The organism is Bosea sp. 685 (genome assembly GCF_031884435.1).
Lineage (GTDB): Bacteria > Pseudomonadota > Alphaproteobacteria > Rhizobiales > Beijerinckiaceae > Allobosea.
Map to the genome: position 1 here is coordinate 5,139,934 of NZ_CP134779.1, position 225,191 is coordinate 5,365,124.

Annotated in this window: 211 protein-coding genes, 1 tRNA gene, 4 pseudogenes and 1 riboswitch (2 of these 217 only partly in view); of the genes and pseudogenes, 101 read left to right on the forward strand and 115 right to left on the reverse strand. The window is 66.0% G+C overall.

What is annotated here, in order from left to right:
• Window positions 1-534, reverse strand: the 5' portion of a protein-coding gene (cyoA, locus tag RMR04_RS25200) for a ubiquinol oxidase subunit II (RefSeq protein WP_311911211.1). 636 nt of this gene lie to the left of the window's left edge; the window shows 534 of its 1,170 coding nt (coding positions 1-534); it begins with the start codon at window positions 532-534; its stop codon lies off the left edge, out of view.
• A 183-nt stretch (window positions 535-717) separates the two neighbouring features.
• Here cyoA and RMR04_RS25205 point away from each other — a divergent pair, with 183 nt between their 5' ends.
• A complete protein-coding gene (locus tag RMR04_RS25205) occupies window positions 718-2,049 on the forward strand; it encodes an MFS transporter (RefSeq protein ID WP_311911212.1) in 1,332 nt (443 codons plus the stop codon).
• A 168-nt stretch (window positions 2,050-2,217) separates the two neighbouring features.
• Window positions 2,218-4,965: a caspase family protein gene (locus RMR04_RS25210; RefSeq protein ID WP_311911213.1), complete on the forward strand. Its 2,748-nt coding sequence runs from the start codon at window positions 2,218-2,220 to the stop codon at window positions 4,963-4,965.
• Between the two features lie 100 nt (window positions 4,966-5,065).
• Here RMR04_RS25210 and RMR04_RS25215 read toward each other — a convergent pair whose 3' ends face one another.
• Complete coding sequence (locus tag RMR04_RS25215; RefSeq protein WP_311911214.1) at window positions 5,066-5,959, reverse strand: aldose 1-epimerase family protein; 894 nt, start codon at window positions 5,957-5,959, stop codon at window positions 5,066-5,068.
• 157 nt (window positions 5,960-6,116) lie between these two features.
• On the opposite strand from RMR04_RS25215, the gene RMR04_RS25220 reads away from it, so the two are divergent.
• On the forward strand, window positions 6,117-6,899 hold the full coding sequence (locus tag RMR04_RS25220) for an enoyl-CoA hydratase (RefSeq protein ID WP_311911215.1): 783 nt from the start codon (window positions 6,117-6,119) through the stop codon (window positions 6,897-6,899).
• Between the two features lie 31 nt (window positions 6,900-6,930).
• Window positions 6,931-7,698, forward strand: coding sequence for a short-chain dehydrogenase/reductase (locus tag RMR04_RS25225; protein ID WP_311911216.1), 768 nt, complete (start codon window positions 6,931-6,933; stop codon window positions 7,696-7,698).
• 19 nt (window positions 7,699-7,717) lie between these two features.
• On the opposite strand, the gene RMR04_RS25230 is transcribed toward RMR04_RS25225, so the two are convergent.
• The 11 genes from RMR04_RS25230 to epmA form a co-directional block, all read right to left on the reverse strand.
• Window positions 7,718-8,110, reverse strand: a complete 393-nt coding sequence (locus RMR04_RS25230; RefSeq protein WP_311911217.1) for a VOC family protein — start codon at window positions 8,108-8,110, stop codon at window positions 7,718-7,720.
• A 23-nt stretch (window positions 8,111-8,133) separates the two neighbouring features.
• On the reverse strand, window positions 8,134-9,237 hold the full coding sequence (locus RMR04_RS25235; protein ID WP_311911218.1) for an anhydro-N-acetylmuramic acid kinase: 1,104 nt from the start codon (window positions 9,235-9,237) through the stop codon (window positions 8,134-8,136).
• 96 nt (window positions 9,238-9,333) lie between these two features.
• Entirely contained in the window at window positions 9,334-9,642 is a 309-nt protein-coding gene (locus RMR04_RS25240; protein WP_311911219.1) for a DUF1330 domain-containing protein, read from the reverse strand.
• A 4-nt stretch (window positions 9,643-9,646) separates the two neighbouring features.
• Entirely contained in the window at window positions 9,647-9,934 is a 288-nt protein-coding gene (locus tag RMR04_RS25245) for a DUF1330 domain-containing protein (protein ID WP_311911220.1), read from the reverse strand.
• A 40-nt stretch (window positions 9,935-9,974) separates the two neighbouring features.
• Window positions 9,975-10,682: an orotidine-5'-phosphate decarboxylase gene (gene pyrF, locus RMR04_RS25250; RefSeq protein ID WP_310158575.1), complete on the reverse strand. Its 708-nt coding sequence runs from the start codon at window positions 10,680-10,682 to the stop codon at window positions 9,975-9,977.
• On the reverse strand, window positions 10,679-11,263 hold the full coding sequence (locus RMR04_RS25255; protein ID WP_311911221.1) for a histidine phosphatase family protein: 585 nt from the start codon (window positions 11,261-11,263) through the stop codon (window positions 10,679-10,681). Before RMR04_RS25255 ends, pyrF begins: the two co-directional genes overlap by 4 nt.
• A gap of 8 nt (window positions 11,264-11,271) precedes the next feature.
• A complete protein-coding gene (locus RMR04_RS25260) occupies window positions 11,272-11,916 on the reverse strand; it encodes a DsbA family oxidoreductase (RefSeq protein WP_311911222.1) in 645 nt (214 codons plus the stop codon).
• 12 nt (window positions 11,917-11,928) lie between these two features.
• The gene (locus tag RMR04_RS25265; protein ID WP_311911223.1) at window positions 11,929-12,315 is read right to left on the reverse strand and encodes a type II toxin-antitoxin system VapC family toxin; all 387 of its coding nucleotides are present in this window, start codon (window positions 12,313-12,315) and stop codon (window positions 11,929-11,931) included.
• Complete coding sequence (locus tag RMR04_RS25270) at window positions 12,312-12,557, reverse strand: type II toxin-antitoxin system Phd/YefM family antitoxin (RefSeq protein WP_311911224.1); 246 nt, start codon at window positions 12,555-12,557, stop codon at window positions 12,312-12,314. Before RMR04_RS25270 ends, RMR04_RS25265 begins: the two co-directional genes overlap by 4 nt.
• Window positions 12,558-12,637: 80 nt before the next feature.
• Window positions 12,638-13,690: a lysine-2,3-aminomutase-like protein gene (locus RMR04_RS25275; protein ID WP_311911225.1), complete on the reverse strand. Its 1,053-nt coding sequence runs from the start codon at window positions 13,688-13,690 to the stop codon at window positions 12,638-12,640.
• Window positions 13,687-14,751 (reverse strand): EF-P lysine aminoacylase EpmA, encoded by a 1,065-nt coding sequence (epmA, locus tag RMR04_RS25280; RefSeq protein WP_311911226.1) that lies wholly within the window; start codon window positions 14,749-14,751, stop codon window positions 13,687-13,689. Before epmA ends, RMR04_RS25275 begins: the two co-directional genes overlap by 4 nt.
• 116 nt (window positions 14,752-14,867) lie before the next feature.
• Here epmA and efp point away from each other — a divergent pair, with 116 nt between their 5' ends.
• The 3 genes from efp (at window position 14,868) to RMR04_RS25295 (ending at window position 16,567) form a co-directional block, all read left to right on the forward strand.
• The gene (gene efp / locus RMR04_RS25285) at window positions 14,868-15,437 is read left to right on the forward strand and encodes an elongation factor P (protein ID WP_069689904.1); all 570 of its coding nucleotides are present in this window, start codon (window positions 14,868-14,870) and stop codon (window positions 15,435-15,437) included.
• Between the two features lie 124 nt (window positions 15,438-15,561).
• Entirely contained in the window at window positions 15,562-16,080 is a 519-nt protein-coding gene (locus RMR04_RS25290; protein ID WP_311911227.1) for a DUF1993 domain-containing protein, read from the forward strand.
• Window positions 16,081-16,099: 19 nt separating this feature from the next.
• Window positions 16,100-16,567 carry a GNAT family N-acetyltransferase gene (locus RMR04_RS25295; protein WP_311911228.1) on the forward strand — a complete coding sequence of 156 codons (468 nt, stop codon included), beginning with the start codon at window positions 16,100-16,102 and terminating at the stop codon, window positions 16,565-16,567.
• A 197-nt stretch (window positions 16,568-16,764) separates the two neighbouring features.
• Here the strand turns inward: RMR04_RS25295 and RMR04_RS25300 are convergent, their stop codons facing one another.
• Entirely contained in the window at window positions 16,765-17,421 is a 657-nt protein-coding gene (locus RMR04_RS25300; RefSeq protein WP_311911229.1) for an MBL fold metallo-hydrolase, read from the reverse strand.
• 239 nt (window positions 17,422-17,660) lie between these two features.
• Between RMR04_RS25300 and RMR04_RS25305 the strand changes: the two genes are divergently transcribed.
• Together RMR04_RS25305 and RMR04_RS25310 are read left to right on the forward strand one after the other, a co-directional pair.
• Entirely contained in the window at window positions 17,661-18,524 is an 864-nt protein-coding gene (locus RMR04_RS25305; RefSeq protein ID WP_311911230.1) for an AraC family transcriptional regulator, read from the forward strand.
• A gap of 191 nt (window positions 18,525-18,715) precedes the next feature.
• On the forward strand, window positions 18,716-19,495 hold the full coding sequence (locus RMR04_RS25310; RefSeq protein WP_311911231.1) for an alpha/beta hydrolase family protein: 780 nt from the start codon (window positions 18,716-18,718) through the stop codon (window positions 19,493-19,495).
• Window positions 19,496-19,535: 40 nt separating this feature from the next.
• On the opposite strand, the gene RMR04_RS25315 is transcribed toward RMR04_RS25310, so the two are convergent.
• The 4 genes from RMR04_RS25315 to hpf form a co-directional block, all read right to left on the reverse strand.
• On the reverse strand, window positions 19,536-19,841 hold the full coding sequence (locus RMR04_RS25315; RefSeq protein WP_311911232.1) for a hypothetical protein: 306 nt from the start codon (window positions 19,839-19,841) through the stop codon (window positions 19,536-19,538).
• A gap of 47 nt (window positions 19,842-19,888) precedes the next feature.
• Entirely contained in the window at window positions 19,889-21,505 is a 1,617-nt protein-coding gene (locus RMR04_RS25320) for a fumarate hydratase (protein WP_311911233.1), read from the reverse strand.
• Between the two features lie 141 nt (window positions 21,506-21,646).
• Window positions 21,647-22,108, reverse strand: a complete 462-nt coding sequence (gene ptsN / locus RMR04_RS25325) for a PTS IIA-like nitrogen regulatory protein PtsN (protein ID WP_311911234.1) — start codon at window positions 22,106-22,108, stop codon at window positions 21,647-21,649.
• An 85-nt stretch (window positions 22,109-22,193) separates the two neighbouring features.
• Entirely contained in the window at window positions 22,194-22,781 is a 588-nt protein-coding gene (gene hpf / locus RMR04_RS25330) for a ribosome hibernation-promoting factor, HPF/YfiA family (protein ID WP_311911235.1), read from the reverse strand.
• A 455-nt stretch (window positions 22,782-23,236) separates the two neighbouring features.
• Here hpf and RMR04_RS25335 point away from each other — a divergent pair, with 455 nt between their 5' ends.
• The gene (locus RMR04_RS25335; RefSeq protein WP_311911236.1) at window positions 23,237-26,107 is read left to right on the forward strand and encodes an autotransporter outer membrane beta-barrel domain-containing protein; all 2,871 of its coding nucleotides are present in this window, start codon (window positions 23,237-23,239) and stop codon (window positions 26,105-26,107) included.
• 16 nt (window positions 26,108-26,123) lie between these two features.
• On the opposite strand, the gene rpoN is transcribed toward RMR04_RS25335, so the two are convergent.
• From rpoN to RMR04_RS25360, 5 genes are all read right to left on the reverse strand, one after another.
• Complete coding sequence (gene rpoN / locus RMR04_RS25340) at window positions 26,124-27,653, reverse strand: RNA polymerase factor sigma-54 (protein WP_311915941.1); 1,530 nt, start codon at window positions 27,651-27,653, stop codon at window positions 26,124-26,126.
• Between the two features lie 174 nt (window positions 27,654-27,827).
• Window positions 27,828-28,649 (reverse strand): LPS export ABC transporter ATP-binding protein, encoded by an 822-nt coding sequence (gene lptB, locus RMR04_RS25345; RefSeq protein WP_311915942.1) that lies wholly within the window; start codon window positions 28,647-28,649, stop codon window positions 27,828-27,830.
• 117 nt (window positions 28,650-28,766) lie between these two features.
• Entirely contained in the window at window positions 28,767-29,513 is a 747-nt protein-coding gene (locus tag RMR04_RS25350; RefSeq protein WP_311911237.1) for an LptA/OstA family protein, read from the reverse strand.
• A gap of 1 nt (window position 29,514) precedes the next feature.
• Window positions 29,515-30,297 (reverse strand): LPS export ABC transporter periplasmic protein LptC, encoded by a 783-nt coding sequence (gene lptC, locus RMR04_RS25355; RefSeq protein WP_311911238.1) that lies wholly within the window; start codon window positions 30,295-30,297, stop codon window positions 29,515-29,517.
• Window positions 30,298-30,421: 124 nt separating this feature from the next.
• On the reverse strand, window positions 30,422-31,036 hold the full coding sequence (locus RMR04_RS25360) for a ribonuclease D (protein ID WP_311911239.1): 615 nt from the start codon (window positions 31,034-31,036) through the stop codon (window positions 30,422-30,424).
• Window positions 31,037-31,348: 312 nt separating this feature from the next.
• Here RMR04_RS25360 and RMR04_RS25365 point away from each other — a divergent pair, with 312 nt between their 5' ends.
• The 3 genes from RMR04_RS25365 (at window position 31,349) to RMR04_RS25375 (ending at window position 33,635) form a co-directional block, all read left to right on the forward strand.
• A complete protein-coding gene (locus RMR04_RS25365; RefSeq protein ID WP_311911240.1) occupies window positions 31,349-31,834 on the forward strand; it encodes a DUF805 domain-containing protein in 486 nt (161 codons plus the stop codon).
• Complete coding sequence (gene dapE / locus RMR04_RS25370; protein ID WP_311911241.1) at window positions 31,774-32,979, forward strand: succinyl-diaminopimelate desuccinylase; 1,206 nt, start codon at window positions 31,774-31,776, stop codon at window positions 32,977-32,979. The genes RMR04_RS25365 and dapE overlap by 61 nt, the downstream gene beginning before the upstream one ends.
• Window positions 32,980-33,047: 68 nt before the next feature.
• Window positions 33,048-33,635 (forward strand): hypothetical protein, encoded by a 588-nt coding sequence (locus RMR04_RS25375; RefSeq protein WP_311911242.1) that lies wholly within the window; start codon window positions 33,048-33,050, stop codon window positions 33,633-33,635.
• 42 nt (window positions 33,636-33,677) lie between these two features.
• Here the strand turns inward: RMR04_RS25375 and truA are convergent, their stop codons facing one another.
• From truA to RMR04_RS25390, 3 genes are all read right to left on the reverse strand, one after another.
• Entirely contained in the window at window positions 33,678-34,415 is a 738-nt protein-coding gene (gene truA / locus RMR04_RS25380; protein WP_311911243.1) for a tRNA pseudouridine(38-40) synthase TruA, read from the reverse strand.
• 135 nt (window positions 34,416-34,550) lie between these two features.
• Window positions 34,551-35,480, reverse strand: coding sequence for a methionyl-tRNA formyltransferase (gene fmt / locus RMR04_RS25385; protein WP_311911244.1), 930 nt, complete (start codon window positions 35,478-35,480; stop codon window positions 34,551-34,553).
• Window positions 35,481-35,514: 34 nt separating this feature from the next.
• Window positions 35,515-36,036 (reverse strand): peptide deformylase, encoded by a 522-nt coding sequence (locus RMR04_RS25390; protein ID WP_311911245.1) that lies wholly within the window; start codon window positions 36,034-36,036, stop codon window positions 35,515-35,517.
• Window positions 36,037-36,150: 114 nt separating this feature from the next.
• On the opposite strand from RMR04_RS25390, the gene RMR04_RS25395 reads away from it, so the two are divergent.
• Window positions 36,151-37,338, forward strand: coding sequence for a DNA recombination protein RmuC (locus RMR04_RS25395; RefSeq protein WP_311911246.1), 1,188 nt, complete (start codon window positions 36,151-36,153; stop codon window positions 37,336-37,338).
• A 42-nt stretch (window positions 37,339-37,380) separates the two neighbouring features.
• Here the strand turns inward: RMR04_RS25395 and RMR04_RS25400 are convergent, their stop codons facing one another.
• From RMR04_RS25400 to RMR04_RS25420, 5 genes are all read right to left on the reverse strand, one after another.
• A complete protein-coding gene (locus tag RMR04_RS25400) occupies window positions 37,381-38,382 on the reverse strand; it encodes an alpha/beta fold hydrolase (protein ID WP_311911247.1) in 1,002 nt (333 codons plus the stop codon).
• A gap of 124 nt (window positions 38,383-38,506) precedes the next feature.
• Complete coding sequence (locus RMR04_RS25405; protein WP_311911248.1) at window positions 38,507-39,016, reverse strand: OsmC family protein; 510 nt, start codon at window positions 39,014-39,016, stop codon at window positions 38,507-38,509.
• A 94-nt stretch (window positions 39,017-39,110) separates the two neighbouring features.
• On the reverse strand, window positions 39,111-39,893 hold the full coding sequence (locus RMR04_RS25410; RefSeq protein WP_311911249.1) for an ABC transporter ATP-binding protein: 783 nt from the start codon (window positions 39,891-39,893) through the stop codon (window positions 39,111-39,113).
• Between the two features lie 12 nt (window positions 39,894-39,905).
• A complete protein-coding gene (locus tag RMR04_RS25415; protein WP_311911250.1) occupies window positions 39,906-40,733 on the reverse strand; it encodes an ABC transporter permease in 828 nt (275 codons plus the stop codon).
• A 15-nt stretch (window positions 40,734-40,748) separates the two neighbouring features.
• The gene (locus RMR04_RS25420; protein ID WP_311911251.1) at window positions 40,749-41,720 is read right to left on the reverse strand and encodes an aliphatic sulfonate ABC transporter substrate-binding protein; all 972 of its coding nucleotides are present in this window, start codon (window positions 41,718-41,720) and stop codon (window positions 40,749-40,751) included.
• A gap of 338 nt (window positions 41,721-42,058) precedes the next feature.
• On the opposite strand from RMR04_RS25420, the gene RMR04_RS25425 reads away from it, so the two are divergent.
• The 3 genes from RMR04_RS25425 (at window position 42,059) to RMR04_RS25435 (ending at window position 46,171) form a co-directional block, all read left to right on the forward strand.
• Window positions 42,059-44,824: a [protein-PII] uridylyltransferase gene (locus tag RMR04_RS25425; protein ID WP_410492289.1), complete on the forward strand. Its 2,766-nt coding sequence runs from the start codon at window positions 42,059-42,061 to the stop codon at window positions 44,822-44,824.
• Between the two features lie 108 nt (window positions 44,825-44,932).
• Entirely contained in the window at window positions 44,933-45,547 is a 615-nt protein-coding gene (gene grpE, locus RMR04_RS25430; protein WP_311911252.1) for a nucleotide exchange factor GrpE, read from the forward strand.
• 3 nt (window positions 45,548-45,550) lie between these two features.
• The gene (locus RMR04_RS25435; protein ID WP_311911253.1) at window positions 45,551-46,171 is read left to right on the forward strand and encodes a trimeric intracellular cation channel family protein; all 621 of its coding nucleotides are present in this window, start codon (window positions 45,551-45,553) and stop codon (window positions 46,169-46,171) included.
• Window positions 46,172-46,183: 12 nt separating this feature from the next.
• On the opposite strand, the pseudogene RMR04_RS25440 reads toward RMR04_RS25435, so the two are convergent.
• The 3 genes and pseudogenes from RMR04_RS25440 to RMR04_RS25450 form a co-directional block, all read right to left on the reverse strand.
• Window positions 46,184-46,803 (reverse strand): annotated as a pseudogene (locus RMR04_RS25440) (alpha-ketoglutarate-dependent dioxygenase AlkB family protein).
• A gap of 10 nt (window positions 46,804-46,813) precedes the next feature.
• Entirely contained in the window at window positions 46,814-47,620 is an 807-nt protein-coding gene (gene dapB / locus RMR04_RS25445; protein WP_311915944.1) for a 4-hydroxy-tetrahydrodipicolinate reductase, read from the reverse strand.
• Between the two features lie 156 nt (window positions 47,621-47,776).
• Window positions 47,777-48,754 (reverse strand): Tim44 domain-containing protein, encoded by a 978-nt coding sequence (locus RMR04_RS25450; RefSeq protein WP_311911255.1) that lies wholly within the window; start codon window positions 48,752-48,754, stop codon window positions 47,777-47,779.
• Between the two features lie 195 nt (window positions 48,755-48,949).
• On the opposite strand from RMR04_RS25450, the gene RMR04_RS25455 reads away from it, so the two are divergent.
• A complete protein-coding gene (locus tag RMR04_RS25455) occupies window positions 48,950-49,294 on the forward strand; it encodes a hypothetical protein (protein WP_311911256.1) in 345 nt (114 codons plus the stop codon).
• 578 nt (window positions 49,295-49,872) lie between these two features.
• Here the strand turns inward: RMR04_RS25455 and RMR04_RS25460 are convergent.
• Entirely contained in the window at window positions 49,873-51,117 is a 1,245-nt protein-coding gene (locus RMR04_RS25460; protein WP_311911258.1) for an amidase, read from the reverse strand.
• A 1-nt stretch (window position 51,118) separates the two neighbouring features.
• The gene (locus RMR04_RS25465; RefSeq protein WP_311911260.1) at window positions 51,119-51,346 is read right to left on the reverse strand and encodes a DUF2798 domain-containing protein; all 228 of its coding nucleotides are present in this window, start codon (window positions 51,344-51,346) and stop codon (window positions 51,119-51,121) included.
• Between the two features lie 287 nt (window positions 51,347-51,633).
• Here RMR04_RS25465 and RMR04_RS25470 point away from each other — a divergent pair, with 287 nt between their 5' ends.
• Window positions 51,634-52,761, forward strand: a complete 1,128-nt coding sequence (locus tag RMR04_RS25470; protein WP_311911262.1) for an extensin-like domain-containing protein — start codon at window positions 51,634-51,636, stop codon at window positions 52,759-52,761.
• Between the two features lie 158 nt (window positions 52,762-52,919).
• On the opposite strand, the gene mepA is transcribed toward RMR04_RS25470, so the two are convergent.
• Both mepA and RMR04_RS25480 read right to left on the reverse strand, forming a co-directional pair.
• Window positions 52,920-53,867: a penicillin-insensitive murein endopeptidase gene (gene mepA, locus RMR04_RS25475; protein WP_311911263.1), complete on the reverse strand. Its 948-nt coding sequence runs from the start codon at window positions 53,865-53,867 to the stop codon at window positions 52,920-52,922.
• Window positions 53,868-53,929: 62 nt separating this feature from the next.
• On the reverse strand, window positions 53,930-54,673 hold the full coding sequence (locus tag RMR04_RS25480; RefSeq protein ID WP_311911264.1) for a hypothetical protein: 744 nt from the start codon (window positions 54,671-54,673) through the stop codon (window positions 53,930-53,932).
• 170 nt (window positions 54,674-54,843) lie between these two features.
• On the opposite strand from RMR04_RS25480, the gene RMR04_RS25485 reads away from it, so the two are divergent.
• The gene (locus RMR04_RS25485) at window positions 54,844-55,827 is read left to right on the forward strand and encodes a Bug family tripartite tricarboxylate transporter substrate binding protein (protein WP_311911266.1); all 984 of its coding nucleotides are present in this window, start codon (window positions 54,844-54,846) and stop codon (window positions 55,825-55,827) included.
• A gap of 110 nt (window positions 55,828-55,937) precedes the next feature.
• On the forward strand, window positions 55,938-56,111 hold the full coding sequence (locus RMR04_RS25490; RefSeq protein WP_311911268.1) for a DUF3309 family protein: 174 nt from the start codon (window positions 55,938-55,940) through the stop codon (window positions 56,109-56,111).
• A gap of 41 nt (window positions 56,112-56,152) precedes the next feature.
• Here the strand turns inward: RMR04_RS25490 and RMR04_RS25495 are convergent, their stop codons facing one another.
• From RMR04_RS25495 to rpsA, 6 genes are all read right to left on the reverse strand, one after another.
• Complete coding sequence (locus tag RMR04_RS25495) at window positions 56,153-57,106, reverse strand: bifunctional Delta(1)-pyrroline-2-carboxylate/Delta(1)-piperideine-2-carboxylate reductase (RefSeq protein ID WP_311911269.1); 954 nt, start codon at window positions 57,104-57,106, stop codon at window positions 56,153-56,155.
• Window positions 57,106-57,444 carry a LapA family protein gene (locus RMR04_RS25500; protein ID WP_069689870.1) on the reverse strand — a complete coding sequence of 113 codons (339 nt, stop codon included), beginning with the start codon at window positions 57,442-57,444 and terminating at the stop codon, window positions 57,106-57,108. The genes RMR04_RS25495 and RMR04_RS25500 overlap by 1 nt, the downstream gene beginning before the upstream one ends.
• 145 nt (window positions 57,445-57,589) lie before the next feature.
• A complete protein-coding gene (gene ihfB / locus RMR04_RS25505; protein WP_092170498.1) occupies window positions 57,590-57,874 on the reverse strand; it encodes an integration host factor subunit beta in 285 nt (94 codons plus the stop codon).
• 28 nt (window positions 57,875-57,902) lie between these two features.
• Window positions 57,903-58,871: a signal peptide peptidase SppA gene (gene sppA / locus RMR04_RS25510; RefSeq protein ID WP_311911271.1), complete on the reverse strand. Its 969-nt coding sequence runs from the start codon at window positions 58,869-58,871 to the stop codon at window positions 57,903-57,905.
• A 74-nt stretch (window positions 58,872-58,945) separates the two neighbouring features.
• Window positions 58,946-60,235 (reverse strand): Hsp70 family protein, encoded by a 1,290-nt coding sequence (locus RMR04_RS25515; RefSeq protein WP_311911272.1) that lies wholly within the window; start codon window positions 60,233-60,235, stop codon window positions 58,946-58,948.
• Between the two features lie 199 nt (window positions 60,236-60,434).
• Complete coding sequence (gene rpsA, locus RMR04_RS25520; protein WP_092170505.1) at window positions 60,435-62,138, reverse strand: 30S ribosomal protein S1; 1,704 nt, start codon at window positions 62,136-62,138, stop codon at window positions 60,435-60,437.
• Between the two features lie 379 nt (window positions 62,139-62,517).
• Between rpsA and RMR04_RS25525 the strand changes: the two genes are divergently transcribed.
• Complete coding sequence (locus tag RMR04_RS25525; RefSeq protein WP_311911274.1) at window positions 62,518-63,183, forward strand: sulfite oxidase-like oxidoreductase; 666 nt, start codon at window positions 62,518-62,520, stop codon at window positions 63,181-63,183.
• Between the two features lie 16 nt (window positions 63,184-63,199).
• Window positions 63,200-63,940, forward strand: coding sequence for a haloacid dehalogenase type II (locus tag RMR04_RS25530; RefSeq protein ID WP_311911275.1), 741 nt, complete (start codon window positions 63,200-63,202; stop codon window positions 63,938-63,940).
• 67 nt (window positions 63,941-64,007) lie between these two features.
• Here the strand turns inward: RMR04_RS25530 and eutC are convergent, their stop codons facing one another.
• Together eutC and RMR04_RS25540 are read right to left on the reverse strand one after the other, a co-directional pair.
• Window positions 64,008-64,802: an ethanolamine ammonia-lyase subunit EutC gene (eutC, locus tag RMR04_RS25535; protein WP_311911276.1), complete on the reverse strand. Its 795-nt coding sequence runs from the start codon at window positions 64,800-64,802 to the stop codon at window positions 64,008-64,010.
• A complete protein-coding gene (locus RMR04_RS25540) occupies window positions 64,799-66,187 on the reverse strand; it encodes an ethanolamine ammonia-lyase subunit EutB (protein ID WP_311911277.1) in 1,389 nt (462 codons plus the stop codon). Before RMR04_RS25540 ends, eutC begins: the two co-directional genes overlap by 4 nt.
• Before the next feature lie 162 nt (window positions 66,188-66,349).
• Between RMR04_RS25540 and RMR04_RS25545 the strand changes: the two genes are divergently transcribed.
• Together RMR04_RS25545 and RMR04_RS25550 are read left to right on the forward strand one after the other, a co-directional pair.
• Entirely contained in the window at window positions 66,350-67,981 is a 1,632-nt protein-coding gene (locus tag RMR04_RS25545; protein ID WP_311911278.1) for a GMC family oxidoreductase, read from the forward strand.
• 19 nt (window positions 67,982-68,000) lie between these two features.
• The gene (locus tag RMR04_RS25550; RefSeq protein WP_311911279.1) at window positions 68,001-68,561 is read left to right on the forward strand and encodes a hypothetical protein; all 561 of its coding nucleotides are present in this window, start codon (window positions 68,001-68,003) and stop codon (window positions 68,559-68,561) included.
• 123 nt (window positions 68,562-68,684) lie between these two features.
• Here the strand turns inward: RMR04_RS25550 and RMR04_RS25555 are convergent, their stop codons facing one another.
• The 3 genes from RMR04_RS25555 to cobD form a co-directional block, all read right to left on the reverse strand.
• A complete protein-coding gene (locus RMR04_RS25555; RefSeq protein WP_311911280.1) occupies window positions 68,685-72,509 on the reverse strand; it encodes an autotransporter domain-containing protein in 3,825 nt (1,274 codons plus the stop codon).
• Between the two features lie 345 nt (window positions 72,510-72,854).
• Window positions 72,855-73,826 (reverse strand): D-2-hydroxyacid dehydrogenase, encoded by a 972-nt coding sequence (locus tag RMR04_RS25560; protein WP_311911283.1) that lies wholly within the window; start codon window positions 73,824-73,826, stop codon window positions 72,855-72,857.
• 84 nt (window positions 73,827-73,910) lie between these two features.
• Window positions 73,911-74,927 (reverse strand): threonine-phosphate decarboxylase CobD, encoded by a 1,017-nt coding sequence (cobD, locus tag RMR04_RS25565; protein ID WP_311911284.1) that lies wholly within the window; start codon window positions 74,925-74,927, stop codon window positions 73,911-73,913.
• A 17-nt stretch (window positions 74,928-74,944) separates the two neighbouring features.
• Here cobD and cbiB point away from each other — a divergent pair, with 17 nt between their 5' ends.
• From cbiB to RMR04_RS25580, 3 genes are all read left to right on the forward strand, one after another.
• A complete protein-coding gene (cbiB, locus tag RMR04_RS25570) occupies window positions 74,945-75,925 on the forward strand; it encodes an adenosylcobinamide-phosphate synthase CbiB (RefSeq protein WP_311911285.1) in 981 nt (326 codons plus the stop codon).
• 79 nt (window positions 75,926-76,004) lie between these two features.
• The gene (locus RMR04_RS25575; RefSeq protein ID WP_311911286.1) at window positions 76,005-76,229 is read left to right on the forward strand and encodes a CopG family transcriptional regulator; all 225 of its coding nucleotides are present in this window, start codon (window positions 76,005-76,007) and stop codon (window positions 76,227-76,229) included.
• A complete protein-coding gene (locus RMR04_RS25580; protein WP_311911288.1) occupies window positions 76,226-76,669 on the forward strand; it encodes a TA system VapC family ribonuclease toxin in 444 nt (147 codons plus the stop codon). Before RMR04_RS25575 ends, RMR04_RS25580 begins: the two co-directional genes overlap by 4 nt.
• 5 nt (window positions 76,670-76,674) lie before the next feature.
• On the opposite strand, the gene cobO is transcribed toward RMR04_RS25580, so the two are convergent.
• Together cobO and cobU are read right to left on the reverse strand one after the other, a co-directional pair.
• Window positions 76,675-77,286, reverse strand: coding sequence for a cob(I)yrinic acid a,c-diamide adenosyltransferase (gene cobO, locus RMR04_RS25585; protein ID WP_311911289.1), 612 nt, complete (start codon window positions 77,284-77,286; stop codon window positions 76,675-76,677).
• On the reverse strand, window positions 77,286-77,804 hold the full coding sequence (gene cobU / locus RMR04_RS25590; RefSeq protein WP_410492154.1) for a bifunctional adenosylcobinamide kinase/adenosylcobinamide-phosphate guanylyltransferase: 519 nt from the start codon (window positions 77,802-77,804) through the stop codon (window positions 77,286-77,288). Before cobU ends, cobO begins: the two co-directional genes overlap by 1 nt.
• 73 nt (window positions 77,805-77,877) lie before the next feature.
• Window positions 77,878-78,064, forward strand: a riboswitch (cobalamin riboswitch).
• 35 nt (window positions 78,065-78,099) lie between these two features.
• On the opposite strand from cobU, the gene RMR04_RS25595 reads away from it, so the two are divergent.
• The 9 genes from RMR04_RS25595 to cobJ are packed head-to-tail and all read left to right on the forward strand — an operon-like array spanning window position 78,100 to window position 87,751.
• Window positions 78,100-78,276 carry a CbtB domain-containing protein gene (locus tag RMR04_RS25595; protein WP_069689852.1) on the forward strand — a complete coding sequence of 59 codons (177 nt, stop codon included), beginning with the start codon at window positions 78,100-78,102 and terminating at the stop codon, window positions 78,274-78,276.
• An 11-nt stretch (window positions 78,277-78,287) separates the two neighbouring features.
• Window positions 78,288-79,046 carry a CbtA family protein gene (locus RMR04_RS25600; RefSeq protein WP_311911292.1) on the forward strand — a complete coding sequence of 253 codons (759 nt, stop codon included), beginning with the start codon at window positions 78,288-78,290 and terminating at the stop codon, window positions 79,044-79,046.
• A gap of 54 nt (window positions 79,047-79,100) precedes the next feature.
• Complete coding sequence (locus tag RMR04_RS25605; RefSeq protein ID WP_311911293.1) at window positions 79,101-79,511, forward strand: DUF1636 family protein; 411 nt, start codon at window positions 79,101-79,103, stop codon at window positions 79,509-79,511.
• Window positions 79,508-80,545, forward strand: a complete 1,038-nt coding sequence (gene cobW / locus RMR04_RS25610) for a cobalamin biosynthesis protein CobW (protein WP_311911295.1) — start codon at window positions 79,508-79,510, stop codon at window positions 80,543-80,545. Before RMR04_RS25605 ends, cobW begins: the two co-directional genes overlap by 4 nt.
• Before the next feature lie 7 nt (window positions 80,546-80,552).
• Window positions 80,553-84,293: a cobaltochelatase subunit CobN gene (locus tag RMR04_RS25615; protein WP_311911296.1), complete on the forward strand. Its 3,741-nt coding sequence runs from the start codon at window positions 80,553-80,555 to the stop codon at window positions 84,291-84,293.
• Entirely contained in the window at window positions 84,290-85,564 is a 1,275-nt protein-coding gene (locus RMR04_RS25620; RefSeq protein WP_311911298.1) for a nitrite reductase, read from the forward strand. Before RMR04_RS25615 ends, RMR04_RS25620 begins: the two co-directional genes overlap by 4 nt.
• 3 nt (window positions 85,565-85,567) lie before the next feature.
• Window positions 85,568-86,200 (forward strand): precorrin-8X methylmutase, encoded by a 633-nt coding sequence (locus RMR04_RS25625; protein WP_311911300.1) that lies wholly within the window; start codon window positions 85,568-85,570, stop codon window positions 86,198-86,200.
• On the forward strand, window positions 86,175-86,963 hold the full coding sequence (locus RMR04_RS25630; RefSeq protein ID WP_410492155.1) for a precorrin-2 C(20)-methyltransferase: 789 nt from the start codon (window positions 86,175-86,177) through the stop codon (window positions 86,961-86,963). The genes RMR04_RS25625 and RMR04_RS25630 overlap by 26 nt, the downstream gene beginning before the upstream one ends.
• A complete protein-coding gene (cobJ, locus tag RMR04_RS25635; RefSeq protein WP_311911302.1) occupies window positions 86,960-87,751 on the forward strand; it encodes a precorrin-3B C(17)-methyltransferase in 792 nt (263 codons plus the stop codon). The genes RMR04_RS25630 and cobJ overlap by 4 nt, the downstream gene beginning before the upstream one ends.
• Here cobJ and RMR04_RS25640 read toward each other — a convergent pair.
• Window positions 87,694-88,458 (reverse strand): cobalt-precorrin-6A reductase, encoded by a 765-nt coding sequence (locus tag RMR04_RS25640; RefSeq protein WP_311911304.1) that lies wholly within the window; start codon window positions 88,456-88,458, stop codon window positions 87,694-87,696. The two genes, cobJ and RMR04_RS25640, sit on opposite strands and share 58 nt — an antisense overlap.
• Here RMR04_RS25640 and cbiE point away from each other — a divergent pair.
• From cbiE to bluB, 5 genes are read left to right on the forward strand one after another with little or no spacing between them, the layout of a single operon-like run.
• Window positions 88,457-89,713, forward strand: a complete 1,257-nt coding sequence (cbiE, locus tag RMR04_RS25645; RefSeq protein ID WP_311911306.1) for a precorrin-6y C5,15-methyltransferase (decarboxylating) subunit CbiE — start codon at window positions 88,457-88,459, stop codon at window positions 89,711-89,713. The two genes, RMR04_RS25640 and cbiE, sit on opposite strands and share 2 nt — an antisense overlap.
• The gene (locus RMR04_RS25650) at window positions 89,710-90,099 is read left to right on the forward strand and encodes a cobalamin biosynthesis protein (protein ID WP_310158674.1); all 390 of its coding nucleotides are present in this window, start codon (window positions 89,710-89,712) and stop codon (window positions 90,097-90,099) included. Before cbiE ends, RMR04_RS25650 begins: the two co-directional genes overlap by 4 nt.
• A complete protein-coding gene (gene cobM, locus RMR04_RS25655) occupies window positions 90,096-90,860 on the forward strand; it encodes a precorrin-4 C(11)-methyltransferase (RefSeq protein ID WP_311911308.1) in 765 nt (254 codons plus the stop codon). Before RMR04_RS25650 ends, cobM begins: the two co-directional genes overlap by 4 nt.
• Window positions 90,857-92,176: a cobyrinate a,c-diamide synthase gene (locus RMR04_RS25660; protein WP_311911310.1), complete on the forward strand. Its 1,320-nt coding sequence runs from the start codon at window positions 90,857-90,859 to the stop codon at window positions 92,174-92,176. The genes cobM and RMR04_RS25660 overlap by 4 nt, the downstream gene beginning before the upstream one ends.
• The gene (bluB, locus tag RMR04_RS25665; protein ID WP_311911311.1) at window positions 92,173-92,787 is read left to right on the forward strand and encodes a 5,6-dimethylbenzimidazole synthase; all 615 of its coding nucleotides are present in this window, start codon (window positions 92,173-92,175) and stop codon (window positions 92,785-92,787) included. The genes RMR04_RS25660 and bluB overlap by 4 nt, the downstream gene beginning before the upstream one ends.
• Before the next feature lie 146 nt (window positions 92,788-92,933).
• Here the strand turns inward: bluB and RMR04_RS25670 are convergent, their stop codons facing one another.
• The 5 genes from RMR04_RS25670 to RMR04_RS25690 all read right to left on the reverse strand — a co-directional run bounded on the left by RMR04_RS25670 (window position 92,934) and on the right by RMR04_RS25690 (window position 97,701).
• Window positions 92,934-93,587 carry a 3-oxoacid CoA-transferase subunit B gene (locus tag RMR04_RS25670; protein ID WP_310159847.1) on the reverse strand — a complete coding sequence of 218 codons (654 nt, stop codon included), beginning with the start codon at window positions 93,585-93,587 and terminating at the stop codon, window positions 92,934-92,936.
• Window positions 93,588-93,599: 12 nt separating this feature from the next.
• Window positions 93,600-94,307 carry a CoA transferase subunit A gene (locus tag RMR04_RS25675; protein ID WP_311911312.1) on the reverse strand — a complete coding sequence of 236 codons (708 nt, stop codon included), beginning with the start codon at window positions 94,305-94,307 and terminating at the stop codon, window positions 93,600-93,602.
• 144 nt (window positions 94,308-94,451) lie between these two features.
• On the reverse strand, window positions 94,452-95,072 hold the full coding sequence (locus RMR04_RS25680; RefSeq protein ID WP_311911313.1) for an Isoquinoline 1-oxidoreductase subunit: 621 nt from the start codon (window positions 95,070-95,072) through the stop codon (window positions 94,452-94,454).
• Window positions 95,072-97,237 carry a xanthine dehydrogenase family protein molybdopterin-binding subunit gene (locus RMR04_RS25685; protein ID WP_311911315.1) on the reverse strand — a complete coding sequence of 722 codons (2,166 nt, stop codon included), beginning with the start codon at window positions 97,235-97,237 and terminating at the stop codon, window positions 95,072-95,074. Before RMR04_RS25685 ends, RMR04_RS25680 begins: the two co-directional genes overlap by 1 nt.
• A gap of 2 nt (window positions 97,238-97,239) precedes the next feature.
• Window positions 97,240-97,701 (reverse strand): (2Fe-2S)-binding protein, encoded by a 462-nt coding sequence (locus RMR04_RS25690; protein ID WP_310159843.1) that lies wholly within the window; start codon window positions 97,699-97,701, stop codon window positions 97,240-97,242.
• A gap of 191 nt (window positions 97,702-97,892) precedes the next feature.
• On the opposite strand from RMR04_RS25690, the gene RMR04_RS25695 reads away from it, so the two are divergent.
• The 6 genes from RMR04_RS25695 (at window position 97,893) to RMR04_RS25720 (ending at window position 103,641) form a co-directional block, all read left to right on the forward strand.
• The gene (locus tag RMR04_RS25695) at window positions 97,893-98,534 is read left to right on the forward strand and encodes a TetR/AcrR family transcriptional regulator (protein WP_311911317.1); all 642 of its coding nucleotides are present in this window, start codon (window positions 97,893-97,895) and stop codon (window positions 98,532-98,534) included.
• 164 nt (window positions 98,535-98,698) lie between these two features.
• On the forward strand, window positions 98,699-99,463 hold the full coding sequence (locus RMR04_RS25700) for an ABC transporter ATP-binding protein (protein ID WP_311911319.1): 765 nt from the start codon (window positions 98,699-98,701) through the stop codon (window positions 99,461-99,463).
• Window positions 99,453-100,196 (forward strand): ABC transporter ATP-binding protein, encoded by a 744-nt coding sequence (locus RMR04_RS25705; RefSeq protein ID WP_311911320.1) that lies wholly within the window; start codon window positions 99,453-99,455, stop codon window positions 100,194-100,196. Before RMR04_RS25700 ends, RMR04_RS25705 begins: the two co-directional genes overlap by 11 nt.
• 92 nt (window positions 100,197-100,288) lie before the next feature.
• Window positions 100,289-101,494: an ABC transporter substrate-binding protein gene (locus RMR04_RS25710; RefSeq protein ID WP_311915947.1), complete on the forward strand. Its 1,206-nt coding sequence runs from the start codon at window positions 100,289-100,291 to the stop codon at window positions 101,492-101,494.
• A 232-nt stretch (window positions 101,495-101,726) separates the two neighbouring features.
• Entirely contained in the window at window positions 101,727-102,614 is an 888-nt protein-coding gene (locus RMR04_RS25715) for a branched-chain amino acid ABC transporter permease (protein WP_311911321.1), read from the forward strand.
• Between the two features lie 34 nt (window positions 102,615-102,648).
• Window positions 102,649-103,641, forward strand: a complete 993-nt coding sequence (locus RMR04_RS25720; protein WP_311911323.1) for a branched-chain amino acid ABC transporter permease — start codon at window positions 102,649-102,651, stop codon at window positions 103,639-103,641.
• Window positions 103,642-103,813: 172 nt separating this feature from the next.
• Here the strand turns inward: RMR04_RS25720 and RMR04_RS25725 are convergent, their stop codons facing one another.
• The 3 genes from RMR04_RS25725 to RMR04_RS25735 form a co-directional block, all read right to left on the reverse strand.
• On the reverse strand, window positions 103,814-104,194 hold the full coding sequence (locus tag RMR04_RS25725; RefSeq protein WP_311911324.1) for a c-type cytochrome: 381 nt from the start codon (window positions 104,192-104,194) through the stop codon (window positions 103,814-103,816).
• On the reverse strand, window positions 104,191-105,195 hold the full coding sequence (locus RMR04_RS25730) for a Vgb family protein (protein ID WP_311911326.1): 1,005 nt from the start codon (window positions 105,193-105,195) through the stop codon (window positions 104,191-104,193). The genes RMR04_RS25725 and RMR04_RS25730 overlap by 4 nt, the downstream gene beginning before the upstream one ends.
• Before the next feature lie 304 nt (window positions 105,196-105,499).
• Window positions 105,500-106,030: an isochorismatase family protein gene (locus RMR04_RS25735; RefSeq protein ID WP_311911327.1), complete on the reverse strand. Its 531-nt coding sequence runs from the start codon at window positions 106,028-106,030 to the stop codon at window positions 105,500-105,502.
• 204 nt (window positions 106,031-106,234) lie between these two features.
• Here RMR04_RS25735 and RMR04_RS25740 point away from each other — a divergent pair, with 204 nt between their 5' ends.
• Window positions 106,235-106,639, forward strand: coding sequence for a VOC family protein (locus tag RMR04_RS25740; protein ID WP_311911328.1), 405 nt, complete (start codon window positions 106,235-106,237; stop codon window positions 106,637-106,639).
• A gap of 111 nt (window positions 106,640-106,750) precedes the next feature.
• Here RMR04_RS25740 and RMR04_RS25745 read toward each other — a convergent pair whose 3' ends face one another.
• From RMR04_RS25745 to RMR04_RS25755, 3 genes are all read right to left on the reverse strand, one after another.
• Window positions 106,751-107,833, reverse strand: a complete 1,083-nt coding sequence (locus RMR04_RS25745; RefSeq protein WP_311911329.1) for an alpha/beta fold hydrolase — start codon at window positions 107,831-107,833, stop codon at window positions 106,751-106,753.
• A 394-nt stretch (window positions 107,834-108,227) separates the two neighbouring features.
• The gene (locus tag RMR04_RS25750) at window positions 108,228-108,434 is read right to left on the reverse strand and encodes a hypothetical protein (RefSeq protein ID WP_311911330.1); all 207 of its coding nucleotides are present in this window, start codon (window positions 108,432-108,434) and stop codon (window positions 108,228-108,230) included.
• A 102-nt stretch (window positions 108,435-108,536) separates the two neighbouring features.
• A complete protein-coding gene (locus RMR04_RS25755) occupies window positions 108,537-108,800 on the reverse strand; it encodes a DUF1488 family protein (protein ID WP_310159822.1) in 264 nt (87 codons plus the stop codon).
• Between the two features lie 588 nt (window positions 108,801-109,388).
• Between RMR04_RS25755 and RMR04_RS25760 the strand changes: the two genes are divergently transcribed.
• The 3 genes from RMR04_RS25760 to RMR04_RS25770 all read left to right on the forward strand — a co-directional run bounded on the left by RMR04_RS25760 (window position 109,389) and on the right by RMR04_RS25770 (window position 112,188).
• Entirely contained in the window at window positions 109,389-109,667 is a 279-nt protein-coding gene (locus RMR04_RS25760) for an Atu4866 domain-containing protein (RefSeq protein WP_311915948.1), read from the forward strand.
• Between the two features lie 261 nt (window positions 109,668-109,928).
• The gene (locus RMR04_RS25765) at window positions 109,929-111,422 is read left to right on the forward strand and encodes an MDR family MFS transporter (RefSeq protein ID WP_311911331.1); all 1,494 of its coding nucleotides are present in this window, start codon (window positions 109,929-109,931) and stop codon (window positions 111,420-111,422) included.
• A 214-nt stretch (window positions 111,423-111,636) separates the two neighbouring features.
• Entirely contained in the window at window positions 111,637-112,188 is a 552-nt protein-coding gene (locus RMR04_RS25770; protein ID WP_311911332.1) for a DUF1269 domain-containing protein, read from the forward strand.
• 154 nt (window positions 112,189-112,342) lie between these two features.
• Here the strand turns inward: RMR04_RS25770 and dapD are convergent, their stop codons facing one another.
• Window positions 112,343-113,185, reverse strand: a complete 843-nt coding sequence (dapD, locus tag RMR04_RS25775; RefSeq protein WP_311911334.1) for a 2,3,4,5-tetrahydropyridine-2,6-dicarboxylate N-succinyltransferase — start codon at window positions 113,183-113,185, stop codon at window positions 112,343-112,345.
• 302 nt (window positions 113,186-113,487) lie between these two features.
• Between dapD and RMR04_RS25780 the strand changes: the two genes are divergently transcribed.
• Both RMR04_RS25780 and RMR04_RS25785 read left to right on the forward strand, forming a co-directional pair.
• Window positions 113,488-114,822, forward strand: coding sequence for an 8-oxoguanine deaminase (locus RMR04_RS25780; RefSeq protein ID WP_311911335.1), 1,335 nt, complete (start codon window positions 113,488-113,490; stop codon window positions 114,820-114,822).
• A 76-nt stretch (window positions 114,823-114,898) separates the two neighbouring features.
• Window positions 114,899-115,150 carry a hypothetical protein gene (locus RMR04_RS25785; RefSeq protein ID WP_069689820.1) on the forward strand — a complete coding sequence of 84 codons (252 nt, stop codon included), beginning with the start codon at window positions 114,899-114,901 and terminating at the stop codon, window positions 115,148-115,150.
• 72 nt (window positions 115,151-115,222) lie between these two features.
• Here RMR04_RS25785 and RMR04_RS25790 read toward each other — a convergent pair whose 3' ends face one another.
• A complete protein-coding gene (locus RMR04_RS25790; RefSeq protein WP_311911337.1) occupies window positions 115,223-115,741 on the reverse strand; it encodes a MarR family winged helix-turn-helix transcriptional regulator in 519 nt (172 codons plus the stop codon).
• Between the two features lie 264 nt (window positions 115,742-116,005).
• Here RMR04_RS25790 and hydA point away from each other — a divergent pair, with 264 nt between their 5' ends.
• The 3 genes from hydA to RMR04_RS25805 all read left to right on the forward strand — a co-directional run bounded on the left by hydA (window position 116,006) and on the right by RMR04_RS25805 (window position 118,607).
• Window positions 116,006-117,469 (forward strand): dihydropyrimidinase, encoded by a 1,464-nt coding sequence (gene hydA / locus RMR04_RS25795; protein WP_311911338.1) that lies wholly within the window; start codon window positions 116,006-116,008, stop codon window positions 117,467-117,469.
• 166 nt (window positions 117,470-117,635) lie between these two features.
• Window positions 117,636-118,298: an aspartate/glutamate racemase family protein gene (locus tag RMR04_RS25800; RefSeq protein WP_311911340.1), complete on the forward strand. Its 663-nt coding sequence runs from the start codon at window positions 117,636-117,638 to the stop codon at window positions 118,296-118,298.
• Window positions 118,299-118,394: 96 nt separating this feature from the next.
• On the forward strand, window positions 118,395-118,607 hold the full coding sequence (locus RMR04_RS25805) for a hypothetical protein (RefSeq protein WP_311911341.1): 213 nt from the start codon (window positions 118,395-118,397) through the stop codon (window positions 118,605-118,607).
• A gap of 24 nt (window positions 118,608-118,631) precedes the next feature.
• Here the strand turns inward: RMR04_RS25805 and RMR04_RS25810 are convergent, their stop codons facing one another.
• On the reverse strand, window positions 118,632-118,799 hold the full coding sequence (locus tag RMR04_RS25810) for a hypothetical protein (protein WP_175525563.1): 168 nt from the start codon (window positions 118,797-118,799) through the stop codon (window positions 118,632-118,634).
• A gap of 294 nt (window positions 118,800-119,093) precedes the next feature.
• Between RMR04_RS25810 and RMR04_RS25815 the strand changes: the two genes are divergently transcribed.
• From RMR04_RS25815 to RMR04_RS25830, 4 genes are all read left to right on the forward strand, one after another.
• Complete coding sequence (locus RMR04_RS25815; protein WP_311911343.1) at window positions 119,094-120,590, forward strand: ABC transporter substrate-binding protein; 1,497 nt, start codon at window positions 119,094-119,096, stop codon at window positions 120,588-120,590.
• Window positions 120,591-120,762: 172 nt separating this feature from the next.
• Window positions 120,763-121,680, forward strand: a complete 918-nt coding sequence (locus RMR04_RS25820) for an ABC transporter permease (RefSeq protein ID WP_311911344.1) — start codon at window positions 120,763-120,765, stop codon at window positions 121,678-121,680.
• Window positions 121,680-122,561, forward strand: coding sequence for an ABC transporter permease (locus RMR04_RS25825; RefSeq protein ID WP_311911345.1), 882 nt, complete (start codon window positions 121,680-121,682; stop codon window positions 122,559-122,561). Before RMR04_RS25820 ends, RMR04_RS25825 begins: the two co-directional genes overlap by 1 nt.
• Before the next feature lie 151 nt (window positions 122,562-122,712).
• Window positions 122,713-123,696 (forward strand): LysR family transcriptional regulator, encoded by a 984-nt coding sequence (locus RMR04_RS25830; protein ID WP_311911347.1) that lies wholly within the window; start codon window positions 122,713-122,715, stop codon window positions 123,694-123,696.
• A gap of 269 nt (window positions 123,697-123,965) precedes the next feature.
• Here RMR04_RS25830 and RMR04_RS25835 read toward each other — a convergent pair whose 3' ends face one another.
• The 7 genes from RMR04_RS25835 to RMR04_RS25865 form a co-directional block, all read right to left on the reverse strand.
• Window positions 123,966-125,210: a Zn-dependent hydrolase gene (locus RMR04_RS25835; protein ID WP_311911349.1), complete on the reverse strand. Its 1,245-nt coding sequence runs from the start codon at window positions 125,208-125,210 to the stop codon at window positions 123,966-123,968.
• Between the two features lie 163 nt (window positions 125,211-125,373).
• Window positions 125,374-126,561, reverse strand: coding sequence for a serine hydrolase domain-containing protein (locus RMR04_RS25840; protein ID WP_311911350.1), 1,188 nt, complete (start codon window positions 126,559-126,561; stop codon window positions 125,374-125,376).
• A 260-nt stretch (window positions 126,562-126,821) separates the two neighbouring features.
• Complete coding sequence (locus tag RMR04_RS25845; protein ID WP_311911351.1) at window positions 126,822-127,724, reverse strand: LysR substrate-binding domain-containing protein; 903 nt, start codon at window positions 127,722-127,724, stop codon at window positions 126,822-126,824.
• An 87-nt stretch (window positions 127,725-127,811) separates the two neighbouring features.
• On the reverse strand, window positions 127,812-128,702 hold the full coding sequence (locus tag RMR04_RS25850; protein ID WP_410492156.1) for an ABC transporter permease: 891 nt from the start codon (window positions 128,700-128,702) through the stop codon (window positions 127,812-127,814).
• Window positions 128,703-128,705: 3 nt separating this feature from the next.
• Entirely contained in the window at window positions 128,706-129,656 is a 951-nt protein-coding gene (locus tag RMR04_RS25855) for an ABC transporter permease (protein WP_311911352.1), read from the reverse strand.
• Between the two features lie 18 nt (window positions 129,657-129,674).
• Window positions 129,675-131,333: a peptide ABC transporter substrate-binding protein gene (locus RMR04_RS25860; RefSeq protein ID WP_311911354.1), complete on the reverse strand. Its 1,659-nt coding sequence runs from the start codon at window positions 131,331-131,333 to the stop codon at window positions 129,675-129,677.
• Between the two features lie 59 nt (window positions 131,334-131,392).
• Window positions 131,393-132,532 (reverse strand): NAD(P)/FAD-dependent oxidoreductase, encoded by a 1,140-nt coding sequence (locus RMR04_RS25865; RefSeq protein ID WP_311911355.1) that lies wholly within the window; start codon window positions 132,530-132,532, stop codon window positions 131,393-131,395.
• A 278-nt stretch (window positions 132,533-132,810) separates the two neighbouring features.
• Between RMR04_RS25865 and RMR04_RS25870 the strand changes: the two genes are divergently transcribed.
• From RMR04_RS25870 to RMR04_RS25880, 3 genes are read left to right on the forward strand one after another with little or no spacing between them, the layout of a single operon-like run.
• On the forward strand, window positions 132,811-133,224 hold the full coding sequence (locus tag RMR04_RS25870; protein WP_311911356.1) for a Rid family hydrolase: 414 nt from the start codon (window positions 132,811-132,813) through the stop codon (window positions 133,222-133,224).
• Complete coding sequence (locus tag RMR04_RS25875; protein ID WP_311911357.1) at window positions 133,211-134,566, forward strand: NAD(P)/FAD-dependent oxidoreductase; 1,356 nt, start codon at window positions 133,211-133,213, stop codon at window positions 134,564-134,566. The genes RMR04_RS25870 and RMR04_RS25875 overlap by 14 nt, the downstream gene beginning before the upstream one ends.
• 25 nt (window positions 134,567-134,591) lie before the next feature.
• Window positions 134,592-136,115 (forward strand): aldehyde dehydrogenase, encoded by a 1,524-nt coding sequence (locus RMR04_RS25880; protein WP_311911358.1) that lies wholly within the window; start codon window positions 134,592-134,594, stop codon window positions 136,113-136,115.
• A gap of 50 nt (window positions 136,116-136,165) precedes the next feature.
• Here the strand turns inward: RMR04_RS25880 and RMR04_RS25885 are convergent, their stop codons facing one another.
• Window positions 136,166-136,966 (reverse strand): hypothetical protein, encoded by an 801-nt coding sequence (locus tag RMR04_RS25885; protein ID WP_311911359.1) that lies wholly within the window; start codon window positions 136,964-136,966, stop codon window positions 136,166-136,168.
• A gap of 394 nt (window positions 136,967-137,360) precedes the next feature.
• On the opposite strand from RMR04_RS25885, the gene RMR04_RS25890 reads away from it, so the two are divergent.
• A complete protein-coding gene (locus tag RMR04_RS25890) occupies window positions 137,361-137,720 on the forward strand; it encodes a helix-turn-helix domain-containing protein (RefSeq protein ID WP_311915950.1) in 360 nt (119 codons plus the stop codon).
• A 150-nt stretch (window positions 137,721-137,870) separates the two neighbouring features.
• On the opposite strand, the gene RMR04_RS25895 is transcribed toward RMR04_RS25890, so the two are convergent.
• Window positions 137,871-138,092 (reverse strand): hypothetical protein, encoded by a 222-nt coding sequence (locus RMR04_RS25895; protein WP_311911360.1) that lies wholly within the window; start codon window positions 138,090-138,092, stop codon window positions 137,871-137,873.
• A gap of 56 nt (window positions 138,093-138,148) precedes the next feature.
• Window positions 138,149-139,186 carry a LysR family transcriptional regulator gene (locus tag RMR04_RS25900; RefSeq protein ID WP_311911361.1) on the reverse strand — a complete coding sequence of 346 codons (1,038 nt, stop codon included), beginning with the start codon at window positions 139,184-139,186 and terminating at the stop codon, window positions 138,149-138,151.
• Window positions 139,187-139,457: 271 nt separating this feature from the next.
• On the opposite strand from RMR04_RS25900, the gene RMR04_RS25905 reads away from it, so the two are divergent.
• Both RMR04_RS25905 and RMR04_RS25910 read left to right on the forward strand, forming a co-directional pair.
• On the forward strand, window positions 139,458-140,657 hold the full coding sequence (locus RMR04_RS25905; RefSeq protein ID WP_311911362.1) for a GNAT family N-acetyltransferase: 1,200 nt from the start codon (window positions 139,458-139,460) through the stop codon (window positions 140,655-140,657).
• Window positions 140,644-140,859, forward strand: a complete 216-nt coding sequence (locus RMR04_RS25910; RefSeq protein ID WP_311911363.1) for a hypothetical protein — start codon at window positions 140,644-140,646, stop codon at window positions 140,857-140,859. The genes RMR04_RS25905 and RMR04_RS25910 overlap by 14 nt, the downstream gene beginning before the upstream one ends.
• 90 nt (window positions 140,860-140,949) lie before the next feature.
• Here RMR04_RS25910 and RMR04_RS25915 read toward each other — a convergent pair whose 3' ends face one another.
• The 14 genes from RMR04_RS25915 to RMR04_RS25980 all read right to left on the reverse strand — a co-directional run bounded on the left by RMR04_RS25915 (window position 140,950) and on the right by RMR04_RS25980 (window position 157,422).
• Window positions 140,950-142,407, reverse strand: coding sequence for an FAD-binding oxidoreductase (locus RMR04_RS25915; protein ID WP_311911364.1), 1,458 nt, complete (start codon window positions 142,405-142,407; stop codon window positions 140,950-140,952).
• A 4-nt stretch (window positions 142,408-142,411) separates the two neighbouring features.
• Entirely contained in the window at window positions 142,412-143,176 is a 765-nt protein-coding gene (locus tag RMR04_RS25920) for an SDR family NAD(P)-dependent oxidoreductase (RefSeq protein WP_311911365.1), read from the reverse strand.
• On the reverse strand, window positions 143,173-144,921 hold the full coding sequence (locus tag RMR04_RS25925; RefSeq protein ID WP_311911366.1) for an SMP-30/gluconolactonase/LRE family protein: 1,749 nt from the start codon (window positions 144,919-144,921) through the stop codon (window positions 143,173-143,175). Before RMR04_RS25925 ends, RMR04_RS25920 begins: the two co-directional genes overlap by 4 nt.
• Complete coding sequence (locus tag RMR04_RS25930) at window positions 144,861-145,853, reverse strand: NAD-dependent epimerase/dehydratase family protein (protein WP_311911367.1); 993 nt, start codon at window positions 145,851-145,853, stop codon at window positions 144,861-144,863. Before RMR04_RS25930 ends, RMR04_RS25925 begins: the two co-directional genes overlap by 61 nt.
• Window positions 145,850-146,977, reverse strand: coding sequence for an ABC transporter ATP-binding protein (locus RMR04_RS25935; RefSeq protein ID WP_311911368.1), 1,128 nt, complete (start codon window positions 146,975-146,977; stop codon window positions 145,850-145,852). The genes RMR04_RS25930 and RMR04_RS25935 overlap by 4 nt, the downstream gene beginning before the upstream one ends.
• 15 nt (window positions 146,978-146,992) lie before the next feature.
• A complete protein-coding gene (locus tag RMR04_RS25940) occupies window positions 146,993-147,823 on the reverse strand; it encodes a carbohydrate ABC transporter permease (protein WP_311911370.1) in 831 nt (276 codons plus the stop codon).
• A gap of 10 nt (window positions 147,824-147,833) precedes the next feature.
• Window positions 147,834-148,739, reverse strand: a complete 906-nt coding sequence (locus RMR04_RS25945) for a carbohydrate ABC transporter permease (protein WP_311911371.1) — start codon at window positions 148,737-148,739, stop codon at window positions 147,834-147,836.
• A 160-nt stretch (window positions 148,740-148,899) separates the two neighbouring features.
• Complete coding sequence (locus tag RMR04_RS25950) at window positions 148,900-150,162, reverse strand: ABC transporter substrate-binding protein (protein WP_410492157.1); 1,263 nt, start codon at window positions 150,160-150,162, stop codon at window positions 148,900-148,902.
• A gap of 164 nt (window positions 150,163-150,326) precedes the next feature.
• Window positions 150,327-151,496, reverse strand: a complete 1,170-nt coding sequence (locus RMR04_RS25955; protein WP_311911372.1) for a mandelate racemase/muconate lactonizing enzyme family protein — start codon at window positions 151,494-151,496, stop codon at window positions 150,327-150,329.
• Window positions 151,493-152,425 carry a dihydrodipicolinate synthase family protein gene (locus tag RMR04_RS25960; protein WP_311911373.1) on the reverse strand — a complete coding sequence of 311 codons (933 nt, stop codon included), beginning with the start codon at window positions 152,423-152,425 and terminating at the stop codon, window positions 151,493-151,495. The genes RMR04_RS25955 and RMR04_RS25960 overlap by 4 nt, the downstream gene beginning before the upstream one ends.
• A gap of 336 nt (window positions 152,426-152,761) precedes the next feature.
• Window positions 152,762-154,270: a lyase family protein gene (locus RMR04_RS25965; RefSeq protein ID WP_311911375.1), complete on the reverse strand. Its 1,509-nt coding sequence runs from the start codon at window positions 154,268-154,270 to the stop codon at window positions 152,762-152,764.
• A 154-nt stretch (window positions 154,271-154,424) separates the two neighbouring features.
• Window positions 154,425-155,588 (reverse strand): M20 aminoacylase family protein, encoded by a 1,164-nt coding sequence (locus RMR04_RS25970; protein ID WP_311911376.1) that lies wholly within the window; start codon window positions 155,586-155,588, stop codon window positions 154,425-154,427.
• Window positions 155,585-156,214, reverse strand: coding sequence for a glutathione S-transferase family protein (locus RMR04_RS25975; RefSeq protein ID WP_311915952.1), 630 nt, complete (start codon window positions 156,212-156,214; stop codon window positions 155,585-155,587). Before RMR04_RS25975 ends, RMR04_RS25970 begins: the two co-directional genes overlap by 4 nt.
• An 11-nt stretch (window positions 156,215-156,225) precedes the next feature.
• The gene (locus RMR04_RS25980; protein ID WP_311911377.1) at window positions 156,226-157,422 is read right to left on the reverse strand and encodes a diaminopropionate ammonia-lyase; all 1,197 of its coding nucleotides are present in this window, start codon (window positions 157,420-157,422) and stop codon (window positions 156,226-156,228) included.
• 150 nt (window positions 157,423-157,572) lie between these two features.
• Here RMR04_RS25980 and RMR04_RS25985 point away from each other — a divergent pair, with 150 nt between their 5' ends.
• Complete coding sequence (locus RMR04_RS25985) at window positions 157,573-158,052, forward strand: Lrp/AsnC family transcriptional regulator (RefSeq protein WP_311911378.1); 480 nt, start codon at window positions 157,573-157,575, stop codon at window positions 158,050-158,052.
• Window positions 158,053-158,210: 158 nt separating this feature from the next.
• On the opposite strand, the gene RMR04_RS25990 is transcribed toward RMR04_RS25985, so the two are convergent.
• Window positions 158,211-158,543 carry a GIY-YIG nuclease family protein gene (locus RMR04_RS25990; RefSeq protein ID WP_311911379.1) on the reverse strand — a complete coding sequence of 111 codons (333 nt, stop codon included), beginning with the start codon at window positions 158,541-158,543 and terminating at the stop codon, window positions 158,211-158,213.
• Window positions 158,544-158,648: 105 nt separating this feature from the next.
• On the opposite strand from RMR04_RS25990, the gene RMR04_RS25995 reads away from it, so the two are divergent.
• From RMR04_RS25995 to RMR04_RS26055, 13 genes are all read left to right on the forward strand, one after another.
• Window positions 158,649-159,284: a DUF2239 family protein gene (locus RMR04_RS25995; protein WP_311911380.1), complete on the forward strand. Its 636-nt coding sequence runs from the start codon at window positions 158,649-158,651 to the stop codon at window positions 159,282-159,284.
• Between the two features lie 18 nt (window positions 159,285-159,302).
• On the forward strand, window positions 159,303-160,208 hold the full coding sequence (locus RMR04_RS26000; protein ID WP_311911381.1) for an alpha/beta fold hydrolase: 906 nt from the start codon (window positions 159,303-159,305) through the stop codon (window positions 160,206-160,208).
• Between the two features lie 204 nt (window positions 160,209-160,412).
• Complete coding sequence (locus tag RMR04_RS26005) at window positions 160,413-161,039, forward strand: hypothetical protein (RefSeq protein ID WP_311911383.1); 627 nt, start codon at window positions 160,413-160,415, stop codon at window positions 161,037-161,039.
• Between the two features lie 554 nt (window positions 161,040-161,593).
• Window positions 161,594-162,499, forward strand: a complete 906-nt coding sequence (locus RMR04_RS26010; RefSeq protein ID WP_311911384.1) for a chemotaxis protein CheB — start codon at window positions 161,594-161,596, stop codon at window positions 162,497-162,499.
• Window positions 162,382-164,790 (forward strand): CheR family methyltransferase, encoded by a 2,409-nt coding sequence (locus tag RMR04_RS26015; protein ID WP_311915953.1) that lies wholly within the window; start codon window positions 162,382-162,384, stop codon window positions 164,788-164,790. Before RMR04_RS26010 ends, RMR04_RS26015 begins: the two co-directional genes overlap by 118 nt.
• Before the next feature lie 47 nt (window positions 164,791-164,837).
• On the forward strand, window positions 164,838-165,212 hold the full coding sequence (locus RMR04_RS26020) for a response regulator (protein ID WP_311911385.1): 375 nt from the start codon (window positions 164,838-164,840) through the stop codon (window positions 165,210-165,212).
• A 771-nt stretch (window positions 165,213-165,983) separates the two neighbouring features.
• On the forward strand, window positions 165,984-166,397 hold the full coding sequence (locus RMR04_RS26025; RefSeq protein WP_311911386.1) for a DUF1236 domain-containing protein: 414 nt from the start codon (window positions 165,984-165,986) through the stop codon (window positions 166,395-166,397).
• Window positions 166,398-166,707: 310 nt separating this feature from the next.
• Window positions 166,708-167,667, forward strand: a complete 960-nt coding sequence (locus RMR04_RS26030; RefSeq protein WP_311911387.1) for a class I mannose-6-phosphate isomerase — start codon at window positions 166,708-166,710, stop codon at window positions 167,665-167,667.
• On the forward strand, window positions 167,664-169,949 hold the full coding sequence (locus RMR04_RS26035; protein ID WP_311911388.1) for a glycosyltransferase family 4 protein: 2,286 nt from the start codon (window positions 167,664-167,666) through the stop codon (window positions 169,947-169,949). Before RMR04_RS26030 ends, RMR04_RS26035 begins: the two co-directional genes overlap by 4 nt.
• 37 nt (window positions 169,950-169,986) lie before the next feature.
• Complete coding sequence (locus RMR04_RS26040) at window positions 169,987-171,309, forward strand: glycoside hydrolase family 130 protein (RefSeq protein ID WP_311911389.1); 1,323 nt, start codon at window positions 169,987-169,989, stop codon at window positions 171,307-171,309.
• 313 nt (window positions 171,310-171,622) lie between these two features.
• Window positions 171,623-171,832, forward strand: coding sequence for a cold-shock protein (locus RMR04_RS26045; protein WP_069689777.1), 210 nt, complete (start codon window positions 171,623-171,625; stop codon window positions 171,830-171,832).
• 153 nt (window positions 171,833-171,985) lie between these two features.
• Window positions 171,986-172,363, forward strand: a complete 378-nt coding sequence (locus RMR04_RS26050) for a hypothetical protein (RefSeq protein WP_311911391.1) — start codon at window positions 171,986-171,988, stop codon at window positions 172,361-172,363.
• Between the two features lie 116 nt (window positions 172,364-172,479).
• On the forward strand, window positions 172,480-172,749 hold the full coding sequence (locus RMR04_RS26055; RefSeq protein ID WP_311911393.1) for a hypothetical protein: 270 nt from the start codon (window positions 172,480-172,482) through the stop codon (window positions 172,747-172,749).
• Window positions 172,750-172,859: 110 nt separating this feature from the next.
• Here the strand turns inward: RMR04_RS26055 and RMR04_RS26060 are convergent, their stop codons facing one another.
• Entirely contained in the window at window positions 172,860-173,057 is a 198-nt protein-coding gene (locus RMR04_RS26060) for a hypothetical protein (RefSeq protein WP_311911395.1), read from the reverse strand.
• Between the two features lie 312 nt (window positions 173,058-173,369).
• Between RMR04_RS26060 and RMR04_RS26065 the strand changes: the two genes are divergently transcribed.
• Together RMR04_RS26065 and RMR04_RS26070 are read left to right on the forward strand one after the other, a co-directional pair.
• Window positions 173,370-174,968, forward strand: coding sequence for an alpha-amylase family glycosyl hydrolase (locus tag RMR04_RS26065; RefSeq protein ID WP_311911396.1), 1,599 nt, complete (start codon window positions 173,370-173,372; stop codon window positions 174,966-174,968).
• 36 nt (window positions 174,969-175,004) lie between these two features.
• Window positions 175,005-176,012, forward strand: coding sequence for a glycosyltransferase family 4 protein (locus RMR04_RS26070; RefSeq protein WP_311911397.1), 1,008 nt, complete (start codon window positions 175,005-175,007; stop codon window positions 176,010-176,012).
• A 50-nt stretch (window positions 176,013-176,062) separates the two neighbouring features.
• On the opposite strand, the pseudogene RMR04_RS26075 reads toward RMR04_RS26070, so the two are convergent.
• The 6 genes and pseudogenes from RMR04_RS26075 to RMR04_RS26100 all read right to left on the reverse strand — a co-directional run.
• A pseudogene (locus RMR04_RS26075) lies at window positions 176,063-176,215 on the reverse strand (ATP-binding cassette domain-containing protein); the annotation flags it as partial.
• Complete coding sequence (gene glyA, locus RMR04_RS26080) at window positions 176,212-177,576, reverse strand: serine hydroxymethyltransferase (protein ID WP_311911398.1); 1,365 nt, start codon at window positions 177,574-177,576, stop codon at window positions 176,212-176,214. The gene glyA and the pseudogene RMR04_RS26075, both read right to left, overlap by 4 nt.
• 2 nt (window positions 177,577-177,578) lie before the next feature.
• Entirely contained in the window at window positions 177,579-179,003 is a 1,425-nt protein-coding gene (locus RMR04_RS26085) for an FAD/NAD(P)-dependent oxidoreductase (protein ID WP_311911399.1), read from the reverse strand.
• On the reverse strand, window positions 179,000-179,296 hold the full coding sequence (locus RMR04_RS26090) for a (2Fe-2S)-binding protein (protein WP_311911401.1): 297 nt from the start codon (window positions 179,294-179,296) through the stop codon (window positions 179,000-179,002). The genes RMR04_RS26085 and RMR04_RS26090 overlap by 4 nt, the downstream gene beginning before the upstream one ends.
• Window positions 179,277-180,395, reverse strand: coding sequence for an NAD(P)/FAD-dependent oxidoreductase (locus RMR04_RS26095; RefSeq protein ID WP_311911403.1), 1,119 nt, complete (start codon window positions 180,393-180,395; stop codon window positions 179,277-179,279). Before RMR04_RS26095 ends, RMR04_RS26090 begins: the two co-directional genes overlap by 20 nt.
• A gap of 192 nt (window positions 180,396-180,587) precedes the next feature.
• A complete protein-coding gene (locus RMR04_RS26100; RefSeq protein ID WP_410492290.1) occupies window positions 180,588-181,631 on the reverse strand; it encodes an ABC transporter substrate-binding protein in 1,044 nt (347 codons plus the stop codon).
• Window positions 181,632-181,744: 113 nt separating this feature from the next.
• Here RMR04_RS26100 and RMR04_RS26105 point away from each other — a divergent pair, with 113 nt between their 5' ends.
• From RMR04_RS26105 to RMR04_RS26120, 4 genes are all read left to right on the forward strand, one after another.
• Entirely contained in the window at window positions 181,745-182,671 is a 927-nt protein-coding gene (locus RMR04_RS26105; RefSeq protein WP_311911406.1) for a LysR substrate-binding domain-containing protein, read from the forward strand.
• A 499-nt stretch (window positions 182,672-183,170) separates the two neighbouring features.
• Complete coding sequence (locus RMR04_RS26110; protein WP_311911407.1) at window positions 183,171-184,181, forward strand: amino acid ABC transporter substrate-binding protein; 1,011 nt, start codon at window positions 183,171-183,173, stop codon at window positions 184,179-184,181.
• 42 nt (window positions 184,182-184,223) lie between these two features.
• Window positions 184,224-185,519, forward strand: coding sequence for an aspartate aminotransferase family protein (locus tag RMR04_RS26115; protein ID WP_311911408.1), 1,296 nt, complete (start codon window positions 184,224-184,226; stop codon window positions 185,517-185,519).
• Window positions 185,520-185,779: 260 nt separating this feature from the next.
• On the forward strand, window positions 185,780-186,952 hold the full coding sequence (locus RMR04_RS26120) for a hypothetical protein (protein ID WP_311911409.1): 1,173 nt from the start codon (window positions 185,780-185,782) through the stop codon (window positions 186,950-186,952).
• 7 nt (window positions 186,953-186,959) lie between these two features.
• On the opposite strand, the gene RMR04_RS26125 is transcribed toward RMR04_RS26120, so the two are convergent.
• The gene (locus RMR04_RS26125; protein ID WP_311911410.1) at window positions 186,960-187,961 is read right to left on the reverse strand and encodes a LysR substrate-binding domain-containing protein; all 1,002 of its coding nucleotides are present in this window, start codon (window positions 187,959-187,961) and stop codon (window positions 186,960-186,962) included.
• 196 nt (window positions 187,962-188,157) lie between these two features.
• Window positions 188,158-188,247: transfer RNA gene (locus RMR04_RS26130), tRNA-Ser, on the reverse strand.
• 177 nt (window positions 188,248-188,424) lie between these two features.
• On the opposite strand from RMR04_RS26130, the gene RMR04_RS26135 reads away from it, so the two are divergent.
• From RMR04_RS26135 to RMR04_RS26145, 3 genes are all read left to right on the forward strand, one after another.
• Complete coding sequence (locus RMR04_RS26135) at window positions 188,425-188,748, forward strand: hypothetical protein (protein ID WP_311911411.1); 324 nt, start codon at window positions 188,425-188,427, stop codon at window positions 188,746-188,748.
• Window positions 188,749-188,830: 82 nt separating this feature from the next.
• Window positions 188,831-189,487: a peptide-methionine (S)-S-oxide reductase MsrA gene (gene msrA / locus RMR04_RS26140; protein ID WP_311911413.1), complete on the forward strand. Its 657-nt coding sequence runs from the start codon at window positions 188,831-188,833 to the stop codon at window positions 189,485-189,487.
• Between the two features lie 115 nt (window positions 189,488-189,602).
• Window positions 189,603-190,169 (forward strand): TIGR00645 family protein, encoded by a 567-nt coding sequence (locus RMR04_RS26145; RefSeq protein ID WP_311911414.1) that lies wholly within the window; start codon window positions 189,603-189,605, stop codon window positions 190,167-190,169.
• A gap of 257 nt (window positions 190,170-190,426) precedes the next feature.
• On the opposite strand, the gene RMR04_RS26150 is transcribed toward RMR04_RS26145, so the two are convergent.
• Window positions 190,427-190,936 (reverse strand): GNAT family N-acetyltransferase, encoded by a 510-nt coding sequence (locus tag RMR04_RS26150; RefSeq protein WP_311911415.1) that lies wholly within the window; start codon window positions 190,934-190,936, stop codon window positions 190,427-190,429.
• A 128-nt stretch (window positions 190,937-191,064) separates the two neighbouring features.
• On the opposite strand from RMR04_RS26150, the gene RMR04_RS26155 reads away from it, so the two are divergent.
• A complete protein-coding gene (locus tag RMR04_RS26155; RefSeq protein ID WP_311915954.1) occupies window positions 191,065-192,357 on the forward strand; it encodes an ABC transporter substrate-binding protein in 1,293 nt (430 codons plus the stop codon).
• Window positions 192,358-192,470: 113 nt separating this feature from the next.
• Here the strand turns inward: RMR04_RS26155 and RMR04_RS26160 are convergent.
• Window positions 192,471-192,949 (reverse strand): annotated as a pseudogene (locus RMR04_RS26160) (transposase); the annotation flags it as partial.
• Window positions 192,950-193,257: 308 nt separating this feature from the next.
• Between RMR04_RS26160 and RMR04_RS26165 the strand changes: the two are divergent.
• A complete protein-coding gene (locus RMR04_RS26165) occupies window positions 193,258-194,025 on the forward strand; it encodes a DeoR/GlpR family DNA-binding transcription regulator (protein ID WP_311911417.1) in 768 nt (255 codons plus the stop codon).
• A 17-nt stretch (window positions 194,026-194,042) separates the two neighbouring features.
• On the opposite strand, the gene RMR04_RS26170 is transcribed toward RMR04_RS26165, so the two are convergent.
• The 3 genes and pseudogenes from RMR04_RS26170 to RMR04_RS32160 all read right to left on the reverse strand — a co-directional run.
• Window positions 194,043-194,972 carry an alpha/beta hydrolase gene (locus RMR04_RS26170; protein WP_311911420.1) on the reverse strand — a complete coding sequence of 310 codons (930 nt, stop codon included), beginning with the start codon at window positions 194,970-194,972 and terminating at the stop codon, window positions 194,043-194,045.
• Window positions 194,973-195,013: 41 nt separating this feature from the next.
• Complete coding sequence (locus RMR04_RS26175; protein WP_311911422.1) at window positions 195,014-196,066, reverse strand: extracellular solute-binding protein; 1,053 nt, start codon at window positions 196,064-196,066, stop codon at window positions 195,014-195,016.
• A gap of 373 nt (window positions 196,067-196,439) precedes the next feature.
• Window positions 196,440-196,634 (reverse strand): annotated as a pseudogene (locus RMR04_RS32160) (GNAT family N-acetyltransferase); the annotation flags it as partial.
• A 315-nt stretch (window positions 196,635-196,949) separates the two neighbouring features.
• On the opposite strand from RMR04_RS32160, the gene RMR04_RS26185 reads away from it, so the two are divergent.
• Complete coding sequence (locus RMR04_RS26185; RefSeq protein ID WP_311911426.1) at window positions 196,950-198,488, forward strand: YifB family Mg chelatase-like AAA ATPase; 1,539 nt, start codon at window positions 196,950-196,952, stop codon at window positions 198,486-198,488.
• Between the two features lie 94 nt (window positions 198,489-198,582).
• Here the strand turns inward: RMR04_RS26185 and RMR04_RS26190 are convergent, their stop codons facing one another.
• Together RMR04_RS26190 and RMR04_RS26195 are read right to left on the reverse strand one after the other, a co-directional pair.
• On the reverse strand, window positions 198,583-199,323 hold the full coding sequence (locus RMR04_RS26190; protein ID WP_311911428.1) for a transglutaminase-like cysteine peptidase: 741 nt from the start codon (window positions 199,321-199,323) through the stop codon (window positions 198,583-198,585).
• Between the two features lie 482 nt (window positions 199,324-199,805).
• Window positions 199,806-201,494 (reverse strand): ShlB/FhaC/HecB family hemolysin secretion/activation protein, encoded by a 1,689-nt coding sequence (locus RMR04_RS26195; RefSeq protein WP_311911430.1) that lies wholly within the window; start codon window positions 201,492-201,494, stop codon window positions 199,806-199,808.
• 407 nt (window positions 201,495-201,901) lie between these two features.
• Between RMR04_RS26195 and RMR04_RS26200 the strand changes: the two genes are divergently transcribed.
• The 3 genes from RMR04_RS26200 (at window position 201,902) to RMR04_RS26210 (ending at window position 212,916) form a co-directional block, all read left to right on the forward strand.
• Window positions 201,902-209,629: a YDG domain-containing protein gene (locus RMR04_RS26200; protein WP_410492291.1), complete on the forward strand. Its 7,728-nt coding sequence runs from the start codon at window positions 201,902-201,904 to the stop codon at window positions 209,627-209,629.
• A gap of 164 nt (window positions 209,630-209,793) precedes the next feature.
• Window positions 209,794-211,887 (forward strand): ATP-binding protein, encoded by a 2,094-nt coding sequence (locus RMR04_RS26205; RefSeq protein ID WP_311911434.1) that lies wholly within the window; start codon window positions 209,794-209,796, stop codon window positions 211,885-211,887.
• Between the two features lie 102 nt (window positions 211,888-211,989).
• Complete coding sequence (locus RMR04_RS26210) at window positions 211,990-212,916, forward strand: l-ornithine N(alpha)-acyltransferase (protein WP_311911436.1); 927 nt, start codon at window positions 211,990-211,992, stop codon at window positions 212,914-212,916.
• A gap of 181 nt (window positions 212,917-213,097) precedes the next feature.
• Here the strand turns inward: RMR04_RS26210 and RMR04_RS26215 are convergent, their stop codons facing one another.
• The 3 genes from RMR04_RS26215 to RMR04_RS26225 form a co-directional block, all read right to left on the reverse strand.
• Window positions 213,098-213,964: an SDR family oxidoreductase gene (locus tag RMR04_RS26215; RefSeq protein WP_311911437.1), complete on the reverse strand. Its 867-nt coding sequence runs from the start codon at window positions 213,962-213,964 to the stop codon at window positions 213,098-213,100.
• A complete protein-coding gene (queG, locus tag RMR04_RS26220; RefSeq protein ID WP_410492292.1) occupies window positions 213,961-215,013 on the reverse strand; it encodes a tRNA epoxyqueuosine(34) reductase QueG in 1,053 nt (350 codons plus the stop codon). The genes RMR04_RS26215 and queG overlap by 4 nt, the downstream gene beginning before the upstream one ends.
• Before the next feature lie 83 nt (window positions 215,014-215,096).
• On the reverse strand, window positions 215,097-215,789 hold the full coding sequence (locus tag RMR04_RS26225) for a glutathione S-transferase family protein (RefSeq protein WP_311911440.1): 693 nt from the start codon (window positions 215,787-215,789) through the stop codon (window positions 215,097-215,099).
• A 243-nt stretch (window positions 215,790-216,032) separates the two neighbouring features.
• Here RMR04_RS26225 and RMR04_RS26230 point away from each other — a divergent pair, with 243 nt between their 5' ends.
• Window positions 216,033-216,830 (forward strand): undecaprenyl-diphosphate phosphatase, encoded by a 798-nt coding sequence (locus RMR04_RS26230; protein ID WP_311911441.1) that lies wholly within the window; start codon window positions 216,033-216,035, stop codon window positions 216,828-216,830.
• A 237-nt stretch (window positions 216,831-217,067) separates the two neighbouring features.
• On the opposite strand, the gene RMR04_RS26235 is transcribed toward RMR04_RS26230, so the two are convergent.
• Window positions 217,068-218,795, reverse strand: coding sequence for an MFS transporter (locus RMR04_RS26235; RefSeq protein WP_311911443.1), 1,728 nt, complete (start codon window positions 218,793-218,795; stop codon window positions 217,068-217,070).
• A gap of 57 nt (window positions 218,796-218,852) precedes the next feature.
• Window positions 218,853-219,743, reverse strand: a complete 891-nt coding sequence (locus tag RMR04_RS26240; RefSeq protein ID WP_311911444.1) for a protein-methionine-sulfoxide reductase heme-binding subunit MsrQ — start codon at window positions 219,741-219,743, stop codon at window positions 218,853-218,855.
• 120 nt (window positions 219,744-219,863) lie between these two features.
• Between RMR04_RS26240 and RMR04_RS26245 the strand changes: the two genes are divergently transcribed.
• Genes RMR04_RS26245 through RMR04_RS26255 form a run of 3 tightly spaced genes read left to right on the forward strand, consistent with a single transcriptional unit; the run spans window position 219,864 to window position 221,006 of the window.
• On the forward strand, window positions 219,864-220,139 hold the full coding sequence (locus RMR04_RS26245; protein ID WP_311915955.1) for a BrnT family toxin: 276 nt from the start codon (window positions 219,864-219,866) through the stop codon (window positions 220,137-220,139).
• The gene (locus RMR04_RS26250; RefSeq protein ID WP_311911446.1) at window positions 220,123-220,389 is read left to right on the forward strand and encodes a BrnA antitoxin family protein; all 267 of its coding nucleotides are present in this window, start codon (window positions 220,123-220,125) and stop codon (window positions 220,387-220,389) included. The genes RMR04_RS26245 and RMR04_RS26250 overlap by 17 nt, the downstream gene beginning before the upstream one ends.
• Entirely contained in the window at window positions 220,386-221,006 is a 621-nt protein-coding gene (locus RMR04_RS26255; protein WP_311911447.1) for an HAD family hydrolase, read from the forward strand. Before RMR04_RS26250 ends, RMR04_RS26255 begins: the two co-directional genes overlap by 4 nt.
• Before the next feature lie 27 nt (window positions 221,007-221,033).
• Here RMR04_RS26255 and RMR04_RS26260 read toward each other — a convergent pair whose 3' ends face one another.
• From RMR04_RS26260 to RMR04_RS26270, 3 genes are all read right to left on the reverse strand, one after another.
• Window positions 221,034-222,161: a diguanylate cyclase domain-containing protein gene (locus RMR04_RS26260; RefSeq protein ID WP_311911448.1), complete on the reverse strand. Its 1,128-nt coding sequence runs from the start codon at window positions 222,159-222,161 to the stop codon at window positions 221,034-221,036.
• A 79-nt stretch (window positions 222,162-222,240) separates the two neighbouring features.
• Complete coding sequence (gene lepA / locus RMR04_RS26265; RefSeq protein ID WP_311911449.1) at window positions 222,241-224,046, reverse strand: translation elongation factor 4; 1,806 nt, start codon at window positions 224,044-224,046, stop codon at window positions 222,241-222,243.
• A gap of 59 nt (window positions 224,047-224,105) precedes the next feature.
• Window positions 224,106-224,891 carry a YiiX/YebB-like N1pC/P60 family cysteine hydrolase gene (locus tag RMR04_RS26270; RefSeq protein WP_311911450.1) on the reverse strand — a complete coding sequence of 262 codons (786 nt, stop codon included), beginning with the start codon at window positions 224,889-224,891 and terminating at the stop codon, window positions 224,106-224,108.
• A 226-nt stretch (window positions 224,892-225,117) separates the two neighbouring features.
• Here RMR04_RS26270 and RMR04_RS26275 point away from each other — a divergent pair, with 226 nt between their 5' ends.
• Window positions 225,118-225,191, forward strand: the beginning of a protein-coding gene (locus tag RMR04_RS26275; protein ID WP_410492158.1) for a helix-turn-helix domain-containing protein. The gene runs 502 nt beyond the window's last position; the window shows 74 of its 576 coding nt (coding positions 1-74); its start codon is at window positions 225,118-225,120; its stop codon lies beyond the right edge, outside the window.

Sequence of the window (225,191 nt, forward strand, 5' to 3'; positions counted from 1 at the left end):
GTAGAAGGAGTTCATCACCGAGGAGGAGGTGATGCGGAAGCTGATCGGCCGGTCGACCGGGGCTGCGAGCTCGTTGACGGTCGCGATCCCGTATTCCGGGTAGATGAACAGCCATTTCCAGTCGAGCGCGACGACGTTCACCTCAAGCGGCTTGGCCGCCTGCGGGACGGGACGGCCTGCCGCGATGCGCCCGATCTGCCTGTATGGATCGAGCAGATGGGTGCCCATCCAGGTCAGTGCGCCCAGGCAGATGATGATCAGCAACGGTGCCGACCAGATCACCAGCTCGAGCCCGGTCGAGTGATCCCAGTCGGGCTCGTAGCGCGCCTCCTTGTTGGAGTGCCGATAGCGCCAGGCGAAGAACACCGTGAGCGCCATCACCGGTATGATGATCAGCAGCATCAGGATGGTCGAGATGACGACGAGGTCGCGCTGCTGCGCAGCCACATCCCCCGCCGGAGCGAGCACGACGAAATTGCAGCCGCCCAATAGCGCGAGCAGCGGCAGTACGGCGATGATCCGGAAACGGCTCACGGCACCAACCTGTCAGCATTGATCTGTCAGGATGAGCGCTAACGGCTGAGCGTCAAGCGGAACATTGGACAATTTGCCCAATCCTCGCCTAGCCTGTCATCAGTCAGAAGAGCATGAGTGAAAAGCGGACTGCCGTCAGGCTACGGGTCGGCGGATCGCCAAACGATGCGAGCTCGGGCGCACATGTCAACGACACCAACGACAGCGGAACGCGACGCCAGGATCGTCAACGCGCGCCACGGTGAGATCAACCCGGGCGAGATCGCGATCGGCGTCGTCATCGGCCGGACCTCCGAGTTCTTCGATTTCTTCGTCTACGCGATCGCATCGGTGATCGTGTTCCCCAAGCTTGTCTTCCCCTATTTGGATCCGCTGACCGGCACGCTGTATTCCTTCGCCATCTTCGCCCTGGCGTTCGTGGCGCGCCCGTTCGGCACCGTCATCTTCATGGCGGTCGACCGTGCCTATGGCAAAAGCGCCAAGCTGACGATCGCGCTGTTCATGCTCGGCACCTCGACCGTGGCCATCGCCTTCCTGCCGGGCTACGAGCAAATTGGCGCGGCCTCGATCTGGCTTCTGGCGCTCGCGCGCATCGGCCAGGGCATCGCGCTCGGCGGCACCTGGGATGGGCTCGCCTCGCTGCTCGCCCTCAATGCCCCCGACAAATATCGCGGCTGGTATGCGATGATCCCGCAGCTCGGCGCGCCGCTCGGGCTCATCGTGGCGAGCGTGCTGTTTGCCTTTTTCGTCGGCAATCTCTCGGCCGAGGATTTCTTCAGCTGGGGCTGGCGCTACCCGTTCTTCGTCGCCTTCGCGATCAATGTCGTGGCCCTCTTCGCCCGGCTGCGCATGGTTGCCACGCCGGACTATCAAAAATTGTTCGAGAACCGCGACCTCCACCCCGCACGCATTCGCGACACGCTGCGCAGCCAGGGCGGCAGCGTCCTGATCGGCGCCTTCGCGCCACTGGCGAGCTTCGCCATGTTCCACATGGTCACGGTCTTCCCGCTGTCCTGGGTCTTCCTGTTCACGCAGGAGGGGCCGGCGCGCTTCCTGCTCATCGAAGCCGTCGGCGCCGTCTTCGGCATCGCGGCAATCGTCGCCTCGGGCCTGATCGCGGACCGGATCGGGCGGCGTTCCCTGCTCGGCGGCTGTGCGGTGGCGATCGCTGTCTTCAGCGGGTTCGCGCCGCAATTGCTCGATGGCGGCGTGGTCGGCGAGACGGTCTTCATGATCGTCGGCTTCGTGCTGCTGGGCCTGTCCTTCGGCCAGTCCTCGGGCTCCGTCGCCTCAAGCTTCTCCCCGGGCTTTCGCTATACCGGCTCGGCGCTGACCTCCGATCTCGCCTGGCTCTTCGGTGCGGGCTTCGCCCCGCTCGCGGCGCTCTTGCTGTCGACCCAGTTCGGTCTGATTTCCGCGGGCGCCTATCTGCTCTCGGGCGCAGCCTGCACCTTGGTCGCGCTGCGCCTCAACCAGAGATGGGAAAGGCGCAAGCCCGAGGTTTCTCAAGACTGACCAGGCCATCAACCCAGTAGAACCGGCCGTATTCACTTACGAATTTCCGATTGCTGCCCCAAACCCGTCCCTATATTCGCCTGGATTTGGCCGCACTTCATTCAATCCCGGTTCATGGCGCTGCTCCGACACTGCAGCGCTCTGACTTGTCCTTGCCGGGAGGGCGCAATGCCTGGACTCCATCTCCTTCGTCTGGTGGTCGTCGCGCTCTGCGTCGCCGTAGGTTTCAGTCCAGGCCAGGCCCAACAGCTCGAAAAACGGATCGCGCTGGTCATCGGCAACGGCGCCTATCAGGCGAGCCCGCTGGCGACACCCGCCAATGATGCCGGCCTGATCGCACAGACCTTGCAAGCCGCCGGCTTCGATGTCGTGGGGGCGCGCGACCTCGACACCGCGACGCTGCGCTCCTCGCTGCGCGAATTCTTGGACAAGGCGAGCGCGTCGGGGCCAGACACCGTCGCGCTGGTCTATTTCGCCGGCAATGCCCTGCAATTCGAGGGTGAGAACTATCTCGTTCCGGTCGATGCGCGGATCGCACGCGATGCCGATGTCCCGCTCGAAGCGGTTCGGCTGAGCGACCTGACCAAGCCGCTGGCGGCTTTGCCCTTAAAGGCGCGCATCGTCGTGCTCGACGCCGCCTATGCCAATGGCTTCGCCAGATCCGGGCAGCCTCTCGCCGGCGGCCTGGCCCTGATGCAGCCGGATCCAGGCACCCTGCTCGCCTTCAACGCCGCGCCTGGCACGATCGGCCCCGAGAACAAGGGATCCTACGGCGCCTATGCGAGCGCCCTCTCGGAGATGATCAAGGAGGGTGGCCTGCCGCTCGATGATCTGTTCGAGCGCGTCCGCCTGCGCGTCGATGCCTTGACGCATGGCGCCGAACTGCCCTGGCAGGTCTCGCGTGTGCAGGCGCCGTTCCTGTTCTTCGAACGCACCCAGGCCGCCCCGCAGGCGCAGGCCGTCCGCTTCTCCGAATTGCGCTCCAGGCCGATCCGCGATTTCGACGCCGGCGACGCCTATCTGGCAGCTTTGACGCGCGACACGATGCGCGGCTATCTCGATTTCCTTGCCGCCTATCCCAGCGACCCGCTCGCCAAGCGCGTGCGCGCCATCGTCGCCGCGCGCCGCGAGGCCGCAACCTGGCGCGAGAGCGCCTTCGCCGACACGCCCGATGCCTATTGGTCCTATCTGCGGCGCTATCCGAGCGGCCCCCATGCCTATGATGCGCGCCGCCGCCTCGCCCATTTCGCGGCCGTGCTGGAGCCGCCGGCCTCCTTCGCCATGCTCGCCTATGACGTGCCGCCGCCCCCACCGGAGGAGGTCGTCTATGTCGAGCGCCCGGTCGTCTATTTCGCGGACCCGATCTATGATCTGCCGCCCCCGCCGCCGGTGCCGGTGTTCTTCCTGCCGCCGCGGCCAGCCTATTTCATCGACCTGCCGCCGCCGCCCCCGCCTGTCGTGGCCTTTGTGCTGCCGATCCCGGTCTATCATCCGGTTGCGGCCTGGATCGAGCGTCCGGCCTATGTCGCTCCGCCGCCGCTCAATGTCGTCAATGTCAACATTCACAACACGGTGGTGATCAACCAGGCCAATCAGACAGCAATCGTCACCAATCCGGCCGGCCAGCAGGTTGCGCCCATCCCGGCCAATCTATTGCCGCCGCAGCCAGCCGCGCCGACGCCGGCTCCCGGCACCGGCCCGTCCAATTTCATCCAGGAGCATCCGGTCGCGAGCGCAGCGATCGCCGCCGCCGCCGTCGCATTGCCAGCCGCAGCCGCGCTGCACGCGGCAGGACAGCGGGCAAGACCCGTCAACGCTCCAGGCCAGCCGCCCATCGCCGCCGCCCCCCAAGCTACCGCGCCGAGCCCGGCTGCGCCCACCAACAACACCCAGCCCGGCGCTCGCCCGCAGATGCCCGCTCAGGCCGCGCCTGCCCCGGCCGCCAATCTACAGCCGCAAGCGCAGCCGCTTCCCGGCGCTCATCCGCAGCCGCTGCGCCCGGGCCAAGCGCCGGCCCTGCCCGCCGCACCGGGTGCGCAGCCACTACCCACGCCGAATGCGCCTGCCGCCGCCGGCCACAACACGTCGCCGCAGATCCCGGGCGTGGCGCAGACGCCGGCCGTCCCGGCGCGCGGCACCCAGCCGGCGCCCAACGCCACCGCTCCCGCTCAGGCCAACCCACAGGCAATCTCGCCCGCCGCTCCGGGAGCACGGCCGCTGCCCACGCCGAATGCTCCTGCCAGCGCTGGCCGCACCGCACCGCCGCAGATTCCTGGCGTGGCGCAGACGCCAAACGCCCCGGTTCGCGGCGCCCAGCCGGCGCCCAGCGTCGCCGCTCCTGCCCAGGCGAATCCACAGGCGCCTCACCCAGCTGGACAAGCGACACAGCCGGCCGCCCCCGCCACCATCACCCGCCCGTCGCCATCGCCCGCCTCGCCTCCTCAGGCTGTGACGAACGATGCTACAGCTCAGCGCCAACAACAGGCCGCCCAGCAACGCGCCCAACAAGCTGCTCAACAGCAGCAGGCGGCTCAAGCCGCCGCGCAGCAACGCGCCCAGCAAGTCTCTCAACAGCAGCGTCAGCAGCAAGCGGCCCAGGCTGCGGCTCAACAACGTGCCCAGCAGGCTGCACAACAACAGCAGCGCCAGCAGCAGGCGGCCCAGGCCGCGGCTCAGCAGCGCGCCCAACAAGCTGCGCAGCAACAGCAGCGCCAGCAGCAGGCGGCCCAGGCCGCAGCTCAGCAGCACGCCCAACAAGCAGCCCAGCAACGGCAGCAGCAAGCGGCTCAAGCGCAGCAGCAGGCCACCCAGCAACGCGCCCGGCAGGCGGCCCAACAAGCCGCCCGTCCACGCCCGGCGCCGCAGCAGCAGAAGCGGCCGAACTGCGGACATCCCGGCGAACCGGTATGTCACTGATCAGGTCGAGGGCTTAGAGCGTTTCCGAGCGAAGTGGACACCGGCTCGCTCGAAAACGCGTTAAAACAATAATAGCGAGACTCCAGAGGGCTCCCCGGCCTCACGCCTCAACCTTGACGCTCCAGCTCATCGCCCGGCTTTCGCCGGGCGCCAGCAGCAGGATGCCCGGCTTCTCCGTGAACTCGCCATCCCAGCCCAGCGGGCTCGCCATGCCGAACCAGGGCTCGATGCACAGGAACGGCGCACCATCGGGCTTCGACCAGATGCCGAGATCGCGATAGCCTTCCCACGAGACCTTGATGGCCCGCGCCGTGCGCCCGGCCTCGTCCCGAGCGATGAAGCGGACGGAGCGGCTGGCGAGTGAAGGCAGGATCAGCGCGTCCTTCGCGAACAGCTCCGACGACAATGGCAGGACACGGCCTTGCAGGGGCAACGCCACCCGCGCGTCGAGCAATCCGTCGGTCAGCAGAACGGCGCTCCCCTCCTCCGGCGCCTCGAATTCCAGCACATGGCGCTCCTTGGGAACGCCGGGCATGAGCGGCCAGTTGAAGGCGGGATGCGCGCCGACGCTGCAGGGCAGCACGACATCGCCCGGATTGGTCACGCGCGTCGTCACGCTCAATGCGCCGTCGGTGATGGCGTAGGTCAATTCGAGGATGAAGCGGAATGGATAGACGGCTTGCGTCTGTGCGTTCTCGGTCAGTCGCAGCACCGCACGCGCCTCGCTCTGCTCGACCCAGTCGAACAGGCTGTCACGCGCAAAGCCGTGCTGGGTCAGGTGATAGTCGCGACCCTGATGCCGCAGCCGACCTTCCGCCAGCCGCCCGACGATCGGGAACAGCACCGGAGCGTGGCGCGGCCATTGCGGCCCGGCCTGCCAGAGGAGCTCGCCCTCCTCCGCGCCCCGCAGACTGATCAATTCGGCGCCGTCTGGCTTGATGGTTGCCGACAACGTCGCGTCGCCAATGCTGTGGCTGGCTTGCGAGGGTTGCATGCTGGTCTCTCCGGTTCTCGACGGACGAGCGCTCATCTGGCGTGCGCGCGCAGGCAGCATTCCTAGAGCATTCCGAAAGAACTCGGCTACTCTGCCACCGGCATCGCATGGCCGCGCTACGCCTAGCGATCGAAGTCACGGAGCATTGCAAGGCAAGATGGGCACGGTTCGCTACGAAACGGAGAACGGCATCGCCCGGCTGGTGCTCGACCAGCCGCAGAAGATGAACGCGATGAGCTATGAGATGTGGGCGAGCCTGCCGGGCCTCGTCGCCCGCGCGGAGGCCGACCGCGAGGTCCGCGCCATCGTCGTCGCAGGTGAGGGCGGGCGTGCCTTCTGCGCCGGCGCCGACATCTCGCAATTCGGCGAGAAGCGCGACAGCGCCACCGAAACCCGGGCCTATGACGAGGCCTATCTGCAAGGCTGCGCCGCGCTGGTCCATGCCGCCAAGCCGACGATCGCGCTCATTCGCGGGATCTGCTTCGGCGGCGGCTTCGGATTGGCGATGAGCTGCGACCTCAGATTGGCGCGGGCCGATTCGCGCTTCCGCATTCCCGCCGCGCGGCTCGGCCTCGGCTATGCCTATGAGGGCGTGCGCATGCTGGTGGCCAAGCTCGGCTTCGGCCCCGCTTCCGACCTCCTGCTCAGCGCCCGCATCATCGCTGGCGAGGAAGCGCTGCGCCTGGGCGTCGTCACCGCGCTCTGGGGCGCCGACAGCTTCGAGAAGGAGGCTTGCGACTACCTCGCGCGGATCGCCGGCAATGCGCCGCTGACCTTGCGAGCGCTCAAACATGCGCTGAGCGAACTCACCCGCCCCGAGAGCGAGCGGGACATCGCCAGAGTCGAGGCCTCCATCGCGACCTGCTTCAGCAGCGCCGATTATCGCGAGGGCCAGCGCGCCTTCAAGGAGAAGCGCGAACCGGCCTTCACGGGGGAATAGAGCCCGCGCCATCGCAACAAGGATCAATCGCATGGATCTGAAACTGACCGGCCGCCGCGTCCTGATCACTGGCGGCTCGAAAGGCATCGGCGCAGCCTGCGCAAAAACCTTCCTGGCGGAGGGCTGCTCCGTCGTCCTCGTCGCGCGCGACACTGAGCGCCTCGCGGCCACGGCGGCGGCGCTGGGCGAAGCCAACCGCGTCGCGAGTTGCGCCGCCGATCTCTCGGTCGCGGCCGAGCGCGAACGTATCGCAGCCAGCTACCCCGATATCGACATCCTCGTGAACAATGCCGGCGCGATCCCCGGCGGCGGGCTGCTCGACCTTTCCATGGAACGCTGGGAGCAGGCCTGGGCGCTGAAGGTGATGGGCTATATCCATCTGACCAAGCTCTATCTGGCGGGGATGAAGGAGCGGAAGGCCGGCATCATCGTCAACATCATCGGCGGGGCCGGGCGCAGCCCGCGCTACGATTATGTCTGCGGCGGCACAGGCAACGCCGCGTTGATGGCCTTCACCAGCGCGGTCGGCGGAAAATCGGTTGATTGGGGCGTGCGCGTCTTCGGCATCAACCCCTCGCAGACCCGCACCGACCGGATCATCTCGCTCAGCAAGAGTCGCGCTGCGGCTTCGCTCGGCGACGAGGCGCGCTGGGAGGAGATGCTGACGAACCTGCCATTGGACCGATTGATCGAACCCGAGGAGATCGCCAACGCCGCCGCCTTCCTGGCCTCGCCGGCCTGCGGTTATGTCAGCGGCACGGTGCTCGACGTCGATGGCGGCGGGGCGTTTCGGGGCTGACGCTCTCTCCCTCGGCGGCTCAATACTCGGCGTAGATCTCGATGATGTTGTCCTCGGGATCGCGAAAGAACAGCGTGCGGTGACGCCAGTTGGGCAGATCGGTCGGCTCCCTGAGGATCGGCACGCCCTTGGCGACCAGTTCCGCATGGCAGGCATCGACCACAGGAGGCGCCACGCGAAAGGCAAGCTGGACCGCCGCCGATCCCGGCAGCGTTTTGCCGTCGTCGCAGACGCTCCACACGCCGCGCGGCCGCAAGGCGAGCAGCGCTGCGCCGACGCGAAAGCTGACCCAGTTCTCAAGGTCGACCTCGATCGGAAACTGCATGATATCGCGGTAAAACGCGCGCGTTTCCGCCATTCTGCTGCACAGGATGACGGTGTAATCGAGGTTACCTATCCCGCCCAGGCTCACTGCGATGCTCCTTGATCTTGCGGTCAGCCGACGCGGTTCAAGCGCCCACCCGTCAACGGCTGCGGCACGCCGGTCGTGCCGGGCAGGCTGAGCGGCAGCCCCTTGACCGAGCGGATCGCGAGATAGGCGAAGGTCTGGGCTTCCAGCGCATCGCCGTCCCAGCCCGCCGCCTCGACAGGCGCGACGGGAACGCCGAGGCGGCTCGCGAGCCGCGCCATGAAATGCCGGTTCAGCCGCCCGCCGCCGGTGACGAGCCAGCGCTTGGGCACATCAGGCACATGGCGCAGCGAGGCGACGACGCTCTCGATTGTGAAGGCGGCGAGCGTCGCGGCGCCATCGGCATCCGGCAACGTCTCGACCACCTGGGCACGGCGGTGGAAATCATTGCGATCGAGCGATTTCGGCGCGGGACGGTCGAAATAAGGGTTCTGCATGAAGCCTGCGACCAAATCCTGCCGCACCTGCCCGCTCGCTGCGAGCGCGCCGTCGGCATCATAGCTGCGGCCCTGCCGGCGCAGCACGAAATCGTCGAGGATCGCGCTCGCCGGGCCGGTGTCGAAGGCGATCACGGTCTCGCCGTCGATATAGGTGACGTTGCCGACGCCGCCGAGGTTCAAGACCATGACGGGCTGCTCCAGCGCCTGCGCCAGCGCCCTGTGATAGAGCGGCGCGAAGGGCGCGCCCTCGCCGCCGGCCGCGACATCGGCATGGCGGAAGCGATCAACGGTGGCGATGCCGAGCGCCTGCGCCACAGCCGGCCCATCGATGAGCTGGCGGGTGAAGCGCTGTTCGGGCCGGTGATAGACGGTCTGGCCATGCAGGCCGACGAGATCGATCGCGGCGGGATCGAGCTTCTGCTCGGCGATGAAACGCTGGACCGCGGCGAGATGGTCGGCGGTCACCGCCGCCTCGAGTTCGACAAGCGGCTCGGTCAGCGCGCGCTCGGCCTCAGCGACCAGTGCCTGCAATTCACGCCGTGTGCTGTCGCGATAGGGATAAGAGGCGCCGGCACCGAAGCGCGGCGTGTCCTGGCCGTCGCTGGTGACGATCGACACGTCTATACCGTCCATCGAGGTGCCACTGATGACGCCGATGGCGGTAAGGGTATCTTGTTCGAACGACCGCATGAGCCCTTGACGCCTCCCCAAATTCACGCGCGCCGTCATCCCGGGCGAACGAAGGGAGACCCGGGATGACGGCGCGTTGACTGACGGACTCGGCAGCTAGTCGCCCGGCTGGGCGCCGTCATAGCCGCCGATGATGACGAGGTCAGCCTTTCCGGCCTGGGCGAGGTACTTCACCGCCTCCTGGTATTCCGGCGAATCGTAGCAGGCGCGCGCCGTCGCCTCGTCCTTGAACTCAAGGATGACATTGTGTTTGCGCCCCTCGCCGCGGGCGAGCTTGTAATCACCGCCGCGCACCAGAAACTTCGCGCCGTATTTGGCGAAGGCGATCGCGTTCAGCGCGCGGTAGCTGTCATAGGCGGCGGTGTTCTCGACATCGAGCCGCGCGATCCAATAGCCCTTCGCCATGGCTTCAGACCCCCTCGACCACGACGATGTCGATTTCGCCGGCGCCTTCGCGCAGCTTGCGCGCCTCGGCATATTCCGGCGAGTTGGCATAGGCCTTGGCCGAGGCGAAATCGGCGAATTCGAGCACGACATTGCGGGCCCGGCCCTCGCCCTCGGCCACCGTCATCTGGCCGCCGCGCACAAGCGGCGTGCCGCCATATTGTTTGATCGCTTCGGAAGCCTTGGCGGCATAGGCCGCCCATTTGGTCGCGTCGATAACCTTGGCGCGCGCCACGACATATCCCTTAGGCATTTCCGTATCCGTCTCTGGGTGGTTCGGTTGGAGCGCGAGCTTATGAGGCTGCGGCGATCTCGTCCATGATCGCGGCGGCCGCTCCACGCGGGTCTGCCGCGCGAATGATGGGACGCCCGATGACAAGGTGGTCGACGCCGGCGCGGATCGCTTCGCCCGGCGTCAGCGTCCGTTTCTGGTCGCCTGCGGCGCTCCCGGCAGGGCGGATGCCTGGCGTCACGATCAGCATGTCCGCGCCGACGACATCGCGCACGATCTCGGTCTCGGCCGCAGAACAGACGATGCCGTCGATGCCGGTGGTGCGGGCCTGCTCGGCGCGCAGGCGCACGAGATCGCGCACGGCGAGCCCGTAGCCGGCGTCGCGCAGGTCACCATCGTCATAGGAAGTCAGGGCCGTGACCGCGAGAAGCTTCAACGCAGCCTCCGCCCGCCCCTCGACCGCGCCGCGCATGGTCTGGGGATAAGCGTGCACGGTGAGGAAATCGACGCCGAGATTGCTCAGCGACTGCACGCCTTCCGTCACCGTATTGCCGATGTCGTGCAGCTTCAGGTCGAGAAAGACCTTCTTGCCCTCGGCCACCAGCTGCTGCGTGAGCTGCAGGCCGCCGGCGAAGGCCAATGCGTAACCGATCTTGTAGAAGCTCGCCTCGTCGCCGAGCTGCGAGACGATGCGATAGGCGTCCCAGATCGTCGGCACATCGAGCGCGACGATCATGCGGTCGCGGATATCGTTGATCTTCTGCGTCATTGGCCAGCCACCTCCTCCATCGCGCGCCAAGCGTGGTGCACGATTCGTGTCGCGGCGTCGAATGCGAAGAGATTGCCGCCGCCGCCAGGTTGATCGCGTTTGCGCGCTATCGGCTCAGCCCCGAGATGGCAGAGCAGCAATGTGCCGACGCCGCCATGCCCGACGAACAGGATATCACCCTCGCCCGGTTCGGCCAGCGCGGCCTCGACCTCGCGCAGGATCCGCGCCTGCGCATCGAGTGCGCGCTCCCAGCCGCGAATGCTGAGCGTCGGCGAAGCGAAGAACGCATCGGCCATCGCCTCGAAGGCGGGAGGCGGCAGATAGCCGGTCGCCGAGCGGTCGTTCTCATGCATGGCGTGCCGAGTTTCGACGGTAATGCCGAGCGCTGAGGCAATGCATTCCGCAGTCTCGATCGCCTTGCGTTCGGCGGACGAGACGATCCGACGCGTGGCGCGGAGCAGCGGCGCGCCCGCGAAGGCCTGCGTTCGCGCCAGGCCAACCGGCGACAAGCCCCAATCGGGCACAGGGACCGCAGGGTCGATCTGGACTTGCGGATGACTCAGATAGCGCGCGGTCGCCATGCTCGCGCTCAAGCCGCGTCGCGCATCACCTGCTGGAACACCTGCGCCCAGACATCGGCGGTCTGCGCGCCGGAGACCGCGAGCTTGCCGTCGATGATGAAGAAGGGCACGCCGGTGACGCCGACCTTCTGGGCATGGGCCTCCAGCCCGATGATGGTCTCGCGCAATTCGTCATTGGCGAGCTCGTCGCGGGCGGCCTGCTCGTCAAAACCCTGCTCGACTGCGATCTCGACCAGCGTCTCCAGATTGCCGATGTCGCGGCCCTCCTGGAAATAGGCCTTGAACAGCGCCGCCGTCATGTCGCTGCCGCGCTGCACGGTGGAAGCGGCGGCGATCAACATATGCGCCATGCGGGTGTTCACGCTCCTGGTAACCTTGGCCCAGTTGAAGGTGATGCCGCTTTCGAGCGCCGCCTCCGAGAGCCTGACCTCGATCTCCTTGCGCTTGCCGGGGCCGAACTTGGCGTCGAGATAGGCCGTACGGTCCATCCCTTCCACCGGCATATCCGGGTTCAGCTCATAGGGCAGCCAGGTGATGGCGACACGGTCGGTCAGGCCATGCGCTTCAAGCGCCTTTTCCAGCCGCGCCTTGCCGACGAAGCACCAGGGGCAAACGACGTCCGAGACGATCGCGATGGGCATCTTCTCTTGCATCATGAACCTCCGTCAGACCCGGCGCACCGCCCGGCCATAGCTGGCCAGCGTCGCATCGGCCGTTAGCAATATCATCCCCTCGACGGTCGCCTGGGCAACCAGGAGACGGTCGAAGGGGTCTCTATGGAGCGCCGGGAGCCTTTCGGTCGCCAGTGCATGTTCGCCGGTGACCGGTATCTCGCGGTAGCCGTTATCGAGGAGGCGACGGCGCAGCAAGGCCAGATCGACCGAAAAGTCGCTTCGCCCCAATCCATTCTTGATAGCGACCTCCCAAAGGCCAACGACGCTGTAGTTGATCTCGTTCTCGGGAGCGGCAATCAGTTCGACCGCCTCTCTCGACAGCATCCGAGATTTGCCGGCCGTCCAGAGCAGAAGGTGCGTATCCAGTAATAGCCTCACGAACGGCCTTCGAACATGTCCAGAATGACGTCGGCGCCCATCGTGTCGAAATCATCCGGCACCTGGATTTCCCCATCCATGAACCCGATACGACGCAACGGTCGCGATTCTCCGTCATCGAGCGGCACAAGCTTCACCATCGGCTTTCCTGCCTTGGCAATGACGACGCTTTCGCCCTTCGAGACCCGCTCGACCAGACGCGAGAGATGGGTCTTGGCCTCGTGGATATTCACCGTTTCCATGATAGCTTCCCGGTTTGGTCCAGTGGACTTAGTCTACCAGCATCACGCCCGGAAAGCATCCGGCGCTTGACCTTCCGCCTTCAATCCGGCGGATAGCGATGCCGCTCGCCGTGGCGATCCTCCGCCAGCATCACGCCACCGGGTGTCTCGCAGCCCGAGAGAAAGGCGGGGCCGACCGGAATCTTGCCCGCCCCACCCGGGATATCGAGGATATAGGTCGGCTGGCACAGCCCTGAAAGATGGCCTCTCAGGCTTTTGACCAGCGCCTGCCCCTCTTCCAGCGAGAGCCGGAACTGTGAGGTGCCGGGCGCGAGATCGGGATGGTGCAGGTAGTAGGGCTTCACCCGGTTCTCGACGAAGGCGCGCATCAGGGCCGACAGCGTCTCGACATCGGCGTTGACGCCCTTGAGCAGCACGCTCTGGCTGATCAGCACATGGCCGGCATCAGCGAGGCGGGCAAGCGCAGCGTGGGCGGCATCAGTGAATTCGCGCGGGTGGTTGGCATGGATCGCGATGTAGCTCGCCTTGCCGGGTATACGAAGCGCGCGGGCATAGTCTGCCGTGACGCGCTCGGGCTGAACCATGGGCACGCGCGTATGCCAGCGCGCGACCTTGATATGCGCGATCCCGGCGAGCCGCGCCGCGATCTCGCGAACACGCCTGGCGGAGAGGATCAGCGGGTCGCCACCCGTCATGATGACCTCCCAGATCTCGGACCGGGAGGCGAGATAGGCCAGCGCCGCGTCGAGCTTCTCGCCGGTCAGCGCATCGCCGCCGGGGCCGACCATTTCGCGACGGAAGCAGAAGCGGCAATAAACCGGACAGGCATGGACGAGCTTGAGCAAGGCACGGTCGGGATAGCGATGCACCACGCCCTCGACCGGCGAATGCGCCTCGTCGCCGATCGGATCGGCGAGTTCCTGCGGCAGGGTGACGAGTTCGGCCGCGGCGGGCACGAATTGCCGCGCGATCGGGTCGGCAGGGTCGGCGGGGTCGATCAAGGCCGCCATGGCCGGCGTCACGGAGACGGCGTAGCGCCGGGCGACAGCATCGAGCGCGTCACGCTTTTCGGACGCGACGAGCCCCTGCGCGATCAGCGCATCGATGCTCCGCATGGGCGTATGGGCGTTCATGCCTGCCTCCTGCCCGGTTCCGCCACCGGCGTCCAGAGCACATCCTCGATCCGCCGCGCGCCGGTGCAGAGCATCACCAGCCGGTCGAAGCCGAGCGCGATGCCCGAAGCCTGCGGCATCCCAGCGAGCGCGGCCAGGAAATCCTCGTCGATTGGGTAGCGCTCACCATAGATGCGCGCCTTCTCGTCCATATCGGCCTCGAAGCGCCGGCGCTGCTCGGCCGGATCGGTAAGTTCACCGAAGGCGTTGGCGAGCTCGACGCCGCAGGCATAGAACTCGAAGCGCTCGGCCACCCTGCCATCGCCGGGCTTGGGCCGCGCCAGCGCCGCCTCGGAGATCGGATATTCGCACAGGATCGTGGCGCGGCCTTGACCGAGATTCGGCTCGATCCGCTCGGACAGGACGCGGCTGAAGATGTCGGACCAGCTGTCATCCGCGACCAGCCTGATGCCGGCCGCGATGGCCGCCTTGGCCAAGGCGCTGCGGTCAGTCGCGCCATCCGGCCCGATCGTCGCCAGCAGGTCGATGCCGGCATGGCGCGCGAAGGCGTCGTGCAGCGTCAGGCGCTCAGGCTCGGCAAAGGGATCAGCCTCCATGCCGCGCCATTGCAGCAATGTAGCGCCTGCCGCCCGCGCGGCCTCGGCCAGCAGCGCGGCGCTGTCGATCATCAGCGTCTCGTAATCTTCGCCAGCCCGATACCATTCCAGCATCGTGAATTCCGGGTGGTGCAGCGCCGTGCGCTCGCGGTTGCGGAAGACGCGGGCGAAATCGAAGATCCGCCGCTCGCCCGCCGCCAGCAGCTTCTTGGCGGCGAATTCGGGCGAGGTGTGCAGGTAATAGGGGTGGCTTGCGCCGGTATCGTCGATCAAGACCGTCGCGAAGCCGTGCAGATGCGTCTCGTTGCCGGGCGAGCGCTGCAGGATCGCCGCCTCGACCTCGACGAAGTCGCGCGCCTCGAACCAGCGCCTGAGCGCGCTCTTGATGCGCCCGCGCGCCAGCAGGGCGTGCCGCCGGTCCGCATGGATGTCCGGCCGCCAGAAGGGCGGAGGTCCGTCGTTCATAGGGTCTCGGGTCAAAGCGTCTGACAGCTTCCGTTTCGCCCGCGAATGCGGTAGTTGCGCGGCAACGAATTCGAATAGCGCGCGCAAGAGCCGCGCACCAGTCAAGGAAGCTTCACGTGGTCAAGGTCATCGCTTCATCCGTCCGCAAGGGCAACGTGCTCGAGCTCGACGGGCATCTCTGCTCGGTTCTCTCGGCCGAGAGCTTCTTCCCCGGCAAGGGCACGCCGACGACGCAGATCGACATGCGCCGGATCCATGACGGCACCAAGATGACGCAGCGCTACAAGACGACCGAGCAGGTCGAGCGCGCCTATGTCGAGGATCGCGACTACACCTATCTCTACCAGGACGGCGAGCAATACGTCTTCATGAACCCCGAGACCTTCGACCAGATCAATGTCGATGGCGACGTGGTCGGCGACATGGCGCCTTATCTCCAGGAAGGCATGAAAGTCTCGCTCTCGGTATTCGAGGAGAAGGCGGTCTCGATCGAGTTGCCGCAGCGCGTCGTCGTCGAGGTCGCCGAGACCGAGCCCGTGACCAAGGGCCAGACCGCCTCGTCCTCCTACAAGCCCGCGATCCTGGTCAACGGCGTGCGCACCGCCGTGCCGCCCCATATCGGTCCTGGCGTCCGCATCGTAGTGATGACGGAGACCGGCGCCTATGTCGAGCGCGCCAAGGATTGATACCGGGCAGGATTGATCTCGGCGCGCTTTGTTCGCGGCCGGCCCCTGTAAACGGCGCGGCAACAACTATATGCGCGATGCGACGGGCCCATCCGGGCCCGTTTTCGTATCCGAGGATGATCTGATGCCATTGACCGCCCGCACCGCCGCGCTTGCCGGCTTCACCCAGACGCTCAAGGCACTCGACGCCATCCTCGACAAGACGGTCGCGCAGGCCACCGAGCGCAAGATCGATCCGGCGGTTCTGCTATCATCGCGCCTGTCGCCCGACATGCTGCCCTTCACGCGCCAGGTCCAGCTCGCCTGCGATTTCGCCAAGAACGCGGCGGCGCGGGTCAGCGGGGCCGAGAATCCGAAATTCCCCGACGAAGAGACCACCGTCGCCGAGCTCAAGGCGCGCATCGCCAAGGTGCTGGCCTTCGTCGCGAACACCGATGATGCAGCGCTGGATGCCGGCCTCGCCAAGGATGTGACCTTCCCGCGCGGTCCCTCCGCGACGGTGACGATGAAGAGCGAGACCTATCTCACGCGTTTTGCCGTGCCGAACTTCTATTTCCACGCCACGACCGCCTATGCGATCCTGCGCGAGAACGGCATCCAGATCGGCAAGAGCGACTTCCTGCACGGCGTGCTCGACGCCTGATCTATAGCGGGAGGGCAAGATGAAGCCGCGCGATGCAACACGGATCGAGCGGGCCACGGCCGACGACGCCGCCGAAATCGCCGAGCTCTATCTTGCCTCCCGCACTGATGCCCTGCCGTTCCTGCGTCGCGTCCATAGCGATGCGCAGACGCGCCGCTGGATTGCCGACACGCTTTTGGCGACCCGCGAAACCTGGATCGCCAGATCGGGCGAGAGCATCGTCGGCGTCCTCGCTTTGCAGGGCGAGGATCTCGACCAGCTCTATCTGCTGCCGGGCTGGTATCGCCGCGGTATCGGCTCATTAATGCTCGCCAAGGCCAAGGAGCTGAGCCCGACGCGGCTCACGCTGTTCACCTTCCAGAGCAATGCCCGCGCCCGCGCCTTCTACGAAGCTCACGGCTTCCATATCGTCGAGATGGGCGACGGGACAGGCAATGAGGAGGGCGAACCGGACATCCTCTATGAATGGCGTTCGAAACGAAGCTGACACGCGCCCTTGAAACCGCCGCATTGCTCTCCCATATAGGGATCACGGCGACGTCGAGGGCGTTCCACTGTCCTCCAGCGCCGATGAAGACGGCCATGAGCCGAACGTTTGACGCCGGATGTACGCGCACCCGTTCAGGACATGGCCGTTGGTTCTTCCAGGGCCCGTAGCGGATATCCGCTGCGGGTCTTTTCGTATCAACCCCGCAGGAACTCGTTGTTCAACCGCTCCTCGCCAAGCGTGCTCGCCGGGCCGTGGCCGGGCAGGAACTGGACGTCGTCACCGAGCGGCAGGAGCTTGGCCTTGATGCCGGCGATCAGCGTCTCGTGGCTGCCATAGGGAAAATCGGTGCGGCCGACCGAACCGGCGAAGACCGTGTCGCCCGCCAGCAGGAAGCGCAGATCCTTCTGGAAGAAGGTGACATGGCCCGGCGTATGGCCCGGTACATGCGCGACCGAGAAGGTAACCTCCCCGACCGCAACCTCATCGCCCTCAGTGAGCCAGCGCGTCGGCGTCACCGGCCTGATGCCGCGCATGTCGAAGCGCAGGCCCGAGGACGGCAAATCGTCGAGCAGGAACTTGTCGGCCTCATGAGGGCCGATGACCGGCACCGACAAGGCGTCGGCGAGATCAGCCGCGCCACCGGCATGGTCGATATGGCCATGCGTCAGCCAGATCGCGACGGGCGTCACCGAGAGCTCGCCCAAGGCGCGCTGGATCTGCGGGACATCGCCGCCGGGATCGACGATCGCAGCCTGCATCGTCTTGGTGCACCAGACGATCGAGCAATTCTGCTGAAACGGCGTCACAGGCACGACGGCGATGCTGAGCGGGGCGGTCGTATCGCTGGTCATTCATCACCTCGTGGCTGCTCACATCAAAAAACCCGGCGGTGACATATCGCAGAGCCGCAGCGCGACAGCCATACTCCAAATGCCGCCTTGCCCAAACCCATTCGCCACGGTGCGTTTCGAGGGCGAGACGATTATGAGGTGAATTGGGATGCACGATGAGGCACCCGGCCGGTCGCAGCCACGGCACTTTAGCAAAAGCGGCTAAGTTTCCGGCTCTCCGATAGGGCAGGCTATCCGCCATGGTACGAGATCGCACAGAACGGGATTATCGCGCTCGGGTGGCCCGTGCGGTTGCGGCCATTATCGGCAATCCGATGGCCGACCTGCATCTCGACGACCTGGCGCGCCTCGCGCATTTCTCGCCTTTTCATTTTCACCGCGTCTATGCCGGCGTGGTCGGTGAGACGGTGACCGCCACGCTCCGTCGCGTCCGGCTGGCTCTCGCGACACGCCTCCTGGCCAGCTCCGATGACAGCGTCACGCAAGTGGCGCTGACTGTCGGTTATGACAGTCCGCAAGCCTTCGCCCGCGCCTTTCACCAGTTCACCGGGCAGTCGCCGCGCGCATTCCGGCAGCAGATGAGGCGCGCGATCCTCACTATCGACGGGACAGTCGATAACGACGGCAATGACGCAACTATGCCGACTGTGACGATCGTCGAACGACCGTCGCAACGGTTGCATGCGCTGCGACATGTCGGGTCGTTCGCGACCATTCCTCACACGCACCGGCAGCTGCGTCTGCGCGCCGGCACGCGAGCGATCTCTGAGAAATGGGGCGCCTCCTTCGGCAATCCCCGATACGCCGACCGTTTCAGATACTACGCCGCCATCGCCTCGCCGGATCCTTGGCCAGAGGGTTCCGAAGTCGAAGCGCTCGAGATTCCCGGCGGCCGCTATGTCGTGCATCGGCTGGTGGGTCCCTACACCCGCATCAACGCCGCCGCGCAGGCTCTCTACACAAAATGGATGCCGGGCAGCGGCTACGAGCCGGACGATCGGCCCACGCTGGAGCACTATCTCGATACGTCGTCGCGCGGGATCGCACCCTCCGCCCTGCGCACCGACCTGTTCATCCCCATCCGCGATGCGAGCCCGCCATGAATCTCCACCGCCTGTTCCCCTGCATCGCCCTTGGCCTTGGCCTCGCCCTTGGCCTAGCGACCTCACTGGCACAGGCAGCCGGGTTCAAAGCCGTCGAGATCCCTGCCGAAGGACCGCTCCAACCACTCCAGGGGGCGGTCTGGTATCCGTGCGTCCAACCGAAAAGCGAGATGCGGTTCGGACCTTTCACCATGTCCGTCAGCATGAACTGCCCGCTCACAGTTGAGAAGCATCCGCTCGTCGTGATCTCGCATGGCAGGACTGGCAACTTCCTGGGACATCGCGATACGGCCGAGGCGCTGGCCGACGCCGGCTTCATCGTCCTCGCCATCAATCACCCTGGCGACACCAGCCGGGACAAAAGCCGAACCGACGAGTTCTCGGTCTTCGTCGAGCGGCCGGCCGACATCAAGCGCGCGGTCGATTACATGCTCGGCTCATGGCCCGATGCGGCCAGGATCGATGCCGGGCGGATCGGATTCTTCGGCTTCTCCCGGGGCGGCTATACCGGGCTCGTCGCCATCGGCACCAATCCGTATTTCGGCAAGCGCCTGAAACTCTGCGAGGGCAAGAGCGACCCGCTCTGCGAGCAGGTCCGCGCGGGAAAGCTTCCTGAGCTCAGTCATGATCCACGCATCAAGGCGGCCGTCATCGCCGACCCGCTCAGCGTCTTCTTTACGGAGGAGAGCTTCAAAAACGTGCGGGTGCCGGTTCAGCTCTGGGGCTCCGAGCGCGGCGGCGACGGCGTGACCCCGGCCAGCGTCGTGGGCATAGCCAGCCTGCTGCCGAAGAAACCCGATTTCCGCGTCGTGCCGGGCTCTCAGCATTTTTCCTTCGTGCCGCCCTGCCCGGCGGAGTTCGCCCAATCGGCGGCCGATCTCTGCAGCGATCAGCCCGGTTTCGATCGGGCCGCTTTCCATGCCGATTTCAACGCCCGCGTGCTCGCCTTCTTCAAGGCGCAGCTCGGCTAGAGGCTGCTATGGACCATGGGCTCGATAGACCGAACGCCAGTCAGCGCTTGCCGCAACGATTGGCGAGCAGCACGCGGTATTCGGCAAGCTCGGTATCCATCAAGCCGACATTCTGTTCGCGCTGGGCACCGCTCTGACAGGTCGCGAAGACCGAGCGCGCGCTCTGCAGGAAGCCGACATGCTCGCGCCAGATCCGGCATTGCGTCGCCTGATCGGCCGTCGCGACCGCCTGCAATCGTGTCAGCTGGCGGCGCAGCGCGCCTTCGTTCTGGAACAGGTCACGCGAGCAGGTCGCGGGCGCACTCGCCCGCCCCTGCGCCATCGCCTCGCCTGCCGTGGCGAGCACGGCAAATCCGAGGCATACGGTTCCGAAGCTTGCGGCGGCAAAACCCCTCATCCGAGATTCAACTCCTTGAAGAAGTCGTTGCCCTTGTCGTCGATGACGATGAAGGCCGGAAAATCCTCGACCTCGATGCGCCAGACCGCCTCCATGCCGAGTTCGGGATATTCCAGGACCTCGACCTTCTTGATGCAGTCCTGCGCAAGCCGCGCGGCGGGACCGCCGATCGAGCCGAGATAGAAGCCGCCATGCGTCTTGCAGGCTTCCCGAACCGCAGCGGAACGGTTGCCCTTGGCGAGCATCACCATCGAACCGCCGAAGGACTGGAACTGGTCGACGAAGGAATCCATCCGGCCAGCCGTGGTGGGTCCAAACGAGCCCGAGGCCATGCCGTCAGGCGTCTTGGCCGGGCCGGCGTAATAGACTGGGTGGTTCTTGAAATAATCAGGCATGCCCTGCCCTGTCTCCAGCCGCTCGCGGATCTTGGCATGGGCCGAGTCGCGCGCCACGATGATCGTCCCGGTCAGCGAGAGCCGGGTCTTGACCGGGTACTGCGAGAGTGTGGCGAGAATTTCGGCCATTGGACGGTTGAGATCGACCTTGACGACCGCTCCGCCGAGCGAGGCATCCTCGACCTCGGGCAGGTACTTGGCCGGGTTGGTCTCCAGCGCTTCGAGATAGATGCCGTCCCTGGTGATCTTACCCTTGGCCTGGCGATCGGCCGAGCAGGAGACGCCGAGCCCGATCGGCAGCGAGGCGCCATGGCGTGGCAGGCGGATGACGCGGACGTCATGGCAGAAATACTTTCCGCCGAACTGTGCGCCGACGCCGAGCGACTGCGTCAGCTTATGCACCTCCTCCTCCATCTCAAGATCGCGGAAGGCGTGACCGGAAGGCGAGCCCGTGGTCGGCAGCGCGTCGAGATATTTCGTCGAGGCGAGCTTGACGGTCTTGAGGTTCTGCTCCGCCGAGGTGCCGCCGATGACGATGGCAAGGTGGTAGGGCGGGCAGGCCGCGGTGCCCAGCGTCAGGATCTTCTCCTTCAGGAACGCCATCATGCGGTCCTTGGTCAGGAGCGAGGGCGTCGCCTGGAACAGGAAGGTCTTGTTGGCCGAGCCACCGCCCTTGGCGACGAAGAGGAATTTGTACGCATCCTCACCCTCGGCATAGATGTCGATCTGCGCCGGCAGGTTGGTCGCGGTGTTCTTCTCCTCGAACATCGAGAGCGGAGCGACCTGGGAATAGCGCAGGTTGCGCTTGAAATAAGCGTCGGCGACGCCCTCGCCGAGCGCCGCCTCGTCATCGCCATCGGTCCAGACCTTGCGGCCCTTCTTGCCCATGATGATCGCCGTGCCGGTATCCTGGCACATCGGCAGCACGCCGCCGGCCGAGATGTTGGCGTTCTTCAGCAGGTCATAGGCGACGAATTTGTCGTTCGAGGTCGCCTCGGGATCGTCGAGGATTTTCGCCAGCTGGGCGAGATGGCCCGGCCGCAGCAGATGGTTGATGTCGATGAAGGCCTGCTCGCTGAGTTGGCGGATCGCCTCGCGCGAAACCGTCAGAACCTCGCGATCGCCGAGTTTCTCGACCGAGATCCCTTCGCTGCCCAACTTGCGATAAGGCGTGGCGTCGTCGCCGAGCGGGAAGAGATCGACATGCGTATAGGCCATGGACGGAGGCTCCGAGGCGGGTTGGCGCGCCACGCTCAGAACCAGCTCAGCGCAACGCCATTGTGCATGGCGTCATAGCGGCTTGGCGCACGCTGTCCAAGCCTAGAGGCTGTTAGGGACTCTGGCTTCAAATGGTTCCAGTCAGGCCGCCTTCGCGGCCGACTCCGCCAGGATCGCGTAGATCGCGGCCGGATCGCGGGCCTTGCGGATCTGCTCCAGCACGGCATGGTTGCGTAGCACGCGAGCAACGCGGGCGAGCGCCTTGAGATGGTCGGCGCCGGCCCCCTCGGGCGCGATCAGGACGAAGATGATGTCGACGGGCTGGCCGTCCAGCGCGTCGAAATCGACCGGCTTTTCGGCGCGGGCGAACAGCCCGACCAGCCTGTCGATGCCGGACATGCGTCCATGGGGAATCGCGATGCCATCGCCGATACCGGTGGAACCGAGGCGCTCGCGTTGAAGCAGCGCCTCGAAGAGCTCGCGCTCAGGCAAGCCGGTGATCATCGCCGCGTGTTGGGCGAGTTCCTGCAGCGCCTGCTTCTTGCCATTGGCCCGCAGCGGCGAAATCACCGCGGCCGGTGTCAGGAGATCGATCAGCGTCATGCGCTAGTCCATGCATGTCCCGTGCCGGGCTGGAGGGCCGTGCGGCGCGGGTCAGATTTGAAAGCCGGGGAGCCTCCCGCTGGCCTTACGACAGCGACGCCGGGGGATCGATCCACCCGATATTGCCGTCGCGCCGGCGGTATACGACGTTCATCCGGCCATTGCCAGCATGGCGGAAGATGACGACGGGAGCGCCGGTCAAATCGAGTTCGGCGACAGCGTCGCCAACCGTCATGACATGGAACGATTTGGTGGTTTCGGCCACGATAACCGGGTGATCTCCGGCCGCATCGAGTTCGATTTCCTCGATTTCGTCGTCCGGCGCCGCGATCACATAGCTGGGGATTTCGATGCCGGCGTCGCGGCCATTGCTCGAAGCCGAGCGGTCCTTCAATCGACGCTTGTAACGACGCAGCCGTTTCTCGATGCGCTCAGCCATCTTGTCGAGGCTGGCATAGGCGTCATGCGCCGTACCCGAGGCCTCAAGCGTGATCCCGGATGACAGATGCAGCACGCCGTCGGTCTTGAACGCCGTGCCGTCCTTGGCGACGGTGACGTGACCTTGATAGCCGCCCTCGTAATATTTGCTGAGTGCGGCCGCGACGCGGGTCTCGGCCTGGCCGCGAAGGGCCTCGCCGACATCGAGATTCTTGCCGGAGATTCGCAAGCTCATGGAGTGCTTCCCCTTATTTAGCCATGGCCAGTAGTCGGCCATCTCTAGGAGCTAAGAACTGGGTAGGGGGTATGTCAATGCGTGGATCCCTCTTCCCTCGAAGGCGAGGCCCGGCAGTCCCGCGAGGCCTTCCCAGGAAAAGCCATGCAGGCCCGACGGAAGCGGGCCAGTCATGATGTGACGTCCTGTCGATATGTTGCCGTTCCGCCACGCCTGGCCTCATGGTTAACCAATCAGAAACAATCGCCCCTGGGTTGCTGTTCAAACTATAAGCAATCTGCTTCCCTAGCGTCAGCCGGGGGACATAATCCGACGCATGTCGGGTTCGGCTTGATGAGTTGAACACCGGTTCGTCTTCGATCCTGCTCAGGCTGGGTCTCCGCCGCATCGGTCAAAGCCATGCGACGAGACGCGGACGCCCCGCTCCCGGCGCGATCACCAGCCGGAACGCGCCCATGACGTCAGTCGCCCAGATTCGCACACACCGCTCGGCGCTCCTGAACAAGACCGCCATCGTCGGCGGTGTGCTGGCAGCGACACTCGCCGCCTCGCCGGGAACCGCGTGGGCGCAAACCAAAACCTATACGAACGGCCAGATCGAGCTCACGCCGTTGAACATCACCACGAGCACGCAACAACTCGAGGTCGCGGGAGCGGATGCCGCCACCCAGCGGGGCGTCATTTCGGAAACGGCGGGCCCGCTGGGCTTTGAGAAAATCGGCACGGGCACGCTGACCCTCGCTGCGACCAACACCTATTCCGGCGTCACGGTGATCTCGGCGGGGACGCTCATCGTCGGATCGAGCTTCTACGGCGTTGCGCCCTCGGCCACGCTGGGCAGCGATTCGGCCACCAACATCGTCCGGCTGAACGGCGGCACCCTGCAGATCGACAACCAGGTCGCGACCTTCGCCCGGCCAGTCGAGATCACCGCGTCGAACGGCACGATCAACAACGTCGCCGGCCTCACCCTCAACGGCGTCACGACCTTCACCGGCCTGCTGAGCAAGACCGGTGCGGGCACGCTGATCCTGAACGGGGCCGGCACGGGCGCGGGTGGCCTGTCGATTCTCGCAGGCGGGCTGCAGGTCGGCAACGCCGCTGCCTTGGGCACAGGCACGCTCCGGATGGCCGGTAACACCTCGCTGGTCGCGTCTCCGAGCAATGTCTCCGTGGCCAACGCCATCGTCCTCGACGGCACCATCAGCGTCGTGACCAACAACAACACGCTCTCCCTGACCGGCGCGATCTCGGGCGTCGGTAGGCTCGACAAGAACAATGGCGGCACGCTCAACCTCAGCGGCGACAGCAACTTCGCCGGAGGGTTCGGCCTCAATGCCGGCACCCTCGGCATCGGCAGCAACACGGCGGTCGGCGTCGGGCAGCTCTCGGTCGCGACCGGCAGCACCGTCGTCGCGCTCGGCAATGTGACGCTGGCCAACGCCATCAGGCTGAACCCCAGCGCCGGATTCGGGACCGCCAATCCGATCTTCGACACCGGCGCCAACACATTGACGCTGAACGGCGTCATCTCCGGCCAGGCCGTCGGCATCGAACAGACGCCCTACGGCATCACCAAGAACGGCAGCGGAACGCTGGTCCTGAACGGCGCCAATACCTACTCCGGCGCGACCGTCGTCAATGCGGGCAAGCTCGTCGTCGGCGGAGCCGGTACGAGCGGGGCCTCGATCGCCTCGTCGAGCAGCCTGACCATCGCCGCCGGCGCGACGATCGGCGGCAACGGCGCGACGCCGACGCTGACGGTCAACGGCACGATCTCGCCGGGCAATTCGGTGGGCACGCTCAACATCAATGGCGGCCTCATCCTCGGCGCGGGCTCGACCACAGTGATCGAGATCGAGGGCGCCACGGCCGACCGCGTCAACGTCGCCGGCACGGCGGCGCTCAACGGCACGCTGCAGCTCGTCGCCGCCGGCGGAACCTACGCCTTCGCCACGCCCTACACGATCCTGACCTCGACGGGCGCACGCACCGGCGCCTTCGCCACAGTCAACACCACCGGCAGCTTCGGCGTCGGTGTGACCTCGGCGGTCGCCTATGGCGCCAACAACGTCCAGGTCACGCTGACGGCAGCGCCACTGGTGGCGACGGGCGCTGGTTCGAGCACAGTCTCCGGCCCGATTCTAGGCCTCTCGCAGACCCGCAACATCACCGCCGTCGCGTTCGGGCTCGACCGGGCGGCCTTGGCCGGCGCCGACCTGTCGCCGCTGTTTGCAGTCTACAACCAGCCGACGCGGGAGGCGCTCGCGGCTGCGGTCAATGCGCTGTCCGGCGAGGTCCATACCGCGACGACCGCGATCGGCTACCGCGCATCCGACCAGTTCCTGCGCGTCATGCTCGACCCCTATGCGATCGGCCGCGACGGCGCGCTGGTGGGGACATCGGGGCCGGCGAGCTTCACCGCCGACCTGCCCGGCCGCAAGGGTCCCGTCGAGGCGCCGCGTCCGATCCGGATCGAGCCCAGCTTCAGCGTCTGGGCCGCGACCTTCGGCGCCACTGGCCGAGCCGACGGCAACCGCCGGATCGTCGGTTCGGCCGAGCGCGACCTCAAGGACGCCAATATCGCGGTCGGCGCCGATTATCGCATCGCGGCCGGCACGGCCGTCGGCTTCGCCCTGTCGGGCGGCCGTGCCGAGGCGAAGCTCGCAGGCAATATGGGGTCGTCCGAGGCCGACATCTTTCAGGCCGGCCTCTATGGAGCAAGCCAGATCGGCGCGCTGCGGCTGGGCGCCTCGGCCTCCTACGGCTCGTTGCAGGTCCAAACGCGCCGCCAGATCGCCGTGCTCGGCCAGTCCGTCACCGCAGATTACCGCGCCGACATGCTCGGCGGGCGCCTGCAGGCGGCCTATGAGGTGTTCACGGCCAACGGTTTCAGCCTCTCGCCTTTCGCGGCGCTGCAGATCCAGAGCGTGCACACGCCGAATTTCCGCGAGACCAGCTCGCTCACCGGGGCCGGGGCGGGCGTCAACGGCATAAGTCGCACCAATACCGCGCTGCGCTCCGAGTTCGGCGTCAAGGCGGCCACCGTGGCCCAGTTCGGCGGCCGTCGGCTGACGCTGTTTGGAGAACTCGGCTGGGGTCACGATTTCCTGCGCGACATGACCTTCGCGGCGAGCCTCTCGCCTGTGCCGGGCGCGAGCTTCGTCGTCGCCGGAGCCCGGCAGGAGCGCGACGCCGCCCTCGTCGCGGCGGGTGCCGATTACCAGATCGCGCCCAACATGACGCTGAGCGGCCGCTTCGACGGAACGCTTGCGGCCAACAGCAGGACCTATGCGGGCAACGCCGCGCTCAGGCTGAGCTTCTGAGGCGCGAGAGGGCGGCTCAGCGGCTGCCCATCGCCATCGCGACCTTCTCGCGGCGACGCTCCATCGATGAGGGAATGCGCAGCGATTCGCGGTATTTCGCGACGGTGCGCCGCGCGATGTCGATGCCTCCCGCCTTGAGCTTGGCGACGATGGCATCGTCCGAGAGTACGTCGGCCGGCGTTTCGTCGTCGATCATCTGCTTGATGCGGAAGCGTACCGCCTCGGCCGAATGCGCCTCGCCATAGCCGGTCGCGGCGATGGCGGCCGAGAAGAAGTACTTCATCTCGAAAACGCCGCGCGAGCAGATCAGATATTTGTTCGAGGTCACGCGCGAGACGGTCGATTCATGCATGCCGATGGCGTCCGCCACCGTCTTGAGGTTCAGCGGCCGCAGATGCTCGACGCCATGGGCGAAGAAGCCGTCCTGCTGGCGCACGATCTCGCTGGCGACCTTCAAGATGGTGCGGGCGCGCTGCTCCAGCGAGCGTGTCAGCCAGTTCGCGGTCTGCAGGCATTCGGCGATGAAGGCCTTGTCCTCGTCGCTGCGCGCCGCTCTGGAGACGCGCGCATGATAGGTCTGGTTGATCAGCACGCGCGGCAGCGTGTCGGGGTTGAGGTCGACCAGCCAGGAGCCGTCAGGCGCCGAGCGGATGAAGACGTCGGGCACCACCGTCTCGGCCGTCGAGCCGCCGAAGCCGCGCCCGGGCTTGGGATCGAGCCGACGGATCTCGGCGACCATATCGGCGATGTCTTCGTCATCGACGCCGCAGATACGCTTCAGCGCCGCGAAATCACGCTTGGCGACGAGATGGAGATTGGCGACCAGCACCTGCATCGCCGGGTCGAAGCGGTTGCGGTCGCGGAGCTGGATCGAGAGGCATTCGCAGACATCGCGCGCCGCGACGCCTGAGGGATCAAAGCCCTGGACGATGCTCAGGACGCCTTCGATCCGCGCCACCGTGATGCCGAGCCGCTCGGCCATCTCCGCGACCGGTTCGCCGAGATAGCCCGAATCATCCACCGCATCGATCAGATGCCGGCCGATGATCCGATCCGCTGGGTCGGTGATCGCCAGGTCGAGCTGGGTGCTGAGATGGTCATGGAGGGACGCCTCCACCGTCAGCCCGCTCTCGAAACCGTCCGGTCCCTCCTCGAAGGAGCCACCGGAGCCGCCATAGGCGCCGCCGATGATCGGCAGGGAATCGGCGCCGCGCGTGTCGAGCCGCGCCACGCTGGGCTGCTCACCCTGGAAGACGTTGTCGAGCCCGGTGCCGAGCCGGTTTTCCATGCCTTCCTGACTGTTCAGGCTCTCCGAGCGGGCAAAGGTCTCGGCATCGACAGCGAGCGGCCCGTCGCCGCCATTGGCGCGCAGGGGGCCCTCCGTCACATCGTCGCGCTCCAGCAACGGATTCCGCTCAAGCTCGCCCTCGACAAAGCTCTGCAGCTCCAGATGCGACAATTGCAGAAGCTTGATCGCCTGCAGGAGTTGCGGCGTCATCACCAGGGACTGACCCTGGCGCAGCTCCATGCGCGGCATCATCGCCATTGCGCTCGTAACCCTTTCATGCCAGCGCGCCATTTCGGCACGCTTCTTGCCTGTGGCTAGAGCCTAGCGGCGCGAGAGCGGCGCGTCAAAGCCCTTGCCTCAGCATTGAGCAGGGAAGTTAATGCGCTGCAGCATGAAGCCGCGATTGCGGCTGAATCATCCGGTCTCAGCGGCTCAGAGCCGGAAATCCTCGCCCAGATAAACCCGGCGGACGTCGGGATTGGCGATGATCTCGGCCGGCGAGCCTTCCGTCAGCACGCGGCCGGAGTGGATGATATAGGCGCGATCGACGAGGCCGAGCGTCTCGCGGACATTGTGGTCGGTGATCAGCACGCCGATGCCACGATCGGTCAATTGCCGCACCAGTGCCTGGATGTCGCCGACCGCGATCGGGTCGATGCCGGCGAAAGGCTCGTCGAGCAGGATGAAGGAGGGCTTGCCGGCGAGCGCGCGCGCGATCTCGCAGCGCCGTCGCTCGCCGCCTGACAGCGCGATCGAAGGCGCCTTGCGCAGCCTTGCGATGTTGAATTCCTCGAGCAGCTGGTCGAGCTGCCGCTCGCGCGCCTTGCGGTTGGGCTCGACCACTTCGAGCACGGCGCGGATATTGTCCTCGACGCTCAGGCCCCGGAAGATCGAGGCCTCCTGCGGGAGATAGCCGATACCGAGCCGGGCGCGCTGGTACATCGGCAAATCGGTGATGTCGTTGCCTTCGAGCGAGATGACGCCAAGATCGGCGGGGACGAGCCCGGTGATCATGTAGAAGATCGTGGTCTTGCCGGCACCGTTGGGGCCGAGCAGGCCGACGGCCTCGCCCTGGCGCACGAACAGGCTCGCCTCCGAGACGACCGTGCGCCCGCCATAGCTCTTGCGCAGCCCGCTGACGGCGAGCACACCCGGTCCGCCGATCGCTGCGGCGACCGGCGCGGTGTCAGTCCGCTCGCGCGCGCCGAACAAGCCGCGAATGCGGCCAAACAGGCCCGGCTCGCCGCGCGCCATGACGGCCTGTGGGATATCGGTTTGCGGCGTGTCGGAAATGGTCACTGCGAGCGCTGGCCTGGTCTGGGAACGGAGAGGGGCCGGCGCCCCGTGAGCGTGTCTTTACGAAGCAGATTCTTAGTTCGTCGGCGTGGCAGGGCGCGCACCGCCGGCAGCCGGCTTGGCAGGCGTGGTCTTGCCGGCCTCATTCTTGCCGGCCTCGGTCGAGTTCGGCACGAAGAAGCCCTGCACGCGGCCGGTCTTGTTCTCGACATTGGCGATGCCGGTGACGGTGTTGTAGGTCAGCTTCTCGCCGCGCGTGATGTTGGGACCATCATTCAGCGCGACATTGCCGGTCATGATCACGACATTGTTGGCGCGGTCGAAGACCGCATTATCCGAGGTCGCGGCCTGGGTCTTGGAGACCACCGTGACCGGCCCTTTGCACTCGATGCGCTTGATGCTGCTGTCATTCGCGTTGCCGCCGGCCGACGGCGCAGCGGCGGGTGCTGCGGTCGAAGCCGTCGCCTTCGCGGCTCCAGCACCACCCTGCTGGCCGTTGCGACCCTCGTAGAACACGGTCATCACCGTGCAGCGCACCGTCGTTTCGCCCTGCACCGCCACGACATTGCCGGTGAAGATGGCCCGATTCTCCTTGTCGAGCACATCGAGCTTGTCGGCGTCGATCTTGATCGGTTCCTTGCTGTCGCCGCCGAGCCCGCCGAGCGCCGAGTCGCCGCCGCCACGGGCCTTCTTGCCCTGCGCCTGGGCGGCCCCGGGAACCAGCGCGGCGAAGGCAAGCGCGGCAGTCAGGGCGAACAGGGCAGTCTTGCCAGCCTTGCCGGCCAGGGCGGTCTTGCCGGGAAGCTTTGACGCTTGGTGCATGTCACTGTCTCGTTTCGGTGTCGGGAAGGCCAGCGGGCGACGCCGCCGCGCCGTCTGCCGGAACAAGCTGGCGCGGCGCCAGCAGTTCCGGCGCCGGCGTGCTGCCTTGACGTTCGGGGCCGGCAAGCGTGCCGGCCGGAGCATTCTCGATAACCGCACGGACGTGTCCCTGGAAAGCGATCAGCGCACCATTATCCTTCACATCGAGCGTATCGGCATCAATGGTGGTCGTGCCGAGATTGACCTTGACCGGCTCCTTCGAGACCACCGTGCCGCCTTTGAAGTCGATATCGGCGGTGCGCATGTGGATGTCATAGCCCGTTTCGGTACGGACATGGACATCGTCGACGAGCTGGAGCTTTTCCTTCTGCGTATCGAACAAGCCCGTCCGCGAGCTCACCGTGACCCAGCCCTCGCGTTCCATCTGGATCCGAGCCGTCAGCGTCATCAGCTCGACCTGCGTCGGGTTGCGGATATCCTGCAAGGCGGCCTCGGCGTTGACTTCATAGGGCCGGTTATCCTTGCGGTAGCCGGAGAGCTTGGGCGTCTCCATCTTGACCTTGCCGTTCGAGATGCCGACCGCGCCGAGCGACACATTCGCCAGGCCGCGCAACGGATTCAGGAACGGCGCCACGACCAGGCCGAGCACCGCGACGACCGCAGTGATCGGGATGGCGCGGCGCAGCAGGCGCACCAATAGCGTATGCCGGCGCGCCGCCTTGAAGGCAGCCAGCCGGTGGGCGGCGTTCCCTGAGGACGGCCCAGTCCAGTCGTTCGATGTCATAGCCACAGTCATGCCCCGCGCAATGGCAGTCGCTAACGGCTTTTTCGTGTCACCAGCCTGGCGGCATCGCGCCCCTCGCGCCGCCTGCTTTGCTCCAGACAGACGCTGGATGACTTAGAATTTGTCAAGTATGCGCGAAGATATCGTTTTCCGCCCAGCCGGCGAGATCGAGCTCGGCGCGATGGGGCAGGAAGCCGAAACAGGCCTGCGCCAGCTCGGTGCGGCCCTCCCGCGCCAGCATCGCATCCAGCCGCGCCTGCAGCGCATGCAGATGCAGCACGTCGGACGCTGCGTAGGTGAGCTGCGCCTCGCTCAGTGTGTCGGCGCCCCAATCCGAGGATTGCTGCTGCTTCGACAATTCGATTCCCAACAGCTCCCGGACCAGATCCTTCAGGCCGTGGCGGTCGGTATAGGTGCGCGTCAGCTTGGAGGCGATCTTGGTGCAATAGATCGGGCCGGTGACGACACCGAAGGCCTGGCGCAGCACGGCGACGTCGAAGCGGGCGAAATGGAACAGCTTCAGCACCGACGGATCGGTAAGCAGGCGGATCAGGTTCGCCGGCTTCTCGCCGCCTTTCAGAATCTGCACGACATCGGCGGTGCCGTCGCCGCGCGAGAGCTGCACCACGCAGAGCCGGTCGCGATGCGGGTTCAGGCCGAGCGTCTCGGTGTCGATCGCGACGCTCGGGCCGGCAACGAAGCTGTCGGGCAGGTCACCGCGATGGAAACGGATGGTCATGGCGCAAACCTCGCTCTCGAGCAGGATGCGAAAAAGTGGGAACCGGTTTTTCGCATCAATCCTGCTCTAACTCTTTGATGAGAGACGGATTCAGATTTGAGATGGGATCACTCCGTGATTCCATCTCAAATCATCCGGCTCTCGCGGCGCAAGCGCCCCGTGAAACCTAACTGACGCATTCGCTGCGGCAGCCGCTCCGCAGCTAGCGGCGCGGCCGGCGCCATTCAAGCCTTTTCCGCGTTAACCTTCTATTCACCATAAACTTCCTCCGACCGCCGATGCATGCCAGAAATGCAGGATCGGAGCCTCACCATGTCCCTCTTCCGCCTGCTGACCGATTTGGACGGACGCATCGGCCTTAGCCGCTTCTGGCTCGGCAGCGCCCTGGTGGCGCTTATGCTTCTCGCGATCCAGCATGGCGCGCCGCATCTCGCCGGCCGGCATGCCGGCCCGATCATCGCCTTCGCCAATGCCTTTGCCCTGTTTCCCTGGGCCGCGCTGGCGGCCAAGCGCTCGACCGATCGCGGCGGCACGGCGCTGTTTGGCATCCTCTTGGTCTGCGCGATGGTACTGCCCGGCCAGCTCAAGCCGTTCCTGTCATCCTATGCCTGGGGGCCTTCGCTCGACACGATTGCGCTGCTTGCCTGGCTGGTCGCTCTCGTCGATCTGGGGATGCTGCCTTCCGCCCATGACGACGACCGGGTTGCGGAGGCCGCGGCCGATGCTAAAGCGAGAGCATGGACCAGCAGCTCGACACACCCCTCCTCACCTTCGACCCAACCGATCCCGTCGCCCTGACGCAGGCGCTGGTGCGCTGCCCGTCGGTGACGCCGGCAGAGGGCGGCGCCTTGTCGCTGCTCGCGGCCGTGCTGGCTTCGGCAGGCTACAGTGTGCACCGTCCCGTCTTCGGCGCGGACGGCATGCCCGATATCGAGAACCTCTATGCCCGCATCGGCACGGAGGGACCCGTCCTCGCCATCGCCGGCCACAGCGATGTCGTGCCGGTCGGCGACGCCGAGGCCTGGACGCGCGATCCCTTCGGCGGGGAGATCGTCGACGGCGTGCTCTATGGGCGCGGCGCCTGCGACATGAAGGGCGGCCTCGCCGCCATGATTTCCGCCGCCTTGCGCTTTCGCCGCGACAATCCGCAGGCCCCCGGCTCGATCGCCTTCCTGATCACCGGCGATGAGGAAGGCCCCGCCATCAACGGCACGGTCAAGCTGCTGGCTTGGGCGCAGAGCCAAGGCCAGCGCTTCGACCACTGCCTGCTCGGCGAGCCGACCAATCCCGCGAGCATGAGCGACATGATCAAGATCGGCCGACGCGGCTCGCTGACCGGCAAGCTCACCGTCCTCGGCAAGCAGGGCCATGTCGGCTACCCCCACCTCGCCGACAATCCGATTCGCGGCATGGTGCGATTGCTGGCGGCGCTCGACGCGACACCGCTCGATGGTGGCACGACGCATTTCGCCCCGAGCAATCTCGAGGTCACGACGCTCGACGTCGGCAATCCCTCGAGCAATGTCGTGCCGGCGCAGGCCAAGGCCGTGTTCAACATCCGCTTCAACGACAGCTGGACCCCGGAGACACTCGCCGCCGAGATCGAGCGGCGTTTGCGCGAGGCAGCCGGCAACCTGGTGCGGTACGAGCTGACCTTCCAGCCGACCAACGCTGTCGCCTTCCTGACCGAGCCCGGCCCCTTCGTCGCCATGGTCGCGGATGCGGTCGAGGCCGAGACCGGCAAGCGCCCGGCGCTGTCGACCACCGGCGGCACCTCCGACGCCCGCTTCATCAAGACCTATTGCCCGGTGGTGGAGTACGGCGTCGTCGGCCAGACCATGCATCAGATCGATGAGCGCGTCGCTGTGGCGGACCTGACGGCGCTGGAGCGGATCACGCACAGGCTGCTCGACAGCTATTTTGCAGTGCAACATAAGCCTTGACCATCCCGGTCGACGTGCCAATATGAGCCTTAGACGAAAGTCTAAGATTGATTATTGGAGTGTCGGCCATGGCGCTTGCTGCCGATGATGTGGCGCGCTCTCTGCGCGGCTCGTGGCGTCTGATGTCGCAAGGCGCCAAGGCGCTTCCCGAACTCGATTTGTCGAGCGAAGGCTTCCTGCGCTCCTATGGCGCAGCCATCCTGACGCTGCCGGCCGTGATCGCGGTCCTGGCGGCGGAGCGGGCGATGTCGGGCCTGCCCAATGCCGAAGGGCTGTTCCATTCGCCTCCGCTGGTCGTCGCGGTGCTGGCCTCGCAGGCGGCCGCCTTCCTCTGCGTCCCCGGCCTGCTGATCGCGCTCGCTCCACGCCTGGTACGATCGCCCGCTCTCTCCGGCTTCATCATCGCCTGGAACTGGACGGAGATCCTCGCGGCGGGGCTGCTCGCTGTGCCAGCCATGGTCTACGCCATCGGTTGGTCGACGCCGACCATCGCCACGATGCAATGGCTCGGATTCGCGGCGATCGTCGCCCGCCTGCGTTATGCCGCGGCCAAGGCAACCCTCGGCGCGGAAGGCGGCCTCCCCCTGATGATCGTCTGCGCGAGCTTTCTGGGTCAGTTCGCCGTGGCAAGGCAGCTGGGATTGTGGGGCTTCTAGCGTTAGCGCGCCCTGGCTCGGAAACACCCAAGCGGCACGAGCTTAGTAATCCACGCCCGCCAGATAAAGCCCCGAGGGCGGCGCCAGCGCGGCGCATTGCGAGCGGTCGCGCGCGGCCAGAACCTTGCCGAGCTTGTTTTCCGGCCAACGCCCGGCCCCGACCATCTTCAGGCAGCCGACCATGGAGCGGACCTGATGATGCAGGAAGGAGCGGGCATGGACATAGGCCACGATCTCGGCCCCCTCGCGTCGGACGTCGAAGCGGTCGAGCGTGCGCATCGGGCTGTTGGCCTGGCATTCGGCGGCACGGAAGGTGGTGAAGTCGTGATGGCCCAGCAGCGCCTTGGCCGAGCGGTCCATCGCCTCGTGGTCGAGCTTGACCGGCACGTGCCAGAGCCGATTCAGATCGAGCGCCGGCTGGGCGCGACGGTCGAGGATGCGGTAGATGTAATAGCGTCGCTTTGCCGAGATGCGGGCGTCGAAATCATCGGGCACGACCTCTGCGCTGACGACAGCGACAGGCAGGTGTTTCAGCCGCGCATTGGTCGCATCGCGCACGACGTCGCTGCGCCAGTCCTTGTCGAGATCGACATGGGCGACCTGATGCGTCGCATGCACCCCGGCATCGGTGCGGCCGGCGCAATGCAGGCGCACGGCATGACCGCAGAAGCCTTCGATCGATTCCTCGACGCTCTGCTGCACCGACGGCCCGTTAAGCTGACGCTGCCAGCCCGAGAACGGCGTACCGTCATATTCTATGACGAGCTTGTAGCGCGGCATCAGAATCGAGCGCCCCGCAAACCATCATGCGCGCCGTCATCCCGGACAAGCGGCCCTCGGGTCCGGCCTTCGGCCGGCCCAAGGACAGGCTCCGCCGCGCTGATCCGGGATGACGTGGAGGGAAATGCTGCCATGTCAGACCTTATCGCCGGCCTCTAACCTGGCGCCGCGCAGGAATTCCGCCCCGGTGACAGGCCGCCCGCCGGCGCGCTGGACCTGCAGCAGCCTCACCGCGCCCTCCGCACAAGCGACCGTGCCCTCGCCATCGAGCAAAGTGCCGGGCTCGGCCGCCCCGCCCGCCAGCGCCGTGCGCAAGATCTTCAGCCGCTCCGGGCCCTTGCCGAGATCGACCTCGGCGAAGGCGCCGGGAAAGGGCGAGAGGCCGCGCACGAGGTCATGCACCTGCTTGGCTGGACGCGCCCAGTTCAACTTCGCCTCGGCATTGCCGATCTTGGCGGCGTAGGTCACGCCCTCCTCCGGCTGCGGCGTGAAGCGCAAGCCGCCGCGGCCGAGCGCCGCAAGCGCGCGCACCATCAGATCCGCTCCCAGCGGCGCCAGCCGGTCGTGCAATTCGCCCGCCGTCATGTCGGGGCCGATCGCCAAGCTCTCGACCATGCCGACAGGGCCGGTATCGAGGCCCGCTTCCATCTTCATGACGCAAACGCCGCTCTCGGCGTCGCCGGCCATGACAGCGCGCTGAAGCGGGGCCGCGCCGCGCCAGCGCGGCAGCAGCGAGGCGTGGAGATTCAGGCAGCCGAGCTCCGGCAGATCGAGGATCGCCTGGGGCAGGATCATGCCATAGGCGACGACGACCGCGACATCCGCCTGATGCGAGGCGATGGTCTCGACCGCCTCTTCCGACTTCAGGGTCTTGGGCGTGAAGACGGGGATGCCGAAGCGCTCAGCGGCTCGCTGCACCGGCGAGGGCTTGAGATCGAGCCCCCGGCCCGCCTGCGCCGGGGCGCGGGTGTAGCAGGACACGACCTCGTGGCCTTGCCCGATGATCTCGGTCAGGGTCGGCACGGCGAAATCGGGCGTGCCCATGAAGATGACGCGTAAACTCATACGCTGAACATGACCCTAACCATAGCCTTTGCGCTCACGCCGCGCTTTCGCGCTTGGCGACCTTGGCGAAGCGCTTGGTCACGCGCTCACGCTTCAGCCGCGACAGATAATCGATGAACAGCACACCGTTGAGATGGTCGACCTCATGCTGCAGGCAGGTGGCAAGCAGGCCCTCGGCCGCGATCTCCAGGGTCTTTCCGTCCAGATCCATATAGCGCAGCTTGATCGAGGCCGGCCTTTCGACATCCTCGTAATATTCGGGGATCGAGAGACAGCCCTCCTCATGGATGTTCGTCTCCTGCGAGGTCCAGATCACCTCCGGATTGATGAAGACCATCGGGACCTTCTCTTCGTCGTCGCTCTTCGAGAGATCGATCGTCACGATGCGCTTGGGCACGCCGATCTGGATCGCGGCGAGGCCGATGCCGGGCGCGTCATACATCGTCTCCAGCATGTCGGCGGCGAGCGTCTTGATCTCGGGAGTGATCGTATCGACCGGCGCAGAAACCTGGCGCAGGACGGAATCGGGCAGGATAACGAGTGGACGAATGGCCATGGGGGCTCTGCGCGGAATTTTTCGAGGTTGCCGCGACATAAGCACTTGTACGCAAGCGGTCAAACTGTTCCGCTTTCGTTCGAAATCATCGCCCGAATCTGCTAGGCTCTTCCGATGAAAGAGATCGCCTTCATCCTGCTCGACCGTCCCGTAACCTGGGCCGAGGCCGCGCTCGGCTTCGCGGGCTTGAGTCTCCTGCTGCTCGTGCTGGTCGTCGTCTCATCCTGGCGCGGCGCCTCGCGGCGCGCGCTCGAGGCCGCCATGGCGGCTGAGCGCGCTCGCGAGATGGATGACAAGGTCGCCGAAATGAACCGCAGCCAGGCGGAACTGTCGGGCCGCCTGCAGTCGATGGCCGAGATCCTCTCGACGCGGCAGGGCGACCTCGCCCGCCTCGTCGCCGAGCGGATGGATGGTTTGCGCCAGCAGGTCGGCGCCGGGCTGGAGCAGAATGTCCGCCAGACCTCCGAGAGCCTCGGCAAATTGCAGGAGCGGCTCGCCGTCATCGACTCCGCCCAGAAGAACCTGACCGACCTCACCTCCGAGGTGGTGACGCTGAAGGACGTGCTCTCGAACAAGCAGGCACGCGGCGCCTATGGCCAGGGCCGCATGGAGGCGATCATCCGCGACGGGCTGCCCGCCGCCTTCTTCGCCTTCCAGCCCCAGCTCTCCAACGGCAAGCGGCCCGATTGCATGGTGACCCTGCCCGGCGACGGGCGCGGCCTGGTGATCGACGCGAAATTCCCGCTGGAAAGCTTCACCCTGCTGCGCGAGGCGCGCGGCGACGAGGCGAAGAAAGCGGCAGGCGTGCGCGTCCGCAACGATGTCGGCGTGCATGTGAAGGACATCGCCGAGCGTTACTTCCTGCCCGGCGAGACGCAGGATCTGGCCCTGCTCTTCGTGCCGTCTGAATCGATCTATGCCGATCTGCACGAGCATTTCGACGACGTGATCCAGAAGGCGCATCGCGCCCGGATCATGATCGTCTCGCCCTCGCTGCTGGCGCTCGCGATCCAGCTGATGCAGTCGCTGGTGCGCGACGCCCGCATGCGCGAGGAGGCGCAGGTGATCCAGTCCGAGGTCGGCAAGCTGCTCGTCGATGTGCGCCGTCTCGGCGACCGGGCCGAGAAGCTCGACCAGCATTTCCGCCAGGCCCAGGAGGATGTCTCCGGCATCCGCACTTCGGCCGGCAAGATCGCCAGCCGCGGCGAGAGGATCGGCGCGCTTGAGTTCGACGACGCCAAGGCAGCCGAGCCGGCGCTGCCTTTCGCCAAGGGGCTGGCGCTGAAGGCCGCGGCGGAGTGAGCCTGGCCTCGCTGGCGCTTTAACCCTTACTTGAGCAAACCCTCACTTGAGCACCTGGAGGAGCGCGTTGTGAAACTCCTCGGGCGCCTCGACCTGCGGGGAATGGCCAAGTTCGGGGAATTCGACGAGCCGCGCATTGGGAATGGCCTTCGCTGCCTCCCGTCCAAGCTGTTGATAGAGGCCGAGCGTCTTCTGCAGTTCGGGTGAAGCGCGGTTGGCTCCCGGAGCGGTGCGGTCCTTGCCACCGATCATCAGGGTCGTCGGCACCTGGATATTCGGGAATTCATGGACGACCGGCTGGGTGAAGACCATGTCGGAGGTCTGCGCCTGATTCCAGGCGACCGCCTGCCGGCCGTCGCCGGCATACATCCCTGCGAGCATCGCGACCCATTGGTCGTATTCGGGTTTCCAGTTGCCGTTGTAGTAGAAGCGCTGCTGATAGGCCTTGATGCTCTCGAAGCTCGTCTTCAGCTCGCCCTGGAAGGCTGCGTCGAGCGTGCCATAGGGAACGCCCTTGGCCTGCCAGTCCTCAAGCCCGAGGGGATCGACCAGCACGAGGCGCTCGACGGTCCCGGGATACATCAGCGCATAGCGGGCGGCGAGCATGCCGCCCATTGAATGCCCCACGATGATGGCGCGCTGAATGCCGAGCTCCTTCAGCAGCCCCGCCGTATTGGCCGCCAATTGCTGAAAGCTGAACTGATAGCCCGCCGGCTTGGACGATTTGCAGAAGCCGATCTGATCGGGCGCCACGACGCGGTAGCCGGCCTGCGTCAGGACCTTGATGGTCGCATCCCAGGTTCCAGCGCAGAAATTCTTGCCATGCAAGAGCATGACGGTCTGACCATTGGCCTGGCCGCTCGCCTTAATGTCGAGATAGGCCATCTCGAGCGGCTGACGCTGCGAGGTGAAGCCGTGGATCTTGACCGGATAGGCGTAATCGAAGCCTTCCAGCCGGGGTCCATAGGCGGCAATACCCGCTTGCTGGGCGCTGGCCGGCGCCGCCAGGGCAAGCAGAGCGGCGGCTGCGGTGGCGATACGCATCGGGGCGTCCTTCCCTCAGAGATACGGACGCCTTGATAATCCTCAAAGAGGTGACCGGCTCCCGCCATCTCGCCCAGCCGGGATCACGATCCGCTGAGCGAACGCTGCGGCAACTGCTCTAGTCTCAGCCGCGCGCCAGCGCCGCCGAGAGCTCCGGCTTCACGTTCAGGGTCTGGAACACGACGCAATAGCGCTCGGTCAGTTTCAGCAGCGTGTCGAGCTTCTCCTGGGGAGCGTCGGTCTCGACGTCGAAGGAAAGGCGGATCGCCTTGAAGCCGACGGGCGCGTCCTTGGCGACGCCGAGCGTGCCGCGGAAATCGAGATCGCCCTCGGCCCGGACGGTACCCTTCTTCAACTCGATCTCGAGCGCGGTCGCGACCGCCTTCAGCGTCACGCCGGCGCAGGCGACGAGCGCCTCGAGCAGCATGTCGCCGGAGCAAAGCTCGGCACCGGAACCTCCGGTCGCCGGGTGCAGGCCGGCAAGCGCGATGGCGCGGCCGGTCTCGACCTTGCAGGCGATGTGCTGGTCGTCGAGCTCGCCGCGCGCCTTCAGCGTGATGACGGCCGCATCGGGCGTCTCGCGATACTGGTCCTTGAGCGGGGCCTGGAGGGCGCGCAGGGCTGTGACGTCCATGGTTTCAACCTTCTTGGGACAAGCGACGATGCCCGTCGCAGATAATGCTGCCTGCCGCACCAGACCAGAGCCGCCGGCGCAGGGCCGGGCAACCCTACCACCACATCCCCGCCGTCTCGGCGGTCTTGTGCTGCTGCGGCTCCTCGTCTCGTAGCGAACGGTCGAGCGTGCGCAAAACCTCGCGCTTGCTCACCTCGAAGGTGGGCGAGAGCCGGTCGCGCGGGCGGGCAAGCGGGTTGTCGAGTTCGTCGAAGATGCGGCCGGGCTTGGGCTGCATCACGATGATGCGGTCGGCCAGCGTCACCGCCTCCTCGACATCATGCGTCACCATCACCACGGTCGGCCGGCTTTCCTCCCAGAGCGCCAGCAGATGGCCGTGCAGGCTCGCGCGCGTCGTGGCATCGAGCGCCGAGAAGGGCTCGTCCATCAGCAGCAGCTTCGGCCGCGTGATCAGCGCTCGGGCGATGGCGACGCGCTGCTGCTGGCCGCCGGAGAGCTCGCGGGGCCAGCGTTTCTCATAGCCGGCGAGCCCGACGCGGACGAGCGCATTGGTCACCAGCCCCTCGCGCTCGAAGGCGGAGAGATGCGAGAGCCCGAAAGCGACATTGTCGATGACGCTGAGCCAGGGAAACAATCGCGGCTCCTGGAAGATCACGCCGACATCGGCGCGCGGCTCATGGATCGCCTCGCCGTCGAGCAGGATGCGCCCGGCGCTCGGCCGGTCGAGGCCCGCGATCAAGCGGAGCAATGTGGTCTTGCCGCAGCCGGAGCCGCCGACAAGGGCGAGGATCTCGCCCGCCGCCACGCTGGCGGTGATCGCCGACAAGGCGTGGGTGCCGTCGGCATAGGTTTTCGAGAGGGTCTCGAAGCTCAGCATCGGGGATGCCTTTCAGAGCGTGTCGCGGCCGAGATCCTGCCAGGCGAGGAAAGGCCGCGTAATGGCGAGCAGCAGCCCGTCGGCCAGCTTGCCGAGCACGGCGAAGCTGATGATGGCCGCGATGATGGTGTCGGGGCGGCCGAGCTGCTGGCCGTCCACGAGCAGGTAGCCGAGGCCTTCGCTCGCGCCCATGATCTCGGCTGCGACCACGAACATGAAGCCGAGGCCTAGCCCTGAGCGCAGCGCCGTGAACCAGGCCGGCAGGATTGCCGGCAGCAGGACGCGCCGGACCATGGCGAGCCGGCCAAGCCGGAAGACGCGGCCGACCTCGACGATCCGACGATCGATGCCCTGGATCGCGGCCGCCACCCCGAGATAGACCGGGAAGAACACGCCGACCGCGATCAGCGCAACCTTCGAGGCCTCGAAGATGCCGAACCACAGGATGAACAACGGCACCCAGGCGATCGAGGGGATCGCGCGCAGCGCCTGAAGCGTCGGGTCGAGCAGGCCGCGCGCAACAGGCAATGCCCCCGTCAATGCACCCAGAACCGTGCCGACGCCCGCACCCAGTCCGAAACCGGCGGCGACACGCCAGAGCGTCGCCGTGACATGGGTCAGGAGCTCGCCCGAGGCCGCTAGGCCCCAGAGCGTCCGCCCGACCACGCTGGGCGGCGGCATCAGGCGGCCATTGGCGATACCGGCCCGGACCAGGAGCTCCCAGAGCGCGGCGAGCGCGATCGGCAGCAGCCAGCCGGCGAGACCGAGGCGACGAGACCTGATGCCGGGCGAGCCCGGAGCTTTCGCCTGCGTCGCTGCCGCGATCTCCAGCGTGCTCATCCGGCCTCGACCGTCTCAGTTGGTCGCGGCGAAGCGCCGGTCGAGCAGATCGTCGACGACCGCCTTCACATCCGTGGCGGCGGGCAGCACGCCGGCTTCCTTCAGGGCGAGGCCGGCGGCGATGATCGTATCGGCCTGCGCCTGGCCGATGCTGGAATGCGTCAGCTCGGTGCGGGTGAGCTGGCGCTCGATCACGGCATCCGAGAGCTTGGTGTAGTCGATCAGCGTCTTCTTCAGCTCGGCCGGATTGGCAAGCGCATAGGCGCGCGCCTCCTCATAAGCGGCGATGACCTTGCGCACGAGGGCCGGGTTCTCCTTGGCGAAGGCCTCGCGGACATTGAGGATGCCCCAGGTGTTGTCCTCAGCCTTGCGGTAGAAGAGTTTTGCGCCGCTCTCGACCTCGGCCGCCGCCATCAGCGGGTCGAGCCCGGCCCAGGCATCGACGTCGCCGCGCTCCAGAGCGAGACGGCCATCGGCATGCTGCAGCAGGACGAGCTTGACGTCCTTCTCGGTCAATTTGGCCTCGGCCAGCGCCCTGACCAGGAAGATATGCGGGTCGGTGCCGCGCGTCACGGCGACGCGCTTGCCCTTGAGATCGGCGACCTTGGTGATCTCGCTCTTGGCGCCGGTGACCAGCGCGGTCCATTCCGGCCGCGAATAGACATAGATCGACTTGATCGGGTTGCCGTTGATCTTGCCGATCAGGGCGGCGGCACCCGCGGTCGAGCCGAAATCGAGCGAGCCGGCATTGAGGAATTCGAGCGCCTTGTTGGAGCCGGCCGACTGGACCCAGCGCACGGCGATGCCCTCGGGAGCGAGCGCCTTTTCGAGGATGCCACGCTCCTTCAGCACGAGGCTGACGGGGTTGTAGGTCGCGTAGTCGATACGGATTTCCTTGGGAGCCTGCGCGAAGGCGGTTGCAGCGCCCAGAGCGAGCGAGGCGGCGGCGAAACCGGCGATGGCGAGGCGGCGTGTGAGCGTGATCATGATCGATCCCTTGTTGCGATGACGCGCAGGGATCGGGACAGACTCGCAAGCCTGCCCTTGGCCCCGACGCTTTAGCTGCACTTATTTCGCGCCCGCAAGCTGCTGGCTCAAATCGGCGCGTATCCGTCTTTTAGGTCCGCTCGTTCTGTTTGTCAAACACGACATCTAGCGGTGTTGAATTATAAATTACACATACTGATGATGTGTAATTTATCTGCTTTGCGAATCCCGCCAGCATGTTAACGAGCGGAATGGGCCGAGGCCGCATGGCCCGGAATCGAGGGTGAGCCGCCGTGTCGTCCGTCGCCGATCAGCCGCGCCTCGCGCTCGCCGAGGTGCTGGAGAACCCCGCCCAGGCCGTCGCGAACCTCGTCGCCCGATTGGGCAAACCCTCCACCGCCGAGATGCGCCAGGCGCTGGTGGCGCATCTGCGCCGCGTGCTCGAGGAGGGCCACGCCTCGGCCAAGGATCTGCTCGCCGGCCCGCGCAACGGATTAGCCTGCGCCGAGCGCATCTCCGCGACGATGGACGGGATCGTCGCCTGCCTGCACATCGCGGCGAGCGAGCATTTCTACCAGGCGGTCAACCCGTCGCAATCCGAGCGCATCGCCGTCGTCGCGGTCGGCGGCTATGGCCGCGGCACGCTCGCGCCGGGCTCCGATGTCGACCTGCTGTTCCTGTTCCCGCACAAGCAGACCGCCTGGGGCGAGAGCGTGGTGGAGGCGATGCTCTACCCGCTCTGGGACCTGAAACTGAAGGTCGGCCACTCCGTGCGCTCGATCGACGACTGCATGCGCGAGGCGCGCGCCGACATGACGATCCGGACCGCGCTGCTCGAAGCGCGTTTCCTGATCGGCGACAGATCGCTCTTCGACGAGATGGTGCGCCGCTTCGGGGCCGAGGTGATGGAGGGCACGGCGCCCGCCTTCACCGAGGCCAAGCTCGCCGAGCGCGAGACGCGTGTGCGCCGCGCCGGCACCTCGCGCTATCTGGTCGAGCCCAACGTCAAGGACGGCAAGGGCGGCCTGCGCGACCTCAACACCCTGTTCTGGATCGCGAAATACGCCTATCGGGTCGATGACGTCAGCGAACTGGTCTCCGCCGGCCTGTTCGACCGCAAGGAACTCGTGATGTTCCAGCGTTCGGAGGAATTCCTCTGGCGCGTGCGCTGCTGGATGCATTTCATCACGGGCCGGGCCGAGGAGCGCCTGTCCTTCGACCTCCAGCGCCAGGTCGCCGCCGCGATCGGCTATGCCGGGCGCAGCGGCCAGGCGCCGGTCGAACGCTTCATGAAGGCCTATTTCCTCGTCGCCAAGGATGTCGGCGATCTGACCGCCATCGTCTGCGCGGCGCTGGAGGCGCGCCAGCAGAAGCCGCGCGCCTCGCTCTCGCGCCTGCTCGGCTCCTTCGCCAAGCGCAAACGCGTACGCGCGCTCGGCCACCCCGATTTCACGCTGAAGAGCCAACGCCTCAACGTCGTCGACGACAACGCCTTCCGGCGCGACCCGGTCAATCTGCTGCGGCTCTACGAGATCGCCAGCCGCGACGACATCGCCATCCATCCCGACACCAGCCGCCTGGTGACGCAGTCGCTGCGCCTGGTCACGGCGCAATTGCGCCACGATCCCGAAGCCAACCGCATCTTCCTGGAGATCCTGACCGGGCGGCGCTCGCCGGAACCGGTGCTGCGGCGGATGAACGAGTCCGGCCTGCTCGGACGCTTCATCCCGGATTTCGGCCGCGTCGTCGCGATGATGCAGTTCAACATGTATCATCACTATACGGTCGACGAGCATTTGATCCGCTCGATCGGCGTATTGGCGGAAATCGATGCCGGCGTTCTCGAAATCGAGCATCCGCTCGCCAACGAGATCATGCCGAACCTCGCCAATCGCCGGGCGCTCTATGTCGCCTTGTTCCTGCACGACATCGCCAAGGGCCGGCTCGAGGACCACTCGATCGCCGGTGCCAAGATCGCCCGCAAGCTCTGCCCCCGACTGGGCTTGAGCGAGGCGCAGACCGAGACGGTCGCCTGGCTGGTCGAGCACCATCTCGACATGTCGACCGTCGCCCAGAGCCGCGATCTCGGCGACCCCAAGACGATCGAAACCTTTGCCGCGACCGTGCAGACGCTGGAGCGGTTGAAGCTCTTGCTCATCCTCACCGTCGCCGACATCAAGGCGGTCGGCCCCGGCGTCTGGAACGGCTGGAAGGGCCAGCTCCTGCGCACGCTCTATTATGAGACCGAGATCGTGCTCGCCGGCGGCTATTCGGTGATCGAGCGCAAGGCCCGCGTCGAGAAGAAGCAGGATGCGCTGAAGGAACAGCTCGCCGATTGGCCCGAGACCGAGCGCAACGCCTATCTCGCCCGCCATTATCCGCCCTACTGGATCAAGACCGACCTCGCCCGCCAGGAGAAGCACGCCCGTTTCCTGCGGCAGGCCGAGAGCGAGGGCCGCACCACTGCGACCGCCGTCGAGACCGACCAGTTCCGCGGCATCACCGAGCTCACCATCCTGGCGCCTGACCATCCGCGCCTGCTGGCGATCGTCACCGGGGCCTGCGCAGCGGCCGGCGGCAACATCGTCGACGCGCAGATCTTCACCACCACCGACGGGCTCGTGCTCGACACGATCTCGGTCTCGCGCGCCTTCGACCGCGACGACGATGAACTGCGCCGGGCCGAGCGGATCGCGGTTGCGATCGAGCGCGCGTTGAAGGGTGAGATCAAGATCGCGGATCTGGTGGCGCAGCGCCGCGCTCCGCCGCCGCGCGGCCAGACCTTCCAGCTCCCGCCCGAGGTCATCATCGACAATGTGCTCTCGGCCCGCCACACCGTGCTCGAGGTCTCGGGGCTCGACCGGCCCGGCCTGCTCTACGATTTGACCACATCGATCGGGAAGCTCAACCTCAACATCGCCTCGGCCCATATCGCCACGTTCGGCGAGAAGGCGGTCGACGTGTTCTACGTCACCGACCTGACGACGGCGAAGATCGTCTCGACCGCGCGCCAGCTCGCCATTCGCAGGGCGCTGCTCGACGTCTTCGCCTTCGATCACGACAAGCCGGCTGCGGCCAAGGCCAAAGCGCCCGCACGCGCTTGATTTCGCAGGCTACAAGTCCGATATCGGCCCGGAACGCCGTTGCGCCCTTCGCCTGCGCCGGCCCCCGATCCGCCTGGAATTGCGATCTATTTGGAATTGGATGACGCCATGACGCAGAAGCCTGCGAAAGAAGAGCCCGAGATCGACACCGCGACCAGCGAGGAACTGGCCAATGAGGCCGCCTCCAATGCCGAGGCCGATCTCGCCCGGCTGGAATCCGAGCGCGACGACTTCAAGGACAAGCTGCTGCGCACGCTGGCCGACATGGAGAATCTGCGCCGGCGCACCGAGCGCGAGATCTCCGACGCCAAGGCCTATGCGGTGACGAGCTTCGCCCGCGATATGCTGGCCTCGGCCGACAATCTGCGCCGCGCGCTGGAGAGCGTGCCGGAAGCCGCGCGCACTGGGGCCGAAGCGGCACTGGCAGCGCTGATCGAGGGCGTCGAGCTGACCGAGCGCGACCTGCTGAAGACGCTGGAGCGCCACGGCGTGCGCAAGATCGATCCGCAGGGAGAGAAGTTCGATCCCAACCTGCATCAGGCCATGTTCGAGGCGCCCGATGCCGAAACGCCCAAGGGCATGGTCTCCAAGGTCGTGCAGTCCGGCTACAAGATCGGCGAGCGCGTGCTGCGGCCGGCCCTGGTCGGCGTCTCGGCCGGCGCGCCCAAGCCGCAGGAACCCTCGACCCCGGACACCTCCGGCAGCACTCCGTCCGGCCACTGAGACGTGCTCGAAGCCGCCGGCGTCGCCGTCTTTGCATTGACTGGCGCGCTGGTCGCGACCCGCAAGGGCATGGACCCGTTCGGCTTCATCCTGCTCGCGACGGTGACCGGCGTCGGCGGCGGCACGCTGCGCGATCTTCTGCTTGGGCGCATCGTCTTCTGGGTGCGCGATCCCAGCGATGTCCTGGTCTGCTCGGGCGTCGCGCTTGCAGCCTGGGCCACCGCCTATTTCAGGCCCGGCATGCTGGATGGCTGGGCCGGCAAGCGCCTGCTGATCTGGGCCGACTCGGCCGGGCTCGCGCTCTTTGCCGTTGCCGGCACGCTGAAGGCGCTCGATGTCGGCATCTCGCCCCTGTCAGCGACCGCGCTCGGCGCGATGACCGCCTCCTTCGGCGGCATCCTGCGCGACATCCTGGCCGGCGACCGGCCGATGGTGCTGTGGAGCCGCGATTTCTACGTCACAGCCGCAGCCGCGGGGGCAGCGATGACCGCGCTTCTGTCGAGCCTGGTGATCGAACCGGTCATCGTCATGCTCGTCGGCATCGTGACCACCTTCGGCCTGCGGGCTGGCTCGATCCTGTTCGGCTGGTCGTTCCCGAACCTGCCGGGCTCGGGATCGTCCTGACGATGCCTGCCATCAAGCGGGTTTGGTCACACGCCGCAATGTCAGGTTGATCCGCCCGCCTTGCGGCAACAGGCTCGACGAGCCCGCCAGGATGCGGTCGATGCCGTGATAGGCGAGCCTGGCCTCCCCCCAAACAGCAGAGCATCGCCGGAGGCGAGCTTCAGCGACATCGTCTTGCCGCCCCGCTCCGTACCGCCGATGCGGAACACGGCGGTATCGCCCAGCGACAATGACAGCACCGGCGCCTCGAAATCCTGCTCGTCGCGGTCCTGATGCAGGCCCATCCTGGCGCTCGCCTCATAGAAATTGACCAGGCAGGCCTCGGGCGGGTGCGGATAATCCGCCAGCTCCCGCCAGGCCTGCGTCAGCAGCGCTGGCATAAGCGGCCAGGCCAGGCCCGTCTCGGGATGGAGCGGCTGGTAGCGATAGCCATGCTCGTCGGAGACCCAGCCGAGCGAGCCGCAATTGGTCATCCGCACCGAGAAGGGTTTTCCGGTCCTGGGCATGCGCGGGGAGAAGAAGGGCGCCTGCCGCGCCACCTCGCGCAGATCGGCGACGAGCGCGGCCTGCGCCTCGGCCGGGAGATAGCCCGGCCAATGGATCACGCCGGGCGCGATCGCGAGGCGCGTCATGTCGAGACGCTCAGAGACTGTCGAGCCCGAGCACATCGGCCATGGAATAGAGCCCGGGCTTGCGGCCCCTGCCCCAGAGCGCGGCCTTGACCGCCCCTTGTGCGAAGAGACTGCGATCCTCCGCGATGTGGGAAAGCTCCAGCCGCTCTCCGGTTCCCGCGAAGATCACCTTGTGGTCGCCAACCACGGTGCCGCCGCGCAGCGCCGCGAAACCGATCGTGCCGGGCTGGCGCGCGCCGGTGTGACCGTCGCGCACGGCGACACGGGCCTCGCTCAGATCGACCGCACGGCCCTCTGCCGCCGCCTCGCCCAGCATCACGGCCGTGCCCGAGGGCGCATCGACCTTCATGCGGTGATGCATCTCGACGATCTCGATGTCCCAATCCGTGCCGAGCGTGGCCGCGACCTTGCGCACGAGGCCGGCCAGCAGATTGACGCCGAGGCTCATATTGCCGGAGCGGATGATGGCAGCATGGCGGGCCGCAGCCTCCAGCTTCGCCAGATGCTGCGGCTCCAGACCGGTGGTGCCAACGATATGGGCAATGCGCGCCTGCGCGGCGAGGGCCGCGAAGGAGACCGTGGAGTCAGGCGTCGTGAAATCGAGCACGCCCTCGGCCTCGACGAAGGCCGGCAAGGCCTCGTCGGTCACGTCGACGCCGCAGGCCGGCAGGCCGGCAAGCACGCCGGCATCCTGCCCGACCACACCAGAACCCGGCCGCTCCACCGCAGCCGACAGGACGCAGCCCGGCGTCTCATGGATCGCTTTGATCAGCATCCGGCCCATGCGCCCGGCGGCACCGACGACGACAAGACGCATGTCGCTCATGAGAAGAACTCCGGAAAGCAGGTTGGCCTATCCGCCCGCCTATAGGACGAATCGGACAGGCGCGACACCCAAAACCCGGGCCAGACGAAAAACGGCCGGGTTGCCCCGGCCGTCATGTCATTCAGTATCGCTGGATCAGGCTGCGGCTCAGGCCGCGGCCTGGATCCCCGAGAGCTTCCAGGCGCCGCCACGCTCGCGCAGGAAGGTCCAGTGTTCGGTGACCTCCTGGGCAACGGTGGCGTTGCCATCGACGACCTTGCCGCTGGCGCGCTCATACAGCGCGTTGATCAGGCTGAAGCGCATCGCGACCGTGGCGTAGTCGGCATCGCCCTCGCGCCAGGCTTCCGCGAGGTCGCCCTTCAGCAGCTTGACGTCGGAGACGCGGTCGACGAGGCCCTTTTTGGCATTGCCCGAGAGATCCTCGTCGAAATAACCGAACATCTCCGGCGTGACGCGCTGGCGCAGGCCGGCCTCGTCCTCATTGGAATAGGCCGCGTTGACCTCCGTCAGCAGGCGCTCGAAGGCGTTGAAATCCTCGCCCGTCAGCTGGATCGGCTGGGTCTGCGGCGCGGCGGAGCCGCCGCCCATCATGCCCATGCGGGCGGCCTGGTTCTGGGCCTGCGGCTGGTAAGCCTCACGCGGCAACGGAGCGCCGGCGCCGGCGAGCTGCGGCTCGGAACGGCGACGGAAGAAGCGCAGCGCCAGCCAGATCAGGCCGCCGATCAACGCGATCTGCATCAGGAAGCCGAAAACACCGGCAAGCGAGGCCAGGCCGCTGAAGAAGCCGGAGCCCGACAGCATGCCGAACAGGCCCGCGCCGAGCAGGCCGGCGCCAAGGCCCATCATCAGGTTGCGCGCCATCGAAGGCCGGGCCGCCTGGGCGGCGGCTCCGCCGGCGGCGCCCGCCATCGGAGCGGCAGGCGACGGCGTCGCGCTGCGCTGGAAGGGCTGCGCCCCGTTGGGGGCCGTATCCGTGCGCGAAGGCGCCGATTCGGTGCGCATGCCGCGGCTGCCGAAGCTCTTGCCACCGCCAGGCCGCGCCTCAGCGACAACGGGGACGATCAGCAGCGCACCAGCGAGAAAAGCGATAGCCCGGCCACGCCGGGCGAGCGAAATCAAAGACATGGTTCCTCCCGGAGCCCGCCTCGGGCTCTCTTGCCGCCAATATGGTCAGCCATCATAGCGGTTACAAGACCGATCTCGCCAAGTATCTACGACTAAAGTCGTAGTTCTCTACGGCAAAGGATTTGAGAGCCATCTCAAGTCGTGCTAGTTTTAGCCCGCTTGACCGGCCTGGCCGGCAGCGAGAGGGATCGAGCCATGCGCAGGATCTCATCGGGACTGGTTCCGGCGCTGCTGCCGTCTTGGTCGCAGCAGCCTTGGTCGCTGCAGCCTTGGCTTGCCGCTTTTGCCCTGTTGCCCTTGCTCGGCGTGCTCTTGCTCGGCGCGTCAGCCCGGGCGCAAGACCGCGCCATCCCCTTCGATCCGCCGCGTCTGGCGCAGTCGCCCGAGCCGCTCTGCTACTGCTGGAGCGAGGGCCGCAAGATCGCCGAAGGCGCCATCGCCTGCATCAGGACAACGCAAGGACGGCGACTGGCGGCCTGTGGCCGGGTCATCAACATGATGTCCTGGGAGGTCACCGAGAACCCCTGCCCGGAAAGCTGAATCAGCCTCCGGATCCTGCCGTTTGTGTGTGGAACCACGGCGTCATCCTGGCCGTAGCCCCCGGGTCCGATCTTCGATCGGCCCAAGGATAAACTCCGCCGAGCGCCGGGTCCATCGTAGGGCATCGAGCTTTACGATGGATCCCGGATCTGCGCGGCGGAGCCTGTCCTTGGGCCGGCCAAAGGCCGGACCCGAGGGCCGCTTGTCCAGGATGACGCAGTGGTTCCGAGCGATGACACGATGGCCGGGCCAAGGCGGCCTGCTCAAAACGAAAGCGCCGCCAGGAGTGTCCCCGGCGGCGCTCGTCAAAGGCTCTTGTGGTCCATTCGACTCGAGACTGACGTCTGTCAGAACGCTCCCAGCACGATTGCCATCATAAAAAGGAAGGCCGCACCCATGACCAAACGGTCGAGACGTAGCGTGAGGCTCATCACATCCTCCTGTGTCATTGACCTGTCGCAAGGCTAGCAGAACTGGCGAAGGCTGCAAGGGGGCGGCACCGTGACGAGACGGGGGCGCAGCCAAGAGTATGGCTAAAATTTGATTAAAGCATTGAATTGTTTTGGGGACAGTTTCGGTTAGCGGGTTGGTTCAACACGCGTTTCCAGCGCCTTCGCCGCTGCGATGACACGATCATCACAGCCAAATCCGCTTATGACCTGAATCCCGACCGGCAGACCGCGCGGACCACGCATCACCGGGATCGTCAGGCATGGCACGCCGAGCAGGGTCCAGAGCCGGTTGAAGCGGGCATCGCCCGTCGAGGCCAGCGTGTCGGGCGCCTCACCGGGGGCGGCATAGCTCACCACGACATCGACCTGGCCGAAGAAGGTGCGGGCCACATCGCGGCCACGCCGCGAGATCCGGCGCGCCTCGTCATACTGCGCCGGCGTGACGCTGCGGGCTCCGTCGAGATAGGCGCGCAGCTTCGGCGCGATCTGCTCGCGATGCTCGGCATATTCCCAGGCCAAAGCCTGCGTTGCCTCATAGCCCTGTAGCGGCACATGAGCATGAAAGGCTTCCGACAAGGCCTGCGGGCTTTCGAGCTCGACGATTTGCGCCCCGGCCCCGGTCGCGATCTCGCAGAAGCGTTGCAACGCCGCCTCAGCAGCCTCCTCGGGCGCGCCGGCGAAATCCTGCCGGGTCACGCCGATGCGCAGGCCCTTCAGCTCTGCTGCGGCAGCGTCAAGCTCGGGCCGGCCCGTCATCGTGGCGAGCGCCAGGCCGAGATCATCGGCGCTTGCCGCCATCAGGCCCAGCGTGTCGAGCGACCAGGAGAACGGCTTCACACCGACTGTCGGCAGCAGCGCATAGGACGGCTTGATGCCGGCCACGCCGCAATAGGCACTCGGCCGGATCACCGAGCCGCCGGTCTGCGTGCCGATGGCGAGCGGGACCATGCCGGCCGCCACGCCCGCGGCCGAGCCCGCCGAGGACCCGCCAGGACTCGCGCCGAGGTCATGGGGGTTACGGGTCGGCGCCGGATCGCTGGCGGCGAAGGCCGTGGTGTGGGTCTTGCCGGCGACGGTCGCACCGGTCGCCTTCAGCATCATCACGATCGGAGCATCGGAGCGCGGCCGCCAGCCCTCATAGATCACCGAGCCCATCTGCGTCGGCAGGTCGGCTGTGTCGATGATGTCCTTGACCCCGCAGGCGATGCCGGCAAGCGGACCCGCCCCCGCGACAAGCTCGGCCGGGCGGCTGGCGAAGGCCTGGATGGACGGCTCGGATTCGGCGATCCGCGCAGCGCTCAGCGCCAGCGCATCGGCTGCCGTGATCTCGCCCCCTGCAATCCGGCGCAGGATGTCGCGCAAGCTCTGCATGCTATTCTCCAATGACCTTGACGATGAGGGCGGTCCCTCGCCGTGCGAGCGGAATCGCGAGGAAGGCGGCGCAGGCCGCGCAGGGCCAGGCGATGACGAAGGCGTGCAGCCACTGCGCCACGAAATCCGGCGGGAAGCCGAGATTGAGATAGGTCACCAGCGCCGTCATCAGGAAAGCCATGACGCCGGCCATGAGCACGGGAAAGATGAAACGGGCCTTGCCTGTCATGGCTGACGATCTCCAGACGCTCCATGCTGTCTCGCATGCGGCGAGCCAGCCGCACCAGCCTGCTTTCGGACATGGCCGCCCGCGGTGATCTCACGGCTCATCGGCGTCGCCATAACCGGGCCCTTCCCCTCGCTCTGGGGGCGATTGATGCGTCAAGTGACCTTGGGACAGGCTTCGGCGGCGCCTTAAGATCCCGTTAACCGCAGCGCCAAAGTTAATCCAGCTGTTGCGCGGCGGGCTCAGGCGGTTGAGAAACCGTTCACCAAACGGGTCGCATTTGATCGGTCATGCGACGCGTTCACCTCACCCTCATCGCTCTTGGCGTGATCGGCGCCGGCCTTGCCGGCTGCGGAAAATTCCAGAAGCCGCAGCGTGCGGCCTGGCGCGACCAGGCCGAAGCCGAGTGCCTGGCCTCGCGCCAGGTGCAGCTCTCCTCCTATGTCAGCCTGCGCAGCAAGCCGATCGACGGCCCCGGCACCTGCGGCATGGAAAAGCCGCTCAAGGTTTCCGCCTTCGCCAATGGCGGCATCGGGCTGACGAGTTCGGCCACGCTCGCCTGCCCCGTCGTCGCGACCACCGATAAATGGCTCGCTGAGGTCGTCCAGCCCGCCGCCCAGAACGTTCTCGGCGCGCAGGTCATCGAGATGCGCGCCGGCTCCTATTCCTGCCGCGCCATGAACAACGGCACCGGCACCAGCCGCACCTCCGAACACGCCTATGGCAATGCGCTGGACGTGTTCTCCTTCCGGCTCAATGACGGGCGCAACATCACGGTCAAGGACGGCTGGCGCGGCTCGCCGGAGGAGCAGAACTTCCTGCGCGAGGTGTTCGTCGGCGCCTGCGAGAACTTCTCGACCGTTCTCGGACCCGGCTCGAACGTGTTCCACTACGACCATATCCATATCGACCTGGCCCGGCATGCCAAGGGTCGGCACATCTGCAATCCGGTCATCAAATACACCCCGAACTACAATCTGCCGCCGCCGGATCCGGCGCGACCGTTCCGCTCGGCCGAGCAGCCGCGCGAGCAGCGCGACGAGATCGGGGCGCTCATCGCCGGCGGTCCAATGCTGCGCCAGCCGGGCGACGGCTTGCGGCCGCCGGGCTCGGTGCAGGGCGGCTATCCCGTCGCGACCAATCGCGGCGGCCAGGGCCTCGACGCGCAGCGGCGCTTCATCGAGGAGCCCGCGAGCGAGCCGCTCAACCAGTCGCGCTACCGGCCGCAGCCGCTGCCGAGCGAACAGCGCGGCCCGCTGACCTTGCCGGGTTCGGTGCCGCCGACGGAAGAGGTGATCGTCGGCGACGATGAGGGCACCGGCGTGCTCGACCAGGAAGGCATGGAGCAGGCCAAGCCCGTGATCACGCCGCAGAACGATCCGTTCGCCTATAGCTCGGGGCGGACACAGCGCCGGTAAGCTGAAATCAGGCCTCGAATTAACCGCGCCACGTCATTGCGAGCACCCGGGTCTTGCCTTCGGCAAGCCCGAGCACAGGCTTCGCGAAGCAATCTAGGGGACGTCGAGCGCGCTGCTCTGGATTGCTTCGCTGCGCTTGCAATGACGGCAGAGGCCGGTCAGCGCGACACCAGTACCTGCCGGCACTCGGCGGGCAGCGCGTCGAGCGACATCGGCGGCTTGGGCTTCGGCGCCGGGCCGGTGCGTGGCTTCTTCGGCGCGAAGAAGGCGGCGCGCTGGCGCTCGATCCAACCCGAAAGCTCCTCGCCGCAGCCATCGCCGAAATTGGGCGGCTCCTGCCCCTGGCAACCCTCCATTCCCGCCGGGCAGACCATCCGGACATGGAAATGGTAGTTGTGGCCCCACATCGGCCTGACCTTGTTGAGCCAGGCGCGATCGCTCCCGGCCTCGCGGCAGAGCGCCACTTTCAGTGCCGGGTTGACGAAGATACGCTCGACGCGCGGCTCATTGGCGACGGTCTTGATCAGCTTGGTCTGCGCCGGCGTCCAGTTCTTCGGATCGATGTCGCGCCAGTCGGCGCGGGCCATGTTGATAGCCGGCATGTTCTCGCGCTCGTTGCGGTCGAGCCGCTCCCTGGGCATCGGCGTCAGCCAGAGATCGGCATCGAGGCCGATCTGGTGCGAGGCATGGCCGGTCAGCATCGGCCCGCCGCGCGGCTGCGAGATATCGCCGACCAGGATTCCTGGCCAGCCATTGATCTTCGGCACGTCGTGGGCGAGCTTTTCGAGATAGTCGATCAGGACCGGATGGCCCCAGTTGCGGTTGCGGGCGAGCCGCATCACCTGCCAGCTCGGCCCGTCGACCGGCAAGGCCATCGCGCCCGCCAGGCAGCCGCGCGCATAGGAGCCGATGGCACGGGCGCGCATATCCGCCGGCGCGGTCTTCTGGCCGAAGAGCGCGCGCGCCGCATCGGGAAAGGCCGCGATATTGGCGGCGCGACGGCGCGCCTCCTCATCAGCCGTATCCTGCGCATGGGCGAGCGCGGGGACGACGATGCCCGAGAGCAGGACGAAGATGGCGGCGATTCGGCGATTCAGGGCGCGCATGGCTGCAGAGTCGCCGCTCTGGCGTGTCGGTGCAAGCCCGGCGATAGCCGTACTGCGCGATGTCATCGGACGCAGCTTGCCGGCGAGGCCAGTCGGTTGGGGCCGATGAAAGGAGACCCGCGCAGGAACGACAGCTCCTCTTCGAGCAGCGCGGCCTCCGGATAGGGGATATAACCGTAGAGCATTAGGGCTCTCGACCGGCATTGCCCGGTTTGACAGTCAGGCGAGCGATCAGGATGGCGCAGCCCCAGTGTATGCAGCAATTCGTGTCCCATGCCCCCGATCCACCGGCAGCGGCCGGCGATCTCCGCGCCGTTGGGCTGCGCGCAAGCTGGCACGATCGCTTCGCCGACAAGGCCGCGCAAGTCGTTGGCGGAGACAATGGCCAGACCGTTGCCGCCCGCCCCCGACTGACCGCAGGCGTGATCGGCATCAACATAGACGACGTAGCGCGCCGCGGAGTCACCTGCCTTGGCCAAGCCCAATCTCAACAGTTCCTCGGACGCATTGCGATAGAAGGCATGATAGTTCGCATGCCGTTGAGCCGACTGGAACCAGGCAGCGGGCCTGTCCGACCTGACAGTCAGCACCAACGGGTCGGCGAGCTTGAACGTCAATCCATCGGTCTTGCTGGAAAGCCAGGCCTGGAAATGCCGGGCGGCCCAACCGATTGCCTCGCGGTATGCCGGCTTCTCCTGACGATCGGCGGGCACCACGTAGATGAAGCGGACCTCGCCGGCCCAGCCCTTCGTGGCACCGCCAGTGCAGATCGCGAGGACAAGGATCAGGAGACGAAGGAGGAGCATCGTCCAACGTCGGCCGCCATCCGTTACGATTGCGTTGTCGAGCCATCTCGTGACACGGGCCTCGGCCCGGATGCTGGACAACACGAAGCGAAAACGTCAGCTTCCGCCTTGGCGACATCCGGGCCTCGACGCTCGATATGATGGACGCGCTCCGGAGGAAAGACGACGCCATGACGAAGTCGATGATCAACCGTCGCAGCATGCTTGCTGCGCTCAGTGCGGGTTTCGCTTTGCCGCAGGCCGCTTTCGCGCAGGCGCCCTGGCCGCAGGGCCGCACGATCAGGCTCATCGTACCGTTCCCGCCCGGCGGGGCGACCGACATTCTGGGCCGGCTCGTGGCCGACAAGCTCGGCCATGCCTGGAGCACGAATCTCGTCGTCGAGAACCGGCCGGGCGCGGGCGGCAATATCGGCGTCGATGCGGCGACGCGGGCCGAGCCGAACGGCGACACGCTATTGATCGGCTCGGTCGGGCTCGTCGCGAACCCCTATCTCTACGCCAAGGTCAATTACGACCCGATCAAGGACCTCAGCCCGATCACCATGGTCGCGATGGTGCCGAACCTGCTCGTGGTCAGCAAGGAGCTGCCGGTCAAGGACACCGCCGAGCTCGTCGCCTACGCCCGAGCCAATCCCGGCAAGCTGAGCTATGCCTCCTCGGGCGTCGGCACCTCGATCCACCTCGCCGGTGAATTGTTCCAGAAGCTGACCGGCACCAAGATGGTGCATGTGCCCTATCGCGGCTCGTCCCAGGCGATCCAGGATCTGATCGGCGGGCGCGTCGACCTGATGTTCGACAACATCACCTCGGCCCTGCCGCAGGCGCGGGCTGGCTCGATCCGCGGCTTCGGCGTCACCACCGCGACACGCTCTCCGACAGCCCAGGAATTCGCTCCGATCGCCGAGGTCGTGCCCGGCTTCGACGTCTCGTCCTGGTTTGCGCTGTTCGCGCCGTCAAAGACGCCCAAGGCGATCATCGACAGGATCCAGGCCGACACCAAGACCGCGATCGCGGATGCCGGCGTCCGCGCCAAGATGGATCTGCTGGCGGCCGAACCCGTCGGCAACACCCCCGCCGAGCTCGCGGCCTTCGTGCAGTCCGAGCAGAAGAAATGGGGCGACCTGATCAAGGAGGTCGGCATCAGGGCCGAATAGCGCGCACATCCCGCCATTCGATTGTGGAACTTGCGGGTCGCCGCTGACGTTTCCCTTCTACTTTCGGTCGTCGCGCGATGCGGCGGCGCGATCAGGGAAGGGAACGTCCCATGTCCACCCTCATCATCATCCTGGTGCTCGTGCTGCTGCTTGGCGGCGGAGGTTACTACGGCCATCGCAGCTACGGCACGACCGGCCTCGGCGGCGTCCTTGGCCTCGTGCTGGTCATCGCCGTGATCTTGTGGCTGCTCGGCGCGATCGGCGGCGTGCCGGTACGGGTCTGACGGCGACACTCCACTGGTGGATCAGGCTTAGGCACTGGTAGTCAGGCTTGCGCAGAGGCTTCCCAGACAGCCACCGCGGCAGCCAGATCCTCCAGCGAGACGCCGACCGATTTGAACAGCGTGATCTCGCCGCCCTCCGCCGCGCCGGCGATGCGGCCATGGCAGAGATCGGCCAGCGTGCCGGCGATCCTGTCGGCGCTATAGCTACCCTCGGCGATCGCGACGGCAACATCGCCGCCCTCATCGACGGCCTTCTTGGAGTCGACGATGACGCGGGCGCGGTTCAGCGCCTCGGCGTCGGCCTCGCGCATCTGCATGGTGAAGGCGCCGATCAGGTCGAGATGCGCGTCGCGCTTCAGCCATTTGCCCTGGATCAGCGGCTCGCTCGCATTGGTGGCGCAGGAGATGATATCGGCCGTGCGCGCCTCGGCTTCGAGATCGATGACCGCGCGGGCCTCGATGCCGTCACGCGCAAGCTCTTCCGCCACGGCGACGGCGGCTTCTGGCCGGCGCGCCCAGATGGCGATATCGGTCAGCGGCCTGACCGCGCGATGCGCCTTGACCAGGAAGGGCGCAAGGCCGCCGGCGCCGACCATCAGCATGCGGCTGGCGTCGGGGCTGGCCATGTAGCGCGCCGCCAGGGCGGAGGCGGCCGCCGTGCGCCACAGCGTCAGGCGGTTGCCGTCCATCACCGCCAAGGGCTGGCCGGTGTTTCCGTCCATCAAGAGATAGGCGCCCATGACGCCGGGCAGGTTGCGCTTGCCGTTGCCGAAGAAGACCGAGACGATCTTGGTGCCGATATAGGCCTTCTCCGCGCTGGGCGCGCTCCAGGCCGGCATGATCAGCAGCACGGCCGGATCGCCATCGGGGCGCTTGACGTCATGATGGCTGCGCGGCGGCAGGGCCGCATCGCTGCGGAAGGCGTCGTCGAGCGTGTCGATCAGGCCGGGGAATGTCAGGGCGGCGTCGATCTCGCCATTGTCGAAAAGCCGCATCAGCCCCTGCCGCTGGTCAGCGCCGGTAAGGCGGAATCAGGCACGGCGGCACGCAGCATCTGCGCCTCGCCGCGCAGCGTCTCTGCCTCACGGCGGTTGCGGCGGGCCGCCTTGCGGTGCTTGCCCTGGGCGATCCAGGAGGCGAGGCCGCCGATCAGGATGCCGACCGCAATCGCCGCCAGAACGACCGCAAAGAGCGGCACGTCGAAGACGAACACCGGCGCGTCGCGACTGAACGGGTCGAAGGACAGCGGAACCGACTTCCGATTGGCGACGGAAAACAGCACGATCGCCAGCGCGACCGGAACCAGGATCAGGGCCTTGAAGAAGGATTTCATCGGAGTTCCTTTCAGCGGCTATCGCGAGCCCGCATCCTGGCGAGCTATTTCGGCGGAAATAGCGTCTCCGAGGATGTTTCAGCCCTCTCTGGATCATCCGTCGTGACGCCGCTTCGCGGCTCCTCGAGACGAGGGCCGAGAGGCTTTACGCCTTGCCGTTCAGCCGCAGCCGAAGCTCCTTGCCGGTCTTGAAGACCGGGACGAACTTTTCCTCGACCTCGACGGCGTCACCCGTGCGCGGGTTGCGGCCGACCCGGGCGGAGCGGGCCTTGCGGGAGAAAGCTCCGAAGCCGCGCAGCTCGACCCGGTCTCCCCGCGCCAGCGCCTTGACGACCTCGTCGAGGATCGCCGTGACGATGTTTTCAATATCGCGCTGGTAGAGGTGCGTGTTGCGCTCAGCGATGCGCTGGACGAGTTCAGATTTAATCATGTGTCCAATATAACCGCTTGTATCAACATCATTTTTCGATTGCAGGCTGCCAGAGCGCCAAGGGCGCGTCAAGCCGCAAACCGATCGGTTGTTCGGCCGCACGCGCGATAAGGCTCGCCACGGTTTCGAACCCGGCGGCGCGCGCCAACGCCTCGCTCGCACTCCATAGCCCGTAAGCGGATGATTCGCTGCGGCGACGCCAATCGCGGACCGCAAGATCCTTCGCCACACCCTTCTCGCGTTCGAGCCAGGCAATGGCTTCCGGCTCGCCGCCGATCTCGTCGATCAGCTTCAGAACCGCGCCCTGCCGGCCGGAATGCACGCGGCCGTCGGACACGGCGGCGACCTCGGGATCGCTGAGATGACGGCGCTCGCGCACCAGCCGCTTGAACCAGTCGTAATTGTCGTCGACGACGCTCTGGAGCGCGGCGCGCGCCTCCGGCGAGGTCGGCTCGAAGCCATTGGGCGCGGCCTTGAGCGGGCTCGACTTGATCTCCTCGAGCTTGACGCCAACCGTATCGAGCAGCCGCCCGACATTGGGGAACTGGAAGAGCACGCCGATGGAGCCGACGAGCGAGGTCTGACGCGCCACGATGCGATCGGAGCCAAGCGCTGCGATATAGCCGCCCGAGGCCGCCAGGCCATCGACCACCGAGACCATCGGCTTCTTCGCCGCCAGCTTGCGCAGCGCGTCGAACACGGCCTCCGAGCCCGAGGTCGTCCCGCCCGGGCTGTCGATCTTGAGCAGCACGGCCGAGGCCTTGCTGTCCTCCAGCGACTTGATCAGCTCGAGCGTGCGCCTGTCGCCCGAGATGAAGCCGGAAATGGTGACGCGTGCGATATGGGCCTGGCTGAGCGAGCCGGTCGTGCCTCCGGTCCAGGCGAGGCCCGCGACGACGGCAGCGGCAAGCACGCCGAGGACGGCGAACAGCCGCCAGAGCGTCAGCTTTCGCCTGAGGCTGCGGCGGTCGGCGAGCAGATCGGCATCGGACGACATGAGGTCAGCGCTCCGGGTTTGCGGCACCGTGATGTAGCCTCGCCGCGACGGGCGGGCAAGACGAAGCCGCGGGCTTAGGCCGCGACCGTGGCGCGCGCACGGTCCAGCGCCAGCAAGGCGAGCCCACTCGCCACCGAGCGGAAAGCATCGCCGATATGGACACGGCTCGCCCCGAAGCGGCGGTCGAACAGCGCCCGCACCGCCGGGACGTGAGAGGTGCCGCCGGTCATGAATACGGCCTCGATCGCACCAGTGGAGACATTCGCCTCGCTCAAGGCCTTGTCGAGCGCTGTCTCGATCGCGCCGACATCGTTCGCGATCCAGCCGTCGAAATCGCTGCGGCGGATCGGGGTTTCGATCGTCACATCCATCTGGCGGAAGCTGAGCGTGGTCTCGTCGACGCCGGAGAGCGCAATCTTGGCGGCCGAGACCGCGCGGTAGAGCTCGTAGCCGAGATCATATTCGATCACGGTCAGCAGATCCTCGAGCTTGCCGGGCTCGACCGCGTCGCGGATCAACGCCTTCAGCTCGGCCATGGTCTCGCGGCTTTTCATCAGCGAGAGCCGGTGCCATTGCGCGAAGGCGGCGTGGTAATGCGCCGGGATCGGCAGGAGCTTCTCGAAGGAGCGATATTGCGTGCCCTTGCCGAGACGCGGCGAGATCGCGTGCTCGATGATGCGGTAGTCGAAGGTGTCGCCGGCGACGCCGACGCCGGCATGGGAGAGCGGGATCGCGTCCAACCGCCCGGCTCCGCCGGGCTCGAAGCGCATCACCGAGAAGTCGCTGGTGCCGCCGCCGAAATCCGCGACCAGCATGGTCTGCGGCGTCTTCAGGTCGCGGGCATACCAATAGGCCGCGCCGAGCGGCTCATAGGCGAAATCGACGGCGGGCATCCCGGCTTTGCCGTAGGAGGCGCGCAGCCGCCCGAGCGCGAGTTCCTCATCGGGCCGTTCGCCGGCGAAGACGACGGGCCTGCCTGAGACCAGCGGCGTTTCCGCGACGTCGTCGAGGCCGGCCACGAGATCGGTCAGGAACACCCCGATCAGGTCCTCGAGCCGGAACAGCTTGCCGAACAGCCGCGTCTCCTGGAAGGCGCGGCTGGAGAGATGCGTCTTCAGCGATTGCAGGAAGCGATGCTCCGTCGTCATGCCGAGCGCCATATCGAGCGCATCGGGCCCGCTGACATGGGCGACATGGGTCTTGGGCGGCCGGCCCTCGCGCCAGAACATCAGGGCCGAACGATAGGCGTCGACCGCGCCCTGCCTGGTCGCGAAGGAACGCGTCGTCACCGAGCCGTCGGCGCGCGCCAGGGCAACCACGCTGTTGGTGGTGCCGAAATCGATGCCGATCGCCGCGGTGGTCATGTCCCGGGTTCCTGATGTTGGTCGTCATGGTCGGGCTTGACCCGGCCATCTCGAAAACCAGGGCGTCCTGGTCAAAGAGATTCCCGGGTCTTCGTTGCTCGCCTCGCCCTGGAATAACGGGTCGAACCGAAACAAAAGCCCGCGCGGATTGCTCCGCGCGGGCTGGTCTGATGGGCCGGCCGCTTGCGCGGCCGAAACCTCACTTCTTCTCGGTCGTCGCCTTCTTGAGGGCGGCGCCCAGGATGTCGCCGAGCGAGGCGCCGGAGTCGGCGGAGCCGTACTGCGCCATCGCCTCCTTCTCCTCGGCCATTTCCAGGGCCTTGATCGAGACCTGGATCTTGCGGGCCTTCTTGTCGAACAGGATGACGCGGGCGTCGACCTTTTCGCCGGCCGCGAAGCGCTCGGGGCGCTGCTCGGCACGATCACGCGCGATTTCGGCGCGCTTGATGAAGGTGGTCATGTCGGTGCCGACGATCTTGACGTCGAGACCGGCTTCCTTGACCTCGATCACCTCAGTGGTGACGACCTGGCCCTTCTTGAACTCGCCGGCATCCACGAAGGGATCGCCGCCGAGCTGCTTCAGGCCGAGCGAGATACGCTCCTTCTCGACGTCCACATCGAGAACGACAGCCTGCAGCATGTCGCCCTTCTTGTATTCCTCGATGACCTGCTCGCCCGGACGGTTCCAGTCGAGATCCGAGAGATGGATCATGCCGTCGATATCGCCTTCGAGACCCAGGAACAGGCCGAACTCGGTCTTGTTCTTGACCTCGCCCTCGACCACCGCACCGCTCGGATGGGTCTCCGCGAAGACCTCCCAAGGGTTGCGCAGGGTCTGCTTGAGACCCAGCGAGATGCGGCGCTTGACCTGATCGACCTCGAGGATCGCGACGTCGACTTCCTGCGAGGTCGAGACGATCTTGCCGGGGTGGACGTTCTTCTTGGTCCAGGACATCTCGGAGACGTGGATGAGGCCTTCGATGCCCGGCTCCACTTCGACGAACGCGCCGTAGTCCGTGATGTTGGTGACGCGACCCTTGAGGCGCGCACCGACGGGGTAACGGGCCGCAATGCCATCCCACGGATCGGCAAGCAGCTGCTTGATGCCGAGCGAGATGCGGTGCGTGTCCTGGTTGATCTTGATGATCTTGACCTTGACCGTCTGGCCGATGGTCACGACCTCGGACGGATGGTTGACGCGACGCCAGGCCATGTCGGTGACATGGAGCAGGCCGTCGATGCCGCCCAGGTCAACGAACGCACCGTATTCGGTGATGTTCTTGACGACGCCGTCGATGACCTGGCCCTCTTCGAGCGAAGCCACGAGCTCGGAACGAGCCTCGGCGCGGGTCTCTTCGAGGACGGTGCGGCGCGACACGACGATGTTGCCGCGGCGGCGATCCATCTTGAGGATCTCGAAAGGCTGCGGCTGGCCCATCAGCGGGCCGACGTCGCGGATCGGGCGGATGTCGACCTGCGAACGCGGCAGGAAGGCGACAGCGCCGTCGAGATCGACGGTGTAGCCGCCCTTGACGGTGTTGAAGATGACACCCGAGACCTTCTCGCGAGCCTCGAAAGCCTTCTCGAGCTTGACCCAGCTCTCCTCGCGGCGAGCCTTGTCGCGCGAGATGACGGCTTCGCCGAGCGCGTTTTCGATCCGGTCCAGATAGACCTCGACCTCGTCGCCGACCTTGATGTCCTGGTCACGGCCGGGGCCGTTGAATTCCTTGAGCGCAACGCGCCCTTCCGTCTTCAGGCCGACATCGATGATCGCCATGTCTTTTTCGATGGCGACGACGATGCCCTTGATGACGGAACCTTCGAGGGCTTCGTTCTGACCGAAGGATTCCTCGAGCAGGGCGGCGAAATCCTCGCGGCCCGAATAGCTTTCTACGGCTGACATGTATTCTCCTGACGCCAGCTCGCGGATCCCGCAAAGCCGGCAAGCGCCGATTGGGTTTGTGCCACAGACCGGACCTGTCCGTCGGCGCCTCCTGAGAGGCCTGCCCGCTCTTCCCGCGCTCTGAGGCGCCGGGGCGAGAACGGGCGGCGCTTGGCCGCCGGCATCGATCCGCATCCGAACAATCCGCCCCAAACACGAAACGGGAGCAGGCCGAAAAGGCCGCCCCCGGCTGTGATCGATCACGGCCCTTCGGACAGGCGCGATGTAGTGCAAAGCAGACGGCAGGGCAAGGGTCCTTGTCCGTTTCGCGCAGCGACGGCCAGGATGGAAAACCTTATAGTGAGAGCTGCGCCTGACAGGAGACCGCCAGGAAACTGCCATGACCAGCGATCCCGACACACCCGACGACAGCAAGCTGACGCGCACCAAGCAGGCCTGGGCGCGGGCCGGCAAATTCCTGACCGGGCGCGTCAGCCGGCCCGACAGCGAGCGGCTGCCGCCCGGGCAGCACCTGGTCAAGGATTGGCCGGTGCTCGATCTCGGCCTCCAGCCCGAGATTTCGACCGAAAACTGGACGCTCGACATCGACGGCGCGGTCGAGCATCGCCTGCACTGGCGCTGGGCGGACTTCATGGCGCAGGAGCAGGCGAACGAGGTCTCCGACATCCATTGCGTCACGACCTGGTCGCGCTACGACAATCGCTGGCAGGGCGTGGCGACGCGGAGCCTGCTCGACCTCGTCCAGCCGAAGCCCGAGGCCGGCTTCGTCGTGCTGCACTCCCATGACGGTTACACCACCAATCTGACGCTCGCGGATTTCGCCAGCGAGGATGCGCTGCTGGCCCATAGCTGGGAGGGCAAGCCCCTGTCGGGCGAGCATGGCGGGCCGGTCAGGCTCGTGCTGCCGAAGCTCTATTTCTGGAAGAGCGCGAAATGGCTGAAGCGGATCGAATTCGTCGAGCGCAACCAGCCCGGTTTCTGGGAGGTCCGCGGCTATCACGATCGCGGCGATCCCTGGCAAGAGCAGCGCTACAGCGACGATTGAAAGCGGGAACCGCCCGATGACCATCAAGGCCTTCGTCTTCGACGCCTATGGCACGCTCTATGACGTTCAGTCCGTCGCCGGCGCGACCGAGGCCGCCTTTCCCGGCCATGGCGAGACCATCACCCAGATCTGGCGGATGAAGCAGCTCGAATACACCTGGCTGCGCTCCGCCATGGGCGCCTATGCCGATTTCTGGACGGTGACGCGGGATTCGCTCGCTTACACGCTCGATGTCCTGGGCCTGAGCGCGAGTGAAGCGGCGATCACCGCCCTGGCCGAGGCCTACAACCATCTCGCGCCCTATCCCGACAGCCTCACCGCGCTCGATGCGCTGGCGGGCAAGCGGCTCGCCATCCTCTCGAACGGCAGTCCGGCCATGCTCGATGCGCTGGTGCGCCATAGCGGTCTGGCAAATCGGTTCGAAGCCGTGCTCAGTGTCGACGCTGCGCGGGCCTACAAGCCCGATCCGCGCAGCTACCGGCTGGTCGAAGAGCGGATGGGCGTAAAGCCCGAGGAGGTCGTCTTCGTCTCCTCGAACGGCTTTGACGTCGCCGGCGCGAAGCATTTCGGCTTCAAGGTCGCGCGGATCGCACGGGTTTCGCCCAGAGCGCTGCATGCCGAGATCGCGGGCGCAGTCCCAATCCCGCCGAAGACCTTGTTCAAGGCGCTGCGCATGCAGGAGGAGCGGCTGGGCGAGAGACCGGATTGGGTGATCGGGTCGCTGGGCGAATTACCGGCGTTGGTGGCCGGGCTTTGAAGGCCAAACGGCCCTGTGACTAAGGACTTCGTCATCCCGGGCGACCGCGTGGTTGCGGCACCCGAACTCACGGCGCTGGAAGAACAGCGTCCTTCTTCCCGCCCTCCAGCGCGCTGGCGCTCTCGTCCTTGAGGTCGACGCCGGTCAGCGAGCGATGGAAGGCCTGGTCGATCAGCCAGGCGAGCTTGAAGGCGGCGGCTTCGAAATCGAGTCCGCCCGGGCGGATATTGGAGATGCAGTTGCGCGCGGCGTCGGTCAGGCCGGGCCTGGGCGCGAAGGTGAGATAGGCGCCAAGCGAATCCGGCGAAGACAGGCCCGGACGCTCGCCGATCAGCACCAGCGCCATGCGCGAGCCGAGCGCATGGGCCGCCTCGTCGCCGAGCGCGACACGGGCCTGCGAGGCGATGACGACCGGCGCGAGCGTCAATCCCTGCCGCTTCAGATGCGGCAGCAGCGCCGTGATGAAGGGGGCGGCGTTCTGGTGGATCGCGGTCGAGGACAAGCCGTCGGCAACGATGATGGCGAGATCGCAGGCGCCGCGCCGCGCCGCCAGCACGCCCCGGCTCTCCTCCGAGAGGCCACGGCCGAGATCAGGCCGGCGCAGATAATCGCCGCGCGAGCGGGCCGCGCTCTCGACCATCACCGTATCCAACGACAAGGCCGCAAGGTCCGCATCCAAGCCCTCGGGACGGAAGGGCTCGTGCACCGCGTCGCGCGCCTGGGCATGGGCGAGGCCGAAGCGCAGCACCTCGCGCGTCGGCAGCGAGGCGCCCGAGCGGCCAAGCGCGATGCGGGCCGGCGTCAATTGCGCGAGCTCGGCCCAGCGCTGAGCCGTGGAGGCAGGCTTGTCCGGCGTTTTCATGCCGCGCGGTCCTGCATGGCGGCGAGCAAGGCCTGCCCACCCTGTCCCGCGCTCAACTTTCCCGCGGGATCGGTGATGTCCATCCGCCTGAGCCAGGCTTCGAATTCCGGCGCGCGCTTCAGGCCAAGCACCTCGCGGATATAGAGCTGGTCGTGGAAGGAGGTCGATTGGTAGTTCAGCATCACGTCGTCAGCGCCGGGGATGCCCATGATGAAATTGACGCCGGCCGTTCCGAGCAGCGTCAGAAGCGTATCCATATCGTCCTGATCGGCCTCGGCATGGTTGGTGTAGCAGATGTCGCAGCCCATCGGCACGCCCATCAGCTTGCCGCAGAAATGGTCCTCGAGGCCGGCGCGGATGATCTGCTTGCCGTCATAGAGATATTCCGGGCCGATGAAGCCGACGACCGTGTTGACCAGGAGCGGCTCATAGGCGCGGCAGACCGCATAGGCGCGGGCCTCGACCGTCTGCTGGTCGACGCCGTGATGGGCATTGGCCGAGAGCGCCGCGCCCTGGCCCGTCTCGAAATACATGACGTTGTCGCCGACCGTGCCGCGCTTCAGCGAGCGGCCGGCTTCCAGCCCCTCCTGCAGCAAGGCGAGCGTGACGCCGAAGGAGGCATTGGCTGCCTGCGTTCCAGCCACCGACTGGAAGACGAGATCGACCGGCACGCCCTGCTCGATCAGCGCCACCGAGCTCGTGACATGGGTCAGCACGCAGGCCTGCGTCGGAATCTCGAAACGGGCGATCAGCGCGTCGAGCAGGCGCAGCAGGTCGCCGATCGCACTCATGCTGTCGGAGGCCGGGTTGATACCGATGACGGCATCGCCGCAGCCATAGCTCAGCCCGTCCATGGTCGAGGCGAGGATGCCGGCGACATCGTCGGTCGGATGGTTGGGCTGGAGCCGGACCGCCATGGCGCCGGGCAGGCCCAGCGTGTTGCGGAAACGGGTGACGACCCGGCACTTCCTGGCGACCAGGATCAAATCCTGATTGCGCATCAGCTTGGAGACGGCGGCTGCCATCTCCGGCGTGATGCCGGGCGCGAGCCGGGCCAGGACCGGCGTCGTCGCCGCATCCGAGCAGAGCCAGTCGCGGAAGCCGCCGACCGTCAGCGAGGCGATCAGCTTGAACGCCGCCGCGTCATGGCTGTCGACGATCAATCGCGTGACCTCGTCGTCCTCATAGGGAATCAGCGCCTCATCGAGGAAGGTCCGCAGCGGCAGGTCGGCCAGCGCCATGCGCGCGGCCATCATCTCTTCCATGCTGCCGGCGGCGAGGCCGGCCAATTGGTCGCCCGAGCGCAGGGGCGTCGCCTTCGCCAGCAAGGTCTTCAAATCGGCGAAAACATAACTCTGCCGCCCGACCGCCGCGCGATACGCCATCAAATCAATCCTCGCCGAAATCAATCCTGGTCCCTTGCAACATGCTAATGCGGATATTGGCATGAGCAAACGCAGATGCAGCATTGCTGCCACCCGTTAGCGCGATTAACGCTCCTTGTCCGGAGAGCGGGACGTTACCCGCCGCAGGATTTGGGAAACGTCATGTCGGCTCGCAGGACCATCGGCACCTTCGACTATGTCGTGATCGGGGCGGGCTCGGCCGGCTGCGTCGTCGCCAACCGGCTCTCAGCCGATTCGAGCAAGAAGGTCCTGGTGCTGGAGGCTGGCGGCAAGGACGACTGGATCTGGTTCCACATCCCGGTCGGCTATCTCTACGCCATCGGCAATCCGCGCGCCGACTGGCTGTTCAAGACCGAGCCTCAGGCGGGCTTGGGCGGGCGGGCCTTGCCCTTCCCGCGCGGCAAGGTCGTCGGCGGCTGCTCGGCGATCAATGCGATGATCTATATGCGCGGCCAAGCGGCCGATTACGACGGCTGGCGCCAGCGCGGGCTTTCCGGCTGGGGCTGGGACGATGTCCTGCCCTATTTCCTCAGGCATGAAGACCATGTCGCACCGGGGACGGGCGAGCACCACAAGTCAGGCGGCGAATGGCGGGTCGAGAATCCGCGCGTGCGCTGGGACATCCTCGATGCCGTGCGCGATGCGGCCGAGGCGGCGGGCATCGCCAAGATCGCCGACTTCAACACCGGCGACAATGAAGGCTCGGCCTATTTCCAGGTCAATCAGCGGCGCGGCCGGCGCTGGAGCGCCTTTACCGCCTTCCTCAAGCCGGTGCTCGATATCCGCGACAACCTCCGCATGGAGACGCGCGTCCTGGTCGAGCGCATTGTGATCGAGGACGGCCGGGCGAGCGCGATCGAGTTCACCCATGGCGAGGAGAAGCTCAGGGTCGAGGTCCGCGGCGAAGTCGTGCTCAGTGCCGGCGCCTTTGGCTCGCCGGCACTGCTGGAGCGCTCCGGCATCGGCGACGGCTCCCGCCTGCAGGAACTCGGCATCGACACGGCCGCGAACCTGCCGGGCGTCGGCGAAAACCTGCAGGACCATCTCCAGATCCGCCCGGTCTACAAGGTCGACGGTGTGCGCACGCTCAATACCGACTATGCCAAGCTCTGGCGCCGGCCGCTGATGGCGCTGGAATATGCGGCGTTGCGCACCGGCCCGCTGACCATGGCGCCCTCGCAGGTCGGCGCCTTCGCGAAATCATCGCCCGACTACGCCACCGCCAATCTCGAATTCCATTTCCAGCCGCTCTCGCTCGACAAATGGGGCGATGGCTTGCACCCGTTCGGGGCCTTCACGGCCAGCGTCTGCAATTTGCGCCCGTCGAGCCGAGGCAGCGTCCATCTCAAGAGCCCGACGGCGGAGGACGCCCCGGCGATCTCGCCCAATTATCTCGATACCGACGAGGACAAGCGCATCGCCGTCGATGCGCTAAAGCTCGCGCGCAAGATCGTGGCGCAAGCGCCGCTGGCGCGCTTCCAGCCGCAGGAGCACAGCCCCGGCGCAGCCGCGACCTCGGACGAGGCGCTGCTGGAAGCGGCGAAAGGGCTCAGCACCACGATCTTCCACCCTGTCGGGACAGCGAAGATGGGTCGCGACGACGATCCGACGGCCGTGCTCGACGAGCGCCTGCGGGTGCGGGGCGTGCGTGGCCTGCGCGTGATCGACGCCTCGGTGATGCCGGCGATCACCTCAGGCAATACGGCGGCGCCAACGATGATGATCGCCGAGAAAGGCGCGCAGATGCTGCTGGAGGATGCGAAAGCGGCCTGACGCCATGATATGAAGGCTCATGCCTGATATGAAGGCTCTTGCCGGCTCGGTCCGGCCCGCTGGAGCCGCCATGTCATCGCCGCCCGAACGCAGCTTGCCCACCAAGATCCTTCTCGCCATCACCCGCGGCGTGCTGACGGCCCTCGTGCTGCTCGACGAGATCGCGCGGCCGCTCTATCGGCCGTTGGCGGACTGGCTCGCCTCGCTGGGAATCGTCGCGCGGGCGGAGGCCGCGATCGCCCGGTTGCCGCGATTGGCCATTCTCGCTTTGCTTGCGATCCCCTTCGCAGTCGCCGAGCCCTTGAAGATCGTCGGCCTGATCATGATCGGGCGCGGGCAGGTCGTGGCGGGCATCGTGATCCTCGCTGTGGCCTATCTCGCGAGCTTCCTGATCGTCGAGCGCATCTACCAGGCCGGGCGGGACAAGCTTCTGAGCTATCGCTGGCTGGCCTGGTTGATGGCGGCGATCGAAACCGTCCGCGTCAAAGCGCTCACCTGGGTCAAGGCGAGCGCGGCCTATCAATCCGCCCTCCGGATCCGCGACGAGGCCAGGCGCTGGTTGCGGGGCCTGCGCGCCTAGAGCATTTTCGAGCGAAGTGGACACCGGTTCGCGTGAAGAAAATGCGATAAAATAAAGAGTTAGAGCATTTCTGCGATTCGGAGAAACGCGGAAATGCTCTAAGCGCGACCGGGCCGTTCCGGCTCAGAACGTCACGTCGATCCGGCCTCGCAGCGCATGGTCGCGCGCGCCATTGCCCAAGGCGGCATTGTAGCCAAGACCGAGCGCGACATTGCCGGCGACACGCCAGGACAATCCGACCTCCGCAACCATTGCATCGCGCGCCACCGGCGCGGCGTAGACCTGGAAGGGGCTCGCAGCTCCTGCGAAGGCCAGCACGGCGGTGGGCGTCGTCTCCCCGAAGGCGTGACGCCAGCCCAGCATGGCGCGGGCGAAGAGCGGCGTCGCGCCAAGCTGCGTTTCCGCGCGCAGGCCCACTATGGAGAAGCCGAGGTTCTGGTCGCGGCCATTCAAGCGCAATGCGGCCGCCCCGCCCTGCTCCGTGCCTGAATCCGAACGCACGCTCACGGCGGCGACCTGGACGAAGGGCTCGAAGGCGACGGAGCCGAGCGGCAAGGCATAGCCGACCTCGGCGAAAGCCTGGGCCGTCGCCCCCTGGCCGTCGAAACGCAGCACGTCGGAAAAGCCGTTCAGCCCGACGAGGCGGGTCAGATTGGTCTGGTTCCAGGCATAGGCAGCGCCAGCACGCAGATTGACCGCGCCAAAACGCGCCCCGCCATAGAGCGCGGCATGGACGGCGTCCTGCGTGCCGTCCGAGCGGCGCTGGTCGATGTCGAAACGGGTGCGGGTGAAGCCACCGGCGACGCCGACGCGCCAGGGCGTCTCGCCGCCGCCGGACTCGAGCTCCGCGCCGAACAGCATGCCGCCGCCGCGCCGGTCGAGCGAGGCCGCATTGCCGTCGCCATTGCTGCTCCCTTGAGCGCCGATCGCCTCGCCCCAGAGCTGGAAGCGTCGGGTTTCGAGAGCGGGCGCGGGCAATGCCGCCATGCGCGGCCGGCCCGGCGCATCGGCCGAGAAGGCGCCGGTCACCGTGCCGGACGGAGACGACAAGAACGGCGCGCGCAGGCGGTTCATGATGGTGTCGCGCACCAGATGGCTGGTCTCGATCGCGACCGAAACGGCCTGCGCATGCGCCTCGCCCGACAGCGCGTCGAAACCGGCGCGGGCCTCCGCCAGCGACGAGGACACCAACGCGTCATAGACGCGATTACCCGTCCCCAGCGCCTCGGCAGCGCGGCCGGCGCTCGCTTGGTTGCGCGTGACAGCCGCGTCGGGAAAGGTGAGCGCATTGCGCTCCAGCGTCAGCGCCACCGCCCTTGCCTCGTAACTCAGCGTCGGCGTCAGGAAGGCGAAATTCGAGGTCACGCCGGCAAACTGCCCGCTGACGCCGCCCTGTGCGGTCAGGATGACATAGCGGGTCGAGAGACCATAACTGCCCTGCGCAGCCAGAAGCTGAACCTGGCCGCCCGACAAGGTCGCAGTTCCCGTCGCCGCAACGAGATCGGAGGCGCCGGCTGCATTGAGTTCGACCTGATAGGTCGAGCCGGCCGCAAAGGCGACATTGCCGGCAACGTTCAGCGTGCCGATGGAGTTGCCCGGCGCGACCGTGCCGCCTGAGGCAATGACGATGCTGCCGACCGTGCCGGAGCCGCCGAGCGCGCCGCCCGACACGGTGATGGCGGAGCCTGTCAGCGAACCATTGACGACGAGAAGCCCGCCAAGCACCGAGGTCGGGCCGGTATAGCTGTTGGTCCCGGTCAGGATCAGCTTGCCGGAGCCCTGCTTGGTCAGCGTCCCCACGCCGGAGATGTTGGCGGCGAGGGTGGTGCTGTCGGTGAAATTCGCGATGATGGCGCCGTCATTCTGAATGAAAGGCGTGTCGATGGTGCCCGCCAGGCCGCCATTGCCGAGATTGAGCACGCCCAAGGGGCCGATCTCAATACCGGCCGCGGCCTTGACGAGCCCACCATCCGCAACCGTGAGCACGCCGGCATAGTCGCCACCGCAGCCGCAACCGGAAGAGCCGATGAGCAGGCCGTTAGTCGCATTCAGGACCGAGCCCGCCCCTGTCACCAGGACGCTTGCGGTGGGAAAGCCCAGGCTGGGATCGGGATCCGAACTGATCTCGACGAAGCCGGTCGCGTTCACCACACCGCCCGCGGAAATGACGAGACTACCGGAGCCGCCGGAGCCAAAAAAATTGCCGACGAACAAGCCGATATCGACGTTCCAGGTCGATCCGGGACCGGTCACCGTCACGACCGGCGCGATCGCTAGCCCATCGAGACCCGCGCCGCCCTTGCTGTTCATCACCGCGCCGCCGCTGATCGTCAGCGTCACGAGCGTGAAGTTGCCGAGGGCCGTGAGGCCTTCGACGGTCACGGTCGAGCCCGCGCCTGTGACCTCCATCGCCGATTGGACGAGCAGGTAGCCGGCCGGATCCACCATGTTCAAGGTGCCGCCATTGCTGACGCGCAATGTCCCGCCCAACACCACAATGCCGCCGCCGCCGCCGGCCGGATTGCCGACACTGAGCGAGCCGCCGCTGATGTCGAGTGTCGGATTCGAGCAACCGCAACCCAGACCGCCCAGAACGAGGAGCCCTTCGATGCTGCTCGTCCCAGTCAGAGTGAGTGCCCCCGGCCCGTCCATGAAGAGCGAGCCCTTGCCGGTGATATTGCCGGAGAACACGGTGGCGACCGCGTTGGAGCCGACCGACAGGATGGCACCGTCGCCGATAACGACCTTGCCCGCGCCCGACAGCGAGCCGATCGCGACCTGGAGCGTATCCATGACCTCAATCGTCGCGCCGGTGGCAACACTGTAATCGGAGCTTGCCGAGAGCGCCGTGTCGGAATTGGCGATAAGCCGGCCCTGCATAACGCTGGTCGCACCGGAATAGGTGTTGTTGCCGGAGAGGACGAGATCGCCGAGGCCGGTCTTGGTCAGCCCGCCCGTGCCGGAGATGATACTGAGGCTGTCTAGCTCCAGGGCAAAACCATTGGTATCGATCGTACCGCCGCCGGCCTTGAGCGTGACCGTGCGCGCCGAGGTCACATTGGCGGTGATGACGAGGCCGCCGCCATCGAAGGTCAGCCCGCCGCCGACGTCGCCAAGCTGGGCGTTATCGCTGATCGAAATCCGGCCCTGGCTGATCGTCGTGCCGCCGGAATAGGAATTGGCCGAGTTGGTCAGCGTCAGCGTGCCCGCCCCGGTCTTGACCAGCGAGCCGCCGCTGATGACGCCGTCGACCGTCGTGGACGCGCCGTTGCCGCCGACGGTGAGTTCATTGGCGCCGAGGACGTAATCGCCCACTCCGGCGATCGAGCCGGCGCTCAGGCGGTTGTCGCCGAGCGGGCCGGTGCTGCCCGAGAAATCGGTCGTCGCGCCGAGATTCGTCACGATCGTCGCATTTCCGGCCGTGCTGCTGTTGAAGAACACGATGGTGCCGTTGTTGGTGATCGTGGCGTCGCCGGCCGTGCTGCTGTCGTTGAACTGAAGGAAGCCGTCGTTGGTGATCGTGGCGTTACCGGCCGCGCTGTTGCCGGTGAAAGCCACCAAATACTGATTGACCAGGGTCTGCGCCTGGCCGGAATTGTTGACGATGCCTGCTCCAGCGAAGATGATGCCGCCGGGAAAGTTGATCGTGATCGTGTAGGCCGGCGCGCTTGCGTTGAAGGTGAAGCCCCCGAGCGTCCTGGTTGCGTTGACTGTGATCAAGGACTGGCTGGTGGCATCGAAGAACGCCGTGCCGGTCGGAACCGTCGCCGGCGTCCAGTTCGCGCCGGCGATGAATTCGCCCGAGCCGGGATTGAGCTGCCAGGTCGCGTCCTGCGCGCGAGCTGAGCCTGCGCAGAGCAACGCCGAACCCAGCGACGTGCCCGCCAGCAAAGCCAGCATGACGAAGCGGCGGCGATACGCGCCGCGCCCTTGGCCTGTCGAATCCACGAAAGCGTCGCCCCCAAATCCCAGCGCGACAATTTAAGGCAATCTTACTCTACGGCAATAGATAACCATTCACAGGCTGGGGATCGACACTCGTCGCCATGCCGCGCGACGGCCCGCGAGTCGAACGCCCGGCATGCCGTCCAGATTTTTCGCATTGAGGTTGAAACAGCTTGGTCATCCCGGGCGTAGCGAAGCGTAGACCCGGGATCCATTCCTGAGCCTCACCAATCAGCGCTCCGGAATGGATCCCGGATCGGCGCGGCTAAAGCCGCTTGTCCGGGATGACCCGCGCTATGATTCCACCTGAGCGCAGCCTGCTTCAGCGGGCCAGCAGCAGTGGCGCGCTCAGACGACCTGGTTGCGCAACGTCGTCTCGCCCCGCGCCAACCGGCCGAGATTGTCGAGCAGGGTGTCGACGACATTGCCCTCATAGGCCCGCGTCTCGCCGGCGCTGTGAGGCGTGATGACGACCTGCGGCAGGCTCCAGAAAGGCGAGGATGGCGGCAGCGGCTCGTCATGGAAGCAGTCGAGCCCGGCGCCGGCCAGCCGGCCCTCGCTCAGCGCGGCGAGCAGCGCGGCCTCATCCACCACCTTGCCGCGTGCGACATTGATGAGGACGGCCGTGGGCTTCATCGCCGCGAGCGCCTGGACGCCGATCAGCCCTTCGGTCTCCGCCGTCAGCGGGCAGGTCAGCGCGACGATGTCGGCCTGCGCCATGACCTCGTGCAACTGGTCGGGCCGGACGATCGCCTCGATATGCGGCTGCGGCTCCGGCTGGCGGCGCACGCCGATGACGCGGATGCCGAAAGCCGAGGCGAGCGCGGCCAGGCGCAGGCCGATGCGGCCGAGCCCGACGATGACCATGGTTTTGCCGCCAAGCTCGTCCTCGCGCCTGGCGCGGTCGCCGATCATCGGACGCCAATGCTTGGCCGTCTGGTTGTCGCGGGCGAGATGGATCTGGCGGGTCAGGGCCAGGACCAGCGCCATGGCGTGCTCGGCGACGGCGCGCTCATTCACCCCTTGCGCGCTGGCGAGGCGGATGCCGGCGGCAGCCAGGGCCGGTTTGTCGAATTGGTCGGTGCCGGCGCTGACCGACTGGATAAAGCGCAGCTTGGGCGACGCGGCGATCAATTCGTTGCGCCAGAGGCCGGAGACGACGAGGACATCGGCCTCGCCCGAGCGCGCTTTGAGCTCGTCGAGCGAGTTCGCCGAAAAACTCCGGGCGGCGTGGCCGCGCGTCGCAAACTCGGCCTGCAATTGATAGGCGGCGTGGGAAAAACCGATCGTCAGCTCATTGTCAGGCGGCAGCAGGGGCATTCGTCTCGTTCCTCGACAGTCAAAAGACGTGGTCAGGTTATCGGGAGAGCGGCGCGCTGTCCCGGCGGTCAGCGCATGCAAGCTTCACGCTGGACCGGGGCCGGAGGTCGCAAAGCCCGCAAGCGCCGCCTCGAGCCTGGTCCATTCCGAGGCCTGCCCGGGCAGGCCGAATCGCAGCCAGCGCACATTGTTCTGGAAACGGCGCAGATAAAGGCCATGCCGGCCAAGATGAGCAAACAGCGCCGGCGCGCCACCGGTTTCGAGCAGCCTGAACAGCGCCGTGCCGCCGACGATCCTGCCATGCGGCGCGAGCAGCGCGTCGAGCCGGGCGGCATCGGCAGCGCGAGCGGCTCCGGCTTGCGCGAGCCAGAGGGAATCGGCCAGCGCCGTCGCTCCGATATGCAGCGCCGGCCCGGCCACCGCCCAGGGCCCCATCGCCGCGCGTAGGGCGCTGGTCAGCGCCGGATCGCAGATCGCGAAGCCCAGGCGCAGGCCCGCCAGCCCATACGTCTTGCCGAAGGAGCGGAGCACCAATGTCGCCGGCGGCAGCTCGGGCAGAATGCTGACCTCCGGCGTGAAATCGGCAAAAGCCTCGTCGACGACGAGCAGGCCGCCGCGCGCGGCGCATCGGGCCGCCATGGCCGCGAGCCCTTGCCGCGACACGACCCGGCCATCAGGATTGTTCGGGTTGACCAGCACGATGCTACGCGCCTCGCCCGCTTGATCCGGATCGGTGACGGGGCGCACCTCCGCTCCAGCCTTGGCCCAGGCCTGGGCATGCTCGGCATAGGTCGGCCCCAACACCGCGACCGGACCGGCCGCCACGAGACGCGGCAGCAAATCGATCAGGATCTGCGTGCCGGGTGCCGCGACGATGCCGGCGCTTTCGGGCACGCGATAGGCCGCACGCGCCGCGGCCAGCAGCGCCGCCTCCTCGGTAGCCCCGGGCAGGCGCTGCCAGAGCGCAGCCGGCAGCGACGGAAGCGGATAAGGCAGGGGATTGATCCCGGTCGAGAGATCGACCCAAGGGGCCGGGGCATCGGGAAACAGCGCTTGCGCCGTCGCCAGATCGCCGCCATGCCAGATTTCGCCCTCAATCACGATTGATCCCGCCTCGCATGAGCCCGCCCGACACCTTGCTTCTGCTGCTCGCCGCGCTCGTGATCGAGGCCGCGCTCGGCTATCCCCAGGGCTTGTATGCGCGGATCGGCCATCCCGTCACCTGGCTTGGCGCGCTGATCGCGGCGCTCGACGACAGCCTGAACCGCGAGACCGCCTCTTATGCGGCACGCAAGGCTGCCGGGCTCGCCGCGCTCGTCATCCTGCTCTGCACGACCATCGCCTTCGCCTCGACCGCGGCCCGACTTTGCCTCGCGCTCGGGCCGCTCGGCCTGCTGCCGCTGGCGATTCTGGCCTCGACCCTGCTGGCACAGCGCAGCCTCTACCAACATGTCGCTGATGTCGCCGAAGGGTTGGAGCAAGGCGGGCTCTCCGAGGGGCGCAAGGCGGTTGCGATGATCGTGGGCCGCAATCCTGAAAGCCTCGACGAGGCCGGCGTCTCGCGCGCCGCGATCGAGAGCCTCGCCGAGAATTTCTCCGACGGCGTCGTCGCCCCCGCCTTCTGGCTCGGCCTCGCCGGGCTGCCGGGCTGCGCACTCTACAAGGCGATCAACACCGCCGATTCGATGATCGGCCACAAGACGCCGCGCCATCTCGCCTTCGGCTGGGCGGCGGCGAGACTTGACGACCTCGTCAACCTCCCAGCCTCGCGGCTCACCGCGCTGTTGCTGGTCGCAGCCGCGGCCCTCGACCGGGAGGCCGCTGCGACTGGGGCCTGGAAGGCCGTGCGGCGCGACGCCTATCGCCACCGCTCGCCCAATGCCGGCTGGCCGGAAGCGGCGATGGCCGGGGCGCTCGGCCTGCGCCTTGCCGGACCGCGCATTTATGGCGAGACTCGCGTCGAGGATGGCTGGATGGGGAACGGCCGCGCCGAGGCGACAGCCGCCGATATCAGGCGGGCGCTCAGGCTCTATCGCGGGGCCTGCCTGATGCTGTGGGCGCTGGCGGCGGCGGGCGTGGCGTTGGCCGTTGCGGTCTGACCGGAGCCGGTGATCGGCTTACGCCAGCGCGGCAAAAGCGCTATAGTACCGGGTATCGGATAGCCCGCAGGAGCCCGTGATGGGTACGCATGTCACGATCGATGAGGATGTCGTGCGAGCAGCCGAGAAGCTGGCGCTGGAGCAGAACCGTACGGTCGGCGAGGTGATTTCCGAGCTCGCGCGACGGTCATTGCCGGCCGGGACGGAGATCACCTATCGCAATGGCATTCCGCAGTTGCCTCGCCGCCCCGGAGTGGTCGTCACCATGGAACTGGTCAACGCGCTTCGCGATGAGGAACCGTGACCTATCTGCTCGACGTCAATGTTCTGATCGCACTGATTGATCCAGCACACGACCACTATTCCGCAGCCCATGACTGGTTCTCATCGACGGGCCGCCACTCCTGGGCAACCTGCCCGATCGTAGAGAACGGCGTTATCCGTATTCTCGGCAATCCGCGCTATCCATTTCCACTCGCCCAATCATCGCCCGCTGGTGTCGCGAGAATCCTCGGCGAATTGCGGGCGGCTCCCGGCCATGTCTTCTGGGCGGACGAAATCAGCCTGCTCAACCCTGCCGTAGTCGATCTCGGTCAACTGCTTCATTCGCTGCAGGTCACGGACACCTATCTGCTGGCGCTCGCAGTCTCGAAGGGTGGAAAGCTCGCCACCTTCGACGCTCGGTTGACCACGAATTCCGTCCACGGCGGCGCTGCTGCGCACCACCTCATCCCGACAGTCTGATCCCCTCAGAACTCGATCCCCGCCTGCGCCTTCACGCCGGCGGCGAAATGGTGCTTCACCAGCGTCATTTCCGTCACCAGATCGGCAGCCGCGATCAACTCCGGCTTAGCGTTGCGGCCGGTGACGACGATGTGGAGGTCGTCCCGACGGGCGGCGAGCGTCGCAACCACCTCGTCCAATGGCAGGTAATCGTAGCGCAGCGCGATATTGAGCTCGTCCAACACGATCAGGCGGATCGTCTCGTCGGCCATCAATTCCTTCGCCTTCTCGAAGGCGCGCCCGGCGGCTGCGATGTCGCGGGCCTTGTCCTGCGTCTCCCAGGTGAAGCCTTCGCCCATGCTGTGCCAGGTGATCTGATCGCCGAAGGCATCGAGCGCCTTGCGCTCGCCTGTCGCCCAGGCGCCCTTGATGAACTGCACCACCCCGACGCGCCAGCCATGGCCGAGCGCGCGCAGGATCAGCCCGAAAGCAGCCGTCGATTTGCCCTTGCCCGGCCCGGTGTTGACGATCAGCAGGCCCTTCTCGATCGTCTTGCCCGCAACCTCGGCGTCCTGCACCGCCTTGCGCTTCTCCATCTTGGCCTTGTGGCGGGCGGCCTCATCAGCGTCGATCGTCATCATTTCACCTGCATCGCCAGTCCGGCGACCATGAAGACCACGTGCCGGGCCTCAGCCGCAAGGTTCTGGTGCAGGCGGCCGGCCTCGTCGCGGAAGCGCCGCGCCAGGGCATTGTCGGGTACGATGCCGAGCCCGACCTCGTTCGAAACCAGCACGACGCGGCCGGAGGCTTCAGCACAGGCGGCGATGAGCTCGGCGCCCGCGGACACCGTATCCCGCTCCGCCAGGATCAGATTGGTCAGCCACAAGGTCAGGCAATCGACCAGGATCGGCCGCCCCGCCGGCACGGCGCGGATCGCCTCGGGCAAGGCGAGCGGCGCATCGACCGTGAGCCAGTTGCCGGAGCGCCCCGCCCGATGCTCGGCGATGCGCGCGCGCATCTCGTCGTCAAAGGCCTGGGCAGTCGCGATATAGCTCCAGGGCGCCGGCAGCGCCTCGATCAGCGCCTCGGCATGGCGGCTCTTGCCCGAGCGCGCACCGCCGAGAACGAGGGTGAGATGGGGAAGGATCGTCGCCACAGCCGGAACCTCTACCGAAATAGCCGTCATTGCGAATGACGGCGCAGTGCATTGCACAGCACCGCCCACATGGCTAATGATCATCCCCGACGGTGCCCCGGCAACGGGGTGAAAAGGGAACGCGGTGCGATACCGCGGCTGCCCCCGCAACTGTAAGCGGTGAGTTCTGCGCCATCGGCCACTGGGAGCGATCCCGGGAAGGCGGCTCAGGACGTCGAGATCCGTGAGCCAGGAGACCTGCCGTCGTCGTTCCGCAATCCAACAGGCCGCCGGCGGGGCGGCCAGGAGAAACACGATGAACACCTCCGCTTCGCTTTCGACTTCGGCCGGCGTTTCCGAACGCGCCAAGGCCGCACTGGCCGCCCTGCTGCTCGGCAGCGTGCTGATCTTCACGGTCGGCTTCGCGCATTCGAGCAGCGTCCACAACGCCGCCCACGACACGCGCCACACACTCGCCTTCCCCTGCCACTGAGGGGATCGAACATGGTCAATCGCGTTCTCACGGTCAGTCTCCTGGCCGGGCTTCTGGCTGGGCTCGTCATCGCCGCGCTCCAGCACGTCACCACCACGCCGCTGATCCTCAAGGCGGAAACCTATGAAGCGGCGATGCGCGCCGCGGCGCCGTCCTTCGCGTCTTTCGGCGGCGAGGCCCGCATCATCCTCGCCCATGGTCCCGCCGGCGATGCCGCCGGCCATGACCATGCCGAATGGAAGCCACAGGACGGCTTGCAGCGCACCGCCTTCACCACGCTGGTCACGGTCGCGACCGCGATCGGCTTCGCGGCACTGCTGCTCAGCGGCATGATCGCGGCGAATGAGACGATCGACGACAGGCGCGCGCTCGCCTGGGCGGTCTGCGGCTTCCTCGCCTTCGGCCTCGTCCCGGCGGCGGGTCTCGCGCCGGAATTGCCCGGCAGCGCGGCGGCCGAACTCTTGCCTCGTCAGATCTGGTGGGTCGCGACGGCGCTGGTCACGGCTGGCGGGCTCTTCGTCTTCCTGCGCATGGAAGCCGGCTGGCTCAGGGCCCTGGCGGTGCTCGCCATGCTCGTGCCGCATCTGATCGGCGCGCCGCATCCGGCCGCGCCGGAGAGCAAGGTTCCAGCCGAGATCGCCGCGCATTTCACCGCGCTGTCGCTCTCGATCCAGGCCGCGCTCTGGCTCGCCACCGGCCTCGCCGTCGGCATGATCTGGCCAAGGATGACACGCAAGGCTTTGGCGACGCGCCGCGCGGCCAAGGCCTGACGCCTCGCGCGCTCCTCCCAAGGGAGCGCGCATCTCGAACACGGAGGCGTTTGCATGCCCGAGGCCGATCTCACCATTCATGTCTGCACCGTCTGCCGGCGCGTGCGCGAGGATCTCGCCGAAGGCTACGACCAGCCGGGGCTCGGCCTCGCCGCCGCGCTCGGCGAGCGGCTTGCCGGCAAGGCCGGAATCACCGTCGAGGCGGTCGAATGCCTCGCCGTCTGCAAGCGCCCTTGCACGGTCGCCTTCGCGGCGAACGGCAAATGGACCTATCTCGTCGGCGATCTCGACGCCGAGACCCATCTCGACGATATCGTCGGCGCGGCGGAGAGCTATGCCGCCAGCGCCAACGGCATCATTCCCTGGAAAGAGCGACCCATCCCCTTCCGCAAGGGCGTGGTCGCGCGCGTGCCGCCACTCGTACCGCGCGAACCAGGCCTGCGCGAACAAGGATCGACATCATGACTGCCTCCCTGGCCAAAGTGCCCTGCACCATCATCACCGGCTTCCTGGGCGCCGGAAAAACCACGCTGGTGCGCCATCTGCTCGAGAACGCCGGGGGCAAGCGCCTCGCCGTGCTCGTCAACGAATTCGGCGATCTCGGCTTCGACGGCTCCTTCCTCGCCGGCTGCGGCATCGAAGGCTGCACGGAAGCGGATGTGGTGGAGCTGCCCAATGGCTGCATCTGCTGCACCGTCGCCGACGATTTCGTGCCGGCGCTGGAAAAGCTGCTGAACCGGCCGAACCCGCCCGAGCACATCCTGATCGAGACCTCGGGTTTGGCTCTGCCGAAGCCGCTGGTGACGGCCTTCAACTGGCCGGCGATCCGCTCGCGCGTCACGGTCGATGGCGTCATCGCGGTAGTCGACGGGCCGGCTGTGGCCGAGGGCCAGTTCGCCGACGATCCCGAGGCGACGGCCGCTCAAGCTGCGCAGGATGCATCGGTCGAGCACGACAACCCGCTGGAGGAGGTCTTCGAGGACCAGATCCTCTGTGCCGACCTGATCCTGCTCAACAAGAGCGATCTCGTCGACGCAGAAGCCAGGGCCCGCGTCATCGCCGAAATCAGGGAGCACCTGCCAAAGGCGATCAAGATCGTCGAGACCTCGCATGGCAAGGTCGAGCCGGCGTTGATCGTGGGGTTGAACGCCGCCGCCGAGAGCGATCTCGCAGCGCGCCCCTCGCATCACGGCGAGGGCGAGGACCATGACCATGACGATTTCGACTCGGTCTCGCTGCCGCTGCCGGCCGGCCTCTCGCCGGAAACCCTCTCGGCCCGCATGGGCAAGGCCGCCGAGGCCGAGGGCGTGCTCCGGCTGAAGGGCTTCACCGCCGTGCCGGGCAAGCCGATGCGCCTCGTCGTGCAGGGCGTCGGCCGCCGCGTCAGCCATCATTTCGACCGGGCCTGGGGCGCGGACGAAGCGCGCGACGGCCGGCTCGTCGTGATCGGCCTCAAGGGCTTCGACCGCACCGCCGTGGAGGCCGCGCTCGCGGGCTGAACGCGCCATGCACCTCCTCCCGACCAGCGAGATCAGGCTCGACGACGGCGAAGACGCCGTCGACCTCGCCTTGCCGCCGGGAGATGTGCTGGTGCTGTCCTATGCCGACAGCGATCTCTCGGCGATTGCCGTGGCTGCCGGCACGGCTGTCGGCATGACTGCCGGAGCGAGCGGGTTCGATGTCCGGCTCGCCTCGCTCAGGCGGCTCAAGCACCCGCTTTCCGTCGACCTGCTGGTTGCGAAGACGGCGGCACAGAGCCGTTTCGTGCTGGTGCGCTGCCTCGGCGGGCTGGACTATTGGCGCTACGGCGTCGAGCAGCTGACCGAGGCTTGCCGGCGCGAAGGCATCGCGCTTGCCGTACTGCCGGGTGACGACCGACCGGATGCGCGATTGGCGGAACACAGCACCGTGCCGGCGGAGTTCACGGCCGAATTGTTCGGCTATTTCCACGCCGGTGGCGGCGCTGAGAACATGCGGCGGTTGCTGGGGCGGATCGGGGATTATCTCGGCGCCTCCCTTCCCTCATCCGACCCGGCTGCGCCGGGCCACCTTCTCCCACCCATCTCGGGCTTGCCTGAGATGGGCAATTCTAAGTGCCAAAGTCGGCAACAGCCGACTTTGATGGGGGAGAAGGATGAGGCGGCGGCTTCGCCCTTCTCCCCTCCCATCTCGGGCTTGCCCGAGATGGGCAACCCTGAGTGTCAAAGTCGGCAACAGCCGACTTTGATGGGGAGAAGGTGCCGGCAGGCGGATGAGGGAAGGCGATATGCTTCCGAGCTCGCACCGCTTCCGCTCCCCTCGCTCTTCGCGCTCGGCGCGGGTGCAACGCCCGTCCCCTGGCGCGAGGCGCTCGCCGCCCTCCCCACTGACGCTCCGCTCGTCGCCATCCTGGTCTATCGCTCGGGTGTCAGCGCCGGCGACACGGCTATGGCCGAGGCGATCTCCGCGGCTCTCGCCGCCCGCGGCCACGCCCCGCTGATCCTGGCGCTCACCAGCCTGAAGGACCCCACTGTTACGGCGGAACTCGCGGCGCTGATCGCCCTGCGCAAGCCCGCGCTGATCGCCACCACCACCGCCTTCTCGGCTCGCGAGGGCGGCGATTTCGTGCTCGACGCCGCCGCTTGCCCGGTGCTGCAGGCCGTACCCGTCGGCAGCGCGCGCGAGGCCTGGAATGCCTCGCCGCGCGGTTTGTCGGCCGTCGATCTCGCAATGCAGGTGGCGCTGCCCGAATTCGACGGCAGGCTTGGAGCCATCCCCGTCGCGTTCAAGGCGGATGTGACGGATGCCGCGACCGGCCTCGTCATCCGCCGCCTCCTGCCCGATCCCGAAGGCATCGCGGCACTGGCCGATCTCGCCGCCGGCTGGATCGCGCTCGCGGCCAAGCCAGTAGCCGAGCGCAAGCTCGCGCTGGTGATGTCGGACTATCCCGCGCGCGGTGGCCGGGCCGGCTTCGCGGTCGGGCTCGACACGCCCGCCAGCGTGGCTGCGATCTCGGAGCTGCTGGCGGGAGCCGGGTACGATGCCGCTAGCCGTCATGGTGAGGATGGGCCTGAGCTCATGGCAGCGCTCACCACCGGCCCTGCCGATTTCACCGTCTCGCTCCCGGCCTATCGCGCCTGGCTCGACGGCATCCCCGTTACCGCCCGCGACGCACTTCTCGCCGCCCATGGCGAGCCAGAACCCGACGGCGACGCCTTCCGCTTCCGCACCATCCAGGCCGGCCATCTCACCATCGCATTGCAGCCGCCGCGCGATGCCACGCCCGACCGCAAGGCGCGCTATCACGATCCCGACGCCCCGCCGGGACATGCCTATCTCGCCTTCTATCTCGGCTTGCGCGAGACCCTGCGCATCGACGCGCTGATCCATCTCGGCACGCATGGCACCATGGAGTGGCTGCCGGGCAAGGCGGTCGCGCTCTCGCCCTCCTGCTGGCCGCGCCTGATCACCCAGGGCGTGCCGGTGATCTATCCTTATGTGGTCGATGATCCCGGCGAAGCCGCGCCCGCCAAGCGCCGGTTGTCGGCGATCACGCTCGGCCATCTGCCGCCTGAACTCGCCGAGACCGGGGCCGGCGGCGAAGTCGCACTGCTGCGCGACCTCGTCGAGGAGTTCTCGCAGGCGCAAGTGATGGACCCGCGCCGGGCTGAGATCGTCGCCCGCGAGATCCGTGAGCGCGCTGAAGCCAGCGGGCTCAGCGAGAGCTGCGGCGTCACGCCCGCCATGGAGATGAGCGAGGCGCTGACCCGGCTCGACGCGCAGCTCTGCGATATCGCCGAATTGCCCTTCCGCGACGGGCTGCACATTTTCGGACAAGCCGCGCACGATCCCGCCTCCTCTGACGCCGAGCGGACAAACCTGCTGCGCGCGCTCGATGGCCGCTTCGTGCCCCCCGGGCCTGCCGGCTCGCCGCATCGCGGCCGGCCCGATGTGCTGCCGACCGGGCGCAACCTCTCGACGCTGGACCCGCGCGCGATCCCGACACGCGCTGCAGCGAGACTGGGCGGCCTCGCCGCGCAGGCCGTGATTGCGCGCCATCTGCAGGAGCATGGCGACCATCCGCGCCGGATCGTGATGGATCTCTGGGCCTCGCCGACACTGCGTTCGGGCGGCGAGGATATCGCGCATGCGCTCGCCCTGATGGGCGTCGAGCCGCTCTGGGATCACGCCTCGACACGGGTGACGGGGTTTTCGATCATCCCTCAGCCGAAGCTGACGCATCCGCGCCTCGACGTGACGATCCGCATCTCCGGCGCCTTCCGCGACACGTTTCCCGGCCAGATCGCCCTGCTCGATGCGGCGGCCCGCGCGATTGCGGCCCTCGACGAGCCCGACGAGTGGAACGAGCCAGCCGCCGCGCAGCGCCGAGGTGAAGCAGGCGCGCGCATCTTCGGAGCAGCGCCCGGCCGCTATGGCGCGGCGATGGCCGACCGCGCCCTCGACGGCGACTGGACGATGCGCGACGAGCTCGCCGAAGCCTATCTCGCCGCCTCCAGCCATGCCTATGGCGGGGCAGAGGGCGCAGCGACAGCCGATGCGGGGTTCGCGGAACGCATCAGGGAGGCGCAGGCCTTCATCCATGTCAGCGACACGGCCGGGCGCGACATCTTGGAAGCCTCGAGCGCGGCCGACGTCATCGGCGGGCTTGCGGCGGCGGCCAAATCACTCGGCGCCAATCCCGCGCTCTACAGCCTCGATTCATCCAAACCCGAGGCACCGAAGGCGCGCACGCTGACTGAGGACATCGCCCGCATCGTCCATGGCCGCTTGACGCATCCGCGCTGGATTGCGGCGCAGCTCGCCCATGGCTGGCGCGGTGCAGCGGAACTGGCCGAGGCCGTCGATACGCTTTTCGTTTTCGCGGCAAGCACGGATGCCGTCGCGGATGGGCTGTTCGACGCCGTCTTCCAGGCCTATTGCGCCGATCCGACGATCTGGAGCGCGCTGGAAGCGGCAAATGCTCCCGCCGCCAACGCCATCCGCGCCCGGCTGAGCGATGCCGAGCGGCGCGGCCTGTGGACGAGCCGGCGCAATTCGGTCGCGGCCTTTCTGGCGCGGGCGGACGGCACTGTGACGCCGGCCGAGCCAAGCTCCCCCCTTCCCCCTGGTGGGGAAGGGGTGGGGATGGGGGGCGCTCCGCTTGGTGAGGGATTGACCCAGTCGTTCGCCCCCTACCCCTCCCCACAAGGGGGAGGGGTTCCCGCGCCTAAGATTACGACCAGCGTTCACTGGAAGGCCGCGGAATGAGCGCGCCCTCTCCGGACACGCTGCGGCGCGGCTGGTGCCCGAGTACGCTGAAGCCGATGGAGACAGGTGATGGCTGGCTGGTGCGGCTGCATCCGCCCGGAGCCGTGCTGACGCCCACGCAGCTCATTCGCATCGCCGCCCTGGCGCGCGAGCATGGCAACGGGCTGATTGAGATTTCCGCACGCGGCAACATGCAGCTGCGCGGGGTGACGGCTCAGAGCCACCCGGCGCTGGTCGCAGTGCTGCTGGGCGAACACCTCGTCGACGAGCATGACGGCGACGGTCCGCAGCGCCTGACGCTGATCTCGCCGCTGGCGGGAGAGGGCGAGCTGATCAATGCCGCAGCGCTGGCGGGCGCAATCGAAACGCGCGGGCGGCTCATTTCCGGCCTGCCGGCGAAATTCCTGATCATCGTCGATGGCGGAGGCACGCTCTCGCTCGACGCGTTCGCCTGCGATCTGCGGCTTGTGGCGAGCGCGGTCGACCGCATCATCATCGGCCTGCCTGACGGCTCATGGCGCGGGCCGATCGCCGTTGCGGATACGGTTGAGGCCGTCGAGACGATGCTGCATCGCTTCGCCGGACATCATGCACAGGCGCCGCAGACGATCCGCCGCCTGCGTGATCTGTCGCCCGAGACGCTCGCTGCTCTCTGCGACCTGCCCGAAACCGATGCGCCATCACCTCGCTTTGCACCCCGCCGCGCCGGCCTGTTCGCGCTCGGCACCGGCCGCTTCGCCGCCATCGCCGCCCTGCCCTTCGGCCGCTGCGACGCCGCCACGCTGGAGGCACTCGGCCGCGCCGCCGAGGCGCAAGGCACGCGCACTTTACGCCTCTCGCCCTGGCGTGGACTCGCTTGCCTCGGCCTGGACGAAGCCTCGGCGCGGGCCTGGCTCGGCGAGGCCGACGGCTTGGGCCTGATCACGCAAGACGAGGATCCGCGCCTCTCGGTCCAGGCCTGCGCCGGCAAGCCCGCCTGCCTGCGGGCCGAAACCGAGGCCATGAGCGACGCCGCGCGGCTCGCGGAGGCGGCCGCGCCGCTCTTGGCCCGGGGCCTGAGCCTGCATGTCTCCGCCTGCGCCAAATCCTGCGCCCATCCGGGCGCCTCCGACCTCACCTTGGTCGGCCGGGAGGGGCGTTATGACGTGGTTCTCCACGGCACGACGCGCGATCAGCCCGTCGCGACGCTTGACCTTTGCGACATCCTGCGGCGTCTGCAGCCGGGACAGGATCTTTTCGCCCGCCTGAGTGCGGCGGCTTCGGGACATTAGAGTTTGAGCACGCGTTACGACTATATCCAGGACGGAGCCGCGATCTATGAGCGCTCCTTCTCGATCATCCGGGCGGAGGCCGATCTCTCGCGCTTTTCCGGCTCCGCCGCGCGCGTTGTGGTGCGGATGATCCATGCCTGCGGCATGACCGACCTGCCCGATGACGTCGAGATGTCCGAGGGCTTCACGCGCGCAGCCGAGGCGGCGTTGCGGGCCGGCGCACCGATTCTCTGCGACGCCAAGATGGTCGCCAATGGCGTGACGCGAGCCCGCCTGCCGGCGCGAAACGAGGTGGTTTGCACGCTCGACGATCCGCGCACGCCCGGTCTCGCCGCCGAGTTGGGCACGACGCGCTCGGCCGCTGCCATGGAATTGTGGCGGCCACAGCTTGCCGGGGCACTGGTGGTGATCGGCAATGCGCCGACCTCGCTGTTCCGGCTGCTGGAAATGCTCGATGCCGGCGCGCCGAAACCTGCCGCCGTGATCGGCATTCCGGTCGGCTTCGTCGGCGCGGCGGAATCGAAGCAGGCCTTGGCCGGGGATGGCCGCATGCCCTTCCTCGTCGTGCATGGACGGCGCGGCGGCTCGGCGATGGCGGCGGCAGCCGTCAATGCGCTGGCACAAGAGAAGGAATGAGCCGGTGACATCAGAACCGGCGAAATCTGCTGCTGGAACGACTCTGCTGTTCGGCGTCGGCCTCGGTCCCGGCGACCCCAACTACATGACCCTGCGCGCCCGCGACATCATCCTCAAAGCTGACCGGCTGGTGCATTTCTGCAAGCGCGGCCGGCGCGGCAATGCCCGCGTCACGGCCGACGCCATCGTCCCGCCCGATGCGGCGCGCGAGATCGCGCTCGCCTTCCCGGTGACGATCGAAGCCGCAGTCGGCGACGCCGGCTATGACGAGCCGATCGCGGCCTTCTACGAGGAAGCAGCCGCCCAGCTCGCGGCGGAGATGGAGGCTGGGCGGAGCGTCGCCGTGCTCTGCGACGGCGACCCGTTCTTCTACGGCTCCTTCATGCATCTGTGGCGACGCCTCGCCCATCGCTTCCCGACCGAGGTGGTGCCCGGCGTCACCGGAATGGCCGGGGCCTGGACGCGGGCCGGAGCGCCGATCACCTGGGGCGACGACATCATGACCGTGCTGCCGGGCACGCTCCCGGAAGCGGAACTGACGCGCCGGCTGGTCGACACCGACGCCGCCGTGATCATGAAGCTCGGCCGCAACCTGCCGAAGGTGCGCCGGGCGCTGAAAACGGCGGGGCTGATCCACCGCGCGATCTATGTCGAGCGCGCCACCATGGCCGAACAGGTCGTGCTGAAGCTCGGCGACAAACCCGATGACGAAGCGCCCTATTTCTCGATGGTGCTGGTGCCGGGCGAAGGACGGCGGCTGTGAGCGGCTCGCTCACCATCGTAGGCTTGGGCCCCGGTGAGGCGCATTGGCTGACGCCCGCGGCGCAGGCGGCGCTCGATGCCGCCAGCGACCTTGTCGGCTACGGCCCCTATCTCGACCGGATTCCGGCGCGCGCAGGGAGGACCAAGCACGGCTCCGACAACCGCGTCGAGATCGCGCGGGCCGAGCATGCCTTGCGGCTGGCGGCTGAAGGCCGGACCGTCGCGGTCGTCTCGGGCGGCGATCCCGGCGTCTTCGCGATGGCAGCAGCCGTGTTCGAGGCGCTCGAGGCGGGCGATCTCGCCTGGCGGGCGCTGACGATCACGGTCGAGCCCGGCATCACGGCGATGCTGGCGGCAGCAGCCAAGGCCGGCGCGCCGCTCGGCGGCGATTTCTGCGCGATCTCGCTCTCCGACAATCTCAAGCCCTGGGAGGTCGTGACTGTGCGGCTCGCAGCCGTGCTGGAGGCCGATTTCGTGATCGCACTCTACAACCCGATCTCGAAGGCGCGGCCCTGGCAGCTCGGCGCCGCGCTCGAATTGGCGGCGCGGCACCGCCCGGCGGAGACGCCGGTGATCTTCGCCCGCGCCGTCGGCCGGCCGGATGAGAATCTGCGCGTGCTGCCGCTATCGCAGGCTGTCGCGGCTGCGGCTTCCGCCGACATGGCAACCCTGGTGATGATCGGCGCGTCCTCGACGCGGTTGATCGAACGGCCGGGCCAGGCCGCGATCGTCTATACGCCGCGTTCGGTGACGAAGAGTCCCTGCGCCACCAGCCAGGGCAGGACCTGATCGATATGCTCGACAGCCTCGACATCGGGCTTCGGCGGCCGCTCGACCATGATCACCGGCAAGCCGAGCCGGCGCGCGGCGACGAGCTTGCCGGCTGTGGCATCGCCGCCCGAATTCTTGCTGACGAGGATCTCGACACCCTCGCGGCGCATCAGATCCTCCTCGTCATCGGCGTGGAAAGGCCCGCGCTGCTGGATCACGGTGACGTCGTGCAGCGGCAGGCGGTCGCCGATCGGCTCGATGACGCGGACCAGATAGCGATGGCGCGGCGCGTCGGCGAAGGCCGGAAGTTCGAGGCGGCCGACAGTCAGGAAGACGCGCTTCGGCTCGTCCCCCAGCGCCTCGACCGCGCCCTGCATATCGAGCACGGAGCGCCAGCGATCGCCAGGGCACCGTATCCAGGGCTTGCGGCGGATGGCGAGCAGCGGCACGCCCTCGGCCTTGCAGGCGTGCTCGGCGTTGAAGGGCATGATCGCGGCAAAGGGATGCGTCGCATCGATGACGGCGATGATGCCCTCCTCGCGCAGATAGTCGCGCAGGCCCTCGATGCCGCCGAAGCCCCCGACCCGAACCGGCAGGTTCGACGGGCGGGGGTCGACTGTATGGCCGGCCAAGGAGATGATGGCGCGAATATCGGGGGCCTGTTCAGCCAGATGCTGATCAAGCGCCGCCGCTTCGCTGGTTCCACCAAGAATGAGCACGGTCATGGTACTAGTTTCGCTTGAAAACGATGGGCTGTCGAGCGGCAGCGAGGCTGCGCCCTCCCCTTGGCTGGCGCTGATCGGGCTTGGCGAGGACGGCCCGGCCGGTCTCGGCCCGGAGGCGAAGTCCGCTCTCGACGAGGCCGAGATCGTCTTCGGCGGCGAGCGCCATATCGCGCTGGTCGGGTCGGTGCCGGGCGAGCTGCGCCCCTGGCCGCAGCCCTTCCGCAACGCTCTGCCGCAGATCCTGGCCGAGCGCGGCCGCAAGGTCTGCGTTCTCGCGACCAGCGACCCGTTCCATTACGGCATCGGCAATAGCTTGAGCCGTGCGATTCCCGCGCAGGAAATGCGGATCATCCCGCAGATCTCCTCCTTCGCGATGGCCTGCACCCGGATGCGCTGGCCGCAGGAGGAGTGCGCGCTGGTCTCGCTGCATGGCCGCACGCTCTACCGCATCGTGCCGCATCTCCAGCCGGGCGCGCATATCCTAGCCCTGTCCTGGGACGAGAGCACCCCGCGCGCCGTCGCCGAACTGATGACCGCGCGCGGCCTCGGCGGCAGTCGCATTGTCGTGATGGAATCGCTCGGAGGGCCGCAGGAGCGCGTGCGCGAGACGCGCGCCGATAGCTTCGCCTTCGACGATATCGTGCCGCTGAACATCATCGCGGTCGATGTCGCGGCCGGACGTGACTCGCGCATCCTGCCGCTCGCACCGGGGCTGGACGAGGATTGGTTCGCCCATGACGGGCAGATCACCAAATCGGAGATCCGCGCGATCACCCTGTCGGCACTCGCCCCCCGTGGCGGCGAGCTGCTCTGGGATGTCGGCGCGGGCTCGGGCTCCATCGCGGTCGAATGGTGCCAGCGCCATCTCCGCAACCAAGCCGTCGCCTTCGAGGCCAGGCCCGAGCGCGCGCACCGGATCGCACGCAACAAGGTCGAACTCGGCGGCCTCTCGGTTGAGGTCGTCGGCGAGGCGCCTGCGGGCTTCGCCGGGCGCGAAGCGCCCGATGCCGTGTTCATCGGCGGCGGCCTGACGGTCGATGGCCTGTTCGAGGCCGCCTGGGCCGCGCTGAAGCCGGGCGGACGCCTCGTCGCCAATGTCGTGACGATCGAGGGCGAGGCGAAACTCGCTGCGCTGCACGCGCAACATGGCGGCTCGCTGCGGCGCATTTCGATCGATCGGCTGGCGCCGGTTGGCAGCAAGCATGGCTGGCGTCCGGCCATGCCGGTGACGCAATGGCGGGTCGAGAAGCCTTGAGCGGCCGTCTCGTCGCGGGGTTGGGCCTACGTGCCGGTACAAGCGAGGACGACATCCGCGCCTGTATCGACCAGACGCTGGCGACTGCAGGCCTCGCCGGAGAGCTTGTCCCGCGTTTCGCGACGCTCGCCGCGCGCAGCGCCGAGCCGGGGCTGCTGGCCCTGGCGAAGGAACGCAATGCCGAGCTCGTCGCCATTCCCGACGAGGCGCTGAAAGGATTCGAGGCGGCCTGTGCGACACGCTCCACGCGGATCGCCTCGCTCTATGGCGTCGGCTCGGTGGCGGAGGCCGCCGCGCTCGCCGCCGCGGGTCCCGGCGGCGTCCTGGTGCAATCGCGCATCGCCACAGCACGCGTCACCTGCGCCCTGGCGAGGAGCGCCTCATGACCGTACATTTCATCGGCGCCGGCCCCGGCGCGCCCGATCTCATCACCTTGCGCGGACGCGACCTGATCGCGGCCTGCCCGGTCTGCCTCTATGCCGGCTCACTGATCCCCAGGGCGATGCTCGACTGGTGTCCGAAGGGTGCCCGCATCATCGACACCGCCCCGCTCGACCTCGACGCCATCATCGCGGAGATGCAAGGCGCCCACCTTGCCGGGCAAGATGTGGCCCGGCTGCATTCGGGCGATCTCTCGATCTGGAGTGCCTGCGGAGAGCAGATGCGGCGGCTCGATGCGCTCGCCATCCCCTATAGCGTGACGCCGGGCGTGCCGGCCTTCGCCGCTGCCGCCGCGAGCCTGAAGCGCGAATTGACGCTGCCGGGCGTCGCGCAGTCGCTGGTTCTCACCCGCACCTCGGGCCGCGCCTCGGCGATGCCCGAGCGGGAAAAACTCGCGACGTTCGCGGCATCGGGCGCGACGCTGGCGATCCATCTCTCGATCCATGTGATCGATCAGGTGGTGGCGGAGCTCACGCCCTTCTACGGCGCCGCGTGTCCTGTCGCGATCGTGTTCCGGGCGTCCTGGCCCGATGAACGCGTGCTGCGCGGGACGCTGGCGACGATCGCGGAGGCGGTGCGATCCTCGGGGCTGGAGCGCACCGCGCTGATCCTGGTCGGGCCGGCTTTGGGCGCGGAGGATTTCGGCGAGAGCGCGCTTTACTCGACCGGGTACGACCGGCGGTTTCGGCCAGGAGGGGGACAATGACCGCGCGTGGCCTGATCATCGCCGCGCCGCGCTCCGGCTCGGGCAAGACCACGATCACGCTCGGCCTGCAGCGCGCGCTGGTGCGGCGCGGGCTGATCGTGCGCGGGCTGAAATGCGGACCGGACTATATCGATCCGGCCTTCCATGCCGCCGCGACCGGAGCGCCCAGCGCCAATCTCGATTCCTACGCCATGCCCGACGCATTGCTGCACCAGATCGCGCAGGATGCGGCTGGCCAGGCCGACATCGTCATCGCGGAAGGCTCGATGGGCCTGTTCGACGGCGTGCCGGGCGAGGTTGGCCACACTGGCGCCAGCGCCGACATCGCAGCATTGATGGGCTGGCCGGTCGTGCTCGTCATCGACGTCTCCGGCCAGGCGCAATCGGCCGCCGCAATCGCGCTCGGTTGCATGCATTACGATCCGCGCATCAGCATTGCCGGCGTCATCCTCAACAAGGTCGCCAGCGAACGCCACCAACGGCTCGTGGGCCAGGGCATGGCGCGCATCGGCCTGCCCGTGCTTGGCGCCCTGCCGCGCGAGGCCAGCCTGATCCTGCCCGAGCGGCATCTCGGATTGGTGCAGGCCGGCGAAACCGAAGATCTGTTCGCCCGGCTCGATGCGCTGGCGGACGCTATCGCGGCTGCAGTCGATCTCGATGCCGTGCTCGCAGCCGCGGGGACGACGACGATCGCCGCGCCGCTCGCGCCCGCCCCTGCCCTGCCAGCGCCGGGTCGGCGCATCGCCCTTGCACGCGACGCCGCCTTCAGCTTCGTCTACCCGCATGTCGAGGCCGGCTGGCGCGCGGCTGGAGCCCAACTCGTGCCGTTCTCGCCACTCGCCGACGAGCCGCCGCCCGAGGATTGCGACGCCTGCTGGCTGCCGGGCGGCTATCCCGAACTGCATGCGGGCCGGATCGCGGGCGCAGCGCGCTTCCTCGACGGTCTGCGCGGCTTCGCGCGGACGCGACCGGTCCATGGCGAGTGCGGCGGCTATATGGTGCTGGGGCGCTCCTTGATCGATGCCGAGGGCGTCGCTCACGCCATGGCCGGGCTGCTCGGCGTCGAGACCAGCTTCGCCAGGCGCAAGATGAATCTGGGCTACCGCCGCGCCGTCCTCCAGGCCGACGGCCCGCTCGGGCAAGCCGGCCAGGCGCTCACGGGCCATGAATTCCACTACGCCACGATCGCCGCGGCTGGAGACGATGCACCCTTCGCCATGGTCACCGATCCGCATGGCTCGGCGCCCGCCCCCGCCGGCAGCCGGCGCGGCCATGTCACCGGCTCGTTCTTCCACGCGATCGCGTTGGCGCCGTGAGCGCGTCGCCGGTCTTCGATGCAGGTTTCGCGCAGCAATTCGCCGCGCTCCTGGCATGGCGGCGCGATGTCCGGCGCTTCCGGCGCGAGCCGCTGCCCGACGGGCTCATCGACAGGCTCCTGGCGCAGGCCGAGCTTTCGCCCTCGGTCGGCCATTCCCAGCCCTGGCGCTGGGTCAGGGTGCGCGAGGAGGCGCAGCGCGAGACGGCGCGGAACAGCTTCCAGCGCTGCAATGCCGATGCGCTCGGTGACTATGAGGGCGAGCGAGCGCGGCTCTATGCCAGCCTCAAGCTCGAAGGCATGCGCGAGGCGCCGGAGCAGATCGCGGTGTTCTGCGACCATGGCACCCAACAGGGCCATGGGCTTGGGCGACGGACCATGCCCGAGATGCTGGATTATTCCGTCGTGGCCGCGATCACGCAGTTCTGGCTCGCGGCGCGGGTCGCGGGCGTGGGCGTCGGCTGGGTCTCGATCCTGGAGCCCGACGCCGTGCGCGAGGCGCTCAGCGCGCCGCCGGAGTGGAAGCTGATCGCCTGGCTCTGCATCGGCTGGCCGGAGGCGGAGAGCGATGTGCCCGAGCTCGTGCGGGCGGGCTGGGAGAGCGGGCGGTAGAGGGCGCTGTCATCCCGCACGCGCTGCGGCACGAAGTGCTGCTGCGCAGATGCGGGACCGCGCGACGAGAAGGCGCTTCTTGCTGAAAGCGATCCCGTGTCTGCGCCGCGGCATTGCATGCCGCAGCGCGCACGGGATGACACCCTTCAAAGCGCCACCTTGAACGCCGCTTCCGTCTTGCTGGTGATCTCCTCCAGCGTGACGCCCTCGGCCAGTTCGATCAGGCTCATGCCGCCGCCATTCTCGTCGATCGAGAAGACGCCGAGATCGGTGATCACCATGTCGACCACGCCAGCCCCGGTCAGCGGCAGATCGCAGGCCTTGAGCAGCTTGGCCGATTCCGAGCCGTCCTTGTTCTTGGCGACATGCTCCATCACCACGACGACCTTCTTGACGCCGGCGACGAGGTCCATGGCGCCGCCCATGCCCTTCACCACCTTGCCGGGGATCATCCAGTTGGCGAGGTCGCCATTCTGGGCGACCTGCATGGCCCCCAGGATCGAGAGGTCGATATGGCCGCCGCGGATCATGCCGAACGAATCGGCGGAGGAGAAATAGCTCGTCGTCGGCAGTTCGGTGATGGTCTGCTTGCCGGCGTTGATCAGGTCGGGATCCTCGTCGCCCTCATAGGGGAAAGGGCCCATGCCGAGCATGCCGTTCTCGGACTGGAGCTGAACCGAGACCCCCTCGGGGATGTAGTTCGAGACCAGCGTCGGAATGCCGATGCCGAGATTGACGTAATAGCCGTCCTTGAGTTCCTTGGCGGCGCGGGCTGCGATCTGTTCACGGGTCCAGGGCATGTCTTGAACTCCTTAAGCCGCGCGCTTGCGGGTGGTGCGCTGCTCGATGCGCTTGGCCGCATTGGTGACGTGGACGATCCGCTTCACGAAGATGCCCGGCGTATGCATGTGATCGGGATCGATCTCGCCCGCCGGCACGAGATGCTCAACCTGCGCGATGGTCAGCCGCGAGGCCGAGGCCATCATCGGATTGAAGTTGCGGGCCGTCTTCCGGTAGACGAGATTGCCTTCGGTATCGCCCTTCCAGGCATGGACCAGCGAGATATCGGCGAAGAGGCCACGCTCCATGATGTAGCGCTCGCCGTCGAAAACCCGCTCCTCCTTGCCTTCCGCGACCAGCGTGCCGACGCCGGTCTTGGTGAAGAAAGCCGGGATGCCCGCCCCGCCAGCGCGGATGCGCTCGGCCAGCGTGCCCTGCGGGGTGAATTCGAGCTCGAGCTCGCCGGCGAGGAACTGCTGGGCGAAGAGCTTGTTCTCGCCGACATAAGACGAGATCATCTTCTTGATCTGCCGGGTCTCGAGCAGGATGCCGAGGCCCGCGCCGTCGATGCCGGCATTATTGGAGATGAAGGTCAGCTCCTTGGCGCCGCTCTCACGCACCGCCTCGATCAGGAGATCGGGAATGCCGCAAAGGCCGAAGCCTCCGGCCATGATGGTCATGCCGTCCTTGATGGCGCCGGCCAGAGCAGCCTTGGCGTCAGGAAAAACCTTCTTCGACATCGCGTTGCCTTTGCCGCTGGAATGACTGGCCGGAGGGCTTGGCTCAAGCACTAGCCGAGCGCGAGGGGCGGTTGCAACATGAGGTAGACTAAAGGCGCGCAGACCCCTCCCAAAAGGAAGGGGGTCTGCATCGCATTGCCAGCCTCACGACGCCGGGCAGGCCGCGCCGCTATCCGCCCAGGCCTGCATCAGCGCGCCGAACTGGGCGCTGCTGCCTGGCGCCGGCTCGCGGCCGGGACCCGGATTCCAGCCCCAGAGCACCAGCGAGTCGGTGGTGACATGCTTGACGATCGCCGCGAGGTCGCGCCCGCCATTGCGGCTCTGATCCTTGAGCTGCAGGCAGATCTGGCCCAGCGTCTTGCCCTCCCAGGCCATCGAGGCCGGAGCGAGCGCCCAGTGCCCGTCACCGGGCACGCGGGCGGGATCGTAGTTCTGCTTGCCGTGGCAGGTGGCGCATTCCAGGCCCGGCGCGCCGTGGCCATCCTTGCCGCGCACCACCAAAGGCTGGTGCAGGCGGCGCGCATCGGTCTGGCGCGGGCGCTCGGTCGCCGGATGGCAGTTCATGCAGCGCGGATGCGTCAGCACCTTGCCGATCTCGCCAAACAGCGCAGCCGAGCGCGCCTGCTGGTTGGGAATGGTCGAGAAGCTCGCGGCGTCCTGCAGAGGAGCGCCACCACGCTGCGGTGCGGATTGGGCGAAGGTCAGCGCCGTGCCGCCAAGGCCGAGCGCGAGCGCCGCGGCGCTCGCAAGGATGAGAGGCCGCATCAGACCGTTCCTCCAACCATCGGCAATTGCCGGGGCCGGACCTGACCCAACCGCGCCAAGGCATTGGCCACCGCCGGCCCGATCGGCGGAACGCTGGGCTCGCCGACGCCGGTCGGCTTCTCCGTCGAGGCGATGATCATGACCTCGACCGCCGGCATCTCGTGGATGCGCAGCGAGCGATAGCTGTCGAAATTCGTCTGCACCGGCTTGCCGGCGTCGAGCGTGATCTCGCCATAGAGCGCATGACCGATGCCGAAGCCGATGCCACCCTCCATCTGGGCGCGGATGACGTCGGGATTGACTGCGACGCCGCAATCGACCGCGCACCAGACCTTGTGGACCTTGGGCTCGCCATCGCTCCCGAGCGAGACCTCGGCGATCTGGGCAACGAAGGAGCCGAAGCTCTCGACCACCGCGACGCCGCGCGCCCGGCCCTCGACAGAGTTGGGCCCGTTCCATTTGGCGAGCTCGGCCACGGCCTTGAGCACGCCCATCGCGCGCGGCTCTTTGCCCATCATGGCAAGCCGGCCCGCGACCGGATCCAGCCCTGCCGCCTGCAGCAATTCGTCGACGAAGCACTCGACCGCATAGGCGGTGTGGGTGTGGCCGACCGAGCGCCACCACAAGGTCGGCACGCCGACCTTGGCGGTGTGCACCTCGCAAGCGAAATCGGCGACCTCGTAAGGCAGCTCGTTGGCGCCCTCGATCATGGTCGAATCGATGCCGTTCTTCACCACCATCGCCTCGAAGGGCGTGCCGAGGAAGAAGGACTGGCCGACGATGCTGTCGGTCCAGGCCGTTATCTTGCCGTCCTTCACCGCTCCGCGCAGCTTGTGCAGGAAGAGCGGGCGGTAATAGCCGCCGGTGAGATCGTCCTCCCGCGTCCAGACCAGCTTGACCGGACGGTTGGGGCCGATCGCCTTGGCGACCATGGCGAGCTCGGCCGCCAGATGCTGGCTGACCTGGGCGCGACGGCCGAAGGAGCCGCCCGCCAGCATGGTCTCGAGCCTGACCTTGTCCTGGGGCAAGCCCAGCACGGCCGCGATGGTCGCATGCTCGGTCGTCTGGAACTGGCTGCCGAAGCGGGCGAGCGCCTGGGTTCCGTCCCATTCGAGATAACCGTCGAGCGGCTCCATCGGCGCATGCGCCAGATAGGGAAAGACGAACTCGGCCTCGACCACCGTGTCGGCCTTGGCGAGCACGGCCTCGGCATCGCCATGCTTGCCGACGACGGTGCCCGGCGTGCGCGCCAGCGCCCGGTATTCGGCGATGAGCTCGCGGCTGCCGCGCTTCTCCGCGGCGCTCTCGTCCCAGGTGACCTTCAGCGCCTCGCGGCCCTTGATCGCGGGCCACATGCCGGTGGCATAGACTGCGACACCGGAGCCGATCGGCTTGACGTCGACCACGCCCTTGACCTTCAGCGTCTCGGCGGCGTCGAAGCTCGCCATCTTGCCCCCGAAGCGCGGCGGGCGGGCGACGACGACCGTCAGCATGCCCGGCGTATGGATGTCGATAGTGAACTGGGCCTTGCCGCGCGCCTTGTCGGCGCTGTCGAGGCGCTTGACCGCGCCTTCCCTGCCGATCAGGCGGAAATTCGCCGGCTGCTTCAGCGCCACGGTCTCGGGCACAGGCAGCTTGGAAGCGGCGCCGGCGAATTCACCGAAGCGGCCCTGCTTGCCGGAAACATGCTTGAGCACGCCCGCCTCGACGGTGATCTCGCCAGCCGGGACCTTCCAGGCCTCGGCCGCCGCCTGCACCAGCATGGCGCGCGCCGTCGCGCCGGCCTTGCGCATCTGCTCGAAGGAATTGGCGATGGCCGAGGAGCCGCCGGTGCCCTGCACGCCGAAGAGGAGGTTGGCGTAGAGCTTGACGTCGGCCGGCGCATGCTCGGCACGCATCTGGCCCCAATCGGCGTCCATCTCCTCGGCAACGAGCGTGGTGAGGCCGGTGAACGGCCCCTGGCCGAACTCGATATGCTTGATCAGGACGGTGACCGTGTCATCGGCGGCGACGCGGACGAAGGCGTTGGGCGCGAAGATGGCTGCGCCGCCCGCGGGGCGAGCGGACTGCGCCCTGGCGACCTCAGGCAGATGCAGCCCGATGACGAGAGCGCCGGCCCCGGCGAGGAGCGCGCGACGCGAGAGATTGATGTCGTGAGCGGTCATGATCAGGCCTCCAGCGAGCGGGCAGCGCTATGGATCGCGGCGCGGATGCGGGCATAGGTCGCGCAGCGGCAGATGTTGCCGTTCATGGCGAGATCGATGTCCTGGTCGGTCGGCTTCTTGTTTTCCTTGAGCAGGGCAACCGCGCTCATCACCTGGCCCGACTGGCAATAGCCGCATTGCGGCACGTCGCCGGCTGTCCAGGCTGCCTGGACAGCCTCGGCCTCGCGGCCGGAGATCGCCTCGATCGTGGTGATCTCGGCGCCGGCCACGGCGGAGACCGGCGTCACGCAGGAGCGCAGCGGCTTGCCGTCGAGATAGACGGTGCAGGCGCCGCATTGCGCGACGCCGCAGCCGAATTTGGTGCCGGTGAGGCCGAGATTGTCGCGCAGCGCCCAGAGCAGGGGCGTATCGTCGTCGATATCGACGCTATGCGTCGTTCCGTTGACCTTGAAGGTATGGGCCATGGCTGCCTCCGATGCTGATATGACGCAGCGCGGCACCATGGTGCGGATCGAGGCTCGCCCTCGCCGGCCCGATCTGACATATCAGAAGCGGGCTATCAATCCGTAGTCCTGGGTCGCGCGACTGGACTAGTTAGACGTTTTCAGTCTATCTAGGATAGTCGCGCTCAGTTTGGATCTTGTCAAGACTGCAAATGGCCGACAGCACCGAAAGTTCCGGCACCGGAGCGAATTCTTGTGCCGAGGATGCGACCACCCGTATCGACCAGATCGCGGACGCGGCCCTGCGCCGTTTCGCGCGCTACGGTTTCAAGCGCACCTCGATGGACGACATCGCCAAGGAGGCCGGCCTCGCCAAGGCGACGCTCTATCTGCATTTCAAGGGCAAGGACGACGTCTTCCGGGCGATGATGCTGCGGACCGGCCAGCGGGTCGACGCCCGCTGCCGGCGCGTGATGGCGATGGCGGCTCCGTTCCCGGAGCGGCTCGCGGCTCTGCTCGACGCGCATTTCGGCACCGGCTACGCCTGTTTCGGCGCAGGCGAGCACCTCCTCGAGCTCAAGGCCGTGATGACGAGCGTCGCCAGCGCCGAGGTGCAGGCTTTCGAGGACATCTTCACGCGCCACGCCACCGAACTCCTGGAAAGGGCGGAAGCGGCGGGCGAGATCAGCCTGTCGCGCAGCGGGCTTTCGACGGCCACTTTCGTGGCGACATTGATGCAGGCCGCGGCCGGTGCGAAGGCTGGCGCCAAACTCTCGTGCGAAACTTACGGGGCGCGCCTGCGCGATCTCGCATCGGTCTTCGCCGCCGCCCTGGCGCCGACGGACCGGGATTGAGGGTTTTCATCTCCCGCCTTAGCCAAACGTCGTAATTCGCGCCGAAACCGCCGCAATTACGGGCAGGAGCCGCCGTTGACACTCGCTCACGGCGCAGTGCAGCATGACTGCAAGGGGAAACGTAACAAGAAGAAAGAATACGATGCTACGCTCTGGCGATGGCCATGGCTGACGACATCATTCTGTCGACGGCGGGACTGACCAAGGACTTCGGCGGCTTCAAGGCCGTCAGCGGCGTCGACCTCAAGGTCCGGCGCGGGCACATCCATGCGCTGATCGGCCCCAACGGCGCCGGCAAGACGACATGCTTCAATCTGCTGACCAAATTCCTCAGCCCGACCAAGGGCGCGATCGTCTATAACGGCCGCGACATCACGCGCGAAAAGCCAGCCGAGATCGCCCGGCTCGGCCTCGTGCGCTCATTCCAGATCTCGGCGGTATTCCCCCAGCTCAGCGTGCTAACCAATGTGCGCATCGCGCTGCAGCGCAAGCGCGGCGACTCGTTCGATTTCTGGCGCTCGGAGAAGGTGCTGCGCGGGCTCGACGAGGAGGCGATGCGCCTCGTCGATGCGGTCGGGCTCGGCTCCTTCGCCAACCTGACGGCAGCCGAACTCAGCTATGGCCGCAAGCGCGCGCTCGAGATCGCCACGACGCTGGCGCTCGATCCCGAAATGCTACTGCTCGACGAGCCGATGGCCGGCATGGGCCGCGAGGATGTCGAGCGCATCGAGGCCCTGATCCGCAAGGTCTCGGTCAACCGCACCATCCTGATGGTCGAGCACAATCTCTCGGTCGTCGCCTCGCTCTCGGACCGCATCACGGTTTTGGCACGCGGCCAGGTGCTGGCCGAGGGCGACTATGCCGCGGTCTCGAAGGATCCGCGCGTGATCGAGGCCTATATCGGCTCGGGGGGCGACCATGCTCACTAGGGCAACAGCGGCAGGCCAGCCCGCGACCGAGACCGCTCCGCTGCTGAAGGTGCGTGGGCTCGAAGCCTGGTATGGCGAGAGCCATGTGCTGCACGGCATCGATTTCGACGTCGCGCCCGGCGAGGTGGTGACGCTGCTCGGCCGCAACGGCGCCGGCAAGACGACGACGCTGAAGTCGATCATGGGCGTGATGGGCAAACGCCGGGGCTCGGTCGTGCTGGAGGGCACGGAAACGATCGCCCTGCCTTCGCGCGCCATCGCCCGGCTCGGCATCGGCTACGTCCCGGAGGAGCGCGGCATCTATGCCAGCCTCTCGGTCGAGGAGAACCTGCTGCTGCCGCCGCAGGTCAGGCCGGGCGGGCTCTCGCTCGAGCAGATCTTCGAGCTCTTCCCCAACATCAAGGAGCGCTTGAAGAGCCAGGGCACGAAGCTCTCGGGCGGCGAGCAGCAGATGCTGGCGATCGGCCGCATCCTGCGCACCGGCGCCCATCTCCTCCTGCTCGACGAGCCGACCGAGGGGCTGGCCCCGGTCATCATCGAACAGATCGGCCGGACGATCGCGCGATTGAAGCGCGAGGGCTTCACCATCATCTTGGTCGAGCAGAATTTCCGCTTCGCCGCGACTGTCGCCGACCGGCACTATGTCGTCGAGCAGGGCAAGGTGGTCGACATGATCCCCAATGACGAGCTCGATGCCAATATCGACAAGCTCCACGGCTATCTCGGAGTCTGAAGCCACACTCCGGGACCGGGACCTTCAAGACCAGGCATTTCGAAAACAAGAACAACGTCGAAAACGACATTCACTCCAGGGAGAGAAACATGATGAAACTCAAGACCATTCTGGCGACGACGGCGCTGGCGGCGCTGATGGTGAGCCCGGCACTCGCCCAGCAGATCTCCGTCAAGGCCGGCGTGCTGAACGACCGCTCCGGCCTCTATGCCGACCTCTCCGGCGAGGGCTCGGTCATCGCCGCGCGCCTCGCAGTCGAGGATTTCAAGGCCGCCGAGAAGGGCATCAAGGTCGAGATCGTCTCGGCCGACCACCAGAACAAGCCCGATGTCGGCTCGACCATCGCCCGGCAATGGTATGATCAGGACGGCGTCGATCTGATCCTCGACGTGCCGACCTCCTCGGTGGCGCTCGCCGTGAATCAGATCACCAAGGAAAAGAACAAGATCCACATCAATTCGGGCGCCGCCTCCTCAGACCTCACCGGCAAGGCCTGCACGCCCAACACCGTGCACTGGACCTACGACACCTATGCCCTGGCCCAGGGCACGGGCGGCGCGATGGTGAAGGCAGGCGGCGACAGCTGGTTCTTCCTGACAGCCGACTATGCCTTCGGCCATGCGCTGGAGCGCGACGCCACCGAGGTCATCACCAAGAATGGCGGCAAGGTGGTGGGCGCAGTGCGCACACCGTTCCCGGGCACCGATTTCTCCTCCTTCCTGCTGCAGGCGCAGGCCTCGAAGGCCAAGGTCATCGGGCTCGCCAATGCCGGTGGCGACACGATCAATTCGATCAAGCAGGCCGGCGAATTCGGTATCGTCGCCGGCGGCCAGAAGCTCGCCGGGCTCCTCGTCTTCGCCTCCGACGTGCATGCGCTCGGTCTGCAGACGGCGCAGGGCCTGGTGCTGACCGAGGCCTTCTACTGGGACACCAACGACCAGACCCGAGCCTGGTCGGAGCGCTTCGCCAAGCTCAACAACGGCAAGAAGCCGACCATGGTGCAGGCCGGCGTCTATTCCGGCTTGCTGCATTATCTCAAGGCGGTCGAGGCCGCCAAAAGCAAGGACACCGCCACCGTCATGGCGAAGATGAAGGAGATGCCCACCGACGATCCGCTCTTCGGCAAGGGCACGGTGCGCGCCGACGGCCGCAAGATGCACGATATGTATCTGTTCGAGGTCAAGAAGCCGTCGGAATCGAAGGGGCCGTGGGACTACTACAAGCAGCTTGCCGTGCTGCCGGCCGACAAGGCCTTCCGCCCGCTCTCCGAAAGCGAGTGCCCACTCGTCAAGAAGTGAGCCTCCGGAAACCCGGCTCCGCCGGGTTTCCACTCCTCCGGCGTCATTCCGGACAAGCCGCCCTCGGGTCCGGCCTTCAGCCGGCCCAAGGACAAGCTCCACGGCGCCGATCCGGAATCCATCCTAGCGCTGTCGCTCCCTTCGATGGCTTCCGGGTCTCCGCTTCGCTCCGCCCGGAATGACGGCCGAGGTCTCGACACGACCTTCGACGTCCAAACGATCGAGCCACTGAATGTTCGAGCTTCTCGGAATCCCGCCACAAGCACTGTTCGGCCAGGTCCTGCTCGGCCTGATCAACGGCTCGTTCTACGCCATCCTCAGCCTCGGGCTGGCGGTGATCTTCGGATTGCTCAACATCATCAACTTCGCCCATGGCGCGCAGTATATGATGGGTGCCTTCGTCGCCTGGATGTGCCTGAACTATCTCGGCATCAATTACTGGGCGGCGCTCCTGATCGCGCCCCTGATCGTCGGCGTCTTCGGTGTCCTGATCGAGCGCTTCCTGATTGCGAGGCTCGCCAATCTCGACCATCTCTACGGGCTGCTGCTGACCTTTGGGCTGGCCCTGATCATCCAGGGCCTGTTTCGCAACAATTACGGCTCGTCGGGCCTGCCCTACCAGATCCCCGACGCGCTCAAGGGCGGGCAGAATCTCGGCTTCATGTTCCTGCCGAACTATCGCGGCTGGGTCGTGGGCGCCTCGCTCGTGGTCTGCCTCGTGACCTGGTTCATGATTGAGAAGACCAGGCTCGGCGCCTATCTGCGCGCCGCCACCGAGAACCCGACCCTGACCCAGGCCTTCGGCATCAACGTGCCGCTCTTGGTGACGCTGACCTATGGCTTCGGCGTCGCGCTCGCCGCCTTCGCCGGCGTGCTCGCCGCGCCGATCTATTCGGTCAATCCGAATATGGGTGCCGATTTGATCATCGTCGTCTTCGCGGTCGTCGTGATCGGCGGCATGGGTTCGATCATGGGTGCGATCGTCACCGGCTTCGGGCTCGGATTGGTCGAAGGCCTGACCAAGGTGTTCTACCCGGAGGCCTCGGCCACGGTCATCTTCATCATCATGGTGCTGGTGCTGCTGGTGAAGCCAGCCGGTCTGTTCGGGCGGGCGGCGTGATGGCCGCACTCCCAAACTCTGCGAGGATGTGACCATGGCTGACGTTCTTTCCGTCGAGGCGCCGGCCGGTGCAATTGCACTGGCCGATACGAGCCGGGGCACCGAGCGGTTGCACAGGGCAATCTTCATCGGCCTTGCCGCGGTGCTGTTGGTCGCGCCCTACCTCGCCTACCCCGTCTTCGTGATGAAGGTGATGTGCTTTGCGCTGTTCGCGCTCGCCTTCAATCTGCTGCTCGGCTATGGCGGCCTGCTCTCTTTCGGCCATGCCGCCTATTTCGGCATGTCGAGCTATGTCTGCGCCTATGTCGCCAAGAACTGGGGCCTGACGCCGGAACTCGCCATCCTTTCGGGCGTGCTGGTCGCAGGCCTGCTGGGCCTGGCCTTCGGGGCGCTCGCGATCCGCCGGCAAGGCATCTATTTCGCCATGATCACGCTCGCGCTCGCCCAGATGGCGTTCTTCTTCTCGCTGCAGGCGCCGAAGTTCACCGGCGGCGAGGATGGTATCCAGGCGGTGCCTCGCGGCAAGCTCTTCGGTCTGATCGATCTGACCGGCGACAGGGCGCTGTACTATGTCGTCGCAATCATCTTCATGGCCGGGCTGCTGCTGATCTATCGCATCATCCATTCGCCTTTCGGCCAGGTCTGCAAGGCGATCCGGGACAACGAGCCGCGCGCGATCTCGCTTGGCTACCGCGCCAATCAGTACAAGCTCGCGGTTTTCGTGCTCTCGGCGATGCTGGCGGGCCTCGCCGGCGCGACCAAAGCGATCGTCTTCCAGCTCGCTTCGCTGACCGACGTGCACTGGTCGATGTCGGGCGAGGTCGTGCTGATGACGCTGGTCGGCGGGCTCGGCACCGTCTTCGGGCCGATCGTCGGGGCGCTCGTCATCGTCTCCATGCAGAATTATCTCGCGAGCCTGGGCGCCTGGGTCACGGTGGTGCAGGGCGTGATCTTCGTGGTCTGCGTGCTGCTCTTCCGCGAGGGCATTGTGGGCGTGATCGCGAAGAAGATCGGGCGGCCGCTGTAGGCGCCGAGGCCGTTTTGGCGAGGCATGCCCCTCCCCACAGTGTCATCCTGGGCGACCGAAGGTCGTCCCGGGATCCATCGCTGGGCTCGGCGCTCTAGGATGGATCCCGGAGCTGCGCGGCTTCGCCGCTTGTCCAGGATGACGGCGCGGATTTGATCGACCTTGCCGGCCGTCACTGCCCGCGCATCAGGAAGGCCGTGACGGCTGCCCGGTCGGCCTCGTCGTCGAGACCCTGCGGACTCATCCAGCCGCCTTTGAACATCGCGTCGGGGTCGGCGAGATAGGCGTTCAGGCGGGCCTCGTCCCAGGTGATGCGCTTGGCGCGCGCCGCCTTGAAGGCAGGCGAGTAATCGAAGCCCTCGGCCGCGCCGATGACGCGCCCCTTCAGCCCGGCCAGATGCGGCCCGGCCATGCCCTGCTTGGCGGGATCGAGGCTGTGGCAGGATTTGCAGGGCTCGAACAAAGCCTCGCCGCGCGCCAGATCCTGCGCCGTGGCGAGGCCCCCCGAGAGCGCGAGCGCCATGGCCGCCACGATGGCCGGTGCGGGTCTCACGCCTGCTTCACCGTCTGGATGCGCACGAGGCGGTCATTGCCGCTCTCGCCACCCCAGGCCTCGCCGGAGCGGCCATCCATCTGGCGGACATTGGCGCCGGCCTTGTCGCTCGGGAAGCTGCTGAAAGCCTCGGTGACCGGATCGAAATGCACGATGGCATTGGCGCTGAAATCGGTCAGCCAGACCTTGTCGGCATCGTCGACATAAACCGAATAGGTGCGCGGCTTGTCGCCCGGCAGTTTCCAGGTCTTCCAGCTCTTGCTCAGCGTGTCATAGGCCGAGACATTGCCGGAATTCCATTCGCTGACCCAGACCCGGTTCTTCGAATCCGACCAGACGCGGCGCGCACCCTGTCCGGGCGTCGGCGGCTCGACCACCGTAACCTGGGCCGTGCCGGTGTCGATCCTGGCGATGTGGTTGCCGGCGAGCGAGGCGTACCAGACCTCGCCCGAGGGCGTCAGAGTGATGCCGTAGGCGCCCGGCCCCCGCGGTGCGTCCCAGACCTCCATCTTGCGCGTCTTCGGATCGAAGCGGCCGATGATGCCGTTTTGGCCGGTGAACCAGAGGATGCCGCTCTTGTCGAAGACGCCGGTGTTGAGATTGGCCCGCGCCCTGCCTTCCGGCAGCTTGAAAAGCTCGACCTCGTGGGTCTTGTCGTCGACGCGGGCGATGGCGTTCTGGCCGCCCTCCGTCACCCAGGCCGCACCATCGGGCCCGCGGATGACGCCATGGGGCGCCGCGCCCCGGCCAAGCTCGACCACCTTGAGTTGGCCGGAGCGCGGATCGAAACGCCCGAGCGTGCCGTTGCGCTGGCCGCAGACCCAGAGCGTGCCGTCGCCGGCATCGGTGACGTCGCGGGAGCCCTTGATCGCGGGAATGTCGAAATAGCTGACGGCGAATTTCGTCCCGGTCGTCTCGGCTGCGATCGCGGCGGTCCGGCCGATCAAGGCAGGGGCTGCAAGCCCGGCGAGGCCGAGCTGGAGAAAGGAACGGCGCAGCATGGAGCGTCTCCTTCGTCAGGCAGAGGCTGGAGCAATTTCCGATCCATTCGGATCGTTCAATTGCTCTAGGTTATTGTTTTAACGCGTTTTCTTCACGCGAACCGGTACCCACTTCGCTCGAAAACGCTCTGGAGCAACGCCCGACCCCGTTGGATCGTTCGATGGCTCCAATCTTTTATTTCAGCGCGTTTTCTTGACGCGAACCGCTATCCACTTCGCTCGAAAACGCTCTGGGATCGCGCTTGGCTTCTTGAGTAAACCGACAAGATGGTGAAACCGGGACAGTGCCCAGCGCGCCGCCGCTTCAGCGGATCAGCTTCGCCGCCGCGCGGAACTGCGGATGGGCCGCGGTCCTGAGCCATTCGAACACCACCATCTCGGTGGTGACGATCTCAGCGCCATGGCGCGCCATGCGCGCGATCGCGACCTCCTTGGATTCAGGCGCGCGCGAGCCGACCGCATCCTGCACCACGGCGACGCGGCGGCGATGCTCGAGCAGGCTCAGCACGGTCTGGCCGACGCAGACATGCGCCTCGCAGCCGCAGATAACGAGCTGCATGTCGCCGGCAAGCGCCTCGAGAAAAGCGGGCTCCGCGCAGGAATCGAAGCTCATCTTGGCGATCACGGGGCCGGCGCCCGAAAGCTCCGGCACTGTGCCGCCGAGCCCAGCCGGATTCTGCTCGGTCATCAGCACCGGCACCGCGAGCAGCCCGGCAACATCGACCAGGCGCCTGGCATTCGCGACCAGGCGCGCACCGTCATGGATCGCCGGCATCAGGCGCGCCTGGAAATCGATGACGACGAGGATGGCGTCGGTGGCAGAAAGCAGGGTCATGATCGCGTCTTTCTAGCATGGTCTGGTCCAGGAGCGCAGCGGCGTGCCGCCGCCATGCGAGAGCGGTTTCCGATCCAATTGGATCGTTCAATTGCTCGCGTCCTTTGCCCCAACGCGTTTTCTTCGCGCGAACCGGTGCCCATTTCGCTCGAAAACGCTCTAAGGTCGCGGCCACGCCAAAACCAGAAAAGGAGAGGACACGCCATGCCCCAGATGATCTTCGTCAACCTGCCCGTGAAAGATCTCGGCGCCTCGGTCGCCTTCTTCACCGCGCTCGGCTTCTCGTTCAACCCGCAATTCACCGACGAGACCGCGACCTGCATGGTGATCAGCGACACCATCTTCGCGATGCTGCTGACCCATGAGAAATTCCTCAGCTTCTCGCCCAGGCCAATCGCCGATACGAGCCAGGCGGTCGAGGTGCTGACCTGCCTCTCCCGCGACAGCCGGGCTGATGTCGATGCCATGGTCAAGGCGGCGCTGGCTGCCGGCGGCACGACCTATAAGGAGCCGCAGGATTACGGCTTCATGTATGGCCACGGCTTCCAGGACCTCGACGGCCATGTCTGGGAGCTGATGTGGATGGACCCCGCCGCCGTGCAGGGGTGAAACCTGACACGCTCGAGATGCTCGGGCTTGACCCGAGCATGACGAGACCGGCCTCTTCCTTCACAAGCTTCCCGGGCCGCGCTTTGCACGGCCTGGGAATGACGCCTTTCGTCAGTTCCCGCCGGCCGCACGCTTGGGCACGCCGGCGAGCCAGATGCCCATCTCCCTGGCCCAGAACGTCGCGAGCCCCGTCGTGCCGTGGCCACGGGTATCCTCGCTCGCCGGGATCAGCAGCAGCCTGCCATTGGCGAGGCGCTTCAACTCGCGCTCCATGATGCCGGTCTCGGGCGGGTTGCGCTCGTCATCGGCGGAGTTGATCGCCAGCAGCGGCGCCTTGATCGCGCCCAGGCCCTGGGAGGCGTCGTAGTCGCGCGAGGAATCCCACTGGTAGAGGAAGTCGTTGGCATCGGCGCTGAAGGCGGCCTTCAAGCGCTCGTCGAGCAGCGCATCGGCGGCCTCACGCGTCGGCGCCAGCTTCTGATAGGCGAGCGTGCCGCCGCTGGTGGCAATGCCGAAGAAGACATTGGCCGTGCGGAAAGCCGGTGGCTGCGCTGTGTAGTCGCCGCCCTTCCACTCCGGATCGTTGCGGACGGCGTCAATGATCATGCGCCGCATCATCCAGTTGCGGCTCGACATCGGCGTCGGCTGCGAGGCCATCGGCACCAGCGCGTCCATGAAATCGGGATGCCTGACGCCCCAGAGCCAGACATGCATGCCGCCCATCGAATTGCCGAGCACGAGCCGGACATGGCGCAGCCCCAGCCCCTCGCTGACCAGCTTGTGCTGGGCTGCGACCATGTCCTCGTAATTATAGCGCGGGAACTTCGCCTTCAGCCCGTCGGAGGGCTTGGAGGAAGCCCCGGCGCCGATCGAATCCGGCAGGACGATGAAGTATTTCGCCGCATCGAGCGGCTGGCCCGGGCCGAATAATTCGCCCGCGAAGGCCGGCGTCAGCAGGCTCGCCGCCGATCCCGCCGTGCCGTGCAGGATCACCACCGGCTCGCCTGCCGGGTCGCCGATGGTGGCGTAGCCGAGCTTCAGTTCGGCCAATGTCTCGCCGCTCTGGAAGCGGAAATCCTTGGCCACCCAGACGCCGCGCTTGGGCGCGGGATAGTCGGCGGCCGAGGCCGCCATCGCGACGATGGACAGGATGAAGGCCGCAGCCGCACGGCGCGGCCAGCTTACGATGGTCATGATGGTGGCACCTTCGTTGTCGCCGCCACGACTTGCCGCCGGGCGATCCTCCCATAAATGAAGGATCGCGCCGAACAGGGCACGAGGCAAGAGAGGCGGGCCAGATCCGCTTCCTTCTCCCCTCGCGGGAGAAGGTGGCGCGCAGCGCCGGATGAGGGGGCGCCGTGCCCTGTCCGGTTGGCGTCGTGTTCGGCTAGATGGAACGCTCACAGCGCCCCCTCATCCGTCTCGGCTGCGCCGATCCACCTTCCCCCGCTAGGGGGGAAGGGAAACGCGCGAAATCCCCGCCGGCGTTTCCGCTGCGGAGAGAGAGTGGCGGGGCGCCACGAGGCGCGTACTGGTAGGGGTCCGCATCCGTTGAGCCAGGATGCGGTGCGGAGGGATTGAGCCGTCCTCAGCCGCGCTTGACAGCTGTCTCGGCGATCTCGTGGTGACCGATGGCGCGTTCGAGGCCGTCGGGCCCACGCACGCGATACTGCTCTTCCTTGTTGTCGCGCGGCGGCATCACGCGCAGGATCTCGTAGAGGCCGAGCCTGGCCTGATTGGCGAAACCCGGTTCGAGATTGACCAGATCACCCGGCTTATATGGCTGACTGGCCATGTCATCATCCCCCGTGAGACGGATTGAGGCGTTGGAACAGGTTGCGCCGCGGCTAGAGCATTTTCGAGCGAAGTGGACGCCGGTTCGCGTGAAGGAAATGCTCTAGAAATCGGCGGGAGTCAGGCGGTGATAGCTGGCCCGGTGCCGCGCATAGGCGTTCGAGGCCGCCTTCAGGATCGTGTCCCGGTTCCGATCGAAGACATCGAGCACCTGCGCCTGACTGTCATCGATGCCGGAACCCAGCTTGCGCAGGGCGTCCATCTCGATCTGGAAGGTGATCTCCAGCGAGGCATCCGAGCCCCAGAAGCTGACGCAGGAACGCCCTGCGTCGAAACTCCGGACCGGATTGGGAAAATTCAGCGCCATGGTCGGCCTGCTTTCTTGCGGTTGCGCTTCACGGCCAACACCGGCGCCCGGACCTGCCCGGCCAAGAGCCAGCGGAACAGCGGAGCCAGAGCACATGCCGTCGGCTCCCGAGGGGCTCAAGCAAGCTGATCGTTTTCTCAAGGACGGTCAGGCCAAAACAAATCAACCGCAAGGCGGCTTGTTTTCGACGACCGTCCTCCGGACATGGGGAAGGCAGCCGCGCATTGTAAGGGCGGCGCGATAATAAGGCCTGGACCTCGCGAGTTAGATTTGGACCTCGCGAACAAGATTTGGCCTCGCAAAAATAAGATTTGAGCCTCGCGGGGCTGGCCGGTCGATATGCGACAGCTCTTCGGCGTCAGCTCTTCGGCGTCCTGCCCTGCCTGCCGAAGGATCCGGCAAACATCGGCAAGGATCGGTCTATCGGCCCGCGCCCGCCCTGCCGCATGGTCTCCCTCACCCCAGGCCGAGCCGAGCGAGGATGCGATGGCGCTCCACCGGAGACATTTCGCCAAGGCGACGCTCGTCGCGATCCTGCTCGCCATGATGGCGCATGCCTCGGCAGCCCCAGCCCTTCAGGAACCAGATATGACAACCACCGAGCAAACCAACGCCGCGGCGCGCGAGACGGCGCCGCACCCTTATGTCGGAATGTGGGTGACGGCCGACGGCCATATCCGGCACGACTTGCTGCCGAATGGCCGTTATGACGAGGCCAGGGGCAATCGCAAGAGCGCCTATCGCGGGCGCTACAGCATCACCGGCGACCATATCGACTATGTCGACGACACCGGCTTCACCGCCGATGGCGATTTCGTCGACGGCGTGCTGTATCATGCGGGGATGGTGCTGCGGCGGGAATGCTGAGGCAGCAGGATTTTGATTTGGCACCAACTTGGATTTGGCGTCGGCTTGTCCCGAAAACCGGTTCCCACTTTCGGGCCGATGCTCCAGTTCTTTCTTCTGACGCGTTTTCTTCATGCGAACCGGCATCCACTTCGCTCGAAAACGCTCTAGCAGGACTGGCCGGTCCGCTATGCAGCGGCGGCACGTCCCGCCTCTGGCGCATGGCATGCCCCGGCCTTACAAGTCTGCCATTCTCCCAACGCACGGGCAGGCCGAGTAACCATGGACAAACGGGTCGAGACGGCGGCGCATCCAGCGCCCCTTACCCATGAGGATATTCGCAGCATCCTGTTTGGCATCATGCTCGCCATGTTGCTGGCGGCGCTGGACCAGACCATCGTCGCAACCGCGATGCCGACGATCGGGCGCGAGCTCAACGACGTCACGCATCTGCCCTGGATTGTGACGGCCTATCTGCTCGCCTCGACCGCGGTCACGCCGCTCTACGGCAAGCTCGCCGATATCCATGGCCGGCGGGTGACGCTGCTCTCGGGCATCGTTGTCTTCGTCTTCGGCTCAGTCGCTTGCGCGCTGGCACCCAATCTCTGGCTCCTGGTGGTGGCGCGCTTCGTCCAGGGGCTGGGCGGCGGCGGGCTGATCGCCCTGGCGCAGACCATCATCGCCGACATGGTGCCGCCCAAGGAACGCGGCAAATACCAGGTCTATTTCGCCGCCGTCTTCATGGCCTCCTCCGTGCTCGGGCCGGTGCTGGGCGGGATCATCGCCGAGGCACTGCACTGGTCGGTGATCTTCTGGATCAACCTGCCATTGGGGTTTGCCGCCTATTGGATGACGAGCTCGGCATTGAAGCGGCTGCCACGTCATGAGCGGCCGCACAAACTGGACGTCGCCGGCGCCCTGCTGATGACCAGCGCGACGATGACGCTGCTGCTCGCGCTCTCCTGGGGCGGCACCTATTACCCCTGGAGCTCGGCCTGGATCGTCGGGCTCGTGGCCTTCTCCATCGTGTTGTGGGCCGTTTTCGCCTGGCGGCTGCGGAGTGCCGCCGAGCCGCTTATCCCGCTCGACCTCCTCGCCAATCCGGTGGTGCGGATGGGCACGATGGCTGCGGGCTTCGGCATGGGCACCTTCATCGGCTTGACGATCTACCTGCCGCTCTATTTCGAGACGGTTGTCGGGATGAGCGCCTCGGCCTCGGGGCTCGGCCTGCTGCCGCTCACCTGCGGCACCGTGATGGGCGCGACCTTGTCGGGCCGCTCGCTGACGCGATTGACGCATTACAAGCGCGTGCCTGTGGCGGGGCTGAGCGTCGCGACATTGGGAGCGGCGCTGCTGACGATCTATGCCGGGCAGATGCCGCTCCTGCCCTTCTCGCTGACCCTGGCGGTGATTAGCCTGGGGCTCGGCACCATGCTGCCCGTGGCAACGGTCTCGATCCAGAATGCGGTGCTGCCGCATCAGCTCGGCACGGCGACCGCGATCGCGAACTTCTTCCGCCAGATCGGCGGGGCGCTGATCGTGGCGGTGTTCGGCGCGATCGTGCTCGGCGGCGTCAGCGGAGCGGGCGTCGGGCTCTCGCCCGAGGCGCTGAAGCTGGGAACGGTCGATCGCACAGCGATGATCGAGCTGTTCCGCTATGTTTTCGCGGCGACCTGCTTCGGCTTCGCGATGGCGCTGCTGCTGATGGTGCGGATGAAGGAACTGCCCCTGCGCGGCAGCGCGGTGGAAGCGGCGAAGGCGGCCGGCGGCGAATAGCCGGAACAGTCGCCGCCCCCGCGCGTTCGCCACTAGAGCAGGATGCGAAAAAGTGGGAACCGGTTTTTCGCATTGATCCTGCTCTAACTCTTTAGATGAGAGACGGATTCAGATTTCAGATGGGATCACTCGGTGATCCCATCTGAAATCATCCGGCTCTAGCCCGTCGCATCGCCGCGGCGGGCTCCGTCACGCCTTCACGCAGGAGCATCCCATGTCCGATCTCGTCGTCATCGTTTACCCGACCGAGGCCCGCGCCGAGGAAATGCGCCAGAAGGTCGTCTCGCTGCAGAAGGAATACCTGATCGAGCTCGGCGACGCCGCCATCGCGGTGATGCATGAGGGCGGCAAGGTGAAGCTCAATCAGCTGCTCAACACCACCGCGCTCGGCGCGGTCTCCGGCTCGTTCTGGGGCCTGCTGATCGGCGCGATCTTCCTGATGCCGGTGTTCGGCGCGGCGCTGGGCGCGGCGTCCGGCGCGCTCGGCGGGGCGCTGACCGATTACGGCGTCAATGACGGCTTCATGAAGGAACTCGCCGCCAACCTCCAGCCGGGCAATGCCGCGCTCTTCCTGCTGATCAACAAGATGACCGCCGACAAGGTGCTCGACGCCGTCAAGGGCACGGGCGGCGTGGTGCTGAAGACCTCGCTCGACCATACCCGCGAGCAGCAATTGCGCGATGCCCTGGCGGGAACGCCGAAGACGCCGGCGGCCACACCCGCCCCGGCCCCGGAAGGCGCGGGCGCACCTTCGCCGGTGGGGTGAGGCCCCAGCCTCTCACATCATTCTCGGGCGGCCCGAGGGAGGCCCGGGATCCGAAGCGCGTCATGGTCGGGCTTGACCCGACCATCTTGGAAACCAGAGCATTCTGGTCATGGGATTCTCGGGGCAAGCCCGAGAATGACGGCAAGGTTTGTGATCAGTCGCGCAGCAATTCGTTGATGCCGGTCTTCGAGCGCGTCTGGGCGTCGACCGTCTTGACGATGACGGCGCAATAGAGCGAGGGGCCGGGCGTGCCGTCGGGCAAAGGCTTGCCCGGCAGCGAGCCCGGAACCACCACCGAATAGGGCGGCACCTTGCCGATATGGACCTGGCCGGTGGCGCGGTCGACGATCTTGGTCGAGGCCGAGATGAACACGCCCATCGAGAGCACAGAGCCCTCGCCGACGATCACGCCTTCGACCACTTCGGAACGGGCGCCGATGAAGCAGTTGTCCTCGATGATGGTCGGGTTGGCCTGCAGCGGCTCGAGCACGCCGCCAATGCCGACGCCACCCGAGAGATGGACGTTCTTGCCGATCTGGGCGCAGGAGCCGACCGTCGCCCAGGTGTCGACCATGGTGCCGCTGTCGACATAGGCGCCGATATTGACGAAGGACGGCATCAGCACGACGTTCGGGGCGAGGAAGGAGCCCTTGCGCGCGGCGGCCGGCGGCACGACGCGGAAGCCCGCGGCGCGAAAGCGGTTCTCGCCCCAGCCCTCGAACTTTGAGGGCACCTTGTCCCAGAACACGCCTTCGCCGGGGCCGTTGGCGATGATCATGTTGTCGGTCAGGCGGAAGGAGAGCAGCACCGCCTTCTTGAGCCACTGATGCACGACCCACTCGGTGCCGATCTTCTCGGCGACGCGGGCCTCACCGGCATCGAGCAATTCGATCGCCTGTTCGACCGCCTCGCGGACTGCGCCTTTGGTGTTGATGCCGATCTCGGAGCGGGCCTCCCAGGCGGCGTCGATGGTGGCGGCGAGATCGGTGAAGGACATGGCGGCGCTCCGGCGGGCGAAAAAGTCGCGGGGAGCGATGGCGGATGAGGGCGGCGGCGTCAAGGTTTGGCAGGGGAAACCCCTCTCCTGTAAGGAGAGGGGTAGGAGTCAGGTGCAGGCCCTTTCGGCGTCATGCCCGGCCTTGAGCCGGGCATCTCCTGCAAGAGATTCTCGGGTCTGCGCTTCGCTTCGCACGAGAATGACGACAGCTTCTCTGGTTTACCGGCCTGCCCTCACCCCTGCCCCTCTCCCACACGGGAGAGGGGTTCCCACGCTTCTCCTGCACAGGTGGCAGACTGGCCATGCGCCTCTGGATCAAGAACCCGCTTGGCATCGTCGCGGACAATGCCGGCGGCGGGATCGTCGTCGATGGCGCGATCATCGCCGAGCTCGTGCCAGTAGGCGGGGCCCCTGCCCTGCCCGTCGATGCGGTCTTCGACGCCTCGCGCCATGTCGTGCTGCCCGGCCTGATCAACACGCATCACCATTTCTACCAGACGCTGACGCGCGCGCATCCGGCCGCGATCGATCGCGAGCTGTTTCCCTGGCTGACCGCACTCTACCCGCTTTGGGCGAGGCTGACGCCCGATGACCTGCGCTTGGCGGTCCGCGTCGCGCTGACGGAGCTTTTGCTCTCAGGCTGCACCACCGCGGCGGACCATCATTACCTCTACCCGAAGGGGCTGGAGAACGCCGTCGACATCGCGGTCGAGGAGGCGCGGGCCCTGGGCATCCGCGCCACGATCTCGCGCGGCTCGATGAACCTGTCGCAGAAGGATGGCGGCCTGCCGCCCGACTCTGTCGTCCAGGACGAGGAGACGATCCTGACCGATAGCGAGCGGGTGCTTTCCCTGTTCCATGATCCCGCGCCGGGCAGCATGGTCCAGATTGCGCTGGCACCTTGCTCGCCGTTTTCGGTGACGCCGGCGCTGATGAAAAAGAGCGCGGAGCTGGCAGCACGCTTCGATGCGCCGCTGCACACCCACCTCGCCGAGACCAGGGACGAGGATGCCTATTGCCTCGAAGTCTATGGCAAGCGCCCGCTCGACCTGCTGGAGGAGACCGGCTGGATGCGGCCAAAGACCTGGCTGGCGCATGGCGTGCACTTCAGCTGCGAGGAATGCGAAAGGCTGGGAGCGGCCGGCGTCGGAATCTGCCATTGCCCGACCTCGAACGGGGTGCTGGCGTCGGGCTTCTGCCGGACGCGCGAATTGGAGGCAGCCGGAGCGCCGCTCGGCTTGGGCGTCGACGGCTCGGCCTCCAATGACGGCTCCAACCTGATGGAGGAGTTGCGCCACGCTTTGCTGATCAACCGCCTGCGCTATGAGAGCGCCACGGCTGTCACCGCGCGCGACGTGATCCGCTGGGCGACGGAGGGCTCGGCGCGCTGCCTTGGACGCTCCGATATCGGGCGGATCGCGCCCGGCATGCAGGCGGATCTGGCGCTGTTTTGTCTCGACGAATTGCGCTTCTCCGGCGCGCATGACCCGGTCGCGGCGCTGGTGCTGTGCGGCGCGAACCGGGCCGACCGGGTGATGGTCGCCGGCGCCTGGCGCGTGATCGATGGGGCCGTGCCGGGGCTCGATCTCACTGCGTTGCGGCGCTCGCATGGAATGGCGGCAAAACGTTACGCCTGAGAGACAGATTGTTCGGAATCTTGACGCATTTCTCGGCTTGATTCGGGACGGATCACGGCCAAGGGAGTCAGGCGCCATGAAGATCGGTTTGATCGCGGCATTGGGGTTGGCTCTTCTCGGCAGCGGCTGTGTCACGATCGCCGAGCGACGAGCGCTCGATGAGGAACGCTGCCGCTCCTACGGCTTCCGCCCCGGCACCGACGGCTATGCGAATTGCCTGCTCCATATCGAACTCGACCGCTCGGCCAGCCGCAGGGTCTGGGTCGAGCGCGATTACTATGGCCCCTATTACGGCTATGGCTTCGGCTACGGTTTCCGGCGCTGGTGACAGCCCACCCCGGATCTTTGTTTTGACGCGTTTTCTTCACGCGAACCGGTATCCACTTCGCTCGAAAACGCTCTAGCTCGCGGGCGGGCCGTCGCGCTCCGGCCTGAAATCACGCAATAGCGGCAACCTCGCATGCAGCCGGTGCAGGAAGCCGGTGAGCTGCGCCTTTTCTTCCGCCGTGAAGTCCCCGAGCAGCAGATCCTCGCGGGTGGTGGCGAGCGCGATCAATGCGTCATGCAGGGCATAGCCGCTCGTCGTCAGCTCCAGCACCTGCCGGCGTGCGTCGCGATCATCGGGACGCTCGGTGACGTGGCGGGCGGCGACCAAGGTCGCGACGCTACGGCTGACCGCGCCCTTGTCGAGCCCGATCACCTCGCAGATGCGCTGCGCCGCGATCGCCGGCTCGATGGCGAGCTGCGAGATGACGCGCCATTCGGTGACGCCGACGCCGAAACGCTCAATATAGAGCCGCGACGAACTGCGCGACCAGGTGTTGGAAATCGCGGTCAGGAAATAGGGAACGTAACCGCCGAGATCGAGAACATCCCGCTCCGGGCCGGCAACGGCCTTGTGGCGCTTCGTCGAGGGCATGGCGCATCCAGAGAAGTCAGGCCAAGTATCTCACACGCCGCTGCGGGATGCGGCAAGCGCCATGAGCCGGCGCATCTCGTAGAGCCCGCCTTGCTGTAGAGCCTATCCTGGCCGAGGCCTTGCATGCGCGCAGGCCCGCCATACGAGGAAGCCCGTGGCGCCGGCGCCGATGCCGGGCATACTGCGCCTCGCAACCACATCATCTGCCTGACCCAATATCTTCTGACTGACCCAAGATCTCCTGCCCTACCAAGGAACCAGCCCATGCCGACCCCTGCCTACGACATCGTCATCCGTGGCGGCACGCTTGCGACGGCAACAGATGTGTTCAAGGCCGATCTCGGCATCCAGGCCGGGCGCATCGCCGCGATCGGGCTCGACCTGCCCGCCGAGGCGCAGGAGATCGACGCGAAGGGCAAGCTCGTCTTGCCCGGCGGCGTCGACACCCATTGCCATATCGAACAGCTCTCGGGCAGCGGGCTGATGAGCGCCGACAACTTCGAGACCGCGACGCGCTCGGCCGCCTTCGGGGGCACCACCTCGGTGATTTCCTTCGCCGCCCAGCATCGCGGCGCCAACCTCGCCAGCGTAGTCGAGGATTATGCGGCGGTGGCGAGGGCGGGGGCGATCATCGACTACGCCTTCCACCTGATGGTGGCGAACCCCGACGAGCAGACCGTCACGCAGGATCTGCCGGCACTGATCCGCGCCGGGCACCGCTCGGTCAAGGTGTTCATGACCTATGACGCCGTGCAGGTCGATGACGGGCAATTGCTCGACGTCCTGATGGCGGCGCGCTCGGCCGGAGCGCTGGTCTGCGTCCATGCCGAGAACCACGGCCTGCTGAAATGGATGGGCGAGCGCTTGATGAAGCGCGGCTACACCGCGCCGAAATACCATTCCGTCAGCCACCCCCAGGCGGCCGAGGTCGAGGCCTTCCACCGCCTGATCGCCTTCTCGGAACTGCTCGACCAGCCGATCTGCATCTTCCACGTCTCGACCGCCGAGGGCGCCAGGGTGATCCGCGAAGCGCGCGGGCGCGGCGTCAAGATCTATGCCGAGACCTGCCCGCACTACCTCTTGATGACCGCCGCAGAGCTCGACAAGCCCGGCATCGAAGGCGCAAAATGGGTCTGCTCGCCGCCGCAGCGGGGTTCGTCCGACCAGGAGGCGCTGTGGCAGGCGCTGGCGCTCGGAGACCTGCAGATTCTCTCCTCCGACCACGCACCCTATCGCTTCGACGAGACCGGCAAGCTCAAATACGGCCCCAATCCCGGCTTCAAGCAGATCGCCAACGGCATGCCGGGGCTTGAGATGCGGCTGCCCGTCCTGTTCGACGCCATGGTGAGCAAGGGCCGGCTCGGGCTGAAGAAATTCGTCGAGTTGACCTCAACCGCCCCGGCCCGGATTTACGACCTGCCCGGCAAGGGCTCGCTCGCCATCGGCATGGACGCCGACATCGCGATCTGGGACGCCGACCGCAAGGTCGTGCTCGCCGACAATCTGCACGACAACACCGGCTACAACCCCTTCGCGGGACGCACCATCACCGGCTGGCCGGAGACGGTGCTCAGGCGCGGCGAGGTCGTCGTCACGCAGGGTGCGCTGAAGGCGCAGCCCGGCTCGGGCCGATTGATGCTGCGCGAGGCCGGCGAGGCGACACGACCGACCGGGACGCTCTCGCCCGAATTCGACCCGGCGCGGAATTTCGGCGCCAAGCTGTATTGATGCGCACCATCCTCGCCCGTCATCCTGGCCGAAGCGTAGCGGAGCGCCGGGATCCATCGTAGAGCTCGGCGCCTTACGATGGATCCCGGATCTGCGCCGCTGCGCGGCTTGTCCAGGATGACGCGGTGTTTCAAGTGAATCCATTGCGCCCCTAGCGGAGATCCCCATGGCCGGCACCATCTTCGTCATCAACCCGAACTCCACTGAGGCCGTCACCGCCGGCATCGACAAGGCGGTCGAACCGCTGCGCTCCGCTGAGGGCCCCAAGATCGCCTGCCTGACGCTGACCGAGGGCCCTCCGGGCATCCAGTCGCAGCGCGACGCCGACGGCGTCGTCGGACCGCTGCTGAAGCGGGCGGCCGGACTGGAGAACGAGGCGGCAGCCTTCGTCGTCGCCTGCTTCAGCGACCCCGGCATGCATGCGCTGCGCGAACAGAGCCGCCACCCGGTGCTCGGCATCGCGGAATCGGGCGTGTTCCAGGCCCTGACGCTCGGCCAGCGCTTCGGCGTGATCGCGATCCTGCCGAGTTCGATCCAGCGGCATCTGCGCTATTTCGGCGCCATGGGCGTGATGGGGCGGCTTGCCGGCGATCTCTCGATCGGGATGGGCGTGACCGAGCTCAGCAATGCGGAGAAGACGCTGGAGCGCATGACCGCGACCGGCAAGACGCTGCGCGACACGCATCATGCCGACGTCATCGTGATGGGCTGCGCCGGCATGGCGCGCTTCCGCCGGCCGCTGGAGGAGGCGCTCGGCGTGCCGGTGGTCGAGCCGACCCAGGCCGCGACCGCGATGGCCGTGGGACGAGTGCGCCTCGCCACAGCGTAATCGCCACAACTATAGCGAGAATTTTACGGAACCACAGGAACCGGGCGAGCGCAGCGGCGTTGCATTGCAGCCGCCCTCTCTCCCGGAGCTGTCGCTGTGGATCAGGATCGCATTGCCCGGATCGCCAGAGCCATGTGCCGAGCCGCGCGGATGGATCCGGACAAGCCGCCCGCAATCCAGGCTATCCGCGAAGAGATGCGATTTGCGCAGACCGACGCGGATGCGTCTCTCCTGCCCGCCTGGCGGTATTTTCAGCCGGAAGCGGCCGCCTTCGTCGCGCGTCACCGCCTGCGGACGAGGATCGTTTGAACGGAGACGCGCTGCGGGGTGGTGCTACTCCTCAGCTTCATCCAGGCGCATCTCGAAGGCCAGCATCGCATCGGCCAGCGCCGCGAGTTCGGCGTCGCGCTCCGGGCTCTCGGGCGAGGCGCTCAGCTCCTGGGCGCGCTCCTGGGCCCGCTGATAATCTTCTTCGGTATGGACGACGATCGGCTGCTTCATCGCCATAATCGGCACTGCGATTGTGGCGTCTTCATGAGCGCCGCCACAATCGCCACGACACCCCGCGCCACGACGCCTCGCCGGCTATTCCAGGCATAGGAACAGTCTATTAGCCCGGCGAAGATCTCCTGACCTATGGTTGGCCCCGCAGCATCCGCCTCGCTCGCCAGGGCGACGGCGGCACTGAAAAAAGCCCACGGCCAAACCCGCCAGAGATGAAGCGGCGCACTGAGCGGGCCGGCACCATGAAAACAGGGGACAAGATCGATGGCACGGTTGGGATTGGCATCATTCATGGGCGGCATCGCCCTGACGCTGCTGGGGCTCTCCGCCCCGCCAGCACTCGCCGGCAAGGCGGACGACACGCTCAACGTCGCCTTCGCGCTCGAGCCCGAGGCGCTCGACACCTACAAGATCGCCGGCCGCGAGGGGCTGATCCTGGCCCGGCACATCTATGACGGCCTGCTCTACAAGGATCTCGACACCGGCGAGATCAAACCGGCGCTGGCCAAGGCCTGGCGCTTTACCGACCCGATGACGATGGAGTTCGATCTCCGCGAAGGCGTGATCTTCCACAACGGCGCGAAATTCACGGCCGACGACGTCGTCTACACGCTCAACACCGTGCTCGACCCGAATTACGGCACGCGCTTCCGCATCGCCATCGACTGGATCGAAAAGGTCGAAAAGGTCTCGGAATTCCAGGTCCGCATCAAGATGGCGAAACCCTTCGCCGGCGCGGTCGAGATGCTGGCCGATGCGCTGCCGATCTATCCGGCCGCCTATTTCAAGGAGGTCGGCTCGGCCGGCATGGCGGCCAAGCCCGTCGGCACCGGCCCCTACAGGCTCGTCGAGATGACGCCGGGCATCCGCTACGTCTTCGAGCGCTTCGACGGTCATTACACCGGCAGCCCCAAGGGCAAGCCGGCGATCGGCAAGATCGTCGTGCGCACCATCCCCGAGCTCAACACCCAGTTCGCCGAGCTTCTGGCCGGCAAGCTCGACTGGAGCTGGCGCATCCCGCCCGACCAGGCAGCGCGTCTCGCCAGCCGCATCCAGATCGTCAACGGCCCAATCATGCGCATCGCCTATGTCGGCCTCACCGTGACCGCCAAGGGCAAGGACTACCCGACCAAGAACCTGCTGGTGCGCCGCGCCATCAACCATGCCGTCAACCGCGAGGCGATCGTCAAAGCCTTCGCCGGCGGCGCCTCACAGGTGCTGAATGCCGCCTGCAACCCCAAACAGTTCGGCTGCGCGCAGGATGTCGCGACCTATGCCTATGATCCGGCCAAGGCCAAGGCGCTGCTGAGCGAGGCCGGTTTCGCTAACGGCGTCGACATCGAGATGGTTTTTGCCGCGATGCCGCGCCCGGTCGCCGAGGCGGTTGCTTCCGACCTCGCCAAGGTCGGCATCCGGGTGACGCTGAACGAGCAGCAATATGCGGCCGGCGTGCAGAAATGGCGTGCGGGCGAATTGCCGGCCTTCTTCACCAATTGGGGCAGCTACGGCACCGGCGACGTCGCCTTCATCATCTCGAATTTCTTCGGCGGCGGCGCCGACGACCTCGTCCAGGACAAGGAGGTGATCGATCTCGTCACCGCGGCCGACACGGCGCAGGACCGAGGCTTGCGCCAGGAGAACTACGCCAAGGCGCTGAAAAAGATCGCCGACCAGGCCTATTGGCTGCCGATGTACGACTTCAACATCAATTACGGCCTGTCGACGGCGCTCAACTTCAAGCCGCACCCCGACGAGTTCGCCCGCTGGTGGCTGTCGAGCTGGAAGTAACGCTCCACGCAGAACCGTCATTCCGGGCGACCGAAGCGAGACCCGGAATCCATCGTAGAGTGCATCGCCTTAGGATGGATTCCGGATCGGCGCCGCTTTCGCGGCTTGTCCGGAATGACGGCGTGTTCGAGTTGGACATCACGCGCTCACACAGCCTCTGGATGGAACCGCCATGCTGCCCTTTCTCGCGCGCCGCCTGATCGTCGCCGTCCTCGTCGCGCTCGCGGTGTCGATGGTCGCGTTCGGGCTGATGTTCGTCGCCGGCGATCCCGCGGTGGTGCTCGCCGGCCAGGCCGGGCGCGCCCAGGATGTCGAGATGATCCGGCATGCCTATGGGCTCGACCGGCCGCTGCCGGTGCAGTTCCTCGACTGGATCGGCCGGGCGCTGACCGGCAATTTCGGCACGAGCCTGTATTTCAACCTGCCGGTCGCCACGATCATCGGCGAGCGCTTGCCAGTGACGCTGATGCTCGGCAGCGCCGCCTTCCTGCTCGCCATGCTGGTTTCGGTGCCGCTCGGCATCGCCGCCTCGCTCAAGCCGGGCGGCCTGCTCGACCGCGCCGCGCTACTGCTCGCCGTGCTCGGACAGGCGATCCCGAGCTTCTGGCTCGGGCTGATCCTGATCGTCGTCTTCGGCGTCTGGTGGGGCCTGGTCCCGATCTCGGGAACGGAGAGCTGGCAGGGCTATATCCTGCCGGTCATCGTGCTGAGCTATTACGCCATGCCGGCGCTGATGCGCTTGACCCGGGCGGGCATGATCGAGGTGCTCGGGGCCGATTATATCCGCACCGCCCGCGCCAAGGGGCTGGCGCGATTGCGCATCCTGATGGTGCATGCATTGCGCAACGCCGTGCTGCCGCTGGTGTCTCTCGCCGCCGTGCAGTTCGGCATGATGCTCTCAGGCTCGATCGTGATCGAGAGCGTCTTCGCCATCAACGGGCTCGGCCGCCTCGCCTGGGAATCGCTGCTGCGCAGCGACCTGCCGGTGGTGCAGGCGATCATCCTGATCCTGTCGCTGATCTATGTGACGCTGACAACCGCGGCCGACCTGGTCAATGCCTGGCTCGATCCGCGCCTGAGGAGCGCCTGATGACAGCGCTCGATCTCGACAATCGCATCCTGCAGCGGCGCAAGCTCTGGCGGCGCGTCAGCCGCAGCACCGGCATCCATCTTGGCGGCGGGTTGTTGGTGCTGATCGCCGCCATCGCGCTGTTTGCCCCGCTGCTCGCGCCGCACGATCCGATCGCGCAGGACCTGACGCGCCGGCTGCTGCCGCCCTTCTGGCAGGCCGGTTCCGACCCGGCGCATTGGCTCGGCACCGACCATCTCGGGCGCGACTATCTCTCGCGATTGATTTTTGGCGCGCGGGTCTCGCTCGGGATCGGGCTCGGCGTGACGCTCTGCGCCGGGGTGATCGGCACGATGCTCGGGCTGCTCGCCGGCTATTTCGGCGGCAAGACCGATATGCTGATCAGCTTCATCATCACGACGCGGCTGTCGCTGCCGATCGTCCTGGTCGCGCTCGCCGCCGTCGCGCTCGGCGGCGCCTCGCTGCAGACGCTTGCCGTCGTGCTCAGCCTCCTGCTCTGGGACCGCTTCGCCGTGGTGGTGCGCTCGGCGACGCAAGGGCTGCGCAACCGCGAATTCGTCCAGGCTACGATCTCGTTCGGCGCTTCCAGCCTGCATGTCATGCTGCGCGGCATCCTGCCCAATCTGCGCAACACGCTGATCGTGGTGGCGACGCTGGAGGTCGCCAATGTCATCCTGCTGGAGGCGGCGCTGTCGTTCCTGGGCCTGGGTGCACGGCCGCCGACACCGTCCTGGGGGCTTATGATCGCCGAGGGGCGCGAGCACATCCTGTTCGATCCTTGGCTGATCGCCTTGCCCGGCTCGGCGCTCTGCCTGCTCATCCTCGCCGTCAATCTGCTCGGCGACGGCGTGCGCGACGCGCTCGATGCCACGAGCAGCTGAACCCGCCCCGACCGCCCCCGAGAGCGAACGGCACGCGCCCTGCATGGGCAGCCCGAGCTTGACGCGCGGCTCAAGCTGCGTTGCCATCCCGTTTCGTGGTGGCGGCACGGCTGCGCGTGTCGGCGCGCAGGCCACGCCGAAGGGAGAGTTCGTGACGGCAAAGCGCCCGAAACTGCATCACCTGAACTGGAATCTCCTCCACACCTTCCTGGTGATCGTCGAGGAGCGCAGCATCACGCGTGCCGCCGACCGGCTGCTGGTGCGCCAGCCCTCGGTCAGCGCCGCGCTGCAGCGGCTTGAGGAGACGCTTGGCGGCCAGCTCGTGCAGCGCGACAGCCGCCGCTTCGTCCTGACCAAGCGTGGCGAGCTCTTGCACAAGGAATGCGTCGATATCTATCGCAGCGTCGCCCGCATCGGCGAAAAACTCTCGGAAGAACATGACGAGCTGACCGGGCTCGTGCGCGTCCAGCTCATCACGCATATGGTGCTGCCGGCCTTCGACCGGGCGCTGTCATTGATGAGCCGCCGCCATCCCGGCGTCACCGTGCGGGTCGAGGTCGCGAGCAGCCAGGACATCGTCCGCTCCGTCTCGCAAAGGCTGAGCCCCTTCGGCTTCTGCCTGTTGCCCAACCCGCTCGCCGGGCTGAATTGCCGCCATCTGCTGCGCGAGGAGTTCGGCATCCTGTGCGGGCGCGACCATGCGCTGCATGGCCGGGTCGGCGTACCGCTGCACGAACTCGCCGACGAACCTTTCATCGCACTCGCCTGCGGCCAGGACGGCGCGCTCGAGCCCATGGTCTCGCTGCGCGAGGGCGCAGGGCTGGGCAGCCGCACGGTCGGCGCGAGCCCCAATCTGGAAGAGGTCGCGCGGATGATCGCGGCTGGCATGGGCATCGGCATCCTGCCGCTCGCCTCGGTGCAGGACGCGATCGACACCGGCACGCTCTGGAACCTGTCGGGCGCGGGCGGGAAACTCGGCGCCGATCTCTATTTCGTCAGCAGCCCGGCCATGGGCATGAGCGCGGCCGAACTCGCCTTCCAGCGCCTGTTCGAGGACATGTTGGAGGCCGAAAGCGCGCCACCCGAAATCATCGACAACCCGCTGATAGCAGGGCTGACGCTGCCGCTGGCTTGAGACTTTCCAGCTCGCCTCGGAACCACACCCGTCATGGTCTGGGCGATCCGAAGGATCGAGGCTGGAACCCATGAACACCGCCTCATTCGTCATGGTCGGCCTTGTGCCGACCATCCACGTCTCCGCTGGTCGAGAATCGTGTTCAGGACGTGGATGCTCGCCACAAGGGCGAGCATGACGAACGGGAACAGTCGTGCTCATGGGTTCCGGATTCGCGCCTTCGGCGCGCCCCGGAATGACGCGCTGTTTCTCCGCAAACGCGGCAAGGCCTACCGGTCCGCGCGCTCCAGCACGCATTGCAGCAGCACGTTCAGCCCCGGCTCCAGATCCTCGCGCGTGCAGAGCTCGCCATTGTTGTGGGTGATGCCGCCCTGGCAAGGGGCGAAGATCATCGTCGTCGGCGCATGGCGGGCGATGTAATAGGCGTCGTGCCCGGCCTGGCTCAGAATATCCATGTGGCGGTAGCCGAGGGCCGCCGCCGAAGCGCGGACCTGGTCGATCAGTTCCTGCGCGAAGATGCGCCCGCCCCATTTCCAGATATCGAGGATCACGACGCCACAATCGGCCTTGGCACCAGCCTCGAAAGCGGCGCGGCGCATACGCTCGGCCATCACCTCCGAGGTCACCGGGTCGGGATGGCGGACATCGCCGACGGCCTGGGCCCAATCGGAGAGGATGCCCGGCTTGTTGGGCCAGGCGACGAGCCGCGCGGCGGTGGCTTTGCCGCCGCTACCGGCGTGATCCCAGCCGAGATCGTCGACCGCAACGAGGAAGCGCGCGCCCGCAAGCAGCGCGTTCTTGCGCCGCTCCATCGGCCAGGGACCGGTATGGGCGGTCTCACCCTTGAACTCGACCAGCATGCCGGTCGAGGGGAAGCCGCCGGTGACGACGCCGAGCTGCATGCCCTCGCGATCGAGGATCGGGCCCTGCTCGATATGGAATTCGAAATAGGCGTCGAAGGCGTGGGGCTTGTCCTCCATCTCGCCGAGATAGCCGATGCGCTTAAGCTCCGCGCCGATCGTCTTGCCGTCCTCGTCCGTGCGCCCGCGCGCCCAGTCTAGCGCATAGGCGCCGGTGAAGGCGCCGGAGCCGACCATGGGCGGCGAGAAGCGTGCGCCTTCTTCATTGGTCCAGTTGACCACCTCGATCGGCCGGCGCGTGCGCTTGCCCAGCGCATCGAGCGTGCGGCAGACCTCCAGCCCCGCCAGCACGCCGGCGATGCCGTCGAAACGGCCGCCATTGAACTGGGTATCGAGATGGCTGCCCATCACCACCGGCGGCAGGCTGTCCTCGGTTCCGCTCCGGCGGGCGAAGATGTTGCCGATGCCGTCGACGCGGATGCTGAGACCGGCCGCGCGGCACCAGGCGACGAACTGGTCGCGCACCTGCTTGTCGGTATCCGACGCCGCCAGGCGCGACAGGCCACCGGGACGGCCCGGGCCGATCTCGGCGGAGCGCTCGATCGTCGTCCAGAAACGTTCGATGTCGATGCGGGCTTCGCTCGGCACAGGCATGGCAATCTGCTCTCGGATATGCGTTTCGGCGGGGGCCCCGCTCGCCGGACAGGTTGGGTCACCGTCCGAACAAGGATAGTTGGCGACGGCCCGGTTCCTGGCAAATAGATATTGGCTATGCCTGATATCCGGGCGGCGTGGTTCCCTGCATAAACAGCGGGCCCTAGCCGACCCGCTGCAGCGCCTCGCCGACCCGGTTCAGAACTCCGATCTCGCGCTCGGACAGAGCGTCGTCGCTCGGCTCCGGGCGCGAGCAGAACCTGACCAGGACCAGGCGGCTTTCAGGGTCGACCCAGAGCCATTGCCCATGGATGCCGACGCCGCAGAAGGCGCCGCGCGGATTGCCGGTGAGGTACCAGCAGGAGCGATAACGCCCGTCCAGGAACATGTCCCAGAAATTGCCCGTCTCCCAGGCCCGGCGATTGCCCTTAGTGCGCATATCGGCGACCCATTCGGCGGGAACGACCTGCCTGCCGTCGCGGGTGCGCCCGCCATCGAGGACGAGCTGGCCGAACCGCGCCAGATCACGCGCCGTCGCGCAGATGCCGCCGCTGGCGCGCGCGGTACCGGCGCGATCGACCGTGACATAGGCCGCCCCGCTCGCGCCCATGGGCCGCCACAGGCGCTGCGCCAGATAGGCTGGATAGGACGTGCCGGTGGCTCGCTCGATCACCAGCCCGAGCATGTCGGCATTGGGCGAGGCGTAGTAGAAGGCCTGGCCGTGCTCCGCGGAGCTGCGGTTAAGCGAGGTCATGACCTGCTCCAGCGTCTCCGGCGTTTCGCCGGGGCGCGCCGGATTCCACAGCATGGCGCGGCGATAGCGGTCGAACAGGCCGGTGGTGTCGAGATAGCTCTCCTCGAAATCCAGAGCGACGGTCATGTCGAGGAGGTCGCGCACGGTCGCGCTCGCATAGGCGCTGCCGGGGCGCGCAGCGACATAATGCGAGATCGGCGCGGCAGGATCGAGCTTGCCCTCGCCGACCGCGATGCCGGCGAGCATGCCGGTGACCGATTTCGAGATCGAGAAGATGGTGTGCGGCCTGTCGCGGTCGAGATGCGGCGCATACCATTCGGCGATGACCTCGCCATCGCGCATGGCGACGAGCGCGTCGGCACTGGAGCGCGAAAGGTGCTCGCGCAAGGCAAGCCGCCGGCCGTCGGGATAGCCGACCTCGATCCCCTCAAAAAGCGCGCTTCCGGCGTCGGGCTCGGGGAGGCCGGGCTCGCTGAGCGCCGCCGTCGGCACCAGCCTGTCCAGGTTCTGGAAGCTCCATTGGCAGAAGGGCGCGGTCCGCCAGTTCGCGAGCGTCGCCGTCTCCAGCGTCGTTGTCTTGGAATCGATAGGGGTCATTCAGACCATCCAGCATCACGAAATGGCCCGAGAACGCGGCAGGCGCGCCCGGGCACCGTCGGCGTCACAGAGACCGGAAGGAGGCAGCGCTGTCGATGTCAATAATCGCAGCCCCGCAGCGGAAAAGCTGGGGCGGGCCGGCGTCACCATATCGAGGCTCAGAGCGTTTTCGAGCGAAGTGGATACCGGTTCGCGTGAAGAAAACGCGTCAAAACAAAGGGCTGGAGCAATTGAGCGATCCGACTGGATCGGAAATTGCTCTAGTGCATGTAGAGGCGGACGGTGTCGCGCGCCGCGCCGATCTCGTCGCAGATCCACTCGTCGAGCAGCTTGACCTGCCGCCGCCGGCGCATATCCGGCGGGCGCACAAGATAATAGGAGGCGCCTGTCGGCACCGCCTTGCGCATGGGTGCGACGAGCCGGCCGGCCTCGAGCGCCTCATGGGCGAGCACGACGTCTGTCATCGCAACGCCGAGCCCGGCCTCGGCTGCGCTGAGGGCCATGTCGAGCGCGTCGAAATCCAGCCCCTTGCGCGTGTCGAGCGGGTGTCCGGCCTTCTCCGACCAGGTCAGCCAGTCCTGTCGATCGGGCAATGGATGCAGCAGCGTCGCCCGGTCGAGATCGCCATCGGGACAATCGCTGCCCGAGAGATAGCCGGGCGCGCAGACCGGCAGGATCCATTCCGGATAGAGTTCCGTGGCGCAGTCCTGGGGCCAGTTGCCGATGCCGTAGCGGATGCCGAGATCGGCATCGGTGTCGTTCAGGGTCATGTCGTTGAGGCGGGTCTGGACATTGACCTTGATCAGCGGGTGCTGGGCCTGGAAGGCGCGCAGGCGCGGGAAGAGCCAGCGCAGGGCAAAGGTCGGCAGCACCTTGATCGTCACCGCGTCGCGGTCGCTCTGGAAGGGATCGACGGCGCGGGCGATGTGATCGAAGGCCTCCTTGACGCCCATGGCGAGGCGCTGGCCGGCATCGGTGATCTCGAGGCCGTTATGGGTGCGCATGAAGAGCGGCGTGCCAAGCTGTTCTTCCAGGATGCGCACCTGGCGGCTGACCGCGCTTTCGCTGACATGCAGGGACAAAGCCGCCTTCTTGATGCTGAGCTGGGCCGCGACGACCTCGAAGCAGCGCAGGGCGTTCAATGATGGCAGACGGCGTGTCATGACGGTTTCCGGCCTTTCAGGCGCCGCAATATCGCATGGCGAGCCGGCTTTTGTCTCGCCACGGACGAGCGGCGGGAGCCAGCCCGCTCATCGGATGTCCATGCGCGGGTCGAGCGCATCGCGCAGGCCATCGCCGATGAAGTTGAAGCTGGTGACGGCGAGCGTGATCGCCAGCCCCGGCAGGATCGCGAGCCAGGGCGCGCTGGTCAGGTAGATCTGGGCGTTGTTGAGCATGTTGCCCCAGCTCGCCACCGGCGGCTGGATGCCATAGCCGAGGAAGCTGACATAGGATTCGAGCAGGATCGCCTTGGCGACGTTGAGCGTGGCCGCAACCACGATCGCCGCCATCGCATTGGGCAGCAGCGAGCGGAGCATGACGCGCAGGTCAGTCGCGCCCATGGCCTTGGCCGCGACCGCGTAATCCTGCTCGCGCAGCGAGCGGATCTGGCCCTCGACGATGCGGGCGACGTTCATCCAGGCGGTCGCGGCGACGAGCAGCGTCATCGAGACCAGGCTGGGCTCGACCAGCGCCGCCAGCGCCAGCAGCAGGAAGATCGTCGGGAAGCAGAGCACCGCATCGACGAAGCGCATCAGGAGCGAACCGATGATGCCGCCATAATAGCCGGCGACCGTCCCGATCGTGGTGCCGATGACCACGGCGATCACCATCGCCATGAAGCCGATGGAGAGCGAGATGCGCCCGCCCATCATCAGGCGCGCGAGGATGTCGCGGCCGAGCTCGTCGGTGCCCAGCACATGCGCGCCCGAGAGCGGCCAGGCGAAGCGATGCATCACGTCGATACGGGTATCGTCGAAGGGCAGGAGATAGGGGCCGAAGACGGAACCCAGGAACAGCAGGATGATCGTCACCGCCCCGGCCATGGCGAGCTTGTGCCGGCGAAAGCGGCGCCAGGCGGCGTTCTCGGCGGGCGGCGGCACCAGGGCAGTGTCGTCGAGCAGCGTTTGCATAGTCGCCATGATTCAGCCCATCCGAATGCGCGGGTCGGCGACGGCATAGAGCATGTCGGCCAAGAGCGAGCCGAGCAGCACCATGACGGCGGAAAACATCAGGATGCCCATCACGACCGGGTAATCGCGGTACTCGATGGAATCGAGGAAGAGCCGGCCCATGCCCGGCCAGGTGAAGACGGTCTCCGTCACCAACGCGCCGCCGAGCAAGGTCGGGAACTGCAGCCCCGCCAGCGTGATCATCGGCAGCAGGGCATTGCGCGTCGCATGGCCGCGCAGCACCTGGCGCTCCGGCAAGCCCTTGGCGCGTGCTGTCCGGATATAGTCCTGGCCGATCACCTCCAGCATGGCCGAGCGCATGAAGCGCGCCCAGATCGCGGTCTCGACCAGCGCCAGCACCAGAGCCGGCGCGACAAGATGGTGCAAAAGATCGAGCGGCGAGCCATCCCCGATCGTCTGGCGGTTGCCGGCCGGCAGCCAGCCGAGCTGGACCGAGAACAGATAGATCGCGATCAGCCCGAACCAGAAGGTCGGGATCGACAGCGCGACCATGGCGCCGATCGTCGCCAGCGTGTCGAACAGGGAATAGCGCCTGATCGCGCCGAGAATGCCGATCCAGCAGCCGAGCCCGATCGCGATCACGGTCGAGACGGCCATGAGCTCGAAGGTCGCGCGCAGATGCGAACCGATGACCGAGGAGACCGGAGCGCCGTCGCGAAAGGACACACCCCAATCGCCGCGCAGCATGCGCCAGAGCCAGTCGAGATATTGCGCCAGTAGCGGCCGGTCGAGCCCGAGCTGACGGGTGATCCGGTCGAGATCCTCCTGCGACATCTGCGAGGAGAGCGCGAATTGCGACAGCGGCCCGCCCGGCGCCAGATGCAGGATCGCGAAGCCGATCATCGAGACCAGCGCCAGGAGCAGCAGGCACTGCCCCAGGCGCTGCAGGAGATAACGCCCCATCTCAGCACGCCCGAAGCATCACGAGGCCCAGTACCAGGACCGCATGTTCCAGCAATTCGACGAGCAGTTGATGTTGGCGGCGAAGCCCTGCAGGCCGTCCTTGAGCCCCTCGGCCATTACGGTCTGGTAGATCGGCAGCAAAGCGAGATCGTCGCGGATGATCTGCTGGATGCGGCCATAGGTGGCCTTGCGCGCCGCCTGGTCGAACTGCGTCGCGCCCTGCGCCAGGAGCGTGTCGACCTCGGCGTTCTGGTATTGGCAGGTGTTGAGGCCGCTGCCGCCCTTGGCGGGAATGGCCGTGCTGCTGAAGCGCGGCGTCACGTCGGGGTCGCTGCCCTGCATGAAGTTCGAGCCGACCATCACCGACTGGAATTTCGACTTCTGCCAGAACTCGCCCCAGATCACCGCGGCGGGCATGTTGCTGATGCGCATGGCCGCGCCGACGGCCTGCCAATCCTGCGCCAGCAATTGCTGGGACTGTTCGCGACCGGGATTGCCGACGGTCGTGGAATTGGTGAATTCGAGCCTGACCCCGCTTTTGGCGCGAATGCCGTCCGAGCCGCGCGCCCAGCCCGCCGCGTCGAGCAACGCATTCGCCTTGGCGGGATCGTAGCGATGGGCCGGCAGATTATCGGCATAGGCCCAGGATTGCTGCGGCAGGAAGGATTCCGTCGGCACCGGCAGGCCGTAATAGAGCGCGTCGATGCGCGCCTGCTTGTTCATCGCGAGATAGAGCGCCTCGCGCACCGCCTTCTCGGTGAAGGGGCCGTATTCGAGATTGAGCGCGATATGCTCGACGAAAGCTGTCGGCGAGAGCGAGACCTTGCGGCCGCGCAGGCCCTGCGCCTCCCTCACGAAATGCGCCGAGATGCCGGACAGCCCGAGATAATCGACCTGCCCGGTGCGGAACTGCGTGTAGAGCATCGTCAGATCTGGGATGTATTTGAAGACGACGCGTTCGAGATGGGGCCCCTGCCCGTGATAGGCGGGGTTGGCCTGCAGCAGGATATGGTCGCCCGCCACCCGCTCGCCCCAGCGGAAGGCGCCGGTGCCGACAGGCGCGCTGTTGAAGGGCGCGGTGTTGGGATCGCTCGCCTTCTCCAGGATGTGCCTGGGCACGATGAAGGTCAGCGCGAGGATCGAGAGATAGGGCGAATAGGCGCTTTCCATGCGCCAATGGATCTCGTCGGGCGCGACCACGCGGATATCCCGGACGAGGCCGTGGCCGACGCGATTGCGGACCCGGAAGCCGGGATTGTTGATCAGATCGAGCGTGTATTTGACGTCCTCGGCCGTAAACGGCGTGCCGTCATGCCATTTCGCGTCGCTGCGCAGCTTGACCTTCCAGACCAGCCCATCGGCAGAGAGGCCGCCATTCTCAAGCGAGGGCACCTCGCGGGCGAGATCGGCGACCAGCTTGCCCTGGGGATCGATGTACCAGAGCGGGCTGAAGAGCTGCCACCAGACGCCCTGATCGACCTCGCTGCCGGGCATCAGCGGGTTGAAGACGGTCGGTTCCTGCGAGATGCCGGCGACGACCTGGCCGCGCGGGCTGGCAGGCGGACGCACCTGGGCGAAACCCGATGTGGCGCGTCCGAGCCCGAGTGCCGCTCCCGCACCGAGCGCGATCAATCCCCGCCGCGTCGGGCTTGCGAAGTCCGAATTCCTGCTGGCCATGGTCTTTGTCCCCTGGTGTTGAACGGGCTGTATTCAGCCTCGATAGTGATGGGCGGCGCTCAGGCAGCTGGGCGCAGCGTCTCCCGCTGCGGCGACAGATCGGCGCTGGACACACCAAGCGCGCGCAGCCCCTCCGGCAAATCCCGATCGAACATGATCGCCGTGATCGCCTGGCCCATGGCCGGCGAGGTCAGGATGCCGCAGCCGCCCTGCCCGGCGAGCCAGAAGAAGCCCTCGGTATCGGCAGCCCGCGCGCCCGCGACGGGGTTCTTGTCGGCGACGAAATTGCGCAGGCCGGCCCATTGGCTGAGCGGACGCCCGACCCTGAAGCTGGTGTCCTCTTCGATATTGTAGATCGCCTGCGCGACGTCGATATCCTTGGGATGGACATCGCCCGGCTCGGTCGCGACCGCATCGGCGAGGCTGCCCATCAGGCAGCCGGTCTCGGGCTTCACATACCAGCGGTAGTCGACATTGCTGACATGGGGCCATGCGGCCGTGCCAAGACCTGCGGGCGAAGCGAAGGTGAAGGCGGTGCGGCGATGCGGGACGACGCCGAGCGGCGCCACCCCGGCGAGCAGCGCGACCTGATCGACCCAGGCGCCCGCCGCATTGAGCAGGCGCGGCGCGCGCAGCTGTTGGCCGTCGAGCGAGACCAGCCATTGGCCGCCCTTACGCTCGATCGCGGCGATGTTGGCGCCGGCGAGCAATTGCGCGCCCCTGGCCTTGGCGCCGCGCAGATAGCCCTGGAGCAGCATGTTGACGTCGATGTCCATCGCGTCGGGCTCATAGATTCCGGCATCGACATGCTCGGCGACCAGGGCCGGAAACAGAGCCAGCGCCCCGGCCCGATCGAGATGCTGCGCCCGGGCGCCGACCGAGACCAGATTGTCGTGCAGGCGCGAGAGGGACTGCTCCTGCCCGGCGCGGGCGACGGTCAGGCAACCGCGCGGCGTCAGGATGTGCTCCTCGGCGAAGCCGGGCGGCGGGCTTTCCAGGAAGGCGCGGCTCGCCTGGGCCAGGCGCCGCATCGTGCCCGCGCCGATGCCGACGGTGAACTGCGCCGCCGTGCGGCCGGAGCTGTGATAGCCAAAATGCGCCTCGCGCTCGATCAGGACGACAGAGCCTTGACCGGACAGGAAATAGGCGGCGGAGGCGCCAGCGATCCCTCCTCCGATGATGATGACATCCGCCTGCATCTCGCTTCCCAACCTTTTCTCGTGGCGCGGCCCGCTTCTCTCGCGGCGTGGTCTGCTTCTCCGGCGGTGCGGCCTGTCGGCCCAGCCGGCTCGCCATGCCGCAAAGAGGTCACCGCCCCCACTCGTTGTCGATGACAATTAATCGAAGCCGACCGCGCAAAAACCGGGGCCAGACCCCAGATTCCTCGGCCCCCGCCTCCAATTATTGAAATCGACACAGCCGGCATCCGGCGTGATCCCTGAGGCCATACGACCCTTAGGGATAGGCGATAGCGACGATGCCCGATTTGAAGACCGCCCCAATCAGCCGCCGCCGGATCTCATCCGGCAGCGAATTCGAGCGGACCTATAGCTACAGCCGCGCGGTCGTGGTCGGGCCGCATATCATGCTCTCCGGCACGACCGGCTACGACTATGCGACGAGCACGCTGCCGGCAGGCGCACGCGAGCAGACGCTGCAGCTTTTCACCAATGCGGCGGCGGCCTTCGCCCAGGCCGGCGCGAGCCTCACCGACGTCGTGCGCGTGCGGATGTATATCTCCGGCGCGGAACACTACGAGACCGTGATGGCGGTCTTCGCCGAGACCTTCCGCGGCATCGACCCGGCCTGCACCACCGTCGAGGCCGGGCTGTTCGACCCGGCGATTATCGTCGAGATGGACATGGACGCCGTCAGCGATGCCGGCGCTTAGTCTCTATTCGCATGTGCCCGACGATGTGATCGCGCGGCTCGGGTCGCGGCCCTGCGCCTTTCCCCATCGGGTCGACGCCGTGGTCATCGGCGGCGGCATCGTCGGGGCGTCCTGCGCCTATGAATTGTCGCTGCAGGGCCTGAGCGTCGCGCTGGTCGAGCGCGACAAGATCGCCTCGCAGCAATCGGGCCGCAATTGGGGCTTCGTGCGCACGCAGTACCGCGATCCGGCCGAATTGCCGCTGGCGGTCGAGGCGCTCTCAATCTGGCCGACGTTGGAACGGGAGCTTGGCCGCGAGATCGGCTGGCGCCGCAGCGGCTGCGTCTTCGTGGCCGAAAACGAGGTTGAGTACGAGACCTTCGCGCAGTGGCAAGCGGCGACCAGGGAGATCGCCAGGGATGCGCGGATGCTGAATCGCCGCGAGGCCCGCGATTTGCTGCCGGCGCTGGCGAGCAAGGTTCCCGGCGCGCTCTTCACGGCTTCGGACGGACAGGCCGAGCCGGCTCTGGCGACGTCGGCGCTTGCACGCGCCGCCGAGGACAAGGGCGCCCTCATCCTTGAGGATTGCGGCGCGCTTGCCATCGAGACTGCGGGCGGACGCATCACCGGCGTGCTGACCGAGCACGGGCTGATCGGCTGCACGACCGTGGTCTGTGCGGCGGGCGCGCAGGCGCATCGCTTCCTCAAGCCGCTCGGCCTGACGCTGCCGCAGCAGATCGTCCGCAGCACGGTCTCGCTGACCGCGCCCATGGCGGAGTTGAGCGCGCCCTGTTTCTGCGGCTTCGGGCTCGGCCTGCGCCAGCGGGCGGATGGCTCCTGCATCCTTGCCGCCGATTCCAGCTCCGATATCGATGTAACGCTCGATTCGATGCGCGCCGCCGGCTATTTCCTGCCCGAACTGCTCAGGCACCGCAAAGGCTTCGCCCTGCGGCTCGGCCGCCCCTTCATCGATGATGTCCATGCCCGCATCGCCCTGCCGGAGCACGAGCGCCTGGTCACGCCGCGACGCCCGCGGATCCCGGCCAATGCGCAAAAGGCTGCCGACACGGCCGGACTGTTCGCGCGCTTGTTCGAGGGCGCGGGCCAGGCCCGGATCGTGAAATCCTGGGCCGGGCAGATCGATGTGCTGCCGGACGCGCTGCCCGTCATCGACGCTCCGCCGGCGGTTCCCGGCCTGATCGTCGCGACCGGATTCTCGGGCCATGGCTTCGGCCTCGGCCCCGCCGTCGGCCGCCATGTCGCCCGGCTTGCCGCCGGCGAACAGGCCGGTGAGGCGATCCGGCCGTTCCAGCTCGATCGCTTCGTCAAGGGCGCCTATTCGCGCCCGCACGCACCGCTCTGATCTGACCCACCGCACGGAGATCGCCATGATCCATGAAAGCCCGGCCTTCTACCAAGCCATCGCCGACAGGCTGCCACTTCCGACCAAGGCCTTCATCGATGGCGGCTTCGTCGCGGCGAAGTCGGGCGCGGTGATCGAGACGCTCAATCCGGCGACCGGGCAGGTTCTCGCGGCGGTCGCCCATTGCCAGGCTGAGGATGTCGACCGCGCTGTCACCGCCGCGCGGCGCGCCTTCAGGAGCGGCGTCTGGTCGCGCGTAGCGCCCGAAGCGCGCAAGGCCGTCCTGCTGCGCTTCGCCGAGCTGATCCGCGCCAACAGCACCGAGCTCGCCGTGCTCGAAAGCCTCGACAGCGGCAAGCCGATCAGGGACTGCCTGAAGGAGATCGCGATCGAGGTGCCCGACACCTTCCAGTGGTATGCCGAGCTGATCGACAAGAGCTTCGGCAAGGTCGCGCCGACCGGCGAGCAAGCCTGCGCGCTGATTGTGCGCGAGCCGATCGGCGTCGTGGCGGCGGTGCTGCCCTGGAATTTCCCGCTGCTCATGGCCGCCTGGAAGCTGGCCCCGGCCTTGGCCAGCGGCTGCTCCGTCCTCGTCAAGCCGGCCGAGCAGACCTCGCTATCGATCCTGCGGCTGGCCGAACTCGCCAATGAGGCCGGCATACCCGCCGGCGTGCTTAACATCCTGCCGGGCCTGGGCGAGACAGCCGGGGCGGCGATCGGCCGCCATGGCGATATCGACGCGGTCTCCTTCACCGGTTCGACCGAGGTCGGGCGGCTGTTCCTGCGCTATGCCGCCGACAGCAATCTGAAGTCGATCGGGCTCGAAATGGGCGGCAAGAGCCCCTTCATCGTCCTCGACGATGCCGAACTGTCGCCGGAGATGATCGACAACGCCGTCATGGCCGCCTTCTGGAATGGCGGCCAGAACTGCTCGGCCAATATGCGCCAGATCGTCGATCGGTCGCGACAGGAGGAGTTCCTCGATCGCGTCGTCGTACGTGCCAAGGCCCTCGTCATCGGCGCACCGCTCGACCCCGCGACCGAGCTCGGCCCGCTGATCACCCGGGAGCATCGCCGTCGCGTGCTCGACTATGTTGAGAGCGGCAGCCGGGAGGGCGCGCGGGCGGCACTCTCGGCTGCGGCTTTCGACAGTGACGCGCCCGGCAGCTTCCTGGGACCGACAATCTTCGCCGATCTCGCGCCGGGGATGACGATTGCGCGCGAGGAGATTTTCGGGCCGGTGCTCGGGGTGATGCCGGTCGACGGCATCGAGCAGGCGCTCACGATCGCCAATGGCAGCGAATACGGGCTGCATGCGACGGTCTACACCAGGGATATCGACCGGGCCCTGTTCGTGGCGCGGCGATTGGCCTGCGGCACCGTTGCGGTCAACGGCTTCACCGAGGGCGACCTCAAGACGCCGTTCGGCGGCTATAAGCGCTCCGGTTCGCTCGCTCGCGACAAGGGCACGGAGGCGATGGCCCAATATCTCCAGACCAAGACGATCTGGCTCGGCCTCAGCGACAGATACGCCTCCATCCCCGGCTGAGCCCGGGCTAGCCAGAGCAGGACACGAGCCTGCGCCCAAGGATCGATGCCTCACCAACTGATGTAGACATCGCCCCGGTCAGCGGTCCACATCGCAACGGCCCTGCCTTGATCAATCGCGTCCTTTGTCGCTCCGGTCGGGGTCTGGGATGTGCTGCCCCAACTGTCGTAGCCGCCGCCAATCCGGCTCGGCGTGAACTCATGTTCGGAGCGGAAATTCAGATTCGAAACCTCGGATGCGTTCTGGATCTTTATGGTGCCGCGGGCATAAGCATCCCGCAGCGCCTGCGCCGCGCCAGGAGGGTAGTTCCCGTTTTCCAGCGTATAGGTGACGGACTCGATTATGGCGCCGTCTTTTAGAAATCGCTCATCCGATTTCGTCGGGTCGCCATGAGGCGCTCCGGCCACCCATCTGATCGCATCTGCACTTTGTGTCGGATTTTCAATGAGCGTCTGGGCATCGTCGATCTTGGCAGGTCTTCCATTCGCAGGCCTTCCAGCTGCCTCTGACAATGTCCCGTCATCACGCATGGCCGCGATCGTCTCGGAGAGCTGGTCTGCAACGCGCTGATCAACCGCATGGCGCGCCAATATCGCCTTTGCGCGATCTGACAGGTCAACGCGCGTAGCCGATGCCGCATCAAGCTGGGAGCTACCGGTATTTGATCGGCTCGTGCTTGTCTCTGAGGCGCCAAGGCCAAAGCGAGACTGAAGCAAGTCTGCGGTCCGTCTATCGGCCGATGAACTACCGGAGTTGATCGTATTCATATCAAAATCCTCCGCCGACAAAGTGTCGATCGGAGGCTTAAAAACCGTTAACCGAACCGATAGATGCACCAATACCGCAACCATGCTGCAGATCGCGGCACATTACGATCGGCTCGCCAGCGCCTCCCTTTCGGCAGTTGTCATCGCTGCTACCGGCCATCGATCGACAATGCCTGCGGGTAGATTTGCGGTTACCGGTACCCAGAATTGGGCCGCACAGCCTGCCGCATGGCTAACAAGAGCTACTCCCCGCGCTCCCGCCTGAGGCATCGCACGGCGCGAGAACGCAGTTACTTTATACAATAACAAATTTTATCGATCACATAGGCTGTCGCATTGGCCATCAGAGTGCTAGCTGTCGCGTAGGGCTAACTTTCGGGGGAGGTGCCGCGTGAACGTCCAGAACTCCGCACTCGGCACGCCGGTCGAAAGAAAGACTCCCAATCCGATCGACAAGCATGTCGGAAGCCGTGTCCGCATGCGCAGGATGCTTTTGAAGGTCAGCCAGGAGCGGCTCGGCGGTGCGCTCAGCCTGACCTTCCAGCAGATCCAGAAATACGAAAAAGGCACCAACCGCATCAGCGCCAGCCGCCTGCAGCAGATCGCCAAGGTGCTCGATGTACCGGTGTCCTTCTTCTTCGAAGGCGCGCCCTCCGGCGATATGCCCGATGGCCGCTTCTCGGCCTCCGCCTCGACGGCCTATGTTTCCGACTTCCTGACGACCAGCGAAGGCGTGGCGCTGACCAAGGCCCTGATGCGGATCAAATGCGACCGCGTCAGACGGCGCGTCGTCGAGCTGGTCGAGGCGATGGCCGAGGAAGATGACGGGGACGCCTGAGCGTTCGAACGCCAGAGCAGGACGCGAAAAAGTAGGCACCGGTTTTTTGCATCGATCCCGCCCCCACTCTTAGATCATTGTTTTAACGCGTTTTCTTCACGCGAACCGGGGTCCGCTTTTCGGGCCGATGCTCTATAGCCGCGCCAGCCGTCACCGGTCGGGCAAACTCTGGCCATGAACCCCGCCGGCGGCCAGCGGGGCCTGTGCGCCCTCCAGTTTTGCGAGCTCGATCTCGACCTCTTTTTGGGCGTGCTCCAGAATGCTGCAAAGCAAGGGGCTTCCGAGGATATTCGCTGCCGCCGCCAGTTTCGGAATATCATTCGCCAGGATTGTCAGCGCTTTAGCCTTGGCCTTGTCCTTAACCTTCGTCATAAGCCCGCCTCGAACGCAAACAGCGGCGGGAACTTAGCGAGGCAACCTGGATAAATCTATGATGCCAGCCGGGCCACTGCTCCCGGAGTGAAGAAACTCATTATTTTTTTGCGCTCCATGTAGTGTTCTATCTCGGCGGGACTGACGAATTCCTCGCGGAACCAAGGATATAGCGAGGCGTCGAAGGACTGCACGATCCAGTCGATCGTCTGCCGGATATGGCGCAGCTCGGCCGCCTGTGGGTGGTAGGCGAGCCAGATGTCCCGCCGCAGGACGAAGTCCTTTGCGACATGGACGAGCCCGCTCGAGACGATGGGCGCATAGGTCGGCAGGGCCGTCACGCCCCAGCCGCTCAGCGCCGCCACGAACTGGGCAGAGCTGATATTGACCCGCATATTGACGAAGCGGCGCTTGTCCTCGCGGGTCATTTCCTCCTCGACCCTCTCGCTCCTGATCTGCGGAGCCTCGATCTCGACGAAGTGGTAGTCGGCGATGTCAGCCTTGGTGGCGGGTGCCCCGTATTCGTCGACATAGCTCTGCGCGGCATAGAGAACGACGTGGAGATAGCCGATCCTCCGGACGATCAGATTGGGATCCGTCGGCTTGTCCAACTGGATCGCCAGATCGACCTCCAGCTCCGAGATGTTCGGCGCCGTCATCGAGCACTTCATATCGAACTGGATGTCGGGATGGGCCCGACGCAGGTTGCCGAACATCGGCGTCAGCCAGAAGGCGCCGAGGCCCTCGGTGATGCCGACGCGCGCAGTCGGCTTCAGGTCCCGCCTGCCCCGCATCGAGAGCGCGCCGAAGACCTTGGCCTGCTTCTGGATTTCCTCCGCCGCCGCAATCAGGCGCTCACCGGTCTTGGTCAGCGATACGCCAGCGGCCGAACGGTGAAACAGGACCGCGCCGGTCTGCGCTTCGAGGTCCATGATTCGGCTGCGGAGAGCCTTCGCGGAGTGCCCGGTCGCCGCAGCAACAGCGCGAATGCTGCCGAGCCGCGCGAGCTTTAGAAAGATTCGGATGTCGTCCCAATTGAAATTCACCTCGTTCCCGCCCGTGGGGTGAGAACTTTTGGAAGCCACGTGCCTCATTTTCGACTTATCCCCGACTCCAGAGATTAAGGTTAACCTAACCTTGTTGCGTACCTAGTTCCTCGTACCCAGAAGGATTTGCGTCATGGGATTCCACTATTCGCTGAAGGAGCATTTCAATATTGCGCAAACTCAGCGCAATTTCCGCACGCTCGACTACACGAAATACGGGCGCGGATACACAACGTTCAGCCCGACAAAGGGAATCATCGACTATTCAATGAGAATGGCAAGCGCCGATATACCCGGCCTGTCAACTCTCGAGCGGGTTATGAACGTGTTTCAGCATAATCCCGATACAATTTCGGCGTTCTCGCGCGGTTGGTCTGATGATCCCAAGGCCACGCCGATCGGCATCCTGGCGCATCTCCCGCTGAATCAGGCCGGCGCGCGTGCGCTCTTCACCGGCGTACTGGACACCGCCAACCCCGATCTGAAGTTCATCTGCCGGCCCAGCGAACGCGCCGCCGTGCTCTACTTCTGGTTCATCTACCTCCCGGAGGGCCAGGGCGGCGGCATCTCGCTCGTGATGGAGCGCATGACCAGCGACAAGAATCGGGGCCTGCCGATCTTCTGCAAGCCAGCGAACAGCAAGGCGCAGACCTTCTTCGAGAAGATGGGCTTCGTCATGGGCGCGGCCTATGAGGGCCTGAAATCCTACCAGCTGATGAGCTGCGCCCTGCCCGACCCGGTGGCCGGCCGCAAGCCCTATGACAACTTCATCCCCGGCCTGAACGCCGGCACGAAGAAGACCTCCGTCACCGTCGTGCACTCCGCCGACGACCTCCTCAAATGCATCGCGATTCGCGGGGCCGCCTATGTCGAGGACCGGAGCATTCCCTATGCCGAGGATGTCGACGGCAACGACTACACGGCGACACATCTGCTCGGCTATGTCGGCGACGAGCCCGCCGGCTGCATCCGGCTGCGCTACTGGGCCGATTTCATCAAGATCGAACGGCTCGCGGTGCTGCCGCGCTGCCGGGGCGGTCTGGCGCTCGATCTCGTGCGGGCGGCGCTCGCCTTCGGCCAGGACAAGGGCTATCGGCGCTTCTACGGGCAGGCCGCCTTCCCGGTCTCGAAGATCTGGGAGCGCTTCGGCTTCAAGCGCCGCCCCGGCGCCGGCCTCTCCTATCTGACCGACGAGGTCTATTACGAGATGGATCTCGTCACCGAGCCGTCAGACTGGCGGCTTACGCCGGATTCCGGCGCCGCGGTGCTCGTCCGGCCGGAAGGCCAATGGGACCGTCCCGGCCCGCTGGAAGCCAATGCGGAGCCTCAAGACCTCCCTGACAAATCCCTCGGCTCCGGCGAATGGATCCCGGGTGTGAGCCCGACCACGCTCTATCCCGACAGGGATATCCCTGGCTGCGTCAACCCTTTCTACGGGGAGTCCCCGAACTGCGGGAAGGACTCCTGGCCACCTCTGATCTACGGACGACTACAAGGAGTGAATGATGGCGCCGACTGACATCACGCTGCCGACAGCGATCTCCGAAGCCGACATCGATGCGATGATCGGGATGACCGAATATCTGATCGAGGAAGCCGTCAAGGTGAGCGCGGTTGCAACCGCCCTGCTGGGCTTGGCGAAGGGGGAGCTGCTTGCAAGCAAGATGATCCTGAGAGGCGAGGTCGCCTCTCTGAACGGACGTGCGGCCAAGTTGATGTGACGCGAAACCCGTTGCGAGATCCGCAGCGGGTTTTCGCATGGCGGCGTCAGGATGGCGGCGCGTGCTCTGTCAAATTAATGAGAGACGGATTCAGATTTCAGATCGGATCACTCTGTGATCCCATCTGAAATCATCCGGCTCCAGGACCGCGCCAGGGTTCAGGATGCCGAGCGGATCGAAGGCGTTCTTGATCCCGGCCATGAGTTCGAGCGCCTCGGGCTGGGCGGCCCGGCGCAATGCGCCGACAAGGGAACGGCCGACGCCATGCTCGGCCGTGATGCTGCCGCCGAACTGGCTGACGATCTCGAAGATGCAGGCGTTCACGCTCGCGGCCAGCGCCGCGAAGGCCGCCTCATCCTGGAACCCGCCCTTCCCGAACAGCAGAATGACGTGGATGTTGCCGTCACCGAGATGGCCGACGAAGAGGGGCTGCGCAGTCGGGAAGCGCTCCGCCGAAGCACTCTGCACCGCTGCGATGAAGCGGGGAACATCGGCAGTCGCGACGCTGGTGTCATGCGACACGCTCGGGCCGGCGCGCTTATTGGCTTCCGAGACGGCGAAACGCAGATGCCAGAGCGCCTTGGCCTGGGCGCCGCTCTGCGCGACGACCGCATCGCTCAACACGCCGGCATCGAAGGCGAGCGCCAGAGCGCGCGTCAGGACCTGCTCCATGGCGGCCTCGGGCGTGCTATCGGCGATCTTGATGAAGACATACCAGGGGTGGCGGTCGCGGAACGGGAGCGCCGCCCCGCTGAGGAGATCGAGCGTCAGGCCCATCTCGGCGTCGCATATCAGTTCAAAACTCGAGATCCGCTCGCCGGCAACCTCGCGCAGCATGGCAAGCAGCCTGATCGCGGCCGTCGGATCCGGGATTGCGCAGAGCGCGGTCGCGCTCGCCCTCGGTCGGGCGAAAAGCCTGAACGACGCCGCGGTGATGACGGCCAGGGTGCCTTCCGAGCCGATCAGCAGATCGTGCAGCGCATAGCCGGCATTGTCCTTGCGCAGCGGCTTCAGGCCGTGGATCACGGCACCGTCGGCGCGCACATATTCGAGACCGAGCACGAGGTCGCGCACCGTGCCGTAGCGGATCACATTGATCCCGCCGGCATTGGTCGCAACGATGCCGCCGACCTGGCAGGAGCCCTCGCTGCCCAGGCTCAGGGGAAACAGCCGGTTGGCCTTGGCCGCCTCCTGCTGAAGCTGCGCCAGCACACAGCCCGCCTCCGCAGTCACGCTGTCGCCCTCCGCATCGACCGAGCGGATGCGGTTGAGGCGGCCCAGCGAGAGCACGGCGCAACGGCCGCTCTCATCGGGCGTGGCACCGCCGGACAGGCCGGTATTGCCGCCTTGCGGCACGATCGGCGTGCGCGTCACTGTCGCCCAGCGCAGGATCGTCGAGACATCCGCGACGGAGCGCGGGCGCAGCACGGCCAGGGCGCGGCCATGCCTGCGTCCGCGCCAGTCACTGAGGAACGGCACCATCTCCTCGGGCGCGGCCAGCACGCAGGACGGGTCGAGCCTCCCGGCGAGCTCAGCAAGCGGGGACATCGCGTCAGACCGTACCGGCATCGACGATGAAGTTCTGGCCGGTGCACATGCGCGCGGCGTCCGATGCGAGGAAGAGAACCATCGCCGCGATATCCTCCGGCAGGATCTCACCCTTGATCGCCTGGGCCTGCTGGGCGGCCTCCCATTTTTCCGGCGTGACCCAATGCCTGCGCTGGCGCTCGGTCATCACCCAGCCGGGCGTGACGCAATTGACCCGGATTCCGTCCGGCCCCAGCGCCCGCGCCAGCGAGCGGGTGAAGCCGAGCACCGCTGATTTCGCAGTCGTGTAAGCGATCATGTGGGGAGATCCCTTCATCCACGAGGTCGAGCTCAGATTGATCAGCGCGCCGCCGCCAAGCGCGCGCATATCGGGGGCAAGCGCCTGGGCGACGAACATCATCGGGCGCAGATTCACCGCGAAACGGTCATCCCAATAGTCTGATGTCACGGTCTCGAAGGCGTGACGCTCGTCATGGCCGGCATTGTTGACGCCAATCGAGAAAGGGCCGCAGACCTCGCGCGCCGCCGTGATCGCGGCTTGCGTCGCGGCGATGTCGCGCAGATCGACGGGCTGGAACGAGACGGTTCCGCCAGCCTCAGCCAATTCCGCTGCCAGAGCTTCGCCGCGCTCGCGATCCAGATCGAGAAAGGCGACCCTGGCCTTCTGGCGAATAAGCGCCGCGACGATCGCCCGGCCGATCCCGTCTGCCCCGCCGGTGACGAGCGCGGCGCGGCCGGCGAGATCGGGATAGATCGCCTGCGCGCTCATGCTGCGAATTCCGAGGCCGGCAGGCCGGCAACATCGACCGGCAACGTGAACAGGCCGCCGGAGAACGGCGCCTCCGCCAGGATGCGCGACGGCAAGCGGACGCGGGCGCTGGTGATGAACAGCGTCTTCAGATCGTCGCCGCCAAAGGCGATGCTGGTCGGGCGCGGGATCGGCAGGCGGACCTCGCGCGCCAGCGCACCATTCGGCGCGTAGCGGTGCAGGCACCAGCCGTCCCAGACCGCGCACCAGACAAAGCCTTCGCTGTCGACGGCAAGCCCATCGGGGCGGCCGATGGTGGCATCGATCTCGGCGAAGATACGGCGTCGCGCGAGCCCGCCCGTCTCCATCTCGAAATCATAGGCATAGATGCGGCCCGGCGCGGAATCGGCGAAATAGAAGGTCCGCCCGTCCGGGCTCCAGTCGAGGCCGTTGGCGACGGTCAGGCCGCTTTCCCGGCGCTCCCAGCTGAGATCCGGCGCGATCGCATAAAGCGAACCGCTGGTACGGCTGGCGTCGAGCCGCATCGTTCCGGCCCAGAGCCGGCCTCGCCGGTCACATTTGCCGTCGTTGAAACGGTTGTCGGGAATCTCGGCCTCCGGATCGACCAAGGGGCTCAGCGTGCCGCTGGCGAAATCGAAAGCCTCGAGCCCGTCCTGCGTCAAGGCGGCCAAGCCGCCGCCTCGGCGCTCAACTACCGCGCTGACCAGGCGCGGCAGCATGACCTCCTCATTGGCCCGCGTCGCGGGGTCGAAGCGGTTGACCGAGGGGGCGAGGATATCGACCCAGTAGAGCCGCTTCTCCCGCGCCGACCAGACCGGGCCTTCCGCCAGATGCGCGCCCCAGGGCAGCACGCATTCGACCTGGGGATCGGTGGCGCGGCTAGACCGCGTGCTCGGCGTGATGTTCATCGGCGTGGCGCCGACATTGCCGGAGATCTGCCGGCCGGCGGCCATCAGGTCGCGCCCGGTGACGTGGAGGCGCTCGCTGGTCAGGCGCGAACTCGGCCCGAATACGCCGATTGCCGCGACCGCACGGCCGGTATGGTCGAAGATCGGCGCGGCGACCGAGGAGACGCCCGCGACATGCTCCTCGAGCGAGACCGCATAGCCGCGCGCCCGCGTCAGAGCCAGATCGGCAAGCAGCGCGTCCTCCTGCGTGAAGCTAGCGTCGGTGAAGCGCTCGAGCCTGATCCGGTCGAAGATGGCGCGCTGCTCATGCGGCTGGGCGAAGGCGAGCAGGGCCTTGCCGCCGGCCGTGCAATGCAGCGGCGCGCGACGACCGATCTCGATGCGGAAGCCATAGGCGCCGCCGCGGCTGCGCTGGTCGATATAGAGCGCCTCGTCATTGTCGATTGCGCAGAGCGCCGCCGTCTCGCGGGTCTCGTCGGCGAGGCGTTCGAGCACGGGAGCAGCCGCGCCGCGCAGATCGAAGGATTCCCAGACGCGGTGCGCCAGTTCGAACAGCCGGTGCCCGAGCCGATAGCTGTTGTCGCTGTCCTCCTGGCGGATGAGCCGGAACAGCACCAGCGTGTTGAGCAGGCGCGCGAGCGTGCCCTTGGGCAGGCCGGTCGCAGCCTGAAGGTCCTTGAAGCGCGGCGGCGAAGGCGCCTCCCCGATCACGTCGAGCAGATAGAGGCCCTTGGCCAGGGCCGCCGCGCCGATCGGAACGTCGCGCTCGTCCGGTTTCAGGACGTGCGCTTCGCCCGCACTTGTGCCGCCTCTGCGATCATGCGGTCGAACGTCCATCGCGGTTCATATCCCAGTTCAGTCCGAATCCTGGCGTTCGACGTCCGATAGAAGACGCCGCTGCCCGGCAGGTCGATGGTCTTCAGTGGAAGCCCCGTCAACTCCGCCATCCCCGGCAAAGCTGCGGCAAAATCGGCGGGCTCGGTCGCGCCGAGATTATAGGTCCGGCCGGCCGCCGCCTCATGGTCGAGCGCGAGCAGGATGCCGTCCACCATGTCGCGGGTGTCGGTGATGTGCATCTGGAAGGGGCGCCCCGCCTCGTTGCACGACAAAACGAGCGCCTCGCGGCCATCATCGGCCTGCTTCAGCAAGGCGACCGCGGCCATGTTACCGAAGCCCTCCTGCTGCCGGATCTTCGGATGCAGGAAGAAGCGCGGGCCGGAGAAGACGCTGTCCGGATCGAGCAGTTCGGCCGCGTCCTGCGTATGCGAAAACCGCAGGATCGTCGCAGGCGTGCCGCTCACGCGCTCGAAGAAGCGCACGAGCTCCTCGCCCAGGAGCTTGGTCAAGCCATAGGGCGAGCGCGGCTTCAGCGGATGATCTTCGTCGAGCGGCAGATAGTCGGGGACGTTCTCAGGATAGACCTCGCCGGAGCTGGCGAAGACGAGGCGACGCGGCTTCATCCGTACGGCCTCCTCCAGCAGCACGCGCGTGCCCTCGACATTGGCGCGGAACAGCCTGTCGCCGTCAGTCGGCAGCCAGGACATGAAGGCGCCGAGATGGAGGATGGCGTCAGCGCCGCTCACCGCGTCCATGGCCGCGGCCCGGTCGTCGAAGCCGCCGAGCACTTCGCGATAGGCGCGGTGCTCGATGCCGGCCGGGCGCAGATCGAAGCCCGTGACCTCGCGGCCGGCATCGAGCAGGCGCCGCACCACTTTCGAGCCGACGCGGCCGGCGCTGCCGGTGACGAGGATGCGCGCCGCGGCATTCATCGGATCGCCTCCTGCGTCACCGCGTCGAAGACGTGCAGCCGGGCCGGATCGAAGGAGAGCGTCAAGCGCTCGGCGAGCGGCGCGCCATCGGGATTGATCAAGCGCGCGATCAGCGCATTGCCGCGGCCATCCTCCTCGGCGGTCGCATGCGGCGCCTGCCCGACCCGGTTTTCCGGCGGCAGGTCGACATAGACATATTGCTCGCTGCCGAGGCTTTCGATCAGCCGCGGCTGGACCTCGAAGCTGACCGGGCCCGGCCCAGCCGAGATATGTTCCGGCCGCAGGCCGAAGACGGCATCCCGGCCCGCAAGCGTCGAGGCATTCGCCACCAGCAATGGCACCTCCTGGCCGAAGAGACGAGCCTGGGCGCCATTCCCGGCCGAGGTCACCGGAGACTGCAGGAAATTCATCCCCGGCGAGCCGATGAAGCCGGCGACGAAGAGGTTGGCCGGCTCGCGGAACATCGTGTCGGGATGGGCGATCTGCTGAATCTCGCCATCCTTCATGATGACGATGCGGTCAGCCATCGTCATGGCTTCGGTCTGGTCATGGGTGACATAGATGGTGGTGACGCCGAGGCGCCTGTGCAGGGCGCTGATCTCGGCGCGGGTATGGACGCGCAATTTGGCGTCGAGATTGGAGAGCGGCTCGTCCATCAGGAAGGCGAGCGGCTCGCGCACGATGGCGCGCCCGAGCGCGACGCGCTGGCGCTGGCCGCCCGACAACGCACGCGGCCGCCGATCGAGCAGATGATCGATGCCGAGGATTTTCGCGGCTTCGGTGACGCGCCGGTCGATCTCGCCGGCCTCGGTGCCGCGCATCTTCAGGCCGAAGCCCATATTTTTGCGCACGGTCAGATGCGGATAGAGCGCGTAGTTCTGGAACACCATGGCGATGTCGCGGTCGCCCGGCGCGAGGTCGGTGACGTCACGCTCGCCGATCGTGACCTTGCCGGAAGAGGCCTCCTCGAGCCCGGCCAGGATCTTCAGCATGGTCGACTTGCCGCAGCCGGAGGGGCCGACCAGGACGACGAACTCGCCATCAGTGATATCGAGGGAAAAGTCCTTGAGAACGGTGAGCCCGCCATAGGATTTCGTGACGTGCTCGATGCGTATGCCGGCCATGGTCGGTCCTGGTCCTTACTTGTCCGAGCCGGCCGTGAGGCCGCCGACAAGATAGCGTTCGAGGAAGAGGTAGATCAGCAGGATCGGCAGGGCGACGAGGATCGAGGCGGCCGATATGTCGCTCCAGTTGCTGACATATTCGCCCTTCATCGTGGTGATGCCGAGATTGGCGGTCCAGTTGGTCTGGGCGTTGGTCAGGAAAGTGCGCGCGTAGGCGTAGTCCGACCAGGACAGCACGAAGCCGTAGAGCGCGGTCGCGGCCAGGCCCGGCGCCGAGACCGGCAGGATCACCCGAACCATGGCGCCGAGCGGCGAGCAGCCATCGACCATGGCGGCCTGTTCGAGCTCGCGCGGGATCGTGTCGAAATAGCCCTTCAGCATCCAGGTGGTGAAGGGGATGATCAGCGTCGCATGCGCCAGGATGATCGACCACAGGCTGCCGATCAGCTCCAGCTGCCTGAAGATACCGAAAAGCGGGATGACCAGCAGCGTCGCCGGCAGCATCTTCGCGGTCAGGATGAACAGGCCCAGCGACTGGCCGCCGCGGACCTTGAAGCGCGACAGGCTATAGCCCGCCAGCACCGACACCGTCATCGACAAGGTGACGGCGCCGATCGCGGCCAGGGCCGAATTGCCGAGCCATTGCAGGATCGGCCGCTCCGCCAGGATCTGGGCGAAGACGCCCCAGCGCGGCTGGTCGGGCCAGAATTTCGGCGGCAATTGGCGCAATTGGTCTGGCTCGGAGAGCGCGGTGACGACGAGCCAGTAGATCGGGAAGACCAAGAGCGCGCAGGTCAGGATCGCCGTGGCATAGAGCAGGACGCTGTCGAGGCGGCTTCGTTTCATGGCCTCATCCTCACATCGTGTCCGGTGCGCGTGCGATCATCAGCCGGCTGGCGATGATGCAGACGATCAGGGTGATGACGCCGATGGCCGAGGCGTAGCCCATCTTGAAGAAGCCGAAGGCCTGCTCATAGGTCATGATTGAGAGGCTCTGCGTCGCCTTCAGCGGGCCGCCACCGGTCAGCACATAGATGATTGAGAAGTCGCGGAAGACCCAGAGCATCACCAGCACGAGCGTGACGCCGAGCACCGGCATCAGCGAGGGGATGGTGATGTTGAGCAAGCGCTGCCAGGCACTGGCGCCGTCGACGCGGGCAGCGTTGTAGAAATCCTCGGGAATCGACTGGAGCCCGGCCAGCAGCATGATCGAGACGAAGGGATAGCCCTTCCAGATCATGACGACGCAGACGACGGCGAAGGAGGCGCTGGGCGAGGAGAACCAGTTGATCGTGGTGTCGACCAGCCCGAGCTTGATGAAGATCCAGTTCATCAGGCCGAAGGAGGAATCGAACAGCCAGGCGAAGATCACGACGGCGATGACCTCGGGCACGGCCCAGGGCAAGGCGACGAGGAGGCGAGCCAGGGCCTGGCCCTTGAAGCGGTTGTTGACGAGGAGCGCGGTCGCCATGCCGAGCAGGAAGCAGCCGGTACTGACGATGATGACGAGTTTGAAGGTGACCCAGCAGGCGTTCCAGAAATCCTCGGAGGCGAAGAGGCGCTCGTAATTGGCCGTGGTGAAGGGCCGGCGCGCCTGGTCGAGCCTGGCGATGTTGACGTTCTGGAACGACAGATCGACCGAGACGAAGAGCGGGTAGACGATGATCAGCCCGATCAGCAGCACCGCCGGCGCGAGCAGGAGATTGCCGAGCCAGTGCCGGCGGCTCGGACGCGCGAGATCCAGGAACGCGGCTCTGGGCATGGTAGGGGCTTCTCCCTGGCGGGTCGCGTCATTCTCGGGCGGCGCCCCCGGGTCCGATCTTCGATCGGCCCAAGGATAAACTCTGCGTCGACCCGAGAAGCTCATGACGAGAAGGCACTGGTTTCCGAGATGGTCGGGTCAAGCCCGGCCATGACGACGCTCACTGCTTCTGCAGCGCCTCCGCCTTGCGCTGCATCGTCGCGGCCACGATTTTCGGATCGAGATCCTGAATGATCATGCGCTGCGATTCCTCCATGACCATCTTGGCGAACTCGTTGAAGACGAGCTCCAGGCCCTTGGGGATGCGGTCGACCTTGGCGTCGGCGGCTGCCTTGGTCGCCTGCACCAGCAGGTCGAAATGCGGCGTCTCCTTGGACGCGGCCGAGACGTCGGCGCGCGGGCTCGGTGGCGGCGAGGCGCCCAGCGTCGCATAGCTGCTCTGGAACTTGTCGGAGGTTGCGATCTGGATGAAATCCCAGACCAGCTTCTTGTTGTCCTTCGGGATGTCGCTGGCGATGCCGAGCACGTTCGAGGAACCGCCGACAGGCGGGCTGAACGGCGACATGGCGAGCTTGATCTGGTCCTTGGCCTTGCCCTTCTGGATGATCGGCCAGAGCCAGGGCCCGTCCGTCTTCAAGGCGATCTTGCCATCGGCGAACATCTGGCGGACTTCGCCGGCGGCGAGATCACGCGGCGTCAGGCTGTCCTTGACGATGGTCTTCCAGCGGGAGAGGCCCTCGACCATCTCAGGCGTGTCGATCGTCACCTTGCCGGCGTCATTGCTCCAACGCCCGCCAGCATCGAGCGTATAGTTCATCATCTCGCTCATATACTGGCCGCCGCCGCCCTTGGTCTCGTGGCCGGTGCCGAACTGGTCGATGATGCCGTCGCCGTTCAGGTCCTTGGTCAGCTTGCGCGCAGCCACCAGGAACTCGGCGTAGTTTTTCGGGACCTCCAGCCCCTCCTTCCTGAGCATCTCCTCGTTATAAGCGAGGAAATAGCCGAAATAGAGCATCATCGTGCAGACGATCTGCTTGTTGAAGACGCAGGTGTCCTGGCCGGCCCAACCCTTCATGTCGAGCTTGGCGTCCTTGATGTAGCCGTCGAGCGGCTCCAGCCAGCCGTTGTCGGCGAATTTCTGAAACTCGAAGGAGGCGAGATGGACGATGTCGGGCGGCTTGCCGCCGGCGAAGAGCGTCGTCATCGTGTCGGCATAGGCGCCGCGCTCGACCTTGGTCCATTCGATCTTGACGCCCGGATGGGTCGCCTCGAACTCCTTGATGACCGAGCCCCACCAATCGCCGACGCCGCGCTCATCCTTCTGCCAGGAAACGAATTTGAGGACCTTGCCCTGGGCAAGCGCCGTGCTCGATGCGAACCCCGCGGTCAGCGCCAGGGCGACCGCGGCAGCAGATAGAAACAACTTAGAGCAATTTCCGATCCAATTGGATCGTTCAATAGCTCTATTCCCTCGTTTTAACGCGTTTCCTTCACGCGAACCGGTTTCCACTTCGCTTGAAAACGCTCTGGTCCTCGGCATGACGTGACCTCCCCGGTCATATTTTGTTTTTAGTGCGTGTTTTGTTTTTAGTGTTTGCGCAGAAGCTCCAGCGCCGCTTTGGACGGCTCGACGCCCAGCCCCGCGCCCGTCGGCAAGCTGTAGAGGCCCTCGCGGCAATCCATGTCGCCGACGAGCAGGCGGCGATTGGGCTCGAAGATCGAGTGCTGGTATTCGTGGCACTCCACCGCGGCCAGGGCGGAGCTGGCGTGCAGGCTCGCGGCCAGGAACAGCCCGATGCCGATCGTGGCATGGGGAATGAGCTTGAGATGATGCGCCTGGGCATAGAGGCCGATGCGCATGAACTCGGTCACGCCCTTATGCCCCATCTCGGGCTGGATGATCGCGCAGGCGCGGCGCGCCACGCGCGGCACGAGGTCATAGACGGTGCGCCACTCCTCGCCCGCCGCAATGGGTGTCGCGACGCGGGAGGCAACGAGGCTGAGCCCGTCGAGATCCTCGGGCTTGACCGGCGCCTCGGCGAACCAAAGGCCGTGCGGCTCCATCGCCTTGATGAGCGCGACAGCCTCCTCGCCGCCATGGACCCAATGCATGTCGCAGGCGATGCGCACGGAGGGCCCGAGCCGCGCGCGCAGGCTCTCCATCTCCGCGACGACACCGTCATCGGCGACGGGCGCGGCGAATTTGAAGCTGTCGAAGCCCTGCGCCTGCCACTCAGCCGCGAAATCGGCGCGCTCGCCGCGCGTCGGCTTGGGCAGGCCGGAGATATAGGCCGGCAGGCGCTCATGGCGCTGCCCGCCCAGCAGCTTGACCAATGGCAGGTTCGCAAGCTTGCCGCAGATGTCCCAGAGCGCGATGTCGATCGCTGCCAGCGCGTCGCAATAGAAGCCGCCGGTATAGCCGCGCACCCGCATCAGATCGTAGAGATCGTCATGGATCACGCAGACATCGTGCGGGTCGCGGCCGATGACGAAAGGGCCGAGCAGATCGTCGATGATCGCCATCGCGGCGCCGGGCGCAACGATGCCATAGGTCTCGCCCCAGCCGACCGCGCCGCCCGTCGTCTCCACGCGCACGACCACGGTGCGGTCGACCACGGGATAGACGGTGCGGTTGCCCTTGCGCACGACATAGCCGCGCGCGTTGACGGTCTCGCCCTCGCGCAGCGCACCGAGATAGGGCGTGTCGCGCGGAATGGTGATCGAGAAGACCTCGACCTTGGCGACCCGTTCGCTCATCCCCGCGCTCCGGCGACACGCATGCTGGGTGGAGCCGCCGGCTGCATCAGATCGCCTGCCGCATCGAGCCAGGCGTCGATCTCGGCGAGGTCATGGGCGTCCATCGGGGGCACCTTGGCGCGCACGACCCGATTGTCGAGAACGCCGCGCCGCGACAGCACATGCTTGGTGAAGGCCATGCGGAAATTCGCCTGGATCACCAGCAGCGGCAGCGTGCGCATGTAGAGTTCGCGGGCACGACCGATCTCGCCGGCGCGGAAGGCGCGGTCCATCGCGACATGGACATCGGAAAGCTCGACCGCCGGCATCGCCCCGCAGGCGCCGCGATTATATTCGTCGATGAAGTAGCGCGCCCCACCGCCGCCGATCACGCCCTTGAGATGGGCGGGCTTGCCGGCGATGAGCGCCGAGATCGCCAGCCCCGAGGGGAGCGTCTCCTCCTTGACATAAGTGATGGCCGGGTTGCTGCGGACGATGTCGAGGATCGTCTCGGGCTTCAGATCCGAGCCGCGCGGCGCCGGCGCATTCTGCAGGACGATCTCGAGGCCGGGCACCGCATCGGCGATATCCCTGTAGAAGGCAGCGACGGCCTCGAAGCCGGCGCCGACGCTCTTGGGCGCCTGGATCATCACGGTCGAGACGCCGAAACCCATTGCCTCGCGGGCATGGCCGACCGCTTCCGCAACACTGGCGGCACTGGCGCCCGCGACGATCGGCACCCTGCCGGCGACGCGCTCGACCACGACCTTCAGCAAGGCCGCCCGTTCCACTGCGGTGAGATCGTCGACCTCGCTGGCGAAGCCGGGGAAGACGACACCGTCCACACCAGCGCCAAGCGCGAAATCGGTGACCCGCGCCATGGCGGCGGCATCGATGCCGCCTTCCACCGTGAACGGCGTCGGCAGCACCGGAAGGATGCCCTGCAACACGACTTAACCTCCCATTGATCCATATGTTGGATCGATTGTTATTATATATGGATCGTAGTTCGCGCTCCCAATCAGGTCAAGCCGCGTCGCGGCGATCCTCGGCTGCCTTCGACGACTGGAGCGTCGTCGAGGGTTGCCGAAGCCGAGTTTGCGATTCGAGGTTGGGGTGATGTGGAACGCCGGAGGCCGCGCAAGTGGCGTCGGCAAGAGCGTGCTGCTTGCGCTCAAAACCACGCCGTCATTCCAAGCGGCCCCGAAGGATCGAGCCCGGAATGGCGCAGAGGATGGGGCCCCAGTTAAAGAGGGTCCAAATAAACTATCCGCGGTGCGCAGCCGTCATTTGGCGCGTTCCAGAAGCTTTCCGAAATCGCGATCGAGCGCCGCAAGCGCGGTATCGATCCTGCCGCGCCGCTCCTTGGTCCATTGCTCCTGCTGCGCCAGCTTCTGCTTGGCTAAACCCAGCATCCGCGCCATCTCGGCAGGCTGCGGCCCGCCGGCGGTGGCGCGGTTGCGGACAATGGCGAGCGGATCGAGCGTGGCGCGAAACTCCGCCTCGCTCAGCGGCAGCTCCGAACCCGTCACATTCATCTCCTTCAGCGTGGCCTTGTAGATCCGCTGGGCTTCCGCATAGGGGAAATCCGTGGGCCGGATATTGTTCACCTTGGCGTAGTCGACCACCTCGGAGGCGAAGTGGTGGCCGACGCGGAAGGGCAGCTTATATGTGCGCATCAGCACATCGGCGATTTCCTGGGAGGCCGTCCAGTCGCTGTTGAGCTCTTCGAGCGCCCGGGCGGGATCGATGACCAGCCCGTTCAGGATCCGGTCCCAGCCATCGAGCATCGCAATCGTGCCGGTGATCACCGCGGCATTGTCGCGCACGCTCTTCACGTCGCTCATGCCGGGCGGAATGTTGTGGGCCTGGATGACACGCCCGATACCCGCAGTGATCACGCTCGAGGCCTGGCTGCGCGTGCTGTTGAGCAGGCCGGGATTGCGCTTCTGCGGCATGGCGCTGGAGACATAGGTGTTGCCGTCGCCCTCCGCCAAAAGGATCCAGGGACGCGGCTGCGCATATTGGGTCATGACGTCTTCGACGAAGGCGCCGGCATGCAAGGCGATGCTGGTGGCGAGCGCGCCGACCTCGACCGGCAGCTCGGCTGCGGCGATCTGGGCCGCGTCATAGGCGTTGTCGACCGTCTCCGCGAAGCCGAGATAGCTGGCCATGCGGTTCCGGTTCAGCGGCCAGCTGGTGCCGTTCAACACGGTCGTGCCCATCGGCGAACGATCGAGCCGGGCGAAAGCCTCGCGCAGGCGCTGCGCATCACGATCCAGGCCCGCGACATGGCCCAGCAAATAGTGCCCATAGCTGTTGGGCTGGGCGGCGACGCCATTGGTGTAGTTCGGCACGATGGTGTCGACATGCTTCTCGGCGAGCCGGACCATGGTGGCCGTGACCTTGCGCAGCCGCTCGTCCAGCCGCAGCAATTCGTCGCGCATGATCGCCGCACGCACGGTGGCAAGCATGTCCTGGCTCGAACGGCCGGCATGCAGCAGGGTCGCCTCGACGCCTGCGGCTTCGATCAGCAGCGGCTCGAAGGTGATGACCAGCGTCGGCCGCTTGGCGCCGGGCTTCTCCGCCGCCTTGAGCATGCTGTCGAGGCCTGCCGCGATCCGTGGCGCGAGGGCGGGGTCGAGCAACCCCTCATCCGTGTTGATGACGGCGCTCGCCTTGTTGATCTCGCCCAGCCAGTAGAATTCGTCGCGCTTGGGCGCCGATTGCGCGTTGGCCGTAGCCGCACAAGCCATCGCCAGCAGCGCTGCAAAAGCCGTTCTTGTTCCGAGCATGGTTCTTGTCCTCCCCATAGTCCCTAGCAACCTCCGGAGCGATCGCACCCAGGCCGCATTCCGCTCCGGTCGCGACCAGGACGTGGTTCGGAGTGAAAGCTACAGCCTCCGGCGAATGCGCCAAAGAGAGTTCCGCCCTGCTCGGACGAATAGCCTATGCGGCGGGCAGGCGCTGACGCGCGATCGCGGCATGAAAGCGCGCGCCGAAGATCAGGCCCTCATCGTTGAAGTCGTAGGTCGGGTTGTGCAGCGGGGAGGACGCCTCGCCATTGCCGACGAAGGCGAAGCAGCCCGGCACATGCTCCAGGAAGCGGGCGAAATCCTCCGAGCCGGTCATCGGCTCGCGCGCCGTCGTCACCGCCGCATTGCCGAAGACCTCACGCGCAGCGGTGAAGGCCTCCTCGACCAGGGCCTCGTCGTTCAGCAGCGGCACGAATTCGCGCGTATACGTCATCTCGGCTGTGACGTTGTAGGACAGCGCGGTGCCCTGGGCGATGATGCCCATCTGCTCTTCGATCCTGGCGCTGATCTCCGGCGCGAAGCTGCGCGCATCGCCAAGGATGCGGGCGAGGCCCGGCAGCGCATTGCGGGTGCCGTCGGTCAGCAATTCAGTGACGGAGACGACACCAATATCGGTCGGGCTCAGGCGGCGCGAGACGATGGTCTGGAGATTGGTGACGAGCGCGCAGGCGGCGACGAGCACCTCATTGCCGATCTGCGGACGTGCCGCATGGCCGCCGACGCCCTTGAGCACGATCTCGAAATTGTCCTCGGCCGACATGATCGGCCCCGCCTTGGTCTGGAACTGCCCGACGGCAAGCCCGGGCATGTTGTGCAGCCCGAATATCTCCTCGAAGGGATAGCGCTCCAGCAGCCCGTCGGCGAGCATGGCGAGCGCGCCCCTGCCCCATTCCTCCGCCGGCTGGAAGATGAAGCGCACCGTGCCGTCGAAACCACCCTGCTCCGCCAGCATTTTTGCGGCGCCGAGCAGCATCGCGGTGTGCCCGTCATGCCCGCAGGCATGCATGACGCCCGGCGTCCGGGAGCGATGGGCATGATCGCCCTGCTCGGTGATGCGCAGCGCGTCCATATCGGCCCGCAGCGCGATTGCCCGGTTACCCGTCCCGCATGTCAGCGTGCCGACGACGCCGGTACCGCCGACGCCTTCCGCGACCTCGCTCAGGCCGAACTCGCGCAGCTTGGCCGCGACGAAGGCGGCTGTACGGTTCTCCTCGAAGCCGTGCTCGGGATGGGCGTGGAGATCGCGCCGCCAGGCGGTCATCTCGGCCACCAGCGCGTCATGATCGAACGTCGTCATTGCGGTCCTCCATCCTGCGTTTCGCCGTCATAGGGTGTGGCGCGCATCGAGGACCGCTGGCAGAAATCGTCATACCAGGCGGTGAGCCGCGGCGCGCATTTGCGGAACCCGGGCAGGTCGCGGAATTCGAGCCAGGCCAGCGCCGTTGCCAGTGCGATCTGGCCGATATTAACCCGCGCCCCGAACTCGACTTGCGTTTCCAGATGCTCATAGGCTTCGAGCAGCTTCATCGCCTGTCCATGTGCCAAGGGCGGATAGCGCAAGGCTTCCGGACGCCGCACCGTCTCCCAGCGCAGCGCGATGCCGGCATCGCACAGGCCCTGAGCCAAGGCCTGCAAACGCAGCGCCTCATAGCGCGCCGGCCCCTCGTGCGGGATCAGCCGGCCTGTGCCGGCGAGCCGGTCGAGATAGTCGCAGATGACGACCGAATCGAAGAGCGCGCCGGCATCCGGCGTCAGCAGCACCGGCACTTTCCCAAGTGGATTGGCCGCGAAGACGGCGTCGTTGCGGTTGGTCGGGCTGGTCTCGTGGGGGACGACTTCGATGCTGTCGGCGAGCCCGAGCTCATGGGCGCTGACCAGCACCTTGCGGGCATAGGGGGAATGGCTCTGGTAAAGCAGCGTCAAAGTGCCGGACATCACGCCGCCCTGCCCGCGACCTCAGCCGGCGTCAGCCCGACGAGTTTCGCGTAGCGCTCGGGATCGGTTGCGCCCTCGGTATTGATCACCAGCACGCACGACGCGGTGTCGAGACCAAGCGCCTGCCGGATGGCCGGGTCCGCCGCCGCGCGCATCAGCCCGGCCAGGCCCGCGCAACCGCTCTCGCCAGCAACGATCGCAGGATCTCCCGCTTTGGGGCGGGCCAGGCGGTTCATTGCCGTGACAGCATCCGCATCCGCGACCGTCATGAAGCCGTCCGCGACCCGCGACAGCACGCGCCAGGCGATGGGGGACGGCTCGTAGCACTCCAGCATCGCCATGACCGTGGACTCGCCATGGGCCACCTTGACCGGCCTGCCCGCCCTGGCGGTCTCGACGATGCAGGCCGCGCGGGCGGGGTCGACCACTGTGAAGACCGGCCGCGCCTCGCCCAGCACGAGCGCCAGATGCGCGGCCACCGCCGCCGCGATTCCGCCCACACCGGCCTGGACGAAGACATGCGTTGGCCTGGAGGGAAGCTGCTGCAAGGCCTCGCGCACGAGCGCGGTGTAGCCCTGCATGACAAGGCCGGGGATGCGCTCATAACCGTCCCAGGAGGTGTCGGAGACGACAATCCAGCCCTTCTCGCCGGCGATGCGGGCGGCCTCGACGACGGAATCGTCATAGGTTCCGGCGACGCGCAGGATCTGCGCGCCGAAGCGGGCGATCGCCGCGATCCGCTCCTCGCTGACGCCGGCGTGGACGACGATCACCGCCTTCGCCCCGGCGAGCTGCGCACCCTGCGCGACCGAGCGGCCATGATTGCCGTCAGTGGCGCAGGCGAAGGTCATCTCCGCGGCGACAGCGCGAATCTCGGGCTCCCGGAATGCAGCGTCGCCCAGGCTCCGGCCGAGCCGCATTTCGGCGGCCTCCAGCACCAGCCTGATAACCGCATAGCCCCCGCCCAGCGCCTTGAAGCTGCCGAGCCCCAGACGATGGCCTTCATCCTTCACATGCAAGGCCGCGATGCCCAACTCGACTGCCAGCCCCGGCAAAGCATGGAGCGGCGTCACCGCCTGGTCGCTGCGCTCGGCGAGATGGCGCCCGATCGCGTCGGCTCCCGCGCCGCCGAGCGTCTCGGCATCGACGGGAGCAAGCCCGCTGCGGTAATCGGCATGCTGGTTGAGCAGGAACATCGCGACCTCGCTTGAATGCGGTCTCGAAGGAATATTGCAAGCGGCACGAAAAAGGCGCTGCAATCCGGGGCGCTCAATGCAAGTTTGTTTCGTGGCAAGTTTGTTTCGTGGCAAGTTTGCTTCGTCGCAAATGTGTTTCGTGAGATCGCCGTGCCCGAGAGTCCGACCCATCCGCTCGATGCCTTCGACCGGGCCATTCTCGCGATCCTGCAACAGGACAACACCACCCCGCAGCGGGTCATAGGCGAGCGTGTGAACCTGTCGGCGCCGGCCGTGCAGCGCCGGATCCGGCGGATGGAGCAGTCCGGCGTCATCCAGGCCAATGTCGCGATCGTCGATCCCGCCGCGCTCGGTCATCCCATCACGATCTTCGTCGAGGTCGAGCTCGTCAGCGAAACCGCCGGGGACATCGACGAGGCCAAGCGCCGCTTCCTGGCCGCGCCCGAGGTGCAGCAATGCTATTATGTGACGGGCGATGTCGACTTCATGCTCGTCGTGCTGGTGCCGAGCATGGCGGCCTATGAGGCGCTGACGCGCCGGCTCTTCTTCGACAACGCCAATATCCGCAAATTTCGCACCTTCGTCGCCATGGACCGCGTCAAGGCGGGCCTTGCCGTCCCGGTGGCTTAGAGCCCGTCTGGAAACATGAGCCCTCATCCTGAGGAGCCGCGCAGCGGCGTCTCGAAGGATGCTCCAGATGGTTCGGGAGCCTCCTGGAGCATCCTTCGAGACGCGCTCCTGCGGAGCGCTCCTCAGGATGAGGGCTCGCGGAGTTTCCAGACGAGCCCTTACAGCCGCCCCGCCTTGTGCCGCTCGCACCAATGCGCGGCCCGCTCCTTGAGCCGCGCGCTCCGGATATAGGGATCGTCCTCCTCCAGCCGCTCGAGCGGCTCAAAAGAGAACGCCTCGGCTCCGTGCTCGGCCCAGCATTGCTGCAAGGCTTTGTTCGGGTGGTTCCCGAAGCGCAGCGTGAACCAGATCCGGTTCTGGATGGTGCTCAGCTCGGCGCATGCGCCGATCCAAGCCTCTCCCGACACGGCACAGCGGATCAGATAGACGCCGCTGATGAGCTTGCGTTCCTTGTAAGCGGAAATGGCCGCTTTCCTGTCCTCGGCACGCATGCCGCTCTCCTTCTCTGCCAAAGACTCGCGCTCAATATCACCCGGGTGATATTGACATAGGATATTTTTACCCGGATATAAAGCGAGAAAACGCGAGGCCCCGCCATGTCCGACCCATCCGCCCCATCATGCACCGCCTTCGAAGGGCCCCGACGGCTGGCCTCGGGCGCCCTCGCGGAGGTCGCCCTTGCGGTGAAGGCGGCGGCCGATGGCGGCTCGCTCCAGCCCCTGCTCGTCTTCGACGACGCCTCGGGACACGTGATCGATTTCGATCTCCGCGGCACCGAGGCCGATGTGATCGCGCGCTTGCCCGCACTCGCCGCGCAACTGGCCCCACCACCGGCCCAGCCACGGCAGACGGAGGAGGAGACGGCAGCCGGACCGCGCGGCAAGGGCCGCCCGAAGCTCGGCGTGATCGCTCGCGAGGTGACCTTGCTGCCCCGGCATTGGGACTGGCTCGCCGTGCAGCAAGGTGGCGCTTCAGCGACCTTGCGACGTCTGGTCGAGCAGGCCCGGCGCGCCGGCGGCGTGAGCCAACAGCGGCGGATGGCACGGGAAACGGCCTATCGCTTCATCTCGGCGATGGCGGGCAACCTCGCCGGCTTCGAGGAGGCGACGCGCGCCTTGTTTGCCGACGACCGGCCCCGCATGGAAGCGCATATGGCGACCTGGCCGCAGGACATTCGCAACCACACGCTGCGCCTGGCCTGGGGCGATCACGTCCCGCCGACTGAGGCGTGAGGAGAGGAGCGCCAGGCCATGCCCTATGTCGAAACGAACCGGGTCACGATCGCCTATGAAAGCTTCGGCCCTGTCGATGGCGAGGTGATCCTGCTGATAGCGGGCCTGGGCACGCAGATGCTGCGATGGAGCCCGGAGTTTTGCGACAGGCTGACAGTGCAGGGCTTTCGCGTGATACGGTTCGACAATCGCGATGCCGGCCTGTCGATGCATCTGTACGACCAGCCCGCCCCGGATTTCGCCGCCCTGTCGGCGGCTGCCGCCGGCGGGCGGCCGTTCGCGGTTCCCTACACGCTCGATGACATGGCGAGCGATGCGCTCGGCCTGCTCGACGCGCTGGGAATAGAGCAGGCCCATCTGGTTGGCCGCTCGATGGGCGGGATGATCGCGCAGATCGTTGCGAGCACTTATCCGCATCGCACCCTGTCACTCGCCGCGATCATGTCCAGCACCGGCAATCCGGAGCTTCCCAAGGCAGGGGCGGAGGTCATGGCGATGCTGATGCGACCAGCACCGGCTCCTTCAGTGGACCTCGAGGGATATCTCGCCCACAGCCTCGCCTTCGCGCGTCGCATCGCCGGTCCGGGCTATCGCTTCGACGAGACGGCCCAGCGCGCGCTCATCATGAGCGAGCTGGAACGGTCCTATGATCCAGCCGGCACGAGCCGCCAGATCGCCGCCATCGCCGCGACCGGCGATTTGCGCCCGCGCCTGAGCCACGTCACCGCGCCGGCCCTGGCGGTGCATGGCGCGGATGATCCCCTGGTCCCAAAGGCAGCCGGCGCGGACATCGCGGCCTCGATCGCCGGCGCCCGCCTCATGATCATCGACGGCATGGGCCACGACCTGCCCGCGCCGCTTTACAACAGGGTGGTTCGGGCGATCGTCGAAAACGCGCGCAGCGCTCGGTTTCAGAAAGCTTGAAGAACAGCCGGCTGGAATGCCGGCGATCGCCAAGTCCGAAGCGCTCCCGCCTGTGTTGTGAAGCGGACACATTGCGCAACAAGCGGTACTGCAGACGTTTCACCCTCTATGCGCGTGTTCGGCCGGTCGATAAGCCCGCCCCTGAGGCTCGCCGGAGGCGGGTATGGGGAGATACCGCTTATGCCGACACGTCGCCTTTTTGCCTTGGCGCTGACGGCAGCCCTCGCCGGCTGCGTGACGAGCACACCTCCGCTCTCGGTCGACGAAATCAAGACGTGGAAGGTGGTTTCGGTCGAGGGCATCGTCGCACCCGTGGCGCGTTCCGGCTGGATGTCGGCTGCACACGACTTCAGGAAGCTCAAAGGGCTCGAGATCATCGTCAAGCCGAGCGAGGAGCGCGGCCTCCCCCAGCAGATCATCGAGCCCGCCCTGCCGCTCGAAGAATACCGCGCCTACATCGCCAGCCAGTTCTCCCAGCGGGTGAAGACCTCGTTCATTGGGCCGCTGCAAGGCGGGCTCCACGGAACCCGGCCCGTGCGCATCGTCGTCTCGATGCACGACGCTCTGATCCTCGACGGCAATGCGCGTTTCGGGGCGACGCTGCTATCGGGACAGTCCGGCGACGAGAACACGCTGACCGCAAGCATCGACGTGGTCGACGCACGAACCGGCAAGACGCTGCTGACCTTTCCCCAAAGCGTCACGAAAGGGACGGGTGGCGCCCTGGGCCTCGCTTTGGGCGGCGGGCCGATCATCGAAAGCGACCCCATGATCCGCATGCTGAACAGCCTCCGTGAGCGCTTCACCGCGTGGCTGCTCAAGCGAGCCTAGAGGTTGTATGGACCGTGAGAACCAGCACATCCCAGCCCCTTCGAAGCCTCGCATCTCTTGCGGAAAGAGCGCCGCGTTCTTTCACGCGCCGTCTCGATGAGGCCTAGAGGCTGTTAGCGACTCCGGGGATGATTTGATGAGGTCAAAACGGCGGAGATGGGAGGAGCATTGCGCAGGCGATACCATCGGTATCGGCAAGCGATGCGACGCTGCAGCTCCGCCGTTTTCACCTCACCTGCAGGGCGCGGTGATTTTGCGCGACTGCGGCGTCGTTCTTCGTAGCAAACCGGAAGGTTTGCGTCCTCGAACTCTTTGCGTCCTCGTACTCCTGGCATTCGCGCAAAATCGCCAGCGTCAAATCACCCCCAGAGTCGCTAACAGCCTCTAGCGATGGACCCCGGTGAAACTTGGGTCTAGGGTGCCTCCAGTCGGGGGACGAAGCGGCCTGGCCTTTCCAATATCGCGAGGATTTTGCAAGGGAGCGCCTTTCGGCAAGCGGCCTCCTTCTTCGCGCCAGACCACCGCCGCGTATTGCGTAAGCCCAGGCGGATCTCATGACCCAGCAGAGCCGCAGCGACACGATCGAAGCCGCCCGAAAGGCCGCGAGCCTGCGCTCTTCGGAGCCGGGCGCCTCGAAGCTGTCGCCGGACGGCCACGGCCTGGTCGTCGGCATCGGCGCATCGGCCGGCGGACTCAATGCGTTCAAGGCCTTCCTGACGAGCATGCCGGCTGAAAGCGGCATGACCTTCGTACTGATCCAGCATCTGGCGCCCGACCATAAGAGCGTGCTGACCGACCTGCTGGGGCGAACGACTGGCATGCCCGTGCTGGAAGCCGAAGACGGCGTGATCGCGGCGGCAAACACGGTCTATGTCATTCCGCCGAACGCGACCCTGATCCTTCGGGACCGTCGCTTGCGGGTCTCCAAACCCGCACCGCCACGCGCCTTGCGCCGGCCGATCGATACGTTCTTCACCTCGCTTGCCGAGGACCAGGGCGAAAATGCCGTCTGCATCGTGCTCTCAGGCACCGGCAGTGACGGCGCGCTCGGCCTGTCGGCGGTCAAGGAAAATGGCGGCCTCACTCTGGCTCAGGCGGAGTCCGACCACATTGCGATGAGCGGCATGCCGCAAAGCGCCACGGCGACCGGCTTCGTCGATGAGGTGATGCCGGTCGAGCAGATGCCGGCGCGGCTGCTCGACCATCAACGCCACTCTCTCTGGTCGCGCCGCGCAAGGACGGTGATGGCACGCGGCGCGACGCGGCCGGACATCTGGTCACGATCAGCGCCTTGCTGCGCGCCCAGATCGGCCATGACTTCGTCCATTACAAGGAAAAGACCCTGGTCCGCCGCGTCCAGCGCCGCATGCAGGTGCTGCAGATCGATGAGGTCCCGGCCTATATCGCCCGCCTGCACGACGATCCGGCCCAGATCGATCTGCTCTTCCGCGAACTCCTGATCGGGGTGACCCAGTTCTTCCGCGACCCCGAGGCCTTCAAGGCGCTGCAGACTGCCTTGATGCCGAGATTTGCCGGCGACCAGCGCGACGATGACACCGTCCGGATCTGGGTGCCGGGCTGCGCCACGGGGGAGGAAGTCTATTCACTCGCCATTCTCGTCAGGGAGATCATTGCGCAGCAACCGAGCGCGGTGAGAGTCCAGATCTTCGGCACCGACATCGACAACGCCGCGATCGCCTTCGCCCGCCAGGCACGCTACCGCAAGGTCACCGGCTTGACGCTAGAGCGGCTCGCGAAATGGTTTTCCCCCGACGGCGACGCGTATTGCCCGGTGAAGGTGATCCGCGAGATGTGCGTGTTCTCGACCCACAGCGTCACCAAGGACCCGCCCTTCTCCAAGCTCGATCTGATCTCCTGCCGCAATCTGCTGATCTATATGAATGCGGCCCTGCAGGACCGCGTGCTGAAAACCTTTCATTACGCGCTCAAGCCGGATGGCATGCTGTTCCTCGGGCCCTCGGAAAGCATGACGCGCCAGAGCAGGCTCTTTGCCGACAGCGACAAGAAGCATCGCATCTTCCGGCGCGAGGATGCGGCTACCACCTTGCCGGACGTCGCGCTTCGCGTGTCGTCCGCCGCTGCCCGGGAGCTGCCATCCGTCGGGCCGGCGGCAAGTCCGGGAGAAGACCGGATCGACAAGACCGCGCGCCGGGCGCTCGAGAAATATTCCCCCGCCTATGTCGTCATCGACAAGCACCACGACATCCTGCGCTTTTCCGGTGGCGAGGCCGGGCACTATCTCGAACCTTCATCGGGCGCGGCGAGCCTCAACCTCTTCGGCATCCTGCGAAAGGCCTTGCGGCCGGTCGTGCGAAGCACGCTGCAGCAGGCGCTCGCCAAGAAAGCCGCGGCGGTGCATGAGGCCGTGCCGGTCCGGATCGATGGGCAGATCCGGGCCGTTACCGTCATCGTCGAGCCGCTCAGTGAGGGGGGATTATGCGTCGTCGCCTTTCGCGACGACGGCATACGCGCGCTCAGCCGCAGCAGGAAGGCGACCATTGCGAGCGAAACCGCCGCCACGGCCGCCATGGAGCACGAACTGCTGACGGTGAGGATGCAGTTGCAGGCGACGGTCGACGAGCTGGAAACGATCAACGAGGAAAGACGGGCCGCGGCGGAAGAGTATCAATCGGCCAATGAGGAGCTGCAATCGTCGAACGAGGAGCTGGAAACCTCGAAGGAGGAGATGCAGTCGATCAATGAGGAGCTTCAGACCGTCAATGCCGAGGTGGTCAGCAAGAACGAGGCGCTGACGCACCTGAACAGCGACCTGAAGAACCTGCTCGACAGCACCGAGATCGCCACCAGCTTCCTGGACAGCAATCTGCGCATCAAAAGCTTCACGCCGAAGATGACCGATATCTTTCATCTGCGCGACACCGATCGCGGGCGCCCGATCACCGACATCACCTCCATGCTCGGCTATGACGAGATCGAGGACGATGCGCGCCAGGTCTTGCGCGAGCTCTCGGTCGTCGAACGCGAGGTGCAGATCAAGCATCATGGCATGAGCTTCCTGATGCGGATGCGGCCCTACCGCACCATGGACAATGTCGTCGATGGCGTCGTGATCACCTTCATCGACATCAATGAGCGCAAGAAGGCGGAGGAGACGCAGGATCTCCTGGTCCGCGAACTGAACCATCGGATTAAGAACCTGTTCGCGGTCACCAACGGCGTGGTTTCGCTCAGCGCACGCTCGGCCGGCACGCCGCAGGACATGGCCAGGGCGATCCGGGGCAGGCTCGAGGCCCTTGCGCGCGCGCATGAACTGATCATCCCGGCACTGGGCGGGGGCGGCGAAGCGATCAAAGGGGGCACGACACTCGATGCGCTGGCGAGCGCGATCGCTTCGCCCTATCGCGAGCAGGATGGTGATCGGGAGCGCGTCACGGTCGATGGCCCAAGCGTGCCGCTAGGTGGGCAGGCGGTCACCAGCCTTGCGCTGGTTCTGCATGAGCTGGCGACGAACGCCACCAAATACGGCGCGTTATCGTCCTCGGACGGTCATATCGCCATCTCTTGGTCTGTTGGGAAGGGCGCTCTGTCGCTGATCTGGGAGGAGCGTGGCGGGCCGGCGGTCGCTGGTCCGCCGATTGGGCAGGGGTTTGGAAGCCTGCTCGCACGCCGCAGCATCGAGGGCCAACTCGGAGGTGTGCTCACCTATGACTGGAAGGCGGAAGGGCTGATCGTGCGCCTATCGGCACCAATGGAACGATTGCTTCAGTAAAATCGTTTTAATCTACCAGTGCTCGCGATTGGAGCAGGAGTCCTGCCTTGCTCCACGCCACCCCCCTGTTGCCGGCGATCCTGATTGTCGATGACGAGCCGTTCATCGCCCTCGACCTTGCCTTGGCGGTCGAGGATGCGGGCTGTCTTGTCGTCGGGCCGGCAGGAAGCGTGCGCGAAGCTCTTAGCCTGCTCGCATCGAGCCGTGTGACCGCCGCTATCCTCGACGTGAATTTGAGCGACGGCGACGTGACGCCGGTCGTCGAAATCCTGGTCGCGCGCGGCGTTCCGCTGATCTTCCAGACCGGCGTCGGACTGCCGCCTTCACTGAAGGCGCGCTATCCCGACCTTCTCGTCTACGCCAAACCCGTCATGTCCGAGCGGCTCGTGGACATGCTGATCGGGCTGATCCCGCAGGTTTGACCCCTACCGCCGGATCGGGGCGTGACAGCCCGTTTGGACATCGTAGCTCCGGGATCCATCGTAGAGCGTCATTCTCGGGCTTGCCCCGAGAATCTCATGACCAGAGGGCACTGGTTTACGAGATGGTCGGGTCAAGCCCGACCATGACGCGCTTCGGATCGCGGGTCTGCGCGGAGTTTATCCTTAGAGCCTGGCCCGAAATGAATCCAAAGATTTCAATGGCTCTGCCTCGATCACCATGCGCCGTCATCCTGGGCGAAGCGAAGCTTCGACCCGGGATCCATCGTAGGGAACCGCGCTCTACGATGGATCCCGGATCTGCGCCGCTGACGCCGCTTGTCCAGGATGACGGCGCGGGTGACAGCGAGCGATCGCAAGCCCCTGATATGGCTCGGTTCATTTCAGGCCGGGCTCTTAGGCCGATCGAAGATCGGACCCGAGCGCTACGCCCGGGATCACGGCGTGGTTCTGAGGATGAGCGGCATGCTCCAGGAGGCTCCGGAACCATCTGAACCATCCTTCGAGACACCGCTTCGCGGCTCCTCAGGATGAGGGCTGGGGTTTCCAAACCGGCTCTGAGGCGGATAGCAAAATCCTGATCTGAGCCTGATATCCCTGGCTTTTATCCAAATATTTTTCAGAATTCCCCTGATCGATCGACGATATCGCAAAATAAACAGGCGGAACTTTTCTGTAATCTGCGTGTTTTAAAGCCACCTGACCAATCCGCGGGATATCCATCCCAACTGGTTCATGCGAAGGATTACTTCCATGCTGAAGACATTTGCCCTTATTTCCGCCATAGCTATCGTTCCTGCGATGGCCTTTGCCCAGAATGCTCCGGCAGCTGGCGGCGCGGTTGGCGGCGCGGCAACCGGAGCGGTTGGCGGCGCGATCGTCGGCGGCCCGGTTGGTGCCGTCGTCGGCGGTGTTGGCGGAGCGGTGGTCGGTGCGATCATCGGTGATCAGACGCCGCGGTTCCAGACCTATGTCGTGGAGCAGCGCCGCCCGTCCTACACCTATGCCGAGCCGGTCGTCGTCGGCGCGACACTGCCGAATGAAGGCGTCACCTATTACGAGGTGCCGCGCGAATATGGCGAAACCAATTATCGCTACACGGTGGTCAACAACCGCACCGTTCTGGTCGATCCCAGGACCCACCGCGTCGTGCAGGTCATCCAGTAAGCCGGAAGCCTGACCCAGAAGTAGCCGCGCCTTCACGCGCAGCCGCTCCTCTATATCGGGTCACAGGCCTGCTCCAGCGATGGGGTGGGCCTTGGCCCGTTCGATGCGCGCTAGAGCATTGTTTTAACACGTTTTCTTCACGCGAACCGATATCCGTTTCGTTCGAAAACGCTCTAATTCGCGCAACGATGCCGCTCGTGACGGGCTTTGCCCCTCGACATCTGCGCCATTGAAGGCCGTCGCCGACCATTGCCGCATCGCTCGACAGCCCTGTCGAGCGATCGCCGGCAATGTGAACGAGGAGACCGAGATGGCGCTTGAGCAGACCCGTGTGGAGATCGTGCCCAAGCTCTGGGGATCGACCGATCTTTTGCCGTGGAGTGAGGCCGGACATGACGGCGTCGCGATCGGCGAGCTCTGGTTTCAGCGGCGCGATCCCAAGACGCCCGAGCCTGCCTTGCTGCTCAAATTGCTGTTCACGCAGGAGGCTTTGTCGATCCAGGTCCATCCCGACGATGCGCTCGCGCAGGCGATGGGGCAGGCACATGGCAAGACCGAGGCCTGGTACATCCTCTCCGCTACGCCGGAGGCCACGGTCGGCGTTGGGCTGACGTCCGTCCTCACAAGCGAGCAGTTGCGCTCCGCCATCGCGGACGGTTCGATCACCGAGCACCTGCAATGGCGCAAAGCCGTCAAGGACGACGTCATCTTCGTGCCAGCGGGAACGATCCATGCGATCGGCGCGGGCCTCGTGCTCGCAGAGATTCAGCAACGCAGCGATACGACGTTCCGCCTGTTCGACCATGGCCGTGCGCGCGAACTTCATATCGAGCGGGGTGTCGCCGCCGCCCATGCCGGGCCCGCAGAGAACCAGGCGCCGCCCGAGCGCCTGAGCGACACCAGGACCCTGCTCGTCGCGAGCCCGTATTTCGTCCTCGAACGGCTCGATCTGGCGGCCGGCTCGGCCTGGGAGCTGGACGCCAGGCACGAGACCTGGCTGGTCGTCATCACTGGCGATGCTCAACTCGGACCATCCCAGGCGGGCGTCGGCGAGGGTTGCTTCATCGAGGCCCAGACGATGCGCATCAAGGCAGGGCGCGATGGCCTGACCTGTCTCCTGGCCTATGAGGCCGCCAGGCCGAGCCACGATCTTCTGCGCGCGCTTGACGCGAGCGCGGCGCTTGCACCGGGCAACGCCGCTTTCCAGCCGCCCCTGCCCCTCCCCGCGCTCGCGGGTTCAACGATCCCCGTCACGGAGGCACGACCATGAGCCCGCTCCACCGCATCGCCTTTATCGGCAATTCGCTCCCGCGCCGCTGCGGCATCGCGACCTTCACCACCGATCTGGAGCAGGCGATCGCGTCGTCGGGTGCGGGTGTGGACACGTCGATCATAGCCATGAACGACCATGGCCATGGCTACGACTACCCGCCTTCCGTCCATTGCCAGGTTCGCGACGAGCAACTGGAGGATTACGCACGCGCTGCCGATTTCGTGAATGATGGCAGGTTCGACGTCGTCTCGCTCCAGCACGAGTTCGGGATCTTCGGCGGTGAAGCCGGGGGCCACATCATGGCGCTGTTGTCGCGCTTGACGGTGCCGGTCGTCACCAGCCTGCATACCGTCCTGTCCGCGCCGACTGCCGTGCAGCGCGACGTCATGGAGCGGATCATCGACGCCTCGGCGCGGGTCGTGGTCATGGCCGAGAAGGCGCGCGACTTGCTGCGGACAGTCTACCGGCTCCCCGCCGACAAGATCGAGGTCATCCCACACGGCATTCCCGCCTTCGCCTTTCTCGAGCCTGACGAAGCCAAGGCCAGGCTCGGCTTCAGCGGCCGCTCCGTCATCCTGACCTTCGGGCTATTGTCGCCCAACAAGGGCATCGAGGTGATGATCGACGCGATGCCTTCGATCCTGCGCCGTCGTCCCGACGCGGTCTATGTGGTTCTGGGCGCGACGCATCCCAATCTGGTCCGCGAGCAAGGCGAGGCCTATCGCGCCAGCCTGATGAATCGCGTGCGCGAACTCGGCGTCGAGGATCACGTGGTCTTCCTCGACCAGTTCGTCGACCAGGCAACGCTGCTCGGCTTCATCTCGATGTGCGACGTCTATGTCACGCCCTATCTCAACGAGGCGCAGATGACATCCGGGACGCTGGCCTACAGCTTCGGCCTGGGCAAAGCGGTCGTATCGACGCCGTACTGGCACGCGCAGGAACTGCTCGCGGATGGTCGCGGCGTCCTGGTGCCATTCGGCGATGCGGTTGCCATCGGCGACGAGATCGCAGGCCTTCTGACCGATGACAGCCGACGGCAGGCGATGCGGCTGCGCGCCTATGCGAGCAGCCGCTCGATGACATGGGAGCGCACCGCCAAGCGCTATCTCACGGCGTTCGAGACGGCGCGCCGGGGTCGCCTCCTGACTGTGGTCGCGGGTGCAGCCCAGGCGAAGCCCTTGCCGCAGATCGCCGCGCCTCCCGAGATGCGGACGGGCCATTTCCTGAGCATGTGCGACGATACCGGCCTGTTCCAGCACGCCGTCCATTCCGTGCCCGATCGTGCGCATGGCTACTGCGTCGACGACAATGCCCGGGCGCTGCTCCTCGCCTGCATGCTGAACAGCACCGGAGAGCCACGCCTGTCGGAAGCCCTGACGGCGCGTTTCGCCTCGTTCGTCCAGCATGCCTGGAACCCCGATACGCGGCGATTCCGCAATTTCATGAGCTTCGACCGGCGCTGGCTCGAGGATACCGGTTCGGAAGACAGCCACGGACGGACACTCTGGGCGCTTGGCGAATGCGCGCGTAGCGATATCAGCCCATCGCGCCGGCAATGGGCCGCTGCCCTGTTCGCGGAAGCCTTGCCCGTGGTCGAGGAATTCACCTCGCCCCGTGCCTGGGGCTTCGCCCTGCTCGGCCTGGACGCCTATTGCGCGATTGCCGGTGCGCCGGCGACGGCGATCTGGCTGCGCACGCTGCTGGCCGACCGGCTGCTCGGCCTGATGTCGGCGGTCGAGACGCCGGACTGGGTCTGGTTCGAGGACGGGTTGTCCTATGACAATGCGCGCCTGCCCCAGGCGCTGATCGCGACCGGCGTTTCGATGAAGGTTCCGGCCTATGTCGAGGCCGGCTTGCGCTCGCTGCGCTGGCTTACAGGCCTGCAGACCACGCCAGCGGGCTTGTTCAGGCCGGTCGGCTCGGACAGTTTCGGCGACAAGCGCTGCGCGCCCAAAGCCTTCGACCAGCAGCCGCTGGAAGCGACCGCGACGATCTCCGCCTCCCTTGCCGCCTGGCGCGCGGACGGCGATCCGCAATGGCGGGCTGAGGCCGCGCGGGCCTTCGCCTGGTTCCTGGGACATAATGATCTCTCATCGCCCTTGGTCGATCTGGACACGGGCGCCTGTCGCGACGGCTTGCATCGCGACCGACCGAATGAGAACCGCGGCGGCGAATCCGTGGTATCCTACCTCATCAGCCTCGCCGAGATTCGCCAGCTAGCCCGCATCAGCGGGGATCGCCCGAAACTGGCGCCGCTTCGGGCCTTGCACGCCTGAGCCTCCGGCGAGCACGCACAAACAGACTGGGGTCGCCTTGTCCCAATCAACCTTCCTGAACCGGCAGGCCCTGTATCTGCGCCCCGACCCCGCAAGGGTCGTGGTGCGCCGGTTCGGCCCACAGGCGGAGCCCAGGGATCTCAACCACACCGACAAGATCCGGGCGAACCATATCGTCGAGCGGGTCCTGTCGCTCGATGCCGCGACGGCGGAGAGCCTGCTCGCCGAGGTGCTGGAGAATTTCAAGGGCCGGCACCGCAACCTGCTGGAACGCTTCGAGGCCCGCGCCGACGAGATGGAGGAGGCCTTCGCGACACATGGCGAATTCAGCCAGGTCCAGCGCCGGCTGGTCGGATCCTACTTCCTGCATGAATATTCCTTCGAGGCGGCGGCGCTGTTCAATCCGAGCATCGTTTCGCATCCCGACCAGTCCGGAGCGCCTCCGGGCGGACGCCGCTTCATCCTGAGCCTTCGCGCCGTTGGAGAGGGGCATATCTCATCCCTGACATTCCGCTCCGGCTCGATCGCAGCCGATGGCAGCGTCAGCATCGACCCGACATCGCGTCTGGCTTCGATCGCGACCTTGAGGAACCGGATGGCGCGCCTCGACGGCGAGGACGTCGAGGTCATCTTCTCCGCCGATGGCGACATCAGCGAGCGGGTGATCTTCCCCGTGACCGCAGCCCAGTCGAACGGCATCGAGGATGCGCGCTTCGTCGCCTTCGAGGATGACGGGAAGACCGTGTTCCGCGCGACCTACACGGCCTATAATGGCCGGGGCATCCGCTCCGAATTGATCGAGACCAGCGACTTCCTGTCGTTCCGGATGTCGCCGCTGCGGGGCTCGGCAGCCGTCAACAAGGGCATGGCGCTGTTCCCGCGCAAGATCAATGGCCGCTACGCCATGATCGCGCGGCAGGACAGCGAGAACCTCTATCTGATCTATTCCGACGATCTCCTGACCTGGGAGGCCGGCGGCGTCGCGCTGCTGAAGCCGCAATTCCCCTGGGAATTCATCCAGATCGGCACCTGCGGCTCGCCCATCGAGCTCGACGAAGGCTGGCTGCTCCTGACCCATGGCGTCGGGCCGGTCCGGAAATACGCGATCGGAGCGGTTCTGCTCGACAAGGCGGACCCGTCGAAAGTGCTGGCGCGCTCGCGCGAGCCCTTCGTCCGCCCCGAACCCTCCGAGCGCGAAGGCTATGTTCCCAACGTCGTCTATACCTGCGGGGCGATACGCCATAACGACCAGATCATCCTGCCTTATGCCGTCTCCGACACCTTCTGCAATTTCGCGACGATCAAGATCGCTGCACTCCTGCAAGCCATGGAACGCCGCGATGCGGGAACCGGCGTGTGACGGAGACGAGCCGCTGCCGGCAGGCGGCCCGGGAAATTCGCCTCTCCTGTCGAAAAGGGCATCGATTTGTATTGATTTCGATATGACTTTGCTTGATTTCGGTAGCCAATTTCAGCATCCATTTAAATTATGAGAGCCCTGAAATTTGACTTTCTGAAATTATTCACCTAGGTTGGTCTCGCCGATATTTGTCTGGTTGGCTGTTTTTTCTCGCGCTTCGGCGCGTCTCTGGCGAACTCCCTTTCGAAATCGTGCTGAGCCCGTTGCGCATTCGCGAGACGGTCGACGAATATTATCAAAAGGAGAGTTCGCTATGGCCACTGGCACAGTGAAATGGTTCAATTCCACCAAAGGCTTCGGCTTCATTCAGCCCGATGACGGCAGCCAGGACGTGTTCGTCCATATCTCTGCGGTCGAACGCGCTGGCATGCGCGAGATCGTCGAAGGCCAGAAGCTCGGCTACGAGATGGTCAAGGACAACAAATCCGGCAAGATGTCCGCCGAGCAGCTGCAGGCAGCGTAGAGCGCTTTCGCGCGAAGCGGACACCGGTTCGCGTGAAGACGACGCATCAAAACAAAGAGCTAGAGCGGGTTCCGATCCAATTGGATCGTTCAACAGCCCTAGCTGATATTCGACCTTTCCGATGACCACGGATGTACTGGCATCGCGACGAGGATGAAGAACACGGGGAAGGCCAGGTTCACGCCTGGCCTTTTTCATAGCGTTGGCCTTTGCCGCCGACGCCAAAGTGCTTCTGCTCTTTTTTGCACGAACCGGGCGCCATTTTCGCTCGAAAATAATCCAACCGGGAGAAATCACCTGGCCGAGAACTCGAAATCCCGCATCCAGGCGGAGGCCGCATTCCTCAAGATCCAAGCCCACGCCTTGCCGGGAACCCGGATCATATCCGAGGCCGATATCGCCGATCTGGCCCGCGACGCCAACACCGCGAGGCTGAAGGAACTGCGACTGAACAGGGAGGCTCTCGACCGTGCCGCTGCGACGGCTGTTCCGCCAAAGCCAAAAATGCGCAAGAGTTCAGCTTCGACGTGAATTCGACTTCGGTGTGAATTCTACTTGGGCGCGGCATGGACGAGCGCGCGCTTCGGTGCGCGCCTGACGGCCACGCTCACGCCTTGTTGCGCAGCCTTGATTGATGGGATTTTGCCTTGGACATCGACGTTACGCCAAAATCCGGCGAAGCAGCTTGGCTGCTGACTGACCTGCTCGGACGGCCCATGGGGCATGTCGCGGAGGAACCTGCCGGCGAATTCAGGATCCATCCCGCTGGTCAGGCGCTGCTGACGATGAAGGCGATGAAATGCGGCCCCTTCAGAACACTCGATGATGCCTTGGCCGAGATCGAACTCTTTACCCGGAGCACCTGCAGGCGGGTGTTGGGCGGCGATCCACCGCCAGAGGCAGACGCGGCTTCCTAGAGCAGGATGCGAAAGAGTGGGAACCGGTTTTTCGCATCGACCCTGCTCTAGACCCTCGTTTTAACGCGTTCTCTTCACGCGAACCGGTCTCGACGTCGCTCGAAAACGCTCTAAGCGGGACGTCGCTTGGCCGGAGTGCCTGCAGGCAGATCGATGAGCTTGGCCTTTCGCGAGGCCTTTGCCTCCTCCGATACCGGCGTGGTGGACAGCGCCTTGTCGATATGACGGCCTGCGACGGCCCGCGCCTTCAATTGCTGGCGCTTGCGGGTGACATTGCGGGGCGCATCCGCCGGTTGCGACAAATCCATGTCGTGGGCGAGGGCCGGGCTGTCCGGCTCCGTTGCCTGATCAGAGAGAGCGGGACGGGTTATCTTGATAGCGGTAGATTTGGTCATTAGGAGTCAATGATCAGCGCGCCGTTTTGTTCCGGTTTTTAGCGGAATTTCTTAATCCGCCGAATTGATGCTGAATCAGAGACAAGAACTGCTAAGATTACAGCCGGGCGATGTTCGTTCGCGGGCGAGCCGCGACCAGCGCCCTGATCAAGGCCCCCGCCTCGCGCAGTCCGGGTTTCAGAAAGCCTCAATCATGGTCATCGGCACGCCCAAAGCCCTGCTCGCATGACCGCCCCATGGTGGCAGGCAGGCGTGATCTACCAGATCTATCCGCGCTCCTTCCAGGATACGAATGGCGACGGCATCGGCGATCTCAAAGGTATTGCGCGGCGGCTCGACTATCTCGCCGGCCTCGGCATCGACGCGATCTGGCTCTCGCCGATCTATCCCTCGCCGATGGCCGATTTCGGCTATGACGTCGCCGATTATTGCGGGATCGATCCGCGTTTCGGCACGCTCGCCGATTTCGACGATCTGCTTGGGCAGACCCATGAGCGCGGGCTCAAGCTTGTGCTCGACTTCGTGCCGAACCACAGCTCCGACCGGCATCCTTGGTTCGTCGAGAGCCGCTCCTCGCGCCTCAATCCGAAACGGGACTGGTATCTCTGGCGTGATCCTGCGCCCGGTGGCGGGCCGCCCAACAACTGGATCAGCGATTTCGGCGGCTCGGCCTGGGAGTGGGACGAGGCCACCGGGCAGTATTACTACCACGCTTTCCTGAAGCAGCAGCCGGACCTCAACTGGCGCAATCCGGCTGTGCAGACAGCGATGCATGAGGTGATGCGCTTCTGGTTCAATCGCGGCGTCGATGGCTTCCGCATCGATGTGCTCTGGCACCTGATCAAGGCGGCGGATTTCCCCGACAATCCGCCAAACCCGGCCTATCGGCCCGCCATGGGCGATATGCACCGCGTGCTCCAGCTCCACTCGGCCGATCAGCCCGAGATCCATGCCATCGCCGCCGAGATGCGCGCCATCGCCGACGGCTACCGCGCTACAGAGCAAGGCGAGCGCCTGCTGATCGGCGAGATCTACCTGCCGCTCGATCGTCTGATGGACTATTACGGCCGGGCACAGGCTGGCGTGCAATTGCCTTTCAACTTCCAGCTGATCGATGCTCCCTGGCAGGCGCGCGCGCTCGCGACCCTGATCGCCGCTTATGAGGCCGCTCTCCCGCCGGGCGGCTGGCCGAACTGGGTGCTCGGCAATCACGATCGTTCGCGCATCGCCAGCAAGCGCGGCGAGGCCCAGGCCCGCATCGCTGCAATGCTGCTGCTGACGCTGCGCGGCACGCCCACGCTCTATTACGGCGACGAGCTGGGCCTGAGCGATGTTCCGATTCCGCCCGAGCAACTCCAGGACCCTCGCGAATTGCGCGAGCCCGGGCTCGGCCTGGGCCGCGATCCGGTCCGGACGCCGATGCCGTGGGATGCCGGCGCGCATGCCGGCTTCAGCACGGTCTCGCCCTGGCTGCCGCTCAATGCCGACTGGCCGATGCGCAATGTCGCGGGGATGGCAGACGAGCCGGCCTCGATCCTGACGCTCTATCGCCAATTGCTGGCGCTCAGGCGGGCGCATCCGGCATTGGCGATCGGTGATTTCAGTTTGCTGGACTCCGAGGGCGATGTGCTCGCCTATGAGCGCCGATACGAGGCGCAACGACTGATCGTGGCGCTCAATCTCGGGGGAAGCGAACAGCGCCTGAGCCTGCCGCCTTGGGCCAGCGGGCGCCGGCCGATCCTGTCGACGCGCAGCGAGGCGCCGTTCGTTGAAAGCGACGTGTTGCTGCTGCGGGCGGATGAGGGCGTGGTCCTCGCGACCTGATCGCGGTTTTTAGAGCGTTTCGAGAAGGACGAGGATTTGCGTATCGCCATGCTGGCGCCGGTCTCCTGGCGCACCCCGCCGCGCCATTACGGTCCATGGGAGCTGGTGACGAGCCTGTTGACCGAAGCGCTGGTGGCGCGTGGCGTCGACGTCACGCTGTTTGCGACGCAGGACAGCCAGACAGCGGGCACGCTGGCTGGTGTCTGCCCAGCTCCTTATTCCGAAGACCCCAGCATCGACGCCAAAGTCTGGGAGATGCTCCATGTCGCCCATGTCTTCGAGCGCGCCCACGAGTTCGACCTGATTCATAACCAGGCCGATTTCGTTCCGTTGGCCTTCTCGCGGCTGGTGGAAACTCCGGTCGTAACGACGATCCACGGCTTCTCCTCTGAGCGCATCCTGCCGGCGTTCAAGGCCTATCAGGACCGTGTCCACTATGTCGCGATCAGCGCTGCCGACCAGCACCCGGATCTGCGCTATGCGGCGACGATCCATCACGGCATCAAGCTGGAAGACTTTCCGTTCGATCCGGATGGCGGCGAAGACCTGCTCTTCTTTGGCCGCATCCACCCCGACAAGGGCGCGGCCGAGGCGATCGCCACTGCCCGCCAGGCAGGCAGGCGTCTGGTCATGGCCGGCATCGTCCAGGATCAGGGCTATCACGCCGAGCATGTTGTGCCTGCGCTCGACGGCCGCTCAGTGGATTATCTTGGCCCGGTCGGCGGAGACCTCCGCACCAAAACCCTGGGCTCGGCGCGGGCGTTGCTCCACCTGATCAATTTCGAGGAGCCGTTCGGGTTGTCGGTCGTGGAGGCGCTCGCCTGCGGCACGCCGGTCATCGCCTCCAGGCGCGGCTCGATGCCGGAATTGATCGAGCATGGCGTGACCGGCTTCCTGGTCGACAGCGTCGCTGAAGCCGTGGACGCGATCGGCCGCATTGGTGAGATCGATCGCGCCGCTTGCCGGGCATCGGTCGCCGCACGCTTCACGGTGGATCGCATGGCGGATCGATACTTGGAACTTTATCGATCGCTCCTGGCGTGACGGCCCGGCCTTGCGAATGAGGCCTTTCCCTCAGAGGCCTGCTTCCTCTGGCCGGCGATCATCTGCAGCGTCGTGGTCTTGCCGCAGCCGGATGGACCGAGCAGCGAGATGAACTCGCCCTTCTCGATCTCGAAGGTCAGGCCATCGACGGCGCGATGCCCGCCGAAATCCTTGGTGAGGCCATCAAGGATCAGATAGCTCATCGGAGTGATGCATTTGGTGCGTAGAGCGGCAATGGCGTCATCAGCGCAGCAGCCCGCGACCTGATCTCGTCCTCGCAGGCGGCGATTGCCGGCATATCCTGCGCATGTCCATGAATGAGTTCGGCGATCCAGCCGGCGACAATGCGCAGCTGCTGCTCGCTCAGCCCCCGTGTCGTGCAGGCCGAGACACCAAAACGCAGCCCCGAGGTTTGTGTCGGATCGACATCGTCGAACGGGATTTCGCAGCGGTTGCAGGTGATGCCGGCGTGGTCGAGACTTTCGACAAGAGCCTGGCCGCGCAGGCCAAGCGATTTCAGATTGGCGATGACGAGCGGCGTATCCGTGCCCGAGGTCAGGACGTCCACGCCCTTCGCCATCAGCTCGTCGGCGAATGCACGGGCATTGGCGAGCACAGCGTGGCCATAGCTTACGAATTCGGGCCGCAACACTTCACCCAGGCAGACCGCCTTGGCGGCGACGGCGTGCAGCAGCGGACTGCCCTGGACTCCGGGCGACGCCGCTTTGGCGAGCCGTTCAGCCAGCTCCGCATCGTTGCAGAGGATCAGTCCGCCGCGCGCGCCGCGAAGGGATTTGTAGGTGGTCGTGGTGACGATGTCGGCGAAGGGAAAGGGATGGGGATGAACGCCGGCCACGACCAGGCCGGCAAAATGGGCGATATCGACCAGCAATCTGGCGCCGACCTCGTCGGCAACTTCGCGCAGGACCGCAAAGTCGATCGCGCGCGGATAGGCCGCGCCACCGGCGACGATCAGCTTTGGCCGATGGGTCCGCGCCAGTGCGCGCAGCTGATCGTAGTCGATCAGCCCGGTCTCCCGGTCCACGCCATAGAACACGGCCCGCGCCATCGTGCCGCTGAGGTTCGACGTGCCGCCATGGCTGAAATGGCCGCCAGCCTCGCCCGACATCGACAAAACGATGTCGTCAGGCGCCAGAAGCGCACGGAAGACGGCAAGATTGGCCTGGATGCCGGAATGGGGCTGGACGTTGGCGAAGTTGCAGCCGAACGCGGCGCAGGCGCGCTCGATCGCGAGCTTCTCCAGCTCATCGGCCCATTCGGCGCCGGCGTGGAACCGGCGGCCGGGATAGCCGACGACCGTCTTGTTGGTGAAGACCGACCCCTGCGCGGCAAGGACGGCGCGGCTGACGAAATTCTCAGACGCCACGAGCTCGACGGCTTCACGCTGCCGTCTTTGCTCGGCTGCGATCAGTCGCGCGACCGCCGGATCGACTTGCGCGGTATCATCGGAGAAATAGCCCGCATGAAGCCAGGCGATATCGTCGACCGCCGTCGGACGAACCAGGTCGAGGCCGGTAGCCGGCGACGGAGAAGCGGATTCCATGATCACAATCTCACAACGGCCTTGTCGGCATGCTCGCCGAAGGGCAACGACGCCATTTCCGCCACCGTCACGGGCTTGATCGGCGTGCGCAGGCGATAATGGCCGACCTCCTCGGGCGAGACGCCGCGCCCGGCAGCGAACATCTCCGTGACCGTCAGGCCGCAGAGGCGCCCCTGGCATGGCCCCATGCCGCAACGCATGAAGAACTTCAGCTGGTTGGGGCCCAGGACGCCCTGGGCGATCAGCGCCTCGATCCGGCGCGCCGGAACTTCCTCGCAACGACAGACGATCGTGTCGCCGGTTGGAACCCGAAACTGCGCGGGCGGGTCGTAGAGAACATCGAGGAAGCGCCGCGCCTTCAGATCGCGGTCGAGCGCCTTGATATCCGGCAGCGCCGACCGATCGCGCCCCGCCCGATCAATGCGCCCGAGACGGAAGGCGGCATCCAGGGCCGCGATGCGGCCGCGCCGAGCCGCGGATTGAGCGCCGCCGATACCGCCGCCATCGCCTGCGACCGCGACATGATCGAGTGAGGTGGCGCCCCAGCGATCAACCACCGGCTGGAAGGCGCGCTGCTCCGCATTCCAGGCGATCTTGCAGCCCAGTGCGTCGGGCAAATGAAGACTCGGCACGACGCCCTGATGGAGCAGCAAGGTGTCGGCCTCGATCACCGTCTCGCTGTCGCCACCAGTTCGATAGACGACCTTTTCGAGGCGCTCGTCGCCCAATCCGCTGAGATGGCTTACGCCTGAGACGACCCGCACCTTCCGGCGCACCTGCGCCAGCAGCGCGAGACCCTTTGCGGCATAGGCGGAAGCCATAAAGCGCGGCAGATGCCGCAGCGCGGCACGCCAATTGCGCTTCGGGGTCGTCTCAAGGATGAGATGGATCCGGCCGCCCGCACGCAGGATCTGCGCCGCGAGCAGCCAGAGCAAAGGCCCGGTTCCAGCCAGGACCACGCGGCCCGACGGGACGAGATCGGCCTGTTTCAGCAGGATTTGCGCCGCACCGGCGGTCATCACGCCCGGCAGCGTCCAGCCCTCGATCGGGAAGGGTCGCTCCTGCCCGCCGGTCGCGACGATGATGCGTTGCGCCGACAAAGTCCGGGTCTGGCCGCCGGTCAGAAAGGCGATCTCGCCTGCGGGCGATATGTCGAACACCGTGCCGCCGGCAACGTAATGCGCATGGCTGCTTGCGAGCGCATCGACCAGATTCTGGCCGCGACGATAATCGGCGCCGAGCGCGGCACGCGTAGCTGTCGCCGCCTCGGTGACGCCGCGATAGATTTGCCCGCCAGGCGATGGCTGCTCATCGAGCAAAACCGTCGACATGCCAAACCCGGCCGCTGTTGCCGCCGCCGCCATTCCCGCCGGGCCAGCGCCGATCACGGCGAGATCGTAGCGCTTGAGCAAGGCTTGCGTCGTCATCGGCCGAGCTCCCGCCTGCCGTTCTGGGTTTCGACGACCATGCCGTCGCGGACGCGGGTCATGCAGCCCTGGCGGCTGCCGACGCCATCCACCACGACGAGACAATCAAAGCAGACGCCCATCATGCAGTAGGGCCCGCGCGCTCGGCCCTCGACCACGGTGGAACGGCAGCTTGAGATCCCGGCGGCGAACATCGCAGCCGCGACGCTGTCGGTCGCCTTGGTGGTGAGCTGTGCGCCATCGACCGTGATGGTCACATTCGGCACCGGTCGATCAGTGAACCGTCGAAACATCGAACCTCCCCGTGCCGAACACCGGCAATTCCGTCGATACGCGCGAGGCGGCGATGAGAGGCGCAAGCGTCTGGGCATGGCGCGGCGCCAGCGTCACGCCGCTATGGCAATTGGCGATGAAGGCGCCGGGATGCTCGCGCGACTCGTCGTAGACGGGGCAACCATCCCTGGTCATCACGCGCTGCGCCGACCATGTCCGCACGATGTTGACCTTCCCCAACCCCGGGAACATCCGCATCGCGCGGTCCGCCATCTTGGCGAGAACGTCGGTTCCAACAGTCAGGCTCGGGTTCCCTTCCTCGATGGAATCGCCGAGCATCACCGAGCCTTCATCGGCCTGCCGCACCGTGATCGTCGGATAGTGCAGGAAAGGCTTCATGCGCTCGGTGACCAGCACCTGCCCTCGCTGCGGCCTGACCTGGGCGTTGAGGCCCACCATCGGGGCGAGGCGCTGGCTGTCATTGCCGGCGGCGATCACGACCTTTCCGGCGGCGATCGGCCCCGCATCGGTGCGGGCAAGGAAGCCGCCATCCCTGGCCGCGAGCGCCTCGACACGGTGATTGCTCAGATAGTGCCCGCCAGCCCTGCCGAAGGCGGTATGCAGACCCCAGAACAGGCGCATCGAGTTGCACTGACCGTCGAGCGGACAATAGCTCGCGCCGACAACCTCGGGGCCGATATCCGGCATCATCTCGCGCACGGCGTTGTGGCCGAGAATTTCATAGGGCAGCGGCGTCATGGTCGGCTGCGCATTGATCCGCGCCAGATGGGACGCGCGCGCCTCCAACTCGGCCTCGGACAGGCACAGATGGAAGCCGCCGGGCCTCGTGAAGGCGAGGTCGATCTCGGTCAGCGCCGCGATCTCATCCCGGAAGGCCGGCCAGAGATCGGCGGCCCCGCGGGACCAATCGGAGTATTCCGGCATGCCCAGCCCTTTGGTCTGGACCCAGATCAGCGAGAAATTCGCGACCGAGGCACGCCTCGCCCGGTCATCCTCGTCGAGCAGCGCCACGCGCTGTCCCGTCTTGGCCAGCCCATAGGCGATGGCGGTCCCGACCAGGCCCCCGCCAATGACGGCGATATCGTATTCAGGCGTCACGAATGCTGTTCCTCGGCGCGTATGCGTCGCGCTGCTGCCGGCGGCATGGATCGCCGGCTCCCTCGGGAGCCGGCGTAGAAGGGAGAAAGGCTAGAGCAGTTTCCGATCCCATTGGATCGTTCAACAGCTCTAGATCGTTGTTTGAACGCGTTTTCTTCACGCGAACCGGTGTCCACTTCGCTCGAAAACGCTCTAGCGTTCGATCTCGCGGACCCAGCGCTTGTTCCATTCGTCGCGCTGGCGATTGATCTCGACCCAGTCGATCGTCTTGAGCTGGGCGACCTGCTCGGGGCCGTAAGGCATGCCGGCACGGTACTCGGGAGGCAGGTCCGCCTTCTTGTTGACCGGTGCGAGGCCCGATGTTTTCGACATCGCGACCTGCATCTCGGGAGAGAGAAGATGCGCGATGAAGGCCTGCGCTTCGGGGCTCTCCTTGCCGCCGGCCACGGGGCAGATGCCGACACCGATCACCACGCCGCCCTCCTTCGGATAGACGAAATCCGAGGCGAACCCACTATCGGCCAGGGCCTTGGCCCGGCTCGAACCCCAGACGGCGAGCGCCGCCTGGCCGCTTTGCAGAAGCTCCGTCATCTTGCCGGGAGACGGCTCGTAGGCGAGGACGTTGGGGCCGATCTTGTTCTTGAAGGCGGCGAAGCCGGGCTCGATATTGGTCTCGCCGCCGCCATTGGCCTTGGCGACCTGGACGAGGCTGATCACGCCATAGGTGTTGTTCAGCGGCGGGATGACGATCTTGCCCTTGAATTTCGGGTCGGACAGATCGTTCCAGGAGGTCGGTGCCGGCCAATTATTCCTGGTGAAGGCATCTTTGCTGTAGACGAAGCCTGCCCCCAGAAGCGCGAAAGCCAGCGACTTCCCGTCCGGGAAGCGGGCGATGTCATAGAGGTCGTTGACGACAGGCCCCAGATCGAGCGGCCGGCAGAAGCCGAGCGCGACGGCCTGCGCCATCGGCCCGTCATCGATGATGGCAACATCGATCTGCTGGCTGCCTTTCTGGGCCTGCAGCTTGGCCAGAACATCTGTCGAGTTGCCAGCGACGTATTCGAGTTTGACCCCGTGCTTGGCAGCGAAGGCCGGAAAGACATCGCTGCGAATGGCCTTTTCCATCGAGCCGCCGGAGCCGGCGACGTAAATGGTTTTGTCCTGTGCCAATGCGGGAACGACATGGGTCGTAGCGATGGCGATGGCTGCGAGAAACACACCTCTTATCGTCATGATATCCCCTTGTTTTCTGATTTTTTGAATTCTTACCCCGCATGCTTTCAGCCGACTTGGAACTGGTCAAATATAATTCTGGCTTGAGCCAAGAAGGCAATGTTATGGGTTGATGGATGATCAATCAGCGCCAGATCGAAGCCTTCCGGGCGGTGATGATCTCCGGTGGCGTGACCACGGCGGCAACGGCACTGCGCATTTCGCAACCGGCCGTAAGCCGCCTGATCCGTGATCTCGAGGCTCGAATCGGGGTGGCTCTGTTCGAGCGTCGGACCGGCGGGCGGCTGCGGCCGACCACTGACGCCGCGACGCTGTTCCACGATGTCGAGCGCTATTTCATCAGTCTCGAACAGATCAGCCAGTCAGCCGCCAGCCTGCGCCGGCGCAGCCTTGGCAGCCTGCGAGTCGCCTCGCTGCCAGCCTTGTATGTGAGGCTGCTGCCGCGTTTCATCGGCCGCTTCCTGGCCCAACGCCCCGATTTCGACATCGAACTGGTCGGCAATTCGTCGGAAGCGGTGATCGATCTGGTGTCGAGTGGCCGCTGCGATATCGGCTTCGTCGACCTGCCCTTCGAGCATGCACGGATTCGCCGTTACGAACTTGCTGGTGTGCCGGCTGTCGCCGCCATTCCGCTTTCGCATGGTCTGGCGACCAAAGCTGTGCTTGCTCCCGCGGATTTCAGCGCCGAACCCTTCATCTCGATCGCAAGAGCGACGCAATTGCGGACGCGTATCGACGCCTTCTTCATGACCCAAGGCATCCATCGCAAGCTTGGCCCGGAGACGCCCTTATCGATGGTCGCCTGTTCGCTGGTGGCCGCAGGTGCCGGACTTGCGATCGTCGATCCGTTCACCGCGGACTCGGTCGCGGAACCGAAGGTATGCTTCAAGCCGCTGGAGCCGCAGATCGAGGTGCAATTCAGCCTCATAACGGCAGCCGATGCGCGCCTGCCGGGTTCGGCTCGCGACTTCATCAGCGGAATACAACAGGAGTTTGCCCTATTCGCCCAAAGTTGCCTCCAGCGCCTGAGGGCGACCGGATAGGCTTGCCCTCCCCTGCAAGGCTGCGATTGAGGGGCAAGCCCGGCCCAGCCGGTCATCGTGGTGGCCCTCGTAAGCTGCACCACCATCAGGGACACGGCCAGCGCCACCGACGTTGGCTCTGAGCCAGAGGTGGATGGCGATCGCGTTGGCCCGCTGGGTCAAGCGTGGTGGCGTTGAGTTCGCCGGCCGCGCGCCGGTCCGATGGCGAGCACCCAACGCTGGGACACGATGTCCGGCATCACGTCCGTAGTGACGGATATTGCATTAAGCTTGAATTTTTCGAACTGGCTCCGGCCGGCAAGGAGAAATATACAATAATTCACTACGGAAATACCGAGATTAACAATTGCTAATACTATCATCTGCGTAGCTTTTATCGCGGAAATACAGGTAGAATTTTTTAGTCCACCCGCTTTGCCCAAGCAACAAATTATACACTAGCTGCAATGGAGCGCTCGGCATCGTGAAAAAACGGAATAAACTCCAAATTTCCAGAGGCGTGCTGAGCGGGATTCTTTCTGCGTTCGCTATTGCCATGGTATCGAGCGCCAACGCTCAGCCTGTCGGCTCATTGCTCGAAGCTGTCAAATCGCGCGGAATCGTGCGCTGTGGGATCCATGCGGGGTTGGCCGGCTTTGCCGTGCCTGACAAAGCCGGCGTCTGGCGGGGACTTGATGTCGATCTCTGTCGCGCAGTCGCGGCCGCTGCACTGGGCAAATCGGACCGTGTCCAGTTCATTCCCTTGAGTGCCAAGGACCGCTTTATCGCGTTGCAGTCTGGTGAAATCGACCTGCTTTCGCGGGTGACGACCTGGACTTTAACCCGCAACACGCAGACGGCGCTGAACTTCACGGGCGTCAATTTCTTCGACGGCCAAGGCTTCATGGTCAAGGCAGCATCTGGCACCAAATCGGCCAAGGATTTGAATGGCGCGACGATCTGCGTCGTGCAGGGCACTTCGACCGAAAAGACGCTTGCCGATTACTTCGGCGCGAACGGCATGAAGTACGAGCCGGTAGCCTTTTCGGAAACCGACGCGGTCGCCGCTGCTTATCTCTCAGGCCGCTGCGACGCGCTGACGAGCGACCGCTCGCAGCTTGCCGCGATCCGCTCGACGATGAACGATCCCAAGAGCCATGTCGTCCTGCCGGAAATCATCTCGAAGGAGCCGCTCGGGCCGTCGGTGAGGTTCGGCGACAATCAGTGGGCCAATATCGTGCGCTGGAGTCTCAATGCGATGATCGAGGCCGAGGAGATCGGTCTAAAATCAACCGATATCCGGTCTCAGGCCGAGAAGAACAGCGATCCGGCCGTGAAACGCTTCACCGGCCGAAGCGAGAATCTCGGCGAGATGCTTGGCCTCGACAATGAATGGGCGGTTCGCATCGTCGAACAAGTCGGCAATTACGCCGAAAGCTACGAGCGCAACATCGCGCCAATCGGCCTCGAGCGCGGCGCAAACCGGCTCTGGCGGGATGGCGGCCTGCTGATCAGCCCGCCCTTCCGCTAGATCCAGCGCAAGCCCTCGAACGATGCTTTGAGAGAGACAATCATGACCAGCCCAGACGGCGCCACCGCCAGCTTCCGTTCCCGCGCCGACCGCCATCTTCTTCGCTATGGCTGCGATTTCGCAAATTTCGTTCCGGTCAAGGCCCAAGGCTCGTGGCTCTACGACGCCGACGGCGGCCGCATGCTCGACTTCACATCGGGCCAGATGAGTTCGATCCTGGGCCATTCGCATCCGGAGGTCGTGGCCACCATCCGGGAGGCGTCAGCCACGCTCGACCACCTCTTCTCGGCGATGATCTCCGAGCCTGTCGTCGGCCTCGCCGAGAAGCTGGCGGAGCAGGTCCCGGAACTCTCCCGGACCATGCTGCTCTCGACAGGCGGAGAATCCAACGAGGCAGCGATCAAGCTGGCCAAGACGGTCACCGGCAAGTGGGAGATCGTCGCGTTTTCCAGATCCTATCATGGCGTGACCGCCGGCGCTGCCGCTGCGACGTTCAAGATCGGACGGGGGGGCGTCGGACCGCTTCCTCCCGGCTACTATGCGATCCCCGCGCCCAACGCCTACAAGCCGCGCTTCGTCGGTGTCGACTGGCGGCAGGAACTGGACGATGCCTTCCGGCAGGTCGACCAGCAGTGCACCGGCAATCTGGCCGCCTTCATCGCGGAACCGATCCTCAGCAGCGGCGGCGTCATCGACCTGCCGCTCGGCTATCTCGCGGCGCTGAAGGCACATTGCGAGGCGCGCGGCATGCTGCTCATTCTGGACGAGGCCCAGACCGGGCTTGGACGAACCGGCACGATGTTCGCCTTTCAGAGAGACGGAGTCATCCCCGACATCCTGACCCTGTCGAAGACGCTGGGCGCGGGCATGCCCCTGGCTGCTGTCATGACGAGCGATCGGATCGCCGCGATCGCCGATGAGCGGGGATTCTTCTTCTATACCACCCATGTCAACGACCCTCTGCCCGCGGCCGTCGGTTTGAAGGTTCTCGAGATCGTCCTGCGTGACCACCTGGCCGAGCGCGCGAAGGTTGCCGGAGAGCGCCTTGCAACCGGCCTGATGCGGCTGAAGCAGCGCTACGCCTGCATCGGCGATGTCCGCGGCCGTGGCCTGATGCGCGGCATCGAATTCACCGACTTCGGTGCGAAGGACGCAACCCGCATCTCGAACGAGGTCACATATGCGGCGATGGATATCGGCCTGGCCGCCAACCTCGTCCGTTCCGGCACATCGGGCGGGGTCATGCGCATCGCACCACCGCTGACCGTCAGTGATGAGGATATCGATGAAGGTCTCGAACTGCTTGACCGTGCAGTCGCGGCCGTCGCCGGGCACTAGAGCAGGATGCGAAAAGTGGGAACCGGTTTTCGCATTGATCCTGCTCTAACTCCTTGATGAGAGCCGGATTCGAGCGAAGTGGATACCGGTTCGCGTGAAGAAAACGCGTTAAAACAAAGAGCTGAAGCAGCCTCCCGGGCCATCCATGGCCCACGAACATTGCTTCGTTTTCGCACCGACCCGCCGTGGGCTCTGTCGCTCGCAGCGCGAGGCCAAGCGCTTGGTGGGATCCGTCTCCACACATGAAGTAAGAGGTGACAATGTCCGGCAGCGACAGATCTCCCGCCAGCACAAAAATGCTCGAACTGGGTCTCGGCTATCTGTGCACGGGCGCAGATGCGGTCTGTGACGCGCTTGCTCTCAACAAGGGCGTTCCCAGGCTGAACTCCATGACGGGCGCCTACACCTGGGATGACGCGTATGTCTGGGACAGCTGGGCCAATTTCCAGTGGGCCGGCTTCCTTGCAGGCCGTCTCTGGTTGCTCCACGCGCTGACCAAGAACCAGCGTTACGGCGACGCCGCGATGCAGATCTGCGAGCGGATCGGCCCCGTTCTGGCGAAACACCCTACGGTGTTCTCATCGACCGGCTTGGACATGTATTACGCCCTGACGCTCGGGCACAAGGTCACGAACAGCGAAGCCCTGAAGCAGTGGGCCTTCGCCGGCGGCGGTCATTTCGCGAATATCTTCGACGCCAAGGCCAATGCATTCCTGCAGATCGCCGGCGCCGACCGCATCGTCATCGATACCGGGCTCAATCTTCCCTCGATGCTATGGGCATCTCAGTGGGAGCCAAGCCGCGCCGACCTGGCTTACCGCCATCTCGATACCGTCCTGCAGGTCGGCCTGGTGCGCGCGGACGGCTCGAATTGTCATGCGGCGGCGCTCGATCCGGAGACGCGCGCTGTTACCGGGCTCTTCAGCTTGCAGGGCTGGAACAACGACAGCGTCTGGGCGCGAGGTCAGGGTTGGGCTATGCTCGGCTTCGCACATGGCTACGAGGCGAGCGGAGAAGCTCGCTATCTCGACGCTGCCAAACGGGCGGCCGACTGGTATGTCGCGCATGTCCCCGAAGGTTTCGTGCCACGCTACGACTATCAGGACCCGGACCGGGACAAGCTGCCTTACGATTCTTGCGCCGCCGCGATCGCCACTGCCGTCCTCATGCGGCTGGCGCGATGGTTGCCGGATCGCGCCGAGGCCTATCGAGCCGTGGCCCGTGAAACGCTGGAAGCGCTGATCACCAACCATCTGACCGTGGGCGGCGTGTTGCTCCACGGCACCTGGGGGCGGATGCGGCATGTCGAGCCGGGCAAACCGCGCCTGGGCCGATTCCCGCAAGAGGACATCATGCCCTATGGCAACTACTGGATCGCCGAATGCCTCTTTCGGGAGCTCTCGGACGACTGGTCCGTGCTCTCGCTCAACTGAAACCCGGTCAGCTGGCGCCTGCGTTCGTGAGCGCTGAGTCCAGGCCGGCCGCCACCTCCGATGCAACCGCGGCCCTCAACCATTTTTCAAACGCGTCGACATGGTTGCCGCGACGCTGTCTGCGAGACTTTACGATGTAATATGTCGTCAGATCGACGCTGAACTGTTTATCGCCGAACAGCGAGACGAGTTCTCCCTTGTTCAGTTCGTCGCCAGCGAGAACTTCGCTCTCCAAGATGACGCCGACACCCCGGACGGCCGCTTCGATGGCCATGTCGGACTGGTCGAGCCAGACCTCGTTCGCGCAGCGCACGCTCCCCGCACCGATTTTCCGCATGTAGGCCGGCCAGGTCAAAGCGTTGACCGAGTGGATCAGAGTAGCCCGCTCCAGATCCTTGGGCGTACGCAATCGCGCCGTCGCGGCATGGGCCGGACTGCACAATGGCCGCAGCCGCTCCATCAGCAACGGCTCGATGAGCTTGTGACTGACCGCAGGCCGGCCATAGGCGACCGCGATGTCGAAACTATCCGCCTCGATATCGTCGCGATAACAGAGCGTCGACAGGCGGATGCGGACGTCGGGATGCGCATTGAGGAAGTCAGGCAGTCTCGGCTGAAGCCATTTTGCGGCGAAGCTCGGGCTGCAGGCGATGGTCAGGTGATCTGTCTGGGCTCGCGGCGCAACCAGGCTCGTCGCATCGGACAGAACGTCAAAAGCGTGCTCGACCTCTCGGGCATAGACAGCCCCTGCCGAGGTGAGGGCCGTCCGTCCGGCGTCCCGTTGAAACAGCTTGACCCCCAGAAAGCCCTCCAGCCGCTGGATCTGATGACTGATGGCCGAGGGAGTCACGCCCAACTCATCCGCGCCCTGGGCGAAGCTCGCGTGACGCGATGCCGCGCGGAATGCCAAAAGTGAATTCAGCGGCGGAAGGCCGACGCGCGGCGAGGCCGCAATCTGGCGGAGAACGGGATCTGCTTCAGTTTTTTTCCCGATCATGCGTATCAGCAAATCCGGCGCCGCATCCGCAAAAGCATAACAGCATCGTTTCCCGATGGTCTATCCGCAAACCGGTCCGGGCGATCGGAAGGCGCGGTTCAGATTTGCTACTGTAAACTCCGGCTCGGCGAGAGAGACCAACGCCAAAGCCCGGACAGGCCGCCAATTTCGGCGCAGCCTGCTGCAAATATGGGGGTTGAGAATTAACTGGCGGACAGGGCGGGATTCGAACCCGCGATACGGTTTCCCGTATACACACTTTCCAGGCGTGCGCCTTCAACCACTCGGCCACCTGTCCGGCGCGCTGCTTATGACCGCCGAGCCGGCTTCTTTCAAGGGCCGATCGCAAGGCTTTTCACAGTTCGCGCGAATGAGGCGCTCGCGCCCGTTGCAAAGGCCTGTCGGAATGGGCACATCGATGATCGGGACTGGCCCGATCCCGGCATGCCGGGGCGGGCTTGCGCGCGAGGGAGCGATGGTGCGGTTTCTGCTGCGGCTGCTGGGCTATGTCCTGATCGCGGCCGGCTTTGTCTCTCTCGTCATCGACGGCGCGCGCTCGATCGCCAATTCCATGCTGCAGTTCACCCCGATCAGTGCCACGCTCTCGGCCCTGCTCGGCGAGCGCTATCAATCGCTGCAGCCAGCGATCGAGCGCAATCTCCACCCGCTGCTCTGGGACCCCGTCCTGCTCAACCTGATGCGTTCGCCGACCGCGCTGGTGGCGCTCCTGCTGGGCTTCCTGCTGCTCAGGCTCGGCGCGCGGCCGGAACCGACGATCGGCATCGTCACGCGACGGTGAAGCCGCGGGCGCCGAAAGACGCCTGTCGGAATCGCACCGGCATGCCTATCTTGGTGGCCGACAGCAAGAGAGGGAGCCTAAGATGTTCTTCCAGCGCAAAAAGACCGCCCTGCCCCAGGCCGATGAGGCGCTGCCCGGCCGGCCGCAGGCGCTCGCGACCGCTGAGCGGCATTTTCTCAGCAAACGCCCGCTGCAAGGCCCCTATCCCGAGGGGCTCGAGACCGCTGTTTTCGGTATCGGCTGCTTCTGGGGGGCGGAGCGCAAGTTCTGGCAGATCGAGGATGGCGTCTGGATCACCGCGGTCGGCTATACCGGTGGACTGACCCCGAACCCGAGCTATGAGGAGGTCTGCTCGGGCATGACCGGGCATAACGAGGTGGTGCGCGTGGTCTATGATCCCGCCAAGCTGCCCTATGAGATGCTGCTCAAGACCTTCTGGGAGAATCACGACCCGACCCAGGGCATGCGCCAGGGCAACGATGTCGGCACGCAATATCGTTCCGGCATCTATGTCACCACGGCCGCGCAGCGCGAGGCCGCCGAACGCTCGAAGGCCGATTATCAGCATGCGCTCAGCCAGCGCGGCTATGGCCCGATCACCACCGAGATCCTCGATGCGCCGGAATTCTACTTCGCCGAGGACTACCACCAGCAATATCTCGCCAAAAACCCGGCCGGCTATTGCGGATTGGGCGGCACCGGCGTCGCCTGCCAGATCGGCCTCAGTGTCGAAGCCTGACGAGAACGCTGTTCAGGCAGCCGCCTAACTTGACCGGAGCGAGGCCCCGCAGGCTTGCCTGCGGGGCCTCTTCACGTCATGGCAGGATGCAGAGAGGACAAGCCGGGGGCACAGGATGGCACAGCATCAGACCGAAGCGGAGACCGCGCCCGATTTCACGCCATCGGGTCCCGAGCGCGTCCTGGAGACCTTCCTCTCGGCCAGCCGCTGGCTGCTGGCGCCGTTCTACGTGCTGCTCGTCGTCGCGCTTGGCGGCCTGCTGGTGAAGGCGTTGCAGGAGGCCTGGCACTTCATCAGCCATGTCTTCTCCGCAACCGAATCCGACGTGATCCTCGGCGTGCTCTCGCTGGTCGACCTGACCTTCACAGGCTCGCTGATCGTCATCGTGATCTTCTCCGGCTATGAGAACTTCGTCTCGAAGATCGATCCGAAGGCGCATCGCGACTGGCCGGAATGGATGTCGCAGATCGACTTCTCAGGCCTCAAGCTGAAGCTGATCTCCTCGATCGTCGCGATCTCGGCGATCCAGGTGCTGAAGGCCTTCATGAATGTGAAGGCTTCCTCCGACCGCGACCTGATGTGGCTCGTCGCGATCCATGTCGTCTTCGTGGTCTCAGGGCTGGTGATGGCCTGGACCGACAGGATCTCCGGCGAGGGGCATGGCGGCTCGGGCGGGCATTAGAGCCGTTTCCGATCCGATTGGATCGTTCAACGGTTCCAGCTCCTTGTTTTGATGCGTTTTCTTCACGCGAACCGGCGACCATTTCGCTCGAAAACGCTCGAGAGCCGGATGATTTCAGCTGGAATCACGGAGTGATCCCAGCTGAAATCTGAATCCGTCTGTCATCTAAGAGTGAGAGCCGGATCAATGCGAAAAACCGGTGCCCACTTTTTCACATCCGGCTCTGACGCGACAGGCAAACCCTGTCGCCTGCGCACTCAAGGCCGGATGCGCTCGAACATGGTGACCTCAGCGCTTTTGTAGGACACCTGCCCGAAAGGCACATAGCCCAGCTTTCCGGCCAGCCGGACCGAGGCCGTATTGTTCGGATTGATGATGCAGACCGTGCGGGTCTGTGGCCGGTTGGCGTCGATCCAGGCATGGGCCGCGCCCACGGCCTCCGCCGCGATGCCACGGCCATGCGCCGCTGTCGCGGTGATCCAGGCCGCTTCCGGATAGGGGTCGAACATCTCGCCGAAGCCGCGATGGAAATCGGCGAGCCCGGTCTGGCCAAGCAAGCGGCCGCTCTCCTTCTCGATGATGACGAAAAGCCCGTATCCCAGCAGCGACCAGTGCCCGGCATAGCGCAGCAGACGGTGCCAACTCTCCTCCCGCGACATCGGCCCGCCGATGAAGCTCATGACCGCGGGGTCGGAGAGCAGCGCATAGCAAGCCTCGAAATCGTCCAGGACGGGCGGGCGGAGCAGCAGACGTTCGGTCTCGATCATCACAGCTTTGAACCATTTTCAGCGCTCGTCGCCTATGGCGAAGATGCGCGCTCCCGGTTGCGCCCCGGACACATCGCCGGCGAAGATCCCGCGCCGCATAAATGTGAAGCAGCCGCCATAAGTTCCCGATATGTTCTTGCGCGCGACTTGAAGCTCGACTAGCCTCACGTAAGCCCTTCACGGCGACCGACGTCGCCTTCTCGATCCAGCGCCTGAAGGAAGCTCATCCGCGCGGCCGTTCGACCTTCGCCGAGATCAGGACGCCCGATCCGCTCAAGGTCGAGATCGTGCTGTCAAAGCCGGCGCCCTATCTCATCACGGCGCTGGGTGGCAGCGAGTCGCCCATGATCCCCAAGCACGTCTTCGAGGGTACCGATCCGGCAGCGCCGCCGAGCGATGCGCAGATGGTCGGCACGGGCCCCTTCATCCTCGGCGAGCGGGTCCGAGGCAGCTATGTCGTATTCAACCGCAACACGAACTACTGGGACAAGCCGAAGCCCTATGTCGAACGCCTCGTGGTGCGCTTCATCCCGGACGGCGCCGCCCGCACCGCCGCGCTCGAAGCCGGCGATGTCGACCTCGTCAATCAGCCAGGCTCGCTCTCGGACGTCAACCGGCTGAAGGACAACCCCAACCTTATCGTGGTGCGCAACTACGCCTATACCGGGCCGCAGCACCAGCTCATGCTGAACCTCGACAACACCTATCTCAAGGATCTGCGCGTGCGCGAGGCGATCGCCCATGCGATCGACCCCAGGGCCCTGGTCAACGTCGTCTACCAGGGCCAGGCACAGGTCTCCCCCTCGGCGATCAGCGTCGCTCTGCCGACCTATAGCGACCCTTCGATCAAGCCGCGCGGTTTCGACGTCAAACGCTCCAACCAGATGCTCGACGAGGCCGGCTACAAGGCCGGGGCTAACGGCATCCGCTTCCCGCTGCGGCTGATGACCAATTCCGACCTCGACCCGCGCATCAACGACTTCCTGAAGCAGTCGCTGCGCCGGATCGGCATCGACGGCGTCATCACCACCTCCGACTTCGCCGTCTACATCAAGACTGTCTATACGGACCGCGCCTTCGACCTCGCCTATGAATCGCTGTCGAACACCTTCGACCCGACGCTGGGCGTCCAACGCGGCTATTGGTCGAAGAACTTCAAGATCGGGCTGCCCTTCTCCAATTCCTCTCACTACGCCAACCCGGAGGCGGACGCGCTGCTCGAGGCCGCCGCCATCGAGCCTGATGCGGCGAAGCGCAAAGACGAGTTCAACCGTTTCCAGAAGATCATCGATCGCGACCTGCCCGCGATCAACCTCGTCTCGCCGCTCGGCACGCTGCTCGCGAAAAAGAAGCTGAAAGACTACGCCCCCGGCGCCGAAGGCATCTTCAACAGCTTCGCGGACGTCTATTTTGAGAAATAGCGCGGTTCGGATTTAAGTGTTGATTCTGTTTGGCCGCCGCAGTCCGCCAAATTGATCGGAACGAGAATCGCGCCGTCTTCTGCTGCAGGGTCAGTAAGTCGACGCGGTGGCGCACGATAACCGCGACGCGCTGGTTCGTTTCGGCTCCGTAGCGCCGCAAGCATGTCGGCGGCCAGCGCCGCATCGTCAGTGCGGCCCTTCGGAACCTTGCGTTGTGTAGATCGATGCTGCCCCAGAACCCGGCACGCCAACCGCTCCGACACGTCGAACTTCTCGATGACGTGGTCGGTGCAGGGACGGCGCCGGGCAGGGCTCAGTAGTTTCCCGATGCAGCTTCCTTGAGAATGAGCTTCTCCAACGTCAGATCCGAGATGGCTTTGCGCAGCCGCTCGTTCTCCTTCTCCAGATCCTTCAGTCGCTTCACCTGATCGGATTTCGGCCCGCCAAACTCTTTGCGCCAGCGGTAATAGGTGAACGCCGTCACGCTGATGGCCCGGATCGCCTCCGCGACCGGGCGCCCCTGGGACAACAGCACGTCGACCTGCCGCAGCTTCGCGACGATCTCTTCAGGCTTGTGCTTCTTCTGCGGCATCGCGGCATCCTCCAAAGGCTCAAAAAGCCTACTTCAGGGAGGGCCACTTTTCAGGGGGCAGGCCACGCAGGGTGGCGCGTCGTCTGGTGAGCCCACTCGGCTGCGGCCGTCCGTGAGCGAAATGGCATCTTCGCCGGGGAAGCAGCAATCGCGGAGCAGCGGCGGCGCCTTGAACTTTTTCAAGGTAGATGAGACGGGTTCACGTTGTTCTGCTCGGCGAGCGGCAACGGGGCGGGGTTGCCGACGATGTGTCGGCTCGCTAAGCCGTGACGGCCCACATACCCGCTACGCAGAGATTTAACCGAACGATGGGATCAACGAACGAAGACCGTCAGCGACGTCTCGTCATGATTGTCGAGGAGCGCAATCGCGCCAGCGTCAATCAGTTATCCGCCGAGCTAGGTGTCTCGAAGGAGACCGTCAGGCGGGATCTGGCATGGCTTGACCGGAAGGGCCTGATCCAGAAGACTCACGGTGGAGCTGCATCGGCGCATTCGGCCGCCGAGACCTCATTCCTGAAGCGGAGCGAACGGCAGCTACGGGAGAAGCAAGTCATTGCCCGCTTGGTGAACGACCTCCTCTCACCTGGCGAGACACTCATGATGAATGCTGGCACTACGGTCTACGCGGTTGCGAACGCCATCTCCGCGCGGAACGATTTGACCGTTGTGACCAATTCTCTCGACGTCGGCTCACGACTACTGCACGCTCGCGGTGGTAACAGCATCGTGGTGCTCGGCGGAAGCCTGGGCCAGGACTCGCAGACCTTCGGGGAAATGACGCTCGCCGAGATCAGAGGCTTTCGCGTCGATCATGCAATCCTGACCGTGGGTGCGATCGACGGCGAGTCCATCTACGTCGATTTCTCGCCGGAGATCGCCTCGGTCGTTCGCGCGATGATGGGGCAGGCGAAACTCACGACCATTGTCGCCGACTCATCCAAGTTCGGCAAAACCGCGCTGGTCGAGGTGTGCAAGCTCTCTGCGGTTCACCGTGTGGTCACAGACACCATGCCGGATTCGGCCATCTCGACCGCCTTCAGGCGCGAGAACGTCGAGCTGATTTGCCCGACCTAGTCTCTCCGCCCCTTCCCTTACGATACAGCAGAACGGATGGCGCGGCCCAGATACGCGACCTCCTCCCGCACAACGGCACTCTGTTCGACAGCACGAATGAAGCCGTGAATTGAGCCCTTGACGCAGCGCAGTTCAGCCGGTGTGCCGGCGGCCGCAAGCGCCTCCGCGTAACGGTTTCCCTCGTCTCGCAGGGGATCGTGCTCGGCCGTGATCACGAGCGCTGGCGCCAAACCCGAAAAATTCGTGGAAATGGTGGGTCGAGCATAAGGATCCGCGAGGCTCAGATCTCCGGCAAGGTAGTCCTTCCAGAAGCCCATCATCTGAGTCCGCCCGAGGAATGGATCGTGGACGTTGCCGAGATAGCAAGGGGTCTCGAAATCTGTGTCGAGGCACGGGAAGATCAGATACTGAAGCTGAATCTGCGGCCCAGACGCGTCGCGGGACTTAATCGCGCAAGCCGCGGCGAGATTGCCCCCCGCGCTATCGCCTCCTACGACGATCCGACCTGGGTCCACGCCAAAAACCCCTCCGTTCTCAGCCAACCACGTCACCGCGAAATAAGCGTCCTCGAAAGCCGCTGGATAGGGATTTTCTGGCGCGAGCCGATAGTTGACGCTGAACACCTGCACACCGGCGGCCTGCGCGATCGATATGCCGTAGACGTCGTGCGTAAAGATGCTGCCAGATACGAAACCGCCACCATGGAAGAAGACGGCCGCGGCGCCCGGCACGTGGTTCTCCGGACGATAGATCCTCAGTCCGATCTGCCGCCCCGGCGCGTCGATGAAGCGGCTTCTGATCTGCATGCCCTCGGGACAGACAGGCGCCATGGCCTCCGCGAGGCGCTCCCGAAGCTCTCGATGGCCAGCCGCACTCGTCGGCTTCGCAAGGCCTCGGGCAGATTGCAATGCTTGGTCGACGTAAGCCTGGATGCCTGGTTCAAACATGAATCGCGATCCGATCGTGGGAGGGGCGTCACTGGTTGAGATCAGCGCTTCGGGTCGCTTTTTCCTGCGAACCGGCTCTGCCATTCTTTGAGAATCCGATCCCGGTCGGACGCGATCCAATAGTGGTCGTTATCGGTGATCAACGTCGATGGATCGACAGCCGAGCTGCTGCTCTGTTGGCGTTGCGCGGGGCGCCCAATCACCTCCCAGAACTCGGAATAGACCTTGTTAGCCGCCGGACTGACGGCCCAATCGGCGAATTTTTTCGCGGCATCCTGCTTCTTCGAGGATTTCAGGATCGCAACCGTGGACAGCGCCCAGCCGACGCCCTCTTCCGGGAAGATCACGTCGATCGGCGCCCCACGGCCTTTGTCGAGCACCCCTTCGGAAGAATACGAGATGCCCGCGACGAACTCGCCATTGGAGGCCGAGTTGCACGGCTTGTTCCCCGAATGGGTGTATATCGCGATGTTAGGGTGGAGCTTCTCCATGAAGTCCCAGCCAGGCCCCTCGCCGAACTTCTGAAGCCAGCCGGAAACTGAGATGAAGCCCGTGCCCGACGATGCTGGGTCCGGCATAGTGATCTGCCCCTTGAATCGAGGATCGAGCAAGTCGGACCACTTCTTCGGAGCGGGTATGCCGCGTTTCTTTGCTTCAATCGTGTTGAAGCAAACGGCGGCCATATAAGCGAAGACGCCTGACCATAGCGGTGGGTCATTCTTGTCTTTGAATTTCCGATCGATCTCATCGTAACCGGCAGGCTTGTAAGGTAGAAGCAGGCCCGCGGATCCGGCCTGGATGATGTTCTCGCTCGCCAAGGCAAAGACCACGTCGGCCGGTGAACGCGGCCCCTCAGAGAGAAGCCGCGCGGCGATCACGCCCGACGAATCTCGCAGCCATTTAATGCTGATGTCGGGATATGACTGTCTGAAGCTCTGCGTGTAGGGCGCGAGCTGCGTGGGAAGCAGCGTCGTGTAGACCGTGATCTCTTCGGCAGCAGCAGACCTCGCAAAAAGGGCGAGAAGAGTTCCGACCAGGAGGGAGCCGAGAACTCCTAGGCGGGCAGACGAGCAATCGCGGCGCAGTAGGGACATCGCGGTTCCAATCAAATAGGGCCGGGATATCGTATGACCGATTTATGCCCGAATCAAGACCATATATGTCCGAACATTTTGCATTTGCACTCAGCCAGAGTGATCGAGACGCTCCCGGGGTGCGCCAGAAGCGGGCGTCTGGTTGCCGCTCGATTGTGTTGAAGAAGTCGGCGCTGGGTCGGCTGTCGACCGAGGCTGGGTGGTTTTGTGAGAGGGCGCTTCGCCCTCATGCCGCCTGGGTCGGCGCTCTCACCGGCATCAGATTCGCCATTTTCCTGAGGTTCTGGGCGGTGGCGGCAAGGAGGAACTCGTCGCGGGCGCCGCGATGGAAATCGGCGAGCCCGGTCTGGCCAAGCAAGCGGCCGCTCTCCTTCTCGATGATGACGAAAAGCCCGTATCCCAGCAGCGACCAGTGCCCGGCATAGCGCAGCAGACGGTGCCAACTCTCCTCCCGCGACATCGGCCCGCCGATGAAGCTCATGACCGCGGGGTCGGAGAGCAGCGCATAGCAAGCCTCGAAATCGTCCAGGACGGGCGGGCGGAGCAGCAGACGTTCGGTCTCGATCATGACAGCTTTGAACCATTTTCAGCGCTCGTCGCCTATGGCGAAGATGCGCGCTCCCGGTTGCGCCCCGGACACATCGCCGGCAAAGATCCCGCGCCGCATAAATGTGAAGCAGCCGCCATAAGTTCCCGATATGTTCTTGCGCACAATCTGAAGCTCGACTAGCCTCACGCAAGGGCAGGATGCGAAAAAGTGGGAACCGGTTTTTCGCATTGATCCTGCCCTAACTCTCAGTTGAGAGACGGATTCAGATGTCGGATGGGATCACCATGTGGGCCCATCTGACATCGTCCGGCTCTCGGGCAAGGGGCAGCGCTGATGGTGACGCGGGTCGCGACGGTGGCGTTCGAGGGCATCGAGGCGCGCGCCGTCGATGTACAGGTGCAGGTGACGCCAGGCGGCGTCGCCTTCATCCTGGTCGGCCTGCCCGACAAGGCCGTGGCCGAAAGCCGCGAGCGGGTGCGCGCCGCACTGATCGCCTCGGGACTGGCGCTGCCGGCCAAGCGCATCACCGTCAATCTCGCGCCCGCCGACTTGCCAAAGGAAGGCAGCCATTACGATTTACCGATCGCGCTCGGCGTGATGGCGGCGATCGGGGCGATCCCGGCAGATGCGCTGGCGGGCTACACGGTCCTGGGCGAACTCGCGCTCGACGGCACGATCACGGCGGTGGCCGGCGTGCTGCCCGCCGCGATCGCCGCCTATGGCAGGGGCCAGGGGCTGATCTGCCCGGCGGCGTCCGGCCCCGAAGCGGCCTGGGCCGCCGCCGATATCGACATCCTCAGCCCGCGCTCGCTGATCCAGCTCGCCAATCATTTCAAGGGCACGCAGGTGATGGCGCGGCCGGAGCCGGCCGTGGCGCGGCAATCGGGCTCCCTGCCCGACCTCGCCGACATCAAGGGCCAGGAGAGCGCCAAGCGCGTCCTCGAAATCGCTGCGGCCGGAGGTCATAATCTCCTGATGAACGGGCCGCCCGGCGCCGGCAAATCGATGCTGGCAAGCCGGCTGCCCTCAATCCTGCCGCCGCTGAACCCGCGCGAATTGCTGGAAGTCTCGATGGTGCTCTCGGTCGCAGGCCATCTCGCCGATGGGGCGCTGACCGACCGGCGGCCCTTCCGCGCGCCGCATCATTCGGCCTCGATGGCGGCGCTCGTCGGCGGCGGATTGCAGGCCAAGCCAGGCGAGATCTCGCTCGCCCATCACGGCGTGCTCTTCCTCGACGAATTGCCGGAGTTCCAGGCGCAGGCGCTCGATGCGCTGCGCCAGCCGATGGAGACTGGCGACGTGCTGATCTCGCGGGCCAATCATCGCGCCGTCTACCCGGCCCGCTTCCAGCTCGTCGCGGCGATGAATCCGTGCCGCTGCGGCAAGGCGACGGAGCCGGGCTTCGCCTGTCGCCGCCAGCAGAACGAGCGCTGCATGGCGCAGTACCAGAGCCGCATCTCCGGGCCGATGCTCGACCGTATCGACATCACCATCGACGTGCCGGCGGTCACGGCTTCCGACCTGATCCTGCCGAGCCCAAGCGAGGGCTCGGCCGAGGTCGCGGCCCGCGTCGCGGCGGCAAGGCGGCTCCAGACGGCACGGTTCGAGGCGCTTGGTCTCGGCGGCATCTCGACCAACGCCGCCTGCCCGGCGACGGTGCTGGACGAGATCGCGCGGCCCGACAATGCCGGCCTCAAGCTGCTCAGGGACGCCGCCGACGCGATGCGCCTGACGGCGCGGGCCTATCACCGTGTCCTGAAGGTGGCCCGGACCCTGGCCGATCTCGACGGCGAGCCCAAAATCGGGCGCATCCATCTGGCGGAGGCCCTGTCCTACCGTTCGCGCATCGACCAGGTCGCGCAGGCTGCGTGAGCCTTTGCCTGCTGCGGACAGCGCTCGCTCGCCACGCTGCGGGTTATGCGGCCTTGGGTCAGAGATGCACCGTCCGTGGGCTCCGGCGGAGCGATCAGCGCTCGGGGCTCAGACCGACCGGCATCGCGGCAGCGGCCGAGGCGGCGGCGATCGGGGCGACCCTGACGCGGCTGGCGCCCGACATGGTCACCGAAGGCGTCGTAACGATCCCGGCCATTGCCAGGCGGGTGTTGAGCTCGACCACAGCCCAGGCGCGCGGGCTCGTCTGGGACTGGCGGGAGAAGAAGATATAACCGGTGTCGCCGAAAAGCCGGATCCGCGAGGAGCGATTGTCGAGCACGTAGTCACCCTGGTCCGTGACGACGGTGAGGACCGCATGCCCCTCGCCCGACGCCATCTTGACGACGGTGATCAGCAGCACCGAACTCGGCCAGCCGCGTTCGATGAGCAGCTTGCGCTTCATCAGGGCGAAGTCTTCGCAATCGCCTTTGCCGGAGGTCGGCAGGGACCAGTAATCCTCGCGACCGTACTGGACGAGATCGGAGACTTCCTGGACGCCGTTATTGACCTCTGCGTTGACCGCTTCGAGGCCTCCGAAACGGCTGCCATCAAGCGAGACAGAGCCGACGCGGGCGCCGACGGGCCGGCATTCTCCGGGGCTGCGGGCGCAGAAGGCCGAAAACCCGGCAGGCGCGCGGGCAGATCCGCCAAGCTGCATATGAGCGGTGCGGATCTGGACGGCCAGCCCGAAGAACCATTGCGCCTGAGCGGCCTGCGCGCCGCAAAGCAGAAGCGCAAATGCAGCAAGACTTGCACGAAGTACTGAAAGGCGCATGGTTCATCTCCCCGTCCCTGGAGAGAATTTGCGCAGAAAAACCCTTCAATTCGGTTCGAATACATAGATCTTATTGATTAAACGACCAGAACACGATTATCACAATGTTCTTCCGAATTGATTTACTTTAACGAATTGCGGCAGGGTGGAGATCGCATCGCTTTCCGCAACCGTTTTGGTACGTCCAGCCAAACGCCGCGGAAGCGTCCATTTCATCGCTGCGCCAGGATCAGCGATCGTCACGCATCGTCGCGAGGCCCGTCCACCCTGTATCAGCTGTTCCAGCTCGGAACGGAACCGGAGGGCGGCTTCTGTCTCTCGTCAAAGAGGCGGATCACGATGTCGTCCGAAAACCGGTTTCCCCTTTTCGGCATCGCGACCTGGAGGATTTTCGAGTGAAGCGGACACCGGCTCACGTGAAGAAACTGTTATAAATTAAAGGCTTAGAGCCATTCTGTGATTCAGAGAAACGCGGAAGGGCTCTAGAATCTGACGGACCCCGAGACGTTGAGGCGCCAGCTGTCGGGGTCCGAGCGGAGCTCGCGGAGCTGGTGGGCGATCTCGATGCCGATTTCGGTCTGGCGCAGGAGCTTGTCGGCGACCGAACCGTAGACGCGCAGACCCGCTCCATAAGCGCCGGCGACTGTGGTCTTGCGTTCGGCCGCGCTGGCATGGCTGGTCCAGACCTGACCCTGGGCCAGGAACAGATAGGGCGACAGCAAGGCCGACCCATAGCTGCCCGAAAGGGCATGGTTGTATTGCAGCTCACCGCGCGCGAGCCAGCCATGGTCGCCGGTCAGTGCGCCGATATCGAGCGAACTGATCGCGCGCGGGCCGCCGAGCGAGAACTGCTCGGAATTGTAGAGTGCACCCGTGAAGGAGCGCTGGCCTTTCAGGTTGGCCTCGAACGTGAAGTTCGCAGGCAGCTGCTGGATGACGCGCAGGCGCAGCTCGCCCTTGGCGAAATCCTCACGCGCATCGGCCCGCGAGATCGGGCGCAGAAAGGTCGCGTCGTTGGGGCCTCGGCTGCCGAGCCCGTCGATACCGCGGCTCAGATCGCCGCCGAGCTGCACCGTGGTGTCGCTCTGGAAGCTGCGCGAATAGTCGAAGCCGAAGCGCAGTGGCCGGATCCGGTCTTGGTAAAGGATCGCGTTGAAATCGGTGGCGCGCTGTTCCTCGCGAGTCGGCTCGTAGCTGAAGCGCAGGTTGAGGTTCTCGTCGCGGCCCCGGATCAGCGCATAGAGCAGCCTGGCCGAGAAGCGGGTATACTGACTGTCGGTTTGGATCTGGCCGGCGGCGACCCGCGGCAGCGTACTGGAGAACACGCTCTCGAGGTTGAGCGTCAGCCCGTCGACGCCGAGCGGCAGCAGGAAGCCGCCGGCGAAGATGCGCCGCGGGCTCTGCACCTGTGCGAAATCGTCGGAGGGCCGGCCCGAGGCCGAGCCATAGATCTGCTCGCCCAGCCCGAAAACCGAGTTCAGCACCGGCGAGACGCTGGTTCCGAACCGGCCGATCGCGCGGCTCAGGCCGTTATCGGCGCTGATGTCGAGGCCGACCGGGCGATGCGTGCCGTCGAGCGACAGGATCGCAGCACCGCTTTGCTGGCCGGGCTGCAGCGCCGAGCGCAAGGCAAGACCCGGAATGTCGCCGGCGAGCAACAGCCGGCGCTCGAGCTCGCGGCGGGTCAGATGGCGCTGCCCGACCAGCGGGGCGAGATAGGCCAGCGCCTTGTCGCGCACGAGCGGCGGAATCCTGGCGCCGTCGAGGCTTTCGATGAAGCCGTCGATGACGGCCAGCCGCAGCGTGCCGCCAGCCTTCAGCTTCTGCGGCGGGACGACAACGCGGGCAAGGATGTAGCCGGCATCGGCATATGCACGCTCGATCGCGGCCGCCACGGCAAAAATCGCGCCGGCGTCGATCTGGTGCCCGCGCAGGGCCGCAAGCTGCCGCCCGGTCTCAAGCGCCAGATCGGGAAAGCCATCAGAGATTTCCACATCCCCGACCAGCACCTTCGCCCCGCCCGCAACCGGCGTCCGCGTCGTGCCCGATGGAATGGCGAGCGTGTCCCCGCCTTGCCGAGGCGGGGCGAAATCCCGCGGGATTGTCAGCGACGGTGATGTCGAGCCCTGCGCCTGGGCCAGCACGGCGCCGGGAACCAGGGACAAGATCACCGCAGCGACGCCCGCCGATCCGCGTAATCGTTCCGCCACCGTCGTCCCCGTGTCCCACCTGCCTGCGATCGACGCGCCAAGAAGCCGACCTTGCCAAGCGTAATGCATCATCCCGAATAGTCTCGTGCCCGCCTCGTGGCCGAGATGCAACATCAGTCGCCAGCATTGTGAACAACAGTCTACAGCGGCGCCACGACATGGATGGTTAACGTAACACTATGCAGTTTCGACGCTTTTTCCAAAATGCTAAAAGCTAACGAAGAGTAAACGTCGACGAGTTGACCATGACCATCCGCGCTGCAGCCCACGCTCGACAAGACGCCTCCGCCATTCATGGGGCCCTGCCGCGCTCCGCAACCCTCTCACGGCTATCGGGACCCTCGCTTCTCGCACTCGCCTGGGCGAGCATGGCGGTTGCGTCTCCCGCCGCCTCGCAGGCACTGCCAGCGGGCGGTTCGGTCGCGTCAGGCGGGATTGCGATCTCGGGTGGAAGCGGCGGCCGACTGAATGTGCAGCAGACCACCGATCGCGGCGTGATCAACTGGCAGAGCTATTCGGTCGGGCAAGGAGGGCAGGTGACATACCGGCAGCCCTCGGCCGCTGCGGCGACGCTGAACCGGGTCACCGGCAACACGACCTCGACCATCGCCGGCGATATCCGTGCCAACGGTCAGGTCTACCTGGTCAATCCCAATGGCGTGGTGATCACGCCGAGCGGCAGCGTCAAGACCTCCGCCTTCGTCGCCTCGACGCTCGGCATGTCCGATGCCGACTTCAATGCCGGCCGGAACACGTTCACCGGTTCGGGCTCAAGCAAAGGCGTGCTCAACCAGGGCAAGATCGCCACGACCGGCCGGGGCGGTTTCGTCGCGCTGATCGGCGGCACCGTCTCGAACGAAGGCTCGATCAGCGCGTCCGGCGGCAAGGTCGGCCTGGGCGCCGGCGAGCGCGTCTCGCTCGACCTGCAGGGCGACGGGTTTCTCTCGGTCAGCGTGCCGTCGGGCGACATCGACAAGGTCGAGGCGCTGATCAGGAACTCCGGTAAGATCAGGGCGAGCGGTGGACGCGTCGAGCTCAAAGCCGCGACGACGGCGGACGTGGCGCGCGCAGCGATCAACGTCTCCGGCACGATCTCCGCATCGAGCGCCAGGGCTACGAAGGACGGTCTGGTCTTCGGCGCGGACCAGGGAGCGGGCTCGATCGTGCTGTCGGGCGGCAAGGGCGGCTCGGTCGCCGTCTCCGGCAAGGTCGCGGCCACCGCGCGCAATGGCGACGGCGGCACGATCCGGATCAAGGGTCGCGAGGTCGCGTTGTCGGGGCGGCTCGACGCGTCCAGCGCGAGTGCCGGGGGCGGCAAGGTCACGGTGACGGCCAAGACCATCGGCCTCGCCTCGGCGCATGTCGACGTCTCCGGCAAGACGCGCGGCGGTGCCATCCGCATCGGCGGCGACTATCAGGGTACGGGCAGGCTCCAGCACGCCGACACGGTCACCATCGACGCAGCCTCGACGCTGAAGGCCGACGCGACCGACGCCGGCAATGGCGGCAAGGTCATCGTCTGGTCAGACGTCGCGACGGTCTTCGACGGGCATATCTCCGCCAAGGGCGGGCCCAATGGCGGCGATGGCGGCTTTGCCGAAGTCTCATCCAAGGGCTGGCTAGGCTATGACGGAACCGCCGAACTCTCCGCCAGCCGGGGCGCGTTCGGCACGCTGCTGCTCGATCCGCGCGACCTGACCATCACGGCCTCGGGAACCGACAACGTCTCGAGTTCCGGCAGCTCGACGATCACGCTGACGGCGAGCAGCAACGGCGTCTCCAACCTCAAGGCCTCGACCATCATCAGCAACCTGGCCACGGCCAATGTGACCGTGCTGACGAATTCCTCGGGTAGCGGCGGCACGGGCCTGATCACCGTCAACGCCGACATCACCTGGAGTTCGAACAAGACGCTGACGCTTACCGCGCAAGGCGGCATCGTCATCAACAACGCCATCACCGGTGCCAATGGCGGCCTGGTGCTGTCGGCCAATACGACAATCACGACCGGCAGCGGCGGCGCCATTTCGGTCGGCAGCTTCACCCTGACGAAAGGCGCCTGGAGCCAAAACAACGCCACGCTGCCGGCCTTCAGCGCCGCCAGCAACTTCAGCGTCAACACCAGCAATGGCGCGACATTCCTGCGCGTTACCGGCGGCGACGGGCTCTCGATTGCGACGGCTTACCAGGTCGCCGACATATACGGGCTGCAAGGCGTCGGCGTGTTCGGCCGCAACTTCGCGCTCGCCAACGATATCGACGCCGGCGTTACGGCGAACTGGAACGGCGGCAAGGGCTTCGTCGCGATCCAGAGCCTCGGCAACGACTTCAACGGCAATAACCGCACGATCAACGGGCTCACCGTCGGCTTCGTCGCCGGCAGCTACTCCAACGGCCAGGGCCTGATCGATACCATCGAGACGTCGGGCTCGGTCCGCGATCTCAAGCTGGTTGGCGGCACCGTCACGGGCGGCTCCTACGCCCAAAGCGGCGTGTCCCTCGGCGCGCTTGCCGGCCTCAACCAGGGCACGGTCAGCAACGTCACCTCGAGCGTGGCGGTGACGAGCAAGGGCCTGACGCTCGGCGGGCTCGTCGGCTACAATATCGGCTCGATCACGAAATCCTCGGCCAGCGGCGCGGTGACGGGATCGAATGGCTCGGACAGCACGAATTTCACCTTCGTCGCGGGCGGCCTCGTCGGCGCCAACAGCGGCAGCATCACGCTTTCGCGCGCGAGCGGCGCGGTGACCGGCTACCAGCAAATCGGCGGCCTCGTCGGCTCTTCCTATGGCAGCGTGACGGATTCCTACGCCACCGGCTCGGTGACGGGCGTCTACAACAGCGTCGGTGGTTTGATCGGCGAGCTTCAGGGCGGCAGCGTCACGCGCAGCTACGCGAGCGCAACCGTGACCAACACCGGATCCTACGCCACCACCAATCCCTATTATACCGGCGGTCTGGTCGGCTATGCCAATGGCGGCTCGGTCACGCAGTCCTACTCGACCGGCTCGGTCAACGCGGCCAATGCGAGCGCGATCGGCGGACTTGTCGGCGGCCTCATGGGCGGGGCGAGAATCACCGATTCCTACACGACCTCGGCGGTTCAGGGCAGGCTCTATACCGGCGGACTCGTCGGTCAGATCGACACGGGAAGCGTGGTGACGCGCGCCTATGCCGACAACAGCGTCTCAGGGTTGATTGTCGGCGGCGTCGCGGGCTTGAACAGCGGCACGCTGAGCAATGTCTACTGGAACACCTCGACCTCGGGTCTCGGCGCGACCGGCCAAGGCGCCTCGACCGGTTCTGCCGGGCGCACGAGCGCCCAGTTCCGCGACGCCGCAAACCAGGCAACCAATTTCGCCGGCTTCGACTTCGCCAACATCTGGTCGCCGCCCGCCGCGGGTTATGATCCGCAGCTTTACGGCGTCTCCTATGTCGTGCGCGTCAATGCCGCCGGCAGCTTCCAGTACGGCGACGCGATCACGCCGACGTTCAATGCTTTGCAGAACGGCGATGCGACCTCGGTGATCACCGGGCTCGTGGTCACCACCAACGCGCCGGCAAATCCGCAGGTCGGGCAGAGCTATACCGCCACCGCCAGCGGCGCGAGCGCGGTCAGCGGCAACGGCGTCGCCTATCGCTTCGTCTACAACAACGGCACGGTCGCGATCACGCCGCGCCAGCTCACCCTCTCGCTGACCGGATCGGTCGGCAAGACCTATGACGCAACCGCGACGGCGACGCTGACGTCCGGAAACTACAGCGCGCTCGGCAATATCGTGAACGGCGATGCCGTTTCGCTCGCCAGCCTGCCGACGAGCGGAACCTACTCCGACAAGAATGCCGGAACCGGCAAGATCGTGACGGTGACAGGCCTGACGCTGACCGGAGCCAACGCGTCCAACTACGTGCTGTCTTCGACGCTGTCGGGTTCGATCGGAACGATCACCCAGGCGACCCTGACCGGAAGCCTCACCGGCACTGTCAGCAAGACCTATGACCGCACCACCACCGCCACCCTGACGACGGCGAACTATGCCGCGCTGAACGGCGTTTTCGCCGGCGACAGCGTCGCCATCAACAAGCCGACGAGCGGCACTTACGATAACTTCAACGCCGGCACCGGAAAGACGGTGACGGTCGGCGGCATCGTCCTGTCGGGCGCGGACGCCAGCAACTACACCATCGCCTCGAGCCTGAGCGGCGCCATCGGCACGGTCCTGCCAAAGGTCCTGACCACTTCGCTGAAATCGACCACCACCAAGGTCTATGACGGCGAAAACACCGCGACCGTGACGAGCGCCAACTTCAACGCGCTCACCGGCAAGATCGCGGCCGACGCGACCCCGACCCTGGTGCTGACCTCAGCGGTCGCGACCTACAGCACCAAGGACGTCGGCAGCGGCAAGACCGTCACCGTCACCGGCCTGACGAGCAGCAACAGCAACTACACCGTCGCCGATGTCAGCGGCGCAATCGGGTCGATCACGCCGCGCCCGCTCACCGCGACGCTGACAGGATCGACCAGCAAGGCCTATGATTCGACCAATGCCGCGACACTTTCGGCAGGCAACTACCAGCTCGGCGGCGTGGTCGCCGGCGAAAGCATCAGCGTGAATCAGACGACCGCCGTCTATGCCGGTAAGAATGTCGGTTCCGGTCTCGGCGTCACCGCGACGCTCGCCGCGGGAAATTTCACCGCCGGCAGCGGCACGCAGCTGTCGAATTACACTCTGCCGACTTCAGCCACGGGCGCGATCGGAGCGATCACGCCCGCGACGCTGATCTACGTCGCCAACCTTGCAAGCCGCGTCTATGGCGACACCAACCCGGCGCTGTCAGGCACGGTGACAGGGTTCGTCGGCGGCGAGACCCTGGCCTCGGCCACCACCGGGACCGCGAGCTTCTCGACGACGGCAAACGCCGCAAACGATGTCAGCAACTACGCCGTCACCGGCGCGGGCCTCAGCGCCGTCAACGGCAACTATGTATTCTCCCAGGCGCCCGGCAACATCGCCGCCTTCTCGATCACGCAGCGCCAGCTCACCGCCTCCCTGATCGGCTCGATCACCAAGATCTACGATACGACGACCGAAGCGACACTCTCGGGCGACAACTACCAGCTCAGCGGCTTCGTCGCAGGCCAGGGCGCCGGCGTGACGAAGGCCACCGGCACCTATGCCGGCAAGAATGTCGGCTCCGGCCTCGGCGTCACCGCAACGCTCGCCGCCGATGATTTCTCCGCGACGGCTGGCACGAAGCTCTCGAACTACGCCTTGCCGACTTCGGCCGCGGGCATGATCGGCACGATCACGCCAGCGACGCTGATCTACGTCGCCAACCTGGCGAGCCGCGCCTATGGCGACGCCAACCCGGCGCTGTCAGGCACGGTGACAGGGTTCGTCGGCGGCGAGGGCCTGGCCTCGGCCACGACCGGAACCGCAGGCTTCTCGGCTGGAGCGGCGGCGACCGACAATGTCGGCCTTTATGCGATCACCGGCGCGGGCCTCAGCGCCGTCAACGGCAACTACGTCTTCGTCCAGGCGCTCGGCAACGCCGCCGCCTTCTCGATCACACAGCGCCAGCTCACCGCCACCCTGATCGGCTCGACCGGCAAGGTCTACGACGCGACGACCGAAGCGACGCTCTCGGCGGGCAATTACCAGCTCAGCGGCTTCGTCGCAGGCCAGGGCGCCGGCGTGACGAAGACCACGGGTGCCTATACCGACAAGAATGTCGGCTCCGCCATCGGCGTCACCGCAACGCTCGCGGCCGACGATTTCTCCGCGACGGCTGGCACGAAACTCTCGAACTACGCCTTGCCGACTTCGGCCGCGGGCATGATCGGCACCATCACGCCAGCGACGCTGATCTACGTCGCCAACCTGGCGAGCCGCGCCTATGGCGACGCCAACCCGGCGCTGTCAGGCACGGTGACAGGGTTCGTCGGCGGCGAGACGCAAGGCTCGGCCACCACCGGTACCGCAGGCTTCTCGGCCGGAGCGGCGGCGACCGACAATGTCGGCCTTTATGCGATCACTGGCGCGGGCCTCAGCGCCGTCAACGGCAACTACGTCTTCGTCCAGGCGCCCGGCAACGCTGCCGCCTTCTCGATCACGCAGCGCCAGATCACTGCCGCCCTGGTCGGCTCGATCACCAAGATTTACGACGCGACCAACGCCGCGACGCTGGCAGGCGGCAACTACCAGCTCGTCGGCTTCGTTGCAGGCGAGGGCGCCGATGTCGCCCAGACTGCCGGAACCTATGCCGGCAGCAATGTCGGATCTGGGCTTGCCGTGAAGGCGGTGCTGTCTGCGGGCGACTTTGCAGCTATCGGCAAGACGCAACTCGCGAACTACGCCCTGCCCACGAGTGCATCGGGCTTCATCGGAGCGATCACGCCTGCACCGTTGACCTATGTCGCGACGCCGGCCAGTCGCGTCTACGGCAACGCCAACCCAGCGCTGTCGGGCACGGTGACGGGGTTCGTCGGCGGCGAGACCCTGACCTCGGCCACCACTGGTACGGCGAGCTTCTCGACCGCCGCGACGGCCGCCGACAATGTCGGCAGCTACGCCATCGCTGGCGCGGGGCTGACGGCAAACAACGGCAATTACAGCTTCGCACAGGATGCCGGCAACGCCCTCGCCTTCTCGATCACGCCGCGCGCCCTGACCGCAAATCTCATCGGTGCGACGACGAAGGTCTACGACAGGACACTGGCGGCGGTGCTGGCGCCTGAGAACTATCAGCTCGGTGGCTTCGTCGCCGGCCAGGGCGCCAGCATCACGCAGACCTTGGGCAGCTACAACAACGCCAATGTCGGCACGGGCAAATTCGTCGGCGCCACGCTGAACAAGGCCAGCTTTGCCGCCAATGCCGGTACGGATCTGTCGAACTACAGCTTGCCCACCGGGGCCTCCGGGCTGATCGGCGCAATCACCCCGGCGCCGCTGACGATCACCGGGCTTAGCGCCGCGACCAAGATCTATGACGCCACGACTCTGGCGACCCTACTCGGCGCGGCGCAGCTGTCCGGCACCGTCTATGCCGGCGACAACATCGCGCTGGCAGGCGTCGCTTCGGGCGCCTTCGGCGACAAGAACGCGGGTGCTGCCAAGGCCGTGACGCTAAGCGGGCTTGCGCTGGTCTCGACCGGCTTCGTCGAGGGCTTCAACCCGGCGAGCAACTATACGCTCACCCTGCCGACGCTTGCCGCTTCGATCACGCCTGCACAGCTGACCTATGTCGCCACGCCGGCCAGCCGCGTCTATGGCGACGCCAACCCGGCGCTGTCTGGCACGGTCATGGGCTTCGTCGGCGGCGAGTCGCTGGCCTCGGCCACCACCGGCACGGCGAGCTTCTCAACGACCGCGACCGCCGCGAACAATGTCGGCAGCTACGCCGTCACAGGCGCGGGCCTCAGCGCCGTCAGCGGCAATTATTCCTTCGTGCAGTCCGTTGGCAACGCCATGGCTTTCACGATCACGCCACGCCAGGTCACCGCAGCAGCCGATGCAAAAAGCAAAGTCGAGGGTCAACCCGATCCGACCTTGACGTTCCAGATATCGGCGGGCTCGCTCGTCAATGGCGACGCCTTCTCGGGCGCATTGAACCGCGAAGCCGGCGAGCGCGCTGGCGGCCCGCAGATCTTGCAAGGCACGCTCGCATTGTCGGCGAACTATGTGCTGAGCTATCGCGGCGCGACGCTGACCATCACGCCAGCTCCGGCGCAGCCCATCGTTGCCGAGACGGCCGCGCCGCTCATCGCGCCTTCAGCCGAGCAAACCTTCAGCCCGATTCCGCCGCTGCAGCTGACCCGCTTCGTCGCCGGGGCCAACCTCGGCGGCACCGGCGCGATCAACGGCCTGGACACCGGGACCACTCCGTCCACAGCGGCGCCCGCCACCCAGGCGAGCAACCCGGTCAACCTGTTCCTCAACGCGCCCGGAGCCACCCAAGCCCTCTCGACCGACCAGCCCGGCCAGTCAACCCAGGCCGGAGGAGGAACACCTCCCGCCATACAGAGCTGCACCTCAGGCGGCGGGACCCGCGTCGAAAGACCGGACGGGACCTCCGTCTGCGCCGCACAGTGACAAGGTTTTTTGTTTCCGAGCTCGAACGACGCGGTCCTGCATCGCGTTTCCGGCACGCGACGATCTCCGGAACACCCGCAGGGTTAATGTTTCATGCCATTGGATCGCTAAACTTCGACGGTCCAGCCAACTCTTTCTCAATAGGGCGATGATATGCAGGGGACATGGTTTTCCTGTCCTCATCGCTGGCATTCTGGATAGCGGTCGCAACGGCGATCCTGGCAATCCTGTTCGCGCTCAAGCTGGCGCGGCAGCGCGACCGCATCGTGCGCCAGGCCACCGAACTCGCCCATGACATCGAGACACTGAACGACCGGCTCTGGGCGCTGGCCGATAGCGAGGAGCGCTATCGCAGCCTGATCGAGGCGCAGGGCGACCTGATCGTGCGCCGCGACGGCGACCGGATCGTCTACGCCAATGCCGGCTATGCCTCCCTGCTCGGCTTGAGCGAGGCCGAGGTCATCGGCAGCCAGGCGCAGCCGAGGCGCATCGCCTGCCGGCCGGCACTCGCGCTGGGCGACGGCGCCCGTGTCTTCGACGAGAGTTTGGCGACGCTCGAAGGCGAGCGCTGGATCTCCTGGGTCGAGACCGTCGTGCCGGTCGCGCTCGGCAAGACCGTGCTGCAGCGCGTCGGCCGCGACATCACCGCCCGCATCGCCGGCGAGCAGGAACTGGTCGAGGCTCGCGCCCGGGCCGAGAGCGCCAGCGAGGCGAAATCGCGCTTCCTTGCGACCGTCAGCCACGAATTCCGCACGCCGCTCAACGGCATCCTCGGCATGGCCGATCTGCTCGGCGACACGCGCCTCGACCCCGAGCAGACCACCTATGTCGGTGCGCTGCGCACTTCGGGCGAGGCGCTGCTCTCGCTCGTCGACGACATCCTCGACGTCGCCAAGGTCGAGGCCGGCAAGCTCGAATTATCCGTAGCGCCCTTCGATCTGGGCCCGCTGGTCGAGACTGTCGGCGAATTGATGGCGCCGCGCGCCCAGGCGAAAGGCCTCGACATCGCGACCTATCTCGCACCCGACCTGCCCAGCCGCCTGGTCGGCGACCGCGATCGGCTGCGCCAAATCCTGCTCAACCTCGTCGGCAATGCAATCAAGTTCACCGAGCATGGCGGCGTCGGCATCCGCCTCGACCGCGCCGCCGGGGAGATGATCGAGATCACCGTCTCCGACACCGGGCCGGGCATCCCGCAAGACCGGCTGCAGGCGATTTTCGACGAGTTCGAACAGGCGGACAACACCGCCACGCGTAGCCATGAAGGCACGGGACTCGGCCTTGCGATCGTGCGCCAACTGGTCTCGTTGATGGGCGGCGAGGTCGGCGTCGAGAGCCGGCCTGGCGAAGGCGCGCTCTTCCGCGTCCGCCTGCCGCTTGAGGTAGCCGAGGCCGGCACCATCCTGGCCCCGCCGGACTGGCAAGGGCGGCGCGTGCTGGTCGTCTGCGCCGCCCCCTTCGCCGGGCGCTTCCTGGCGGACACGATCGCGACCACGGGCGCCACGGCCATGCTGGCAACCGGACCCGACAGAGCGCTCGCCCTGCTGCGGCAAGGCGCGGCCCCCGACGCTATCCTGATCGACCAGTCGATCGGCCCGGAGGCCGCGCGCATTCTGGCGGAAGCAGCGCGCGAGGCCGGGCCGGGTGAACGACTGATCATGCTCTCCCCGACCGAGCGGCGGCAATTCGGCGTGCCACGCGAGCAGGGCTTCACCGGTTTCCTGATGAAGCCGGTGCGGGCGCGCTCGCTCTATGAGCGCCTTTCGCCGCGGCCGGAAGCGGCCGTGCTCCTGCCCGATTCGCGTCAGGAGGCGCCCTCTCCCGCGCTCCCGGTCGCGCCGCGGCTCACCGTGCTCGTCGCCGAAGACAACGAGATCAACGCCTTGCTGGCGACGCGGACGCTGGAGCGGCTCGGCTGCGCCGCGATCTGGGCCCGCAACGGGCGCGAGGCCATCAGCCATGTCGCGGCCAGCCTGAAGGGCGAGGCGGCAGCGCTCGACCTTGTCCTGCTGGATATTCGCATGCCGGAGCTCGACGGACTCTCGGCCGCGCGCATCATCCGCACCATGGAGGCCGAGGCGAAAGCCGGCGCAAAGCTGCCGCTGATCGCCGTCTCCGCCAATGTCTCCGCCGCAGATCGCAGCGCCGCGCGGGCCGCCGGCATGGATGATTGCCTGGCTAAGCCTCTCGACCGCGCCGCGCTGAAACGCTGGCTCGACCATGTCGAAGGCCGCCTGATGTTGACTTTGAGCGCTTGAGACGGCGTCATAACGCTGACGCAGTTCTGTCGCGATCCTGTTAAACCGTCGGCGCTAGCGTTCCCATCGCCAGCATCAGCGGCGCAGGGGGCAAGAAGAGCGATGGCATTTGAGGTCTTTCGCGGCCACGATCAGCCGGCAAATCAATTGCCGGCCGGACATCCGTTCCTGGCGCGGCTGCGCAAGCTCAGCGGCCGCCCGGGCGAGTTCGACCCGCTTTCTGGCTCGCTCGGCCGTTCCGGCTCGCTCGAGGTCAGACTGGCGCGAGGCCCGCGCGAGATCTGGCGGGCACAACGGCTGCGCTACCGCGTGTTCTATCAGGAGATGTCGGCCAAGCCCGATGTCGTGTCACGGATGTTCCGCCGCGACGCCGACCGTTTCGACGGGGCTTGCGATCATCTCCTGGTCATCGACCATGCCGCGCGCGGGCGCTTCGGCGGCATCAAGCCCAAGGTCGTCGGCACCTATCGCTTGATGCGGCAAGGCGCGGCGACGCGCTTCGGCGGCTTCTACACGCAAGGGGAATTCGACCTGCAGCCGCTGCTCGCGCGCCACCCATCCGCGCGCTTCCTCGAGCTCGGCCGCTCCTGCGTGCTCAAGCCCTATCGCACCAAGAAGACGGTCGAACTGCTCTGGCACGGCATCTGGGCCTATGTCCGCCACCATCGGATCGACGCGATGTTCGGCTGCGCCAGCTTCGACAGCACCGATCCCGACGCATTGGCGCTGCCGCTGAGCTTCCTGCACCACCATGCCCGCTCCGAAGGCGAATGGGGCGCCATTGCCCGGCCCGACCGCAGCGTGGCGATGAACCGGCTCCCGGTGGAGGCACTCGATGCCAAGCAGGCGCTGAAACAGATGCCGCCGCTGATCAAGGCCTATCTCCGGCTGGGCGCCCGTTTCGGCACGGGCGCGGTGGTCGACCGGCAGTTCGGCACGACCGACGTGCTGGTGATCCTGCCCGTGGCCGCGATCGACCAGCGCTATCTCGATTATTACGGTGACGAGGGCCAGCGCTACGCGGCTTGAGGGCCTTTAGAGCATTCCGCGTTTCTCCGAATCGCGGAATGCTCTACCTCCTTGTTTTATCGCATTTTCTTCACGCGAACCTGTGTCCACTTCGCTCGAAAATGCTCTGGGATCGCGGATGAACCGCTGCGTCATTCCGGGCGGGCCATAGGCCCCGGAATGACAGCGGAGGTTTGCGAGCCTATTCCCCTGCCTGCGCCAGCGCCCGTAGGGCCTCGCGATAGGTCGGATAGCGGAGCGCGTAACCGAGTTCCCGCTTCATCAGCGCGTTCGAGACGCGCTTGTTCTCGCCATAGAAGCTCGCCGCCATGGGCGTCAGCTGCGCTGGATCGAACGGGGTCTCGGGCGGCGGCTCGATGCCGATCAGCCCGGCGGCGAAGCTCACCACATCCTGCGGCGGGGCAGGCTCGTCATCGGTAACGTTGTAGACGGCGCCGTTGCGCGGCTGTTCGAGCGAGGCCAGCAGCACGCCGGCGATATCCTGCGCATGGATGCGGTTGAAGACCTGGCCGGGCTTGACCAGGCGCCGCGCCGTGCCCGCGCGCAGATTGACGATGCCGTTGCGGCCGGGGCCGTAAATGCCGGCGAGGCGGAAAATCTGCACAGGCTTTCCGGTTTTCTCCCCGAAGGCGAGCCAGGCCTTGTCGATCGTGAGCCGCAGCGTCGAGCGCGCATTGGTGGGCCGGCATTCGGCTGTTTCGTCGATCCAGGCGCCGTCGTGATTGCCATAGACGCCGATGGTCGAGAGATAGCCGATCCAGCGCAGATCGGGCGCGGCCGCAAGCTGACTGGAGAGGCAGGCGAGCGCCGGATCGCCGTCCTCGCCTGGCTGCGCCGAGACCAGCACGGCATCGGCCTCCATGACGGCTTTGGCCAGCCGCGACGACACTGCAAAACCGTCGAAGACCAGGGTCGGAATGCCGGCGCGGCTGAGCGCTCCCGCCTTGTCGGCCGAGCGCACCGTGCCGGTGACCTCGAAGCCCCCAGCCAACGCAGCACGCGCGAAAAAACCGGCGGTATAGCCGAGGCCGATGATGACGAGCTTCATGCAATGCATTCCGGCTGGGATGGGAGGGCGAGCCATTCCTTGCGGACATCCGCATCGGCTTCGCCTGCGAGGGCATGAGCGGCGAGGTGCCCGGCTCGCACTGGCGCGAGCCTGATCAGCGCCCAAGCGGCCATGGCACGTACCAAAGGCGAGGCATCAGCGACCAGGGCCTCGGCGCTGGCAGCAAGCTCGGGCCGGTTGCTGTTGCCGATCGCGATCAGAACGTTGCGAATAAAGCGGTCGCGACCCGTGCGCTTCACCGGCGTGCCGGCGAAGAGCGTGCGGAAAGCGGCATCGTCCAGCGCCGCGAGATCGGCCAAGGACGGCGCGTCGAGGCCATCATTGAGCGCGAGCCGGGTTTCCTGGGCTGCGGCGGCGAATTTGTTCCAGGGGCAGACGGCCAGGCAATCATCGCAGCCGAAGACGCGGTTGCCGATGCCGGGGCGCAGCGCCGCATCGATATGGCCTTGATGCTCGATGGTGAGATAGGCGATGCAGCGGCGCGCATCGAGCTGATAGGGCGCGGGGAAGGCGTCGGTCGGGCAGATGTCGAGGCAGCGCCGGCAGGAGCCGCAATGGTCGCTCTCGGGCGCGTCCAGCGGCAATTCGGCCGTGGTGTAGATCGCTCCGAGGAAGAGCCAGGAGCCGTGCTCGCGCGAGACCAGCACGGTGTGCTTGCCCTGCCAGCCGAGGCCGGCGGCCTCGGCGAGCGGCTTTTCCATCACAGGAGCGGTATCGACGAAGACCTTGACGTCCGCCCCGCCCTTCGCCGCGAGCAGGCCGGCGACGCTTTTCAGCTTGCCCTTGATGACGTCGTGATAGTCGCGCCGCCGCGCATAGAGCGAGATCGCGGCCTTGTCAGGCTGGCCCAGGATGGCGAGCGGGTCGCTATCGGGCGCATAGCTCATGCCGAGCATCACGACGCGACGCGCCTCGCTCCAGAGCTTTCGCGGCGCGGCGCGCTCAGTCACGCGCTCCGCCATCCAGCCCATCTCGCCATGATGGCCGGCCTCGAGCCAGGCCTGGAGACGTTCGGAAACCTGCGGGATGGCCTCTGCCGAAGCGATGCGGATGACGGCGAAACCCTCGGCCCGGGCGCGCTCGACGACTGCCCGCTTCAGGCGCTCGCCCTTCAAAAATCCAGATTGTCGTAATGCGCGCTCGGAGCCATGCCCGGAATCCGGTCGGCCAGCAGCGGCCGGAAGCTCGGGCGGGACTTGATCCTCGCATACCATGCGCGCGCGGCCTCATCCTCATCCCAGGGCACGTCGCCGAGATAGTCGACGCAGGAGAGATGCGCCGCCGCGGCGAGATCGGCATAGCTCAGTTCGGCCCCGGCAAGCCAGTTCCGCTTGGCGGTGAGCCAGGCGATGTAGCGCAGATGATAGCGCACATTGGCGCGCGCCGCGCGGATCGCGCTCATGTCGGGCGGCCCGCCGCCCTCGTCGCGGCTCATGAATCGCTTCATCACCTTTTCCAGCACGAGCGGAGCGGTGATCTCGGCATCGAACTTCAGGTTGAACCAGTCGAGCAGCCGGCGCACCTCGACGCGCTCGCCCGGCCCTTCCGGCAGGAGGCGGCGTTCGGCCAGCGCCAGACCGCGCGTCTCGTCCAAATATTCGGCAATGACGCCGGCGCCGGGAACGGCAAGCCCGTTCTCCTCGCGGAAAACCGGCGTGGTGCCGGCGGTGTTCAGTTCAAGGAACTCGCGCCGCCGCTCCCAGACGCGCTCCTCGACCAGCTCGGCCTCCATGCCGAACTCGCCGAGAACCAGCCGGATGAAGCGCGAATGCGGACATAGCGGATAATGAAAAAGGGTCGCCATGGCACTCATGAAACAGCGAGATGCGGCCGAAGCAGGGCCAGCGGAAAGGCGGGGCGCAGCCATGCGCCAGGCGCTTGCTATAGTCCCAGGCCACGAAGGTCACAACCCGCAGGGTGTGCAGTGCCTCGATTTGCAGCGGCCGCATTGGCGAATTGGTAACCGAATTGCAAAGAGCTTGGCCCATGGAAGGGTGCAGTTTACCAAGCGCGGCGGCGCGCGATTCGCTTCAAAGGACAGCCTCTCATGCAAAACCTGATCGAAGCGTTCGTGCTCGGCATCGTCGAGGGCCTGACCGAGTTCCTGCCTGTTTCCTCGACAGGCCATTTGCTGCTGCTCGGGCATTTCCTCGGCTTCGAATCCAACGGCAAGAGTTTCGAGGTGCTGGTCCAGCTCGGCGCGATCCTGGCGATCATGCTGGTCTATTTCCGGCGCCTGCTCGACATCGCGCTGCGCCTGGGCAGCGACCCCGCCGCCCGGCGCTTCGTCATCGGCGTGCTCATCGCCTTCCTGCCGGCGGCGCTGATCGGCGCCGTGCTGCACGGCTTCATCAAGAGCGTGCTGTTCAACCCGTTCCTGGTCTGCTGCGCGCTGATCGCCGGCGGGCTCGTGCTGCTGGTCGTCGATGAGCTCGAACTCGAGGTGAAACACACCGACGCCACCACCTTCCCGCTGCCGATGTATCTCAAGATCGGCTTCATCCAGTGCCTGGCGATGATCCCCGGCGTCTCGCGTTCGGGCTCGACCATCGTCGGCGCGATGCTGCTGGGCGCCAGCAAGCGCGCGGCGGCCGAATTCTCCTTCTTCCTGGCCATGCCGACCATGGCGGGCGCCTTCGCCTACGACCTGCTCAAGAGCTACAAAACCCTGACCTTCGACGATTCCCTGCTGATCGTCGTCGGCTTCGTGGCGGCCTTCTTCTCGGCCCTGATCGTGGTGCGCAGCTTCCTCGACTACGTCTCCAAGCGCGGTTTCGCGATCTTCGCCTGGTGGCGGATCATCATGGGGCTGTTCGGCCTGGCGGGCTTGTGGATCGTCGGCTAGAGCAATCTCCGATCCAGTTGGATCGGTCAATTGCTCTATCTCATTGTTTTAACGCGTTTTCTTCACGCGAACCGGTATCCACTTCGCTCGAAAACGCTCTAGGAGCAGGATACGAAAAAGTGGGGACCGGTTTTTCGCATTGATCCTGCTCTCGCTCTTGGATGAGAGACGGATTCAGATTTCAGCTGGGATCACTTCGTCAGCCCATCTGAAATCATCCGGCTCTAGCTCGATCGCTCATACCGAGCGCGGATCGCTCAGCGACTCCGTGATCATCTGAGCCTCCACCGCCGCCACGCGCGGCAGCGAGCCGGTCTGGCGCTCGATCATGCGGTGGACGACAGGCGGGTTCTCGCCCCTGTGCAAGGCGCGGACGCGATCGCCGATCTCGGCATCGGCCTGGGTGACACGCTGGTTCTGGCGGATGTATTCGACCCAGGTCGGGCTGTCGTAGCGCTCGACCCAGAGTTCCGCATTGGTCAGGTCGCGCAACAGCGTCCAGTGGCGCGCACCATCGCGGCGGCGAATGCGGCGGCGCTCGGCCATGGCGTTGAGGAAGACGACGACGTCCTCCTCGCGGATCAGGTATTCGATCGTGACGATGACCGGCCCGCTGCGCGGCTCGATATCGACTGCGACCTTGGGCTCGCGCCAGCGGCTCAGCGGATCGAGATTGAGCGCCTCCAGCGGCGGCAGGGCGTAGCGCAGGCCGAGCGCCGCGCCGACCAGGAGGATGACGGCCGCCATCAGCAGCGCCTGCTCGGTGCCGAAATGCAGGACCGCCCGGCCCCAGGCCCAGCTGCCGATCGCCATGCCGCCGAAAGCGCCCATCTGATAGAGCGCCAATGACCGACCGACGACCCAGCGCGGCGCCGAGAGCTGCACCGTGGCGTTGAAGGTCGAGAGCGTCAAAACCCAGCAGGCGCCGCCGACGCTGAGCGCCGGCATGGTCAGCCACAGGCTCGTGCTGACGGCGATCAGCGCAACGGAGACGGCAAAGGCGACGAAGGTCATCCGCACCAGCGCCTCGGTGGTGAGCAACCGGCGCAGCCTTGCGCTCATGAAGGCGCCGCCGACGGCACCGGCACCGAAGGCTCCGAGCAGCACGCCGAAGATCAATGGACCGCCTTGAATGAGATCGCGCGCGATCAGCGGCAGCAAGGCGAGCGCGACGATGCCGCCGAAGCCGAAGGCGAAGGCGCGCAGGATGACGCTGCGGATGTTGGGCGACATCGCGACATAGCGCAGCCCCGCCCCCATCGCGATCCAGAGCGTCTCGCGCGGCAACAAGCGCTCGACCTTGGGCGGTCGCCAGCGCGCCAGCACCGTGATCAGGCCGATATAGCACAAGGCGTTGACCGCGAAGGCAGCGAAGGCGCCCGCCGCCGCAACGATCGCGCCACCGATCGCGGGGCCGACACTGCGGGCGATGTTGAAGGCGACGCTGTTCAGCGTCACCGCGGCGGGCACATCACGGCGCGGCACCATATCGCCGACCGAGGACTGCCAGGCCGGGTTGTTCAGCGCCGAGCCGCAGCCGATCAGGAAGGTGAAGCTCAGCAAGAGCCAGGGCGTGATCAACCCCAGCCATGAAAATGCGGCAAGCGTGACAGAGACGGCGAACAGGAAGCCCTGGGCCGTCAACATGATCTTGCGGCGATCGTAATTGTCAGAGATTGCCCCTGCAGCCAGCGAGAACAGCATCACCGGCAGCGTCGTCGAGGCCTGCACCAGCGCGACCATGTCGGGCGAGGCCGCGATCGAGGTCATCATCCAGGAGGCGCCGACAGCCTGGATCAATCCGCCGAAATTCGAGGCGAGGCTGGCGATCCAGACTTTGCGGAAGATCGGCTGCTGCAGCGGCACGAAGGGCGAGGTGCGCTCCGAGGACAGCTCGATGCCCTCCGAGGCGAGATCGGCGGCGGCGACATCTTCGACAGGCTGGGCGTGAGGATCGACAGGCATGCCACAGGGTTAGAGCCTGCGGCGCGGGCTGCCAACCATGAAAGCTCGACTCCGCCTTCAAGCACCCGTCTGGGCCGGAACGCCATCGCTACGACGCGCCCGGCGCGGCTTCGCCACCGGAGCCCGCCAGGCATGAACGGCCGCAACGCCAAGCCCGACCAGCGCCACCCAATGCCCCGGCCGCAGGAAGCCGAGATCCTGATAAACCACCACATCGGCATTGGCCTGGAAGACATCCCAAGCCGAGACACCGCTCGTCAAGGCATACCAGGCCGTCTCGCAGAGCGCCGTGGCAAGCCCGGTCAGAAGTGCTGCTGCGATCAGCACCGGGGTCGTCATCGCGATCTTCAATCGGTTCAGCCCGCGATAGAGCAAGAGCAGCGCGAAGAGCCCGTTCAGCAGTGCCGGCTGGGTGACGTCGATCTTCGACTGCAGGGCGAAATGCAGCAGGCCTAGCCCGGTGATCAGGTAGACGAGGTTGTGCAGGCGCTGCCAGTTCTTCGCGCCCATCCGGCGAATCATCCCGTCGGTCGAGGTGACGCCGAGCGCGGTCAGGCCCAGCAGCGCGGTGAAGCCGATCGTCAGATAGAAGCGCTTGACGATCTCGGAGACGATCAGGCCCCAGTCGAAGGCGAGGTCGATGCAGTAGAGCGTCAGATGCCCTGCTGCATAGGCCAGCACCGAGAGGCCGAGCATCCGGCGGATGCCCAGCAGCTTGCCCCAGTCGAGAATGCGCCGGAGCGGCGAGACCGCAAGCGTGACCAGGAGCAATCGGATCGCCCAGGTGCCGGTATCGTGCACCGCCCGCGTCCAGGGTTTCGAGCTGAGCTGGCCGGTCCAGGCCTCATAGGCCAGGATCAAGGCCGGCACGAGCACCAGCGCGAAAGCAAGCGCGCGCAAAGCCGAGAACCGCCCCTGCCGATCCAGCCATGGCAGCCATCCGTTCACGCCGTTCTCCCGCTGACCGTTCATCCCTTGCAGATACGCGACAGCCCTTGCCTCTGTCTTGCACGTCTGCACACAAGGGCGTGAGGACGAAACTGGAACGTAACTACAAAACGTAGTAGCATACCTGAATTCGAATGGGACCCCGAGAAGGACACCACCAATGTCGCCAAGCATGGCGTCGCCTTCGAATTTGCGAAACGCATTTTCGAGGGACCGGTGCTGAGCTGGATCGATGACCGCATCGATTATGGCGAGGTTCGCGAGATCAGCATCGGCGTCATCGACGGGTTTGTTATGCTCGTCGTCGTGCATACGGACCGCGACGGCCGCATCCGCATCATCTCGGCCCGATCAGCCTCCCAAAAGGAAAGGCAGCGCTATGAAACCTCCCTATGACAAACCGCTGTCGCCCGAGGCTCTCGCCGCGCTCAAGGACGACGAAATCGATTTCAGCGACATCCCCGAACTGGATGAGACCTTCTGGAGAAACGCGAAGCTGGTCGAGCCCGACCGCACGCAACTGGTGACACTGCGCGTCAAGAAATCGGTCCTGGAAGCCTATAAGGCCCAGGGCCGTGGCTATCAGACCCGCATGAACACCGTTCTCGAAACTTATGCCCGTTCCCAACTCAAGCGGACTTCATGATGCCGACCCAAACCTCGCCCACCGTCGTCTTCGATGTCGGCAACGTCCTGCTCCGCTGGGATCCGCGCCTGCTCTATCGCGAATTGATTCCCGATCCGGCCAAGCTCGACTGGTTCATGCGGAATGTCTGCACCGCCGCCTGGAACATCGAGCAGGATCGCGGCCGCTCCTGGGAAGAGGCCGTGGCGCTGCTGGTCTCGGCCCATCCCGAATGGACGCGCGAGATCAAGGCCTTCGACGAGCGCTGGCACGAGACCGTGCCCGGCGTGATCGAAGACAATGTCGCGCTACTCGCCGAACTCAAGGCAAAGGGCGAAAAGGTCTACGCCATCACCAATTTCTCGCGCGAGAAATGGGCGGAGTGCCTGATCCGCTTCCCCTTCCTGCAAAGCTTCGACGGCGCGATCGTCTCGGCGCATGAAGGCCTGATCAAGCCGGATATCGCGATCTACCGCACGCTGCTGGAGCGCTACGCCCTGAACGCGCCCGACTGCATCTTCATCGACGACAGCCACAAGAATATCGAAGCGGCGCGCGCGATCGGCATGCAGGCCGTGCACTTCGTCGAACCGCTCGATCTGCGCGCCGAGCTGCGGGGGTTGGGCGCCCTGCTCTGAAGCGTCGTTTTCTCGGGACGCCTGCCCTCAAACGGCGTGGCAACCATCGAGAACCGGGGCAGCCTCCGACCAGCACCAGCGCCCGCCGCCATCGCGTTTGGCGGCGTAGAGGGCCATGTCCACGCGCTCCAGCAGAGAGCTTCTCTCGGCCTCGCCGGGGCCAGCCAGGGCGATGCCGGCACTGGCGCCGATCGTCACCGACTCGCCCAGATCGAACGGCTTGCCCAGCACCATCACGGCATGCCGGGCGAGGTTTTGCGCCGCGCTGACGTCGGGCACGCCGGCCTGGAAGGGGAACAGCAGCATGAATTCGTCGCCACCCATGCGCGCCACGATGCCCTGCCCGCCCATGCAGCCGCGCAGGCGCTCCGCCACCTGGCGCAGCAGCGCGTCGCCGGCATGGTGGCCAAGCCGGTCGTTGATCGGCTTGAAGCCATCGAGATCGAGCGCAATGACGGCGTGGGGTGTGTCGACCGACTCCAAAGCGGAGAGGAACGCCGCCCGATTCGGCAGCCCGGTGAGCACGTCATGGCTCGCCTGATGAGCCAAGGCGAGCTTGGCCTCCAGCCGGTCGATGAAGGCCGTGCTGAGATGACGCGAAGCCTCGCGCAGCGTGACCCAGAACAAGAGCAGCATCGCGGCGCCAAGCTTGTAAGGCAGTTCGGGGCGCATGAAGCCCCCGAGCGCGACCGGAGCCAGCAACATCGCAGCGGTGAGCAGCACGATCCAGGGCCGCACCGCCGCGCGCGAGACCATGCCGACGCAAAACGACATCGCCAGACCAAAGCTGATCCAGGCGCCCGGGGCGTCTGCGAGTTCAAGAGCACGATAGGAGAGCAGGCCGAGCGCGAGGCCGAAGGCGCTGGAGCGCAGCCCATAGGCGCGCTCCCAATGCAGCACCTCGGCCGGGGTCAGCGGGCGGCCACGCGGATAACGCAGCAAACCGGAGATGCGCAGCGCCGCCGTGAGCAGAATCAGGGCGGCGATCACGGCATAGCCCTGGTCGCCGCTGACCATCGCGAGCGCCACGGCACCCGTCAATGCCGTCAGCGCGATCGCGCCGACTTGAGGCAGCGCAGTGTAGAGAAGATCCACGAGCTCGCGATGCACGCTCGGGTGCAATGGCAAGGCGGGAGCGCGATTCGACCGGGGCATGCCCGGAGCCTTAACCACGGCTTGCTAACAAGAGGTGGAGACGTTGCGTCAGCTTCCCCTCCACGCCCCACCTGTAGCCTCAGCTATCCATCTTCAGCGCGGCGATGAAGGCTTCCTGCGGGATTTCGACCTTGCCGAATTGCCGCATCTTCTTCTTGCCTTCCTTCTGCTTCTCCAGAAGCTTGCGCTTTCGGGTGGCGTCGCCGCCATAGCATTTGGCGGTGACGTCCTTGCGCAGCGCCCGGATGGTCTCGCGGGCGATGATCTTGCCGCCGATCGCCGCCTGCACCGGAATCTGGAACATGTGCGGCGGGATCAGCTCCTTGAGCTTCTCGCACATGGCGCGGCCGCGTGCGTCGGCGCGCGAACGGTGCACCAGCATCGAGAGCGCATCGACCGGCTCGGCATTGACCAGGATCGACATGCGCACGAGGTCGCCCTCGCGATAATCGGTGATGGCGTAGTCGAAGGAAGCGTAGCCCTTCGAGATCGACTTCAGCCGGTCGTAGAAATCGAACACGACTTCGTTCAGCGGCAGATCGTAGACGACCTTGGCGCGGGAGCCGACATAGCTGAGATCAGTCTGGACGCCGCGGCGGTCCTGGCAGAGCTTCAGCACCGAGCCGAGATATTCGTCCGGCGTGAAGATCGTCGCCTTGATCCAGGGCTCCTCGATCGTCTCGATCTTCATCACATCGGGCATATCAGCCGGATTGTGCAGTTCCAGCACCGAACCGTCGCGCAGATTGAGATGGTAGACCACTGACGGCGCGGTCGAGATCAGGTTGAGGTTGAACTCGCGCTCCAGCCGCTCCTGGATGATCTCCAGATGCAACAGCCCCAGAAAGCCGCAACGGAAGCCGAAGCCGAGCGCCGCCGAGGTCTCCATCTCATAGGAGAACGAGGCATCGTTCAGGCGCAGCCGGCTCATGGCAGCGCGCAGCACCTCGAAATCGGCCGCATCGACCGGGAAGATGCCGCAGAACACCACCGGCTGCACCGGCTTGAAGCCTGGCAACGGGTTCGGCGTCTGGCGCTTGTCATCGGTGATGGTGTCGCCGACCGCGGTGTCGGCGACCTCCTTGATCGAGGCGGTGAAGAAGCCGACTTCGCCGGGGCCGAGTTCCTTGACCTCGAGCATCTTGGGCTTGAACACGCCGACGCGGTCGACGCCATAAGCGGCGTTGGCGCGGATCATGCGGATCGTCATGTTCTTCTTCAGCACGCCGTCGATGACGCGCACCAGCACGACGACGCCGAGATAGGCGTCGTACCATGAATCGACCAGCAGGCATTTCAGCGGCGCTTCGAGATCGCCCTTGGGCGCCGGCAGTCTGGTGACGATCGCCTCGAGCACGCCCTCGATGTTGATGCCGGTCTTGGCCGAGATCGGCACAGCCTCGGAGGCGTCGAGCCCGATCACGTCCTCGATCTGCTGCTTGATGCGCTCGGGCTCGGCGGCAGGCAGATCGATCTTGTTCAGGACCGTGACGATCTCATGGCCCGCATCGAGCGCCTGGTAGACGTTGGCAAGCGTCTGCGCCTCGACGCCCTGCGAGGCGTCGACGACCAGGAGCGAACCTTCGCAGGCCGCCAGCGAGCGTGAGACCTCATAGGCGAAGTCGACATGGCCGGGCGTGTCCATCAGGTTCAGGATGTAATCCTTGCCATCCTGGGCGCGGTAGTCGAGCCGCACCGTCTGGGCCTTGATGGTGATGCCGCGCTCTTTCTCGATATCCATCGAGTCGAGCATCTGCTCGCTCATATCGCGCGCCGCCACCGTGCCGGTGGTCTGGATCAGCCGGTCGGCCAGCGTCGATTTGCCGTGGTCGATATGCGCCACGATCGAGAAATTGCGGATGTTGTCGAAACTGCGGGTGCTCATGGGCGCGCAATAGCAGCGATGCCGCATTGCGCCAAGGGTTTGCCGCCAAGGGTTTGCGGCTATTCCGCTGCGGCAAGTTGCTGCTGGGCCGGGCAGGGCTCCAGCGCCCAGGTCAGGGCGCGATAGTCGAAGCCGCTCTCCAGCGTCGGCTTCACGACTGCGAAATAGGGCGAGATGTCGAAATCGCGCGGCATGTAGAGCGAATGGTGCCGGATATGCAGGATCTCCTCGAAATCCTCCTCGTCCATCGCCTGCGCATATTCGACGGTCGGCAGCACGGGATAACGCGCCGCCTCAAAAGCCTGCGCGATCAGAGTGGAACAGATCGCCCGCGTCGGATCGCCCGAGCCCAGCGCGATCATGCGCCGGCGCCATGATGGCGGGGCCCAGGGGATCGGGATCAGCCAGCGCATCAGATCGAGGATGTTCTTGAGGTCATACTGGGTGCCGAGCCGCTCCAGCACATAATCGACGACAATGGCGCGGCCCTCGCGGTCAAGCGCCTGGGGACGGCAGATGCGGGTGCCGAACGCGCCGTATTTCGACAGCGGTGAGAGCACGCAGCCGACATCCATCTCGACCTCGGCCAGCACCAGCGGCTCGCCCTGCTCGCTGAACTGCCCGGTCTCCCCGACGTAAAGAGCCGCATGCGACCAGGTCGATTGCGTCAGATACTTGATCGCGGCCGAGACCTTCATGCTGCCTTCGACCAGCAGGACATCGCCCGGCCGCAACGCCGATTGCAACCGGGCCAGCGCCTTGGCGTCGACCAGGCGGGCCTCCGGCTTGCCGCGGGTGATGAATCCGACGACGGAACGCCCGAGAAATTCTAGACCGCGATTCATGGCCGCTTCCCCCGTGTCGCTTGTTTCGCGACCCGCGCCCTTCAAGAGCGTCGTTTGAGGCTCATCAAAGCGCGGATTCCTGAATCTTTCCGGAAACGCGACCTGTCGCGGCGCCCAGACTTGGAAATGTGGTGAAAGCCGAGTTCACGCCGCGTCAGAAGCAAGCGACGACGAAGGCCCGTATTTGGGCTTGACGTTCTTATATAGTAGAATAATTCTCTGTATCATGGAAATGATGGATGACCTCGAACTCGATCAGCGGCTCGGCGCGCGCATCAAGGCGCTGCGCCAGAGCCGCAG

Bases quoted from the DNA above. Each gene is read 5' to 3' on its own strand.
- RMR04_RS25530 (WP_311911275.1), top strand. From the start codon at position 63,200: ATGACCATCAAGGCCTTCGTCTTCGACGCCTATGGCACGCTCTATGAC.
- mepA (WP_311911263.1), bottom strand. From the start codon at position 53,867: ATGCGCGCCCTGAATCGCCGAATCGCCGCCATCTTCGTCCTGCTCTCG.
- RMR04_RS25745 (WP_311911329.1), bottom strand. From the start codon at position 107,833: ATGACCATCGTAAGCTGGCCGCGCCGTGCGGCTGCGGCCTTCATCCTG.
- msrA (WP_311911413.1), top strand. From the start codon at position 188,831: ATGTTCTTCCAGCGCAAAAAGACCGCCCTGCCCCAGGCCGATGAGGCG.
- RMR04_RS25815 (WP_311911343.1), top strand. From the start codon at position 119,094: ATGGGCGGCATCGCCCTGACGCTGCTGGGGCTCTCCGCCCCGCCAGCA.
- RMR04_RS25600 (WP_311911292.1), top strand. From the start codon at position 78,288: ATGGTCAATCGCGTTCTCACGGTCAGTCTCCTGGCCGGGCTTCTGGCT.
- RMR04_RS26150 (WP_311911415.1), bottom strand. From the start codon at position 190,936: ATGATCGAGACCGAACGTCTGCTGCTCCGCCCGCCCGTCCTGGACGAT.
- RMR04_RS25730 (WP_311911326.1), bottom strand. From the start codon at position 105,195: ATGCTGCGCCGTTCCTTTCTCCAGCTCGGCCTCGCCGGGCTTGCAGCC.
- RMR04_RS26025 (WP_311911386.1), top strand. From the start codon at position 165,984: ATGCTGAAGACATTTGCCCTTATTTCCGCCATAGCTATCGTTCCTGCG.
- RMR04_RS26210 (WP_311911436.1), top strand. From the start codon at position 211,990: ATGGCATTTGAGGTCTTTCGCGGCCACGATCAGCCGGCAAATCAATTG.
- RMR04_RS25930 (WP_311911367.1), bottom strand. From the start codon at position 145,853: ATGAATGCCGCGGCGCGCATCCTCGTCACCGGCAGCGCCGGCCGCGTC.
- glyA (WP_311911398.1), bottom strand. From the start codon at position 177,576: ATGGAATCCGCTTCTCCGTCGCCGGCTACCGGCCTCGACCTGGTTCGT.
- RMR04_RS26225 (WP_311911440.1), bottom strand. From the start codon at position 215,789: ATGGCGACCCTTTTTCATTATCCGCTATGTCCGCATTCGCGCTTCATC.
- RMR04_RS25780 (WP_311911335.1), top strand. From the start codon at position 113,488: ATGCGCCTCTGGATCAAGAACCCGCTTGGCATCGTCGCGGACAATGCC.
- RMR04_RS25715 (WP_311911321.1), top strand. From the start codon at position 101,727: ATGTTCGAGCTTCTCGGAATCCCGCCACAAGCACTGTTCGGCCAGGTC.
- RMR04_RS25300 (WP_311911229.1), bottom strand. From the start codon at position 17,421: ATGACCAGCGATACGACCGCCCCGCTCAGCATCGCCGTCGTGCCTGTG.
- RMR04_RS25420 (WP_311911251.1), bottom strand. From the start codon at position 41,720: ATGATCACGCTCACACGCCGCCTCGCCATCGCCGGTTTCGCCGCCGCC.
- RMR04_RS25470 (WP_311911262.1), top strand. From the start codon at position 51,634: ATGCGACGCGTTCACCTCACCCTCATCGCTCTTGGCGTGATCGGCGCC.
- RMR04_RS25490 (WP_311911268.1), top strand. From the start codon at position 55,938: ATGTCCACCCTCATCATCATCCTGGTGCTCGTGCTGCTGCTTGGCGGC.
- RMR04_RS26090 (WP_311911401.1), bottom strand. From the start codon at position 179,296: ATGTTTCGACGGTTCACTGATCGACCGGTGCCGAATGTGACCATCACG.
- RMR04_RS25295 (WP_311911228.1), top strand. From the start codon at position 16,100: ATGAAGCCGCGCGATGCAACACGGATCGAGCGGGCCACGGCCGACGAC.
- RMR04_RS26030 (WP_311911387.1), top strand. From the start codon at position 166,708: ATGGCGCTTGAGCAGACCCGTGTGGAGATCGTGCCCAAGCTCTGGGGA.
- RMR04_RS25685 (WP_311911315.1), bottom strand. From the start codon at position 97,237: ATGACCGCTCACGACATCAATCTCTCGCGTCGCGCGCTCCTCGCCGGG.
- eutC (WP_311911276.1), bottom strand. From the start codon at position 64,802: ATGAAAACGCCGGACAAGCCTGCCTCCACGGCTCAGCGCTGGGCCGAG.
- RMR04_RS26170 (WP_311911420.1), bottom strand. From the start codon at position 194,972: ATGTTTGAACCAGGCATCCAGGCTTACGTCGACCAAGCATTGCAATCT.
- RMR04_RS26190 (WP_311911428.1), bottom strand. From the start codon at position 199,323: ATGCGCCTTTCAGTACTTCGTGCAAGTCTTGCTGCATTTGCGCTTCTG.
- RMR04_RS25880 (WP_311911358.1), top strand. From the start codon at position 134,592: ATGATCCATGAAAGCCCGGCCTTCTACCAAGCCATCGCCGACAGGCTG.
- RMR04_RS25885 (WP_311911359.1), bottom strand. From the start codon at position 136,966: ATGGTTGCGGTATTGGTGCATCTATCGGTTCGGTTAACGGTTTTTAAG.
- hpf (WP_311911235.1), bottom strand. From the start codon at position 22,781: ATGAGCTTGCGAATCTCCGGCAAGAATCTCGATGTCGGCGAGGCCCTT.
- RMR04_RS25770 (WP_311911332.1), top strand. From the start codon at position 111,637: ATGTCCGATCTCGTCGTCATCGTTTACCCGACCGAGGCCCGCGCCGAG.
- dapD (WP_311911334.1), bottom strand. From the start codon at position 113,185: ATGTCCTTCACCGATCTCGCCGCCACCATCGACGCCGCCTGGGAGGCC.
- RMR04_RS25840 (WP_311911350.1), bottom strand. From the start codon at position 126,561: ATGACCCCTATCGATTCCAAGACAACGACGCTGGAGACGGCGACGCTC.
- cbiE (WP_311911306.1), top strand. From the start codon at position 88,457: ATGGTACTAGTTTCGCTTGAAAACGATGGGCTGTCGAGCGGCAGCGAG.
- RMR04_RS25240 (WP_311911219.1), bottom strand. From the start codon at position 9,642: ATGGCGAAGGGCTATTGGATCGCGCGGCTCGATGTCGAGAACACCGCC.
- RMR04_RS25525 (WP_311911274.1), top strand. From the start codon at position 62,518: ATGACCAGCGATCCCGACACACCCGACGACAGCAAGCTGACGCGCACC.
- RMR04_RS25465 (WP_311911260.1), bottom strand. From the start codon at position 51,346: ATGACAGGCAAGGCCCGTTTCATCTTTCCCGTGCTCATGGCCGGCGTC.
- RMR04_RS25660 (WP_311911310.1), top strand. From the start codon at position 90,857: ATGACCGCGCGTGGCCTGATCATCGCCGCGCCGCGCTCCGGCTCGGGC.
- RMR04_RS25605 (WP_311911293.1), top strand. From the start codon at position 79,101: ATGCCCGAGGCCGATCTCACCATTCATGTCTGCACCGTCTGCCGGCGC.
- RMR04_RS25870 (WP_311911356.1), top strand. From the start codon at position 132,811: ATGCCCGATTTGAAGACCGCCCCAATCAGCCGCCGCCGGATCTCATCC.
- RMR04_RS26050 (WP_311911391.1), top strand. From the start codon at position 171,986: ATGAAGAACACGGGGAAGGCCAGGTTCACGCCTGGCCTTTTTCATAGC.
- RMR04_RS25945 (WP_311911371.1), bottom strand. From the start codon at position 148,739: ATGCCCAGAGCCGCGTTCCTGGATCTCGCGCGTCCGAGCCGCCGGCAC.
- RMR04_RS25225 (WP_311911216.1), top strand. From the start codon at position 6,931: ATGGATCTGAAACTGACCGGCCGCCGCGTCCTGATCACTGGCGGCTCG.
- ihfB (WP_092170498.1), bottom strand. From the start codon at position 57,874: ATGATTAAATCTGAACTCGTCCAGCGCATCGCTGAGCGCAACACGCAC.
- cbiB (WP_311911285.1), top strand. From the start codon at position 74,945: ATGAGCCCGCCCGACACCTTGCTTCTGCTGCTCGCCGCGCTCGTGATC.
- RMR04_RS26230 (WP_311911441.1), top strand. From the start codon at position 216,033: ATGCAAAACCTGATCGAAGCGTTCGTGCTCGGCATCGTCGAGGGCCTG.
- RMR04_RS25550 (WP_311911279.1), top strand. From the start codon at position 68,001: ATGCCTGATATGAAGGCTCTTGCCGGCTCGGTCCGGCCCGCTGGAGCC.
- truA (WP_311911243.1), bottom strand. From the start codon at position 34,415: ATGCCGCGCTACAAGCTCGTCATAGAATATGACGGTACGCCGTTCTCG.
- RMR04_RS25390 (WP_311911245.1), bottom strand. From the start codon at position 36,036: ATGGCCATTCGTCCACTCGTTATCCTGCCCGATTCCGTCCTGCGCCAG.
- RMR04_RS25415 (WP_311911250.1), bottom strand. From the start codon at position 40,733: ATGAGCACGCTGGAGATCGCGGCAGCGACGCAGGCGAAAGCTCCGGGC.
- RMR04_RS26035 (WP_311911388.1), top strand. From the start codon at position 167,664: ATGAGCCCGCTCCACCGCATCGCCTTTATCGGCAATTCGCTCCCGCGC.
- RMR04_RS25690 (WP_310159843.1), bottom strand. From the start codon at position 97,701: ATGGCCCATACCTTCAAGGTCAACGGAACGACGCATAGCGTCGATATC.
- RMR04_RS25670 (WP_310159847.1), bottom strand. From the start codon at position 93,587: ATGCCCTGGACCCGTGAACAGATCGCAGCCCGCGCCGCCAAGGAACTC.
- RMR04_RS25810 (WP_175525563.1), bottom strand. From the start codon at position 118,799: ATGAAGCAGCCGATCGTCGTCCATACCGAAGAAGATTATCAGCGGGCC.
- RMR04_RS25820 (WP_311911344.1), top strand. From the start codon at position 120,763: ATGCTGCCCTTTCTCGCGCGCCGCCTGATCGTCGCCGTCCTCGTCGCG.
- RMR04_RS25990 (WP_311911379.1), bottom strand. From the start codon at position 158,543: ATGCGTGCCGAGGACAGGAAAGCGGCCATTTCCGCTTACAAGGAACGC.
- RMR04_RS25215 (WP_311911214.1), bottom strand. From the start codon at position 5,959: ATGCAACCCTCGCAAGCCAGCCACAGCATTGGCGACGCGACGTTGTCG.
- RMR04_RS25710 (WP_311915947.1), top strand. From the start codon at position 100,289: ATGAAACTCAAGACCATTCTGGCGACGACGGCGCTGGCGGCGCTGATG.
- RMR04_RS25940 (WP_311911370.1), bottom strand. From the start codon at position 147,823: ATGAAACGAAGCCGCCTCGACAGCGTCCTGCTCTATGCCACGGCGATC.
- RMR04_RS25495 (WP_311911269.1), bottom strand. From the start codon at position 57,106: ATGCGGCTTTTCGACAATGGCGAGATCGACGCCGCCCTGACATTCCCC.
- RMR04_RS26085 (WP_311911399.1), bottom strand. From the start codon at position 179,003: ATGACGACGCAAGCCTTGCTCAAGCGCTACGATCTCGCCGTGATCGGC.
- RMR04_RS25900 (WP_311911361.1), bottom strand. From the start codon at position 139,186: ATGAGGCACGTGGCTTCCAAAAGTTCTCACCCCACGGGCGGGAACGAG.
- fmt (WP_311911244.1), bottom strand. From the start codon at position 35,480: ATGAGTTTACGCGTCATCTTCATGGGCACGCCCGATTTCGCCGTGCCG.
- RMR04_RS26135 (WP_311911411.1), top strand. From the start codon at position 188,425: ATGGTGCGGTTTCTGCTGCGGCTGCTGGGCTATGTCCTGATCGCGGCC.
- lptB (WP_311915942.1), bottom strand. From the start codon at position 28,649: ATGGCGCGCGGCGAGCCGGGCCTGTTTGGCCGCATTCGCGGCTTGTTC.
- RMR04_RS25750 (WP_311911330.1), bottom strand. From the start codon at position 108,434: ATGGCCAGTCAGCCATATAAGCCGGGTGATCTGGTCAATCTCGAACCG.
- RMR04_RS25860 (WP_311911354.1), bottom strand. From the start codon at position 131,333: ATGGCCAGCAGGAATTCGGACTTCGCAAGCCCGACGCGGCGGGGATTG.
- RMR04_RS25255 (WP_311911221.1), bottom strand. From the start codon at position 11,263: ATGGCGACCGCGCGCTATCTGAGTCATCCGCAAGTCCAGATCGACCCT.
- cobO (WP_311911289.1), bottom strand. From the start codon at position 77,286: ATGACGATCGACGCTGATGAGGCCGCCCGCCACAAGGCCAAGATGGAG.
- RMR04_RS26255 (WP_311911447.1), top strand. From the start codon at position 220,386: ATGATGCCGACCCAAACCTCGCCCACCGTCGTCTTCGATGTCGGCAAC.
- RMR04_RS25720 (WP_311911323.1), top strand. From the start codon at position 102,649: ATGGCTGACGTTCTTTCCGTCGAGGCGCCGGCCGGTGCAATTGCACTG.
- RMR04_RS25800 (WP_311911340.1), top strand. From the start codon at position 117,636: ATGGCCGGCACCATCTTCGTCATCAACCCGAACTCCACTGAGGCCGTC.
- RMR04_RS25890 (WP_311915950.1), top strand. From the start codon at position 137,361: ATGCGCAGGATGCTTTTGAAGGTCAGCCAGGAGCGGCTCGGCGGTGCG.
- epmA (WP_311911226.1), bottom strand. From the start codon at position 14,751: ATGAACGACGGACCTCCGCCCTTCTGGCGGCCGGACATCCATGCGGAC.
- RMR04_RS26000 (WP_311911381.1), top strand. From the start codon at position 159,303: ATGCCCTATGTCGAAACGAACCGGGTCACGATCGCCTATGAAAGCTTC.
- RMR04_RS25845 (WP_311911351.1), bottom strand. From the start codon at position 127,724: ATGACACGCCGTCTGCCATCATTGAACGCCCTGCGCTGCTTCGAGGTC.
- RMR04_RS25875 (WP_311911357.1), top strand. From the start codon at position 133,211: ATGCCGGCGCTTAGTCTCTATTCGCATGTGCCCGACGATGTGATCGCG.
- RMR04_RS25500 (WP_069689870.1), bottom strand. From the start codon at position 57,444: ATGAAATCCTTCTTCAAGGCCCTGATCCTGGTTCCGGTCGCGCTGGCG.
- RMR04_RS25545 (WP_311911278.1), top strand. From the start codon at position 66,350: ATGTCGGCTCGCAGGACCATCGGCACCTTCGACTATGTCGTGATCGGG.
- RMR04_RS25755 (WP_310159822.1), bottom strand. From the start codon at position 108,800: ATGGCGCTGAATTTTCCCAATCCGGTCCGGAGTTTCGACGCAGGGCGT.
- RMR04_RS25760 (WP_311915948.1), top strand. From the start codon at position 109,389: ATGACAACCACCGAGCAAACCAACGCCGCGGCGCGCGAGACGGCGCCG.
- RMR04_RS25615 (WP_311911296.1), top strand. From the start codon at position 80,553: ATGCACCTCCTCCCGACCAGCGAGATCAGGCTCGACGACGGCGAAGAC.
- RMR04_RS25925 (WP_311911366.1), bottom strand. From the start codon at position 144,921: ATGGACGTTCGACCGCATGATCGCAGAGGCGGCACAAGTGCGGGCGAA.
- RMR04_RS25905 (WP_311911362.1), top strand. From the start codon at position 139,458: ATGAACGTGTTTCAGCATAATCCCGATACAATTTCGGCGTTCTCGCGC.
- RMR04_RS26175 (WP_311911422.1), bottom strand. From the start codon at position 196,066: ATGTCCCTACTGCGCCGCGATTGCTCGTCTGCCCGCCTAGGAGTTCTC.
- RMR04_RS25640 (WP_311911304.1), bottom strand. From the start codon at position 88,458: ATGACCGTGCTCATTCTTGGTGGAACCAGCGAAGCGGCGGCGCTTGAT.
- RMR04_RS26120 (WP_311911409.1), top strand. From the start codon at position 185,780: ATGTCCGGCAGCGACAGATCTCCCGCCAGCACAAAAATGCTCGAACTG.
- RMR04_RS25365 (WP_311911240.1), top strand. From the start codon at position 31,349: ATGTCCCTCTTCCGCCTGCTGACCGATTTGGACGGACGCATCGGCCTT.
- RMR04_RS25305 (WP_311911230.1), top strand. From the start codon at position 17,661: ATGGTACGAGATCGCACAGAACGGGATTATCGCGCTCGGGTGGCCCGT.
- RMR04_RS25955 (WP_311911372.1), bottom strand. From the start codon at position 151,496: ATGAGCGAACGGGTCGCCAAGGTCGAGGTCTTCTCGATCACCATTCCG.
- RMR04_RS25270 (WP_311911224.1), bottom strand. From the start codon at position 12,557: ATGGAAACGGTGAATATCCACGAGGCCAAGACCCATCTCTCGCGTCTG.
- RMR04_RS25485 (WP_311911266.1), top strand. From the start codon at position 54,844: ATGACGAAGTCGATGATCAACCGTCGCAGCATGCTTGCTGCGCTCAGT.
- RMR04_RS25450 (WP_311911255.1), bottom strand. From the start codon at position 48,754: ATGTCTTTGATTTCGCTCGCCCGGCGTGGCCGGGCTATCGCTTTTCTC.
- RMR04_RS25920 (WP_311911365.1), bottom strand. From the start codon at position 143,176: ATGAGCGCGCAGGCGATCTATCCCGATCTCGCCGGCCGCGCCGCGCTC.
- RMR04_RS25335 (WP_311911236.1), top strand. From the start codon at position 23,237: ATGACGTCAGTCGCCCAGATTCGCACACACCGCTCGGCGCTCCTGAAC.
- RMR04_RS25400 (WP_311911247.1), bottom strand. From the start codon at position 38,382: ATGCGTATCGCCACCGCAGCCGCCGCTCTGCTTGCCCTGGCGGCGCCG.
- lptC (WP_311911238.1), bottom strand. From the start codon at position 30,297: ATGACATCGAACGACTGGACTGGGCCGTCCTCAGGGAACGCCGCCCAC.
- RMR04_RS25595 (WP_069689852.1), top strand. From the start codon at position 78,100: ATGAACACCTCCGCTTCGCTTTCGACTTCGGCCGGCGTTTCCGAACGC.
- ptsN (WP_311911234.1), bottom strand. From the start codon at position 22,108: ATGACGCTGATCGATCTCCTGACACCGGCCGCGGTGATTTCGCCGCTG.
- rpoN (WP_311915941.1), bottom strand. From the start codon at position 27,653: ATGGCGATGATGCCGCGCATGGAGCTGCGCCAGGGTCAGTCCCTGGTG.
- RMR04_RS25695 (WP_311911317.1), top strand. From the start codon at position 97,893: ATGGCCGACAGCACCGAAAGTTCCGGCACCGGAGCGAATTCTTGTGCC.
- dapB (WP_311915944.1), bottom strand. From the start codon at position 47,620: ATGCGTCTTGTCGTCGTCGGTGCCGCCGGGCGCATGGGCCGGATGCTG.
- RMR04_RS25825 (WP_311911345.1), top strand. From the start codon at position 121,680: ATGACAGCGCTCGATCTCGACAATCGCATCCTGCAGCGGCGCAAGCTC.
- RMR04_RS25935 (WP_311911368.1), bottom strand. From the start codon at position 146,977: ATGGCCGGCATACGCATCGAGCACGTCACGAAATCCTATGGCGGGCTC.
- sppA (WP_311911271.1), bottom strand. From the start codon at position 58,871: ATGTCGTCCGATGCCGATCTGCTCGCCGACCGCCGCAGCCTCAGGCGA.
- RMR04_RS25515 (WP_311911272.1), bottom strand. From the start codon at position 60,235: ATGACCACCGCGGCGATCGGCATCGATTTCGGCACCACCAACAGCGTG.
- RMR04_RS25375 (WP_311911242.1), top strand. From the start codon at position 33,048: ATGGCGCTTGCTGCCGATGATGTGGCGCGCTCTCTGCGCGGCTCGTGG.
- RMR04_RS25850 (WP_410492156.1), bottom strand. From the start codon at position 128,702: ATGGCGACTATGCAAACGCTGCTCGACGACACTGCCCTGGTGCCGCCG.
- rpsA (WP_092170505.1), bottom strand. From the start codon at position 62,138: ATGTCAGCCGTAGAAAGCTATTCGGGCCGCGAGGATTTCGCCGCCCTG.
- cobM (WP_311911308.1), top strand. From the start codon at position 90,096: ATGACCGTACATTTCATCGGCGCCGGCCCCGGCGCGCCCGATCTCATC.
- RMR04_RS25220 (WP_311911215.1), top strand. From the start codon at position 6,117: ATGGGCACGGTTCGCTACGAAACGGAGAACGGCATCGCCCGGCTGGTG.
- RMR04_RS25350 (WP_311911237.1), bottom strand. From the start codon at position 29,513: ATGCACCAAGCGTCAAAGCTTCCCGGCAAGACCGCCCTGGCCGGCAAG.
- RMR04_RS25245 (WP_311911220.1), bottom strand. From the start codon at position 9,934: ATGCCTAAGGGATATGTCGTGGCGCGCGCCAAGGTTATCGACGCGACC.
- RMR04_RS26250 (WP_311911446.1), top strand. From the start codon at position 220,123: ATGAAACCTCCCTATGACAAACCGCTGTCGCCCGAGGCTCTCGCCGCG.
- cobW (WP_311911295.1), top strand. From the start codon at position 79,508: ATGACTGCCTCCCTGGCCAAAGTGCCCTGCACCATCATCACCGGCTTC.
- RMR04_RS26260 (WP_311911448.1), bottom strand. From the start codon at position 222,161: ATGCCCCGGTCGAATCGCGCTCCCGCCTTGCCATTGCACCCGAGCGTG.
- RMR04_RS25980 (WP_311911377.1), bottom strand. From the start codon at position 157,422: ATGTTCCTGCTCAACCAGCATGCCGATTACCGCAGCGGGCTTGCTCCC.
- RMR04_RS25205 (WP_311911212.1), top strand. From the start codon at position 718: ATGTCAACGACACCAACGACAGCGGAACGCGACGCCAGGATCGTCAAC.
- RMR04_RS25895 (WP_311911360.1), bottom strand. From the start codon at position 138,092: ATGACGAAGGTTAAGGACAAGGCCAAGGCTAAAGCGCTGACAATCCTG.
- RMR04_RS26115 (WP_311911408.1), top strand. From the start codon at position 184,224: ATGACCAGCCCAGACGGCGCCACCGCCAGCTTCCGTTCCCGCGCCGAC.
- RMR04_RS25575 (WP_311911286.1), top strand. From the start codon at position 76,005: ATGGGTACGCATGTCACGATCGATGAGGATGTCGTGCGAGCAGCCGAG.
- pyrF (WP_310158575.1), bottom strand. From the start codon at position 10,682: ATGACGCAGAAGATCAACGATATCCGCGACCGCATGATCGTCGCGCTC.
- grpE (WP_311911252.1), top strand. From the start codon at position 44,933: ATGACGCAGAAGCCTGCGAAAGAAGAGCCCGAGATCGACACCGCGACC.
- RMR04_RS25210 (WP_311911213.1), top strand. From the start codon at position 2,218: ATGCCTGGACTCCATCTCCTTCGTCTGGTGGTCGTCGCGCTCTGCGTC.
- RMR04_RS26215 (WP_311911437.1), bottom strand. From the start codon at position 213,964: ATGAAGCTCGTCATCATCGGCCTCGGCTATACCGCCGGTTTTTTCGCG.
- RMR04_RS25290 (WP_311911227.1), top strand. From the start codon at position 15,562: ATGCCATTGACCGCCCGCACCGCCGCGCTTGCCGGCTTCACCCAGACG.
- RMR04_RS25360 (WP_311911239.1), bottom strand. From the start codon at position 31,036: ATGACCATCCGTTTCCATCGCGGTGACCTGCCCGACAGCTTCGTTGCC.
- RMR04_RS25410 (WP_311911249.1), bottom strand. From the start codon at position 39,893: ATGCTGAGCTTCGAGACCCTCTCGAAAACCTATGCCGACGGCACCCAC.
- RMR04_RS25785 (WP_069689820.1), top strand. From the start codon at position 114,899: ATGAAGATCGGTTTGATCGCGGCATTGGGGTTGGCTCTTCTCGGCAGC.
- RMR04_RS25560 (WP_311911283.1), bottom strand. From the start codon at position 73,826: ATGCCCCTGCTGCCGCCTGACAATGAGCTGACGATCGGTTTTTCCCAC.
- RMR04_RS25540 (WP_311911277.1), bottom strand. From the start codon at position 66,187: ATGGCGTATCGCGCGGCGGTCGGGCGGCAGAGTTATGTTTTCGCCGAT.
- RMR04_RS25910 (WP_311911363.1), top strand. From the start codon at position 140,644: ATGGCGCCGACTGACATCACGCTGCCGACAGCGATCTCCGAAGCCGAC.
- dapE (WP_311911241.1), top strand. From the start codon at position 31,774: ATGGACCAGCAGCTCGACACACCCCTCCTCACCTTCGACCCAACCGAT.
- RMR04_RS26185 (WP_311911426.1), top strand. From the start codon at position 196,950: ATGGTGACGCGGGTCGCGACGGTGGCGTTCGAGGGCATCGAGGCGCGC.
- RMR04_RS25790 (WP_311911337.1), bottom strand. From the start codon at position 115,741: ATGCCCTCGACGAAGCGCCACAAGGCCGTTGCCGGCCCGGAGCGGGAT.
- RMR04_RS26045 (WP_069689777.1), top strand. From the start codon at position 171,623: ATGGCCACTGGCACAGTGAAATGGTTCAATTCCACCAAAGGCTTCGGC.
- RMR04_RS25395 (WP_311911246.1), top strand. From the start codon at position 36,151: ATGAAAGAGATCGCCTTCATCCTGCTCGACCGTCCCGTAACCTGGGCC.
- RMR04_RS25740 (WP_311911328.1), top strand. From the start codon at position 106,235: ATGCCCCAGATGATCTTCGTCAACCTGCCCGTGAAAGATCTCGGCGCC.
- RMR04_RS25965 (WP_311911375.1), bottom strand. From the start codon at position 154,270: ATGCTCGGAACAAGAACGGCTTTTGCAGCGCTGCTGGCGATGGCTTGT.
- RMR04_RS25455 (WP_311911256.1), top strand. From the start codon at position 48,950: ATGCGCAGGATCTCATCGGGACTGGTTCCGGCGCTGCTGCCGTCTTGG.
- RMR04_RS25260 (WP_311911222.1), bottom strand. From the start codon at position 11,916: ATGCAAGAGAAGATGCCCATCGCGATCGTCTCGGACGTCGTTTGCCCC.
- RMR04_RS25970 (WP_311911376.1), bottom strand. From the start codon at position 155,588: ATGACGACGTTCGATCATGACGCGCTGGTGGCCGAGATGACCGCCTGG.
- RMR04_RS25405 (WP_311911248.1), bottom strand. From the start codon at position 39,016: ATGGACGTCACAGCCCTGCGCGCCCTCCAGGCCCCGCTCAAGGACCAG.
- RMR04_RS25320 (WP_311911233.1), bottom strand. From the start codon at position 21,505: ATGGCCTATACGCATGTCGATCTCTTCCCGCTCGGCGACGACGCCACG.
- RMR04_RS25680 (WP_311911313.1), bottom strand. From the start codon at position 95,072: ATGCGGCCTCTCATCCTTGCGAGCGCCGCGGCGCTCGCGCTCGGCCTT.
- RMR04_RS26270 (WP_311911450.1), bottom strand. From the start codon at position 224,891: ATGAATCGCGGTCTAGAATTTCTCGGGCGTTCCGTCGTCGGATTCATC.
- RMR04_RS25235 (WP_311911218.1), bottom strand. From the start codon at position 9,237: ATGCGGTCGTTCGAACAAGATACCCTTACCGCCATCGGCGTCATCAGT.
- hydA (WP_311911338.1), top strand. From the start codon at position 116,006: ATGCCGACCCCTGCCTACGACATCGTCATCCGTGGCGGCACGCTTGCG.
- RMR04_RS26235 (WP_311911443.1), bottom strand. From the start codon at position 218,795: ATGCCTGTCGATCCTCACGCCCAGCCTGTCGAAGATGTCGCCGCCGCC.
- RMR04_RS26010 (WP_311911384.1), top strand. From the start codon at position 161,594: ATGACCCAGCAGAGCCGCAGCGACACGATCGAAGCCGCCCGAAAGGCC.
- RMR04_RS26205 (WP_311911434.1), top strand. From the start codon at position 209,794: ATGGTTTTCCTGTCCTCATCGCTGGCATTCTGGATAGCGGTCGCAACG.
- RMR04_RS25310 (WP_311911231.1), top strand. From the start codon at position 18,716: ATGTCCGTCAGCATGAACTGCCCGCTCACAGTTGAGAAGCATCCGCTC.
- RMR04_RS25675 (WP_311911312.1), bottom strand. From the start codon at position 94,307: ATGTCGAAGAAGGTTTTTCCTGACGCCAAGGCTGCTCTGGCCGGCGCC.
- RMR04_RS25460 (WP_311911258.1), bottom strand. From the start codon at position 51,117: ATGCAGAGCTTGCGCGACATCCTGCGCCGGATTGCAGGGGGCGAGATC.
- RMR04_RS25630 (WP_410492155.1), top strand. From the start codon at position 86,175: ATGCGCTGGCACAAGAGAAGGAATGAGCCGGTGACATCAGAACCGGCG.
- RMR04_RS26105 (WP_311911406.1), top strand. From the start codon at position 181,745: ATGATCAATCAGCGCCAGATCGAAGCCTTCCGGGCGGTGATGATCTCC.
- RMR04_RS26145 (WP_311911414.1), top strand. From the start codon at position 189,603: ATGGCACAGCATCAGACCGAAGCGGAGACCGCGCCCGATTTCACGCCA.
- RMR04_RS26165 (WP_311911417.1), top strand. From the start codon at position 193,258: ATGGGATCAACGAACGAAGACCGTCAGCGACGTCTCGTCATGATTGTC.
- RMR04_RS25765 (WP_311911331.1), top strand. From the start codon at position 109,929: ATGGACAAACGGGTCGAGACGGCGGCGCATCCAGCGCCCCTTACCCAT.
- RMR04_RS26065 (WP_311911396.1), top strand. From the start codon at position 173,370: ATGACCGCCCCATGGTGGCAGGCAGGCGTGATCTACCAGATCTATCCG.
- RMR04_RS25480 (WP_311911264.1), bottom strand. From the start codon at position 54,673: ATGCTCCTCCTTCGTCTCCTGATCCTTGTCCTCGCGATCTGCACTGGC.
- RMR04_RS25620 (WP_311911298.1), top strand. From the start codon at position 84,290: ATGAGCGCGCCCTCTCCGGACACGCTGCGGCGCGGCTGGTGCCCGAGT.
- RMR04_RS25865 (WP_311911355.1), bottom strand. From the start codon at position 132,532: ATGCAGGCGGATGTCATCATCATCGGAGGAGGGATCGCTGGCGCCTCC.
- lepA (WP_311911449.1), bottom strand. From the start codon at position 224,046: ATGAGCACCCGCAGTTTCGACAACATCCGCAATTTCTCGATCGTGGCG.
- RMR04_RS25705 (WP_311911320.1), top strand. From the start codon at position 99,453: ATGCTCACTAGGGCAACAGCGGCAGGCCAGCCCGCGACCGAGACCGCT.
- RMR04_RS25275 (WP_311911225.1), bottom strand. From the start codon at position 13,690: ATGAACGCCCATACGCCCATGCGGAGCATCGATGCGCTGATCGCGCAG.
- RMR04_RS26060 (WP_311911395.1), bottom strand. From the start codon at position 173,057: ATGGATTTGTCGCAACCGGCGGATGCGCCCCGCAATGTCACCCGCAAG.
- RMR04_RS25995 (WP_311911380.1), top strand. From the start codon at position 158,649: ATGTCCGACCCATCCGCCCCATCATGCACCGCCTTCGAAGGGCCCCGA.
- RMR04_RS25735 (WP_311911327.1), bottom strand. From the start codon at position 106,030: ATGACCCTGCTTTCTGCCACCGACGCCATCCTCGTCGTCATCGATTTC.
- RMR04_RS25855 (WP_311911352.1), bottom strand. From the start codon at position 129,656: ATGGGGCGTTATCTCCTGCAGCGCCTGGGGCAGTGCCTGCTGCTCCTG.
- RMR04_RS25700 (WP_311911319.1), top strand. From the start codon at position 98,699: ATGGCTGACGACATCATTCTGTCGACGGCGGGACTGACCAAGGACTTC.
- RMR04_RS25835 (WP_311911349.1), bottom strand. From the start codon at position 125,210: ATGCCTGTGCCGAGCGAAGCCCGCATCGACATCGAACGTTTCTGGACG.
- RMR04_RS26200 (WP_410492291.1), top strand. From the start codon at position 201,902: ATGGCGGTTGCGTCTCCCGCCGCCTCGCAGGCACTGCCAGCGGGCGGT.
- RMR04_RS25915 (WP_311911364.1), bottom strand. From the start codon at position 142,407: ATGTCCCCGCTTGCTGAGCTCGCCGGGAGGCTCGACCCGTCCTGCGTG.